162 protein-coding genes, 2 pseudogenes and 1 riboswitch (2 of these 165 only partly in view) are annotated in these 230686 nt (G+C 73.4%); of the genes and pseudogenes, 80 read left to right on the top strand and 84 right to left on the bottom strand.

Annotation, left to right across the window (positions count from 1 at the left end; genetic code table 11):
* The 8 genes from ACF1BH_RS12710 to ACF1BH_RS12675 form a co-directional block, all read left to right on the top strand.
* On the top strand, nucleotides 1–857 hold the 3' portion of the coding sequence (locus ACF1BH_RS12710) for a chitinase (RefSeq protein ID WP_391642465.1). The gene continues 130 nt to the left of window position 1, outside the view; 857 of the gene's 987 nt are visible here — the last part of the coding sequence; the start codon falls outside the window, past its left edge; its stop codon occupies nucleotides 855–857.
* 406 nt (nucleotides 858–1263) lie between these two features.
* Nucleotides 1264–1959 carry a Crp/Fnr family transcriptional regulator gene (locus ACF1BH_RS12705; protein WP_391642659.1) on the top strand — a complete coding sequence of 232 codons (696 nt, stop codon included), beginning with the start codon at nucleotides 1264–1266 and terminating at the stop codon, nucleotides 1957–1959.
* A 130-nt stretch (nucleotides 1960–2089) separates the two neighbouring features.
* Nucleotides 2090–2947 carry a hypothetical protein gene (locus tag ACF1BH_RS12700; RefSeq protein ID WP_391642464.1) on the top strand — a complete coding sequence of 286 codons (858 nt, stop codon included), beginning with the start codon at nucleotides 2090–2092 and terminating at the stop codon, nucleotides 2945–2947.
* The gene (locus tag ACF1BH_RS12695; protein ID WP_391642463.1) at nucleotides 2944–5055 is read left to right on the top strand and encodes a hypothetical protein; all 2112 of its coding nucleotides are present in this window, start codon (nucleotides 2944–2946) and stop codon (nucleotides 5053–5055) included. Before ACF1BH_RS12700 ends, ACF1BH_RS12695 begins: the two co-directional genes overlap by 4 nt.
* A gap of 70 nt (nucleotides 5056–5125) precedes the next feature.
* The gene (locus ACF1BH_RS12690; RefSeq protein WP_391642462.1) at nucleotides 5126–6247 is read left to right on the top strand and encodes a PE-PGRS family protein; all 1122 of its coding nucleotides are present in this window, start codon (nucleotides 5126–5128) and stop codon (nucleotides 6245–6247) included.
* Entirely contained in the window at nucleotides 6244–6738 is a 495-nt protein-coding gene (locus tag ACF1BH_RS12685; RefSeq protein WP_391642461.1) for a Pycsar system effector family protein, read from the top strand. The genes ACF1BH_RS12690 and ACF1BH_RS12685 overlap by 4 nt, the downstream gene beginning before the upstream one ends.
* A gap of 304 nt (nucleotides 6739–7042) precedes the next feature.
* Nucleotides 7043–7999, top strand: coding sequence for a M48 family metalloprotease (locus ACF1BH_RS12680; protein ID WP_391642460.1), 957 nt, complete (start codon nucleotides 7043–7045; stop codon nucleotides 7997–7999).
* A gap of 645 nt (nucleotides 8000–8644) precedes the next feature.
* A complete protein-coding gene (locus ACF1BH_RS12675) occupies nucleotides 8645–8842 on the top strand; it encodes a hypothetical protein (protein ID WP_391642459.1) in 198 nt (65 codons plus the stop codon).
* Nucleotides 8843–8973: 131 nt separating this feature from the next.
* On the opposite strand, the gene ACF1BH_RS12670 is transcribed toward ACF1BH_RS12675, so the two are convergent.
* Nucleotides 8974–10809, bottom strand: a complete 1836-nt coding sequence (locus tag ACF1BH_RS12670) for an FAD-dependent oxidoreductase (protein ID WP_391642458.1) — start codon at nucleotides 10807–10809, stop codon at nucleotides 8974–8976.
* A gap of 186 nt (nucleotides 10810–10995) precedes the next feature.
* Nucleotides 10996–12366, bottom strand: coding sequence for a tannase/feruloyl esterase family alpha/beta hydrolase (locus tag ACF1BH_RS12665; protein ID WP_391642457.1), 1371 nt, complete (start codon nucleotides 12364–12366; stop codon nucleotides 10996–10998).
* 254 nt (nucleotides 12367–12620) lie between these two features.
* Here ACF1BH_RS12665 and ACF1BH_RS12660 point away from each other — a divergent pair, with 254 nt between their 5' ends.
* From ACF1BH_RS12660 to ACF1BH_RS12650, 3 genes are all read left to right on the top strand, one after another.
* Nucleotides 12621–13436, top strand: coding sequence for a 3-hydroxybutyrate dehydrogenase (locus ACF1BH_RS12660; RefSeq protein WP_391642456.1), 816 nt, complete (start codon nucleotides 12621–12623; stop codon nucleotides 13434–13436).
* An 83-nt stretch (nucleotides 13437–13519) separates the two neighbouring features.
* Nucleotides 13520–14908, top strand: coding sequence for an MFS transporter (locus tag ACF1BH_RS12655; RefSeq protein ID WP_391642455.1), 1389 nt, complete (start codon nucleotides 13520–13522; stop codon nucleotides 14906–14908).
* 110 nt (nucleotides 14909–15018) lie between these two features.
* Entirely contained in the window at nucleotides 15019–16998 is a 1980-nt protein-coding gene (locus ACF1BH_RS12650) for a helix-turn-helix domain-containing protein (protein WP_391642454.1), read from the top strand.
* A 30-nt stretch (nucleotides 16999–17028) separates the two neighbouring features.
* On the opposite strand, the pseudogene ACF1BH_RS12645 reads toward ACF1BH_RS12650, so the two are convergent.
* From ACF1BH_RS12645 to ACF1BH_RS12630, 4 genes and pseudogenes are all read right to left on the bottom strand, one after another.
* Nucleotides 17029–18021 (bottom strand): annotated as a pseudogene (locus ACF1BH_RS12645) (alpha/beta hydrolase family esterase); the annotation flags it as partial.
* 218 nt (nucleotides 18022–18239) lie between these two features.
* Nucleotides 18240–18638 carry a DUF302 domain-containing protein gene (locus ACF1BH_RS12640; RefSeq protein ID WP_391642658.1) on the bottom strand — a complete coding sequence of 133 codons (399 nt, stop codon included), beginning with the start codon at nucleotides 18636–18638 and terminating at the stop codon, nucleotides 18240–18242.
* Between the two features lie 311 nt (nucleotides 18639–18949).
* A complete protein-coding gene (locus tag ACF1BH_RS12635) occupies nucleotides 18950–19237 on the bottom strand; it encodes a metal-sensitive transcriptional regulator (RefSeq protein ID WP_391642453.1) in 288 nt (95 codons plus the stop codon).
* Between the two features lie 118 nt (nucleotides 19238–19355).
* Nucleotides 19356–19853: a DUF2231 domain-containing protein gene (locus ACF1BH_RS12630; RefSeq protein WP_391642452.1), complete on the bottom strand. Its 498-nt coding sequence runs from the start codon at nucleotides 19851–19853 to the stop codon at nucleotides 19356–19358.
* Nucleotides 19854–20147: 294 nt separating this feature from the next.
* On the opposite strand from ACF1BH_RS12630, the gene ACF1BH_RS12625 reads away from it, so the two are divergent.
* The gene (locus tag ACF1BH_RS12625; RefSeq protein WP_391642451.1) at nucleotides 20148–20882 is read left to right on the top strand and encodes a response regulator transcription factor; all 735 of its coding nucleotides are present in this window, start codon (nucleotides 20148–20150) and stop codon (nucleotides 20880–20882) included.
* Nucleotides 20879–22303, top strand: a complete 1425-nt coding sequence (locus ACF1BH_RS12620) for a sensor histidine kinase (RefSeq protein ID WP_391642450.1) — start codon at nucleotides 20879–20881, stop codon at nucleotides 22301–22303. The genes ACF1BH_RS12625 and ACF1BH_RS12620 overlap by 4 nt, the downstream gene beginning before the upstream one ends.
* Nucleotides 22304–22372: 69 nt before the next feature.
* Here the strand turns inward: ACF1BH_RS12620 and ACF1BH_RS12615 are convergent, their stop codons facing one another.
* The 3 genes from ACF1BH_RS12615 to ACF1BH_RS12605 form a co-directional block, all read right to left on the bottom strand.
* Entirely contained in the window at nucleotides 22373–23026 is a 654-nt protein-coding gene (locus tag ACF1BH_RS12615) for a hypothetical protein (protein WP_391642449.1), read from the bottom strand.
* Between the two features lie 73 nt (nucleotides 23027–23099).
* Nucleotides 23100–24038, bottom strand: coding sequence for a WXG100 family type VII secretion target (locus ACF1BH_RS12610; RefSeq protein ID WP_391642448.1), 939 nt, complete (start codon nucleotides 24036–24038; stop codon nucleotides 23100–23102).
* Nucleotides 24035–24361, bottom strand: coding sequence for a hypothetical protein (locus tag ACF1BH_RS12605; protein ID WP_391642447.1), 327 nt, complete (start codon nucleotides 24359–24361; stop codon nucleotides 24035–24037). Before ACF1BH_RS12605 ends, ACF1BH_RS12610 begins: the two co-directional genes overlap by 4 nt.
* A gap of 233 nt (nucleotides 24362–24594) precedes the next feature.
* Here ACF1BH_RS12605 and ACF1BH_RS12600 point away from each other — a divergent pair, with 233 nt between their 5' ends.
* Together ACF1BH_RS12600 and ACF1BH_RS12595 are read left to right on the top strand one after the other, a co-directional pair.
* The gene (locus ACF1BH_RS12600) at nucleotides 24595–25806 is read left to right on the top strand and encodes a Shedu anti-phage system protein SduA domain-containing protein (RefSeq protein ID WP_391642446.1); all 1212 of its coding nucleotides are present in this window, start codon (nucleotides 24595–24597) and stop codon (nucleotides 25804–25806) included.
* A 168-nt stretch (nucleotides 25807–25974) separates the two neighbouring features.
* A complete protein-coding gene (locus tag ACF1BH_RS12595) occupies nucleotides 25975–26460 on the top strand; it encodes a DedA family protein (RefSeq protein ID WP_391642445.1) in 486 nt (161 codons plus the stop codon).
* Between the two features lie 23 nt (nucleotides 26461–26483).
* On the opposite strand, the gene ACF1BH_RS12590 is transcribed toward ACF1BH_RS12595, so the two are convergent.
* Entirely contained in the window at nucleotides 26484–27530 is a 1047-nt protein-coding gene (locus ACF1BH_RS12590) for a zinc-binding dehydrogenase (RefSeq protein ID WP_391642444.1), read from the bottom strand.
* A gap of 38 nt (nucleotides 27531–27568) precedes the next feature.
* Nucleotides 27569–30784 (bottom strand): cytochrome P450, encoded by a 3216-nt coding sequence (locus ACF1BH_RS12585; RefSeq protein WP_391642443.1) that lies wholly within the window; start codon nucleotides 30782–30784, stop codon nucleotides 27569–27571.
* A gap of 410 nt (nucleotides 30785–31194) precedes the next feature.
* Between ACF1BH_RS12585 and ACF1BH_RS12580 the strand changes: the two genes are divergently transcribed.
* The 3 genes from ACF1BH_RS12580 to ACF1BH_RS12570 all read left to right on the top strand — a co-directional run bounded on the left by ACF1BH_RS12580 (nucleotide 31195) and on the right by ACF1BH_RS12570 (nucleotide 34297).
* On the top strand, nucleotides 31195–32067 hold the full coding sequence (locus ACF1BH_RS12580) for a YceI family protein (RefSeq protein ID WP_391642442.1): 873 nt from the start codon (nucleotides 31195–31197) through the stop codon (nucleotides 32065–32067).
* A gap of 176 nt (nucleotides 32068–32243) precedes the next feature.
* Nucleotides 32244–33740, top strand: coding sequence for an MFS transporter (locus ACF1BH_RS12575; RefSeq protein WP_391642441.1), 1497 nt, complete (start codon nucleotides 32244–32246; stop codon nucleotides 33738–33740).
* Nucleotides 33737–34297 carry a helix-turn-helix domain-containing protein gene (locus ACF1BH_RS12570; RefSeq protein ID WP_391642440.1) on the top strand — a complete coding sequence of 187 codons (561 nt, stop codon included), beginning with the start codon at nucleotides 33737–33739 and terminating at the stop codon, nucleotides 34295–34297. Before ACF1BH_RS12575 ends, ACF1BH_RS12570 begins: the two co-directional genes overlap by 4 nt.
* 84 nt (nucleotides 34298–34381) lie before the next feature.
* On the opposite strand, the gene ACF1BH_RS12565 is transcribed toward ACF1BH_RS12570, so the two are convergent.
* Nucleotides 34382–35461 carry a YncE family protein gene (locus ACF1BH_RS12565; protein WP_391642439.1) on the bottom strand — a complete coding sequence of 360 codons (1080 nt, stop codon included), beginning with the start codon at nucleotides 35459–35461 and terminating at the stop codon, nucleotides 34382–34384.
* A 268-nt stretch (nucleotides 35462–35729) separates the two neighbouring features.
* Here ACF1BH_RS12565 and fes point away from each other — a divergent pair, with 268 nt between their 5' ends.
* Both fes and ACF1BH_RS12555 read left to right on the top strand, forming a co-directional pair.
* Nucleotides 35730–36989 (top strand): enterochelin esterase, encoded by a 1260-nt coding sequence (fes, locus tag ACF1BH_RS12560; protein WP_391642438.1) that lies wholly within the window; start codon nucleotides 35730–35732, stop codon nucleotides 36987–36989.
* A 110-nt stretch (nucleotides 36990–37099) separates the two neighbouring features.
* The gene (locus tag ACF1BH_RS12555; protein WP_391642437.1) at nucleotides 37100–37555 is read left to right on the top strand and encodes a DUF5946 family protein; all 456 of its coding nucleotides are present in this window, start codon (nucleotides 37100–37102) and stop codon (nucleotides 37553–37555) included.
* A 40-nt stretch (nucleotides 37556–37595) separates the two neighbouring features.
* Here the strand turns inward: ACF1BH_RS12555 and ACF1BH_RS12550 are convergent, their stop codons facing one another.
* A complete protein-coding gene (locus tag ACF1BH_RS12550) occupies nucleotides 37596–38162 on the bottom strand; it encodes a TetR/AcrR family transcriptional regulator (RefSeq protein WP_391642436.1) in 567 nt (188 codons plus the stop codon).
* Nucleotides 38163–38249: 87 nt separating this feature from the next.
* Between ACF1BH_RS12550 and ACF1BH_RS12545 the strand changes: the two genes are divergently transcribed.
* Nucleotides 38250–38711 carry a nuclear transport factor 2 family protein gene (locus ACF1BH_RS12545; protein ID WP_391642435.1) on the top strand — a complete coding sequence of 154 codons (462 nt, stop codon included), beginning with the start codon at nucleotides 38250–38252 and terminating at the stop codon, nucleotides 38709–38711.
* A gap of 93 nt (nucleotides 38712–38804) precedes the next feature.
* Here the strand turns inward: ACF1BH_RS12545 and ACF1BH_RS12540 are convergent, their stop codons facing one another.
* The 8 genes from ACF1BH_RS12540 to ACF1BH_RS12505 all read right to left on the bottom strand — a co-directional run bounded on the left by ACF1BH_RS12540 (nucleotide 38805) and on the right by ACF1BH_RS12505 (nucleotide 49043).
* Nucleotides 38805–39557, bottom strand: coding sequence for a 4'-phosphopantetheinyl transferase family protein (locus ACF1BH_RS12540; protein ID WP_391642434.1), 753 nt, complete (start codon nucleotides 39555–39557; stop codon nucleotides 38805–38807).
* Entirely contained in the window at nucleotides 39554–43480 is a 3927-nt protein-coding gene (locus tag ACF1BH_RS12535) for an amino acid adenylation domain-containing protein (protein ID WP_391642433.1), read from the bottom strand. Before ACF1BH_RS12535 ends, ACF1BH_RS12540 begins: the two co-directional genes overlap by 4 nt.
* Nucleotides 43477–43704 carry a phosphopantetheine-binding protein gene (locus ACF1BH_RS12530; RefSeq protein WP_391642432.1) on the bottom strand — a complete coding sequence of 76 codons (228 nt, stop codon included), beginning with the start codon at nucleotides 43702–43704 and terminating at the stop codon, nucleotides 43477–43479. Before ACF1BH_RS12530 ends, ACF1BH_RS12535 begins: the two co-directional genes overlap by 4 nt.
* Nucleotides 43705–43706: 2 nt before the next feature.
* Nucleotides 43707–44339 (bottom strand): isochorismatase family protein, encoded by a 633-nt coding sequence (locus ACF1BH_RS12525; protein WP_391642431.1) that lies wholly within the window; start codon nucleotides 44337–44339, stop codon nucleotides 43707–43709.
* 14 nt (nucleotides 44340–44353) lie between these two features.
* A complete protein-coding gene (locus ACF1BH_RS12520; protein ID WP_391642430.1) occupies nucleotides 44354–46003 on the bottom strand; it encodes a (2,3-dihydroxybenzoyl)adenylate synthase in 1650 nt (549 codons plus the stop codon).
* Entirely contained in the window at nucleotides 46000–47196 is a 1197-nt protein-coding gene (locus ACF1BH_RS12515) for an isochorismate synthase (RefSeq protein WP_391642429.1), read from the bottom strand. The genes ACF1BH_RS12520 and ACF1BH_RS12515 overlap by 4 nt, the downstream gene beginning before the upstream one ends.
* An 87-nt stretch (nucleotides 47197–47283) precedes the next feature.
* Nucleotides 47284–48078 (bottom strand): 2,3-dihydro-2,3-dihydroxybenzoate dehydrogenase, encoded by a 795-nt coding sequence (locus ACF1BH_RS12510; protein WP_391642428.1) that lies wholly within the window; start codon nucleotides 48076–48078, stop codon nucleotides 47284–47286.
* Nucleotides 48075–49043 carry an ABC transporter substrate-binding protein gene (locus ACF1BH_RS12505; RefSeq protein WP_391642427.1) on the bottom strand — a complete coding sequence of 323 codons (969 nt, stop codon included), beginning with the start codon at nucleotides 49041–49043 and terminating at the stop codon, nucleotides 48075–48077. The genes ACF1BH_RS12510 and ACF1BH_RS12505 overlap by 4 nt, the downstream gene beginning before the upstream one ends.
* A 155-nt stretch (nucleotides 49044–49198) precedes the next feature.
* On the opposite strand from ACF1BH_RS12505, the gene ACF1BH_RS12500 reads away from it, so the two are divergent.
* Genes ACF1BH_RS12500 through ACF1BH_RS12490 form a run of 3 tightly spaced genes read left to right on the top strand, consistent with a single transcriptional unit; the run spans nucleotide 49199 to nucleotide 52190 of the window.
* A complete protein-coding gene (locus ACF1BH_RS12500) occupies nucleotides 49199–50284 on the top strand; it encodes a FecCD family ABC transporter permease (RefSeq protein WP_391642426.1) in 1086 nt (361 codons plus the stop codon).
* Nucleotides 50281–51366, top strand: a complete 1086-nt coding sequence (locus ACF1BH_RS12495) for a FecCD family ABC transporter permease (protein ID WP_391642425.1) — start codon at nucleotides 50281–50283, stop codon at nucleotides 51364–51366. The genes ACF1BH_RS12500 and ACF1BH_RS12495 overlap by 4 nt, the downstream gene beginning before the upstream one ends.
* Nucleotides 51363–52190 (top strand): ABC transporter ATP-binding protein, encoded by an 828-nt coding sequence (locus ACF1BH_RS12490; protein WP_391642424.1) that lies wholly within the window; start codon nucleotides 51363–51365, stop codon nucleotides 52188–52190. The genes ACF1BH_RS12495 and ACF1BH_RS12490 overlap by 4 nt, the downstream gene beginning before the upstream one ends.
* Before the next feature lie 114 nt (nucleotides 52191–52304).
* Here ACF1BH_RS12490 and ACF1BH_RS12485 read toward each other — a convergent pair whose 3' ends face one another.
* A complete protein-coding gene (locus tag ACF1BH_RS12485; RefSeq protein ID WP_391642423.1) occupies nucleotides 52305–53816 on the bottom strand; it encodes a glycoside hydrolase family 3 protein in 1512 nt (503 codons plus the stop codon).
* A 662-nt stretch (nucleotides 53817–54478) separates the two neighbouring features.
* Here ACF1BH_RS12485 and ACF1BH_RS12480 point away from each other — a divergent pair.
* From ACF1BH_RS12480 to ACF1BH_RS12460, 5 genes are read left to right on the top strand one after another with little or no spacing between them, the layout of a single operon-like run.
* Nucleotides 54479–55540, top strand: a complete 1062-nt coding sequence (locus ACF1BH_RS12480) for a phytanoyl-CoA dioxygenase family protein (RefSeq protein ID WP_391642422.1) — start codon at nucleotides 54479–54481, stop codon at nucleotides 55538–55540.
* Nucleotides 55522–56850 carry a DUF6271 family protein gene (locus ACF1BH_RS12475; protein ID WP_391642421.1) on the top strand — a complete coding sequence of 443 codons (1329 nt, stop codon included), beginning with the start codon at nucleotides 55522–55524 and terminating at the stop codon, nucleotides 56848–56850. Before ACF1BH_RS12480 ends, ACF1BH_RS12475 begins: the two co-directional genes overlap by 19 nt.
* Nucleotides 56847–58052, top strand: coding sequence for a type III PLP-dependent enzyme (locus ACF1BH_RS12470; RefSeq protein ID WP_391642420.1), 1206 nt, complete (start codon nucleotides 56847–56849; stop codon nucleotides 58050–58052). The genes ACF1BH_RS12475 and ACF1BH_RS12470 overlap by 4 nt, the downstream gene beginning before the upstream one ends.
* Nucleotides 58042–58611: a GNAT family N-acetyltransferase gene (locus ACF1BH_RS12465; RefSeq protein ID WP_391642419.1), complete on the top strand. Its 570-nt coding sequence runs from the start codon at nucleotides 58042–58044 to the stop codon at nucleotides 58609–58611. The genes ACF1BH_RS12470 and ACF1BH_RS12465 overlap by 11 nt, the downstream gene beginning before the upstream one ends.
* Before the next feature lie 4 nt (nucleotides 58612–58615).
* Nucleotides 58616–59776, top strand: coding sequence for an MFS transporter (locus tag ACF1BH_RS12460; protein WP_391642418.1), 1161 nt, complete (start codon nucleotides 58616–58618; stop codon nucleotides 59774–59776).
* A 49-nt stretch (nucleotides 59777–59825) separates the two neighbouring features.
* Here ACF1BH_RS12460 and ACF1BH_RS12455 read toward each other — a convergent pair whose 3' ends face one another.
* The gene (locus ACF1BH_RS12455) at nucleotides 59826–60236 is read right to left on the bottom strand and encodes a DUF5997 family protein (protein ID WP_391642417.1); all 411 of its coding nucleotides are present in this window, start codon (nucleotides 60234–60236) and stop codon (nucleotides 59826–59828) included.
* A 59-nt stretch (nucleotides 60237–60295) separates the two neighbouring features.
* Between ACF1BH_RS12455 and ACF1BH_RS12450 the strand changes: the two genes are divergently transcribed.
* The gene (locus ACF1BH_RS12450; protein ID WP_391642416.1) at nucleotides 60296–61090 is read left to right on the top strand and encodes a LysR family substrate-binding domain-containing protein; all 795 of its coding nucleotides are present in this window, start codon (nucleotides 60296–60298) and stop codon (nucleotides 61088–61090) included.
* Nucleotides 61091–61156: 66 nt separating this feature from the next.
* Here ACF1BH_RS12450 and ACF1BH_RS12445 read toward each other — a convergent pair whose 3' ends face one another.
* Complete coding sequence (locus ACF1BH_RS12445) at nucleotides 61157–63352, bottom strand: FUSC family protein (protein WP_391642657.1); 2196 nt, start codon at nucleotides 63350–63352, stop codon at nucleotides 61157–61159.
* A gap of 462 nt (nucleotides 63353–63814) precedes the next feature.
* Here ACF1BH_RS12445 and ACF1BH_RS12440 point away from each other — a divergent pair, with 462 nt between their 5' ends.
* The 3 genes from ACF1BH_RS12440 (at nucleotide 63815) to ACF1BH_RS12430 (ending at nucleotide 66773) form a co-directional block, all read left to right on the top strand.
* Nucleotides 63815–64918, top strand: coding sequence for an NAD(P)-dependent alcohol dehydrogenase (locus ACF1BH_RS12440; RefSeq protein ID WP_391642415.1), 1104 nt, complete (start codon nucleotides 63815–63817; stop codon nucleotides 64916–64918).
* 204 nt (nucleotides 64919–65122) lie between these two features.
* Nucleotides 65123–65992 (top strand): D-alanyl-D-alanine carboxypeptidase family protein, encoded by an 870-nt coding sequence (locus ACF1BH_RS12435; protein WP_391642414.1) that lies wholly within the window; start codon nucleotides 65123–65125, stop codon nucleotides 65990–65992.
* A 253-nt stretch (nucleotides 65993–66245) separates the two neighbouring features.
* Nucleotides 66246–66773 (top strand): DUF4232 domain-containing protein, encoded by a 528-nt coding sequence (locus tag ACF1BH_RS12430; RefSeq protein WP_391642413.1) that lies wholly within the window; start codon nucleotides 66246–66248, stop codon nucleotides 66771–66773.
* 27 nt (nucleotides 66774–66800) lie between these two features.
* Here the strand turns inward: ACF1BH_RS12430 and ACF1BH_RS12425 are convergent, their stop codons facing one another.
* Together ACF1BH_RS12425 and ACF1BH_RS12420 are read right to left on the bottom strand one after the other, a co-directional pair.
* Entirely contained in the window at nucleotides 66801–67886 is a 1086-nt protein-coding gene (locus ACF1BH_RS12425; protein WP_391642412.1) for a chitinase, read from the bottom strand.
* Between the two features lie 146 nt (nucleotides 67887–68032).
* A complete protein-coding gene (locus ACF1BH_RS12420) occupies nucleotides 68033–69106 on the bottom strand; it encodes an ATP-dependent DNA ligase (protein WP_391642411.1) in 1074 nt (357 codons plus the stop codon).
* A 74-nt stretch (nucleotides 69107–69180) separates the two neighbouring features.
* Here ACF1BH_RS12420 and ligD point away from each other — a divergent pair, with 74 nt between their 5' ends.
* Nucleotides 69181–70185: a non-homologous end-joining DNA ligase gene (ligD, locus tag ACF1BH_RS12415; protein ID WP_391642410.1), complete on the top strand. Its 1005-nt coding sequence runs from the start codon at nucleotides 69181–69183 to the stop codon at nucleotides 70183–70185.
* Nucleotides 70186–70191: 6 nt separating this feature from the next.
* Here ligD and ACF1BH_RS12410 read toward each other — a convergent pair whose 3' ends face one another.
* From ACF1BH_RS12410 to ACF1BH_RS12395, 4 genes are all read right to left on the bottom strand, one after another.
* Nucleotides 70192–70470 carry a DUF2087 domain-containing protein gene (locus ACF1BH_RS12410; protein WP_391642409.1) on the bottom strand — a complete coding sequence of 93 codons (279 nt, stop codon included), beginning with the start codon at nucleotides 70468–70470 and terminating at the stop codon, nucleotides 70192–70194.
* 147 nt (nucleotides 70471–70617) lie between these two features.
* Nucleotides 70618–71097, bottom strand: a complete 480-nt coding sequence (locus tag ACF1BH_RS12405; RefSeq protein ID WP_391642408.1) for an Lrp/AsnC family transcriptional regulator — start codon at nucleotides 71095–71097, stop codon at nucleotides 70618–70620.
* 70 nt (nucleotides 71098–71167) lie between these two features.
* Nucleotides 71168–71719, bottom strand: coding sequence for a cysteine hydrolase family protein (locus ACF1BH_RS12400; protein WP_391642407.1), 552 nt, complete (start codon nucleotides 71717–71719; stop codon nucleotides 71168–71170).
* A gap of 288 nt (nucleotides 71720–72007) precedes the next feature.
* A complete protein-coding gene (locus tag ACF1BH_RS12395; protein WP_391642406.1) occupies nucleotides 72008–73804 on the bottom strand; it encodes a coagulation factor 5/8 type domain-containing protein in 1797 nt (598 codons plus the stop codon).
* 541 nt (nucleotides 73805–74345) lie between these two features.
* On the opposite strand from ACF1BH_RS12395, the gene ACF1BH_RS12390 reads away from it, so the two are divergent.
* Together ACF1BH_RS12390 and ACF1BH_RS12385 are read left to right on the top strand one after the other, a co-directional pair.
* Nucleotides 74346–75842: an FUSC family protein gene (locus ACF1BH_RS12390; RefSeq protein WP_391642405.1), complete on the top strand. Its 1497-nt coding sequence runs from the start codon at nucleotides 74346–74348 to the stop codon at nucleotides 75840–75842.
* Nucleotides 75843–75969: 127 nt separating this feature from the next.
* Entirely contained in the window at nucleotides 75970–77031 is a 1062-nt protein-coding gene (locus ACF1BH_RS12385; protein ID WP_391642404.1) for a lactonase family protein, read from the top strand.
* Nucleotides 77032–77051: 20 nt separating this feature from the next.
* On the opposite strand, the gene ACF1BH_RS12380 is transcribed toward ACF1BH_RS12385, so the two are convergent.
* The 4 genes from ACF1BH_RS12380 to ACF1BH_RS12365 form a co-directional block, all read right to left on the bottom strand.
* Entirely contained in the window at nucleotides 77052–77414 is a 363-nt protein-coding gene (locus ACF1BH_RS12380; protein ID WP_391642403.1) for a nuclear transport factor 2 family protein, read from the bottom strand.
* Between the two features lie 202 nt (nucleotides 77415–77616).
* The gene (locus ACF1BH_RS12375; protein WP_391642402.1) at nucleotides 77617–78573 is read right to left on the bottom strand and encodes a sirohydrochlorin chelatase; all 957 of its coding nucleotides are present in this window, start codon (nucleotides 78571–78573) and stop codon (nucleotides 77617–77619) included.
* A 163-nt stretch (nucleotides 78574–78736) separates the two neighbouring features.
* A complete protein-coding gene (locus tag ACF1BH_RS12370; protein ID WP_391642401.1) occupies nucleotides 78737–79744 on the bottom strand; it encodes an N-acetylglucosamine kinase in 1008 nt (335 codons plus the stop codon).
* A complete protein-coding gene (locus ACF1BH_RS12365) occupies nucleotides 79737–80738 on the bottom strand; it encodes a phospholipid scramblase-related protein (protein WP_391642400.1) in 1002 nt (333 codons plus the stop codon). The genes ACF1BH_RS12370 and ACF1BH_RS12365 overlap by 8 nt, the downstream gene beginning before the upstream one ends.
* A 223-nt stretch (nucleotides 80739–80961) precedes the next feature.
* On the opposite strand from ACF1BH_RS12365, the gene ACF1BH_RS12360 reads away from it, so the two are divergent.
* Both ACF1BH_RS12360 and ACF1BH_RS12355 read left to right on the top strand, forming a co-directional pair.
* Entirely contained in the window at nucleotides 80962–81639 is a 678-nt protein-coding gene (locus ACF1BH_RS12360) for a uracil-DNA glycosylase (protein WP_391642399.1), read from the top strand.
* A 114-nt stretch (nucleotides 81640–81753) separates the two neighbouring features.
* Nucleotides 81754–82701 (top strand): sulfurtransferase, encoded by a 948-nt coding sequence (locus ACF1BH_RS12355; RefSeq protein ID WP_391642398.1) that lies wholly within the window; start codon nucleotides 81754–81756, stop codon nucleotides 82699–82701.
* Nucleotides 82702–82769: 68 nt separating this feature from the next.
* On the opposite strand, the gene ACF1BH_RS12350 is transcribed toward ACF1BH_RS12355, so the two are convergent.
* A complete protein-coding gene (locus ACF1BH_RS12350) occupies nucleotides 82770–83855 on the bottom strand; it encodes a WD40/YVTN/BNR-like repeat-containing protein (RefSeq protein WP_391642397.1) in 1086 nt (361 codons plus the stop codon).
* A 203-nt stretch (nucleotides 83856–84058) separates the two neighbouring features.
* Complete coding sequence (locus tag ACF1BH_RS12345) at nucleotides 84059–84637, bottom strand: DUF4352 domain-containing protein (protein ID WP_391642396.1); 579 nt, start codon at nucleotides 84635–84637, stop codon at nucleotides 84059–84061.
* A gap of 326 nt (nucleotides 84638–84963) precedes the next feature.
* Here ACF1BH_RS12345 and ACF1BH_RS12340 point away from each other — a divergent pair, with 326 nt between their 5' ends.
* A complete protein-coding gene (locus tag ACF1BH_RS12340; protein WP_391642395.1) occupies nucleotides 84964–86061 on the top strand; it encodes an NADH:flavin oxidoreductase/NADH oxidase in 1098 nt (365 codons plus the stop codon).
* 55 nt (nucleotides 86062–86116) lie between these two features.
* On the opposite strand, the gene ACF1BH_RS12335 is transcribed toward ACF1BH_RS12340, so the two are convergent.
* From ACF1BH_RS12335 to ACF1BH_RS12325, 3 genes are read right to left on the bottom strand one after another with little or no spacing between them, the layout of a single operon-like run.
* On the bottom strand, nucleotides 86117–86878 hold the full coding sequence (locus ACF1BH_RS12335) for a succinate dehydrogenase/fumarate reductase iron-sulfur subunit (RefSeq protein ID WP_391642394.1): 762 nt from the start codon (nucleotides 86876–86878) through the stop codon (nucleotides 86117–86119).
* Complete coding sequence (locus ACF1BH_RS12330) at nucleotides 86875–88857, bottom strand: fumarate reductase/succinate dehydrogenase flavoprotein subunit (RefSeq protein ID WP_391642393.1); 1983 nt, start codon at nucleotides 88855–88857, stop codon at nucleotides 86875–86877. The genes ACF1BH_RS12335 and ACF1BH_RS12330 overlap by 4 nt, the downstream gene beginning before the upstream one ends.
* Nucleotides 88857–89561, bottom strand: coding sequence for a succinate dehydrogenase cytochrome b subunit (locus tag ACF1BH_RS12325; RefSeq protein WP_391642392.1), 705 nt, complete (start codon nucleotides 89559–89561; stop codon nucleotides 88857–88859). The genes ACF1BH_RS12330 and ACF1BH_RS12325 overlap by 1 nt, the downstream gene beginning before the upstream one ends.
* A gap of 97 nt (nucleotides 89562–89658) precedes the next feature.
* Between ACF1BH_RS12325 and ACF1BH_RS12320 the strand changes: the two genes are divergently transcribed.
* Together ACF1BH_RS12320 and ACF1BH_RS12315 are read left to right on the top strand one after the other, a co-directional pair.
* Nucleotides 89659–90582 (top strand): LysR family transcriptional regulator, encoded by a 924-nt coding sequence (locus tag ACF1BH_RS12320; RefSeq protein ID WP_391642391.1) that lies wholly within the window; start codon nucleotides 89659–89661, stop codon nucleotides 90580–90582.
* Between the two features lie 134 nt (nucleotides 90583–90716).
* Nucleotides 90717–91409, top strand: a complete 693-nt coding sequence (locus ACF1BH_RS12315; protein ID WP_391642390.1) for a DNA polymerase ligase N-terminal domain-containing protein — start codon at nucleotides 90717–90719, stop codon at nucleotides 91407–91409.
* Between the two features lie 139 nt (nucleotides 91410–91548).
* Here the strand turns inward: ACF1BH_RS12315 and ACF1BH_RS12310 are convergent, their stop codons facing one another.
* From ACF1BH_RS12310 to ACF1BH_RS12295, 4 genes are all read right to left on the bottom strand, one after another.
* The gene (locus ACF1BH_RS12310) at nucleotides 91549–92019 is read right to left on the bottom strand and encodes a DUF5709 domain-containing protein (protein WP_391642389.1); all 471 of its coding nucleotides are present in this window, start codon (nucleotides 92017–92019) and stop codon (nucleotides 91549–91551) included.
* A gap of 45 nt (nucleotides 92020–92064) precedes the next feature.
* Nucleotides 92065–92727 (bottom strand): phosphoribosyltransferase, encoded by a 663-nt coding sequence (locus ACF1BH_RS12305; RefSeq protein WP_391642388.1) that lies wholly within the window; start codon nucleotides 92725–92727, stop codon nucleotides 92065–92067.
* Between the two features lie 47 nt (nucleotides 92728–92774).
* Complete coding sequence (locus ACF1BH_RS12300; RefSeq protein ID WP_391642387.1) at nucleotides 92775–93191, bottom strand: DUF2795 domain-containing protein; 417 nt, start codon at nucleotides 93189–93191, stop codon at nucleotides 92775–92777.
* A gap of 150 nt (nucleotides 93192–93341) precedes the next feature.
* Nucleotides 93342–93884 carry a type 1 glutamine amidotransferase domain-containing protein gene (locus ACF1BH_RS12295; RefSeq protein ID WP_391642386.1) on the bottom strand — a complete coding sequence of 181 codons (543 nt, stop codon included), beginning with the start codon at nucleotides 93882–93884 and terminating at the stop codon, nucleotides 93342–93344.
* Nucleotides 93885–94541: 657 nt separating this feature from the next.
* Here ACF1BH_RS12295 and ACF1BH_RS12290 point away from each other — a divergent pair.
* On the top strand, nucleotides 94542–95357 hold the full coding sequence (locus tag ACF1BH_RS12290; RefSeq protein ID WP_391642385.1) for a VOC family protein: 816 nt from the start codon (nucleotides 94542–94544) through the stop codon (nucleotides 95355–95357).
* A gap of 212 nt (nucleotides 95358–95569) precedes the next feature.
* Here ACF1BH_RS12290 and ACF1BH_RS12285 read toward each other — a convergent pair whose 3' ends face one another.
* Nucleotides 95570–95758 carry a DUF6381 family protein gene (locus ACF1BH_RS12285; protein WP_391642384.1) on the bottom strand — a complete coding sequence of 63 codons (189 nt, stop codon included), beginning with the start codon at nucleotides 95756–95758 and terminating at the stop codon, nucleotides 95570–95572.
* Between the two features lie 452 nt (nucleotides 95759–96210).
* On the opposite strand from ACF1BH_RS12285, the gene ACF1BH_RS12280 reads away from it, so the two are divergent.
* The 4 genes from ACF1BH_RS12280 (at nucleotide 96211) to ACF1BH_RS12265 (ending at nucleotide 101460) form a co-directional block, all read left to right on the top strand.
* Nucleotides 96211–97026 carry a SigB/SigF/SigG family RNA polymerase sigma factor gene (locus tag ACF1BH_RS12280; RefSeq protein WP_391642383.1) on the top strand — a complete coding sequence of 272 codons (816 nt, stop codon included), beginning with the start codon at nucleotides 96211–96213 and terminating at the stop codon, nucleotides 97024–97026.
* A 309-nt stretch (nucleotides 97027–97335) separates the two neighbouring features.
* Complete coding sequence (locus ACF1BH_RS12275; RefSeq protein ID WP_391642382.1) at nucleotides 97336–98373, top strand: hypothetical protein; 1038 nt, start codon at nucleotides 97336–97338, stop codon at nucleotides 98371–98373.
* A gap of 258 nt (nucleotides 98374–98631) precedes the next feature.
* Complete coding sequence (locus ACF1BH_RS12270; RefSeq protein WP_391642381.1) at nucleotides 98632–98814, top strand: hypothetical protein; 183 nt, start codon at nucleotides 98632–98634, stop codon at nucleotides 98812–98814.
* Between the two features lie 114 nt (nucleotides 98815–98928).
* A complete protein-coding gene (locus ACF1BH_RS12265; RefSeq protein WP_391642380.1) occupies nucleotides 98929–101460 on the top strand; it encodes a phosphoketolase in 2532 nt (843 codons plus the stop codon).
* Nucleotides 101461–101495: 35 nt separating this feature from the next.
* On the opposite strand, the gene ACF1BH_RS12260 is transcribed toward ACF1BH_RS12265, so the two are convergent.
* Nucleotides 101496–102152, bottom strand: a complete 657-nt coding sequence (locus tag ACF1BH_RS12260; RefSeq protein WP_391642379.1) for an endonuclease — start codon at nucleotides 102150–102152, stop codon at nucleotides 101496–101498.
* Nucleotides 102153–102363: 211 nt separating this feature from the next.
* Here ACF1BH_RS12260 and ACF1BH_RS12255 point away from each other — a divergent pair, with 211 nt between their 5' ends.
* On the top strand, nucleotides 102364–102735 hold the full coding sequence (locus ACF1BH_RS12255; RefSeq protein WP_391642378.1) for an ArsR/SmtB family transcription factor: 372 nt from the start codon (nucleotides 102364–102366) through the stop codon (nucleotides 102733–102735).
* Nucleotides 102736–103113: 378 nt separating this feature from the next.
* Nucleotides 103114–104100 (top strand): DUF6214 family protein, encoded by a 987-nt coding sequence (locus tag ACF1BH_RS12250; RefSeq protein WP_391642377.1) that lies wholly within the window; start codon nucleotides 103114–103116, stop codon nucleotides 104098–104100.
* A gap of 121 nt (nucleotides 104101–104221) precedes the next feature.
* On the opposite strand, the gene ACF1BH_RS12245 is transcribed toward ACF1BH_RS12250, so the two are convergent.
* Nucleotides 104222–104899 (bottom strand): TetR/AcrR family transcriptional regulator, encoded by a 678-nt coding sequence (locus tag ACF1BH_RS12245; protein WP_391642376.1) that lies wholly within the window; start codon nucleotides 104897–104899, stop codon nucleotides 104222–104224.
* 501 nt (nucleotides 104900–105400) lie between these two features.
* Here ACF1BH_RS12245 and ACF1BH_RS12240 point away from each other — a divergent pair.
* Nucleotides 105401–108202 carry a SpoIIE family protein phosphatase gene (locus ACF1BH_RS12240; protein ID WP_391642375.1) on the top strand — a complete coding sequence of 934 codons (2802 nt, stop codon included), beginning with the start codon at nucleotides 105401–105403 and terminating at the stop codon, nucleotides 108200–108202.
* 75 nt (nucleotides 108203–108277) lie between these two features.
* Here ACF1BH_RS12240 and eccCa read toward each other — a convergent pair whose 3' ends face one another.
* From eccCa to ACF1BH_RS12215, 5 genes are all read right to left on the bottom strand, one after another.
* Nucleotides 108278–112372, bottom strand: a complete 4095-nt coding sequence (gene eccCa / locus ACF1BH_RS12235; RefSeq protein ID WP_391642374.1) for a type VII secretion protein EccCa — start codon at nucleotides 112370–112372, stop codon at nucleotides 108278–108280.
* A gap of 54 nt (nucleotides 112373–112426) precedes the next feature.
* Nucleotides 112427–112858: a YbaB/EbfC family nucleoid-associated protein gene (locus ACF1BH_RS12230; protein WP_391642373.1), complete on the bottom strand. Its 432-nt coding sequence runs from the start codon at nucleotides 112856–112858 to the stop codon at nucleotides 112427–112429.
* A gap of 274 nt (nucleotides 112859–113132) precedes the next feature.
* The gene (locus ACF1BH_RS12225; protein WP_391642372.1) at nucleotides 113133–149138 is read right to left on the bottom strand and encodes a protein-glutamine glutaminase family protein; all 36006 of its coding nucleotides are present in this window, start codon (nucleotides 149136–149138) and stop codon (nucleotides 113133–113135) included.
* A 130-nt stretch (nucleotides 149139–149268) separates the two neighbouring features.
* Nucleotides 149269–149787, bottom strand: a complete 519-nt coding sequence (locus tag ACF1BH_RS12220; RefSeq protein WP_391642371.1) for a WXG100 family type VII secretion target — start codon at nucleotides 149785–149787, stop codon at nucleotides 149269–149271.
* 150 nt (nucleotides 149788–149937) lie between these two features.
* A complete protein-coding gene (locus tag ACF1BH_RS12215; protein ID WP_391642370.1) occupies nucleotides 149938–150240 on the bottom strand; it encodes a WXG100 family type VII secretion target in 303 nt (100 codons plus the stop codon).
* Nucleotides 150241–150453: 213 nt separating this feature from the next.
* Between ACF1BH_RS12215 and ACF1BH_RS12210 the strand changes: the two genes are divergently transcribed.
* Nucleotides 150454–151176 carry a hypothetical protein gene (locus ACF1BH_RS12210; protein ID WP_391642369.1) on the top strand — a complete coding sequence of 241 codons (723 nt, stop codon included), beginning with the start codon at nucleotides 150454–150456 and terminating at the stop codon, nucleotides 151174–151176.
* 86 nt (nucleotides 151177–151262) lie between these two features.
* Here ACF1BH_RS12210 and ACF1BH_RS12205 read toward each other — a convergent pair whose 3' ends face one another.
* Nucleotides 151263–154031, bottom strand: a complete 2769-nt coding sequence (locus tag ACF1BH_RS12205) for a right-handed parallel beta-helix repeat-containing protein (protein WP_391642368.1) — start codon at nucleotides 154029–154031, stop codon at nucleotides 151263–151265.
* On the bottom strand, nucleotides 154028–155035 hold the full coding sequence (locus tag ACF1BH_RS12200) for a hypothetical protein (protein ID WP_391642367.1): 1008 nt from the start codon (nucleotides 155033–155035) through the stop codon (nucleotides 154028–154030). Before ACF1BH_RS12200 ends, ACF1BH_RS12205 begins: the two co-directional genes overlap by 4 nt.
* Before the next feature lie 397 nt (nucleotides 155036–155432).
* On the opposite strand from ACF1BH_RS12200, the gene ACF1BH_RS12195 reads away from it, so the two are divergent.
* Complete coding sequence (locus tag ACF1BH_RS12195; protein WP_391642366.1) at nucleotides 155433–156176, top strand: response regulator transcription factor; 744 nt, start codon at nucleotides 155433–155435, stop codon at nucleotides 156174–156176.
* A gap of 188 nt (nucleotides 156177–156364) precedes the next feature.
* On the opposite strand, the gene ACF1BH_RS12190 is transcribed toward ACF1BH_RS12195, so the two are convergent.
* From ACF1BH_RS12190 to ACF1BH_RS12180, 3 genes are all read right to left on the bottom strand, one after another.
* The gene (locus ACF1BH_RS12190) at nucleotides 156365–157741 is read right to left on the bottom strand and encodes an EsaB/YukD family protein (protein ID WP_391642365.1); all 1377 of its coding nucleotides are present in this window, start codon (nucleotides 157739–157741) and stop codon (nucleotides 156365–156367) included.
* A 72-nt stretch (nucleotides 157742–157813) separates the two neighbouring features.
* Complete coding sequence (locus ACF1BH_RS12185) at nucleotides 157814–158134, bottom strand: WXG100 family type VII secretion target (protein WP_345087389.1); 321 nt, start codon at nucleotides 158132–158134, stop codon at nucleotides 157814–157816.
* Between the two features lie 45 nt (nucleotides 158135–158179).
* A complete protein-coding gene (locus ACF1BH_RS12180; RefSeq protein WP_391642364.1) occupies nucleotides 158180–158524 on the bottom strand; it encodes a WXG100 family type VII secretion target in 345 nt (114 codons plus the stop codon).
* A gap of 349 nt (nucleotides 158525–158873) precedes the next feature.
* Here ACF1BH_RS12180 and ACF1BH_RS12175 point away from each other — a divergent pair, with 349 nt between their 5' ends.
* Nucleotides 158874–159392, top strand: a complete 519-nt coding sequence (locus tag ACF1BH_RS12175; RefSeq protein WP_391642363.1) for a lytic polysaccharide monooxygenase auxiliary activity family 9 protein — start codon at nucleotides 158874–158876, stop codon at nucleotides 159390–159392.
* A gap of 160 nt (nucleotides 159393–159552) precedes the next feature.
* The gene (locus ACF1BH_RS12170; RefSeq protein WP_391642656.1) at nucleotides 159553–160500 is read left to right on the top strand and encodes a hypothetical protein; all 948 of its coding nucleotides are present in this window, start codon (nucleotides 159553–159555) and stop codon (nucleotides 160498–160500) included.
* A gap of 62 nt (nucleotides 160501–160562) precedes the next feature.
* On the opposite strand, the gene ACF1BH_RS12165 is transcribed toward ACF1BH_RS12170, so the two are convergent.
* Nucleotides 160563–161045, bottom strand: coding sequence for a DUF779 domain-containing protein (locus ACF1BH_RS12165; RefSeq protein WP_391642362.1), 483 nt, complete (start codon nucleotides 161043–161045; stop codon nucleotides 160563–160565).
* 234 nt (nucleotides 161046–161279) lie between these two features.
* On the opposite strand from ACF1BH_RS12165, the gene ACF1BH_RS12160 reads away from it, so the two are divergent.
* A complete protein-coding gene (locus ACF1BH_RS12160) occupies nucleotides 161280–161570 on the top strand; it encodes an ArsR/SmtB family transcription factor (RefSeq protein WP_391642655.1) in 291 nt (96 codons plus the stop codon).
* On the top strand, nucleotides 161563–164214 hold the full coding sequence (gene mgtA, locus ACF1BH_RS12155) for a magnesium-translocating P-type ATPase (protein ID WP_391642361.1): 2652 nt from the start codon (nucleotides 161563–161565) through the stop codon (nucleotides 164212–164214). Before ACF1BH_RS12160 ends, mgtA begins: the two co-directional genes overlap by 8 nt.
* A gap of 22 nt (nucleotides 164215–164236) precedes the next feature.
* On the opposite strand, the gene ACF1BH_RS12150 is transcribed toward mgtA, so the two are convergent.
* On the bottom strand, nucleotides 164237–165751 hold the full coding sequence (locus ACF1BH_RS12150; protein WP_391642360.1) for an LCP family protein: 1515 nt from the start codon (nucleotides 165749–165751) through the stop codon (nucleotides 164237–164239).
* A gap of 139 nt (nucleotides 165752–165890) precedes the next feature.
* Here ACF1BH_RS12150 and tatA point away from each other — a divergent pair, with 139 nt between their 5' ends.
* Nucleotides 165891–166313 carry a Sec-independent protein translocase subunit TatA gene (gene tatA, locus ACF1BH_RS12145; protein ID WP_391642359.1) on the top strand — a complete coding sequence of 141 codons (423 nt, stop codon included), beginning with the start codon at nucleotides 165891–165893 and terminating at the stop codon, nucleotides 166311–166313.
* A 49-nt stretch (nucleotides 166314–166362) separates the two neighbouring features.
* Nucleotides 166363–167148, top strand: a complete 786-nt coding sequence (locus ACF1BH_RS12140; protein WP_391642358.1) for a hypothetical protein — start codon at nucleotides 166363–166365, stop codon at nucleotides 167146–167148.
* Nucleotides 167149–167202: 54 nt separating this feature from the next.
* Here the strand turns inward: ACF1BH_RS12140 and ACF1BH_RS12135 are convergent, their stop codons facing one another.
* The 4 genes from ACF1BH_RS12135 to ACF1BH_RS12120 form a co-directional block, all read right to left on the bottom strand.
* The gene (locus ACF1BH_RS12135) at nucleotides 167203–168072 is read right to left on the bottom strand and encodes a TauD/TfdA dioxygenase family protein (protein ID WP_391642357.1); all 870 of its coding nucleotides are present in this window, start codon (nucleotides 168070–168072) and stop codon (nucleotides 167203–167205) included.
* A 45-nt stretch (nucleotides 168073–168117) separates the two neighbouring features.
* Nucleotides 168118–177324 (bottom strand): amino acid adenylation domain-containing protein, encoded by a 9207-nt coding sequence (locus ACF1BH_RS12130; RefSeq protein ID WP_391642356.1) that lies wholly within the window; start codon nucleotides 177322–177324, stop codon nucleotides 168118–168120.
* Nucleotides 177325–177398: 74 nt separating this feature from the next.
* A complete protein-coding gene (locus ACF1BH_RS12125; RefSeq protein WP_391642355.1) occupies nucleotides 177399–181316 on the bottom strand; it encodes an amino acid adenylation domain-containing protein in 3918 nt (1305 codons plus the stop codon).
* A gap of 564 nt (nucleotides 181317–181880) precedes the next feature.
* Nucleotides 181881–182789 carry a helix-turn-helix domain-containing protein gene (locus ACF1BH_RS12120; RefSeq protein ID WP_391642354.1) on the bottom strand — a complete coding sequence of 303 codons (909 nt, stop codon included), beginning with the start codon at nucleotides 182787–182789 and terminating at the stop codon, nucleotides 181881–181883.
* 191 nt (nucleotides 182790–182980) lie between these two features.
* Between ACF1BH_RS12120 and ACF1BH_RS12115 the strand changes: the two genes are divergently transcribed.
* The gene (locus ACF1BH_RS12115; RefSeq protein WP_391642353.1) at nucleotides 182981–184471 is read left to right on the top strand and encodes a UbiD family decarboxylase; all 1491 of its coding nucleotides are present in this window, start codon (nucleotides 182981–182983) and stop codon (nucleotides 184469–184471) included.
* Between the two features lie 28 nt (nucleotides 184472–184499).
* On the opposite strand, the gene ACF1BH_RS12110 is transcribed toward ACF1BH_RS12115, so the two are convergent.
* Complete coding sequence (locus ACF1BH_RS12110) at nucleotides 184500–185729, bottom strand: GDSL-type esterase/lipase family protein (RefSeq protein WP_391642352.1); 1230 nt, start codon at nucleotides 185727–185729, stop codon at nucleotides 184500–184502.
* 204 nt (nucleotides 185730–185933) lie between these two features.
* On the opposite strand from ACF1BH_RS12110, the gene ACF1BH_RS12105 reads away from it, so the two are divergent.
* Nucleotides 185934–186113, top strand: coding sequence for a hypothetical protein (locus ACF1BH_RS12105; protein ID WP_391642351.1), 180 nt, complete (start codon nucleotides 185934–185936; stop codon nucleotides 186111–186113).
* 24 nt (nucleotides 186114–186137) lie between these two features.
* Entirely contained in the window at nucleotides 186138–186530 is a 393-nt protein-coding gene (locus tag ACF1BH_RS12100) for a VOC family protein (RefSeq protein ID WP_391642350.1), read from the top strand.
* Between the two features lie 80 nt (nucleotides 186531–186610).
* Here ACF1BH_RS12100 and ACF1BH_RS12095 read toward each other — a convergent pair whose 3' ends face one another.
* Nucleotides 186611–187267: a DUF4232 domain-containing protein gene (locus ACF1BH_RS12095; RefSeq protein ID WP_391642349.1), complete on the bottom strand. Its 657-nt coding sequence runs from the start codon at nucleotides 187265–187267 to the stop codon at nucleotides 186611–186613.
* 163 nt (nucleotides 187268–187430) lie between these two features.
* Nucleotides 187431–190178, bottom strand: a complete 2748-nt coding sequence (locus ACF1BH_RS12090; RefSeq protein ID WP_391642348.1) for a BTAD domain-containing putative transcriptional regulator — start codon at nucleotides 190176–190178, stop codon at nucleotides 187431–187433.
* Nucleotides 190179–190346: 168 nt separating this feature from the next.
* Here ACF1BH_RS12090 and ACF1BH_RS12085 point away from each other — a divergent pair, with 168 nt between their 5' ends.
* Nucleotides 190347–190568, top strand: coding sequence for a hypothetical protein (locus tag ACF1BH_RS12085; RefSeq protein WP_391642347.1), 222 nt, complete (start codon nucleotides 190347–190349; stop codon nucleotides 190566–190568).
* 45 nt (nucleotides 190569–190613) lie between these two features.
* On the opposite strand, the gene ACF1BH_RS12080 is transcribed toward ACF1BH_RS12085, so the two are convergent.
* The 3 genes from ACF1BH_RS12080 to ACF1BH_RS12070 are packed head-to-tail and all read right to left on the bottom strand — an operon-like array spanning nucleotide 190614 to nucleotide 195802.
* Nucleotides 190614–192737 carry a serine/threonine-protein kinase gene (locus tag ACF1BH_RS12080; protein ID WP_391642346.1) on the bottom strand — a complete coding sequence of 708 codons (2124 nt, stop codon included), beginning with the start codon at nucleotides 192735–192737 and terminating at the stop codon, nucleotides 190614–190616.
* Nucleotides 192738–192765: 28 nt separating this feature from the next.
* Nucleotides 192766–194928 carry a protein kinase gene (locus ACF1BH_RS12075; protein ID WP_391642345.1) on the bottom strand — a complete coding sequence of 721 codons (2163 nt, stop codon included), beginning with the start codon at nucleotides 194926–194928 and terminating at the stop codon, nucleotides 192766–192768.
* 4 nt (nucleotides 194929–194932) lie between these two features.
* Nucleotides 194933–195802, bottom strand: coding sequence for a serine/threonine protein kinase (locus tag ACF1BH_RS12070; protein ID WP_391642344.1), 870 nt, complete (start codon nucleotides 195800–195802; stop codon nucleotides 194933–194935).
* Between the two features lie 298 nt (nucleotides 195803–196100).
* Between ACF1BH_RS12070 and ACF1BH_RS12065 the strand changes: the two genes are divergently transcribed.
* Entirely contained in the window at nucleotides 196101–197258 is a 1158-nt protein-coding gene (locus ACF1BH_RS12065; protein ID WP_391642343.1) for a glycoside hydrolase family 76 protein, read from the top strand.
* Between the two features lie 414 nt (nucleotides 197259–197672).
* Entirely contained in the window at nucleotides 197673–198956 is a 1284-nt protein-coding gene (locus ACF1BH_RS12060) for a VanZ family protein (RefSeq protein WP_391642342.1), read from the top strand.
* A 79-nt stretch (nucleotides 198957–199035) separates the two neighbouring features.
* On the opposite strand, the gene ACF1BH_RS12055 is transcribed toward ACF1BH_RS12060, so the two are convergent.
* Genes ACF1BH_RS12055 through ACF1BH_RS12045 form a run of 3 tightly spaced genes read right to left on the bottom strand, consistent with a single transcriptional unit; the run spans nucleotide 199036 to nucleotide 201955 of the window.
* Complete coding sequence (locus ACF1BH_RS12055) at nucleotides 199036–199686, bottom strand: GntR family transcriptional regulator (RefSeq protein WP_391642341.1); 651 nt, start codon at nucleotides 199684–199686, stop codon at nucleotides 199036–199038.
* Nucleotides 199687–199744: 58 nt separating this feature from the next.
* Complete coding sequence (gene cynR, locus ACF1BH_RS12050; protein WP_391642340.1) at nucleotides 199745–200653, bottom strand: transcriptional regulator CynR; 909 nt, start codon at nucleotides 200651–200653, stop codon at nucleotides 199745–199747.
* A gap of 57 nt (nucleotides 200654–200710) precedes the next feature.
* A complete protein-coding gene (locus tag ACF1BH_RS12045; protein ID WP_391642339.1) occupies nucleotides 200711–201955 on the bottom strand; it encodes an amidohydrolase family protein in 1245 nt (414 codons plus the stop codon).
* Nucleotides 201956–202188: 233 nt separating this feature from the next.
* Here ACF1BH_RS12045 and ACF1BH_RS12040 point away from each other — a divergent pair, with 233 nt between their 5' ends.
* Nucleotides 202189–202893 (top strand): GntR family transcriptional regulator, encoded by a 705-nt coding sequence (locus tag ACF1BH_RS12040; RefSeq protein ID WP_391642338.1) that lies wholly within the window; start codon nucleotides 202189–202191, stop codon nucleotides 202891–202893.
* Nucleotides 202894–202931: 38 nt separating this feature from the next.
* Here the strand turns inward: ACF1BH_RS12040 and ACF1BH_RS12035 are convergent, their stop codons facing one another.
* Nucleotides 202932–203960: an MFS transporter gene (locus tag ACF1BH_RS12035; RefSeq protein ID WP_391642337.1), complete on the bottom strand. Its 1029-nt coding sequence runs from the start codon at nucleotides 203958–203960 to the stop codon at nucleotides 202932–202934.
* Between the two features lie 91 nt (nucleotides 203961–204051).
* Between ACF1BH_RS12035 and ACF1BH_RS12030 the strand changes: the two genes are divergently transcribed.
* From ACF1BH_RS12030 to ACF1BH_RS12020, 3 genes are all read left to right on the top strand, one after another.
* Nucleotides 204052–204645, top strand: a complete 594-nt coding sequence (locus ACF1BH_RS12030) for a carbonic anhydrase (RefSeq protein WP_391642336.1) — start codon at nucleotides 204052–204054, stop codon at nucleotides 204643–204645.
* A gap of 77 nt (nucleotides 204646–204722) precedes the next feature.
* Nucleotides 204723–205193 carry a cyanase gene (gene cynS, locus ACF1BH_RS12025; protein ID WP_391642335.1) on the top strand — a complete coding sequence of 157 codons (471 nt, stop codon included), beginning with the start codon at nucleotides 204723–204725 and terminating at the stop codon, nucleotides 205191–205193.
* 29 nt (nucleotides 205194–205222) lie between these two features.
* Nucleotides 205223–205720: a nucleoside deaminase gene (locus ACF1BH_RS12020; RefSeq protein WP_391642334.1), complete on the top strand. Its 498-nt coding sequence runs from the start codon at nucleotides 205223–205225 to the stop codon at nucleotides 205718–205720.
* 70 nt (nucleotides 205721–205790) lie between these two features.
* On the opposite strand, the gene ACF1BH_RS12015 is transcribed toward ACF1BH_RS12020, so the two are convergent.
* From ACF1BH_RS12015 to ACF1BH_RS11985, 7 genes are all read right to left on the bottom strand, one after another.
* On the bottom strand, nucleotides 205791–206351 hold the full coding sequence (locus tag ACF1BH_RS12015) for a DinB family protein (protein ID WP_391642333.1): 561 nt from the start codon (nucleotides 206349–206351) through the stop codon (nucleotides 205791–205793).
* 37 nt (nucleotides 206352–206388) lie between these two features.
* Nucleotides 206389–206793: a VOC family protein gene (locus tag ACF1BH_RS12010; RefSeq protein ID WP_391642332.1), complete on the bottom strand. Its 405-nt coding sequence runs from the start codon at nucleotides 206791–206793 to the stop codon at nucleotides 206389–206391.
* Between the two features lie 130 nt (nucleotides 206794–206923).
* Nucleotides 206924–208375, bottom strand: a complete 1452-nt coding sequence (locus ACF1BH_RS12005; RefSeq protein ID WP_391642331.1) for an MFS transporter — start codon at nucleotides 208373–208375, stop codon at nucleotides 206924–206926.
* Between the two features lie 48 nt (nucleotides 208376–208423).
* Nucleotides 208424–209650, bottom strand: a complete 1227-nt coding sequence (locus ACF1BH_RS12000) for an amidohydrolase (protein WP_391642330.1) — start codon at nucleotides 209648–209650, stop codon at nucleotides 208424–208426.
* Nucleotides 209651–209763: 113 nt separating this feature from the next.
* On the bottom strand, nucleotides 209764–211065 hold the full coding sequence (locus ACF1BH_RS11995) for an amidohydrolase family protein (protein ID WP_391642329.1): 1302 nt from the start codon (nucleotides 211063–211065) through the stop codon (nucleotides 209764–209766).
* Between the two features lie 266 nt (nucleotides 211066–211331).
* Nucleotides 211332–211970, bottom strand: a complete 639-nt coding sequence (locus tag ACF1BH_RS11990; RefSeq protein WP_391642328.1) for a response regulator — start codon at nucleotides 211968–211970, stop codon at nucleotides 211332–211334.
* Nucleotides 211967–213301: a sensor histidine kinase gene (locus tag ACF1BH_RS11985; RefSeq protein ID WP_391642327.1), complete on the bottom strand. Its 1335-nt coding sequence runs from the start codon at nucleotides 213299–213301 to the stop codon at nucleotides 211967–211969. The genes ACF1BH_RS11990 and ACF1BH_RS11985 overlap by 4 nt, the downstream gene beginning before the upstream one ends.
* Before the next feature lie 187 nt (nucleotides 213302–213488).
* Here ACF1BH_RS11985 and ACF1BH_RS11980 point away from each other — a divergent pair, with 187 nt between their 5' ends.
* The 6 genes from ACF1BH_RS11980 to ACF1BH_RS11955 all read left to right on the top strand — a co-directional run bounded on the left by ACF1BH_RS11980 (nucleotide 213489) and on the right by ACF1BH_RS11955 (nucleotide 220440).
* A complete protein-coding gene (locus ACF1BH_RS11980) occupies nucleotides 213489–214043 on the top strand; it encodes a heme-binding protein (RefSeq protein ID WP_391642326.1) in 555 nt (184 codons plus the stop codon).
* A gap of 185 nt (nucleotides 214044–214228) precedes the next feature.
* On the top strand, nucleotides 214229–214825 hold the full coding sequence (locus ACF1BH_RS11975) for an ankyrin repeat domain-containing protein (RefSeq protein WP_391642654.1): 597 nt from the start codon (nucleotides 214229–214231) through the stop codon (nucleotides 214823–214825).
* A gap of 124 nt (nucleotides 214826–214949) precedes the next feature.
* Entirely contained in the window at nucleotides 214950–215081 is a 132-nt protein-coding gene (locus ACF1BH_RS11970) for a hypothetical protein (protein ID WP_391642325.1), read from the top strand.
* 323 nt (nucleotides 215082–215404) lie between these two features.
* Nucleotides 215405–215566, top strand: a complete 162-nt coding sequence (locus ACF1BH_RS11965) for a hypothetical protein (RefSeq protein WP_391642324.1) — start codon at nucleotides 215405–215407, stop codon at nucleotides 215564–215566.
* 432 nt (nucleotides 215567–215998) lie between these two features.
* Nucleotides 215999–219151, top strand: coding sequence for a lantibiotic dehydratase (locus ACF1BH_RS11960; RefSeq protein WP_391642323.1), 3153 nt, complete (start codon nucleotides 215999–216001; stop codon nucleotides 219149–219151).
* Nucleotides 219148–220440, top strand: a complete 1293-nt coding sequence (locus tag ACF1BH_RS11955) for a lanthionine synthetase C family protein (RefSeq protein ID WP_391642322.1) — start codon at nucleotides 219148–219150, stop codon at nucleotides 220438–220440. The genes ACF1BH_RS11960 and ACF1BH_RS11955 overlap by 4 nt, the downstream gene beginning before the upstream one ends.
* Here the strand turns inward: ACF1BH_RS11955 and ACF1BH_RS11950 are convergent.
* Entirely contained in the window at nucleotides 220383–221375 is a 993-nt protein-coding gene (locus ACF1BH_RS11950; protein ID WP_391642321.1) for a MerR family transcriptional regulator, read from the bottom strand. The two genes, ACF1BH_RS11955 and ACF1BH_RS11950, sit on opposite strands and share 58 nt — an antisense overlap.
* A 213-nt stretch (nucleotides 221376–221588) precedes the next feature.
* Nucleotides 221589–221670: riboswitch (cobalamin riboswitch) on the top strand.
* A gap of 61 nt (nucleotides 221671–221731) precedes the next feature.
* Between ACF1BH_RS11950 and ACF1BH_RS11945 the strand changes: the two genes are divergently transcribed.
* A complete protein-coding gene (locus ACF1BH_RS11945) occupies nucleotides 221732–221950 on the top strand; it encodes a CbtB-domain containing protein (protein WP_391642320.1) in 219 nt (72 codons plus the stop codon).
* Nucleotides 221951–221972: 22 nt separating this feature from the next.
* The gene (locus tag ACF1BH_RS11940; protein WP_391642319.1) at nucleotides 221973–222728 is read left to right on the top strand and encodes a CbtA family protein; all 756 of its coding nucleotides are present in this window, start codon (nucleotides 221973–221975) and stop codon (nucleotides 222726–222728) included.
* An 85-nt stretch (nucleotides 222729–222813) separates the two neighbouring features.
* Here the strand turns inward: ACF1BH_RS11940 and ACF1BH_RS11935 are convergent, their stop codons facing one another.
* The gene (locus ACF1BH_RS11935; protein ID WP_391642318.1) at nucleotides 222814–223389 is read right to left on the bottom strand and encodes a histidine phosphatase family protein; all 576 of its coding nucleotides are present in this window, start codon (nucleotides 223387–223389) and stop codon (nucleotides 222814–222816) included.
* A gap of 326 nt (nucleotides 223390–223715) precedes the next feature.
* Here ACF1BH_RS11935 and ACF1BH_RS11930 point away from each other — a divergent pair.
* Together ACF1BH_RS11930 and prpB are read left to right on the top strand one after the other, a co-directional pair.
* Nucleotides 223716–223976: pseudogene (locus tag ACF1BH_RS11930) on the top strand (MmgE/PrpD family protein); the annotation flags it as partial.
* Nucleotides 223977–224026: 50 nt separating this feature from the next.
* On the top strand, nucleotides 224027–224932 hold the full coding sequence (prpB, locus tag ACF1BH_RS11925; protein WP_391642317.1) for a methylisocitrate lyase: 906 nt from the start codon (nucleotides 224027–224029) through the stop codon (nucleotides 224930–224932).
* Between the two features lie 138 nt (nucleotides 224933–225070).
* Here the strand turns inward: prpB and thiI are convergent, their stop codons facing one another.
* Nucleotides 225071–226342 carry a tRNA uracil 4-sulfurtransferase ThiI gene (gene thiI, locus ACF1BH_RS11920; RefSeq protein WP_391642316.1) on the bottom strand — a complete coding sequence of 424 codons (1272 nt, stop codon included), beginning with the start codon at nucleotides 226340–226342 and terminating at the stop codon, nucleotides 225071–225073.
* A gap of 511 nt (nucleotides 226343–226853) precedes the next feature.
* Between thiI and ACF1BH_RS11915 the strand changes: the two genes are divergently transcribed.
* Nucleotides 226854–227180 (top strand): nucleoside triphosphate pyrophosphohydrolase, encoded by a 327-nt coding sequence (locus ACF1BH_RS11915; RefSeq protein WP_391642315.1) that lies wholly within the window; start codon nucleotides 226854–226856, stop codon nucleotides 227178–227180.
* A gap of 45 nt (nucleotides 227181–227225) precedes the next feature.
* Here the strand turns inward: ACF1BH_RS11915 and ACF1BH_RS11910 are convergent, their stop codons facing one another.
* The gene (locus tag ACF1BH_RS11910) at nucleotides 227226–228569 is read right to left on the bottom strand and encodes a methyltransferase domain-containing protein (protein ID WP_391642314.1); all 1344 of its coding nucleotides are present in this window, start codon (nucleotides 228567–228569) and stop codon (nucleotides 227226–227228) included.
* Between the two features lie 16 nt (nucleotides 228570–228585).
* Complete coding sequence (locus ACF1BH_RS11905) at nucleotides 228586–229653, bottom strand: LysR family transcriptional regulator (RefSeq protein WP_391642313.1); 1068 nt, start codon at nucleotides 229651–229653, stop codon at nucleotides 228586–228588.
* 360 nt (nucleotides 229654–230013) lie between these two features.
* Between ACF1BH_RS11905 and ACF1BH_RS11900 the strand changes: the two genes are divergently transcribed.
* Both ACF1BH_RS11900 and ACF1BH_RS11895 read left to right on the top strand, forming a co-directional pair.
* Entirely contained in the window at nucleotides 230014–230634 is a 621-nt protein-coding gene (locus tag ACF1BH_RS11900; protein ID WP_391642312.1) for a hypothetical protein, read from the top strand.
* 23 nt (nucleotides 230635–230657) lie between these two features.
* On the top strand, nucleotides 230658–230686 hold the 5' end (the start) of the coding sequence (locus ACF1BH_RS11895; protein WP_391642311.1) for a hypothetical protein. 913 nt of this gene lie beyond the right edge of the window; only the first 29 of its 942 coding nucleotides appear in the window; its start codon is at nucleotides 230658–230660; the stop codon falls past the right edge of the window.

The following is a 230686-nucleotide window of genomic DNA, read 5'->3' as shown; positions in this document are numbered from 1 at the left end:
TGTACCTCGGTTGGGGGCACCCGCAGAACCCCGTCGGCATCATGAAGGCCACGGGCATCAAGCAGTTCACCCTGTCTTTCCTCACCTCCGGCGGTACGTGCAACCCGAAGTGGGACGGCTCCCGCCCGCTGCGGGGAGGAGCGGAGGAGAAGGCCATCAAGAACATCCGCGCGGCGGGCGGCGACGTCGTCGCCTCCTTCGGCGGGTGGAGCGGCAACAAGCTCGGTATCTCCTGCACCAACCCCACCGCGCTGGCCCACGCCTACCAGAAGGTGATCAGCGCTTACCGGCTCAAGGCGATCGACGTCAACATCGAGCACACGGAGGACGACAAACCCGTCGTCCGCCAGCGCATCGTCGACGCGCTGAAGAAGGTCAAGGCGGCCAACCCCTCCCTGAAGATCTACATCACCTTCAGCGGCCGGGCCGACGGGCCCGTCCACACCATCCGCGACCTCATCAAGCGGGCCGGGGCGGCGCGCCTCCCGGTGACCGGGTGGAACATCATGGCCTTCAACTTCGCCACCCCGCACACCATGGGCACCACCACCATGAAGTCCGCCGATGGCGTGAAGAACGCGGTCGCCGCCGCGTACGGAATGAAATCCGACGCCGCCTACCGCCACATCGGCATCTCGACCATGAACGGCGAGACGGACATGAAGGGGCAGCGGATCAGCGTCCGCAACTTCCGTACGATGCTCCGCTACGCCCAGCGGCACCACCTCGCCCGGTTCACCTTCTGGTCGGTCAACCGCGACCGCTCCTGCACCCGCGGCTCCGACGCGGACTCGTGCAGCGGGGTCAAGCAGGCACCGTACGAGTACACCAAGGTGGTGGCGCGCTACCACGGCTGACCTGCGGAGGTCCGTTCCCGACGACACGACGCCGCAGGATCCGGTCGGCGTACGGCCAGCTGCCGTACGCCGACCGGGACCGAGCAGGGCAGCTGCGAGACCAGCTGAGCCAGGAGCGCTCCACCAGGCAGGCCCGGAACTCAGTTCCGGGCCTGCAGTGTTCCGGGTAGCCGGCGGAGGCGTCATGCCTTCCAGGTGCGGGCCTGTGGCGGCACCCGGGTAAGCATGCAACAGGGGTGCTCTGTCCCGTGTGTCATACGCTGGATGCACAGAGTGAGGGGGAGGGCCCCCTGAAACAGCATGGAGCGAACTGGCCTTGGGGGGAGTGCAGGTGGAAGCCGACGGCGTGGTCGGTCCTGAGCCGGAACAGCAGGGGTCAGCGGCCGTTTCCGCGGTGCGCAGACCCATGACACCGTTACGAACCGGCAGGCTCGACGACCAGGTTCCCTTCCTGGCCCGGTTGGAACACCAGGAACGTGTCGCACTGCTGGAGCTGGGGCGGCCCATGAAGTACAGGCCGCGGTCCGTACTGGTGCATCAGGACGAACCGTCCACCCACGTGGTGATCATCCTCGTCGGCTGGACCAAGGTCACCCGCTCCACAATCAGCGGTTACGAGGCGCTGCTCGCCCTGCGAGGTCCGGGCGACGTCGTCGGGGAGGCCTCCGCAGTCAGTGGCCGCCCACGCTCGGCGACGGTCACCGCACTCGGGAAGGTTGAGGCCGTCACGATCGAGCGCGGCCGGTTCCTGGATCATCTCGCGGAATTCCCGGCCTCGTCTCTCCAGTTGCTCAGCCTTATCGGAGACCGGACACAGGCCAGCGACCGACGGCGTGTGGAGCAAGGCGCACTCGGAGTCCGTGAACGGTTGTCGCTCCTGCTCCTGGAGCTGTCGCGCACACACGGGGTGCAGGACGCGGAGGGGGTGCGCCTGACCAGCGGCCTGAGCCAGCATGAGCTGGCAGGCGCGGTCGGGGCCTCTCGCGAGGCGGTGGCCAGGCTCCTGAAGGAACTGAGGGAACGCAATGTTGTCCGGACCGGCCGCAGAGGACTGGTGATCATCCGTCCGGAGCAGCTGCGCCGGATAGGGGGCGGCGAGTAGCCGACGGGCCTGCCGCGAGGGCGGGTTGTGTGCCATCGGTTACAGACGCTGTGTGCAGGCGTTCCTACTCCGTTGTCAGACCCCCACGAGATAGTGCTCCGGACCGAGCCCGACTGTCCGAGAGGCACCCATGACCCTGGTCCTGACAGAACCCGTCAACCGCACCATTCTGCTGCTGGACATCGAGGACTTCAGCCGACGGGACAATGTGGTGCAGGCCTTCTTGCGCCGAGAACTGCACAACGTGGTGGAGGACACTCTGGCCGCGGCGGGTGTCGAGCGGAACATGCAGTACCGAGAGGACCGCGGAGACGGTCTGATCGTGCTGGTCAGTGCCGACATTCCGAAAACGGTGCTGCTCCGGGCCCTGTTGACGACCGTTCCGGATGCGTTGGGCCAGTACAACCGGCTGGCATCGAGCAGTGCGCAGATGCGGTTGCGGATGATACTGGCCGCAGGAGAGGTCGCCTTCGACCCGAAGCAGGGCACGGTGGGCGGGCTCATCGGTCACGACCTCAACCAGTCCTGCAGGCTGCTCGACGCCGACGCACTGCGCGAGGCGCTCGCACAACAGGAAGCGGACTGTGTGCTGGGGGTGTCGTCCCCCGTCTACGAAGGCGTCGTTCGCCACGGACACCGCGGACTGCGCCCGGAGGAGTTTCACCATGCGGCGGTGTCCGTGAAGAAGGACCGGCTCGACCTCTGGTTGCACGGGGCCCTGCCGGACGGCACCACCGCCCCTGCACCCGAGTCGGCGTCCGCCGGGCGCAGCGGCAGCGGTGCGCACGAGGGAGCCGCCGGGCAGCCTCCGGCGGCGCCCGAGCGGGCGCCTGCAAGCAGTGGTGCGGCATTCGCCTTCAACGGCGGAACGGTGTCGGTCGGCGGAAGCCAGGTCAACGGCGGACAGACCGGGGTCAGCGGCGGCCACGTCACAGGCGCCGTCATCATGGGCACGGTCCGGCACGAGGGCCGGAGCGAGCAGGCATGAGCGAGCAGTCCGGTGACCAGCCATCGGGTCGTCCCCAGGGCGACACCGGCCCGGCGGACGGGAAACAGGAGCAGACGAGCGACGAGCACACCGAAACGGAGAATGACCGCCCGCAGGACCCCTGGGCGGCCCGACGCGATCTGTACGAACACGTCCCGGCCGCGGTCGGCGGCAGCCTCGTCGGCGGCGATCAGACCGGGGTCAGCGGGGGCAGCGTAGGAGGTGATGTCGTCCTCGGCACGAAGGTGGAGCACCACTACCGCTTCGGCGCCACCACGCACACCTCCGGAAACATCCCTCCTGCCGAACTTGACCAGCTGGCACTGGAGTTCGCCGGATACGAGGAACTGGTGCACCCTCTGTGCGACCGGCTGCGGAAGGAGCGGGTCCTCGTCCTGCACGGCGCGCCCTTCACCGGCCGTCACAGTGCCGCCCTGATGCTGCTGCGCTCCCTGGACGCAGTGCCCGTACGCGCCATCGATCCCAACACCCGCCCGACCGCGCTGAAGGACGAGATCAACGGCGATCAGCACGGCTACCTCGTCAGCGATCTGGTGACGAGCAGGGAGAACCCGCTGCGCGACATCGACCTGTGGGCCGTGCGCGATGTCCTTCGGGAGAAGAAGGCCTATCTGGTCATCACCGTCGACCTCTTCGCGACCCTGCGGGGCGTCGACCCCGTCCGGTGGCAGCCGCCATCGCCCCAGGCCGTGCTCCGGTCACATCTGCACGCCTTGGTGGGTGATCCACGAAGGGAGTGCGAACTGCTGGCACTGGACCTCTCCCGGGAATTTCTCGACCGGGACGACCACCAACTGCGGGAGGCAGCGCAGTTCGCGAAGGCATTGGCCGGGCACGCGGACGGCACGATCACTCGGGAGACACTCGCGGCCGTCGGCCCGGAGCTGGTTCGAGAGCAGGTCAGGGAATGGTTCGGGGATGACGAGACCCTTCTCCGGGACAGGGCGTTTCTCATCTCCCTGTCGGCGTTCGACGAAACCGCCTATGCCCTGACCGCGGAGCTCAGCGACACCCTGTACGCAGAGTTCCAGAGAACCGAGGACGCCGAGAGGGGGCCTCGGGTCGGCATCTTCGGGACGTCCATCACCAAACGCCTGCGCCTGGCCCGAGCCGTCGAGTACCGGAAGGAGGAGCACACCGAGTGGGGCCCTGTGTTCCAGCGCATGGCCCGCTTCCAGGAGCCCAGAACCTCTGCAGAGGTCCTCCGCGAGGTCTGGACGTGTCACCCCTCCGCGCGGCCTGCGCTGCTCGCGTGGCTCCGGAAGCTCGCACAGGACGGACGGCCGCTGGTGCGTACCCGCGCGGCAGTGACGGCCGCGGTGCTCGCCCAGACCGACCTGCCGTCGGCAATGGCACTGCTCATCGAGGGCTGGGCGAAGTCGAAGGTGTACCGCGACTGCCTCGTCGCCGCCAACGCCCTTGCCACGGCGCACGCCATCGGTGCCCCGAACATCCCGCAGATTCTGCGCTCCTGGTGCGACGAGGAAGCCGGACCACGGCTCCGGTGGACTGCCATCCGGGCCTACGCCCTGGTAGGCGCCAGGATGCCGGACGAAGCGTTGAACGCGTTGGCGGAAGCTGCTCGCACCGGGGAGGACGAGCAGGAGGCGCAGCACATCGCCGAGTCCGCCGCGCTGCTGCTGAGCGATGAATCGGGGCCGGTGCGCAGCCGGGTGCTGCGGGGCCTGTCCGACATCAGCCGGGACGGCCCTTCCGGCCGCCGTCTGGCGCTGCACGCATTCGTCCTGGCCTGCGCGCGCGCCGACAGCCGGCTGATGCTGCGGTGGTACGCGGAGGCCGCCTCGGCGGGGCCGGCCGAGGACGCGCAGCAGCTGTCCCTGCTGTGGCGGACCGCCCTGGGCGACCTGGGGTACACCGCCGACGCGTTGAAGGCGCTGGCCGTCTGGGCCTTGGAGGCGGACGGAGATCCGCAGGCCGAGCAGGAACTGGCGATGCTGCTTCCGGCGCTGGTCGGCTGCGATGAGGACCGCAAGCGTCTCGATCACATGCTCGCTACTCTGCGTCGTCGCCGCGGGGGCGCGGATGCCCCGCCCGCGGTTGCCGACCGTCTGAGGGACGTGCTGTGAGGGGCCGTCTCCGGTCTGCGGTCACGGACCGTGAAGTCCCGGAACAACACTGAGTGAGGAGAGGGAAGCCATGGTGGAACTCGGTCGCGAACCCGACTGGGACCAGGGCGCGGACCGGCACAGCGAGTTGGTCGACCCGGTTTTGACCGTGCGCCAGTTGTCCCGGTTCGACCACCGAAGAGGGTACAGCCGGATCGACAACGCGCTGGTGTTCACCACGGACAAAGGGGAGTTCGAGGTCTACCTGCCGCCCCACCGGCCGACCCGCTCCCTGTTCGCCGCGAAGCGGTACACCGCGGTGTACGAAGTGGACATGGGGGTGCATGCCTGTACCGCGTCGCTGCTGCTGCCCAGCGACAACGACGCCTTCGACTTCACCGCCGAGGTGGAGCTGACCTGGCAGGTGTCCCGGCCGCAAGAGTTCGTGGCCGGTGGAGAACGCGACGTGCCCGCTTTCCTGAGGCGCCGGCTGGAACAGCTGCTGTACCCGGTCAGCCGCGGTTTCCCGCTCGACCGGAGCGCGGACGCCGAACGTGCCGTGTATCAAGTTCTCGCCAGGGCGGGCGATGTGGGGGAGCAGGCAGGGCTGCGCACGTCGTACGCCGTGCGGCTCAGGCCGGACGACGCGGCGATCGGGCACCAGCGGGAGCTCCGCCGGATCCGGTACAGCGACGAACAGCTGGGGCTGTCCCATGATGTGGCGATGCGGGAGGACCGGCTCAGAGCGGAGCGGGAGGCGGAGCAGGCCCGGCAAGCTCACGAACTGGTCATGCTGCAGGGCCGCCAGGATGAGGCAGTCAGGGAGCTGGAGCGGCAGAAGGTCCACTACTACGAGTACCACCTCCAGCACGGCGGCGTGGCGATGTGGGCCCTGCACCTGGCGCAGCACCCCGAGGATTCCCGGATGGTCGTGGAGAGCTTGCAGAGGGACCAACTTGAGCTGATCCGGAGCCAGTCGCAGGCGGCCCTCCAGGTGCTGAAAGAGGGGAATCCCGAGGATTACCAGCGCGCCGGCCTGAACAAGCAGGCCGTGGAGATCCTGGAGGGGCTCCTCGCGCGCACTTTGCCCGGCATCGCCTCTGGCTCTCCCGCGCCGGAACCTTTGACCTGGGGCGGGGCCACGGCCGCCTCGGTGGAATTCGGCAAGCAGCGGGACAGGTCGTCCGCCGCCGGTGTTGAGGAGGGGCGATGAGCAGCGGTGGTGTGCGAACGGCGACGGTGGGGCCCCGTCTGCTCACGGAGCTGCGCTCCGAGACGGCTCGTGCGGACAGCAAGGCCTCGCTGCTTCTGGGGGTCATGAGCATGACGGTGAGTCTGCTCGGGGCCCGCGGCTGGTCTCTGTCCGGGCTCTCCGTGCCGGGGAGCGTGCTGGTGTGGGTGGCCATGGCAGCTCTGGCCGGCGCACTGGGGTGCCTGCTCCTCGCCGTTCTGCCCCGGTATAGCAGCAGTCGGTGGTCTCCGGGGCGGCCGTTGACCTATTTCGACGACATCCGCCGTGCCGCGGAGGGCGGTCGGCTCGCCGAGGCCCTCGCCGTCACCGAGACACACCAGACCGAAGGAGTACTGGAGGCGCTGGCCCAGAACAGTCGCATCGTCGGTGCGAAACACCGATGGATCCGCACCGGTCTGGCTGCCTACTGCGCGGGCGTGGTGTTTCTGCCTCTCGCGTGGCTCGTCGGCTGAACGCGCCCGCGCCGACCGGCTTCTTCTCACCGTCACGATCCGGCCGTTGCCGAGACAGGAACCTCTCATGACCATTCCCTTCGACGCCACCCACCCCGGTGGCATTTCGCTACCAGGAGCTCCGGCCTATCCGGGTGCCGTACCCTTCCCGCCTCCGTACGGACCGGAGGAGAAGACTCCGCCTCCACCGCCGTACCCAGGCAGCGAGACAGCGCCCGAGGCCGCACACTCCGCCCGGCAGCCGGAACAGCAGTCCGGTCCCGGGAAGAGCGCGATGCAAGAGGGGCTCGGACGTCGTGGGCGTGTGCACCTCGCCAAGCGGCAGCGGGGCGTCGACACCACGGCTGTGGGTCAACTGCTGCTGCAGTTACCCTTGTTTCTCGCCGGGCTGGTGATCGTGGCGACACTCTCCCGCCTCCTGTTCCCCGGCGTGCACTGGTTGGGGATCCTGCTCTGGCTCGCTTCAGGCACCATGGCGTTTCACCGGCCGACCGAGAGAGTTCTGGCCCGGCATCTGCTGAACCTCCGTCACCCCACCCCCGGGGAGCTAAGCCGACTGGAACCGCTGTGGCGGGAAGTGACGGCGCGGACAGGTGTGGAGGGCCGCGCCTACGAGCTGTGGATTGAAGACAGCGATCACCTCAACGCCCTGGCCGCGGCGGGGCACATCGTGGGCGTCACCCGCCTTTCACTGGAGCGTCTGTCTGATGGCCAGCTCGCCGCCGTCCTCGCTCATGAGCTGGGGCACCACGTCCGTGGTCACGCGTGGTCCTTGATCCTTGGGCAGTGGTACGCGCTTCCGGGGCGATTTGCGTGGGCCGCCGTGCGGGGGCTGATCCGGCTCGTCGCTGTCCTGGTCCGTGAGCGCATGAGTTTCTGGGTGGCAGCCCTGCTCCTTGCGGTGGGAGCCGCCGGGCTGGCGGTGGCGTGGGAGTACTGGTTCCTCACCCTGACGCTGGTGGCGGCTCCGTATCTCCTCGCCGCCGTGACCCGTCGGACCGAACTGAGGGCGGATCACCATGCGGTGGCGGCCGGGTTCGGACCGATGCTCGCCGAGGTGTTGCACATGATGCAGGCAGAGGAACGAGAGGGCGGGCATGCGACGGCGACTGCTCTGTCCGGGTGCGGCAAGACGGCTGGGGCTGACCCGGGAAGCGCCGTTCGCGGCGGCAGGCGCAGCCTTTCTGGCAAGCTCCTGTCCTCGCACCCCGACTATCACACGCGCCTGCACCACCTGGCGCCGCATCTGGAGCGGCGATGAATCTGCTCCGGTCGGCTCTTGGGGCTGTGCTGCCGCCGCCCCCTTGCGGGTCCTGTCACGCTCGGTGCCGGCGTATGGGAATGTTCTGATTGGTCCCAGCGGAGTTCGGCGGACAAGGCGCCCACGACCGGCTTCGGGAGGTCCGGCTGAGCCTTCTGGGCTGACCGAAATCGTCTGCCGAGGCGTTGGCGCCATTTCTCCGGGCTCTGCGAGCGGGCACCTGGACCTCGGCTGCATCCCCGGAGGGCAGGCGCGAGCGTCGGCGAGGTCTCCGGTGTCAGCCTGGCGGATGGAGAACGTCTCCTCGTCCTGTCGCCTCATGCAGGACCCGTGGGGGTCGGTTCCGCCACCGATTCCACTGCCCTACCCGCCGTGCAGTCCCAGCGAGCAGGCGCTGCGCCTGGACCCAGATCTGCTCCGGAACGTGCCCCGAACTACCGGAACCCAGACGACAGCGCCTACCAAGTGCGTGCTGCAGACAGTGCCGAACGGAGCGTGGACGGCGCCGGCGGAATGCCTCTCCGAGGTGCGCGACCCGCTCGGCCGTTGACGTAGCTGCCAGCCGGCCGAAGCAGGACCGCCGGGCCGGGCGGAGGCTGCTCCCGGGCAGTCCGCTCTCCGGCTCGCCGCCTCACAGGACGTGGGGTGGTTCCCCTCTCGTGCTGCGCTCCCCGGTCTGGGGTAACCGCCCACTTCAACTACTTCTCGCCGCGGGCGGTCTCCTGCTTCGGCACGCTGCTCGCGGGCGACTTCGCGGCCGGGATGCGGGAGAGCCTGCTGCTCGCCGCCGGGCTCATCACGATCACGGCGCTGGGCTCGGCGGCGCTGCTGCCACGACGGTGAGGACGGCGGGCGGAGAGCTGCGATGGGTCCACAGTGCAGCGGTCGGCGTCGGCGAGGAGGGCGGGGCGACCCGCGATCCGGCCCTCCGCCCAGGCCCGGTGCCGGCCCTCCGCCCGCCCCCGTACCGGCTCTCACCCGAGATCGAACGTATTGGGCAGCCCCAGCCGGTACCGGGCCTCGTCGATGCGTTTGAGGGGCTCCAGCTCCGGCGGGCGGTACAGCTCCCGGATGCGGCACCGCTCGGCGGGGGAGGCGTCGGCGTCCAGGAGGGCGTTGACGGCGCGGCGGGCGGACTCGTTGGCGCCCTCCATGGTCGCCAGGTCCACATCCGTACGGACGTAGTCGCCGGCGAGGAAGAAGTTCGGCACCGCCGTCTTCGCCGACGGGCGGTGGTAGAGGGTTCCGGTGGGGTGGATGAGGAGTTGTTCGCGGTTGCGGGGGTGGGGGCCGCCGAGGTCTGTCACCGCCGGGTCCATGAACCAGCCGAGCCGGTCCTCGTCCCGGAGGGTCGTCTTGCCGGAGTCGTTGAGGCCGTCCTTCAGCTGGGCCCACAGTTCGGCGACGATCTCGTCCTTGGTGCACGCGCGGGCGGTCTTGCCGTAGAGGATGCCGGGCTTGTCCCACTCGGAGATGATCGTGGACAGGCATTCACGGGCCCGGCCGTCGCCGTAGTCGCGTGCGAAGTCCCGGCCGTCCCAGAACTGCGCCTGGCCGATCGCGGTGACGGCCCAGGGGGAGTCGAGGCAGTTGATGTGGCCGTGCACGACGGGGGTGGGGGTGCGCAGATAGAACATCACGCCGGTCATCCAGTCCGTCTTCAGTGCGTCGCACCGGCCGAGCTGCGGGTCGGCGGCGCGCAGGGCCGGGCCCCAGGTGGGGCGGGCGTGCTCGACGGGGAGGGCGGAGACGTAGTGGTCGGCGGTGACGGTGCGCGGCCGGCCGCCGTCGCGTGCCGCGACCCGGACGCCGGTCACCCGGCCGCCGTCGTACAGCACCTCGTGGACCTCGGTGCCGAGGACGAACTCGACGCCCCGGTCGCGCAGATACGCCTCCCAGGGGTCGATCCAGGCCTCGCTGGTCGGGGCGTTGAGCACCCGGTCGATGTCCGCGTCACCGTCCATGCCGCGGCCGAGCAGGCCCCACAGGAGGAGCGCCTCGATGATGACGCGGCCGACGGTGCGGGTGGAGGCGATCTCGGCGCGGGTGGCGACGAGGTTGCGGGTCTGGCCGATGCCGAGGAGGACCTGGTACTCGCGGCTCATCTCACCGGCCCGGATGAAGTCCCACCAGGTGACCTTCTCCCACTGGCCCTCGCGGCGGGCGTCGCAGCTGGTGAGGTGGACCAGGAGGCGGTTGGCGAAGTAGGCGGCCTCGTGGGCGGGCAGGTGGGTGGCGAGGTCCAGCACCGAGAGGATCTGGTCGCGGAGCCAGGACGGGGTGAGGTCGTCGAGGGCGGGCGGGGTGGTGACCCGGCGGAGCGGGAAGTGCAGGTCCGGGCGGCCCGAGCCGCGGGCGAAGAGCGCCTCCGTACTGTTGCGGAGGTTGCCGTGGACGCCGTTCGCGTTGCCGGGGAAGGGGATGCGGCGCATGGTGTCCGGCAGGTTCCGGTAGAAGCCGGGGAAGAAGCGGAAGCCGTGTTCGCCGGGGAGCGGTCGGCGGCCGTCCGCCGCGGTCCCGGGGACGTCCATCGAACGGGCCTTGCCGCCCAGGACGTCGTAGTACTCGTAGACCGTGACCGCGTAGCCGCGTTCGGCGAGTTCATGGGCGGCGCTGAGGCCGGACACCCCGCCGCCGAGGACGGCGACGCGCTTGCCGGCGGGGGCCGCGGCCGCGCTGCCCGCGGCCCCCGCGACGCCGGGCGCCGCCCCGCCGACGACTCCTGCGACCACCCCGCCGGTCGCCGTCAGGAAGCGTCTGCGGCTGTGTCCGTCGCGGCCCTCGGGCTGCTGGGCGTGTTCCGTTGTCATGAGAACGGGAGGGTAGAGAGGGGCGCGGGGCGGCGGAAGTACTTTTCTTGTCGCGGACCGTGTTCCCGCGCGTACGGGGCGGGGGCGGTGACGGGCGTGGTCGTGCAAGTCCCGTGCGTCGGCGTGGAGTTGCCGCGGGGTGCCGGGGTCGCGCCGTGGGGCCGCGTGCGGTGCACCCGTTCGGTGTCACCGCAGGGAGCAGGTGTTGACGAGGTCGGTGTGGGGCGTCCGGGGGACGGTGTGGTTCGGGGGCGGCGGGGTGCCGTGGTCGAGCCAGGTGATGAGGGCGTCGAAGGAGCTGCGGTAGCAGGGCAGTACGGGGCGCAGGCAGTGCGGGAAGGTGTCGTAGAGCCCGTCGACGTGGTTGCCGCCGGCGACGGCGTAGTAGCGGTGCAGGCCGGCGCGGCCGGAGCGGGCCACCATGCGTTGGTAGACGTCGGAATCGGCGCTCTTGGGCAGCAGCGTGTCCAGCGTGCCGTGCAGGGTGATCAGGGGCCGGGTGAGCGCGCCGGTCAGCGCGATCCGGTCGACCGCGGCCTGCACCGCCGAGGGGCGGGCGGCGTAGTCGTAGCGGGCGTCGGACGGGCACGGCGCGAGGATCTGCTCGGGCGTCGATCCCGCACTCGCACCGGGGCACCGCGGGTCGTAACCGGGGTCGACGGCGGCCCGGTACGCCTTCTGGGTCAGTCCCCAGTAGGTGCTGCGGTGGTACGGCCACAGGAACGCGGAGCCGCGGGCGAACCCCGCGCGGTACATGTCGTCGTCGGTGGCCGTGCCCGTGCTCCAGGCGACGGCGGTCGGCAGCGAGGTCAGCGGGTTCGGGCCCCGGGAGGTCCACAGGGTGCCCTCCCAGTCGACGCCCCCGTCGTACAGCTCGGGGTGGTGTTCGAGCTGCCAGCGGGTGAGGTAGCCGCCGTTGGAGATCCCGGTCATGACGGTGCGGCGTACGGGCCGTCCGTAGTAACGGTGGACCGTGGTGCGGGCGGCGCGGGTGAGTTGGGTGGTGCGCCGGTTCCACTCGGCGACGGCGTCGCCGGGGCGCCGGCCGTCCCGGTAGAAGTCGGGGCCGGTGTTGCCCTTGTCGGTGGCGGCGTAGGCATAACCGGCGGCCAGTACGTAGTCCGAGATGAGGGCGTCGGTGGCGTACTGGGTGCGGTTGCCGGGCGCGCCGGTGACCACGAGGCCGCCGTTCCAGTGGGTGGGCAGCCGCAGGACGAACTGCGCGTCGTGGTGCCAGCCGTGCTCGGCGTTGGTGCGGGAGGTGTCGGGGAAGTAGCCGTCGATCTGGACACCGGGCACGCCGGTGGGGTTCCGGGTGCCCTTGGCGGCGAGACCGGCCTGGTCCGCGGTGTCGGTGTACGGGGTGCCGGCGAGCGCCGCGGTGGTCAGGTCCGGCAGACAGGCACGACGCTCGTGGGCGGCGCCCGGCACCGTGACCCGCGCGGCCCGGGTACAGGCGGGGGCGTCGGCGGCGCGGGCGTGGGCGGGTGTGAGGCCGGTGGTGCAGGCGGCGAGGGCGAGGCCCGCGAGGGCGAACCGGCGCAGAGCAGGGCGCATCGGTGGGCTCCTGGAGAACGGTCAGGGGGCGGGCGGACGGCGGCGTCCGGCGGTCGGGCAGGAGGCCGCCGCTCCCCGCGCGGAACCGTGGCCCGGTACCGCCCGCGGACGGTGTGCGTCCGACGGCTCCCGAAGGCGTCAAGTAAAACTCCCGGCCGCCGGGTGTTCCATGGGTCGAAGCACCACCTTCCGGGGTCCGCTTGTGGTTCCGGCAGCCATGGGCCGGTGCCGCGGCCGCTCCTACGGTGAACGGCATGGTTCAGACACACGAAACGACCCGGGTCCGGGGCGAGCCCGCGACCGGCCCCGAGCCGGCTGCCGTACCCGGGTCGCTGCACGGCAGGACGGCCCTGGTCACGGGCGCGGCGAGCGGGATCGGCCGGGCGTGCGCGCTGGCGTTGGCCGCGTCGGGCGCCCACGTCCGGGTGGCCGATATCGACGGGGAGGCCGCCGCGCGGACCGCGGCGCAGATCGGCGGCACCGTCCACGTGGTGGACCTCGCCGACCCGGCGGCGGTGGCCGAACTGCCCGCCGACGCCGACATCGTGGTCAACAACGCGGGTCTGCAACACGTCGCCCCGATCACCGAGTTCGACCCCGACCGCTTCGCCCGGATGCAGCGGGTCATGGTCGAGGCGCCGTTCCGGATCCTGCACCGCACGCTGCCGGGCATGTACGCGCGGGGGTGGGGCCGGGTGGTCAACATCTCCTCCGTGCACGGACTGCGCGCCAGCCCGTACAAGAGCGCCTACGTCACGGCCAAGCACGCGCTCCAGGGGCTGAGCAAGGTGACCGCGCTGGAAGGCGCCGGGTACGGCGTCACCAGCAACTGCGTCAATCCCGGCTATGTGCGCACCCCGCTGGTCGAACGGCAGATCAGCCAGCAGGCCGCCGCCCACGGCATCCCGGAGGAGGACGTCATGAGCGGGGTCCTTCTCGAACGCAGCGCCGTCAAGCGGCTGGTCGAACCCGACGAGGTGGCCCGGGCGGTGCTGTGGCTGTGCACCCCGTACGCCGCCTCCGTCACCGGAACCGACCTGGTCATGGACGGCGGCTGGACCGCCCGCTGACCCCGTCCGCCCGCCGCCGGAGACCCTCCGGCGCCCTCCGCACACCCGTGCCTCCCCGCCGTCTCGCAAAAAGGTGACGACCCGTGAACGGACAGACCCCCGGACCCCCGCGCCTCGGCCGCGTGGTGGCGGCCAGCCTCGTCGGCACCACCGTGGAGTGGTACGACTACTTCCTCTACGGCTCCGCGGCCGCGCTCGTGTTCGGCAAGGTGTTCTTCCCCGACTCCGACCCGCTGACCGGCACCCTGCTCTCCTTCCTCACCTACGCCATCGGCTTCGTGGCCCGCCCCGTCGGCGCCCTGGTCTTCGGCCACTTCGGCGACCGGATCGGGCGCAAGAAGCTCCTCGTCACCAGCCTGCTGATGATGGGCGGCGCCACCGTCCTGATCGGCTGTGTGCCGAGCTACCACGCCATCGGGGCGGCGGCACCGGTGCTGCTGACCCTGCTGCGCCTGCTCCAGGGCTTCGCCCTCGGCGGCGAATGGGGCGGCGCGGTGCTGCTCGTGTCCGAGCACGGAAGCCCCCGGCACCGCGGCTTCTGGGCCTCGTGGCCGCAGGGCGGCGCCCCCGCCGGCAACCTCCTCGCCGTCGGCGTCCTGGCCCTGCTCACCGGCACCACCACCTCCCAGGCGTTCGAGACCTGGGGGTGGCGGGTGGCCTTCCTCGCCTCCGGCGTCCTCGTCCTGGTCGGCATGTGGGTGCGCCTGAGCGTGGACGAGTCGCCGTTGTTCAAGGAGGCACTGGCCCGGGCCGAGGAACGCCGCTCGGCGGGTGCCGAGGAACGGGCGCCGATGATCGACGTGGTGCGCCACCACTGGCGGGACATCCTGGTCGCGATGGGCGCCCGCATCGCGGAGAACATCTCCTACTACATCCTCACCGCGTTCATCCTGGCCTACTGCGTCGGCCATCTGAAGCTCCCCGAGCAGACCGCGCTCAACGCCGTACTGATCGGCTCGGCCGTGCAGTTCTGCCTGATCCCGCTGTTCGGCGCGGTCTCCGACCGCATCGGCCGCCGCCCGGTCTACCTGTTCGGCGCCGTCGGCACCGGCATCTGGGTGTGGGCCTTCTTCGCGCTCGCCGATACGAAGTCCTTCGCCGCGCTGACCCTCGCCGTCGTCGTCGGACTGGTCTTCCACAGCGCCATGTACGCACCCCAGGCGGCTTTCTTCGCGGAGCTGTTCGCCACCCGGGTCCGGTACTCCGGCGCGTCCATCGGCGCCCAGCTCTCCTCCGTCGCCGCGGGCGCCTCCGCCCCGCTGGTCGCCACGGCGCTCCTGGGCGCGTACGGCGGTCCCGGGCCGATCGCGCTGTACGTGACGGCCGCCGCGGTGATCACGGTGCTGGCCGTGCTCCTGGCACGGGAGACGCGCGGCAGCGACCTCGCCGCCGTCGGCGACACCGACGCGGGAGCGCCGCCGGCGGTGGACACGGCTGTGCCCGCCGCTCGCTCCGACGCGCCCACCGCGTAGGCGCCATGGGTGCCTCGTGACCGCGCGAGGCACCCGTGGCACCGGGCGCGGCTGTCTATAGTTGCCGCTGCCCTCCACGCCCGTCCGGCCCGCCGACCCCAGGTGTCCCCATGCACGAGCCGCCCCCCGCCGCGCCGTACCTGCGCGCGCTGCTGGAACTGCTGGAGAGCGGCGCCCCGGCCGAGGAACTGGGCGCGCAGGTGGAGCGGGCCCGCGCCGAGGGCGTGCCCGCCGCGGCGCTGCGGGAGGTGGAGCAGGCGGCCGGGACGGCGCTGCGCATCCGCGCCACCCTTCGCCAGCACCGGCGCCGGGAACAGGAACTCACCGCGCTGTTCGACACCGCAGGCGATCTGGCCGCCGCCACCGGCCTGGACACCGTGCTGCGCGCCATCGTCCACCGCGTCCGCAGCCTGCTGGGCACCGACACCGCCTATCTGACGCTGCCGGACGAGATGGCCGGCGACACCTACATGCGGGTCACCGACGGCTCCGTCTCACCGGCGTTCCAGCAGCTGCGCCTCGGCCTGGGCGACGGCCTCGGCGGGCTCGTCGCCCAGACCGCCCGGCCCTACGCCACCCCCGACTACCGCATCGACCCGCGCTTCCACCACACCGGCAGCATCGACGCGGGCGTCCTGGACGAGGGGCTGGTCTCCATTCTCGGGGTGCCCCTGCTCCTGGGGTCGCGCACCGACTCCTCCCACAAAGTCGTCGGGGTGCTGTTCGCCGCGGACCGCGCGGCGCGGTCCTTCAGCCAGGACGAGATCGCCCTGCTGCAGTCCCTGGCCACCCACGCCGCCGTCGCCATCGACACGGCCAGCAGCATCGCCGAGACCCGCCAGGCGCTGGACGAACTCGCCGCCGCCAACGAGACCGTCCGCCGCCAGGCCGAGGCGCTGCACCGCGCCGAGGAGGCCCACGACCGGCTCACCGACCTCGTGCTGCGCGGCGGCGACATACCCCAGGTCACGACCGCGCTCGCCCGCCTGCTGCACGGCCCCATCTCCCTCCACGACCCGGAGGGCGTGCTCCTCGCGGCGACGGACGAGCACGGCGCGGCCTTCCCGCTCGACGCCACCGTGGCCGACTGGCTGCCGACGGCGTCGGAGGACTCCCGGGAGGTGGCGCGCGCCGTGCACCGGTCGGGGCACTGGGTGTGCGCGGTGCTGGCCGGGCCGGAAATCCTGGCCACGCTCGTCCTGCACGACCACCGCGCGTTGGAGGACACCGACCGGCGCCTGTTCGAACGGGCCTCCGTCGTCACCGGACTGCTCGTGATGTTGCGCCGCCGGGCCGCCGAGACCGAGAACCGGCTGCGCGGCAACCTCGTCGCCGACCTTCTCGACGCACCCGGCCAGGACCCCGGTGCCCTGATCGAGCGGGGGCGCCGGCTCGGTATCGATCTGCGCCGCCCGCACCTCGTCCTCGTCGCGCACACCGCTCAGGGCGCCCGGGAACGGCTCAACCTGGCCAGCCTGTCCCACCTCACCCACCACCCCGGCACCGTCAGCGCCGAGCACCACGGCTCTCTCGTCCTCCTCTGGTCACTCGCAGGAAAGGACGGTGCGAACGGCCCGGACGCTCTCGCCGCCGAACCGGGCCGACTCGCCCGCGACCTCGCCCGGCAGTGGGGCCGCGCGGTCGGCGCCCCGGTCACGGTGGCCGCCGCCGGTCCCGCGTCCGGTCTCACCGCGGTCGTGGAGGCGCACGCCGAGGCCGCCCGCTGTCTGCGCGCACTGCACGCGCTCGGCCGCACCGGCGACGGGGCCGACATCGGCGAACTCGGCTTCCTCGGCGTCGTACTGGGGGAGAGCCGCGACACCCGCACCTTCGTGGACGCCACCCTCGGCCCCCTGCTCGCCTACGACGCCGAGCGCGGCACCGAACTCGTCCGCACCCTGGAGGCGTACTTCGCCACCGGCCAGAGCCTCACCCGCGCCAAGGACCTGCTCCACGTCCACGTCAACACCGTCGTCCAGCGCCTCGCCCGGGTGCAGAATCTGCTCGGCACCGGCTGGAACAGCCCCGAACGCGCCCTCGAACTCCACCTCGCCCTGCGCCTGCACGCGGTCGCCGCACCGCACGGCTGAGCGCGGTCACCCGCCCCGGGGGAGCTACTAACGGTCCAGGCCCCAGAACCTGGCGGTGTAGTAGGAGGAGCAGACCGTGTCGAGGAAGTAGGCGCCGGTGGCACCGCATCGGCTGTCGCCGGTACCGGGGTCGACGGCCAGGCCGTGCCCCATCCCGGAGACGGAGAACAGCGCGACATCGGGCCGGTCCGCATCGGGGCCGTACGTGGTCTCGGTCGTGTCGCCGGGCAGTTGGCGGGTGGCCGTGGGCTGATTGCTCACGCCGTGGACATCGGTCCACTGGTCCCGCAGCTCGGTGCCGTTGACGGGCAGGACCGTGTGGTCGGCGGTGCCCTGCCAGATGGCCACCCGCGGCCAACTCCCCTGATGGCCGGGGGCCGAGGCGCGGACCTTGTCGCCCCACTGGGCCGGCGACAGATGCTGGTCGGCCAGCTGGCAGCCGCTGGCGCCCAGGATGCTGGTGGCGCACTGCGCGGGCAGACCCGAATTGACGGCGCCACCGGCGAAGACATCCGGGTAGTCGGCGAGGAGGTTCGCCGTCATGCCGCCGCCGGCCGAGAGCCCCGTGGCGAACACCCGGGTGGTGTCGGAGCCGTACGTGGCGACGGCCTTGTCCACCATCTGCTTGACCGAGGCGGCCTCTCCCTTGTCCCGCAGGCTCTTGCTCGCGTCGAACCACTGGAAGCAGGACTGCGGGTTGTTGCCGGCGGTGGTCTGCGGGAAGACGACCGCGAAGCCGTACCGGTCGGCCAGCTGCGGCCAGCCGGAGTGGCTGTAGTAGTCGTCGGCGCTCTGCGTACAGCCGTGCAGGGCGACCACCACCGGCGCGCCCTTCGGCAGCGAGGGCGGGGCGTAGGTGTACATCCGCAGGTTGCCCGGGTTGGAACCGAAACCGGTGACCTGCTGGAGTGAGCCGCTGACCGGCTGCGCCGCGGCGGACTCCACCGGGACGCCGAGCGCCACCAGCGCGGAAGCTGCGAGAACGGCACCTGTCGCGAGGCACCGAGGGCGTGCGGAGAACATGACCGGCTCCCTTGTGTGGGGGGAATCTTCCGCCGACCGGGAACCGCCCGTACCCACGGCCCGGCCGGCCCTGGGGGTTGTCGAACCTAGGCGAGGCGGCCGGGGAGAAATATGTGCCGGGGAGCCATAGCACCACCGTCAACTGTGGTCCGCGGAAATGTTGTCCGCGGGGGAAGGCGGATCGCTGCCGGGCCGGCCGGCGGCGGGGCGCCGTCCCCTCAGGCGCCGCCGTCGCGGAGGGCGGCGAGGGCCGCGTCGAGGCGGCGGGTGGCCTCTTCGGCGACGGGGACCATGGCGTCGAGGCCGGAGAGCGTGACCATGGTGCCGGGGTCGATGGCCTGGACGACGACGTGGTCGCCGTCGGCGCGGACGACGACGTTGCAGGGCAGCAGGAGCCCGACGGAACGGTCGGCCTCCAGCGCCTGATGCGCCAGGGGAGGGTTGCAGGCCCCGAGGATCAGATAGTCCTCCATCTCGTGGTCGAGCTTGGCCTTCAGCGTGGCGCGCACATCGATCTCCGTGAGCACGCCGAAGCCCTGGGCTGCCAGCGCCTCACGGACGGCCGTGACGGTCTCGTCGAATCCGCCGGCCAGCCGCACGGTGCGGTCGTAGGACATGGTCATCGCCTCTTCGTGAAGGGGTCGGGCGTGGGCCGGTGCCGGTCTTCGGGGCTCGCGGACGAGCCGGACGGGACGGGCACAGCGGCGGAATGTACCCCAGAGGGGACGGCCGGCAGGGGAGGTTCCGGCGCCCCGGGCGGAGTGTCGCGCGACAGGAGCAGCGCGGAGACGGTGATGACCGGGTGCCCGTCGGTGTGATCGAGGCCGGGGCCGGGGCCCGCGCGGACACCGTCCGGGCGCGCGTCCCCGGACTGACCCGGACCGCCCCGGACGTCCCCGACCGCCGAGCCCCCGCCCGGCGCGTCCCGTCAGGCGAGCGAGAGGAACAGCTTCTCCAGCCGGGCGCGCATCTCCTCCGGGTCCTCGCCGGAGCGGTCGCCGTTCTCCATGTCGGTCAGGCACTGCTGGAGGCCGGTGGCGATGATCGCGAATCCGGCCCGGTCCAGGGCCCGGGAGGCGGCGGCCAGCTGTGTGACGACGTCCTCGCAGTCCCGGCCCTCCTCGATCATCCGGATCACCCCGGAGATCTGCCCCTGCGCCCGCCGCAGCCGGTTCAGCACGGACTTCAGCTCCGCTGCCGCCAGGTCAAGTTCCATGACCACTCCTCACTCGATACCCCCAGGGGTAACGTGCCGCCCCTCCGGGGCATTCCCGGAGGGGCGAGGGCGCCACGTGCCGGGCCTGCCGCACCCCGCTGCCGGGCAGGCGGAGCCGTCAGCGCTTGGCGGAGAAGCCGTCGTGCCAGGCGGCCTTCGCACCGGAGTCGCCGATCCGGTAGACCTGAACGCCCGCGCCGACCCCGATGACCAGGGACAACACCGCGGCGGTGAGGCGCAGCGGGAGGGCCACCCCGCCGCTGGAGCCCGCCGGTGCGGGGGCGCGGTGGGCGCGGCGGTAGAACCACCACACCGCCGTGGCCACCACGAAGAGCGCGAGGGCCCAGGGGAGCAGTTCGTCGCCGAGCTCGGTGTGCGCGCGGAGCAGCGGGTCGCTCTCCACATGCCGCTCCAGCCACTCGCCGGCGCTGGTCGTCAGCGGCACGCTGATCAGCGAGACGAGCGCGAGGACCGGCAGGGCGAGCCCGATCCGGCGCATGACCGAGGGGAGGGCGGCGCACAGGATCAGCGCGAGGGCGGTGAGGGGTACCAGGACCACGACGAAATGCACGAAGAGGACGTGCGCGGGGAGGCCGTTGATCAGGTCGAGTCCCACGGGGGGCTCCTTCGGGTTCGGGGATCGGGCCGGGCGGGAGGCGGGCAGGGTACTGCGGCGCCTGCGATGGCGGAGCGGTGGCCGCGGGCAGGAGTCCGATTTCTCCTGCACGAGCCGTGAGCGTCGGGAGCCTCCCGGCGGACGTGTTCCGGCGATGGGCGGCCCAGCATCACAGCTTCTGCTCTGTAAAGCTTCTGAAAAAGCACTGCCGGCCGGTCCCGGCGCAGGTTCAGAGGAAACTCAGAGGACGGCCTCGCCCCGCCGGGACCGGCGCCGGGGCATGCTGAAGGGACCATGAACGAGCCGCGCACCGCACCGCCCCTGCTCCGTCCCGACGGAGATCCCGTACGGGTCCTCGTCGTCGACGACGAGCCCGATGTCACCGAGGTCCTGGCCGGGGCGATGACCGGCGAGGGCTGGCAGGTCCGGACCGCCGCGGACGGCGCGGGCGCGCTCGCCGCCGCCCGCGACTTCCGCCCGGACGCGGTGGTCCTGGACCGGATGCTGCCCGATCTGAACGGACTGGAGGTGCTGCGGGCGCTGCGCCGTGCGGAGCCGGGCCTCTGTGTGCTCTTCCTGACCGCCCGCGACGCGGTCGAGGACCGTATCGCCGGTATCACCGCGGGCGGCGACGACTACGTCACCAAGCCGTACAGCCTGGAGGAGGTCCTCGCCCGGCTCCGCGGGCTCCTCCGGCGGGCCGGGATGACCGCCGGGCCGGGCACGAACCGGCTCGTCGTCGGGGACCTCACCATGGACGAGGAGGCCCGGGAGGTCCGCCGCGGGGAGACCACCGTCGACCTGTCCCGCACCGAGTTCGAACTGCTGCGTTTCCTGATGCGCAATCCGCGCCGGGTGCTGTCCAAGGCCCAGATCCTCGATCGCGTCTGGGCCTACGACTTCGGTGGCCGCGCCCATATCGTCGAGCTGTACATCAGCTATCTGCGCAAGAAGATCGACGCCGGACGCGCCCCGATGATCCACACGGTGCGCGGTGTCGGCTACGTCCTCAAGCCGGAAGCACCGTGAGGCGGCTGCTGCCCCGCACCCTGCGCGGCCAGCTCACCGCCGGGCTCGTCACCCTGCTCGCCCTCGCCTGCCTCGCCGTCGGCGCCATCACCACCCTCGCGCTGCGCGACTTCCTCCTGGGGCGCCTGGACGAGCAGCTCACCGCGTCCGGCGGCCGGTTCGCCGCCAGCCTGGAACACGAGGCCAGGCCCGACGCCGACAACCGCCCCGACACCCGGGGCCAGGCCGACGCCACCTTCGGCGCCCGCCTCCTGAACGGCACCGTCACCCAGGCGGCCGTCGTCCGCGAGGCCACCGACCACCCCCTCGCCCTCACCACCGGGGACCGCCGCGCCCTGGCGGACGTCCCCGTCGACGGACACGGACACAGCATCCGCCTCTCCGCCCTGGGCTCCTACCGCGTCACCGCCGTCTCCGGCGACGACCGGGACACGCTGCTCACCGGCCTGCCCCTGCACCCGGTGGAGGAGACCGTGGAACGCCTCGAAGCGGTGGAGGCCACCCTCTTCGGCCTCGCCCTCGTGGTCACCGGCATCGCCGGGGCGCAGTGGGTACGGATCTCCCTGCGCCCCCTGCGGAACGTCACCACCCGTGCGGCGGAGGTGGCCGGGCTGCCGCTCGCCAGCGGGGAGATCGCCATGCCGGGGCCGCTTCCGGACGCCGACGCCCGTACCGAGGTCGGCCAGGTCAGCACGGCCCTCAACCACATGCTCGGCCATGTCGAGGACGCCCTCACCCGCCGCCACGCGAGCGAGGAGCGGCTGCGGCACTTCGCCGCCGACGCCAGCCACGAACTGCGCACCCCCGTCGCCAACATCCGCGGCCACGCCGAACTGGCCCTGCGCCACCGCGGTCCCGTCCCCGCCGACGTCCGGCACGCCCTGGAACGTATCGACGGTGAATCGCAGCGGATGACCCGCCTCGTCGACGATCTGCTGCTCCTCGCCCGCCTGGACGCCGGGCGCCCCCTCGAACACGAGCCGGTCGACCTGACCCTGCTGATCCTCAACGCGACGGACGACGCCCGCGCCGCGGGCCCCGGCCACCACTGGTTCCTCGACCTTCCCGAGGAACCCGTCACCGTGACCGGCGACGCCCACCGCCTCCAGCAGGCCATCGGCAACCTCCTCGCCAACGCCCGCACCCACACCCCGCCCGGCACCGAGGTGACCGTCGCCCTCACCACCGGGCCGGACGGCGTCTCCGTCGCGGTGAGCGACACCGGCCCGGGCATCCCCGACGAGGACCGGCCCGAGGTCTTCGGCCGGTTCGTCCGCGCCGACCACGCCCGCTCCCGCACCACCGGCAGCACCGGGCTGGGCCTCGCCATCGTCCACGCCGTCGCCACCGCCCACGGCGGCACCGCCACCGTCACCAGCCGCCCCGGACGGACCACCTTCCGCCTCACGCTCCCCGGCTGACACCACGGACCCGCGAGCCCCCTGACGTACGGGCGCGACCCCCCTGCCGCTGCCCGTCGCCGCGGGGCGCTACCCCGGCCGCCCCGCCGTCAACAGCTCGCCGAGCCACGGCACCTGGCGCCGGTCCGGCACGTCCAGCGCCAGCCACGAACCGTCGGCGAAGGCCAGATCCACCCGGCCCCGGTGGCGCTGCGGGTGCGGCTCCCGGCGCAGGCCGTAGCCGCCGTGCGGGACGGCTCCGAGCAACTGCGCCGCCTCCCGCTCCGGCAGCGTCGGCTCGGTCAGCAGCAGCAGCCGCCGGTCGGTGACGGCCAGCGCCAGCCGCGTGTGGTCGTACCCGGCGACCTCCGCCGTACCGGTGCGGGCATCGACGACGAAACGGCCCGCCGCGCTCTCCCAGCCACCGGCCCATACCGGCCCGCGGAAGATCCGCCGGAAGCCGCGCCAGGTGCGGCGGGCGCCGGCCTCCAGCAGACCGGCGGGCAGCGAGACCAGCCACATCACGAACGTCACCGGCAGGAAGATCCGCTGCCATCCGGTGAACCGCGCCTGCTGCTCGGCCGCCGGCTTGGGCCTGCGGTGGGCCTTCGGAACGGTGTCCGGCGCGAGCGGATCGAGCCGGACGGGCAGCGCCCCGCGCAGCGTCTCGCCGGGGCCGAGGAACGGCGCGCAGTGCGTCACGAGCCAGCCGTCCCGCTCCGGCACCAGGGGGGTGGGGTGCATGTCCCTCTCTTCGGTCTGCTGCGACGTTGCCGTCGCGTCACGGGAGCCGGCCTCTGCCCGTCGGCCCGGGCGGTCAGCCGAAGGTGTCCTCGATACTGCGCTTGGGCACGTGGTACGGCTCGGGCTCCTTGGGGCCCTCGTCGTCCAGCGCCTCCCCGCCGAAGTGCTTGATCGCATCCTCCGCCGGGGTCTTGAAGTCGCCGGTGAGTCCGGTGGCCTCGTTGAGCAGAGGCTTCGAGCCGTGCTTGGCGATCTGCCCGCTCACGACGTGGTGGGCCCACCAGTCCTTGCTGCGGAAGGCCCCCTTGCCCATCGGGCCGCCCAATTTACGCAGCGTACCCGCGGCCTTGCGCGCCTCGTTGAAGGACTTGGCGCCGCTCTTGAACTCCTTGACGGCCTTCATCAACTCGCGCAGCGTCTTGGCGAGTTCCGCCGAGACCTTCTCCACCCGGGCGAGGAAGACCGCGACCTCGGCCTCGGCGACCAGCCCGTCGACCACCGTGGCCAGCCCCAGGGTGAGGATGTCGGTGACCACCATCGCGGCCAGCGTCATCGCCGCCCACTCGATCGCCTCACGGATGATGGCGACGATGGAGTCCTCGGCGAACTTGCTCTCCTTGGCGGCCTGGCTGAGGATCTGGGCGGTCTTGCCCATGTCCTTGCCGGTGTCGTCCAACGCGTCGATGATCTTGCCCATGCTGTGGCCGAAACCCTCGGAGGCGTCGCCCTCCCACTGCTCGGGCAGCCGCCGCGCCCCCGACCGCAGCTCCGCCGACACCCGGTGCAGCGCCTCGCCCTGCGCCTTCCACTCCTGGGCGGCCGCGGTCAGCTGCGCCGGCATACCGGTGACCTCTTCGAGCTTGTCCATCAGCCCGACCTTGTCCAGGAACCACCGGATGGCGTCGTCGAGACCGGAGTCGAGGCCGTGCTCCTCGTTGTTGTGGATCTGCTCGACGTCGGGGAGCTTCTCGATCTCCTTGTTGACCCACGCGTAGGCGTCGGTGACGGTCATCCGGCCGCACCCCCGCCGTGACCGCCGAAGGTCTGCTGCTGGGCGTACTCGGTCTGGACGTAACCGCCCGCCGTCGCCCGCAGCCCCTCGGCCACGCCCTGCAGCAGATCGGCGAGGTCGTGGATGTTCTGCTGCGCCGCGGTGGCGTGCTCGTTGTACGAGGAGTGCAGCTCGTCGGATTCCGGCAGCTTGCCGAAGGCGCCCGACGGGATCTCCACGTGCTCCAGCGCCCGCCCGATGCGGGGCACCTCTTCCTTCTGCCGTTCGGTGTGCGATGCGTAGTGGAACAGCGTGTCGGGATCGGTGCGGAATTCCCCACCCATGGTGTGAGCCCCCCAACTCGGGTCGTATGCACGGTCCCGCGTCACTGTAGGGAGGGCGAGAATGGGAGTTTTCAAGACAGAGTCAAGCGATGCTCACGCCTGCTCCAAGACTTGACGAATTCTTCCGGACTCCGTCGTTCGGCGTGTTGTGCGGGCACGGAACGGCAGCCCGACCGACGGCTGCCCGCCCACCGCCGGAACGCATTGTCAGACCCGTGGGCCACACTCCGCCCATGGACACACGATCCGACATGGCCCTGGAGATCCACCTCGAAAAGATCCTCGCCGCCGCGACGGCGGAGACGGTGACGGACGCGATCACGGCTGCCCTGCGCCATGTCCGGTCCGGCACCGGGGGAAGGCGGAAGGGCGGCAAGGCACTCACGGAGCTCCTTCGCGGCGCGCGGGCCTCGGCCGCGCGGGCGGAGGAATGGGAAGTGGTGCGCTCCTTGCAGGACGCCCTCCACTACACGGAAGGTCGGCTGCTGAGACCCGACTACGAGGAGAAGTACCGGCTGCATTACGGGGATCGCGGTCCGCGCGACCGGCTGGGTCTCAGGTCCATCACGAGGACCGTGACCATGATGAACGAATTCTGGTGCGGGGAAGCCGGGAAATATCTCGCCGAACATCCCGGAGCCGCTCTCGAAGAGGTCATGGCGCACATACGGCAGCTGGGGCAGGACGCCCGGTTCACGCAGGCTCCGGTCGAAGATCCGGCGCGCTATCACATTCCCCGCGGGGCCGCCGAGCTTTCGGCGTGGACGGAACGGGTGCTGAGCAACCGCGTGGAAATCGTGGATCCGGCGAAAGCCGCCCGCCGCATCGTGTCCTCGCCGGAAGCCCTCTCCGTGCTGGCGGCGGACGAGGACGGGAGGACGGTCCTCCGCGCGGCGGAATTGCAGCGCAGAGCCGTTCACCTGCGGGAACTGCGCCGGGTGGCCGAGGACCCGAACGCGTCCGAGCACGCCTTGCAGCAGGCGCTGAAGGGGATGTACTGGATGTTCGGCGGGCGTTTCATCGGTGAGGCGCAGCGCAGAAGACTGGTTCCCGGGGACGAGGTCGACATCCCGTTGATCCGCGGGGACGGCTCGCTCCAGATAGTCGAGCTGAAACAATCCGCGGCGGTCAAATTGGTCAAGGGACACCGGGGTGCCTGGGTTCCGCGGCGGGAAGTGCACGACGCCGTGGGGCAGGCCATCAACTATCTGGTCGGGCTGGACGAGAACCGGGAGCGTATTTCCGCGGAGTTCGGGATCGATACCCGTCGGGCGAACGCACTCGTGCTCATCGGGCATCCGCTGAGCCAGCCGGAGATCGGCGAAAGAGAGATCAACGACGCGCTGCGTATCCACACCTCGCATCTGAACCGGGTCGAGATCCTCACGTACAAGGAGCTCATCGACGGTGCCGAGAGGGCGCTCGCGGCGGGTGACGTGATGTAGCCGAGACCAGGAAAGGGCGGTGGGGGGATCGGTACCCTGGTGGTGTCGGATGGCCCTGGCCAGGGCCGTATCGGGAAGTCCCGGATGTGGCGGTGTGCCGCGTCGGGCCGGGAGCCGGGGCCGCCGCGGCAGGACGCGGGGCCGGGCCGGCGGTGAGGCGGAGGCGTCGTGGAGAAGGTGGTGCTCGCGGCCGCCGGTCTGTACGTCATCGTCCTGCTGCGGGCCGGCGGGACCTTTGCCGTCGGGTGGCTGGCCGCCGCCGGGGCGCGGCGCAGCCGGTTCGCGGAGCGGCTGTCCTCGGCCAGGTTCGTACGGGCGGAGCGGGCGATCCAGCGGTGGGGCGCGCCGGTGGTGGCGGTCTCGTTCCTGACCATCGGGTTCCAGACCGCCGCCAATTTTCTCGCCGGGACCATGCGGATGCCGCTGCCCCGCTATCTGCCCGCCCTCTTCGCGGGCGGGGCGTGCTGGGCGCTGCTCTACGCGACGGTCGGCGTCGGCGTCGTGCAGGTGGTGACCCGGCTGTTCGCCGAGCGGACGGCGCTCGGGGTGGCGGTGGTCGCCGCCCTGCTCGCCGCGGCGTGCGCGGCGGTGGTGTACCGCCGCCGACGTGCCTCGCCGGCCGCGCGGGGCAAAGCCGCGGCCGACGAAGCCTGAGGGCGGGCGTCCGGCCCGCGTCCCTACGGCACCAGGATCAGCCGGATCGGGTCGCCCTCCTTGTGCTCCAGGCGGCGGACCGCTTCTGCGGCGTCGGCCAGCGGGAGATGGCCGGTGATCGACGGGCCCAGATCGAGGCGGCCGGTCGAGGCCAGCCGGATGAGCTGTTCGACGTGGACCGGCGAGGAGCCGTAGTGGCCGCGGATCTCGTTGCGGTTCCAGCTGAAGCGGGTGCCGTCGGTGACGGTGAGCGGGTGCGGGGTGAGCCCGGCCAGGACCATGACGCCGCCGCGGCGCAGGACGGCGGCCGCCTGTTCGCGGACGGCCGGGACCCCGGCGAAGTCGAACGCGGTGTCCAGCCCGCGGCCGCCGGTGGCGCGCTGCACGGCCGCGGCGAAGCCGGGGTCGGCCGGGTCCAGGGCGAGATCGGCGCCGAAGGTGAGGGCGCGGTCGCGGGCGCCGGGCAGCGGGTCGACGGCGATGACCGGTGCCGCCCCGGCGAGCCGGGCGAGGCGGATGCCGTGGGCGCCCAGACCGCCCGCGCCCCAGATGCCCACGGCCTGCGCGGGGCGGACCGCGCCGGTCTCCACGACGGCGGCGTACGGGGTGGAGACGGCGTCGGGGATGATCGCCGCCTGGTCGAACGGGAGGTGGTCGGGGATCGGAGCGAGGGTGTCCTCGCGGGCGAGGGCGTAGGCCGCCCAGCCGCCGTCGTAGTCGACGCCGCGGGTGTGCGGGCTCAGGCACGGGGTGCGGCGCATCGCGCAGTTCGGGCACCGGCCGCAGCTCTGGCCCGCCTGGAGCGCCACCCGCGTGCCCGGGGCCCAGTCGCCGAGGAGTCCGGGCCCCAGGGTGTGGATCACCCCGGCGACCTCGTGGCCGAGGGTGACCGCATCGGCGGGGACGAACGGCTTCAGGCTGCCGTCGATGAGGTGGACGTCGGACAGACACACCCCGGCGGCCTTGACCTCGATCAGGACCTCACCGGGCCCCGGTTCGGGCACCGGCACCTCTTCGACGCGGAAGGTGGTGTCGGCGAGGTGCAGCCGTCCGGCGAGCATGGTGTTCATGGGAGGAACCTCCGGGTTCCGGGGGTGGGCGGGACGGTTCAGGAGGCCGCGTAGACGTCTTCGACGTAACGGCCCTCGGCGATCAGTCTGTCGAGCCAGGCGGCGGCGTCGGCGTCGTCCGCGCCGGGGTGGTGGGCGCGGTGGAGGGCGCGGAAGGCGTCCCGGACGCCCGGGGCCATCCGGGCGCCGTCGCCGCAGACATAGACCTGGGCCCCGGCGTCGAGCAGCTTCCACACCTCGGCGGACTCGGCGGCGATGCGGTGCTGGACGAAGCGTTGGCCGTCGACCGGGGCGGCGCTGAAGGCCGGGCGCATCCGGACCGCCCCGGCCAGTTCGGCGGCGCGCAGCTCCCGGGAGTGCAGATAGTCGGCGTCCGGGGCGTCGCAGCCGAAATAGCAGAGCGCGGGGGCGAGTGCGGCGCCGTCCGCGGCGAGGGCGAGCCGGTCGGCGACGGCGCCGCGGAACGGGGCCAGGCCGGTGCCGGCCGCGACCATGATCAGGGGAGTGTCCGCGTCGTGCCGGATCCGGAAGACCTCCCGGCACGGCTGGATCCGCGCGTACACGGTGTCGCCCGGACGCACGGAGTGCAGATACCCCGAGCCGGTGCCCCGGTAGGTGCCCCGGCCCGAGCGGGCGGGGGCCTGGAGGAGCGAGACCATCAGGTCGACGTGGTGCGGGTCGCCGGTCGGCGAGGACGAGACGGAGTAGTGGCGCGGCCGGATCGGCGCCAGCAGCTCCAGCAGCACCGGCCAGGTCAGCTCCGCCGCCAGCGCCGGGTGGTCCTCGATGACGTCCAGCAGCCCGCGGTGGTCAACGGCGCGCGCCGTCTCGTCCTCCGCCAGCGCCTCCAGGGCCTTGCGCTCGGGCGGGCAGGGGTTGAGCGAGGCGAGGAGCGTCAGCTGTCCGGCGGTCGGCCGGTCCTGCAACTCGACGTGGTGGGTGAGGAGTTGGCGTGCGGTGACCGGCCGGTCGAGGGCGAGGCCGTCGCGGCGCGGGCGGTGGGCGGTGATCTGCAGGACGGCGTCCGGGTCCACCCGCAGGATCCGGACGGCCCGCTCCACCAGCTCCGGCGCGTTGGCCGGGAGCACCGTCAGATGGTCCGCGGTGCGGTACGTCTGCCCGGCGGGCAGCGCGAGGCGGACGTACCGCTTGGCGCGCGGGTGGTCGGGGCGGGTGAGGCTGCCGGTCTCGGTGACCGTCATCGCGGTCATGCCGTGCCGGGCGGCGAGCGCGTCCAGCGGGCCGCCGGTGATCTCGGTGACGGTGTGGGCGGGGCCCTCCGGCGTGGTGGCGGGGGCGGCGCCGGCGCTCTCCGGGTCGCCGTAGCCGGTGAGCAGGGCGGTGCGCAGGGCGCCGGTGAACGCGGTGACCGTGCCGTTCAGATCGCCCGAGGCGTCCGCCTCCGCACGCTCCAGCAGCCGGGTGCCGCCGAGGGCGGCCAGCTTGTCGTCGATGAGGGTGGGGACGCGCTGGTAGGTGGCGGACCAGTTGCGGTCGCCGACGCCGAGGACCGCGTAGGTCACCCCCGCGGCGGCGCCGGGCCCGGCGGTCTCCAGCCAGTGGACGAACGCGGCCGCGTCGTCCGTGGGGCGGCCGTTGTACGAGGCGGCGGCGATGACGACGGGCCGGTCGGTGGGGAGGGCGCCGGCGTGGGCGTCGAGCGGGGCGAGGGCGGTGGCGCAGCCGGTCTCCGCGGCCGTGTCGGCGAGGCGGGCGGCGATGTCGCGGCAGGTCCCGTAGTTGGAGCCGTGCAGCAGCAGGATGCCGGTGTCCTGCCGTACCCGGGTGGGCCGGGTGCCGTCGGCCGGGGTCGCCGCCTCGTGCGCGGCGCCGGCGGGCGGCGTGCTGCGGTGCGCGGCCCGGTCGGCCGGGGTGCGCGGGGCGAGGCCGAGGGTGAAGCCGTCCGGCTTGATGGTGAGCGCCTGCTTGAGGTCCATCGTGTAGCCGGCGTGGTCGAGCAGCCGGTAGCGGTGGACCAGCATGGCGAGCATCATGGTGGCCTCGTGCAGCGCGAACTGCCGGCCGATACAGGCGCGTTCACCGGTGCCGAACGGCTTGAAGGCGTGCGGGGAGCGGGCCGCCTCCGCCTCGGGGGAGAAGCGCGAGGGGTCGAACAGCTCGGGGTTGTCGCCCCAGGCCGGGTCCCGGTGGAGCATCGGCGTCAGCACCGTCGCCCACTGCCCGGCCCGCAGCGGTACGCCGCCCAGCTCGGTGTCGACGAGCGCCCGGCGGGAGAAGCCGGGGGCGGGCGGGAACATCCGCAGCGTCTCGTTGAGCGCGCGGCGGGTGTGGTGAAGCCGTCCGATGTCCTCGAACGTCGGCTCCGGGTCGGGCGTGTCGCCCCACAGCTCGTCCACCTCACGCTGCACCTGCCGCAGCGCGGACGGGTTCTTGAGCAGGTTGTAGAGGGCGAAGGAGAGGGTGCCCGAGGTGGTTTCGTGTCCGGCGATGAGGAAGGTGATGACCTGGTCGCGGATGTTGGCCAGGTCGAGGGTGGTGCCGTCCGAGGGGTGGGTGGCGCCGAGCATCAGCCCCAGCAGGTCCTCGTCGTCGGGCGCCGGCGCGTCCGGTGCGGTGCGTGCCGCGATGACCTCGTCCACCACCGACGCCAGATAGGCGGCGTCGGCGCGGAACGCCGCGTCGGCCTCGGTGTGGTCCCGCTCCGGATCGCGGCTGAGCTTCGTCATCGCCCAGTGCAGACAGCGCACCAGCGCCCCGACGAAGGGGTGCGGCTCGTCCCGCTCGAAGGAGCCGAAGTCGAAGCCGAATCCGGCCAGTCCGATGGTGTCCAGGGTCATCCGGGTCATGTCCTCGGGCACGTCGACGGGTGTGCCGTCCGCGCACCGGCGATCCCAGGCGGCGATCAGCCGGTGGGCGACCCGCAGCATCACCGGGTGGTAGGTGCGCATCGAGCCGAGCGCGAAGGCGGGCATCAGGATGTCGTGCGCCTTGGCCCAGTTGGGCTCGTCGTGGTACGCGGTGAACAGCCCGTCGTGGGTGAACTCCCGGACGTTCTCCAGCGCCGGCCCGATCGCCTTGCCGAAGCGCCGCTCGTCGGACAGCTCGGTGACCAGGTCCAGGCTGCTGACGAACAGCGTGTCCCGGCCGTGCTGCCGCTGGATGAAGGCCGGACCGTGCTGCCGGGCCAGGGCCATGGTCCGCAGCAAGGGGGTGCGGGCCGGGGTGTGGGAGACGTCGACGACGGGGATGCCGCCGAGGTCGTCGGGGTGCGGTGGGAGCACAGTCGCGGACATTGAGGCGAACCGCCTTCCGTGAACAGGGGAGACCGGAACGACTCGCGGGATCGGTTCCGGCGGTCCTCTCCAGCCTGTCCGTTGCGCGGGCCACCGGCCGCCACCGCGGTGCACGATCGTGTAGTGCCCACATCCGTACGGGGGTTGCGGAACCGCCCGGGGTGTGAGAAAGGCGGATGGGGGAATGGGTGGGTGTTCACGACGGCGGAACGGGGTGATCGGATCCCCTCGGTGGCGAGGTGCGAGAAAGGTCACCTTTGGGCGGCTCATGACAGCTCAGGATCATTTCGCCGCGGCGTCAATGAAAGGATAGAAGCGGAAGAGGGGGGAATGCGCACCATTTGTGCGCTCCCTTCCGTGCTCCGCTCCCGTCCCCGCCGTACCGCACAACCGATGGGCCCCGTCCTGCCATGCCTCTCGCCTTTCTGAACCGCCTGCGCGACCGAATGCCGCACAGCCCTCCCTCGCCGCTGCCCGGCGGTGCGGGCGCGCTGGACCTGCGGGTGGACGATCCCGTCGGACTGCCGATGGCGGGGGTGGCGGTCTCGGTCCGCAACCTCGGCGGCCAGGAGGTGACGCAGGGGCGGACCGACCCCAACGGGCGGCTGACGGTGACGCTGCGGCCCGGTGCGTACCGGCTCGTGGTGACGTCCGACGGGTTCCGGCCGGAGCGGTGCGAGGTCGAGGTGGTGGCGGGCGAGCGGACCGGGCCGCGCCCGATCGCCCTGGAGCCCGCCCCGGCGCTGCCGCTGCCCGCCGCCGGACAGTGGCGGATCGACCCCGACCACAGCGCCATCCGCTTCACCGCCCGGCACATCGGACTCGCCGAGATCCACGGCCGGTTCAACCGCTTCGAGGGCGGCCTGTGGATCGGTGAACGGATGGAGGACTCGCGGGTCGAGGTCGCCATCGAGGCAGCGAGCATCGACACCGGCGTACGGATGCGGGACGAGCATCTGCGGTCGGCGGAGTTCCTGGACGTGGTGCGGTTCCCGTATCTGCAGTTCGCCGGGGAGCGGTTCGTGCACAAAGGCGGCAGCCGCTGGGCGGTGCAGGGCGTGCTGCAGCTGCACGGCGTCAGCCGCACCGTGCAGCTCGACACCCGCTACCTCGGGATCGGCACCGGTATCGCGGGCGAGACCCGCACCGCCTGCCAGGCCGTGACCGAGCTGCACCGCGAGGACTTCACCCTGGACTGGCGCACGATGCTGGCCAAGGGCATCGCCGCGATCGGCGCGACGATCCGCGTGGAGCTGGACATCCAGGCGATCCGGCCCGAGTAGCGGCCCCTCGGCAAGGGCGGCGGCGCACGGTTCCCCCGTGCGCCGCCGCCCTTTTCGTGTTCCCGCCCCCGTGTCCTGGCTCACTCCGGAGGGCGATGGCGTTCGAATGCGAGGATGTCATCGTACGATGACATCAACCGCTGACATGGCGGCGTCACTGAACAGGAGGAGCCGGCGTGGAAGCCGCGCGAACGAGGTCCCCGTGGAAGCAACGGGCCCTGGTGCCCGTGCTGGTGTCGGTCGGGATGCTGGTGGCGATCATCAGCAGCCTGGGCGCACCGCTGATCCCGACCATCGCCCGGGTCGACCATGTCTCGCTGGAGGTGGCCCAGTGGTCCCTCACGGTGACGATGCTGGTCGGCGCGGTCGTCACGCCGCTGATGGGACGGCTGGGTGACGGGCCGCACCGGCGCCGGGTGATCCTCGGCGGGCTGACGCTGGCGCTCGTCGGCAGCCTGCTGGCGGCGCTGCCGACCGGCTTCTCCGGACTGCTCGTGGGGCGGGCGCTCCAGGGCGTCGGCATCGCCCTCACCCCGCTGACCATGGCCACCGCCCGTGACGCGCTGCCGCCCGAGAAGGCCCGGCACACCGTGGCGACCCTCTCGCTGACCGCCGCCGCCGGGGTGGGCCTCGGCTACCCGCTCACCGGCGTCCTCGCCCGGTACCTGGGTCTGCACGCCGGATTCTGGTTCGCCGCCCTCGCCTCCGCGCTGGCGCTGCTGGCGCTCGCCGTGGTCCTGCCGCCGTCGCCGGCCAGGCCGAAGCATCCGCTGGACCTCACGGGGGCGCTGCTGCTCGCCGTGGGTATGGCCGGGCTGCTGCTCACCACCACCGCGGGCGGCCGCTGGGGCTGGACCTCGCCGAAGCTGATCGCGCTGGCCGGGGTGTCCCTGGCGCTGCTCGCCTGGTGGGTGGTGCACGAACTGCGCACCCCGCACCCGCTCGTCGACGTCCGCCTGGTCCGCGACCGGCCGGTGCTCGCCGCCGACCTCACCGCGGTCCTCTCCGGCGTCGGCATGTACGTGATGCTGTCGATGGTGCCGCAGTACGTGCAGACGCCACGCTCGGCGGGGTACGGGTTCGGCGCCTCGGTGGTGATCGCCGGGCTGATCCTCACCCCGTTCTCGGTGGCCAGCATGGTCTCCGGGCGGCTGGTGCGGCTGGCGTCCCGCTCCGTGTCGCCCGGCCGGATGCTGCCGCTGGGCTGTCTGATCTGCCTGGGCGGCACGGCGCTGTTCACCTGGGTGCGGGGCGGGCTGTGGGAGGCGTTCGTCGCGATGGGGATCATCGGGCTGGGCGCCGGGGTGACCGTGTCCGTGATGCCGGCGCTGATCGTGGGCGCGGTTCCGGCGCACGAGACCAGCAGCGCGCTGAGCTTCAACCAGGTGGTGAAGTACATCGGTTACTCCTCCGGCAGCGCCTTCACCGCGGCGGTGCTCGCCGCCCACCCCGGGACCGGTGGACTGCCCGCCGAGAACGGTTACCGGGTGGCCGGGATGGCCGGCTGCGGCGTCTGGGTGATCACCGCCCTCATCGGATATCTGCTGGTCCGCGGCGGGTCCGGGCGGACGGCAACCGGCTCCCCGAAGACGGTGGCGCTCGCCCCGGCGCATAAGGTGGCAGCGGTCGAGGGTGAGCCCGCGGGGCGGGAGGATGTGGAGGCACGGCGGTGACCGGCACTCAGGAGGCGCGCCGCAGGGATTCCGCGCGCAGCCGCGAGGCGCTGCTGCGCGCGGCGAGCGAACTCTTCTCGGAACGCGGCTTCGACCGCACCACCACCCGTGACATCGGCCGCCGCGCGGGCGTGGACCCGGCGCTGATCGCCCGCTACTTCGGCGGCAAGACGCAGCTCTACCTCGCCGCCGTCGAGGCGGAACGGGGCGACGCGCCGGTCAGCGACCTCCTCGCCCCGGACCGGCTGCAGCAGGTCCTCGAAGGCGCCGCCCGCCGGGGTTTCGTCCCGATTCTCCAGGTCGGTGTCCAGCCGCTGAGCGACCCGGCGGCGGACGAGGCGGCCCGCGCGGCGCTGCACGACCGGCTCGTGGAGCCGCTGCACCGCCGGTTCACGGCGGAGGGCCGGGCGCAGCCCCGGCTGCGCGCCGAGATCGTGGTCGCCGCGGTCATCGGCATCGTGCTGGGCCGCCGCTCCGGCGCGTTCGAGGAGTTGGGCGAGGTGGCGTCGGACGAGTTGGCGGCGCTGCTCCGGGAGACGCTGGGCGGCGGCGGGTAGCAGCGCACCCGCTCCGGACGCGCCGCGGCCCCGGTGCCCGCCCGCGGGGGCAGACGCCGGGGCCGCGGCGCACGGGGGAGCGGGTCAGCGGGTGAGGCGGATCCGGTTGAGCTGGTCCTCGCCCTGCGGGCCGGTGCCCGACTTGTCGACGACGTAGGCGGTGCCGCGGGCGATCTCGATGTGGTTCGGCCGGGCGCCGGTCGGCACGGTCCGGACGACGGTGCCCTTGCGGGGGTCGAGGAGGGAGACGGTGGCCGCGGTGCGGTTGGCGACCGCGACGGTGCCGGTGCGCGGGTCGCTCGCGACGGCGAGGGTGCCCTCGCCGGTCGGCGCGGTCCGGACGACGGTGCCCTTGCGCAGATCGACGACGGAGACTGTACCGGCCTTCTGGTCGGCGGTGTAGGCGGTGCGGCCGTCGCGGGAGAGGGCGAGGGAGATCGGGCCCTCGCCGGTGGGGATCAGCCGGGGCTTCCGGGCGCCGGGCGCCGCCTCGATGATCTGGTTGCCGTTGAGATCGGCCGCGTAGGCGGTGCCGGTGCGCTCGTTGACGGCGAGTCCGGTGGGACCCGCGCCCTCGACGGTGACGCGCTTCTTCTCCTGGTAGGTGCGGGTGTCGAACGCGACGAGCGTGCCGTCACCGAAGCCGCTGGCCCACGCGGTGTGGTGGCGTTCGTCGACGACGACCTCCCGGGCGTGGTTGACGCCGGGCAGGGTGGCGAGGTGCTTGCCGGTGCGCTGGCTGTAGACGGCGACGGAGTTGTCGCGGGTGTTGGTGGTCCAGACGGTGTTGTGCCGGTCGTCGACGTCGATGCCGTAGACCGCCTCGACGGCGCCGGTGGCCCGGTCGGTGACGGGCGGTGCGTAGGACGCGCGGACCGTCATCGTCCGCGGGTCCACCTTCACCAGCTGGGACTGGGTCACCGGCGGGCGGCCCACCGCGGCGGTCGCCCACAGGACGTGGTTCCGCTCGGAGTACGCGGACTGGTAGAGGCCCTTGACCAGGGGCGCCGCCGCGGCGGGCGCCGTGTGCGCAGCGGTCACCGGGTGGGTGGCGGGCGTCGCGGGGGCGGCGTGGGCGGCGCCGGTGAGGGTGAGCGTGGAGCCCGCGGCGAGGGCCACGGCGGTGGCGGCGAGCCGGCGGATGCGGAGGGGCAGTGCGGACATGCGGCGTCAGTCTCCTTGGCGGGGATGCCTTTTGGGGTGTTCGCGGAGAAGCGAGCTGGCAATAAATTAGCTTAGGCTTACCTAAGTTTGAGCGGGAAATGGTGTGGCTCGCGTCACAGGCGAGGTCCGGGTGGCCCCTCTCGGGTGCGGCGCGGCGGCGAAGGTAAGGTGACCCTAAGTTTTCGGGGTGTCCGAGCGGCGCCCCGGAAGTCCGCCCGGGCGCACGGCCGCACGGCCGCCCGCCCCCCCGTCACCGGAGTTCCGCCGCATGCTCGCGTCCGCGCCGCCCGAGGGCACCGTCCACCACCCGCCCCGCACGGCCCGTCCGCAGCCGCTGCCGAGGATCGCCACCGGCCCCGTCCTGCCCGCACCGGACCGCGTCGCGGAGTTCTGGGCCAAGACGGCGCGCACCGGCACCCCGCTCATCGGGCCCGACCCCCAGGGCGACGCGGACCACGCCGCCGTCACCTTCCTCTGGCGCGGTACCCCCGCCACCCGCGCCGTCCAGGTGCTGCCCAACAAACTCGTCGACCCCCGCGCCCCCGACGCGAACTTCATGGCGCGCCTGCCCGGCACCGACGTCTGGCACTGGACGCTCCGGCTGCGCCGCGACTGGTACGGCAGCTACGAGTTCTGCGTCGACGAGGGTGACGGCCCCGCACCGGACGACGACGGCTACGCCCCCTGGCTCCGCACCCGCCGACATGCCGACCCCCTCAACTCCCATACACTGCCCGGCCGTTGGGGTGGACCGGGAGTCTCCTGCGTGCGGCTGCCCGACGCGCCGCGCGATGCCGGGTGGGAGCCGCGGCCCGGCGTCCCCCGGGGCACCGTCACCACACACGACGTGCCGAGCAGCCACCTCGGCGACGCCCGCCGGGTCCGGCTCTACCGGCCGCCGCACACCGCACCGGACGCCGCGCTGCCGGTCCTGGTGCTGCTCGACGGCGAACACTGGCAGCCCCGGCTCGGCGTCGCGCACCTCCTCGACAACCTCGTCGCCGACGGCCGCATCCCGCCCGTCGCCGCGCTCCTCCCGGAATCCGTCGACGCCGCCACCCGCTGGCGGGAGCTGACCTGCCGCCCCGAGTTCGTCGCCTTCCTCGACGAGGAGCTGCTTCCGTGGGCCGCCGGACGGCTCCCGCTCACCACCGACCCGGCCCGTACAGTGATCGCCGGTCAGAGCCTGGGCGGGCTGACCGCGGCGTACGCGGCGCTCACCGCCCCGCACCGGTTCGGCAACGTCCTCTCCCAGTCCGGCTCGTTCTGGTGGCCGGTCGGCCCGGATGCGGAATGGCTCACCGCCCGCCTCGCCGCCGTCCCCCGGCAGCCGGTCCGCTTCCGGCTCTCCTCCGGCGCCCAGGAGTGGGTGGCGCTGCCCGCCGCCCGGCGGCTGCGCGACGCGCTCGCCGCCGCCGGGTACGACGACGCCACCTACCGCGAGTTCAACGGCGGCCACGACTATCTGTGCTGGCGCGACGAACTCGCCGACGGGATCGTGGAGTTGTTCGCCGGCGGACGGGCCTGAGAGCGGGTAAGTCGTTTCCCTTCCTCCGGGGGCCGTCGGCATGATGACCTCCGCGGCGGGAGCGTCGGCCGGAGTGCCCGCGCCGTGGCCCGAAGGGTGAAGGAGAAGAGATGGAGCGCTGCGCCGAATGCGGTGCGCCGGCGGAGCCGTACTCCTGTGACGAGCTGTTCCAGGTGCTGCTCGGGCTGGACCATGCGCGGCGGGAGCCGTGGGGGCCGCTGCACGGGGTCTCCGTCTCCTGCTATCTGCTCCAGCATCCCGGTCGGCTGCCCGCCGACGGCGGCGCGCGGGCGCGGGACCTCCTGCGTGCCTACCTCGAAGGCGGCCTCGACGAGGTGAACCAGGTCGTCGGGCGGGCCCGTCGCGGCAACAACCACCGGGTTCGGGGCGGGTCCGCACGGCGCGCGGGGGACGGGGTCCCGCCGCAGCGGGGTGCGCCGCGGTCCCGGTTCTCCGTGACCCTCCACGAGGTCGCCGTCGACGGTTCGTTCCCCGCCGCGGGGTTCGCGGAGCGCGTCCGGGGCTGGGCCGCCGCGACGCTCGGCGAGTGGGGCCGCGGCGCGTGAGCGCGACGGGCCGGCCCGTCGGCTGCGTGGCGCCCTGGGGTCACGGCGTGCCGAGCAGTGTGGTGACGGCCGCGCGGGCGTGACGGGCCGGGGCCGGGTCGCCGCTGATGCCGGCCGTCACGATGGCGCCCTCGGCGAGCAGGAAGACCGCTTCGGTCACCGGCAGCCCGGTGGCGTGCACCCAGCCCGCGATCTGGTCGTGGAACGCCTGCTTGTGTGACCGGACTTCGGCCCTTATCGCCTCGGACGACGAACCGAGCTCGCCGTGGACGTTGACCCAGGCGCAGCCGCGGAAACCGGGCCGGGCGAACCACCTGGCCAGCCAGTCGAAGAGCGCGAGCACGCGCCGGCGAGGGTCCCCGACCTGTTCCACATGGGCGGCCAGCTCCTCTCTCCACCGTGCGTCGCGGCGTCGGAGCACCGCCACGACGAGGTCCTCCTTCGCCGGGAAGAACCGGTAGATCCGCTTCAGCGGCAGACCGGATGCCGCCCGGAGCTTATCCATGCCGACCGCCTGGACGCCTCGCGCGTAGAAGAGCCCCTCGGCCGCGTCGAGGAGTGCTTCGCGGTCCAGGCGGTGCTGTTCCTCGGTGATCGGCGCGGGCATCCAGGGCTCCTTGACGGTGAGAACGATCGTTCTCTACCTTAGCCCTCACCGATGGAGAACGCGCGTTCTTCACGTGAGGAGACCACCGTGCCGGAAGACCGCCCGCCCTACCCGCCGTTCACGCACGAGACCGCCCTGCAAAAGGTCCAGGCCGCAGAGGACGCCTGGAACACCCGTGACCCCCACCGGGTGGCACGGGCCTACACCCCGGACTCGGTGTGGCGGAACCGCGACACGTTCCTCAGCGGCCGCGAGGAGATCGTCGCCTTTCTGACGCGGAAATGGGAGCGCGAACTCGACTACGCGCTCCGCAAGAGCCTCTGGTCGTTCCAGGAGAACCGCATCGCCGTCCACTTCCGGTACGAGTGCCGCGACGTGCAGGGCCGGTGGTGGCGCAGTTACGGCAACGAACTGTGGGAGTTCGACGCCCACGGCCTCATGCGGCGCCGCGAGGCGAGCATCAACGACGTCGCCATCGCCGAGGCCGACCGGCAGATCCACGGTCCTCGGCCCAGGGCGGAACACGGGATCGACCTCCCGGTCCGGTAGCGCCCGGGGCAGGACGAGGTGAATCCAGGCAGGCGCCCGCGCGCGCCGGCGGTGCCGTGCGCGAACTCATCGACGGCAGACAGCGGCCGGTCCTCACCTGACGGGGGAGCCGCTGCGCGCTGCCGGCCATCGGTGCGGCGGCGTGGCCGCGCCGGAGCCCCGTACCACGCAGGCCGCCGCCCAGCCGCCGGGGACCGGTACGTCGGTGAGCGTCCAGCCGGGGACCGGCTCCGGGCGGGGACCGCAGCCCAGGCGGCGGTCGTGCAGAGCGGTACCGGACAGGCCCTCGCCCGTGGCCTTGAGATACGCCTCCTTGCGGGTCCAGCACCGGGCGAAGGCGGCGCGGCGCGCGGGCTCCGGCAGCCGCGCCAACTCCGCCCGTTCGGCCGGGTGCAGGGCGGCGGACGCGTCCGCCACCAGCTGAGCCGCGGGGACACGTTCCACATCGACGCCGATCGGCGCGGCGGCCAGCCCCAGCAGCGCCAGGCCGTCGCCGTGCGCGAGCGAGAAATGCACGCCCCCGCCCGCCACCGCCGGACGCCCGTGCGGGCCGCCGCACCCCGGGCACGCCAGCCGGACCAGTTCCACCGCGCCCGGCGCCGTGCCCAGCAGACCGCCCAGCACCCGGCGCAGCTCCGCGTGGACGGCGATGTACAGCGCACGGTCGGCCGGACGGCGCAGCGCCGCGGCCCGGCGCCGCTCCCGGGCGTCCAGCAGCGCCCTGTCGTCCTCGTCCGGCGACTCCGCGGTGACGAGACGCAGCCACGGGCCCCGCGCCGGCTCCGCGGCGGCGGGGCCGGGGCCGCCGGTCCGTGCGAGGGCCGGCGCGGGGCCCGTGGGGCTCATGCGGCGGTGTCCGTCAGCCGCGGGGCGAGGGCGGCGGCGATGGCGTCCAGCTGCGTCTCCCGCATCAACTGCGGGTGGGTGCAGTCCAGATCGTGGTTGACGATCCGGCCGGAGACGTGGGGGCGCCAGGCATCGCGGGTCAGCCAGTCCTCCGCGCGCGGCGCCGCCGCGGTGAAGAACAGCACGTCGCCCTCGAAACGGCGGTGGCGGTGGGCGCGCATCATCCGGGCGTGGTGCGGCACGATGTCGACGATCCGGGAGAGGGTGTGGTCGCCGAGGCCGGCGAGCGGGCTGCCCGCCGCGCGGAGCGTCGTCAGCACGTCCTCACGGCTCCGCTCGTCCGTCCGGTCGAAACCGGCCATCCGCAGCACGGCGGTGAGCGCGTCGCCCTCCTCCGGCGCGGGCCGCTCGCGCCACTGCTCCGCCGGGAACGCGTCGAGCAGCGCCAGCAGTTCGACCTCCTCGCCCGCCTCCTGGAGCAGCACCGCCACGGTGTGCGCGAGGATCCCGCCGACCGACCAGCCCAGCAGCCGGTACGGTCCGTGCGGCCGTACCGCCCGCAGCCGGCGGACGTACCCGGCGGCCTGGGTCTCCAGGTCCGGCGGGAGCGGACCGTCGTCCAGCAGCCCGCGCGCCTGGATGCCGTAGAGCGGCTGGTCCGGGCCGAGCCGGGCGGACAGGCCCGCGTAGCACCAGGACAGGCCGCCCGCCGGGTGGAAGGCGAACAGCGGGGGCCGGCCGCCCTCGGTACGCAGCGGCAGGACGACGTCGAGCGCGTCCCCCGCGGCGGGTGCCGCCGTCGCCAGCCGGGCGGCGAGGGCCGCCGGGGTCGGCGCCTCGAAGAGCGAGCCGATGGTCAGCTCGGCGCCGCACTCCTCACGGATCCGCGCCACCAGCCGCACCGCGAGCAGCGAGGTGCCGCCGAGGTCGAAGAAGGCGTCGTCGGGACCGGCGTCCGCCACTCCCAGGACCTCGGCGAACAGCCGGGTCACCGCCGCCTCCCGGTCGTTGGCCGGGCGACGGGCCGTACCGCCGCCGAACACCGGCGCGGGCAGCGCCGCCCGGTCCAGCTTGCCGTTCGGGGTCAGCGGGAACACGTCGAGCGCGACGACCGCCGCCGGGACCATGTGCTCCGGCAGCGCCGTGGCCAGCTCCGCCCGGACGGCGGCCGGGTCCGCGGTGCCGGTCACATAGCCGATCAGCCGCTGTTCGCCCGCGCCGTCCTCACGGACCAGCGCACAGGCGCCGTCCACGCCCGTCCGGGCGGTGAGCGCCGCCTCGATCTCGCCCAGTTCGATGCGCTGGCCACGGAGTTTGACCTGGTGGTCGGTGCGGCCGAGGTATTCGACCTCGCCCTCCGTCGTCCAGCGCGCCAGATCGCCGGTGCGGTACATCCGGTCGCCGGGCGCCCCGAACGGGTCGGTGACGAAGCGTTCCGCGGTCAGCTCCGGGCGGTTGAGATAGCCGTCGGCCAGCTGCCGCCCGGCCAGGAAGAGTTCGCCGGGAACACCGGGCGGGCACGGCCGGCGCGCCGCGTCCAGGACGTACAGCCGGGTGTTCCACACCGGTCGGCCGATCGGCACCGGGCCCTCGCCGTCCGCCGCGCACGCGTGGTACGAGACGTCGACGGCGGCCTCCGTCGGACCGTAGAGGTTGTGGAGCGCGGCGCCCGGCAGCGTGCGGGCGAAGAGCGTCGCCGTCTCGCGGGGCAGCGCCTCGCCGCTGGCGAAGACCTGCCGCAGCGCGGTGCAGCCGCCCGCCCGCGGGGCCGCCAGGAAGACCTGGAGCATCGACGGGACGAAGTGGCAGGTGGTCACGGACCGTTCGGTGATCAGGCGGGCCAGCCGGACCGGGTCCTTGTGCACCCCGGGCTCCGCGACGACCAGCGCCGCGCCCTGGCGCAGCGGCCAGAAGAACTCCCAGACGGAAACGTCGAACGACGACGGCGTCTTCTGGAGGACGCGGTCCCGCCCGTCCAGCGGATAGGCGTGCTGCATCCACCGCAGCCGGTTGTCGATCGCCCGGTGCGACACCACCACGCCCTTGGGGCGGCCGGTGGAACCGGAGGTGTAGATGACGTACGCCGGATGCGACGGGGTGAGGGCCCGCGCCGGGTTGACCGGCGGGTACCCGGACACGTCGAGGGCGTCCAGGGCGATCAGCGGCGTACCGGCGTCGGACGGCAGCCGCCCGGCGCGGTCCGTGAGGGCACAGACCGGCGACGCGTCCTGGAGCATGTACGTCAGCCGCCGCGCCGGGTAGTCCGGATCGAGCGGCAGATAGGCGGCGCCCGACTTGAGGACCGCGAGCAGCGCGACCACCAGCTCCACCGAGCGCGGTACGGAGACCGCGACCAGCTTCCCCGGCCCGGCGCCGCGCTCCTGGAGGTGCCGGGCGAGCCGGTTGGCGCGGGCGTTCAGCTGCCCGTACGTGAGCGCCGTGCCGCCGAAGACCAGCGCGGTGGCGTCCGGGGCGCGGGCCGCCTGCGCTTCGATCGGGCCGATCAGGGTGGTCGGCGGCACCTCGTGCCGGGTGTCGTTGAACTCGTCGACGACCAGCGCGTGTTCGGCCGGGGTGGTGATGGCGTGGTCGGCGAGCGGCTGCTGCGGTTCGCGGGCGGCGAGCCGCTCCAGAAGGTTCAGGAACCGTTCCTGATGGCGGGCGAGCGTCTCACCGTCGTACAGCGCCGGGTTGCCGTCGTGGTCGATACGCAGACCACGGCCGTCGGCGCGGTCGTAGACGTTGACGGTCAGATCGTCGACGGGGCCGGCGGAGAGATTCCGGGCCCGCGCCGGGGCGCCCGCGAAATCGGCGCCGTAGTCGAACGGCATCACGTTGACCAGCGGCCCGACCAGACCGCGCGCCTCGCCCAGCAGGCCCAGGTCACGGCGGAGGGACTCGTAGCGGTAGCGCTGGTGGCGGCGGGCCTCGCGGATACCGAGGACCACCTGCCGCACCAGCTGCGCGAAGGTCGCCTCGGGGGTGACGGCGAGCCGCAGCGGCAGCACGTTCATCACCATCCCCGGCACCCGCAGCGCCACCGAGCCCAGCCGGCCCATCATCGGCAGGCCGAGGACCACGTCGGCACGGTCGCAGGCGCGCGAGGTGTACAGCGCCTGCGCGGCGATCAGCACCTCCGGCCAGGTCGCCCGGAGCGTCGCGGCCAACTCCCGCAGCCGTTCGGTCGCCTCGGGGGAGAGGTGCGCGGTGGTGCGCAGGAAGGTGCGCGAGGGGAGCGCACCGCGCCCGGCGAGCCGCGGCGCCTCCGGGCGGTCGGCGAACGCGGTCCGCCAGTGGTCGCGGTCGGCGGCGTACGCCTCCGAGGCGCGGTACTCCTCGTCCTGTGCGACGAGGTCGGCGAGCGACCCGAAGGTGCGCGGCCCCGGCTCCTCGCCGCGGGCCAGCGCGGAGTACACCTCCGCGGTGCGGCGTACCAGCAGCGAGTAGCCGTAGCCGTCCATGACGAGATGGTGGATGCGCTGGTACCACAGCCACCGCTCGTCGCCGGTGCGGAAGAGGGCGTGCCGGAACGGCGGTCCGGCGGTCAGATCGCACGGCTCGGCCAGGTCGGCGCCCATCCATGCCTCGGCCGTGGCGTCGGCGTCGGCCGCCGCGCGCAGATCGTGGACGGACAGCGGCAGATCGGCCTCGGGCAGGAGACGCTGGCGCGGCCCGTCCGGGGTGTCGGTGACACGGACGCGCAGCGCGTCGGCCTCGGCGGTGACGCGGCGCAGCGCGGCGGCGAACACCTCCGGGTCGAGCGGCCCGGCGATCTCCAGGCACTCCGCGGTGTTCTGCGCCGGACTGAGCGGATCGAGGGCCTGCGCGTACCACATGCCCGACTGGGCGGCGGTCAGCGGCAGTTCGGTCCCGGCGCCGTCCTCGCGGGTGGGCGGCGCGGCTTCGGCCGGCGGGGTGGTCATCCGACCCCCAGCAGCGGGGCCCACGCCTCGATGGCGGGGGCTTCGGCGAGATCGGCGAAGCTCGCGTCCACACCGTGGTCGCGGCGCCAGCGCTCCAGCAACGCCATGATGCGGACCGAGTCCAGGCCGAAATCGAGGAGGTTCTCGTCGACGGGGAGGTCCGCCGGGTCCTCGCCGAGGGCGTCGGCGATGTCGGCGCGGAGCGTCTCCAGGGTGAGTGCCATGCTCAGATCTCCTCAAGAACGGCGTCGGTGCGGGTCACGACCGCGCAGCGGCCGGCGGCCCAGTTCAGGGCCAGGTCGTGGTCGGCGCGGGAGAAGTCCGCGACGGCGTCGGCGACGACGAACGCCTGGAGGTCGCGCATCCAGGCGTCGCACGCCGTCATCAACACGCCGATGTGTGCGTACACCCCGACGATCACCAGCTGGTCGCGTCCGGCCCCGCGCATCCGCTGCTCCAGGTCGGTGCGGACGAAGGCGCTGTACTTCCACTTGGTCAGGACGGTGTCGTCCGGCCCCGGCGCGACCTGGTCCGGGACGGCGAGCTTCGCCGGGTCGTCGGCGACGCCCGGGCCCCAGAAGTCCAGCTGGAGGCCGCGCTCCTCGGGCGTCTGCCCGCCGCGCTGGGCCGAGTAGACGACGGGCACCCCGCGCTCGCGGAAGGCGGAGAGCAGCCGTGCGGTGTTGCCGAGCATTCCGGTCAGCGGCTGTTCACCGGCCGGGTACGCGTCGAGGAAGTGCTGCTGGAGGTCGTGGACGAGAAGCACGGCGCGCGCCGGGTCGATCGTCCAGGCGACACGGCCCGCGGGCAGCTCCTCCGGGGACGGGAGCGGATAGCGGGCGATGGCGGGAAGTGCCATGGTGGAGGGGCCTTTCAGTGCTGCTCGGTGGGGGCCGCGGCGGAGCGCAGGCCGTTCTTGCTGACCTTGCCGACCCCGGTCTGCGGGAAGGCGTCCACGAACTCCACGAGATCGGGGACCTTGTAGTCGGCGACGCCCGCCTGCCGGACGTGCCGCTTGACGGCGACCGGCTTCAGCGGCTCGGCGCCCGCGCGCAGGATCACGTACGCCAGCGTCCGTTCGCCGAGATAGGCGTCGGCGACGGCGACGACGGAGACGTCGTGGACGGCCGGGTGGCCGAGGACGATGTTCTCGATCTCCTCCGGTGCGACCTTCTCGCCACCTCGGTTGATCTGGTCCTTCGCCCGGCCCTCGACGACGAGGTGCCCGGTCGGGGTGCGGCGCACGATGTCGCCGGTGCGGTAGAAACCGTCCGCGGTGAAGGCCCGCGCGTTGTGCCGCGGGGCGCGCCAGTACCCGCGGATGGTGTACGGCCCGCGGGTCAGCAGGTGGCCGAACTCGCCGTCGGGGACGGGCTCGTCGGCGTCGTCCACCACCCGGATCTCGTCGTCGGCGGAGATCGGCAGGCCCTGGGTGGTGACGACGGTCTCCGGGTCGTCGTCCAGCCGGGTGTAGTTGACCAGCCCCTCGGCCATGCCGAAGACCTGCATCAGCCGGCAGCCGAGCGCCGGTTCCAGGCGCCGTGCCGCGGCCACCGAAAACTTCGCGCCGCCGACCAGCAGCAGCTCCAGACTGGAGAGATCGTGTTCCGTGGCCGGGCCCGCCTCGGTCCACACCAGCGCCAGCGGCGGCACCAGACCCGTCATCGTGATGCGTTCCTGTGCGATGAGCGGGAACGCGGTCGCGGGATCGGGCCGCGGGCAGAGCACCACCGTGCCGCCCGCGTACAGCACGCCCAGCCAACCGGGTGACGACATCGGGAAGTTGTGCGCGGCGGGCAGCGCGACGAGGAAGCGGGTGTGCTCGTCCACACCGCAGATCTCGTTGGAGCCCCGCAGCGAGTAGCCGTAGTCGTCGTGGGTGCGGGGGATGAGCTTGGGGACGCCTGTGGTACCACCGGAGAGTTGGAGGAAGGCCAGCTCATGAGGTTCGGGCCCGTCGATCCGGCCGGACGGATCGCACGGCACCTCGGCGAGCGCGGTGTGCTCCCCCGGCTCCCCGGCGACGAAGACGTGCCGCAGCGCCGGTGCCTCCTTCGTGACCCGCGAGGCGAGCGCCCGGTGGTCGTAGCCCGCGTGCCGGTCCGGGATGACGTACGCGACCGCCTCCGCGAAGGTGCAGAAGTAGGTGATCTCGGTGTCGCGGTGCGCCGGGAGCGCGTAGACCGGCAGCGCGCCTATGCGGAACAGCGCGAAGACGACGACCAGGAACTCCCCGACGTTCGGGAGCTGGACGACGACCCGGTCGCCCTTGGCGATGCCGCGGGCGGCGAAACCGGCGGCCATCCGGTCGGCCGCCTCGTCCAGCTCGCGGTAGGTCCAGGTGCGGCGCTCCGGCGCCGGGTCGATCAGCGCGGTGCGGTCGGGGTGGGCGGCGGCGCGTGCGCGGAGCACGGCGCCGAAGGTCTCCCCGCGCCAGTAGCCGGCCGCGCGGTAGCGGGCCGCGAACTCCTCGGGCCAGGTGGGCGCGTCGAGCCCGGGGGTGGTGGCGGGCGGCGTGGTCACAGGGCGGCTCCGACGGCGCTGAGGAAGGTACGGAACTTCGCGCCGGTCTCGGCGGTCTCCGCCTCCGGCGAGGAGCCGGCGACGACCCCGGCGCCGGCGAAGAGCCGCAGCGCGCGGCCCTCGGCCTCGGCGCAGCGGATGGTGACGACCCATTCGCCGTCGCCGTCCGCGTTCTGCCAGCCGACCATGCCGGTGTACGGGCCGCGGTCGAACGGTTCGGACGCGGCGATCACCTCGCGCGCCGGCGCGGTCGGGGTGCCGCAGACCGCGGGCGTCGGGTGGAGCGCGGACGCCAGCTCCAGCGCGCACACCCGGGGGTCGGCGAGTTCACCGGTGACGGTCGTCGACAGGTGCCACATCGCTGCGGTCCGCACCAGGGTGGGCCGCTCGGGGATGTCCAGGCGGGTGCAGAACGGCGCCAGCGCGGCGCGCACCGCGTCCACGACGACGGCGTGTTCGTGCAGGTCCTTGGGGGATTCCAGCAGCGCGGCGGCGCGCCGTACGTCCTCGGCGAGGTCGGCGCTGCGGGGCGCGGACCCGGCCAGCGGGTTGGCGGTGAGCCGGCCGCCGGTGCGGGAGACGAGGAGTTCGGGGCTGGCGCCGACGAGGGTGCGGCCGGGGCCGCTGGGGACGGCGAAGGTGTAGCCGGACGGGTCGCGGCGGGCCAGCCGCTGCACCATCGAGGGCAGCTCCAGGTCACGACGGGACGTCAGCTCCACGGTGCGGGCCAGGACGACCTTGTCGAACTCCCCGGCCCGCATCCGCGCCACGGCGGCGGCGACGGCCGCGCCGTACACCGCGGGCTCCGGTACCTCCCGTATCTCCCAGTCGGCGGTCCGCTCCGCGCCGGGAGCGGGCAGCGCGACGAGCGGGTCCTCGCGCAGCGGTGGCGCCCAGGCCACGGAGGCGGGCACGGCCAGCGCGGCGGGGCCGTCGGGGGCGAACGGCAGCGCGCCGATCACGACCGGCGACGGGGTGCCCGCGGCCCGCCGCTCCCGCAGCGTCTCGCGGACCCGCAGGGACACCGGTCTGGAATCGTGCGGGACGTCGGCGAGGGTGCCGCGCCCCAGCAGGGTGTGGCGGGGCGTGCCGAGGAAGCGGTCCGTGCCGGCGCGGTAGGCGTCGAGCAGGGCGGTGGCCTCGCCCGGGGTGACCACGGGCGCGGTGCGGGGTTCGCTCAGGGAAGCGGGCATGGCGGTCTCCTGGAAGGGGGAGCGGAAGAAGCGCGTGGGGAAGCGGTGCGCGGGCGCGGGCCGGGGCGGCGGCCCCGGCCCGGCCGGTCAGGCGCGGAGCGTGGCGCCGCCGTCGACGTACAGGTCGTGCAGCGTGATGTGGCGGGCGCGGTCGGACACCAGGAAGGCGACGGCCTCGGCGATGTCGGACGGGTCGGCGATCCGGCCGAGGGGGATGCCGGTGCGGTGGGCGGCGAGGTCGCCCTCGATGATGTGCCGGGCGGCGGTCTCCTCGTCCTGGCCGGACGCGGTCCACATGGCGCGCTGCATGTCGGTGAGGGTCGAGCCGGGGGAGACGGTGTTGCAGCGCACGCCGTGTGCGGCGACCTCCAGGCCCAGGCACTTGGCGAACATCACCGCGGCCGCCTTGGACGCGGCGTATGCGGCCATCCCGGCGCGCGGGATGCCCGCCGCGTTGGAGGCGACGGTGACGATGCTGCCGCGGCCGCGGGCGGTCATCCGGCGGGCGGCGGCCCGCGAGACGTGCAGGACGCCGTCGGTGTTGACGGCGAACGTCGCCGCCCAGTCCGCGTCGGACAGCTCGGTGACCGGCGCGGTGCGCAGCACGCCCGCGACGTTGACGGCGATGTCGAGCGGGCCTTCGGCCTCCTCGGCCTCCGCGACGAGCGCGTCCACGGCGGTGGCGTCGGTGACGTCCAGCGTGCGGGTGGTGATCCGCTCCGCGTACGGCCGGGCCGCCTCGGGGAGGTCGCCGGACGTCAGGTCGGTGGCGACGACGCGGGCGCCGCGGGCGGCGAGGGCGGCGGTGACGGCGGCGCCGATGCCCCGCCCGGCGCCCGTCACGAGGGCGAGGCGGCCGTCGAGTTCGGGTGCGGCGTTCACTTCACCATCGCCTTGCGGATGTCGCCGAGGACGGAGACGGCGGCCTGCGGTCCGCCCAGGCTGGTCCACTTGGAGCCGTCGACGACGGTGGCGTGGTGGTCGCGGACCGCGTTCAGCTGACGGTAGGCGGGCTTCCCGGTCAACTTCTTGAGCAGCGAGGACTCCGAGCTGCCCGGGTCGAGGGTGCCGATGAACAGCCAGTCGGCGTCGATCTCCTTGAGGTTCTCCTCGCTGAGCGGCGTGGAGTGGCCCTTGCCCGGCTGCGCCTGGATGCCCGGCCGCCTGAAGCCGAGGTCGTTGAGGACGTCGCCGATGAAGACGCCCTGCTGCATGACGGCGGTGCCCTTGGCGGAGTAGCGGGCCACCGAGACGGAGGCGCCGGCGCGGGAGCCGAGGTCCTTCTTGAGGGCGGCGGCCTTGCCGTCGTAGTCGTCGAGGAACTTCCCGGCCTGGTTGGTCCGGCCCAGGGCCTTGCCGGTCAGCTCCAGGGACTTCCGCCAGCTCTTGTCGGCGCCGATGGTCACGACGGTCGGGGCGATGGTGCGCAGCTGCTTGAGCACCTGTTTGTCGGCGAGTTGACCGGCGAGGATGACGTCCGGCTTCGCCTGGACGACCTTCTCGATGTCCGGGCCGGTCACCGCGCCGACGACGGGTATCCCCTCGGCCTTGCCGGCGAGGTAGGCGGGGGCGCCCTTCTGGCCGCGGCCCGCGGTGAGGCCGACCGGTTCGACGCCGAGGGTGAGCGCGGAGTCCAGATCCATCTCGCTGAGCGTCACCACACGGGCGGGCTGGGCGGGGACGGAGACGGTGGTGCCGGTCGCGTCGGTCACCTCGGTGGTGCGGCCCTTCGCGGTGCCGGACGTGGTGTCCGAGGAGCCGCAGGCGGTCAGCGTGAGCGCGCAGGCGGCGAGCGTCGCGACGGCGGCGGTGGTGCGGAAGGGTCTGAGGGCGGGGGTGGGCGCCATGGCCTGGGTTCTCCGTTGGGGTGGGTCGGTGGCGGAAAGGGCGGGTGTCCGAGCGGTGTGTGGCGTAGGGGTGCGCCGAGTTCGTCCGCTTTCGGGCATGCGGGGGAGCACTCCGCGGACATCCCGGAGCGATCAATTTAGGTTAGGCTAACCTCATGTTGATTGCGCAAGAGGGGCGGCCGGACGGCACCGGGAACCGCCCCGGCGACCCCCTCACGCCGGGTCACCGCCCCCTCCGCCGGGCCGTGCTCGCGCTGACCGTCCTCCTGCCGGCCCTGGTCGTGCTCTCCCTGGTCGTCGGCACCGGCCACAGCTCCGCCGCCGACGCCTGGCACTTCCTCACCGGCGACCCGGCCGCCCGCGCCGACGCCCCCCTGCGCCTGGCGGTGCTGGACGTACGGCTGCCGCGGACCCTCGCCGCCCTCTTCGTCGGCGTCTGCCTCGGCGTCTCCGGCTGCCTCCTCCAGGCCGCGACCCGCAACCCGCTGGCCGAAACCGGACTGCTCGGCGTCAACTCCGGCGCCGCCTTCGCCGTCGTCCTCGGCCTCACCTTCTTCGGCGCCACCTCGCCCACCGCCCTGATGGGCTGGGCCCTCGCCGGCGGGCTGGCCGCCAGCGCCGTGGTCCTGCTGCTCGCCGCGTCCGGCCGCACCGCCGGATCCCCGCTGCGCCTGGTCCTCACCGGCACCGCCATCGGCGCCACCTTCCACGGCCTGACCTCGTACGTTCTGCTCGGCACCCAGTCGACGTTCGACACCTACCGCTACTGGACGATCGGCTCGCTGGCCGGGGTCGAAACCGCCGATCTGCTGCCGCTCACCGCCCCGGCGGCCGCCGGGCTGCTCGTCGCGTTCGGCTGCGCCCGCCCGCTGTCGGCGCTCGGCCTCGGCGACGACAGCGCCCGCTCGCTCGGTCACCACCCGGGCCGCATCCGCCTCGCGGTGGCCGCCGCCGTCTCCCTCCTCGTCGGCTGCGCGGTCGCCGTCGCCGGACCGATCGCCTTCCTCGGCCTGCTCGCGCCGTACGCCGCCCGCGCCGTCGCCGGACCCCGCCTGGCCGCCCAACTCGCCCTCTCCGCGCTGGTCGCCGCCGCCGTGATGCTGCTCGCCGACGTCCTGGCCCGCGTGATCATCCGCCCCTGGGAGACTCCGGTGAGCGTGCTGCTCGCCTTCGTCGGCGGACCGCTGCTCGTCTGGATCGCCCGCTCCTCCCGCCTCTCCACCGCCGGAGCCTCCGCATGAGCGCGCCGCACCCCACCCGGACCCCGCGCGCCGGGATCGAGCTGCCGGACACCACCGTCCTGCGCACCGGCACCTTCTCCTGGCTCTTCCCGCGCCGCGGCGCGCTGGCGGCGGCGCTCCTCGTCCCGCTGCTCGCCGCGCTCATCGCGCTGTCCGTGACGGCGAGTTCGACGGGGATGAGCCTGTCGCAGACGCTCGGCGGACTCGCCGGCACCGGCGACGCCGGGACGGTCATGGTCGTCCGGGACTTCCGGCTGCCGCGCGTCCTGGTGGGCCTCATGGTCGGCGCCGCGCTCGGCATCTCCGGCTGCCTCACCCAGACCCTCGCCGGCAACCGCCTCGCCACCCCGGACCTGATCGGCGTCAACGAGGGCGCCACCGCCGCGGTCGTCGCCGCCGCGGCCGGATCGGCCACCGGCATGGTCGGCGACTGGTGGCTCGGCCCGGTCGGCGCCGTCGCCGCCGCGGCCCTCGTCGTGCTCTGCGCGGGCGGCGCGGGCACCGCCGGATACCGCGTGCTGGTCGTCGGCATCGGCGTCTCCACCACCATCGGCGCCGTCAGCGACCTGCTGATGTCCCGTGAGAACGACAACACCGCCGGCGGGGTCTTCCTCTGGGCCGTCGGCAGCCTCAGCGGACGCGACTGGGGCGCCGGCACGCCGTTGCTGATCGCCCTGGCCGTCCTCGTCCCGTTCGCCCTCGCCGCCGGGCACCGGCTGCAACTCCTGTGCTTCGACGACGACATGGCCGCCGCCCTCGGCGTCGAACTGCGCCGGGTGCGGGCCGCCGCCCTGGCGCTCGCGGTGGCGCTGGCCGGGGTCGCGGTCGGCGTCGGCGGCCCCATCGCCTTCGTCGGCCTCGCCGCGCCCGTCCTCGCCCAGCGGATGGCCGGACCCACCCGCGTCCCGGTGGTCTGCTCGGCACTGACCGGCGCCGCCCTCGTCGTCGCCGCCGATGCGCTCGGCCGCGTCATCGCCCCCGTCGAACTGCCCGTCGGCGTCGTCACCAGCGTCCTCGGCGGTCCCTTCCTGCTCTGGGTCCTCTTCCGCGCGGACCGCCCCGTCCGAAAGGACCGACCATGACCGATCAGCCGGCCCGCACCCCCGGCCTGGAGATACACGAACTGCAAGCGGGCTACCCCGGCCGCCCCGTCGTCCGGGACGTCTCCCTCGCCGTGCCCGCCGGGCAGGTCGCCGCGATCGTGGGCCCCAACGGCTGCGGAAAGTCCACGCTGTTGCGCGCCGCCGCCCGGCTGCACACCCCGGACTCCGGCACCGTACGCGCCGACGGCGCCGACATCTGGGCCCTCGGCCGCCGCCGCGCCGCCCACCGCATCGCCCTGCTCCCGCAGTCGCCCCGCGCCCCCGAGGCGGTCACCGTCGCCGGACTCGTCCGCTACGGCCGCCACCCCCACCAGGGGCTGCTGCGCCAGTGGTCACGGGAGGACGAGGCGGCCGTCCGGGAGGCACTGGACGCCACCGGCACCACGGAACTCGCCGCCGAACGCCTCGACCGGCTCTCCGGCGGCCAGCGCCAACGCTGCTGGCTGGCGATGGTCCTCGCCCAGCACACCCCGGTCGTCCTGCTCGACGAACCCACCAGCGCCCTCGACCTCGGCCACGCCGTCGACGTCCTCACCCTGGTCCGCGAGGTGGCCGCGGCCGGCCGCACCGTGGTGATGGTCCTGCACGACCTGGCCGCCGCCGCGCGCTACGCCGACACCGTCGTCGCCATGAAGGACGGCCGGGTCGTCGCCCAGGGTGCCCCGTCCGAGGTCGTCGACGCCGCGCTGGTCGAGGAGGTCTACGGGCTGGACGCCGACATCCTGCGGGCCCCGGGCGACGGGGCGCCGGTCGTCGTCCCCCGCGCGCGGGCGCCGCGCCCGGCGGACGCGCCGGTCGGCTGAGGGCGCACGCCGTGCGGTGCGGGGCGGCGGACGCACCGCCACCCCGCACCCCGCCGGACCGCGCCCGGCCAGGTCGCGTTCCGCGGTTCGGGGTGGGGTCGGCCGGTCAGCGGGTCAGCGGGGACCGGCCAGAACCTCCGCCGCGGCGACGCCGGAGGCGGCCGTCGCCCCGTGCGTGAACAGCCGGACCGCGCCGGGCACGTTCGCCCCGGGCAGCCCCATCTCCACCACGACCGCGTCCGGCCGCGCCGCGACGAGCGTGGCGAGCGCCTCGGCCATCCAGCCGTGCCGGGCGGCGTCGCGCACCACCACGACCAGCGGCCGCCCGGCGGCCGGGGCCAGCGCCTGTTCCTCCAGCACGCCGGGGCGGCCGGCCAGCTCCTGACGGGGGATCCGTACGGAGGTGGTGCCGGGCAGCCGCTCGCGCAGCGGCGCACCGACCCCCCACGGCGTCTCGTTGCCGATCGCGAGGTTGGTGGACGGCACCAGCTCCACCACGTGCGCCGGTGCGGCCAGCGGCAGCACGCCGTCGCCCGCGCCGCTGATCCGCAGGGCGCGCCGCGCGGCGACGAAGCCGATGTCGCGGCTGACCGGGTCGGCGCGCACCGAGCGGCGCAGCCCGGCCGACCAGCGGGCGAACTCGCCGACCCGGTCGGCCGCCTCGGCCAGCCGCTCCTCCGGCAGCTTGCCCGACGAGGCTGCCGCGACCAGCGCGCCGACCAGCAGTTCGGCGGTGTCCTCCCCGGCGTTCTCGCCGCCCACGCAGAGCGCGTCGGCGCCCGCGGCGACGGCCCGCACCGCGGCACCGTCGATCCCGTAGAGCCCGGTGACCGCGCCCATCTCGATGGCGTCGGTGACGATCAGCCCGTCGAAGCCCAGTTCGCCGCGGAGCAGGTCGACGAGGATGCGGCGGCTGAGCGTGGCGGGCACCTCGGGGTCGTAGGCGGGGACCAGGAGATGGGCGCTCATGATCGCCCGGACGCCCGCGTCCAGGGCGGCGCGGAACGGCGGCAGCGCCTGCGCCGCGATCTCCTCGGCGGAGGCGTCGTAACGGGGCAGCCCGTGGTGGGAGTCGACGGCCACGTCGCCGTGGCCGGGGAAGTGCTTGGCGCACGCGGCGACCCCGGCGGACTGGAGCCCGCGCACCCAGGAGGAGGCGTGCCGGGAGACCACCTTGGCGTCCACGCCGAACGAGCGGACGCCGATGATGGGGTTGTCGGGGTTGGAGTTGACGTCGACGCTGGGCGCGTAGTCCAGGCTCACCCCGGCGGCGTGCAGCTGACGGCCGAGATCCCGGGCGACGGCCTCGGTCAGCTCGGTGTCGTCGACGGCGCCGAGCGCGAAGTTGCCCGGCCGGGTGGCGCCGGTCGCCGCCTCCAGGCGGGTGACGTCGCCGGCCTCCTCGTCGATGGCGATGATCAACTCGGGATTCTCCGCGCGTAGTTGCGCCGCGAGCTGCGCCACCTGCTCCGTGCTCGTGATGTTCCGGGTGAACAGCACCACGGAGGAGAGTCCCTCGCCGATGGCGCGCAGGATCCACGGGGGCGCCACGGTGCCGGTGAACCCGGGCTGGAGGACGGAGAGGGCGAGCCGTCGCAGTTCCTTGCTGTGCATGTTGGAGGACATCGACCGGCCTTCCGGGTAGTGCCGACACATCGCCACGGTGTTCATTGGTACAGGCCAATGGATATTGGCCTGTACCAATTGCCGCTGTCAAGGATGCCCGCTGCCGGATCCGGTGGCTACCGCCCGTGCGCCCGGCGTCTGCTCCCGCGCCCCGGCGGCCCCCGGCGCCCCTTCGGGGCGAGGGCTCAACTGCCGCTCACCTGCCCTTCATTGACGTTGCGTCGAATACTGGGCACGTGTTGACATGCTGCCGTGGTCTAGTCCAGTTTGGTGGGGCGCGAGTGAAGCAAGGGGTGGGTGTGTGACTCGCCCCGGGAGGCGCGGCAGACCGCCGCCGCTGCCCGGGAGGCCCGCCCTCTCCCCGGTACGGAGCGCCGCGCGACGCCCCGCACCGGCACTTGACCCGCCTTCGGCGACCCCACCGTCCTCCGGCGACGGGCGGCGCCCCCTCCGGAACCGACCACCGCATCCGTCTCCACCCCGCACCGACTCCTTCCACGCGTGTATCCCTCCCGACCGACGGCCGTCCGTGCCGCCGCGCCCCGCGCGGCCCCCCACCGCCACCGACGCGCCCGTCCGGGACCTCCCGCACCCGCCGCCCGCCCCACCTGGCCCGGTGCGGCGACCCCGGGAAACGGCCCTTCGAGCTTTGGAGTGCACACATGCCGGCCCCCGGCCACCTGTACCGCGCAGCCAGCGACGTCCCCTACTTCAGCGAGGACGCCGACACCTACCTGGCCCGCACCCCGCTGCGCGACCTCACCAAGACCCGCCCGCTGCGGGTGCTGTCCGCAGCGGACTTCACCCACTGGCAGACCTACGGCTACGTCGTCGTCGAAGAGGCGATCCCCGCCGCGTCCGCGGCCCGGCTCCTCGACTTCGCCTGGGACTTCCAGGGCCTCGACCCCACCCGGCCCGACACCTGGTACGAGGACCGCCCCTACCGCTCGGACCTCGACCGCGAACTGCACATCTACGGCTTCGTCGAGGCATACCACCACCAGCTCCTCTGGGACAGCCGCCAGGCCCAGCGGGTCCACGACGCGTTCGTCGACGTCTGGGACTGCGAAGAACTCTGGGTGACGCTGGACCGCCTCAACCTCAACCCGCCCAACGTCAAGAACCGCGACCGCGCGCTGATCCCCGCCACCGACCGGGGCTTCGACATCAAGCTCCACTGGGACATCGACACCTCCCTCGGCGTCCTGCCCCAGCGCGTCCAGGGAATCATCGCCCTCAACGACACCGACCCCGCAACCGGCGGATTCCGGTGCGCCCCGGAACTCTTCCGCGACTTCGACCGCTGGAAAGCCCTCCAACCACCGGGCCGCGACCCGATCAGGCCACGGATCGACCCCGCCGAAATCCCCGTCGTCCGCCCGGAATTGCGCGCCGGAGACCTGCTGATCTGGAACGGCGCACTCGCCCACGGCGTCGCCCCCAACATCTCCGCCGACGGCGTCCGCGCCGTGCAGTACCTCTCGATGATGCCCGCCCTCGAATCCCACGAGGAACTGCGCCGCTCCCGTATCGCTTCCTGGCGCCATCTGCGCACCCCGGAATGGAATGCGACGCTGCTCGGCGACGCCGTACGGCACGAATCGCTCCGTTACGGCCGGGCCACGCTCAATCCGCTCGGCGCGAAACTGCTGGGCCTCGAATCCTGGAACGGAAATCCCACCGCACAGCCGACCGGAGACGGGGCATGGACCGCATCTGTCTGACCCTTCCCACCAACCGGGAATGCACCGCCACCCTCACCGCCCTCGGCGAGGAGGCGGCCTACGCGGCCGAACACTTCGGCGTCGAGGTCGATCTGCTGATCCTCGACTCCGCCGCCGCCCCGGACCGCGCCCGCCACGCCCGCGCCGCACACGCCGCCGCCGGGCCGCACGTCACCGTCCACCACCTCGACGAAGCCGCCCAACGCGCCTTCCTGCGCCGCGCCGTCGACCACGCCGGGCTGCCCAAACCCGAGCTGATGCTCGCCCTGATGCTCCCGGACCGGCTCTCCTACGGTGCCTGCACCAATCGCGCCTTCCTCCTCGCCGCCGCCCTCGGCTGCCGCTCCGTCCACCGGCGCGACTCCGACAGCCGCTACCAGATCCACCGCGGCGAACCGGTCTACCCGATCCACCACGAACTGCTCGCCCTCGGCAGACCCGCCCGCGACGTGGCCGCCTCTGTCACCGAGAATTCCCTGGACGCCCACCACGCCGGCAAACCCGTCGTCATGGCCGGCGCCTCCTTCGTCGGCGAACTCTCCGTCGACATCGGCGACATACGCGCCACCGACCCCGCGATCTACCGGGACATCGTCGGACTGTGGGCCCCCGAGAACTGGTCCGCAGAAGAGAAAAGGGAATTGGCGGACGTCTCCTTTCTCGGCGCCGGAACCGACCCTTTCACCGGCGACCATTCCACGTTGGCCCTTGTCGACCCCATGCACGTCGACATGTGCAACATCGGATTCCACCGCATTCAGGAAGACGTCCCGCTGCCCCCGGCCACCGACACCATCGGCAGCGACTATTTCCTCTTCCATCTCGCCCGCAGCGCCACCCTCCCCGGCGTGCTGCACAACCGCCATATCGTCAACTACTACACCGGGGAACGCCGCACCGACGCCGGATTTCAGGCGTATCAGATGCGGTTCGTGAAATTCCTCCTCTCCATGCGGTACCTCCACCACGTCTACGACCGGATGGCGCACGCCGGGCCCGCCCTCCTCGACGCGGACGACCGGGTACGCGCCGCCGACATCGCCCTCTTCATCCGGGAGAGCGCCCACCTCGACCCGGCGGAGAACCTGCGGCGGCTCACCGTCCTCGACCGCTCCTACCGCGGCCTCGGTGGCCGGTACGCGGACTTCGCCGACCACCTCGCCACCCACCGCGCCCGCCTGCTCGACGAAGCCCGCCGCGACATGGAGGACTTCGCCCTGCTCACCGAGGTCTGGCGGAGCCTCGTCGCGGCGAGCGCGGCCACCGGCCTGCCGCCCGCCGCCGGCCGCCCGGACCGAGGACGCCGATGACCGGCCCCGGCCCCCGGCTGCGCACCGCCCTCGCCGCCGCCGACGACGACCGCCTCCTCCTCGACCTCACCGGCATCGCGGAGAGCCACGACGCGCTGCTGCGCGAACTCCCCGGCGTCCACCTCCGGTTCGCCATGAAGGCGTGCCCCGCCGACGAGGTCCTGGCCCACCTCGCCCGGCGCGGCGCGGGCGTCGACGCGGCCGGACCCCGCGAGATCGGCCAGGCCCTCGCCGCCGGGGTGCCGCCCGCCCGCATCCACTACGGCAACACCGTCAAATCCGACCGGGACATCGCCCACGCCCACCGGCTGGGCGTCACCGACTTCGCCACCGACAGCACCGAGGACGTCGCCGCCCTCGCCGCGCACGCGCCCGGCGCCCGCGTCTTCTGCCGCCTGGCCACCGACGGCGACGGCGCCCTGTGGGGCCTGACCGGCAAGAACGGCTGCTCCGCCGAGGACGCCGTGCGTGTCCTGGAGACCGCCCGGGACGCCGGAGCGACCCCCGCCGGGCTCTCCGTCCACGTCGGCTCGCAGCAGATGACCGCCGACGCCTGGCGTACCGCGCTCGACCGCCTCGGCGCCGTCCTCGCCGCCCTGCGCGAGCGCGGCATCACCCTCGACCACCTCAACCTCGGCGGCGGACTGCCCGCCCTCGGCTACCGCGACCGGCACGGCCGCGACCTCGACCCCCCGCTCGACAAGATCTTCGCGGTCCTCCGCGAGGGCATGCGGCGGCTGGCCGACGAGGCGGGCCACCCGCTGGACTTCCGTATCGAACCGGGCCGCCACCTCGTCGCCGACCACGGCGCCATCCGCGCCCACGTCAGCCGCCTCACCACCCGCCGCGGCCCCGACGGCACACCCCGCCACTGGCTCTACCTCAGCTGCGGCAAGTTCAACGGCCTCTACGAGATGGACGCCGTCCAGTACCGCCTGGTCTTCCCCACCCGACCGGGCAGCCGCACCGTGCCCGCGGTCGTCGCCGGGCCCACCTGCGACAGCGACGACGCCTTCTCGCCCGACCACCTCGTGCCCGTCCCCGCGGACGCCGCCTCCGGCGACCCCGTCTGGATCCTCTCCAGCGGCGCCTACGCGCTCAGCTACATGACCCGCGAGTTCAACGGCTTCGCCCCGCTCCCGTACAGCTGCGTCACCGACGGCGCCGCCGCACCCGAAAGGTCTCCGGCAGATGGTTCCTGACCTGCGGATACGGCATCTAGCCGACGGTGACTGGGACGCCCTGACCGCCCTGGAGGCGGCGACCTACACCCCGCTCGGCCTCTCCGAGGACCGCGCCGCGCTCCGGTCCCGGGCCGACGCCTCCCCGGCGACCTGCTTCGTCGCCGAGCACGGCGACCGGCTCGCCGGCTATCTGCTGGCCCTGCCCTACCCGCCCCACACCCACCCGCACCTCACCCGCGCCGAACAACGCCCCTTCGCCTCCCGCAACCTCCACCTCCACGACCTGGTCATCGCCCCGCCGCACCGCCGCCGCGGCGTGGCCCAGCTGCTGCTGCACCGCCTCACGGCCGCCGCCACCGCCCGCGGCCACACACAGATCTCCCTGATCGCCGTCGGCGGCAGCCACCCCTTCTGGTCGGCCCGCGGCTTCGCCGTCGACCACCGGGCAACCGCCCCCGGCCCCGACTACGGGCCGGACGCCGTCCGCATGGTCCGCCCCCTGCCCCCGCGCCCCGGCCACCCCGGAGTGCGGCGCCCCGCACGCCACCGCCCCGCCGCGCCCCACGAAGTGAGCTGATCGCGTGTTCCGACTCGACGACCCGTTCCGCCGCGCCCTGTGCGCCATCGCCGCGCTCTTCTGCTGCCTCGGCTTCCAGTACGCCACCTGGACCGCGCGGCTGCCGCAGCTCAAGCACGACCTCGGGCTGAACACCGCCGAGGTCGGGCTGCTGCTGATGGCCGCCGGGGTGGGCGCCGCGGTGTCGTTCCCGCTGGTCGCGGCGTTGATGCGGCGCCTGGGCTCCCACCGCCTGGCGCCGCTGGCCGCCCTCGGCCTGGCGGCGGCGCTGCTCGCCCTGGCCGCCGCGCCGAACTACCCGGCGGCCCTGGCGGTGATGTGCGTGGACGGCGTCCTGGTGGGCTGTCTGAACGTCGCGATGAACGCCCAGGGCGCCGCGCTGGAGGCCGCGCACGAGCGCACCGCCATGGCCCGGCTGCACGCCGTCTTCAGCGGCGGCTCCCTCTGCGCGGCGCTGCTGGCCTCCGCCACCCACGCGCTCACCCCGTCCGTGGCCGCGCACTTCACCGTCGCCGCCGTCCTGCTGCTCGCCCTGGTCGCGTTCGCGGCGCCGCGGCTGCTGCGGGAGGACGCGAAGCCGGAGGAGACGCCGAAGGCGGAGCGGGCACGGGGCGTCCGGCGGCTGCCGACGGCGATGGTGCTGTGGATGTGCTGCGCGATGGTGTTCGGCACCATCACCGAGGGCGCCATGAACGACTGGTCCGCGCTCTACATGACCGACGTGACGCACGCCTCCGCGGAGATCGCCCCGCTGGGCATCGCCGTCGTCTCCGGAATGATGGTGGTGGCGCGGCTCTTCGCCGACGGCTGGCGCAGCCGCTTCGGCGACGGCCGGGTCGTCCGCGTCGGCGCCACCGTCGCGGGCACCGGACTCGCCCTCGCCCTGCTGAGCGGCGGTGTCCTCCCGGCGCTGCTCGGTTTCGCCTGCGTCGGTCTGGGCGTCGCCGCGGTCACCCCGTGCGTCTACGTCGCCGCGGCCCGGCAGGGCTCCGACGCCCTCACGCTCGTCGCCGCCATGGGCACCACCGGGCTGCTCGCCGGACCGCCGTTCATCGGCTTCCTGGCGGGCGCCGCCGGACTGGTCTGGGGGATGTCGGCCGTCGCCGCCTCGGCGCTGGTGGTCGCGGTGTGCGCCACCCGCATCCGCTGGCAGCGGTCGGCCTGAGCGCAGCGGTCGCGCCGCCGGACGGGGAGCCCGGCGACGCGACCGGGGCTCAGGACCGCGCGTCCCCGGCTTCCTTCTTCGCTCGCTCCGCCGCCTGCTTCTCCTTGATGCGCACGGTTTCCTTGCGCACCTCGGCCTGGGTGGCGCGCTCGCGCACCAGCCACTCGGGCTGCTCCTGCTTCAGCGCGTCGATCTGCTCGGTGGTCAGCGGCTCGGTGACGCCGCCCCGGGCCAGGCCCGCGATGGAGACGCCGAGCTTGGCCGCCACCACCGGACGCGGGTGCGGGCCGTTGCGGCGCAGGTCCGCCAGCCACTGCGGCGGCTCGGCCTGCAGCGCGTTCAGCTCCGCGCGCGAGACGGTGCCCTCCTGGAATGCGGCGGGCGTGGCCTGGAGGTACACGCCCAGCTTCTTGGCCGCCGTCGCGGGCTTCATGGTCTGGGTGGTCTGCTGGGACTTCATGAGGTCAAGGGTATCGAGCGCCGGGACGGCCGCCGACCACGACCGGATACCCTTGCGGCGTGACAGGCTCGGAAGTATCCCCGTCGTTCCGCCTCGTGTACGTCCCCGGCGTGACCCCCGGTAAATGGGTGCGGATCTGGCAGGAACGGCTGCCGGATGTCCCGCTCACCCTCGTACCGGTGCCCGCCGCCGACGCGCAGGCGACGCTGCGCGCCCGTGAGGCGGAGGCGGGCTTCGTCCGGCTGCCCGTCGACGGCGACGATCTCCACGCCATCCCGCTCTACACCGAGACGACCGTCGTCGTGGTCCCCAAGGACCATCTGCTCACCGCCGCCGAGGAGGTCACCACGGCCGATCTCGCCGAGGAGACCGTGCTGCACCCCCTCGACGACACCCTCGGCTGGCAGACGCCACCCGGCGAGGAGGCGTTCACCCGCCCGGAGACCACCGCCGACGCGATCGAGCTGGTCGCCGCCGGGATCGGGCTGCTCGCCGTCCCGCAGTCGCTGGCCCGCCTCCACCACCGCCGCGACCTCACCTACCGGCCGCTGACCGATGCCCCGGTCTCCGGCGTCGGCCTGTCCTGGCCCAAGGACGACCCGGCCGAGCTGGTCGAGGACATGATCGGCATCGTCCGCGGCCGCACCGTCAACAGCACCCGCGGCCGTCCCGCCGCCCGCGCCGCCGAGGACCGTACGTCCACCGGCCGCCGCAAGGACGGCGGCAAGGGCCAGGACGGCGCCGCGAAGAAGACCGGCACCGCCGGCCGGGGCCGCGGCACCGCCAAGGGCCGCCCCGCCCGCCCCGGCGGCGCGAAGAGCGCCCGCCGCGGGGCGCCCCGCCGCCGGTCCTAGCCGTACGGAAACGGGAAGCGGGGCGGGCCCACCGGACCCGCCCCGCCTCCCTTCCCCGTACGCGCCTCACTCCCGCAGGCCGGCCGGCTGCGGCTCCGTGCCGTCGTCCACCGGCACGCCCAGAGGACGGGCCAGACCCACCACACCCTCGTCGACGCGCTGGAGGTGGCGCAGCACGCGGGAGGCGACCGAACCGGTCGGCGGGGTGCGGCTGCCCTCCTCCTTCAGGATCGCGGCGATGCTGGCGCCGGCGCCGACCTTGGCCCCGGTCGGCTCGTCGCGGACATGGGCGGCGACCACCTCGATGTTGCGGGCGATCCGCTGCCCGGCGCGGCCCAGCCGCGGGTCGGCGGCGACGTTCCGGCTGTCCGGCACCAGCTCGGCGGTGGCCGCCAGCGACCGGGCGTGGAACGCGGAGGTCTCCAGCAGCGCCACCAGATAGCGCGCGGTACGGCGCCGCCCGCGCAGCGGGGTGATCGGATGGGTCAGCGGCTTGGTGGACGCCCGCAGGTCGTCCAGCGCGGTGTCCAGATCCCGCGCCCGGCCCAGCAGATCCGAGGCGGGGCCGCCGCAGAGCTGTTCCACCGCCGCCGACACCACGTCGCCGAGCCGGTCCAGGACGGTACCCAGCAGCTCGTCGGTGCGGCTGTCGGTGTGCACCGGCAGCACCACCATCGCGGCGATGATCCCGCAGACCGCCCCCAGCGCCGTCTCCTCGATCCGCAGCACCAGCACGTCGAGGCTGTAGGTGTGCAGCAAGGTGTAGAGCATCCCCAGCATCGCCGTGACGAAGAACGACATCAGCGCGTACGACAGGGGAGCGGTGAAGAACATCGCGAAGATGAAGAGCAGCAACAGCGCGAACGCGATCCAGGTGTGGCCGCCGACCAGACCGGCCAGCGCCACACCGGCGATCACCCCGAGGACCGTGCCGACCACCCGGCGGTAGCCCTTCACCAGGATCTCGCCGGTGGAGGCGGTGTTGAGGAAGACCACCCAGCAGGTGAGGACCGCCCAGTACCAGCGCTGGGAGGAGAGGAACTCCCCGCCGACCATCGCCAGCACCGAGCCGACCGCCACCTGGCACGCGGCGCGGGTGGTGGGCCGCTGCAGACCCGTACGGTCCTCCTCCGGCTCCTCCTCGGCACCCGCGAGCGCCACGTCCTCCGCGTCGAACTCCTCCCGGGAGCGGGTGGTCGCAGGGGAGTCGTTGGACTCGTCCTGCGGCCCGTCGAGCGCCAGCCGCAGACCCAGCACGGCGCGGGCGACCTCACCGAGACCGCGGAAGACGTCCTGGACCGCGGTCGAGGCGCGCGGCAGCTTCTCCTCGTCGCGGTAGCCCAGCAGACGGTTGCGGACATGCGCAACGGCGGTGCCCCGGTCGGCGGTGGTCGGGTGCGAGACGAGGTGGTGCAGGGCGTGGAGGTCGCGGCGGAGGGTGGCGGTGACCTTGTCGTCCGCGGCGATGAGGTTCGGGCCCGACGTCGCCACCGTCGCATCCGGCAGATGCAGCGTCAGGGTGTTGGCGCGCTCCGCGCTGCGCGCGTTGAGCAGCAGAACCCCCAGCCGCTCGGTGGCGATCTCGGCGTCCGCGATACGCCGCTCCAGCAGCGCCGCGGACGCGGTGTCCCGGGTGCCCTCCTCCAGCCGGTCCTGGATCATCAGGGCGGCCTCGTGCAGCCGGGCGGTGCGCTCGCGCAGATCGGCGACGACCCCGTCCAGCTCCTCCGGCCCGGCGTCCAGCAGCTCCAGCTGACTGGCCACCAGCTGCGCCAGCCGCGCCCGGAACGCGTCCCGCAGCCGCCGCAGGATGCGCTGCGGCGTCTCCGGTACGACGGCGAACCGCACGACCGCGCTGCACGCGAAGGCGAGTACCAGCGTCAGACAGAGCATCGGCAGCCCGTCCACGGACGCGCCGACGAAGAGCGAGACGAAGTAGATCTGGAAGCCGATGAGCCCCAGCGCGGTGCCGCGGTCGCCGAAACGGCGGCAGTAGACCGCGGCGAAGATCAGCAGGATGAAGAAGGCGTCACCCGTGACGATGCGGGAGTTGAGCAGCGTGCTGAGCGCCACCGCCGCCAGCGCCACGGGCAGCCCCAGCGCCAGCGTCACCGCCTGGTCGCGGACCTGCTTCTCCTTGATGGCGAAGGTGGCGACCATCGCGGTCATCGCCCCCGCGACGGTGTGCGTCATGTCGGTGCCGAGCACCGTCAGCACCGCCAGGGTCAGCGCGATGGCCGCGACCGTGCGCAGCCCCGCCATCAGCCGCAGCAACCCGGGGTCGGATGCCGCGAAGCGGTCCCAGACGCCGGTTGCGCCCCGCCGTATACCTGCGCTCACGCTGATGAACTCTCCCCACCTCTGCCCTGACCTGCGGATGCCTCAGCATGGCATGCGGTCCTTCCGCCGCACAGAGCCGGTGGCCGGGGGCGCGCGGGGCGGACCGGGGGCGCGCGGACCGGCCGCCGGCGCGGCGCGGGCGGATCCGGCGTACGGAATCGGCCCCCCGCAGTGTCCTGTCGGCCGAACACCACCTGGATCGGCAGGAGTTGATGTGTTACTCATGGTGACGGCCGGTGGGTGCACGGTGTCCACGCCGCCCGCGCGTGCGGGCGCGCTTCCGCGCACCATCCCCTCTCCGCGCTCCGGGCGGCGTCACCCGCCCCGCACTCCGCGTGCGCCCTCCCCGGCCGTCCCCGACTGCCCGATCAGAGGAGCTGCCCGATGCCCCAGTCCACCGCTGCCGTCCTGCGCGCCACCGGTGCGCCGCTCTCCGTCGAGACCATCGACGTGGCGCCGCCCCGGGCGGACGAGGTGCGGGTGAAGATCGTCGCCTCCGGCATCTGCCACACCGACCTGGGCGTGATGGCCACCGCCGAGGAGGGGCAGCTGCCGTACGTCCTCGGGCACGAGGGCGCGGGCGTGGTCGAGGAGGTCGGCCCGGACGTCACGGGCGTGACGGTCGGCGACCGCGTCGTCCTCAGCTACGCCTACTGCGGGGAGTGCGTCCGCTGCGAGGCCGGGCTGTACGTCCACTGCCGCAAGCTGATGGAGCTGAACTTCAGCGGCGCCCGCGGCGACGGCACCACCGCCTACAGGTCCCAGGGCACCCCCCTCCGGGGCCACTTCTTCGGGCAGTCGTCCTTCTCCGGGCAGATCGTCACCTCGCCACGCAACCTCGTCCGGGTCGACGACGACCTGCCACTGGAGCTGCTGGCCCCACTGGGCTGCGGGGTGCAGACCGGCGCGGGCGCGGTCCTGAACAGCCTCGATCCGGCACCCGGCAGCTCCCTCGCGGTGTTCGGCGCCGGCTCCGTCGGCCTCTCCGCGGTGATGGCCGCGAAGGTCGCCGGATGCACCACGATCGTCGCCGTCGAGCCCCGCCCCGAACGGCGCGCCCTCGCCCTGGAGCTGGGCGCCACCCACGCCCTCGACCCCGCCGCGGCCGACGCCGCCGCGGAGATCGTGCGGCTCACCGGCGGCGGGGCGGACCACTCCGTCGAGTGCATCGGGCTGGCCGGCACGCTGCGCCAGGCCCTGGAGTGCCTGGCCTCGCCGGGCGTCTGCGCCACCGTCGGCTTCCAGGGGGTGGACAACGAACTCACCATCGACCAGGGACACCTGCTGTTCGGACGCTCCCTGGTCGGCGTGGTCGAGGGCGATGCGGACGCGCACGAATTCATTCCGCGGATGATCGCGCTCCACCGCGAAGGGCGTTTTCCCTTCGACCGGCTGATCACCGCCTTCCCGGTCGAGAAGATCAACGAGGCGATCGATGCGGCCCACCACGGTGCGGTCGTCAAGCCCGTGGTCACTTTCCCCGCATAACGGACTCCAGGTTCCTTTCCGGTGTCCGTGCCGGGGAATTCCGCCCCTCTTCCGTGCGCCCCGGGAATTCACGGATGGTAAAAAATGCGTCAGGACATGCATCCATACAGTCGCGTCGCATGTCCTGTGAGTGAGCGGTCCTCCCATGTGGCCGCACAGCAAGGGTATTTGGAGTACAAAACCTTGAAAATTGGTATCAATGGTATGCGGCGGTCCGGTGCGGCAGTCGTGACCGCCGGTGCCGTCCTGTCCGCCGGTGTGTTCGCCGCACCGGCGCAGGCGGCCGCCCCCAAGGCGCCGTCGATCGTCGCCAAGGGCGGCTTCGTGATGAACAACGCCACGGGCAAGGCGCTCTACACCAAGGCCGCCGACACCCGTCGCTCCACCGGTTCCACCACCAAGATCATGACTGCCCGGGTGGTGCTGGCCCAGAAGGGCCTGAACCTCAACTCCAAGGTCACGATCCAGAAGGCGTACAGCGACTACATCGTCCGCAACAGCGCCTCCTCGGCCCGCCTGATCGTGGGCGACAAGGTCACCGTCCGCCAGCTGCTGTACGGCCTGCTGCTGCCGTCCGGCTGTGACGCGGCGTATGCCCTCGCCGACAAGTTCGGCAGCGGCTCCACCCGGGCCGCCCGGGTGAAGTCGTTCATCGGCAAGATGAATGCCACGGCCAAGAGCCTGGGCATGAAGAACACGCACTTCGACTCGTTCGACGGCATAAGCAACGGCGCCAACTACTCGACGCCCCGCGATCTGTCGAAGCTGGCGAGCAGTGCGCTGAAGTACTCCACGTTCCGTACGGTCGTGAAGACCAAGGCGACGAAGCAGACGGTGACCACCAAGAGCGGTGGCTACCGCTACATGTCGTGGCAGAACACCAACAACCTGCTGAGCAGCTACTCGGGCGCCATCGGTGTCAAGACCGGCTCGGGTCCGCAGGCCAAGTACTGCCTCGTCTTCGCCGCCACCCGCGGGGGCAAGACCGTCGTCGGCACCGTCCTGACGTCCTCGTCGGTCGCCAACCGCACGGCGGACGCCAAGAAGCTGATGGACTACGGCTTCAAGAAGTAGCGGGCGCCGTCCGGGGCGGGTGACCGGACGGAGCCAGGGCCCGCCCGTGACGTCAAGTCGCGTGCGGGCCCTTCGCGTTGGCGGCCGACTTCGGATAACGCGGCGGCGTTAGCGGAGTGTTAGCCGATCTTTAGAAAGCACCGGCAGACTCACGCTGCGGGGCAGCCGCGCGGGGTCGCCGGTTCACCGGAAGTCACCACCCGCCCCGCCCGTCTCCCCGGAACAACCCCCGAAACAACAGGAGATGATGTACATGCGTGGTCTGCGTATCGCGGCCTTCGCCTCGGCCGCCGTCGCCGTGGCTGCCGTCACGGGCGCGGGTGTCGCCTCGGCGTCCCCGGCCGGCGCGACCGCCACCGCCGCCTGCGCCCCGGGCACCCTCAAGGTCTCCCAGGCGCCGCTGCCCGAGGGCTCCGCCGGGATGATGCACGCGGGCTTCTACCTGGTGGCCAAGAACACCGGGAAGAGCACCTGCACCTTCCAGGGCTACCCTGGCCTCGCCCTGGAGGGCAAGGGCCACACGGCGATCAACACCGTCGTGCACCACGGCGACACCTACTACGCCAAGAACCCGGGTGTCCACGAGGTGACCCTCAAGCCGGGCAAGGCCGCCTACGCCAACATCGAGTGGACCCACAGCGGTGCGAACGCCGCGAAGGCCAAGTACCTTCAGGCCTCCCCGACCGGCAGCAACTCCCACAGCGTCATATCCCTCGACGACGCCGTCGACAACCACAAGCTCAACGTGACCGCCTGGGCGGCCAAGAAGCCGACCGCCTGAACGATGTTCCGTCGGCCGGATCCCGGCTCAGCGCCCCTGGAGTGACCTGGCGTTGTCGCCGAAGGTCCAGCCCTTGGAGCCGTCCCAGTTGACCGACCAGGTCATCAGGCCCTTGAGGCCGTTGTCGTAGTGCTGCCAGGCCTGGGACACCTGACCGGGTGCCATGTAGCCACCACCGGCGCCCGGTTGGGCCGGCAGCCCCGGGACCTGCTTGTCGTAGGGCACCTTGATCGTCGTGCCCTGCACCACCAGCCCCTTGTCCAGGCAGTCGGTCTGCGCCGTGAAGCCCTCGACGGTGCCCGCCTCGTACGAGTCGCCGGAGCAGCCGTACATGCTGCCGTTGTAGTACTGCATGTTCAGCCACCACAGCCGGCCGTTGTCCGCGTACTTCTTCACGATCGGCAGATACGCGCCCCAGATCGAGCCGTAGGTGACGCTGCCGCCGGTGACGTAGGCGGTCTCCGGTGCCATGGTCAGGCCGAAGCCGTCGGGCATCTTGGCGAGGATGCCGTCGATGATGCGGATCAGGTTGGCCTGCGAGGGCGAGAGCTTGTTGATGTCGCCGCTGCCCGACAGGCCCGTCTCGATGTCGATGTCGATCCCGTCGAAGTGGTACTTCTGCAGGATCGGGACGACGGTGTCGACGAACTTGTCGGCGACCGCCTGCGAGCTGAGGTCGATGCCCGCGGTGGCCCCGCCGATCGACATCAGGACCGTCATGCCGTCGGCCTTCGCCTGGCACATCTCCTCCGGCGTCGGCACCTTCACCGTCGCGTCCATCCCGTCCTCCCACTGCGCGGTGCCGTCCGAGAGGACCACGGGGAAGGCGGCGTTGAGGACGTTGTAGCCGTGTGCGGCGATCCGGGAGTCGGTGATCGGGATCCAGCCGAGCGGCGGGTGCACGCCGTTGGCCGCACCGTCCCAGTTCTCCCAGTAGCCCTGGACGACCTTCCCGGCGGGCTTGGACTTCACCCCGCAGTCGGCGGCGGCCCGGGGTGCGGAGGGGGCGGACGCGGCGGAAGGGGTGGCGGGTGCGGCGGCGGCCAGCAGCGGGGCGGCGACGGCCAGCGCCAGACCGGCCCCCAGCAGGCGTGATGTGCGACGACCGGACATGGCGGCTCCTCGTCCGTGCGAGCGGTGGCCCGCGGTGGCGGACCGGCGGTGCGGTCCGGGCGGCATGTGCGGCTGCGCAGCGGCCAACAAACTAAGTTGGTCCAGACCTCTCGTCAAGAGGTCTGGACCAAAGCGGGATCGCGCGCTCAGGCGCGGGGCGTCTCCCCCAGCACCTCCCCGAGGTCGTACCGCACCGGTTCCGCCAACTGCGTGTAGGTGCAGCTCTCCGGTGCGCGGTCCGGGCGCCAGCGGCGGAACTGCGCGGTGTGCCGGAAGCGGTCGCCCTGCATGTGGTCGTAGGCCACCTCCAGGACCCGTTCGGGGCGCAGCGGCAGCCACGACAGATCCTTGGAGCCGGTCCACCGGCTCGGGCCGCCCGGCAGCCGCCCGGACGCCTGCGCCTCCTCGCTGGTCCACGCCTCCCACGGATGCCCGGCCACCGACTCCATCAGCAGCGGCTCCAGCTCCGCCATCAGCTCCTGGCGCCGCCGCATCGGGAACGACGCGCACACCCCGACGTGCTGGAGCCGCCCGGCACCGTCGTACAGACCCAGCAGCAGCGAGCCGACCACCGGGCCGCTCTTGTGGTGCCGCACCCCGGCCACCACGCAGTCCGCGGTCCGCTCGTGCTTGACCTTGGTCATCACCCGTTCACCGGGCCGGTACGGCGACCGCGGCGGCTTGGCGACGATGCCGTCGAGACCGGCGCCCTCGAACCGTTCGAACCACTCCCGCGCCCGCTCCGTGTCGTCGGTCGCGGGCGCCGTGAAGACCGGCGCCGCCGCGTCCCGCAACGCCGCCACCAGCGCGGTCCGCCGCGCCTGTTGCGGTTCGGGCATCAGCGAGGTGTCGCCGAGCGCCAGCACGTCGAACGCGACGAAGCTCGCCGGGGTCACCTCGGCGAGGTGACGTACCCGGGAGTCCGCGGGGTGGATCCGCTCCAGCAGCGCGTCGAAGTCCAGCCGTCCCTCGCGCGCGATGACGATCTCCCCGTCCAGCACACACCGCCGCGGCACCTGCGCCCGCAGCGCCTCGACGACCTCCGGGAAGTAGCGGGTCAGCGGCTTGCCGGAGCGGCTGCCCAGCTCGATCTCGGCACCGTCACGGAAGACGATCGCCCGGAAGCCGTCCCACTTCGCCTCGTAGAGGAGGCCCGGCGGGATGGTCGCGGCGCTCTTGGCGAGCATCGGTTTCACGGGCGGCATCACCGGAAGGTCCATACACCGGATTCTCCGGCGACGGGCCGCCGGCCGCCCGCCGGGCGGCCCCGCCACGGCGCCCTTAGCGTGGCCCCATGGCAGACGCACTGGAGCTGACGGCGGGCGGACGGACGGTCCGGGTGACCCACCCGGACAAGGTCTACTTCCCCGAGCGCGGCTTCACCAAGGGCGATGTCGCCCGCTACTACCTCGCCGTCTCCGACGGCATCCTGCGCGCCCTGCGCGACCGCCCGACCACCCTGCAACGCCACCCGGACGGCGTGACCGGCGAGTCCTTCTTCCAGAAACGCGCCCCGAAGAACCTCCCCGACTGGATCCCCACCGGCCGCATCGCCTTCCCCAGCGGCCGCTACGCCGACGAGATCTGCCCGACCGAACCCGCCGCCGTCCTGTGGGCCGCCAACCTCGGCTGCCTCACCTTCCACCCCTGGCCGGTGCGGCGCGCCGACACCGAACACCCCGACGAGCTCCGCATCGACCTCGACCCGCAGCCCGGCACCGACTACGCCGACGCGGTCCGCGCCGCCCTCGAACTCCGCGACGTCCTCGCCGGACTCGGCCTGACCGGCTGGCCCAAGACCTCCGGCGGCCGGGGCATGCACGTCTTCGTGCCGATCGTCCCCGAGTGGGACTTCACCCACGTACGGCGCGCGGCCATCGCCGTCGCCCGGGAGCTGGAGCGCCGTGCCCCCGACCGCATCACCACCGCCTGGTGGAAGGAGGAACGCGGCGCCAAGATCTTCGTCGACTACAACCAGACCGCCCGCGACCGCACCATCGCCAGCGCCTACTCCGTGCGCCCCTCCGCCCGAGGCCCGGTCTCCGCGCCGCTGACCTGGGAGGAGGTCCCCGACGCCGTCCCCGAGGACTTCGACCTCGCCACCATGCCGGACCGGTTCGCGGAGCGCGGCGATCTGCACGCCGCCATGGACGACGAGGCGTTCCGGCTGGACGAGGCGCTGGAGCTGGCCGCCCGCGACGAGCGCGACCACGGCCTCGGCGATCTGCCCTACCCGCCCGAGCACCCGAAGATGAAGGGCGAGCCCAAGCGCGTCCAGCCGAGCCGCGCCCGGAAGTGAGCTCCGTCAGTCCGTCACGCGCCGGTAGCTGCTGCCGTCCCGGGTGCGGGAGAGCAGTCCGCCGGTGACGAGGTAGCGGCGCAGCGCCGAGCAGTCGTCGTGCACGGTCGACAGCGCCTCGTTGACCTCGCGTTCGCTGTACGAGCGGTCCGTCTCGAAGAGCGTCGTGGCGAGGTGGGTGAGCAGCTGCTCGCGGCGCGCGGTCTTCCGGGGAATCGCGGTGAGCCGTCCGCCGGAGAACAGCGTGGCGATGGCGGAGGAGCGGTGCGGATCCTGGTCGGTCATGCCGGAAGTCTTCCGCCGGAGCGGGACGGCGGCAACCGGGTTTCCACCGGCGCCGGGTGCGGCGGCCGGGCCCGGGGACGGGGGCCGGGCCGGGGTGCGGCCCGCCGGGTGCGGCCCGCCGGCGTGTCCGGTCGGGGGCGCCCGGGCTCAGCGCCCCCGCTCCGTCCCGCCGACGTCCTGGACCAGCGGCAGCATCCGGTGCGGCACCCGCTCCCGCAGCGCCACCTCGGTGCGGGTGCGGACCACGCCCGGCTGGCTGATCAGCCGCTGGATGACGTCCTCCAGATGCTCCGCGTCCCGTGCCACCACCCGGGCCAGCAGGTCGCCGCCCCCGGTCGTCGAGAACGCCTCGATGATCTGCGGCACCTCCGCCAGCGCGTCGGCGACCTCCTCCAGATGCCCCTGCTCCACCTCGATGTGGACGAACGCCAGCATCGGATGGTCCAGCGCGGCGGGGGAGAGGCGCGGCGCGTAGGCGGTGATCACGCCGTCCCGCTCCAGCCGGTCCAGCCGTGCCTGGACGGTCCCGCGGGCGACACCCAGCAGCCGGGCGTACTCCCGCACACTGGTCCGCGGCGCCTCCAGCAGCAACCCCAGAATCTTTGCGTCCAAGGCGTCCACGGCCATGCTTGAGGGCCTTTCCAGGGGCGGGATCCGTCCCGGGGACTGTAGCAACGGCCGCTCTCCCGGCCCGCCCTCAGGCATCCGGGCGCTGCGCCCAGGCGCCGACGGTGGTGACCTCCCCGCGCCGGGCGAGCACCGAGCGCAGCAGCGTCTCGTGCAGCTCCGGGTCGGGGTCGGCGCACGCGTCGGAGAGGACCGTGACCCGGTGGTCGAGGTCGGCGGCCTGGAGGGCGGTGGACAGGACGACGCCGCCGGTGGCGATCCCGGCCAGCACGAGATGGGTGAGGTCCTGGACGGCCAGTAGCTGCCGCAGGTCGTTCCCGGCGAAGGCGCTGACACGGTTCTTGTGGACGACCAGCTCCCCTTCGGCAGGGGCGACGTCGGGATGGATCGCCGCATCGGGGTCGCCGGGCGTGAAGAGGCCGGACGGCAGGGCGCCGAAGGTCTTGTTGCGCGGGTGCGCGTCGGTGTGACCGTCGCGCAGCCGGAGCACCACATGGATCACCGGGACACCGGCGGCACGCGCCGCACCGAGCGCCTGCACGGCATGCGGCAGGTAGCCCTCCGGCGCATGGGCGACAGTGCGGAGCTGAAGGTCCATCAGCAGCAGTGCGGTACGGGACATGGGGGCCTTTCGGGCGGGTGGAGAGGCGGTAGGGGCTACGCCTCGCGGGGCGTCCGCCGACGTGGTGCGGCCGGGTGAGCGAGCGCATGAGCATCTGGACCGGCGGCCGGTACCGCAGCGTCTCCGTGAACGCCCGCGGCACCCGCCGGGCGGCGGCGGAACGGCCGTCGCAGGCTGAACCCGAGCAACCTGAGCCGGTCCGAACGGAGTCGGCGCTTCTCCGGCGGGAAGATGAGACACCGCACCCCGCCCGTCCGGAGGGCCGCCCGCCGCGCTCCCGGCCCCGGCTCAGGGGTAGGAGGCCACCGTGGACGGCACCGTCGTCTCGCCCGACGTCGGCGCGCCGGTGCCGTTGACGACATGCTCGTACTGGCCCTTGCCGCCCAGCGACACCACCAGCAGCCCGTGCAGCTTCACACCGGGCGCCTTCGGCACCGCGAAGCCGTGGTCCTGCCGGATCGTCGGGTCCACCTGGTAGAAGCAGTAACTGCCCAGGCCCCAGCCCTCGTGCTCGGTCACCTTGTCGTCCACGAGGTAGGCGGCGAAGCCCTTGGTGTCGCCGTCCTGGACCGCCGCCTGATTCGGTGCGTCGTACGCCTTCTCGTTCTGGAAGAAGATCGTGCGGCCCCGCTCGCCGCGCCAGTGGACGTCGTACTTGTTGAAGTGCTCGACGAACAGACCGGTCGCCAGCACCCGGTCGCCGTTGACGCGTACGCCGTAATCCGCGCGGTTGACGTCCCAGCCCACGCCCTCGCCGTGGTCGGCGCGCCACACCCAGGTGTGGTCGATGACGGTGTCGTTGCTGTTGATCACGATCGCGCAGGTCACCTTGCCGGGCCCGGCGCCGCCGACGCGGACGAACACGTCCTGCACCGTCGTCGGGTTCGCCGCATGGTCCTTCGACGCGCCCTCGGGGCCGACCTCCAGCAGGGCGGGGGAGTTGTCCGGCCCGGCGTCGAGCAGGAACCCGGCGAGCCGCACCCCGTCGACGTCGGCGACCTTCAGCGCCGTGACCCCCTTCCGCGGTATCAGCGTGGCGTAGCCCAGGCCCAGTACGACGGTGCCGGGGCGGTTGACCTCGACGGTGCGGTCGAGGTGGTACACGCCGGGCGTCAGCAGCAGATGGAGCCCCTGGTCGAGCGCGGCGTTGAGGGTCGCCGCGTCGGTGTCCGGCTTCGCCACGTAGAACCGGTCGAGCGGCAGCGAGGTGCCCCGGGGTGTGCCGCTGCCCCAGCTGGTGCCGCGTGCGTCGGTCCGCTTCTCGGGGACGAACACCTTGTACGCCTCGCCGTCGAGGTACAGGAACGGCTTCTCGCGGGAGACCGGGGTGTGGTCGAGCGTGGTGAACGGCGGGTCGGGGAAGCTCTGCGCCGGGGCGCCCTCGACGCCGGAGAACACCATGTTCCACACGGCGCCCTGCCAGCCGCCGAGCGCGCTGTCGCGGGTGTACCACTGCTGCTGCGAGCGGGGTTCGACGGTGCCGTCGATACGGCAGTCGGCGAGATAGCCGCCGCTGGCCCAGCCGTCCCCGTCGGGCGCGAGGTTCAGCCCGCCCTTGACGTGCATCCGCCGGAACGGCGCGGCCTGCGCGACCGCCCACCGGTTGGTGCCGCTCACCGGCTTCAGCGCGAGGTTCTCCGCGGAACGCCAGAAGTTCTGGGTGGCGTTGCCGTCGAACCAGCCCGCGTCGACGGTGACATCGCCGTTGATCGTGGTGTCGTCCGGCGACAGGCCCAGACCCGCGATCGAGGTGTAGAAGCCGAGCTGCGCGTTGAGCCCGTCGTAGGTGCCCGGCTTGAACAGGAGCGCGTAGCGGCCGGTGCCGAACTGCGCCTTCTCCTGCTGACGGAAGACCGCGTCGAGCTTGCCCTGGATGCCGGGCGTGGCCGGGTCGAAGACGAGGACGTTCTCGCCGAGGTCGCCGCCGCCGGGCAGCGGACCGGCCGGGCCGCGCGGGGCGGCCGGCGGTGGGGCGGCGCAGGCGGTGGACGGCAGACCGGACAGCGGCAGCGCGGCGGCCATCGTCGCCAGCACGGCGCGGCGCGGGGGGCCGGAGGACCGGTCAGGTGTGGGGGGAGTGGGCATGAAGCCCTCCTGATTCAGGGAGTGAACATATGAGGCGCGGGGGAGCGCTCTGCAGCCCGCAGCATCGTCACGGTGTGTGGAACGGACCGTCAACCCTCCTGCCCGGAGCGGGTGTTCCCATTCCGGTCACTTCGCGACTGGCCTGCGGAAAGAAGAGGTTCGCGGCGGGACGGGGCGGGGCGGCGTCCTGATGGGCCGTGTTCAGGAGATGTCGGCGGCGGGGCGGGGTGCGGGGTGTCGCCGCCGTGCCCGTCCGGGTGCCTGCGGGGCCCGTTCGCCGCCCGTTCCGGGGGCGGCGCGCCCCGGCTTCCCGGCTCGGCCGTTGGCCTCCTCCGGAACCAAATATTCCCCTTCTGGCTGTACCAATGGCCCAGTGAATCCGGCATCTATTGAACCACCTGGCGGTCGGATGGTGAGATGGCTCCGTCGATGGCGCTGCGGAACTCCGCGGCGCCTTTTTCATGCGCGCACGGCCGCCGGCCGCGCCCGCGCACCCGAGACGTACGGAGAGGAAGCGGTGCTGAAGAGGATGACACTGCTGATGAGGAAGGTGTGGGTCCCGGACCCGGGGCGGCTGCGGCTGCGCGCCGCGACCCGGGCCGTACTCGGCATCGGCCTGGCGACCGCCGTCGCGGGCCTGGCCGTCCACACTCTCACCGGGGCCATCGCCGGGGGACTCGCCGCACTGCTGGTGCTCTTCACCGTCGCCGACCCCACCGTCCGCGGCCAGGCCGGTACGACCGCGCTGCTGCCCGCCGTCGGCCTGCCCGTTCTGGCCCTCGCGGCGGGGCTGCACGGGCATCCCCTCGTCCGCGACGCGGCCTTCCTCGCCGTCGTCGGCGCCGGGGTGTACGCGCGCCGCTGGGGCCCGCGCGGCCACGCCCTCGGCGTCTTCGCGTTCATGATGTTCTTCATGGCGCAGTTCCTGCACGCCGAGCCGCACCAGCTGCCGCGGCTCACCGCCGCGGTGACCGTCGCCGTCGCCGTGGCCGCCGCGGTCCGCTTCGGCGCCTGGTGCTACGAACGCCGGCAGCGGCCGGCCCCCGCGCCCGCCCCGCCGCCGCCCGGCCGCGGACTGGCCCGCACCACCACCCGGCAGGCCGTCCAGGCGACCGTGGCCTGCGCCGCCGCCCTCGCCGCCGGTCAGGCCGTCTCCGCCGACCGCTGGTACTGGGCCGTCGCCACCGTCTGGTGGATCTTCGTGAACACCGCGTCCTGCGGCGAGACCCTGGTCCGCGGCTTCCGCCGGGTCCTGGGCACCGTCACCGGCATCGCCGCCTCCTTCCTCCTCGCCGTCCCGCTGCACGGCGCCCCCGTGCCCACCGCCGTCCTCGTCGCCGGCTGCGTCTTCGGCCTCTTCTACACGGCGCCGCTGTCGTACACGTCCATGATGTTCTTCGTGACCGTCATGGCCGGACTGCTCTACGGCCTCCTCGGCGTCCTGCACCCCGGGCTCCTCGCACTGCGGTTCACCGAGACCGGCGTCGGTGCCCTCGCCGCCGCCGTGGCCGTCGTCCTGGTGCTGCCCGTCACCACCCACGCCACCACCGACGCCTGGATCCGGCGCGCCGTCCGCTGCGTCCACGGGTGCACCGCCCAGGCCGTCGCCCGCCTGGGCGGCGCGTGCGACGCGGACCCGGCCGGGCGCGCCGGTGAGCTGGAGGCCCTCCTCGGCAGGGTCCGCCTCTCCCTCGCGCCGCTGGTGCACCCCCTCAACCCGCTCCGCCACCGCAAGGCGCGCGCCCGCCAGGTCCTCGCCCTGCTGGACGCCTGCGCCCACGACGTCGCCGCCCTCGCGGCTCTCGCCCCCGCCGGGCGGCCCGACGGCGCGCACGACGCCCGCCTCGCCGACGCCTGGCGCCGCGTCGAGGCCGCCGTCGAGGCCCTGACCGCCCGCCACGCCGCCCCGGTACCCGCGCCCGCCCCGCCCGCCGCCGGCGACGGTCCGCTCCTCCACCTGCACGGCCTGGAGCAGAAACTCGCGGCCCTCGCCGCCCCGCTGGCCAGCCCGCCGCGCGCCCCGCTGGCGGGGGCCTGACCCCACCGGCCGTACGGTCCGCGCCCCCGGCCCGCAATCCCGCACCCGCCCCGCCCCCGGCTGTTAGCGTCGCCGTGCCCCGCCCCGCGCGGGGGCGGCGGGCGACCGGACGAGAGGCGGCACAGCGGTGACCACGGAGCAGGGCCTGCGGGCCTACATCGGATCGTTCACGCAGGCGGGCGGCGCGGGCATCACCACCGCCGCCCTCGACCCGGAGACCGGCGCGCTCACCCCGCTGCACACCACCGCGGAGGTCGCCAACCCCTCCTTCCTCGCCCCGAGCCGCGACCGCAGGCGCCTCTACGCGGTCAGCGAGATCGAGCACGGCGCGGCCGCCGCCTTCACCCTCACCCCGGACGGCCCGCGGCTGCTCGCCCCGCCCGTCCCGGTGGGCGGCGCGAGCCCCACCCACCTCACCCTGGCCGCCGGCCATCTCGTCACCGCCAACTACACCTCCGGCAGCGTCAGCACGCTCCCGATCGGCCCGGACGGCACCCTCGGCGGGCCCGCCGCCGTCCTCGCCCACCACGGCAGCGGCCCCGACCCGGAGCGGCAGAAGACCCCGCACGCCCACTCCGTGTACGCCGCGCCCGGCGGCACCCGGCTGCTCTCCGCCGACCTCGGCACCGACTCGCTCCGCAGCTGCAGCCTCGACCCCGTCACCGGCATGACGCAGATCCGCGACGAGGTCCGCCTCCGCCCCGGCAGCGGCCCCCGCCACCTCGCCTTCCACCCGGGCGGCGGCCACGTCTACGTCGTCAACGAACTCGCCCCGGCGCTCACCCGCTGCCGCTGGGACGCCGAACACGGCACCCTGACGCCGCTGGGGGAGACCGCGCTGTTCGCCGACGGCGACCAGCCCGGGGACCCGGGCGCCGAGCCCTGCCATCCGTCCGCCGCGGTCGTCTCCCCGGACGGCCGGTTCCTGTGGACCGCGGTCCGCGGCCGCGACCGCATCTGCGTCCACGCCCTGGACGTCTCCGGCGCGGAGCTGACCCCGGTCACCAGCGTCTCCTGCGGCGGCAGCTGGCCCCGCGACCTGGCGATGCACCCCACCGGCCGGTTCCTCTACGCCGCCAACGAACGCTCCGGCGACATCACGTGGTTCACCGTCGACCACGCCACCGGCGTCCCCACCCGCACCGGTTCGATGCCGGCCCCCGCGGCCTCCTGCGTCGTCTTCGCCTGAGATCTCCCGCGGGCGCCCGCTCAGCCCGGCGGGAAGCTGCCGCCGAAGTACACCTGCGTCTCGGCGATCCGCCCGTCCCGCACGGTCAGCACCTCGACGTTGCGGTGGTGCCCGCCGCCCACCAGCTCGTACGCGTACCGGACGAACACCTCCCCGTCCCCCACCGGCACCGTGTCGAGCAGTTCGTACGACCGGAACCGGTCGGCGGTCGGGAAGCAGCGGGTGAGGAAGGCGTCCTTGCCGAGGTGGTCGTCGTGCGGGCTGGTGAAGACGAAATCGTCGGCGAGCAACCGCTCCATGGCGGGGCGGTCCTGCGCGAGGTAGGCGGCGAACAGGGAACGGACGACCTCGACGGCGGGCAGGGGCGCTTCGGCGGCGGACATCGGAACTTCCCTCCGGTGCGGACCGGCCGGCGGGCCGGTGCCTTCCCGGCGACCGTAGCGTCGGCGGCCGGTCCCTTCCAGCACGTCGGGCCGGTGCCGCCGTGGGGCGTGTCCGGCCCCGGACGGCGCGAAGGGCCGCCCCGCACGAAGCGGAACGGCCCCTTACGGCTCCGGGCGGCCGGTCGGCCGCCCGGCACGTGGCTCAGCGCGCCGGCGCGTACTGCGGGCCCCCGGCGGCGGGCCGCAGCGTGATGCCCACCGCGGCGGCGTAGTTCGACAGCACCAGACGGCCGACCGCCCCGTAGGCGCCCAGCGCCTCCGCCGACGCACACCCCGCCTCGGCCGCGGCCGCCCCCAGCAGCCCGTCGGAGATCTCCGGGCCGATCAGGTACGGCGCGAGCGCCAGCTGCTGCGAACCGGACGTCCGCAGCTGCTCCGCGGTGCGCGAGATCGCCCCGTCCTCATCCAGCGCGGCGGCCAGCACCGGCACCGCCAGGCGGGCCGACAGCAGCATGCCGGTGATCCCCGCGGCCTGCACGGCCTCCTCGCCGCCCACCGCGGCCAGGATGATGCCGTCCGCCGCCGTGGCGACGGTGAACAGCCGGGCACGGTCGGCGCGGGCCAGCCCCGCCTCGGACAGCCGGACGTGCAGCGCCTCGGCGAGCAGCGGGTGCGGCCCCAGGACGTCCGTCAGCTCGGCGCCGGAACCGCTGTTCATCATCGCCTGGCGTATCCGCCGCAGCAGCGAACTGTCCGGACCGGCCAGCAGCGGCACGACCACCGCGGCCGGACCGGCGGCGCCGTCGCCCTGCGCGGCACGTGCCTTGTGCTCGGCGCCGGCCTGCGCCAGCACCGCGTCCAGCGCCGGGAAGTCCGCGCCGTCACCGTCCACGTAACCGATCCGGGCGTCGAGGCCGGGCAGTTCGGAACGGGCGATGCTGCAGACCTCCTCCGCCAGGGAACGCGCGGCGGGGGTGGGGGTGCCGGGCACGGCCAGCACCAGGGCGGGTGCGCCCTCGGGTGCGGCGACCGGCTCCGGCTTGCGGTGTCGGCCGGACTGCCGGGGACGCGGCATTCGTACGGGCAGGCCGGGCGCCGAGCTCGGAGAATCGTCGTCAAAGCGGGGCGAGCCAGGTGCGGGCCCAGTGGGGGAACTCATGGCGCCGCATGCTAACGCCTCGTACCGACACACTGCCGGGGGAGGGTTCGGTCGGGAGGTATCCGTCCCGATTTATCCCGCGCGTCACGGTGGTCCGCCGGGGTGCCGGACGTGCCCCGGCGCGGCGCCCGCGCCGCGGACCCTCCCGGGCGGCACGCGCCGCTCACCTGCCGCGACGGACGAGCTGGAGCAGCGCACCGTCCACCGGCAGCCGCACCGCGTCGGTGGCCAGCGCGGCGGCGAGGCGCAGCGCCCCGTCGAGCGGGCCGCCCTCCGGCTCCGCGCACACCGCGTCCGGCAGCCGCGCAGCCAACCCGGCCCGCACCGGCGCCCGCAACACCTCGCCCAGCCGGAACAGCCCGCCGGTCAGCGCGACGGTACGGTCCGGCCCGGGCGGACAGGCGGCCGCCGCCGTGTCCGCGATGTGCTCCGCGGCCCGGTGGACGATCCCCGCCGCGACCGGGTCGCCGGCCGCCTCACGCGCCACGCACGGCGCGAACGACGCCAGCACCGCGGGCCGGTCCGTCCGCGGGTACAGCTGCCCCGGCAGACCGCCGATCGGCCCGAACCGCTCCTCGGCGGCCCGCAGCAACGCCTCGGAGCCGCCGGGCCGCCCGTCGTGCGCCCGCAGCGCGGCCTCCAGCCCGGCCCGGCCGATCCACGCCCCGCTCCCGCAGTCGCCGAGCAGATGGCCCCAGCCGTCCGTCCGCCGCCAGCCGTCTCCGGACGCCGGGTCCGCGCCGAGCGCGATCAGCCCCGTACCGGCCGCGACGACGGCGCCCGGCCGCTGCCCGAGCGCGCACACGTATCCGGTCACCGCGTCGGTGGCGAGCGCCAGGTCACGTACCCCGAAGGCGTCCGCCAGGGCCTGCGGCAGCACGGCCCGCAGCTCCTGCCCGAGCGTCGCCATCCCGGCGGCGCCGACGCAGACCGCCGCGAAGCCCGAGGCCCCCGCCTCCTGCCGCAACTTCTCGGCGGCGGGCAGCAGCTGGCTCAGCAGATGATGTGCGTCGATACCGCGCTCCCCGGTGCGCACCGGGGTGTCCGACGCGTACAGGGACTCCGGCCGGACGTGCGGCGCGGCGACCGGGGCGACGGCGAGGCGCAGCCCGGAACCGCCCGAGTCGACGCCCAGGACGGCCGGGCCCGCCGTGCGCGACGGCTCAGCCAAGGCCGCGGGAGTCCTGCTTGAGCGCGGTGTCGACGGTCAGCGCCGTGGCGACGACGAGGCTCAGCAGGGGGTCGGGCAGCTGCCGGTGGATCTGCAGGACGTAGTTGTCGGCCGTGGTGAACATCGTCTTCGCCAGGCCCTCCCACGTCTTGGTGATCCGGGCGACCTCGGTGTCGGTGTGGTCGACGATGGCGAAGTTCCAGGCCCGCCAGTTCTCGGCCTTGATCGCGCCGATCTGCCGGCCGTCGACCATCATCCCGAAGTTGATCTTGCCGATGGCGTTCTGCTGGACGATCTCGCCGACCGGCTGCCCGTCCGGACGCGCCACCTGCACCTTCGACTTGATGAACTTCGCCGGCCGCGTCAGCACCAGCTGCGGCTGCCCGTACGCGTCCCGGATCTCCAGCTTGTGCGTCATGTACTGGTCCAGACTGGACACCACCCGCAGCACCTTCTTCGCGGTGCTCTGCCCGACCTGGACGACCGTGCCGAGGGTGTTGCCGTTCTGGTCGAAGACGCCGTACTCGTTGGTGACCTCGATCAGCTTCGCCTTCTGGTTCACCACCAGCACCGGCTCGGTGAAGAGCGTGCCGCCACCGGGACCCGTGGGGGCGATGCCCGCCTGCTGCTGGACCTGGCGTGCCGCGTCGGGGTTGCCGGGCGCCGCCCCCGCCGGGGGAAAGCCGGGCTGCCCGTAGGGGGCCTGCTGTGCCCCGTACGGCGCTCCGGGCCCGGCGGCCGTCTGCGGGGGCGCACCGGCCCCGGCCGGAGCCGCCTGCGGCTGCTGCGGCGGCGCTTGCTGGGGAACCTGCTGCTGAGGGGCCTGCTGCTGGGGCTGCTGGGGGGCCTGCCCGGCCGGAGCGTGGCCCTGCGGCTGCTGCGGGGCGGCGGCGTGCGTGTGCTCGGTCCAGCGGGCGCCATCCCACCAGCGCAGTCGGTGGGGAGTCCCCTGCGGGTCCGCATACCAGCCCGCAGGGATGTTCGCATGTGTCATGGCGGCACAGTACCGGCCGCCGCCACACCGCCGGGCCCCGACCGCCGACCCGGTGCCCCACCCGCCCGGACCGGTGCGGACCCCGCCGGACCGACGCCGAAGCGGCCCGCCCCGCCGCCGCGGGAGGGCGCCGCCGGCAGCCGGTCGCACCCGGGGCCGACGGCGGCCGTGCCCGCTCCGGACGGAACGGAGCCCGGGCGTTGGGCCGGTAGGGTGAGGTTCTGTGGCAGCACGACCCTTGAACGAACTTGTGGAACCCGGCTGGGCGGAGGCGCTGCGCCCCGTCGCCGGACGGATCGCCGCGATGGGCGACTTCCTCCGTCAGGAGATCGCCGCCGGCCGGACCTATCTCCCCGCGGGCGCCAACGTCCTGCGCGCCTTCCAGCAGCCCTTCGACGACGTACGGGTGCTGATCGTCGGTCAGGATCCCTATCCGACGCCGGGCATGGCCATCGGGCTGAGCTTCGCGGTCGCGCCCGAGGTGCAGCGGCTGCCGGGGAGCCTGGAGAACATCTTCCGTGAACTCCACACCGACCTCGGCCTGCCCCGCCCCTCCAACGGCGATCTGACCCCGTGGACCCGCCAGGGCGTCCTGCTGCTCAACAGGGCGCTGACCACCGCGCCCCGCAAGCCCGGCGCGCACCGCGGCAAGGGCTGGGAGGAGGTCACCGAGCAGGCCATCCGCGCCCTCGCCGCCCGCGGCAAGCCGCTGGTGCCCGTGTTGTGGGGCCGCGACGCCCGCAACCTCCGCCCCTTCCTCGACGCGTACCCGGCGATCGAGTCGGCGCATCCCTCCCCGATGTCCGCCGACCGCGGCTTCTTCGGCTCGCGTCCCTTCAGCCGTACCAACGACCTCCTCATCCGCCAGGGTGCCGAGCCGGTGGACTGGCGGCTTCCGTGAGCTGAGCGGCCGGGCGGCGCCCGGGCCCCTCCGTGCCTGTGCGTCCGGTGCGGGCGGCAGACTGGCGCCCGTGCGCAGGCCCGGAGGCGGCCTGCCGGCGCAGGGAGGCACCGCATGAGCACGCGTTCCGTTCCGGACCAGGCCCCCGGGCACCCGCAGGAGCGGCCGTCCGGGCCGACCGCGGGGTGCCTGCCCGGCCCGCTGGTGGACATCGGCTGGCTCGGGCCGCGGCTCGGCGCGGAGCGGCTGGTGCTGCTGGACGCCTCCGTCGGCGCCCACCGGGGCGTGGCCGAACGTCTCCCCGGGGCCCGGCCGTTCGACCTCGACGGCGAGCTGTCCGACCCCGCCGCACCGGTGCCCCACACCCTGCCCGGCGCGGACGCGTTCACCGCCGCCGTCCGCGGCCTCGGCCTCGACGACGAGGACACCGTGGTCGTCTACGACGCCGCCGGGATCTACTCCGCCGCCCGCGCCTGGTGGATGCTGCGCGCCATGGGCTTCGACCGGGCGGCCGTCCTGGACGGCGGGCTGCCCGCCTGGCGCGAGGCGGGCCTGCCGGTGGAGCCGCGGCCCGCCGCCTACGACGGTCCCCGCGGCTCCTTCTCCGCACGGCCCCGGGCGGGCCTGTTCGCCGGCGGCGCCGAGGTGCTGGGCGCCCTGTCCGACCCGGCGGCGGTGGTGCTCGACGCCCGCGCCCGCGGACGGTACGCCGGGACCGCCCCCGAGCCCCGTCCGGGCCTGCGCGGTGGCCATATGCCGGGCGCCGTGAACCTGCCCTTCGGCGACCTGCTGCGCGACGGCCTGATGCGCCCGGCGAACGAGCTGCAGGAGGTGTTCCACGCAGCGGCGGACCGGGGGCAGCGGCTGTACTTCAGTTGCGGATCCGGCGTCACCGCCTGCGTGCTGGCGCTGGGCGCCCACCTGGCGGGCCACCGCGACCTGGCCGTGTACGACGGTTCGTGGAGCGAGTGGGGGCTGCCCTCGGCGCTGCCGGTGGTGACGGGCGAGGAGCCGGGCGCGGCGCATGCCGACGCACCGGCGCAGGAGCCCACCGCGCACTGACCCCGCCCTGGGCCCCGCCGCGCGAGGTGCCGGCCCCGGGCGCCCCCGGCGGCGGCGCGCCCGCGTCCTCAGGCCACCGCCGATGCCCGTACGCACAGCACATCCGGGAGGTGGGAGGCGAGCTGCTGCCAGCTCTCGCCGTCGTCGGCGCTGGCGTAGAGCTCGCCGTTGCGGTTGCCGAAGTAGACGCCCGCGGGGTCGCTGTCGTCCACGCAGAGGGCGTCGCGGAGCACCGTGCCGTAGTGGTCCTCCTCCGGCAGGCCGTGGGAGAGCGGTTCCCAGGACGCACCGGCGTCGGAGGTCCGGAAGACCCGGCAGCGGTGGTCGGCCGGCACGCGGTCCACGTCGGCGGTGATGGGGAAGAGGTAGGCGGTGTCGGCGCGGTGCGGGTGGGCGGCCACCGCGAAGCCGAAGTCGGTGGGGAGCCCCGCGCCGATGTCCGTCCAGCGGGCGCCCGCGTCGTCGCTGCGGTAGACGCCCCAGTGGTTCTGGAGGTACAGCCGGTCGTGGTCGACGGCGTCCTGCGCGATCTTGTGGACGCACTGGCCGAACTCGGGGTACTCCTCGGGCAGGAACGACACCTTGACGCCGGTGTTCGACGGTGACCAGTGCGCGCCGCCGTCGGAGCTGCGGAAGACCCCGGCGGCCGACACCGCGACCGTCACCGCGTCCGCGTCTCGGGGGTCGGTGACCACGGTGTGCACCGCGAGACCGCCGCCACCGGGCATCCACCGCTCCCGGCTCGGGTGCTCCCACAACGCTCTGACCATCTCGAACGTCTCGCCGCGGTCCTCGGAGCGGAACAGCCCGCCGGGCTCCGTACCGGCGTAGACCACATCGGGCGCGGCGGGTCCGGCCGGATGGAGCTGCCACACCCGCTCCAGGGAAGTGCCGGTGTACTCCGGGTACTTGACCGCGGGTCTGGCCGGCTCGCGCCAGGTCGTGCCGAGGTCGTCGGAGTGGAAGACGGACGGGCCCCAGTGCGCGCTGTCAGCGCCGGCCAGCAGCCGCGGGGTCTCCCGGCGGGTGTCGATGCCGATGGAGTACACCGCCTGCGCGGGGAAATGGGGGCCGCTCAGCTCCCACTCGCCATGCCTCCTGCGGCCGATGAAAAGCCCTTTACGTGTGCCCACTGCGAGCAGCACATCGGTCATGACCGGAACACCTCCGCGACGCCGTTGTCTCAGATGCCGTCAGTCTGCACCCGGCCACTGACAACGGCGGTCCGGCGCGCCAACGCCCCAGGTCACACGGTCCGTCGGGGGCAACGGCCGGGCCTCGGCGCACGCGACGGCGCGCCGTACCGGAAGCCGGTACGGCGCGCCGTCGGCCGGCCGCGCGGCCCGCGCGGCTCGTGTCAGTCCGCCGGGAGCTCGAAGGAGAGGGAGACGGGGCCGGAGCCGTCGTAGTAGCGGAGGGTGCCGCCCGCGCCGGGGATGTCCAGGACGACATCGCCGGTGGCGCTCCGCCCCGCGTGGAACGTCGTGTCGAGGTTCTGCCCGGACCCGGACTTCTCGGTGGTGGCGACGGCCCGCTCGGGGCTCTCGCCGTCGGTCCACTTCAGCTGCTGCGGGTGGAAGGCGCCGTCCTTGTCGCCGGTGTTCTTCACGGTGAAGGTGAGGACGACGTACTGGTGCTGCGGCGGTTTGGTGGCCTTGATCTCCGACGCCTGGACGGCCCGGAGGTCCTTGAACGTGACCGACATCCGCGTCCGTGCGCCCGAGGCGCCGTCGACGGCCTCATATGTCCCGAAGTCTCCGATGGTGATCGGGGTCTTCCCGGACTTCCCGGTGACGTCGCCGCTCGGCGCCTCCGGTGAACTCCCTGCCGCGGCGGGCTTCTTGGAGTCGTCACCCGAGGGCGAGCAGCCTGTCGTGAGGCCGGCGGTGAGGAGGGCGCCCGCGAGGAGCGTGGCGACACGGATGGATGGGCGCATGGCGTACCCCGACGTTCATGGCGGGCCGAACGCCCGCGATCGAGCGTCAGATTACGTCATGAGGGTGACGGTGATCATGTGGGGACGGCATGCGGAGCCACGGCCTCCACGCGCCGTCGGAAGGCCGCTGCGGGCCGGCCGGACGGCCCCGGGGAGGGGCGGGCGCGCGTCGCCCGGGACCGGCGCGCGAGTGGGGTGGAGCGCCGGGCGGCGGGCGGATCGGAGCTTGTACGAGAGATGTCGTAATTCGAGAATCCTCGTAGTACGGTAGTTGTCGTTGTATTGGGGTGTGGCCGCGACGGCTGCCCGCGTGAACGGAGTCCTCTGTGAGTGCCCTCTTCGAGCCCTACCGGCTTCGGTCGGTGACCGTCCCCAACCGGATCTGGATGCCCCCGATGTGCCAGTACAGCGCCGAGGGCTCGGGGCCGGAGACCGGCGTTCCGGGGGACTGGCACCTCGCGCACTACGGCGCCCGCGCCACCGGCGGCACCGGTCTGATCCTGGTCGAGGCCACCGCCGTCTCCCCGGAAGGCCGGATCAGCCCCGGGGACCTGGGCCTGTGGAACGACCGGCAGGCGGCGGCGTTCCGGCGGATCACCTCCTTCCTCAAGACGCAGGGCACGGTGCCCGGTGTGCAGATCGCGCACGCCGGCCGCAAGGCGTCGACGGACGCACCGTGGCGCGGTGGCGCGCCCGTCGGTCCGGACGCCCTCGGCTGGCAGCCGGTCGCGCCCAGCCCGGTGCCGTTCGACGAGGGGCACCTGGTGCCGGACGAGCTGACGGCCGAAGGGATCCGGCAGGTGGTCCGGGACTTCGCGGCGGCCGCCCGCCGGGCCCGGGACGCCGGATTCGAGGTGGTGGAGATCCACGGCGCCCACGGCTATCTGATCGGCGAGTTCCTCTCCCCGCACACCAACCACCGCACCGACGCGTACGGCGGCTCCTTCGAGAACCGCACGCGCTTCGCGCTGGAGGTCGTCGACGCGGTACGGGAGGTCTGGCCCGAGGAACTGCCCCTCCTCTTCCGGATCTCCGCGACCGACTGGCTGACGGAGAACCCGGAGGACGCCCGCGAGGGATGGACCGCCGACGACACCGTCCGGTTCGCCGCCGTCCTGAAGGAGCACGGCGTGGACCTGCTCGACGTGTCCACCGGCGGCAACGCCCCCAAGGCCCGTATCCCCACCGGCCCCGGGTACCAGGTGCCGTTCGCCGAGCGGGTCCGGGCCGAGGCCGGACTCGCGGTGGCCGCAGTCGGGGAGATCACCGGAGCGGGCCAGGCGGCGAAGATCATCGAGAACCAGCAGGCGGACGCCGTGCTGATCGGCCGTGAGCTGCTGCGCGACCCGTACTTCGCACGCCGTGCGGCGCGCGAACTCGGCGGCGAGGTGGCCGCGCCGGTGCAGTACCACCGGGCCGTCTGACGGCGGGAGGCCCGGGGCCGCCGGACACATGAGGGAACGGTCCGGGGGCCGGGCGTCAGCCGCGGCGCCCGGCCCCCGGCTCCTTGCGGGCGGCGCGGAGGAACTCGCGGTTCATGGTGGCGATGCCGGTCAGCGGGATGCCCTTGGGACAGACCGTGGCGCAGGCGCCGGTGTTGGTGCAGCCGCCGAAGCCCTCGGCGTCCATCGCGGCGACCATGTCCAGCACGCGGCTCGCCCGCTCCGGCGCGCCCTGGGGGAGCGTGGTGAGGTGGGTGATCTTGGCACTGGTGAACAGCGACGCCGAGCCGTTGGGGCAGGCGGCCACGCAGGCGCCGCAGCCGATGCACTCGGCGTGCGCGAAGGCCAGGTCGGCGTCCGGCTTCGGCACGGGGACCGAGTGGGCCTCGGGCGCGGAGCCGGTCGGTGCGGTGATGTACCCGCCCGCCTGGATGATGCGGTCGAACGCGGAGCGGTCCACGACCAGATCCTTGACGACCGGGAACGCGGCGGCCCGCCAGGGCTCGACGTCGATCACCTGGCCGTCGGTGAAGTGCCGCATGTGCAGCTGGCAGGTGGTGGTGCGCTCCGGGCCGTGTGCCCGGCCGTTGATGACCAGCGCGCACATGCCGCAGATGCCCTCGCGGCAGTCGTGGTCGAAGGCGACCGGCTCCTCGCCGCGGCCGATCAGGTCCTCGTTGAGGACGTCGAGCATCTCCAGGAAGGACATGGCGGGCGAGACGTCCCGCACCTGGTAGGTGACCAGGGCGCCGGGGGCGTCGGCACGGCGCTGCCGCCAGATCCGCAGGGTGAGGTTCATGTGTAGCTCCGCTGGGTGGGGTGCACGTACCGGAAGGTGAGGGCCTCCCGGTGCAGGACGGGGGCGGTGCCGGTGCCGGTGTACTCCCAGGCGGCGGCGTACGAGAAGGCGTCGTCCTTGCGGGCGGCCTCGCCGTCGGGGGTCTGGGACTCCACGCGGAAGTGCCCGCCGCAGGACTCGGTGCGGTGCAGCGCGTCCAGACAGATCAGCTCGGCGAGTTCCAGGTGGTCGGCGACGCGGAGGGCCTTTTCGAGGGTCTGGTTGAGTTCGCCGCCGCCGCCGGGGATCCGGACGCGCCGCCGGAACTCCTCACGGATCTCCGGGATGCGGGCGAGCGCCGTCCGCAGTCCGGCGTCGCTGCGGGCCATACCGCAGTGCTCCCACAGCAGTTGGCCGAGCTCCTGGTGGAACGAGTCGGGGCTGCGGTCCCCGTCCGTGGCGAGGAGCTGCCGCAGGCGGCCGGTGGTCTCCGCCACCACGGAGGCGACCTCCGGGTGATCGTCGGCCACGGGCGGCCGGTCCGGGGTGCGGGCGAGGTAGTCGCCCAGGGTCGCGGGGAGGACGAAGTAGCCGTCGGCCAGGCCCTGCATCAGCGCGGAGGCGCCCAGGCGGTTGGCACCGTGGTCGGAGAAGTTGGCCTCACCGATGGCGAACAGCCCCGGGACGGTGGTCTGCAGGTCGTAGTCGACCCACAGGCCGCCCATGGTGTAGTGGATCGCCGGGTAGATCCGCATCGGCACCCGGTACGGGTCCTCGCCGGTGATCCGCTCGTACATCTCGAAGAGGTTGCCGTACCGCTCGGCGACGGCCTGCCGGCCCAGGCGCCGGATCGCGTCGGCGAAGTCGAGATAGACGCCGCGGCCGCCGGGGCCGACACCGCGGCCCTCGTCGCAGACGTTCTTGGCGGCGCGGGAGGCGATGTCGCGCGGTACGAGATTGCCGAAGGACGGGTAGCTCCGCTCCAGATAGTGGTCCCGCTCGGCCTCGGGGATCAGATCGGGGCGGCGTGGGTCGCCCGCGGCAGCCGGCACCCAGATCCGGCCGTCGTTGCGCAGCGACTCGCTCATCAAGGTGAGCTTGGACTGGTGGTCGCCGGAGCGCGGGATGCAGGTCGGATGGATCTGGGTGAAGCAGGGGTTGGCGAAGTACGCGCCCCGGCGGTGGGCGCGCCAGACGGCCGTGGCGTTGGAGTTCTTCGCGTTGGTGGAGAGGTGGAAGACGTTGCCGTAGCCGCCGGTGGCGAGGACCACCGCATCGGCGACATGGGCGGAGATCTCGCCGGTGACCAGGTCGCGGGCGACGATGCCGCGGGCGCGTCCGCCGATCACGATCAGGTCGAGCATCTCGGTACGGGCGTGCATCTCGACGTTGCCGGCGGCGATCTGCCGGGACAGTGCCTGGTAGGCGCCGAGGAGGAGTTGCTGGCCGGTCTGCCCGCGGGCGTAGAAGGTGCGCTGCACCTGGACGCCGCCGAAGGAGCGGGTGTCGAGCAGCCCGCCGTACTCGCGGGCGAAGGGGACGCCCTGGGCCACGCACTGGTCGATGATCTGCACGGAGATCTCGGCGAGGCGGTGGACGTTGGACTCCCGGGCGCGGAAGTCGCCGCCCTTCACGGTGTCGTGGAAGAGCCGGTACACGCTGTCGCCGTCGTTGCGGTAGTTCTTCGCCGCGTTGATCCCGCCCTGCGCGGCGATGGAGTGGGCGCGGCGCGGGGAGTCCTGGTAGCAGAACTGGACGACGTGGTAGCCCTGTTCGGCGAGGGTGGCACCGGCGGAGCCGCCGGCCAGGCCGGTGCCGACCACGATCACGGTGTGCTTGCGGCGGTTGGCGGGGTTGACCAGCTTCGCCCGGAACCGTCTGGTGCTCCAGCGCTCGGCGATCGGGCCCTCGGGCTCCGCGGTGTCGGACACGGGGGCGCCGACGGTGTAGTCGGTGTAGCCGCCGGCGGTCCGGGTGGCGGGGTCGGTACGGTCGGGCATCAGCTCACTGCTCCGGTCATGACGGCGACGGGCACGGTGACGAAGCCCGCGAAGAGGACGAAGGCCAGCACCCAGCTGACGGTCTTGAGGACCGGGCCGCTGCGGGGGCCGGTGGCGCCGAGGGTCTGTGCGGCGCTCCACAGGCCGTGGCGGATGTGCAGGCCCAGCGCCGCCATCGCCACGAGGTAGATCACGTTCGCCCACCAGTTACGGAAGTCGGCCACGACGTTCTCGTAGGGGCGGCCCGGGTCGCCGAGCGGGTTCACGGTCCCGGTGGTGAGGTCGAGGAGGTGCCACAGGACGAACAGCCCGAGGATGACGCCGCCCCACCGCATCGTGCGGGTCGCGAAGGACGGGCCGGGCGGCGGGCGGTGGGCGTAACCCCGGCCGCGCGCCGTGGCGCCGCGTCGGCTGAGCTGGTACGCGCAGACCGCGTGCAGCACGAGACACACCGCGAGGGCGGTGCGCTGGAGCCAGAGGTACCACGTGCGGTGCAGGACGGGCTCACCGATCGTGCGCAGCCACGCCGCATAGGAGTTGAACTCCGTGGCGCCGAAGAAGATCTTCAGATTGCCCAGCATGTGGGCGACGAGGAACACCAGCATGATCACGCCGGTCACCGCCATCACGGCCTTCTTGCCGAGGGTGGAGGTCCACAGCGTGCGGAGGGTCGACGGCCGGGCCGTCGGAGTCGCGACTGTCACGCGACAGAACGTAGAGGCGCCGACCGTGACAGGTAAAAGACATAAACTTAGTTGTTTCGATAGTCCATCCCTATCAACCGGCCAGGGTTCGGAGACCATGCAGTTCCAGCAGCTCAGCTACTTCCTCGCGGTCGCCGAGACCCGCCACTTCACCCGCGCCGCCCAACAGGTGCATGTCGCACAGCCCTCGCTCTCCCAGCAGATCCGGGCGCTGGAACGGGAGTTGGGCGCCGAGCTGTTCCACCGGGCGCGCGGCAACATCACCCTCACCGACGCCGGCGAGGCGTTGCTCCCGCTGGCCCGGCGCATCCTCGCCGACACCGACCGCGCCCGGGCGGAGGTCCAGGACATCGCGGGGCTGCGGCGCGGCCGGGTCCGTCTCGGCGCCACACCCAGCCTGTGCACCGGGCTGCTGCCGCAGGTCCTGCGCGCCTACCACCAACGCCATCCGGGCATCAGCCTCCAGATCGAGGAGGGCGGCTCGCGCGATCTGGTCGGCCACCTCGCCACCGGCAGCCTGGATCTGGCCCTGCTCATCCTGCCGCTCCAGGACCACGACCCCGCCCTGGCCACCACCGAGCTGCTCGGCGAGGAGCTGGTGGTGGCCTCCGCGCCGACCGCCCCGCCGGTGGGCACGCCGTGGATCGAGGTCGCGGACCTGCGCGACCGGCCGCTGGTGATGTTCCGGCACGGCTACGACCTGCGGGAGATGACGATGGCTGCCTGCCGCGCCGAGGGCTTCGAGCCGCACTTCGCGGTGGAGGGCGGCGAGATGGATGCCGTGCTCGGCATGGTCGAGGCCGGACTGGGCTCGGCCGTGCTGCCCGCCATGGTCGCCGACCGGCGACCGCTGCGGGTCACCCCCTTCGCCCCGCCGGGCCTGCGCCGCACGATCGGCCTCGCGCACCGCAAGGACGTACAGCCGCCCCGGGCCGCGCGGGAGCTGCGGCGCGTCCTGACCGAGTACCTGGCGCAGGCGGCCCGCGCCGGGACGCTGCCGCCGGGCACCCGTCCGGTCTGAGCCCGGCGGGACCCGCGGCGCCCACGGCCCGTACCCGCTGCGGTGGCCGCGCCGTCCGCAGGGCGCAAACATGGGCGTGCGGGGCGCGCGGCCCCGCGAACGCGCCGGTGCGGCACAGGGGCGGAGGGACGGACATGAACGGTGACGACGCGACGGACGGCCGGGGCGGCCGGCACGCTCCCTCCAGGGGCGGCGGCCCGGGCGAGACCGACCGGCTCGCCGCCTACCGGGGCAGACGGCACTTCGACCGGACCGGGGAACCACGTGGCGAACCGGGCGCCCCGGGGGACGCGCCCTGCTTCGTCGTGCAGATCCATGACGCCCGCCGGATGCACTTCGACTTCCGGCTGGAGGTCGACGGCGTCCTGAAGTCCTGGTCCGTGCCCAAGGGACCGTCCGCCGACCCGCGCGACAAGCGTCTCGCCGTCCCCACCGAGGACCATCCGCTGGACTACCGGGAGTTCGAGGGCGTCATCGCCCGCGGGGAGTACGGCGCGGGCACCGTCATCGTCTGGGACCAGGGCACCTACCGGCCGCTCCCCGGCAAGGGCCGGGACCGTGCGGCCGGCTTCGCCGAGGCGCTGGAGCGGGGCCACGCGTCCTTCTGGCTCGACGGCGCCAAACTGCACGGCGGCTACGCCCTCACCCGCTTCCGCACCGGCGAGGAGGCGGGCGACCGGGAGTCCTGGCTGCTGGTCAAGGAGAACGACGCCCGCGCAGCCGCCCACGGAGCCCCCGATCCGCTGCGCGCCCGCTCCGTACGCAGCGGCCGCACCCTCGGACAGGTGGCCGCGGACGCCAGGGACGAACCGCCGCAGGGCTCCTGAACGGCCGCGTTCCTGAACGGCCGTGTTCCTGACCGGCCGCCGCTCCGCCGGGCTGCGGGCGTCGGCCCGAAGCGTTTCCGACCCGGCTCTCCCGGGACCGGTGAGCGCCGTCAGCGCCCCGTGTGCAGCGGTCCGCCCCTCACCCCGCAGCGGCCTCCTCGCCGCTCTCCGGGCACAGATGCACCGCCGCCTCCTCGGCGGACGCCGCCCCGCCGTCGATCCCGACATCGTGCGCCACGACGTCGTTACGGTGCCGCGGGAACCCCTCTTCGGCGGTCATCAGCCGCCCGGCCCGCTCCTCGCCGACCTGGTCGTCCATCGGCTCCCCGTCGCCGTCCACCTTGTCCCCGATGCCGTCCCCGTCCGGGGCCCACACCTCCGGCACCTCTTCGGAAAGCCGCTGCTCCAGGGATTCGCCGTCGAACTGCTCCCGCGCCGTGGTGCCGCGATTCACCGCGAGCGGACGCTCGGGCGGTGAATATCCCTCGTCCAGGATCTGGTCGAGATCCGGCTCACCGAGAGCGTCCTCCATATCCAGGTCATCGGGATTGTCCTGCGGATCGGAAGCGGACGGCTGATAGACCTCGTCCCCCATCGCATTGTCGGGCATGTCCGCTCTCCTTCTCCGGATGCGAGGGTTTCTCACCCTGCTTTCTCACACTGCGGTACCGGAACTCCGCAGAATACTGATGACTTCCGCGTCCTGCACCTGGTCGAAATCGAGATACCACTCGCCCACACCGTGGAAATTCCGCGGCTGATGGACACACTCCACATCGTCCGCCTCCACGCGCAACGCCGCAGCCGCAGCGGCGTCACCGACCGGCACCGCCAGCACCAGACGCGCCGGCCCCAGCCGCCGCAGATACCGCAGCGCGGCGCGTGCCGTCCCGCCCGTCGCCAGCCCGTCGTCGACCAGCAGCACCGTCCGGCCCGCCACCTCGGCTGCGCCGAGCGGCGGACGGCCCGCCCGGTACACCTCCTCCCGGCGACGCAGCTCCGCGCGCTCCCGCTCCACGTCCTCGGCCAAGCGCTCGACGGTCAGCCCCAGCGCCGCCAGCGCACCCTCGTCGAACACCGGCGGATCCTCGCCGACCAGCGCCCCCACCCCGACCTCGGGCCGCCCCGGCACCCCGATCTTCCGCGCCACCAGCACCTCCAGCGGCGCCTTCAGCGCCCGCGCCACCACCGCCGCGACCGGGACACCGCCCCGCGGCAGCGCCACCACCAGCGGATCGGTGAGGGCGCCGGTGCGCGCCAAAGCCAGACAGCGCGTCGCCAGCGCCTCCCCGGCGTGCCGCCGGTCGAAATACCGCATGCCCTGCCCTCCCCACGCGCCCGACGCCGTATCCGATCCGGCCACGCTCAGTCCCGATGCTTTTCCGTACCGAGACCGAGGGATTGCGCGATGCTCTGCACATTCGGATAGGTGCCGTCGGACGGCAACTTCTCGGCGAGGGACACCAGGCGGTCCGGAGCATTGTCCCGGCGCAGCTTGTCGACCACCGACGGCTTGTCCGCCGGATAGATGCTCCGCCCGAGATGCCGCGCGATGTCGGAACGGATACCGACGTCCTCCTCGGTCATGCCCCGCGGCGTACCTCCACGGAATACGCGGTCGGGCGCCTGCGCCACCTCCGGCTGGTCCTCACCCGCGGGCTGGAGTTCCCGGTCCTCCGCTGCGCGCAGCGACCGGTCGGCCGTCATCTCCGCACGCAACTCCTTTTTCATCATCTCGTCCCGAGCGGGGCCGATCTTGTCCGCACCGTGCTCCATGACCATGCCTTCCTCCAGGTGACGCCGGACAGGGGGCGGACGGCGGGGCACAGAACCCCTCCGGACCCGCCCCCTGAACGGCCATCCTTTCCGGCCGCCCGCACACCTTCCGCGGCCGCGGGCGGAAACCGCGCCACACGCTTCCTCCCGGAAAATTCACCGCCCGCCGTCGTCCAATTCATTGACCAATGTCGCGCAGAAAGCTTTCAAATCATCCGGTTTACGACTGGTGACCAACGTATTCTTGCCACTGGTACAGATCTTCACCCGCTCATCGACCCAGGAGCCGCCCGCATTGCGGATGTCCGTAGCCAGACTCGGCCAGGACGTGAGGGTGCGCCCCCGCACCACATCCGCCTCGACCAGCATCCAGGGCGCATGGCAGATCGCCGCCACCGGCTTTCCGGCGTCGAAGAATCCACGGGTGAAGTCGACCGCTCGCCGGTCGAGCCGCAACGCGTCCGGATTCGCCACCCCGCCCGGCAGCACCAGCGCGCCGTAATCCTCCACCTGCGCCTCGTCCAGGGTGCGATTCACGGTGAACGAGTCGGCCTTGTCCAGATGATGGAAAGCCTGCACCGATCCACCCGACGGTGACACCAGATGCGGCACCGCGCCGGCATCCACCACCGCCTGCCACGGCTCCGTCAACTCGACCTGCTCCACGCCCTCGGAGGCCACCAGAAAAGCGATCTGCATGTCGTCCGCCCTCTCGTCGTGATGTCGCCGGATGTACCGAATATCAGATTCCTTGGAATGCCGGCCCTGCCCTTTGCTGCCCTCCCTGCCCTCCCTATCTCCGCCCTGTTCCGTCCTTCCGGGAATTCCCTTTCTGTGGGCCCCGTCGTACTTCTGTATGCGCTCCTCGCCTCGCCTCCCGTATACACATTTCTTCCGGGCGGGCATTTTCGAGGAGTCGCCCTGGCGGGTACGTGGTGGAGGTGTGTCCGCATCGCTGTGCGGAGACCGGGAGGCGGCTGCCGCGGGAACTCCGGAAAGGGCGGCGATACCGCGCTGCGCGCCCCAGCCATACGGGGCGCCTACGCCGGGCCCGCGCGCCCCCCGTCACCCGTACGCGCCCCGGACCCCTCCATCGCACTCCGGATACGACGAGATCGCATCCCGGCGGCGGACTCCCCAGCCCTCACAGGGCCGGTGCCCCGCCCGGCCCGTGCGAGCGCGCCGCGCCCGCGGCACAGGCGTACCGTCGGAGAGGGGCCGCCTCGCCCTGGAGTGCACGGCCGCCCGGCCACAGCCCGGGCCTGGCCGCCCACCACCCGCCGCACCGTTTCCGAGTGCACCACGCCGACCCGGCGGAGTGCTCATCGCGTGGTCCGCGAGAGGGAGATGTCCACCATGCCGGCCGCTGAGCACCACGCATCCGCCTCCGCCGCGCCCACCGTCCCCGCGCACGGCGCGCCCTGCTGGGTCAACCTGATGACCCGCGACCTGCGCTCCACCCAGGACTTCTACACGGAGGTCCTCGGCTGGAAGTTCCGGCAGGGCAGCCTCGGCGACGAGTTCAGCGTGGCGCTGGACGACGGCCGCCCCGTCGCCGGAATCGCCCAGATCACCCAGCGACTGCGCGGCACCATGGCCTGGACCCCGTACTTCGCCGTCGACAGCGCCGACGATGTCGCCGCCCGCGTCCGCGAGCGCGGCGCCACCGTCGCCGTCGGCCCTCTCGAATTCGGCAGCGGACGCGCGGCCCTCGCCTCCGACCGCGACGGCGCCGTCTTCGGCCTCTGGGAGGGCCAGACGCTGCGCTGGGCGGTCGGCCGCGCCAACGCCCCCGCCTGCCTGGAACTCCGCACCCGCGACGCCTTCGCCGCCGCCATCTTCTACGCAGAGATCTTCGACTGGGCCACCGAGCGCCCCGGCGGCTGCGACGTCACCTACGAGGACGACCAGGTCATCGTCCGCCAGGACCGGCACATCGTCGCCACGCTCCGGGGCGGCGGCGTGGAGGAAGCCCCCGATCCGCACCTGCGCCCCCGGTGGCACGTCCACTTCCAGGTACGCGACCTGCCGTCCGTCATCTCCGCGGCCGTCGCCGCCGGCGGAACCGTCATGTCCCCGGCGCCCCAGACCGGCCGCCCCGGTGGACGCTCCATGATCTGCGACCCGCACGGCGCCCTCTTCACGGTCACGGACACCCCTGAGAACGACTGATTTTCCGTAGCCGGGCCCCGTAGGGGAGCGGTCTCTCCTCCAGCAGGCACCGGCGTCTGCGGGCACGGCCGCCCCGGAGGCGCGACGGCAGACGGCTGTGCCCGCCCCTCCGCAAGGGGCGGGCACAGCCGCACGGTCGCGCTCTTCACCGGGGCGAACCCCGGATTCCCCCGAGGGGGATGACGGGGCCGGTTCCCCGGGCTCCGGCAGGCTCACAGGGACGGATGGATGTCCCCGCTCCGCATACCGCTCTCCTGTTCACTGCGGCTCTGCAGCTTCCGGGCCTTCTCCTTGAGCCGGTCGCGTTCGGCGGGGTCGCGGGTGTGCTGGGCCCGGTCCTCCAACTGCTGCGCCTTCTCGCGCATCTGCCGGATCCGGCCACGCACTTCGTCTGCGCTCATGATCACTCCTCGAACGGTCCGTCCGCGCGGAAACACGGGTCGGCAACCTCCACACCCAGCGAATCAGCGCCCGCCCCCATCGGCACCTTGAAGAATCACCCACGGTCACCGCGCGGCCCCACGGTGCCGCGCCACCGACGCGAACCGCCGGTCACCTGGCCGGGAACCGCCGGTCACCTGCGGTCGGAACGCTGTCGCGCATCCCGCCCCCGCCTGCTGCACAGTGGAAGGGACGTCACACGGACGTGACGAAGCGCCGCGCTGCCGGGCGGCGAGCCCCGCGCCCGTACGGGCGGGCCGAACCGTCCCGCACACATGGCCCCGGGCAACGGGAGCCCACGGGCGGATCACGGTCCCGCGGACACCAGCCACCGACCGGAACACCCCGCCGGGCACCCGCACCCAGCGGACCACCGGGCGGACCACCGAACGGAACGGAAGGCGTGAGGGGAATGACAATCCAACCCGGACACGTCGCCCACCAGGCGCCCACCGGACGCCGGAAGCCGCAACTCGACCCGGACACCCGCGCCGCGCTGCACCAGCTCGCCACCCTCCCGGACGGCCCCGCCCGCACCCGGCTGCGTGAGGAGATCGTCTGCGCATGGCTCCCCATGGCCCACCGCCTCGCCCGGCGCTACAGCGGTCGTGGCGAAAGCGACGAGGACCTTTGCCAGGTCGCGGCGCTCGGCCTGCTCAAAGCCATCGACCGCTTCGACCCCGGTGTCGGCACCGCCTTCGGCGCCTTCGCCGTCCCCACCATCATCGGCGAGATCAAGCGCCACTTCCGTGACGAACTCTGGGCCGTCCACGTACCCCGACGCGCCCAGGAACTCCGCGCCCAGGTCCACCGGGCGCGCCAGGAACTCTCCGTCCGCCCCGGCCACACCTCCATCACCGTCCAGGACGTCGCAGCCCACACCGGCATGCCCTACGAGGACGTCCTCATCGGCCTCGACGCGCAGAAGACCTTCACCGCGCTCTCCTTGGAACGCCCCCTCGGCGGCGAGGACACCCAGCAGACCCTCGGCGACCTCCTCGGCCAGGAGGACCCCGCGCTCGGGCTCGTCGACGACCGGGAAGCCGCCGCCACCGGCCTGCGCGCCCTGCCCGAACGCGAACGCCGCATCCTCTACCTGCGGTTCTACCTGGGCCTGACCCAGAGCGAGATCGCCGACCGGGTGGGCGTCTCCCAGATGCACGTCTCCCGGCTGCTGCGCCGCTCCTGCGCCTACGTGCGGGAGAAGGCCCTCGCGGCGGCCCCGTGACCGGCGTGCGCCGGGCCGGGCATCCGAGGCCCGGGACCTGGCGTCGGCGACGTTCCGCGCCCGGCGGTCACGGTGAGTTCCCGCTGAGCACCTGAATTCCCCCTGACATTACGCGGGGTGATCGTCCGTGAGCGCTCCGGGATCTCCCCCATGAACCCCTGACCTTGCTCGAATCCTCTGCCCACACGCCCTACGCGGCGGTAGCGTTCGCCCCGTCGACGCCGCAACGCGCACCCCGCGGCGCTGCACAGGACACAGCAGCAAACACAGCAGCAAACACATCGCAGCACGGAAGAAGGGCGGGGAGAAGTGCAGGGGCAGGTGCAGGGCCGGGGTCGACAGCACGACCGGACCGAGGGACAGGAAAGAAACGCACGGCATGACCGAGCAGCGGACCGGGCGCAGAATCGGTCCCGGCCGGAAGCCGCCGCGGAGGCGCGCGCCGCCGCCCGGACGCTCTGGCACCTCACCGAACCGCTGCACGCCGTCACCTACTTCGACGGAACCTGCCGCGGCCTCGGGAAGGCCCTCGGGCTCAAGGGCTTCTGGATGGGCTACTTCGCCGCCCGCACCGCACCCGTGGGCGCCGTGTCCGCACCTGAGGCCACCGAACTGCTGGGCCTGTTCGCTCCTGCGATGACGGCCCGGGCCCTCCCGGCCGCCTGGGCCGTCGTCGGCCCGGAGCGGGTACTCGACTCCCGCGCCCGCTGCGCCGCCGACGCGCTACGGGCCGCCGATCCGGCGATCGAAGCATCCGTCGCGAAGGTGGCCCCCGCCCTCAGAGCCATGGTCGACGCCGCACCGAGAGCCGACCGGCCACTGTTCGCCGCCAACCAGGCGCTCTGCGACCGCGCCGACCCGGTCGAAGACCTGTGGCAACTCGCCACCGCCCTCCGCGAATTCCGTGGCGACGCCCACCTCGCCGTCCTCGCCGAGCACGCACTCACCGGCTGCGAACCCCTGGTCCTCGCCGTCGCCTGCGGCCTCGTCCCCGCGGAGACGATGCGCCAGGACCGGGGCTGGACAGAGGAGGAGTGGGCCGCCGCGACGGCGCGCCTGTGCGTGCGGGGCCTGGTCGACGCCCGGGGGACGGCGACCGCCCGCGGCGCGGCGGAACGGACGGAGATCGAGCACCGCACCGACGCCCTCGCGGCCCGCCTGCTCGGACCCCTCACCGCCTCGGGGACCGAACAGCTCCTGCGGGACCTGAAGCCCGTCACCCACCGTGTCCTCGCCGCCAAGCTGCTGCCGTTCCCCAACCCGATAGGTCTGCCGGCCCCTCCGGCACCCAGCAGGCACACCGACGGCCGGAGCACGGGACGGGCGTCCTCGGCCGAGGGCGAATGACGACGTCGGAGCCGGGTACCTGAAGCGAGCCGAGGTGTCCCTCGCGCCGCCTCGTCGCCGTTGCGCCTCACCCGGAAGCGGGTCCTCGCATCCCGTGGGCGCGTCACACACGGTGAGCCGTTCCGTGTGTTCCGGCCGGCGGCGGGTGGAGCAGGCAGTCGGGTGGCCACGCCGGGCGGCGGGGAGCGCGCCGTGGTACCCGTCAGAAGGTGCCTCCGCACGGTGGTTCCGATGAGGCCCAAGGAGGAAGGACCGACGATGACGACCGAATCAGCCTCCGAGCGACCCGGCCCCGCGCCCGACAAACCAGGTCCGGTACCCAGGGACCCGCAGCCGCAAGGACCGATACCCGAGGAACCCGAGCCGCAGGACGAGCCCGGCCCGGAGCCGCCGGACTTCGACCCCGACGCCGATCCGCAGGTGGCCGAGCCGCCGGATTGATGTGGCCTCGGAGCGGTCGTAAGGCGCTGGACCCGCACCGACCGCAACGAGGTGGACCTGCACCGACCGGTCTGATCTGGCCTCGCACCGCCCCGCCCGACTCAGGAGACCCGGATGTCCCACCACAGCGACCCGGACGACCCCACCGGCGCCGGCCCCGTGGTGCCCGAGGCGGCCGGCGGCGCCGCGGAGCGCGCGGGCCCCACCCGCGCCTCCGGCGCCCCGGGCCCGCCGTCCGCCACCCACCCCACCTGCCACGACCTCGCCCCGACCACCCCCGTCACCCTCTCGCCCACCGACCTGGCGCAGGTGGACGCCCAGTGGCGGGCCGCCAACTACCTGGCCGCCGGGCAGATCTACCTTCGCGCGAACCCGCTGCTGGTCGAGCCGTTGCGCCCCGAGCACATCAAGCCCCGGCTGCTGGGGCACTGGGGTACCTCGCCGGGCCTCACCCTCGTCCACACCCACCTCAACCGCGTGATCAAGGCCCGGGATCTGGACGCCGTCTGCGTCTGGGGGCCGGGCCACGGCGGTCCGGCCGTGCTGGCGCAGTCCTGGCTGGACGGTTCGTACTCCGAGATCTATCCGGATGTGAGCCGGGACGCAGCGGGGATGGCGGAGCTGTTCCGGCAGTTCTCGTTCCCCGGCGGCGTGCCCAGCCATGTCGCGCCGGAGACGCCCGGTTCGCTGCACGAGGGCGGCGAGCTGGGGTATGCGCTGACGCATGCGTACGGGGCGGCGTTCGACAATCCGGGGCTGGTCGTCGCCTGCGTCATCGGTGACGGCGAGGCGGAGACGGGGCCGCTCGCCGCGTCCTGGCACGCCAACAAGTTCCTCGATCCGGTGCACGACGGCGCCGTCCTGCCGATCCTGCACCTCAACGGCTACAAGATCGCCAACCCGGCCGTCCTCGCCCGCATCCCCGAAGCGGAGCTGGACGCGCTGCTGCGGGGCTACGGCCACGAGCCGCTGTACGTCGAGGGGGACGCGCCCGGCCCGGTCCACCACGCGATGGCCGCCGCCATGGACCGTGCCCTCGACCGCATCACCGCGATCCAGCACACCGCCCGCGCGGACGGTGGCGGAGACCGGCCCCGCTGGCCGGTGATCGTGCTCCGTACGCCCAAAGGGTGGACCGGCCCGCGCGAGGTCGACGGGGTGCCGGTCGAGGGCACGTGGCGCGCCCATCAGGTGCCGCTCCCCGCCGTCCGCGAGGACCCCGCCCATCTGCGGCAACTGGAGTCCTGGCTCCGTTCCTACCGTCCGGACGAACTCTTCGACGAGGACGGGCGCCCGCGCCCGGAGGTGCTGGCACACGTCCCGGAGGGCGACCGCCGGCTCGGCGCCTCCCCGCACGCCAACGGCGGGCTTCTCCTGCGTGCGCTGCCGATCCCGCCGCTGGAGGAGTACGCCGTCGACGTCGAGGCCCCGGGGCGGCGGACGCACGAGCCGACGCGCATCCTCGGCGGTTTCCTCGAAGGGGTGATGGCGGCGACGGCCGCGCGCCGTGACTTCCGCGTCGTCGGCCCGGACGAGACCGCGTCCAACCGTCTCCAGGCGCTCTACGGCGCGACCGCCAAGGCGTGGCAGGCCGGAACGCTCCCGACCGATGAGCATCTGGCGCGCGACGGCCGGGTCATGGAGGTGCTGTCCGAGCATCTGTGCCAGGGGTGGCTGGAGGGGTATCTGCTGACCGGCAGGCACGGGCTGTTCGCGAGTTACGAGGCGTTCGCCCACATCGTGGACTCGATGGTCAACCAACACATCAAATGGCTGCGCACCGCCCGCCGGCTGCCCTGGCGCCGCCCCATCGCCTCGCTGAACTACCTGCTCAGCTCGCATGTCTGGCGGCAGGACCACAACGGTTTCTCCCACCAGGACCCCGGCTTCGTCGACCATGTCCTGAACAAGAGCCCCGAAGTCGTCCGCGTGTACCTCCCGCCGGACGCCAACACACTCCTCTCGGTCGCGGACCATGCCCTGCGCTCCCGCGACCACGTCAATGTGATCGTGGCGGGCAAGCAGCCGACGTTCGACTGGCTGACGCTGGAGGAGGCCCGGGCCCACTGCGCGCGGGGCGTCGGCGTCTGGGAGTGGGCCGGGACGGAGGACGGCAGCCGCGCGCCGGACGTGGTGCTGGCCTGCGCGGGCGATGTGCCCACCCAGGAAACCCTGGCCGCAGCCTGGCTGCTCCGTCGTCACCTGCCCGATCTGGCGGTCCGGGTCGTCAACGTCGTCGACCTGGCCCGGCTGCTGCCGCGCGACGCCCATCCGCACGGGATGCCGGACACCGAGTACGACGCGGTGTTCACCCGCGACCGGCCGGTGATCTTCGCGTACCACGGCTACCCCTGGCTGATCCACCGGCTGACGTACCGGCGGACCGGACACGAGCAACTGCATGTGCGCGGCTATCAGGAGGAGGGGACGACGACCACACCGTTCGACATGGTGGTCCGTAACGACCTCGACCGGTTCCGGCTGGTGATGGACGTGGTGGACCGGGTGCCCGGACTCGGCGCCCGGGCCGTCGCGGTACGCCAGGCGATGGCCGACGCCCGCACCCGCCACCACGCCTGGACCCGCCGCCACGGCACAGATCTGCCGGAGGTCGCCGACTGGACCTGGGACGAGGAGGGCACGTGAGGGCATCGCCCCATCCCGGTGGCCGCGTCATCGGCTCACCCGCCACAGGCGTCCCGTACGTCGTCGACCACATGGGCGTCGAGGGCCGCCCGGACGAGGGCGGCGGCGAACGCGGCGAGGTCCCCGTCCGGGACGAGTGCGGCCAACCGGTCGGGATCCCGGGGGAGTCCGAGCCGTTCGGCGCCCTGGAGTGCTTTGGGGTCGAGGAACGGCGCGAGGGCGGGCCATACCCCTTGGGCTTCGCGGAGGAAGATCGCGGCCCCGGCCGGACCGATGCCGGGGACCTCCTGCAGCGCCTCGCTCAGCGCGGAGCGGTCACCGTCGGCCGCGTCCCGCATCCGCCGCAGATCGCCGCCGTAGGAGTCGGTCAGCAGCGTCGCGCCGGAGCCGAGTTGGGTGGCCGTCCGCTCGTCGTAGCGCCGGTAGCCGCCCTCGCCCAGGGCGTCGACGCGCTGCTGCCAGGTGGCCTCGGCCATCGACCGGGGCGTACGCATCCCGGCGGCGAAGAGTTCCCGGGCCGCCGCCACCGCGACCGAAGCCCGGATCCGGGCGCTGAGCAGCAACGCCAGCACCAGGAGCTGATAGAGCGGCTGCGGCGTGTCCCGCAACCGGATGCCCGCCTCCGCCGCATACGTCGTACCGTGCCGGTCCAGCAGGACCCCGGCCACGTCCCGATCGCGCTTCCGGCTCATGCCCGCACCTCCGGTGTTCTCGGCGTGCACGGTCGCTGCCCCCACTCCGTTGTCTCACGGCCGGCCGGGACGGCGCGCGGGGAGCCACGCAGCGGCCGGTACGGGGAATGCGGGCCGCGGGCGACGGCCTGTAATGACGATGTTCCTCGTACAATGAAGGCCGGTGGGGCACCGGCCCGCCGTTCACCGCTGTCGCATGTCAGGAGCCGCCATGCCGACCGAGACGCCGTCCGCCGGCCCCGCGACCGGCACGCGCGCCCTGGAGCACCCGCGCCGCGAGGACATCCGCCTCGCCGAGGTGCTGCACGCCCTCGCCGACCCGATGCGCCTGCGTGTCGTGTGCCGGCTCGCTGCCGCGCACACCGAGCTGAACTGCGCGGACATCGAACTGCCGGTGAGCCGGTCCACCTGCACCCATCACTTCCGCGTCCTGCGCGAGAACGGCGTCATCCAGCAGATCTACCGGGGCACGGCGAAGATGAACGTCCTGCGCACGGAGGACCTCGACGCGCTCTTCCCCGGTCTGCTGGAGGGTGTGCTGCGCGGGGCCGCACTCCAGGCCGACCGGCTCGGCGAGGACTGACCGGGCGGGACCACCGTAGAGGCGTGACCGTCCCCGCGGGCGCCCGGGGCGGCGGCAGGTGGCGGCCCTCCGCGCAGGTGAGTTGTGGTCGGCCGGTGAAGTGAGCTGCGCTATCGGTGTAGTCCCGGTGCGATGAGCGTGCCGCGGGGCTGGGCCGGGCGGGGCGGACGCTAGGTTTCCTCCGTGTCGGAAAGCGACTTTTATACCGTTAGTGAACGATATGAAGCTCAGGATGCGGGGGCCGAATGGCCCGCCTGGGAACTGCGCGGACACGGCTCGGCCGCGCCGCCCCGCAGGGGCGCGGACGACCACCCGGACGGGGGCCGCTCCCTGGCGACGGCCGACGCGCCGTCCCGGTTGGATCCGCTGGAGCCCTGGGTGAGCGCTCGGCTGACGTTCCCCGACGGGGCCCGGATCGATGTGCTGGTCACCGTGGAGGACGACGGCATCACCGTGGAGGATCTGCGGGCCGACCCGCCGTTGCCGCTCAGCGGGCTCGCCACCCTCGCCCACTGGATCGAGGGCCCGCTCGACGACGCCTGCCGCATCGCCATCGGCCGTCCCCGCAGGCCCCGACCGGTGCCGGGGCCCACCACCGACCCGTCGGCCGTGTCCGGACCACGTACCGGCGGCGCGCGGGGGAGTGGCGGTGAGGGGCACGAGGGGGCGTGCGGTGCCACGTCCGCCGGGGGCGAGTCGGAGACGGACCGTGCCGCTCAGCCCGCCGGGGGCGACGCGGGCCCCGACGGGGCGGGAGGAGCGGCGGCGCGGGGAGCGGATCCCGTCGCCGAGCCGGCGGCGGAAACGGGGGAACGAGCGGCGGAAGCGGTGCCCGACCCGGCAATCGACCCGGCAACCGATCAGACAACCGATCCGGCGACCGACCTGGCCACGGCCCCGACGGCGGAGCCGGAGGCGGCCCCCGCGGCAGAACCCGGCACCGAACCGGCCGCCGCCGAACCGACCGTCACCGCCGAACCACCGGCCGCTCCCGCTCCGGCCCGGACGGCCGACCTCCGCCCCGATCCCGCCGCCACCGCGCACACCGGCCCGGACCCGGCTGCCGCGCCGAACCCCGATGTCCCGGCCCTCGACGCCGCCGGGGCACCCGCCGACCGCCCCGACGCCCCGGCTCCGGCCGCCGATCGGCCCACGGTGCCGGAAGGGCGGGTGCTGTGGGGCCGCAGCGCCGACCGGAGCAGAGCGGTGGCCGACGCCTACCGGTCGGCGCAGCGGGACGGCCGGGACCCGGTGGAAGCCGTGATGAGCGCGACCGGCCGCGGGCGGCGCCGGGCCCTGCGGCTGATCGCCGGGGCGCGCGACGCGGGCCTGCTGTCGCCCCGGCACCACCGGCGCCCGGGGTGACCACCCGCTCTTCGCGGCCCGGAACGACGAAGGCGCGCGGAGGGGAGAGGGCGTACGGAGAGAGCCCCTGAGGAATCCCCCGGGCCCCTGGGGAGCCGCTACTCCGGGCGCTCGACGAGCCTCACACGTCGCCCCGTGGTTCGGCCTCACGCGGCTCCGCCGCCGAAGCTTCCGCCGGGCCTTCCGCCGGAGGGATGTCCGCGGGCGGGAACCCCGACTCCCGGTCGAGCCCGTACCGCTGGAAGAGTTCCGCGCGCAGGCGGGGGAGCGGGGTGGGGGCGCCGGGCAGGAGGAGGGGGACGACCGCGCCCATCAGCAGGGCGCGGAGCAGGGGGTAGTCGGTGTCCGGTTCGGGGGAGCCGTAGGCGATGACGGTTTCGCGCAGCAGGTGGGCCAGCCGCTGCTGCTCGGGGCACCGGATGAAGCCGTCGGCGGTGAGGATGCCCGCCATGTGGGTGCGCATCAGCAGCGGGTGGTCGCGGGTCAGGCCCAGGATCGCGTCGATGGCACGGGCCATCAGCTCGCGGCCGGCGTCCGGACCCTCGGGACGCGGCTCACGCTCCAGGGCCTCCTGGAGGGTGAGGTGCATCAGACGGTGCACCGCCGACTGCAGAAGCTGGCGCTTGCCGGGGAAGTAGTACGAGACCAGGCCGCGTGCGGTGCCTGCCCGGAGGGCGATGTCGCCGAGGGTGGTGGCGTCGTAGCCGCGCTCGCCCACGAGGTCGACCGTCGCCTGCAGCAGCCGCTCGCGGGAACGCCGCCGCAGTTCTTCGTTGACCGATGCGCTGCGAGGGGACATGCTGTAACTCCTGCGTTGGCTGGCTCGCAACCAGTATACTCAGGGCAAGCCGGATGCCCGCCTTTCCAGGTGCGAATTCTGGCCGTTCCGGCTGGTTCGGACGACGCGGGGGATCGTCCGAACCAGCCGGTGGCAGCGCCCGTGCGCAGCGTTCGAGCGAGGAATCGCAAGGATGCGGCGCACGGGCGCCGCCACGTTGTGGATCTTCGCCCGCGTGAGCCGTGCATTCCTCGTGCGGCCCGGCGCTTCCCCCGCGCTTCTCCGTAAACCTCCTGAATGGCCGAAAAAATTGCGGTAACGGCCGCGATGGGGCGGGTGATTGGCGTGGGGGCCGAGTGGGGCACGGGGTGCGGCGGAATGGGTGGTGGGCGCCACGGTGGCAGTACGCCATGGTGATAAATTGGTATATTTGCGTCGATATGCTTCCAGTTCCTCAGCCACCGGGCCGGGCCGGTCTCCGACCGAGGCGTGTGTGGCGATCCGGCGGGTGACGGATAGCGCATGCGCAAGAACGGGCACCGGGCACCGGGCTCCGCACCACCGCGGGCCCTGCGCTTCCCTTGGAACGCGCGGAGTCTCGCGGGACAGCTGATGCTGGTGCAACTGGTGCTGGTGGTGGTCCTCGTGGCCATCGCCGCACTGGCGCTCGTCCTCCAGTCGCGCAACGCCAGCACCCGCGACGCCCAGCACCGCACCCGGGCCGTCGCCGAGACGTTCGCCCGCGCACCCGGCACCGCACAGGCGCTGGACGGCAAGGACCCCACCGCGGAGCTGCAGCCCCGCACCGAGGCGGTCCGGAACTCCGCCGATGTCGACTTCGTCGTCGTCCTCAACCCCGAGGGCATCCGCTACACCGACCCCGCCCCGTCGCTCATCGGGAAGCAGGCCGACCGGAGTTACCGGGCGGCCCTCACCGAGGGCGCCTTCACCCGCACCATCCCCGGCGTCCGCGGCATCACCGTCACCTCCGTCGTCCCGGTCGAGCGCGGCAACGGCTCGATCGCCGGGCTGGTCGCCGCCGGCGTCACCGTCCAACGGGCGCAGAACACCACCGCCGGGGAGCTCCCCGCCCTCCTCGGGAGCGCCGCGGGCGTGCTGGTGCTGTCCGCCGCCGGGACCGTCCTCGTCGGCCGCCGCCTGCGCCGCCAGACCCACGGCCTGGGGCCCGCCGAGATGACGCGGATGTACGAACACCACGACGCGGTGCTGCACGCCGTCCGCGAGGGCGTGCTGATCGTGGACGACGAGGGGCGGCTGCTGCTCACCAACGACGAGGCGCGGCGGCTGCTGGACCTGGCGCCGGACGACGAGGGGCGGCTGGTGGCCGAGCTGGACCTGGAGTCGTCCGTCGCCGCGCTGCTCACCGACCGCCGCCCCGTCTCGGACGCCGTCCGGCCCTCGGGCGACCGGCTGCTGGTCATCAACGTCCGCCTCACCGACAGCCCGGGCGGGGTGTCGAGCAGCGTCGCGACGCTCCGCGACACCACCGAACTGCAGGCGGTCACCGGCCGCGCCGAGGCCGCCCGGGAGCGGCTGCGGCTGCTGCACGACGCCGGGGCCAGGGTCGGCACCACCCTCGACGTGCGGCGCACCGCCCGCGAGATGACCGATGTCGCCGTGCCGCGCTTCGCCGACGTCGCCACCATCGACCTCTCCGATCCCGTGCTGCGCGGCGACGAACCGGACGACTCCGGCAAGCCGCTGCGCCGCACGGCCGTCACCGCGGTGCCGCAGGGCACCGGACCGGACGGCGGCAGCGCGACCTTTCCCGTCGGCGAGCCGGTCACCGCGGTGCGGCCCGCCGCCCACGCCCGGGCGCTCGCCGAGGGGGAGCCGGTCCTCGTCGCCGATCTGTCCGAGGTGCCGGAGCTGATCGGCGGGCCCGAGCGGCCCGGCGCCGGCGCGGGCGGCGCCACCGGGCCCGCGGACGCCGGACGCGCCGAGCGGATCCACGCCCTCGGCCTCGTCTCCCTGATCAGCGTGCCGGTCCGGGCCCGCGGACGGGTGCTGGGCCTGGCGGAGTTCTGGCGCACCGAGGCGTCCGGACCGTTCGACGAGGACGATCTGGCGCTCGCCGAGGAACTGGTCGGACGGACCGCGGTCTGCATCGACAACGCCCGCCGCTACACCCGCGAACACACCACCGCCGTCGCCCTCCAGCGCAGCCTGCTGCCCGGCGGGCTCCCCGACCAGGACGCGGTGGACGCCGCCTACCGTTACCTGCCGGCGCAGGAGGCGGGGGTGAGCGGCGACTGGTTCGACGTCATCCCGCTGCCCGGTGCCCGCGTCGCGCTGGTCGTCGGGGACGTCGTCGGCCACGGTCTGCACGCCGCCGCGACCATGGGCCGGCTGCGCACCGCCGTGCACAACTTCTCCGCGCTGGACCTGCCGCCCGACGAACTCCTCGGCTACCTCGACGAACTGGTCGGCCGGATCGACGACAGCGGCTCCGCCGGCTCCGCCCAGGTCTCCGGAGCGGCCTGTCTGTACGCGGTCTACGATCCCGCCTCCGGCCGCTGCACCGTCGCGACCAACGGGCTCCCCACCCCGGCGCTCGTGCTGCCCGACGGCACGGTGAGCTTCCCCGACATCCCCGTCTCGCCGCCGCTCGGCCTGGGCGGCGAACCCTTCGAGACGGCGACGCTGGAGCTGCCGGAGGGCAGTCGGCTGGTGCTCTTCACCAAAGGGCTGATCCGCGAGTACCACCGCGACCCCGACGTCGGTCTGGCCGCGCTCCGCGACGCCCTCGCCGGGGTGCCCGACGCCGGACCGGAGGAGACCTGCCAGGCGATCGTCGACGCCATGGTGGGACCGCGGCCCCGCGACGACATCACGCTGCTCGTCGCCGCCACCCGCCGCATGGACTCCGACCACGTCGCCGAATGGGCCGTCCCGAGCGACCCGTCGGCCGTCGCACCGGTCCGCGCCGAGGTCGCCGGGCGGCTCGGCTCCTGGGGCCTGGCCGACCTGGGGTTCGCCACCGAACTCATCCTCAGCGAACTCGTCACCAACGCCATCCGCTACGCCACCGGCCCGGTCCGCGTCCGGCTGCTACGGGCCCGCAGCCTGATCTGCGAGGTGTCCGACGGCAGCCCCACCGCCCCGCATCTGCGCCGCGCCGCGATGACCGACGAGGGCGGCCGCGGGCTCTACCTGGTGTCGCAGTTCGCCGAACGCTGGGGGACCCGCTACCCCGAGCGCGGCAAGGTGGTGTGGACCGAACAGTCCCTGGAGCCGCCCGCGACGCCCACCGAGGAGCTGAGCGACGAGGACCTGCTCGACCAGTGGGACGACCTCGAATGACCCGCCCCCGCACATGCGCGTGGGGCCCGGGAGGACCGGGCCCCACGACGTACGGGCTTCAGCGGGGTGCGGCGGTCAGTAGCCGTCGCCCTGATCGGCGGCGTCCGCCTCGGTGAGCGCGAGCTGCACCACCGTCCGCGGCGCGCGGCGATGCACCAGCACACCACGGCCCGGCACCCGCGCCTCGGCGCGCTCGCCGCCCAGCACCACGCCCTCCTTCGACTCGCCGGACAGCACCAGCCCGGAGGCGCCCAGCTCCCGCGCCCGGGTCAGCATCGGATCGGTCATCGCGGTCCGCGCGAAGCCCGACACCCGGCGCGCCGTCACCAGATGGAAGCCCAGTTCACGGGCTTGCGGCAGATAGTCCACCAGCGGCGCCAGCGGCGACTGACGCCCGTTGGCGACGAGGTCGTAGTCGTCGACGACGACATACAGCTCGGGCCCCTCCCACCAGTCGCGGTCGCGCAGCTGCTGGTGCGTGACGTCGGCCGGCGGCATCCGCTCGGCCAGCTTCTCGGCGACCTGCTCCGCGTAGAAGGCGGCGGCGGTGGCGTCGCCCGCGTACGCGCCGAGGTGCTCGTCGGGGACGATGCCGAGCAGCGAACGCCGGTAGTCGATGACGATGAACCGGGCCTCCCACGCGGAGTACTGCTCGGCCATCCCCGTCAGCCAGCTGCGCAGGAACGCCGACTTGCCGGAACCGGAGTCGCCGAACACCAGGAAGTGCGGGTCCGCGTCGGTCAGTTCCAGGTGGACGGGGAGCAGATCCTGCTCGGCCACACCGATCGCCACACCCGCCGACGGACGGTCCGAGGCGGCGGGCAGCGCCGCCAGTTCGGTGCGGGTGAGCCGCTCCGGCAGCATCCGGATCGGCGGCGCCGCGGCCGTCGGCCAGGAGTCGGCGATCTTGGTGAGGGCGTCCTGCTGCGCCTCGGCGAGACCGTCGAGGGTGTCCATTCCGTCCAGCCGCGGCAGCGCCACCTGGAACTGCACCCCACCGGGGGCCAGACCGCGGCCCGGGGCGGTCGCGGAGGCGAAACGGCGCGCCGCACGGCGGTCGATCTCCGACTCCGCGGGGTCGTTGAGCCGCAGCTCAAGCCGTGCGGCGATGCTGTCGCGCAGCGCCATCCGCAGATCCGCCCAGCGGTTGGCGGTCAGCACCATGTGGATGCCGACGCCCAGACCGCGCGCCGCGATGTCCAGGACGGTGGCGTCGATGTCGACCTTGTCGAGCAGCTCACCGCGGAGCCCGCCCCAGTTGTCGAGGAGCAGGAAGATATCGGCGCTGCGGACCCCGTCGGGCAGCTTCCCGGCCGCGCGGCGGCGCCGGAACTCCTCGGCCGAGTCGATCCCCAGCTCCCGGAAGAGCTGCTCCCGCTCGGTCAGCAGCTGGGCCACCTCGGCGAGCGCACGCTGCACCCGCTCCGGGTCGTGCCGGCCGACCACACCGCTGACGTGCGGCGCCCGGTCGAACGGCTGGAGCGCGCCGCCGCCGAAGTCGACGCAGAGGAACTGGATCTCGTCGGGGGAGTGCGTGGCCATCGCGGAGAGCATGAGGGTGCGCAGGAACATGCTCTTGCCGGACTGGGGCGCGCCGATGAGGGCGAGATGTCCGTACTCGTGCGCGAAGTCCGGGACGACGGGGTGCTGTTGCTGCATCACCGGGATGTCCGCGACACCGACCGGCAGCTTCAGCGTGCCGTGCTCCGGCCACCACTGGGCGCGCAGCCCCGGGACGTCCGGCGACGCGGCGAGCGGGCCGGTGAGCGCGTCCAGCGGCAGCGCCCGCGGCAGCGGCGGCAGCCACACCTGGTGGACGGCCTGACCGGACCGCAGCAACCGCTCGACCAGCACCTGCATCTCGGTGGGGCCGGTGAGCAGCGGCCGGGGACGCTGCTCGGGCTCGGGCGCCGGTTCCGCGTCCGGGTCCGGCGCGCGGCGCAGCCCGAACGGCACGGGCGCCGCGGACACCGGGCTGTCGACGGCGTCGCGCTCCTCGGCGCTCTCGTGCGGCCCGGAGACATGGGCGACACGGAACCGCTCGTACACCGAGTCGGCGACCTTGAGGTACGCGGAGCCGGGGATGGGCGGCAGCTGGTAGGCGTCCGGGGTACCGATGACGGCGCGGGACTCGGCGGCGGAGAAGGTCCGCAGACAGATCCGGTACGAGAGGTTGGACTCCAGACCGCGCAGCTTGCCCTCCTCCAGCCGCTGGGTGGCGAGCAGGAGGTGGATGCCCAGGCTTCGGCCGACCCGGCCGATCTGGACGAACAGGTCGATGAAGTCGGGGCGGCTGGAGAGCAGCTCGCCGAACTCGTCGACGATGACGAGGAGATACGGCAGCGGCTCCAGTGGCTGACCGTCCGGCCCGGTCTGCCCGGCGGCCCGGCGCAGCTGGTACTCGCGGACGTTGTCGAGGTTACCGGCGTCCCGCAGCAGCTTCTGCCGTCGCTGCTGCTCACCCTGGAGGGCGTCACGGACCCGGTCGACCAGGGCCAGATCGTCCACCAGGTTGGTGATCAGACCGGCGACGTGCGGGAGTTCGGTGACGCCCGCGAAGGTCGCGCCGCCCTTGAAGTCGACGAGGACGAAGCTGAGGATGTCCGGCGAGTGGATCGCGGTCAGACCGCCCACCAGGGTCCGCAGCAGCTCACTCTTGCCGGAACCGGTGGCACCGACGACCAGCCCGTGCGGGCCCATACCGCCCTGGGCGGCCTCCTTGAGGTCCAGGGCGAGTGGCCGCCCCTCGCCGTCGAAGCCGACCGGGAAGCGCAGTACGTCCTCGGAGTCCGGGGCGATCCACAGGTCCTCCGGATCGAACGAGTCGAGGTCCGGGACGCCCAGCAGGTTCGGCAGCGACATGGTCTGGGCGAGGATCTCCTCACCCTCCGCGGACAGCCGCAGCGGCGCCAGCGCACGGGCCGTCGCCGCGCAGAGCACCGGGCTCGGCTCATCCGCGACGGCGCCGTCGACGTGCGGGGCCGAGCCGCCCCGGTTGTCGCTGCGGCGGTTCTCGATACGCAGCCGGCCGTCCTCGTCGACGTGGACGCGCACATCGGCGCGGGTCGGCTCGTCGGCCTCGCGGCTCACCACGCACACGACGGTGACGCCGGTGCCGGGACCGGCGTCCGCCAGCAGCTGCGTGGCGACGGCCGAGCGGGCCCAGGCGCTGCGCGGGTCGTAGCCGTCGAGCAGGACGATCAGACGGCGGCGGCCCGCGGCGGCGTCGCGGCCGGAGGTGAAGGTGCGGCGGGCGGCGGCGGCCTGCTCGTGCGCGGCGGTCAGCCAGGAGGCGAGATGGTCGGCGACACCGTCGAAGTCCTCCGCGACCAGCGGGACCACGCCCGCCTCACCCGTCGCGTCCTCCTCATGGGTGTGCGGCAGCCACTTCGCCCAGTCCCACTGCGCGTCCTCGGAACCGCCGGTGACGACGGTCAGGCAGACGTCGTCGGGCGCGTGCAGCACCGCGACCTGACTCAGCAGCGCCCGGGCCACACCACGGGCGCGCCCGGCCGGGCCCACCACGCTGATGACGCCGGACTGGTCGAGGTCGACGGTGGCCGGCTGGTGGCCGACGCTCGCGGTGTTCTCGATGAGCCGGTCCGCGGCGGCCTTGGCCCGGGTGTCGTACTCGACCGTCGGGTCGTTACGGGTCGCCAGCCGCACCGGCGTGGACAGCGGCGCCCGGCCGGTGCCGATGCGGACCTGGAGGAAGTCCGGGTCGGTGGGGCGGCGCTCCCACACGCGGCGGCGCCGCCGGGCGATGGCCCACAGGCGGTGCGGCGAGGGGTGCTGCCAGGCGGCGACGGTGCGCTGGTCGGAGGCGACCTGACGGGCCGTCTTCCGGATCTCGACGAGGTGTTCCAGATAGCGGTCACGGGCGCTCAGCCGCTGCTTGCGCTGGGTGCCGCGCATCTGCATCCGGACACCGAAGGTCAGACCGATGGAGAGCAGGACGAAGGAGATGCCGAGCAGGATCAGCATCTTCTTGCCCGCGACGATCATGTACGCGGCCATGCTGATGCTGGACAGCAGCGGCATCAGCAGCATCAGCCAGTTGGCGCCGGAGTCCTTGGCGATCGGCTGGGGTGGCGCGGCCACCACCACCGGGTCGGTCGGGAGTTGGGGCGGGGCGACCCGGGCGGGGCGGTGGAAGACGATCCGCGACATCAGGGCTCTCTGTGCAGGGAGGTGGGGCGGCAGAGGAGGGGAGTGCTGAACGGGTCAGCGGGGTGCGGGACCGCCCTGGGGCGGGTGGGCGGGACCGTCGGCGAGGCCGGCGAACGGGTTCACCGGAGGGGACTTCGGGCGGCGCGCGGTCTGCTCCCGCAGGCCCGCGGCGAGGCCGGTGAGCCCCTGGGTGAACTCCTCGACCTGCTCGGCGCGGGCCGCCCGGAGCGTCGACTGCGCCGCGTCGATCGCGCCGATGACCAGATCCTCCAGCGTCTGCGGGTCGTCCGGGTCGATGACCGACGGGTCCATCCGCAGCGACGTCACCCGGCCCTCGCCGTTGACCTTCGCGGTCACCAGGCCGCCACCGGCGTGGCCGGTCGCCTCGGCGGCGCCGACGGCGTCGTTCATTCCGGCGAGGCTGCCCTGAAGGCTTCGCATCCGCTCCGTGAGGGCCGCGAGGTCGAACGATGGGCGGTCGGACATGGGCGGTGCTCCTCGTGCGGGCGGGAATCGGCGCGGAGATGCCGGTGCACGACGGAAGACGGCGGCCCTTTCGGGCGCCACCGGGCGACAGGTGGCCGCCGGGCGTCGCGCGCGGGGAACGGCATCGGTCCACGCACATCCTCCCGCCCCGCCCGGCACCTGCCCAGATCCCTGTTCGGGGACCTCCTGACCGGGACGGGGCGGTGAACGGCGGATGGCCGGCGGGCGGGTCCGCGGTACGGGGCGGCGGTGCCCCGTACCGCGGGTGCGCCGGTCACCGGGGAGGCTGGTGGGTCCGGGGGGTCTCGCAGTTGTCGACGACCAGATCCTCCGGCTGGTCAAGCCCCTGCACCACCGCGATCAGCGCACCGGCCGACGTGCGCCACAGGCCACCGCTGCCCACCAGCTCCTCGAAGCCGTACACACCGAGCAGTTCGGGCGTCAGCACCGGAGTGTTGGTCCGGGCGAGGACGAGGTCGGCGCCCGGGTCGATGCCGTCGCCGTGCGCGATCTTGGCGGCCCGCCGCAGCAGCGCCGCCACGATCTTCTGCACCTCCTGGGAGGAGTCGTCGTCCCACACCGCCCCGGTCAGGTGCAGTATCCGGGGCGGCTGGCCGTTCCGCCCACCGGTCGCCAGCACCGTGACCGGACTGCCGGGCGTGAGCTCCGGTACGTTCAACTGCCCGAACGCGTACCGGATCTGACCGACGGCCGCGCCGGACGCGCTCGCCCGGCTCTGGTCCCACCGCGTCGCCTGGAGCCGCCCGAGGACCAGGGTCCGGTCCTCGACCAGCGGCACCTTCGGTGCCTGCCCGCTCTTTCCGGACACCGGGGCCGTGACCGGCTGCTGCAGCGGCGTCTCGGTGACCGGCTCCGTCAGCGGCCGGGGAGTGGGCACCTGCGGTGCGGTCACCGGCTGCGGCGGTGCGGACTTGGCGACCGGCGCGGCATCGAGGTTGGCCAGCGGCTTCGCGTCGAGGTTGGCGAAGGGGAGGGAGCCCGTCCGCTGCTTCGCCCGGCCGGCTGCCGGGTTCGCCTTGCCCGTGCGGACGTCCGGGACACGCGGGCCGGTGGAGACCGGTGGCGCGGTCTCCACCTTCTCCGCCTTCTCCACCTTCTCCGTACCGGACGGCGCGGCTCTCCGGCTGCGGGGCGACACCGGGGCCACGGACCCCTCGTCGAGGTCCATCGGCGCCGACCCCTGCGAGACGGCGTCATCGACCGAGGCGGTGTCCTCGCTTGCCTCGGTCTCCTCGTCGATCTCCATGGAGTCGTCGAGGTCCGATTCCGACTCCGACTCCGGACGCGGCGGGGTGCGGAACCCGTCTTGGCCCGGGGACTCCTGCTGCGGCGCGCGGGCGGCGTTCTCGTCGCGCAGCAGGAAGTCCCACATCGGGATCCGCTCGCCGTCGAGGGCGGCCCGCAGCGCCGCCACGCCCTCGCGCATGGCGGCCAGCCGGTTCGCGAGGGCGGTGTCCGGCGGCGCGTCGGCGCGTCGGTGGGACTCGAAGCCGTCCAGTACACCGCCGAGCAGCTCGTGGAGCGGGCCCAGCCGGTCACGGACCCAGGCCCCGAGATCCCGGGTCCGCCGCAGGACGGGCTGCGCGGACGGGTGCGAGGCGGCCAGTTCCGCGGTGTCCGTCGGGAGCAGCGCGGAGTGGTGCGGGGCGTCGAAGAGGTGGCGGTGCAGCCGCCGCTGCATCTCCTCCCAGATGGTGACGGCCACCTCCCAGTCGTCCAGCGGATCCTCGATGCCCGACTCGCCGCCGAGCAGGCCCTCCACCATCGCGAGGTCCTGCTCGTGCCGCTCGTACCCGGGGTGCGACTCCTTGGTCCAGGACCGCGGGACGAAGAGCTTCCACTCGCCGTACCGGCCGTCGGTGACCTCAAGGGCGAAGGCGGTGCCCTGCCAGCCGTTCTCCGGCGGCATCGACACGACGACGGTGTCGCTCGCCCACACCTCCACCCCGAGTTCGTCCGCGACCTCCTGAGCCGCGTTGACGCCGTACTCCTGCGCGTCGGCACCGGCCGAGCACGCGATGAGGATGACCTGCGGACGGCCGAGCTCCTTGAGCTGCTGGTAGCTCCCGCGCTTGGTGATCACATGGGCGAACGTCCTGCCCGGAACGGAGTGCGCGCGCGAGCCGCGGCCGTCCGACACGACCAGCTCCAGCGAACCGGGCTTGGCGTGCGTCATCGCCACATAGGTGGGGCGCCGCGGGTCCCAGCCCGCCGTGCCCCAGCCGATCATCCGGTGCTGCCTCTCCTCGTCCGGGGTGTAGAGGACATGCGGGAAGCGGACATTGCTGACATCGACCGCGGTGATGTCCCAGGAGTTGTCGGCGTACTCACTGGCCGGGTGGAACGCCCGGCCGGCGAGGAACTCGACATCGCCGATCTGCTTGACGACGATCCGCTGGTGCTGGAGGTCGCGCGGCCGGATGACGGCGTACTGGTACGGGGCCGACTCCACCGGCGGCAGCGCGTGGTCCTCGTCGAGGAACGCGTCGGTCACGCCGGGCAGGTGGAGGGAGATGTCGGCGGTGAACGTGCCCTCCGTCAGGGGCGGCTTCACCTGCGTGATCGAGAACTCCTCGGCCTGATCGCCGACCAGTTCGCGCAGCTCGTCCCGCAGGCGCTCGGTGAGCTGTGACGCCAGCGTCCGGCCGGTGTGCGGCGTGTCGGAGCCGTCCACCGTCAGCCGGCCGGTGTTCCCGAAGACGGACACCTCGACGCGCGGCCGGGCCGTGCCCCGCCGCCGGGTGCTCGCCTCCAGAGCGATCAGACGCCCCGCGACCTCGAAGATCACGCGCCGCATCCCCGGCTCGGTCAGCTCGTGCGTGTCCGTGGAGCGCAGCGTGTACGTCTCCCGCAACTCGCTGGGACCGCCGACGACCGGCTCCGGCGTCCGTGGCGCCGGTGCCGGCGTCTCGTCGACGGTGTCCAGGTCCATGACGGCGGAGGGCGCGGAGCGCCGGACCGCGGACCGGGAAGCCGGGGAGACGCCGTTGGTCTGCAGGTTGAAGCCGAGCGGGGCCTGGAGGTCGTCGGGGGTGTCGACCGTGGTGAAGACGTTGTCCGGCGCGTTCAGTTCATGGACCGTGATGCCGGTGGCGTCGCCCCAGGAGGCGGGCCGGAACAGCAGCCACTCGCCGGGCTCGCCCGTCTTCCCGTGCGCCATCAGGCCGAAGGCGTGGTTCTCCGTCAGGGAGGGAACCCACGTCTGCACCGAGACGGTGGCGGTGGTGGCCGCCCACACCTCGATACCGAGGCGGTCGGCCACCTCCTGCGCCACGCTCCGGCCGTCGGCATCGTTGGCTCCGGCGTGGCACATCAGCAGGATGAGCTGCGCCTTCCTGCCGTGGCGCTGCTGCATGCCGGTGAAGCTCCCGCGGCGCTTGAGCATGTCGCTCAGCGCCTCGGCGTCCACCGGGTGCGACGACGTCTTGCCGTCCGCCGTCACCGTCAGCTGTACGGAGCCGGGCGCGCCGTGCGTCAGCGCGACGTAGAGGGGCCGGGAGGGGTCCCACGGCACCTTCTCGTACCCGGAGACGACGTGCTGCTTCTTGGTGAGCCCGTCCGCCGTCTCCACGTCCAGGACGGTGTAGTGCGCGAAGGTCTCCTTCGCCAGATCGAGATGGGTGAACGACTTGATCCGGGTCTGGGCCTCCGACTCCGAGAAGAAGGCCCGCCCGGCCCGCTCGCCCTCGGCGTTCAGGATGCGGTGGTGGTGCAGGTCGCCGAGGCGCAGGGAAGTGGTCTGGCCCGACTGCGCCGTGATGCTCCGGATCGTGAAGTCCGGGTCCTGGAACCGGTCGGTCGTCCGGTGCGACCGGATGCGGAACTCGGTGAACGGCGCACCGTTGGCGTCGGCCCGCCGGGCTCCGTCCTCCGGGACCGGCGTCGTGATCGGCACGACGGCCTTCTCCAGCAGGCCGTCCGGGTCGAGGGCGGCGAGCTGCTGCTGCCACGCCTTCTGCAGCCCCCGCTTGGCCCGCCGGGCGAGCTTGTCGGCCGGCGTCGGCGTGCCCTTGGAGCCCATTACCGGATTGCTGTCGCTGACGTAGGACCGCACCTCGATCTCGGGGAGCGGTGTTCCCTCGTGCACGCTGTTCAGCGACAGCTGGATCGCCCGGGTCACGATGGTCTGGAAGAGCAGCAGCTTCGCTTCGTCGTCATCGGTCGCGAAGAGCAGCCGGTACGCCTCCTCGTCCGGCTCTTCCTCCGTGCTCTCCTCCTTCTCGTCCTTCTCGTTCTTGTCGTCCTTCTCCTCGGTGAGGTGCTGGTCCTGGAGCTGCTGGGTGAGGTCCTCGACGTCCTCCTGTGCGGAGGAGTTGGGGACGACGGCCGCCGGGGCGGCGAGCGGCGCCTGCCGCGCTGCGCTCTCCTCGAGGCCGTCCTCCTCCATCAGGTCGTCAATGTCCATGTCGTCCACGGACATGTCGCTGTCGGCGTGCTCGGCCGGCGCCTGCTCGACCGGGGCCTGCTGAACCGGCGTCTGCTGAACCGGCGCCTGCTGGACGGGTGCCGGTACGGGCTGCTGTCCGCCGGTGCCCGTCTGCGGCCAGGGGCTGTCGCTCTCCGCCCTCGGCACCAGCCGGTAGTCGTGGACGACGCCGAGGCGGTCGGCCCTGATCTGGACGGTCAGGTCCGGGTGGCCGGGAAAGGAGGTGGCGAAGAGGAGCTGGAGCGGACTCAGCATCTGCCCCAACTGGACGGCGCGGAGGGCGAGCATCCGCACGTACTCGTCCGTGACACCGGGCGGCAGGTGGTCCACCCGGCTCCCCGCACCGGCGGCGAAGCGCGCGTGGCGCTGGGCGAGCAGTTCCTCGACGGTGCTCTGCGCGGTGGCGTAGGGCGCCACCTGGTGAGCCGGGTAGGCGTCCAGCAGCGGCTGGATCACCGTGTGGAACACGGAGTCCGGGGAGCGGGCGCCGAGCGCCCGCAGCACGGACTGGCGCGCCTGTTCCCGGTACCGGGCCGCCGCCCCCGCGTCCTGGCCGGCGAGCGCCGACTCCTCGGGGGTGAGTTCGGGGAGCCACGCATCGGGGACGGTCAGCGGGTGCGGCATCGGGGACGCGCCCCTCGCCAGGCGGTCCGCCGCATCGATGTACGCCGGACCCGGACCGAATTCCAGCCAACTCGACGCCAGCGCCCCGTGCCCGATCTGGTCGGCACGGTCGAGGTAGTCCGCCGCCGTCAGGCCGGAGTTCTCCTCGTAGGACAGCTCGAAGCGGACCAGCGGACTGCCGCTCCGCCGCGGGACGGAGTTGTACCGCAGGTCGATATCGCGCTGCACCGCCGCCTTCAGCGCCTCCAGCCGCTGCCTCTCCTCGGCGGTGGTCGTGGGCGGCACGGGGACGGTGCGCACCAGCCGCACGGCGAGGTCGTTGCCGCGGAGCACGTGGTACGTCAGCGTGAAGGGAATCGGCTTCTGGCCCGGGAAGACCACCCCCACCAGGCGCGGGGCAGTGGAAGCCACGACGACGGCGGAGTCCCGGTGCCGCCAGTGGGGCAGCGGCTGGTGTGCGGAGGGCCGGACCCACACATGCCGCCCCTGGAGGACGTACCCCTCGATACGGACGCCGCTGCTCTCGCCGATCCAGACGTAGCCGGCCTGGATCCGGGCGTCGTCCATGCCGGGCAGGGTGAACCGCCCGGTGTGCAGCGCGTTCTCATGAGCCTTCGCGATGGCGTTCCAGAGCTGGCTCGCCGACCACTCCGCGGGGAAGAGCATGTGGGTGCCGTGCTCGCCGTCGAGGACGGGGCGCCAGACACTGCTGTCGTGATTGGCCTTTTCCGTGAGCCGTCCGACCTTGTTGTCGAGCAGCCACACCTGCGCCGCCCGCACACCGTTCGGCTGTACGCGCCCCGGCCCGCTGCGCAGACGGTACGTCGTGCCGCGGAGGTTCTGCACATCCGCGGTGACCGACAGGAACGGCGTCTGCGCGTTGTAGTGGTGGTGGCCGCCGACGCGCCTGGCCCGGTCGCCGTCGAGCACGAAGCGTTCCGTCATCCGGGTGATGCGGGGCATCCTGCCCTTCTGGAACGGCCTCATATGGGGGCGGGACAGCGGCCGCTGGAGCGGGCGCGGGTCCGGCGCGCGGTCCTCGGGGTCGACCTGCCGCTCGTGCGGGGCGAAGTCGAGGATCGTGCCCTTGGCGTCCGCCGTGCCCCGGATACGCAGGCCCTGGTAGACGCCGTCGAACGTGACCCGCCCGGCGCCCTCGGGCCAACCGCCGCTCTTCTGCAGCCAGTTCAGCAGCGCCTGCTCGGCGGCGGTCACCACCTCGTCCTCGGTCATCTCCGGCGGGAACATCAGGACGCGGCCGTCACGCGGCAGCGACGTGGAGAGGTCGCCCGCGCCGGACAGGTGCCAGGTGTTCGTGGTGCTCTGCAACGGTCCCCGGGGGCGACCGAGCGGCAACCGGCTCGGGTACACCGCCCAGTAGGTGCCGTTGGGGTTGCGCTCGCCCCTGATCTCCGGGACCTCCCGGTGGGTGGCACCGTTGCGCGGCGCCATCCGCCCGGGCCGGGAGGCGTTCCCCCAGAGCACCCGCTCGCGGACCTCCTGCGGCACGGTGATCAACGGAGGCAGGCCGGGCCGCTGCGGTGCCCCTTCCTGCTCCAGCTGGGAGCGCCGGTACGAGGCCCACAGCATCATCAGGTCGTGCCGCAGCCAGCGCAGATTCGGTGTGAACCGGTTGGTGTCAGCGGCGGGGAAGTTGGAGTTCAGCCGGGCTTCGCCCAGGTCGTCGACCCACGTGGTGGACATGACGGAGCCGTCCTCGTCCACCGGACGCGGCAGATTCTCCTGGTACCAGTCGCGGGGGCCGTAGAGGTGGGTCACCTCGTGACGGGCCGTCTGGTCCTGCATCCCTCGGTACCAGGTGGCGCTGTTCGCACGGCCGGTACCCGGCAGCAGGGACACCTTGTGGTGCGCCCGGGGCGCATCGGTGGTGAACTCCGGGACGAACTGCACCAGAGCACCGTCGGGGAAGCGGTGCCCCACGTTGTCGTTCCGGCGCACCACGTCGAGCGCCATCTGCTCCATGACGTCCATGTCCTCGGCGGACAGCCGGGCGTCGGGCGCGAGATGGATGGTGGCGGTCAGCCGGAGCAGCTGTGTCCCGTCGCCCAGCTCGAAGCGCCGGGCCTCGAACTGCTGGAACCGCACCGGGCTGAGGGAGGTGCCCAGCTCCTTCTCGACGGCGCGGGACGGCCGCACCAGGACCGGCTCGCCGATCTCCCGCACCATCGGCACGACACGCAGCCGGTAGCCGGGGACAGCCGGGGAGTCCGCGGTGGCCGGGATGGTCAGCTCCGGCGCCGACTCGACGGCGGTGACGACGCCCTTCGTACCGGGCGGGAAGACCACGGGCGACTTCGGATCGCCCCCGTGGAGCTGCGCGGTCGAGGTGGCGGTGAAGGACGCGTAGACGATCTCGACGTTGCCCCGGCCGTTCGGGGAGGTCCCCGCGACGGTCAGGCCGAGGTCCATCTCACTCCCCACCGTGTAGGGGAGTCCGGTCAGGTTCCGCCGGTGCCACAGCGGGCCGGTGTACGTGTTCAGCCGGTTCAGGCCGGCCGCCACGACGGCGGCGGTGGCCATGGCGGACAGCTTCCGCTCGGCGAGGCTCTGGGCGTAGCCCTCCGCCAGATCGCCGCTGACCAGGGCGTACACCGCGGACAGCTCCAGGACCGCTTCGGCGGAGGCGGTGCCCTGCCCGTCGGCGGCCAGCTGCTGGAAGAGGCCCCACAGCGTGGCGCTCTCGTTCCGCGTAGGGCCCGAGTGTGCCCGGAACGCGAGGTAGGCGGCGTGGTCCCGCGGAGTCGGCCGGTAGCCGTTCCGCAGCCGGTCCATCGGATCGTCGGCGAGCAGCCAGCCGTTCCGCCAGGCGTCCGTGGCGAGCTGCTGCCGGGCGCTGCGGAAGAACTCCGCGCGGATCTGCTCGGTCGTCGCGAAGGCCTCCGCGACCTGCGCGTACCGCTCCTCGTACCCGCTCGCGTAGCGGATCCGCAGCGCCGGATCCTCGACCATGTCCAGGATGATCTCGTCGTCCGGGGTACGGACCGTGGCGAACAGCGGCGCCGGCGAGGACGGCACCGAGCCGGGGATGCTCCTGGTGTAGGGGACGGACGTCTCGGCCTGGAAGAACTGGTGCAGCTCGCGGAAGAGGAACTGCACCTCCTGCGCCATCTCCTCCGTCAGTTCCCCGGGGGTGTCACCGGTGCGGCCGGTCAGCTGGAACGCCGCGTCGACGACGAAGGCGAACAGCTGCTCCGCGGAGAGCAGACCACCGAGGTACCGGCCGAAGAAGTAGCGGGCCCGGCCCGCCAGTTCCGCCCCCAGGAGGGCCTTCCCGTCGGCGAACAGGCCGCCGAAGTACTGCCACAGGAGGCGGTCGGGGAGGATGAAGGGACCCCGGTCACCATTGAGCGGCAGACCGCTGAGCAGCAGCACCGTGGCCAGCGTCTCCACCGGCACGATCCGGTGGCCGGCGGTGCCCTCGGCCAGCTCCAGATAGCGGCGGAGCCGCGTCTCGGCGTGCTGCTTGTACCCGGGGCGGTCCGGTGCGGACACGAAGGCCGTCCACACTTCGCCCCAGGCGTGCGTCACCTGCTCGATCGTCTTGTCGCTGAGGGACGCCTGCTCCCGCAGCTCCGCCAGGAGCACGGCGATCGGCGCCGGTACGGGGGCGGGCGTGCCGGTGAGGCGTGCGAACGCCTCGGTGGCCTCGTCCAGCAGCTGACCGGTCGTCCACGGCTCCACGTGCTGCGCCATGAAACGCCGCACGGCGCTGTCGTGGCCGTCCGCCAGCAGATCGGGGAAGAACGGCAGATTGGTGGCGAGGAACGCGTCCAGCTTCTTCTTACGGAGGTGGTACGGCTCCTGCCCGGTGCCCGTCAGCCAGGGGTGCGCGGTCCGCCCGGCCTCGGGCTGAAGCGACTGCTGCCAGGTGGCGACGTACGTCCGCAACTGCTCCAGCGCCGCTCGGGCACGGGAGAGATCCTTGGCCCGGAGCTCCTCCTCGGTCGGCTGCGGGTTCAGCCCGGCGCCGAGCGGGAAGTCCGGACCGGACACCCAGCCGATCGTCGGGACGACGCCCTCCATGGCCGCCGAGCCCACCGACTCGTCGTCCGTCGTCTCGTCGTAGGTGTACTCCCCGTCGGTGGACCCCTCGTCCATCGCCTCGCCGTCCGAGGGAAGTTCCTCGTCCTGCTCCTGCGGCGGTGCCGCCTGGGAGCTGTACGCCGGCGCGTTCGGGGCGGAGAGCGCGCTCTTGAACAGCCGCAACCCGGTCGGGGGCCGCGGCACCGCCCCGTCCGTCTCCTCGTCGAGGGGCTCCGTGACCTCGAAGGTCCACTGCGTGGGCGCGCCCGGCTCCGTGGTGAAGCCGGTGGGGGCTGCGGGGAAGGGGTCCGTGAAGCCGGGGGGAGGTGTGAGGTCGGTGGGGGTGATTTCGGTGAAGCCGGTGGGGGGCGCCGGGTCCATCGTGAAATCGGTGGTGAAGCCGGTGGGGGCTGCGGGGATGGCGTCGGTGAAGCCGGGGGGAGGTGTGAGGTCGGTGGGGGTGATTTCGGTGAAGCCGGTCGGAGGGGCGGGGAAGGGGTCCGTGAAGCCGCTCGGAGGGGCGGGGATGGCGTCGGTGAAGCCGGGCGGGGGTGTGAGGTCGGTGGGGGGGATTTCGGTGAAGCCGGTGGGGGGCGCCGGGTCCATCGTGAAATCGGTGGTGAAGCCGGTCGGAGGGGCGGGGAAGGGGTCCGTGAAGCCGGGGGGAGGTGTGAGGTCGGTGGGGGTGACTTCGGTGAAGCCGGTCGGAGGGGCGGGGAAGAAGTCCGTGAAGCCGGGGGGAGGTGTGAGGTCGGTGGGGGTGACTTCGGTGAAGCCGGTCGGAGGGGCGGGGAAGAAGTCCGTGAAGCCGGGCGGGGGTGTGAGGTCGGTGGGGGTGACTTCGGTGAAGCCGGTGGGGGGCGCCGGGTCCATCGTGAAATCGGTGGTGAAGCCGGTGGGAGCTGCGGGGAAGAAGTCCGTGAAGCCGGGGGGAGGCGTGAAGTCGGCGGGGGTGGGCTCGGTGAAGGAGCCAGTGACCTCACTGTCCTCGAACCCGGCCGGAGAAACGAGTTCCGCGGCGGCCTTCGGCTTTTCCCCGGGGAGGACCTCCAGATCGGCGGAGGACATGGCGGCGGCGAGGGAGTCGCCCAGCAGGGCGTCCCACTCGTCGACCAGCGTGTGCATGACCCGCTCGACCTGATCCCCTGTTTCCTTCAGCAGATCGTTGAACGCGGTGGCCACGGTCTCCTTGGTCGCGACCTCCTTGGGCAGCTTCTTCAACAGGGAGTGCATCCGCTCCAGCCGCCCGGCGGCCCAGAGGCTCAGCTCACGGGTGCGCCGCAGGGCGGGCTGGGTGGCCTCGGGGGAGACGCCCTTGGCGTCCTGGTCGATGGGGAGGTTCCGCTCTCCGTCGAAGAGGGCGTAGATCTCCTCCTTCAGCTGCTTCCACTGGTCGTTCGCGGCCAGGAAGTCCTTTTCGGTCCCCTTCTTGAGGAGGTTCACCAGCTTCTTGAAGCTCTGCTTGTACTCCGCGTACTTGGGGTGCGCGGTGTACGTCCACGACGTCGGCCGGAAGAGCTGCCACTCGCCCTCCTTGTCCGCCTCCTCGTCGTACATCAGGCCGAGGGGGAGGACGGTTTCCTTCGCCGCCTCCGGGCCGCAGGCGAAGACCGACGCGGTGGCCGCCCAGACCTCCAGACCGGCATTGTCCGCCGCTTCCTGACCGGTGGTCGCCCCACTCTTGTCCTTGGCACCGGCGAGGCAGACCAGCAGCACGATCTGCGGCAGCGGCTTCGCCGAGACCTTCTCTTCGGCCTTGGTTTCCGGCTTTTCTTCGGGCTTCTCCTGGGGCTTGGCTTCCGGCTTCGCCTCCGGCTTCGCCTCCTGCGCCTTCTTCGCGTTCAGCATGTCCCGGAGGCTCTTCCGGTGCTTCAGCGTCGTGCCCAGGGCCTCGCCGGTGACTGTGTACGAATCGTCGGAACCGCCCTTGTCGATCACCACCTCGACCAATCCGGGCGCACCGTGTGTCATCGCGAAGTACAGGTCACGTGACTGTTGCCACGGAATGGTGCCCCGCTTGAACGTCTTGACAGTCTCCAGATCGCACTCGTTCAGATCCTCGTCCGTGAGGCCCTTGGGGAAGAGGAGGAAGTGCGATTGCGACAGATCGAAAAGGGTGTTGTTCTCGATGTCTCCGTTGATCTCGGCGTTCCCGTGGAAGACCCGCCCGATGCGGTAGCCGGACGCCTCGCCGGACTTCTTGAGGTGGGCCATCGGACGGCTGATCAGGTCACCGAGCCTGACCAGGACAGACTCCCCGGTCCTGTCCGACCGGGCCTTCACCCGGAGGTCGTTGTCGAGGTAGGAATCGTCCGCACCGGGGCGGCGGAGCGTGATCTTGATGAGGGGCTCTGCCGTGGCCTTGCCCTCGGCCTCGGCTTCGGACGGCTTCACCGCGTCGACCTGTAGCGCGTCCAGGTCCAGCGGCGTGCCGTCCTTCGGGACGGCCTTCTTCGCCGCGTCGCGCAGCAGCTTGCGGAACTGCTTGACGAGGTCGGTGGCGAGCGTCCCGGTCGTGAGCTTCTCGTCCTTGGTGGCCTTCAGCTGGGAGACATCGCCGAAGAGCTGCAGTTCGGCGACGGGCGGTGCCGTCCCGCGCGTCCGGGTGAGCAGGTACAGGTGCACCATGCGTTCCGCGGATTCCTGGAAGTTGATCCCCGGCTTGCGCTGCTTGTCCTCCGACAGCTCGTAGGTCGCCGAGTACCCCTCCTGGGCACCTTCGGGAACCGGCCGCTTCTCCTTCTTCGGCTCCTCCTTCTTCTCCGGTTCCTTCTGCTCGTCCTTGCCCTGCTCCTGCTCCTTCGGCTCTTCCTTCGGCTGTTCCTGCTGCGGGACCGAGGGCGTCAGGCTCTGTTCCTCGGAGGCGGTCAGGGTCTCCGTCAGCTCGGTGGCGTTCGGCGGGGTGGCGGACTTCATCCCGAGGAGCGGGCGCTTCTGCCGAGGCTTCGGCACGGGCTGCTGTGCCGGCGTCGGGGGCTCCGTCGTCGAAGCGGCCGCCTTCGGCTCCTCCGTGACCGTCGGCTCGCTGCTGGTGTTCTTCTGCTTCTCCGTCGGCTTCGGCTTCGCCGCTTCCTGGACGGGGATGCCCAGCGTCACCGGCATCGTGCCGTGCGTCGAGCCGAGGAGCCGGTCGCCGCGGTAGTAGTGGAAGGTGACCAGGACCGAGCCGGAGTGGACCTCCTGCGGGCTGGGGGTCTTGGTGCCTTCGAAGGCGCGGCTGGTGTTCCGCTGGGTGCCGCCCTCGCGGTACTGGATGCCGCCGCTGGCGTTGACCGTGCCCCGGGCGGCGTCCACCCCGGGCGCCCCGCCGGAGGCGCCGAACTGTGCCCGGGCCTGCCACTGCTTGGTGTTGTGCTGGGCCGTACCGAACTGGTTACCGGCCTCGGCCGCCTGCGCGGACTCGGCCTTCTTGTCCACCCGGAGCAGCGTCGGCTTGTCTGTCTGCAGCTCCACGGTCGCCGCGATCCGGAGCTGCTCGCCCTTCTCCTTCCAGAGCCTCACATCGAGGGTGGAGCCCGGCAGCAGGGGCCCTTCCTCGGGCACCTCCACCCGCGCCATGTCGATCAGCCAGGAGCCCAGCGCCTCGACGCCGAACGCGTGCTGCGCCACCTCCTCCCAGGTCTGCTCGCCGGCGCCCTGCTTCGTCCGCCACTTCGTGGCGCCGAAGAAGGCCGCGCCGCCCCGGGACAGGACCTGGTGCACACCGTGCACGGAGTCCAGACCGCGGACGACCCAGTCGTCGGCGGGCTGCTTCGGCCAGGTGAGGGACGGGGTGCTCTCCGTCGGCACGTCCTCCACGATGTAGTCGATGTCGAGCTCGATGGCGCCGACGGCACGGCCCCCGCCGTGCAGCAGCAGGTCGCCGCGGTGCCGGAACAGCTTCTTGTACGCCTCGGTGCCGAGGGTGTTCCGGCGCCGGCCGAGCACGCCGAGCCGCTGGAGCACCTGGGCGAGCCCGGTGACCTGCGGTCGCGGTCCGGCGGAGCTGACCGCGGCCGCGTTCTCCTGGCTGCCGAGCTTCTTCTCGATGCCGCGGGCCCGCATCCGGTCCACGGCCCGCCAGGCTTTCTGGAACAGCCCGTTCTGCGTCGAGACCATCTCGACGAACAGCACGATCTCGCCCTGGTGCTGGGCCGAGGGCGCCTTGGTCTTCGTGGTCGACGAGGACTTTCCGGCAGTGCCCGCCGTGGAGATGCTGTCGTGGCCACGGCCCCGGAAGACACGGACCCCGCCCACCGCGTTGACACCCGGTGCGAACGGGAGGGGGACGCTGAAGTTGGCGGCCAGGCTCCGGCCCTTGGACGACCCGCCCGCGAGCGCGGAGGTGCCGTCCGAGTAGCCGATGTTGAGGTTGCGGTCGCTGCCGCCGACGGTGAACTCGGTCTCGCCGGTCCGTACGCCCGCCGTGGTGACGGTCTGCGTCTTCCCGTCCGACGTGACCTGTGTTTCGTCCTCCACCGTGCTGCGCACTCCGGCGGTGAGACGGAAGTAGCCGCCCGGCACATCGATGATCAGCGGCTGGTCCGCCATCATGGCGCGCAGCTGCTGCCGGACCAGGTTCGTGGTGAGTGCCCTGGCCAGTGCCGTCTTGGCCTGGTTCCAGCCGCGCTTGAAGACCAGCCTCCCCTCGTGGTCGAGGCCATCGAGCAGCTCCACCATGGACCCCGTGGCCGGGGGCAGGACGGCCGCGACGATGTCGCTGTCGCCCAGCCGGCCCGCGTCCTTGATGCGCTGCGGCACACCGGTCAGCGACGGCTGGTGCGGGGCGAGCAGCTTGCCGTCGGCGTCGGTGAGGTCGCGGGTGGGGAAGGCGAGGAGCGCGGTGACCTCGGCCGTGACGACCAGCGGCGTCGGCTCTTCGTCGGTGCTCTCCCCGGACGTCTCCGCAGAGGAGGTGGACGTGTTCGACGCCTGCGGGTCCTCCTTTTCCGAGGTCTCCGCCGGCGGGAGAAGCCGGGCGGGCCCGGACAGCTTGGCGTGCCAGGACTCCGACACGTTGATCGTGAAGGTGAAGGTGACCGAGCCGTCGAAGAGGTCGTACTCCGTGACGGTCTTGCCCGTGTTGGGCGCGGCGCTGCCCGTGTCCATGGCGCGGCCGGTGCTGACGTCCTCGATCTGGGTGGCGGCGTACTGCACCGTGACGACCGGTGCCTTGACGTCCGCCTGATACGTGATCTGGGAACGGTCGCGCCGGTCCACCATGTGGCCGGTGCTGCGCGCCCCGGCGGTGCCGGTCTCCACCTCGAACTTCTTGACGTGCCTGCGGTGTTGCAGATCGTGGAAGGTGATATCGGTCAGGGACACCTCGGCGACGACGCCACCGGCCGCCACGAGGACGGGGGGCATCGCCTCCCGGTTCCGGCTGAGCTGCGGGATGCGGGGCCGCAGCGACTGCAGGTTGAAGTGCGGCGTCAACTGCTCCTCGACCGCCGGCCAATGGGCCTTCCCGAACCGGCCGTGCAACGCCTTCCGCAGCGCCGAGAGCGGCCAGCTGTCGTGCTCCCGGCTCAGGCCGAGGCTGAGCACATGGTCGGTGGAGGCCAGCCGGTGCCGGGCGACCCACTCCGGCGGGTGCGGGACCGGGGTCTCCGCCTTCTCCTTGCCCTTCCCCTTCTCCTTGCCGGTGTCCTTCTCGGTCTCCGTTCCGCCCGTGGCCTTCGTGGCGGACGACGAGGAGGCGACGGCGGACGACGAGGCGGCGGACGCACTCGTCCCCTCCTGCGGTGCCAGGGCCGCCATGCGGAGCTTCTTCTCCGCCGCCAGCTCGTCCTCGCGGATGAACACGTAGCCGCCGTCGACCTGGGTGCACAGCGACTGCGGGATGGCGACGAGGAAGGGCAGGGTGGCGGCGCCGGTCGCGCCCACCTTGGTCTTCTCCTGCGGGCCGGCGGTGCCCTCCGTCGGCTGCAGGGTGACGTCCTGCGGCTTCTTGAGCGTGGGCGGCTTAGGGACGCCCTTCTCGTCCGTGACGTCGAACCACACGGTGGCCTCGCCGGCGAACACCGCCATCGGCTCGGCGTACTTGATGCTGTCGATGTTCCGGGACTGGTCGCCGGACCGGTCGCCGGTGCGCCGGCGGACCGCCTTGCCCTTGCCGCCCATGCCTTCGATGAAGCTCTTCTCGGGCAGGGTGATGTGCCCGCCGAGAGCGCCCTCACCGCCCAGCTCCGTCCAGGTGATGACGCGCCGGGAGGTGCCGTTCGACATCTCGCTGAGGATGTTCAGCTCCGCGCCGTCCACCGACCGCAGATAGCGCAGGGCCTGGAGCCGGCCCTGGGCCGCGATGGTCAGATGCTTCTTGCCGACGGCGTTGCCCAGGGGGGAGCTGGTCAGCTTGCCGCCGCGGGTGAGCCAGGCCAGCCCGGCGCCGAACCGCTCCATACGGAAGCTGCTGTGGGCCTCGTCCTTGAGCTCCTGCCACTCGTCCTCGGTGAAGTGCTCCAAGCCGATCGCGTCGATCCGCTCGCGGATCATCACCGGTGTCTTCGTGGTCTGGCCGGTACGGCTGACCTGCGGAATCAGATGGATGTCGCCGCCGGCGAACACCCCGTGGACGACCGCCGAATCGGGCAGCCCGCCCTTCCCGGACGTGCCGTGCCACACCGAGAAGGGCGGCCGGTGGATGACCGTGCCCGGGCCGAAGACCGACTCCTTGAGGACCCGCGGCTGCTGCGTCGGCTCCGGCCGTTCCTCGTCGGGCCCGCGGTCGGCGAGGAGCTGCTCGGCCCACGTGGTCCGGAAGACCGTGGCGTGGTCGGTCTCCTCGGTCTCCGAGGTCTCGGAGAGGGTGCGGAAGCCGACGGTGGTGAAGGCGGTCGTGGGCTGCTGTGCGGCCTGGCGCCGGCCGGACGTCGCACCGTTGCCGCGGAGGAACTCGACGCGGAGGAAGGCCACACCGTCGAAGAGCGAACCGGGCACCTTGGCCTTGGTGGCGGCACCGGTGCGGCTGGCCGACGACTCGATGACGACGCCGTCGTCACCGGTCTGGCCCTGGACCTGGCCGACGGCCTTGAGCGGCGCGCCGCCCATCGGCGCGACCTGGCCGCGGACCGCACCGGACTTCCCGGTGCCGGTGGAGGAGACGGTGGTCACCGTGCGGTTCACATCGGTACCGACGTTGAACTCGGTCTCCACCGTGTCGTGGACATGGCGCATCGCGGCGAGTTCGGTGGAGAACAGCACCGAACCCAGCCCGTCCAGCAGGTCGATCTCCAGCGGTTCGCCGTTCATCGTCGCGGTGAGCTGGCCGTGCAGCACACCGAAGTCGACGCGGTCGAGCAGCTGGGCCCGCACCTGCGGCCAGTCGTCGCCGAACACCTCGGCGCCGATGTCGTCGACGGACGGGCCACCGGCGAGCTGCTGGGCGAGAACGTCCTCCATACCGTGCAGCCGCTCGCCGTGGAGGTCGGAGGCGTACACGTCGACGACGACGTCGGTGGAGCCGATGGCGCGCAGCTCGCGGATGCGCGCGGGGGGCAGCCGGTGCTGGTCGGTCGCCTTGCTCTTCGCGTCCGGGCCCCACTGCGTGATCGTGTGGTCGGTCCCGTTCCACGCCGTGGTGTGGTCGGCCGACTCCCAGGCGGGAACGCGCAGGACCGCGCCGAGCGAGGCGGTGAGTCGCTGGGCGGGCGCCTCCTCGCCGCCGGACTCCGGCTGCGGGAGGGGGAGCGGCTTGTCCTTGCGGAGCCGGGAGGGCAGGACGCCGGTGGACCGCACCTTCGAGAAGTCGAGCGTGAACTCCGCGTCGAGGCTGATCTCCAGCGCCTCCGTCGGGGTCTTGGCCCGGGCGAACATCCGGTCCAGCTGCTCGGTGGTGGTGCCGTTCGCCGACTGGTACCGGCCGTTGCCGGAGAAGTCGAACCGGGTGAAGGGGACGGTGACCCGCACACCGGCGCCCGCCCCGGCGTTCCAGCCCGACTCGTCGAGGTAACCGGCGCCGGCGCCGGACTCCGCGCCGTTCTCGAACTCGACCTTGGGCAGGGTCTTGACGGTGGTGGGGTTCTTGAACGTCACCCCGACCTCGACGTCACCGGCCCAGCCGGGCACCTCGATCGGCACCGACCGCTTGGCCCCCCGGCTCATCCCGGACAGCCAGGGCTTGAGCTGCGGCGTCCCCAGGTAGGCGACCAGCTGCTGCTGCACGAGCGTGGCCGTCTCGTCGCCGAACGCCGCGACCAGCTCCGGCCGCACCGCCTCGACCAGAGCGTCCGGGGAGTCCCCCAGCTTCTGGAGGTGGTCCCCGGCGCTCAGCTGCCCCATGCCGAGCCGCGACGGCGGGGCCGGGAGCTGCGGCGCGGGCACGGTGGGCTGCTGCCCGCTGCCGGAGGTGGACGCCTCGGCGTTCGCCACCGTCTGGCTCGAGAGCGGCTGCTCCGGGACGAGCGGGTGCGTGCTCTGCTCGTCCAGCTCCTCCTCCGAGCCCTCCTGACCGCCCGTGGTCCCGCTGCCGGACACCGCGTTCCGCGTGGACGGCGCCGGAGCCTGGGCGGTGATCAGGACGGTGCCGTCCGCGCCCGGCTCGCCCCACGTCAGGACGTGGCCGGCGGTTGCCGTGTCACGGTCGAGTTCGGGGCGGATGAACCGGTTCTCGAACTCCGCGCGGCTGAGCACATCGCCGTACGCGAGGACGGTCCCGTCGTCCTGGCCGGTGGCCTGCCAGAGGAGGACGCCCTCCCGCGGGTCCATCTCCTGGGCCCGGAGCAGGTCGAGCAGCGCCGTGTGGGACTGGTCCTCGACCTTCCAGCCCGGAACGTAGTAGCCGGACGGCGTACGGACCGCGGAGCCCGGCACACCGCCCGTGCCCAGCACGGTGGCCTCCGGCGTGAACCACAGGGACAGCAGGTCCGGGACCTTGAAGATGTGCTGGAGCCGGCCACCGCCGTACGACAGCTTGTCGCGCTTGTTGACGGTGTCGAGCCACAGCACGACATACGCGTCGCTGTAGCCGTGGTGCTGCACATACGTACTGCGCGAGGCGCCGTCGACGCGGTGCATCGCCCAGCCGGAGCTGGTGACGGACCGGGTGTGGGTCTTGTCGTAGGCGACCCCGAGGTTCGGGGTCGCGGAGCCGAACTTCCGGCTGAGGCCGACCGAGAGGCCGCTGCCCTGCCCGTGGCCCGACGACAGCCCGTTGTTCTGGGAGCCGTAGTCGCTGCGCTCCGTCGTCACCTTCAGCCAGCCCTGCGCGTCGCCGATCTGCGCGGGGACGATGGCGAGGTGGAGCGTCCCGACGGTGTCGGTGAGGGGGCCGCCCGCCGCCCGCAGATCCGGGCCGATGACCGTCGGGGTGCCGTTGAGACCGTGCAGCTCCATGTGCCGGAACAGGACGCCCGTGTGGAAGAAGTGCGACAGACCGCCCTCGGGGAACCCGCCGCTCTTGACGAGGTCCCTGGGCCTGCTGCCGGACTGCGCCAGCCAGAACTTGATGCCGGTGTCGAACAGCTTCCGTACCGCGACGGGGTTGAAGGTCACGCCGACCGACTTGCTGAGCACCGCGGCCGCCGGGATCTGGTGACGGACCAGCGCCTGCCCGAACGCCAGCAGATCGGCCTGCTCGACGGGCCGGGTGGCCAGGGGACGCGGGACCGACCCCGGCAGCTCCGGCTTCCACAGCTGGTGGAGCACGGGGAGCGGGATCGCGAACTGCTCCCGCACCGGGACCGTCACCCGGTGCGTCCGGTGGCTGAGGGCCTTGTAGACCCGGCCGGCCATCCGCGCCAGGTCGACGGTGACGGTGGTGGCGCCGCGCGACGGCACCACCGTCTTCTCCAGCGTGATCTCCAGCTCACCGTCGACCAGGAACCCGGCCAGCGGGCCCTCGACGGTGTGCCCGTCGTGACGGCGCGTCAGGGTCCGCGCGTTCTGCGTCTGCGAGGACGACGACGTGCTGCTGAAGGACGTCGAGAGGGCGGAGAAGGTTCCGGTGAGGGTGTGACCGGTGGACCGGCCCCGGGTGAGGGCGAGGTCCTCGGCGCTGTTCCACTGGACGTAGTTGCTGATGGTGCCGTTCACCAGCTGCTGGTTGAAGCGCGCGCCCTTGCCCTTCGGGTCGCGGTTGTACCGGAGCCGCAGCTGGTAGTGCTTGCTGTGCAGCGGTCCGGGCACCACGGTGTGCAGGACCATGCCCGCACCGAGCATCGCGGGCGCCATCGCGTGCAGGCTGCGCGGCGCGAGGACGGAGTCCAGCGAGCCGGACAGCGCCGGCGGCGGCGCCGTCGCCGAGCCCTGGAGGTGGCCCTGCACCCAGCGGTGCTCGAACGCCTCGTCGGCGTGCTCACCGAACAGCTCCCGGATCGCCTTCTTGAGCTGCTCGAAGAGGGCTGCCGGGCTCTGCGGGGTGTGGCCGAGCGCGCGCGAGGCGGGCGACAGGACGAGGGGGGACAGGAAGCGCTCACTGGCCACGGTGGGCGGGAGCGTGGTGACGTCCAGGACCTCGGGCACCTGCGGCAGCAGGTCCGGGGCGGGCGCCGGCCACTGCGGGCTGAGGAACGTGATGCCGTTCTCGACGGGGACCTCGACCTGCTGGGCCACCGGCGACCAGTTGCCCAGCTGGTTGGTGCCGTGCGCCTGGACGGTCAGCTTCCACACCACCCGGGCGGTGTGCTTGCGGTGCGGGACCTTGTCGTGCGCGATGTAGCGGCCCGGGTTGACGTTGGTGATCTCCGAGACGCTCGTGCCCTTGCTGGGGGAGTGCGCCAGCCCGTAGCCGGCGCCGCCGGTCAGCTCGCCGGAACCGCCGGAGAAGGTGGCGGAGTGGTTCTGGTTGCCGTGGTTGGTGGTGACGCTCTTGGCGCCGGAGAAGCCCGCCGAGTACTCGGCCAGGTCCATCGTGCTCAGCTCGAAGGTCTCCGCCGAGGCCACCACATGGGAGATCTGCGCCTCGTAGTCCAGCCGGATCCTGCGGTCGGTGACGACACCGTCCAGCGCGAGATGCAGGGCACCCGCGCCGGAACCTATGTGCAGCGCGGCGACCAACTGGTCGTGGGTGAGGGCCGTTTCGAGGTGCAGCTGTGCCTGGTACAGCGGAACGCCCTGCGCCACGAGGAGTTCCAGTGCCTTCGCCCGGACCTCGGCCGCGTCGGCGACGCCGAGCACCCGGTCGTACTGGGTCAGCGTGAAGGCGTCGCTGGAGGTGGCCGGGGTACCGGTGACCGGCGTGGGCAGCGCGGAGTCCTTCGCGGGCACCGGGATCAGCCACCGCGCCTCGCCGGTGATCTGCCGGACCGGCGTGGTGTGCTCGGCCGGCGACGCCTGGTCGTGGCGGGCCGCCGCATGCAGCTTCCGGAGCTTCTTGTTCAGCTCCCCGAGCGGCTGCGGCGCGGCGACCCGCTCGACGGTGACGGAGGTGAACAGCGCGATCCGGTACGTCAACTGGTGGGCGGCGCCCGAGTAGTTGAGGCCGGAAAGGACGTACGCGTACGAGGTCAGACCGTTCTTGTCGGTCCTGCTGCGGGAGAACAGCTTGATGTCGCTCGCATGGGAGACGTGGTCGCCCCAGCCGGTCGACAGCCCCAGGGTCAGCGCGGCCTTGGAACCGTGCGACTCGGTGTTGGTGAAGTCCCGCATCGCGCTGGGCCACAGGTCGAAACCGCCCTGCTCCAGGTAGACCGCCGACAGCGGGGTGACGTTCCCCTCCTCGTCGGTCAGCCGCTCGGCGCGTACATGGAAGGTGATCACCTCCGTGTCCCCGTCGGCCAGCGGCCGCAGCAGGATGCGGTGGAGACCGTCCTCGCTGAACAGCGCGGTGAAGCGGGCGTTCAGCGACTGGGTGTGGAAGTGCGTGTCGAGGAAGGTGTCGAAGGACCGCAGCTCCTCCGGGGACCACTCCGGCATACCGGTGGCCCGCTCGGCCTCCAGGAACTGGCGGATCAGCTGGGCCCGGACGTCGGTGGGGGCCGGCCGGCTCGCGCCGGACGTCCGGGAGAGCCCCGACAGGCCGACCGGGCCGTGCAGCCCCGCGCTGCCCTTCGGCGTGCTCAGCTCGGTGGGGATGACCGGCAGCGGCGCACCCGGCACCGGCGTGAAGACGAGCGGCTCGGTGGCGGTGGCGGTGGCGACGGCGCCGTTCGCGTCGGTGTCCTGGGTCTCCTCGGCGACGACGCGGCCGAGCGCGTCCTGGAAGGTCCCGGCCAGCTCCTCGGGCACCCGGATGACGACCGACACACGGATGGTGTGCTCCCGGCCGATGGGGTCGCCGAGGGGCCGCGAACCGGCCTCGATCTCCAGGTCCAGCAGGTACGGCACGGTGTTGCCGTTGTAGCGGACCGAGTGCCACCGGCCGCCGCCGACGTCCCCGGAGGTGCTGAACGACGTCGACGTGCCGAGGTCCAGCTTCACCGGCGCGGACAGCGAGAGCCACGACGGCATCTGAGCGGCCTCCGGGCCGAACGACGCACCGCCGCTGAGCGAGAAACCGCTGCCGGAGCTGGTGGAGGCGCCCTGCAGTTCGAGCCAGCGGCTGTTGAGGACGGCGGGGACGGCGGAGGGCCCGCCGATGCGCCGGAGGCCGAGCAGCTGGCCCCGCAGCCGGGTGGTCAGGCTCTTGCCGTCGCTGAGCGCCGTCTGCGGCAGCGGCATCCCGCCGTCCAGGATGCGGGTCAGGTCGCTGAGGAAGTTCAGCTCGTTGATCCGGTTGTGCAGGAACTCGTGCAGCGCGCTGCCCGGGCGGGCCTCGGTGTGGTAGTCGCGGAGCAGCCGGTCGCGGATCGCACCGACCCCGCCGACCTGCTGGGGGATGAAGAAGAACCGCAGCAGCTCGGCGGTGAGCCGGGTGGCCGCGTGCGGACCGGGGGCGGCGCCCAGACGGGCCTGCCACTGCGTGCCGGAGTCGTCACCGGCGAGCGCCACCAGCTCCGTCGGGAACGCGACGTGGAGATCGCCGGGCAGCTGGTGCGTCTGCTCCTGCGGCTGCACCCCCGGACCGGTCGTGGTGACGACCAGCTGGGCGTCGGCGAAGGCGAAGTGCGACAGCTCACCGCTGAGCCCCAGCGAGGGGTTGCTGTACGCGTTGATGCTGCGGCTCTGCCCGTAGGACTGCGACGACGACAGGCTGACGCCGGCCTTGGGCGTGATGGCGGCACCGCTCAGCGACTGCGGGAAGCTGGCGCCCACGGAGGCGGAGCGGCTGTTGCCGATGGTCTCGCCGGTCCCCGTCGAACGGTCCGACGCGGCCTCCTGCAGCCCGATGTTCTTCTCACCGTACGGCCGGTAGGGCGACTCGGTGAGCGAGGCACGGTCCCGCGCGATGTCGGTGATCTGGACGTGGACGGTGTGCTCGGAGCGGCGGGCGCCCGGGACGAGGACGTCCAGTCCGCCGTCGACGAGCCGCCGGGCGAAGTCCCGGGCCCCCAACTGCGCGATCAGCGCCCGGATCTGGCTCCGTACCGAGGTCTCCAGGTGCGCCCGGAGCGTGGCGTCGCTCTGCGGCAGCAGCCCGACGACCAGGTCCTCGAAGTGGGTCTCCGGCGTGGTACCGGACGGCTCGCCGGAGCCGCTGCGCTGCCGGGGACGCGGCAGCGAGGCGCCGTCGAAACGGGTGCCGTGGAAGGAGATCACGGTGCCGAACATGCCGAGGGGGTAATGCGCCTCCTCGGTGTCGGTGCCGTGCGTCGCGCCGAAGCCGATCGGCGGGACGGCCTTGTCGAAGAGGTCCGCCAGGCCCGCCAGCGCCTCCTCGTCCGGCTCGCCGATGAGCGCCGGCGCGGTGAGCGTGGTGAAACTCGCCCGGATCTCCGCCAGCGCGTCGGGGAACGTCCCGGCGCCGCCCCGGCGGAGCGTGGCGTCGGCGTTCAGGTCGAGGGTGGATGCCTGGCCCGCACCGGTGAACGTCAGCTCCTCGGTCCGGTACACCGCCCGGCCCTCGGGACGGACCCAGAGCACCGTCCCGGCGAAGTTGGCCGCGTACAGCCGGAAGGAGGCGCCGTGGTCCGGGAGCGCCACCACCAGCGAGACCGACCCCGGGCCCGCCGCATCGAGTTCCCGCGCGACCTGCGCGAGGACCGACTCCAGCTGCCCGTGGCGCCGCACGAGGGCCTCCGCGACCCGCAGGTACTGCTCCTGCTGCGCGGACAGCCCGCCCTGCGAAGCGCCCGAACCCGCCTCGTCCGTCACCGCGTCGTCGCGCTGCGTATCCGTCTGCGGGGGGAGCGGGGGTGCGGACTGGGTGGGCAGGGTGCTGAGGTCGAGCGTGGTCCCGATGGCGCCGGCCGCGGCGACGAGGGCGTCCGGGGTGAGCGGGTGACCGCGCCGCTTGGCCTGCTGTGCGGCGTCGATCAGCCGGCGGCGGTGGTCGTCGGTGACGGTGACGGGGCCGAAGGCCGCGTGGACCAGCGTGTCCAGCGTCTTGACGGTGAAACGGCCCAGCGTGCTGCCCTGGTGACGCTCGATCACCTCGGCGAGCCGGCGCAGCGTGACCAGCACGGACAGGTCACGGTCGGTGCGGCGCGCGGCGGCGTAGAGGTGGTCGTGGACGGTGACCACGTCGACGGTGCGCAGCAGCTGCGTCTGGTCCAGCGGGGGCGGGCCGCCGGCCCGTCGGCCCGGTGCGAACAGGCCGCGCCGCGAACGGATCCGGAACGTGAGCGTGGCCAGCTGCGCCACGGACAGCTGGGGGTAGGACGTGGTGACCGGGTTGGTCTCGGCGGCGCTGCCGTCGCTCTCCGCGGTGAGCCATCCCAGCGGGAGCCACTGTTCCCGCAGCTCCGTGTTGAGCGGGGGGACCTCCGTGGCCGTCGGGCCGTCGAAGTTCTTCGCGTACTCGCGGGCGGCGTTGACGAGGAATTCCGGTCCGGTCAGCGTGGAGCTGGCGTCGATGAAGTTCTGGAACTGGAGCAGCTTGGTGGTGTGCTGCTGGACCCAGGAGACGTAGTCCTCGCCGGGGGCCATGGCAGGCACCTCGGGGTCGGTCAGCTGGGCGAGCACATGGCGCAGGTACGCGGACCGGGCAGGGGTGACGATCAGGTTGTTGCCGTAGTCGCCGCGGGCGTACCGGTAGCGGGCGACGCTCTCCAACTGCTCGGCGGGGGTGGCGCCCAGTGGCAGCCCCGCGTCGCGCAGGCGGTTACGGACCCGCTCGAAGACGGAGTGGTCCCGCAGCATCGGCGCCATCAGCGGAAGGTTGGGCCCGTCCGCCGCCATCTGCACCGGCGACGAGGGCAGGGTGAAGGACCCGGGGGCGATGTCGACGTCCAGATACACACCGCCGTACAGCCACAGCAGGGAGTAGCGGATGATGTCGCTGGCCGCGGGATAGGCGCCACGGGTGGCGGCGAACCCGGCGAGCGCGCGCACCTTGTCGCGCACCGCTTCCGGCAGCTGGTCGTAGAGCGTCGCGTCATCGATGCTCCGGACGGTGACGGCGGACAGCTCGCCGGTGAGCAGCGGGCCGTTGGCCGTCCGCGCGGAGGCGTCGAGCCAGAGGTTCACCGTCCAGCCGGTGCCCGCCGCCCGCGCCACCCAGGCGCGCAGGTTCTCCCGCGCGCCGTCGCCCATCCGGCCGCCGATCCACACGAAGTGCAGGTCCTGCGGGACGGGGACGAGCGTGCCGTCGGTGCCGCCCACCGTCAGCTCACGCGGCATCTCCATGAAGGTCAGGTCCTGGAGGGTGCCCCAGTTGCCGGTCGCGGCCTTGGCGTCGAGCTGCTGTTGCAGGGCGTTCGGGGCGTGCGGGGCGCTGCTCTGGGGCACCGGCCGCGGCACCTCGACGAGCCGGGGCGGCCGGGCGGCCCGGGCGACGGTCCCCGCCGCGGGCCGGCGGTTCGGGTGGAACGCGAGGAACTTGCCGCGGTTGCCGTGGGCGTCGGGGTAGACGAGGAAGCTGAATTCCTTGACGCCCGGGGTGAGCGCCAGCTTGGTGGTGGCGGCCGCGACCTTCATGCCGGTCACATCGGCGATGGTCTGCGCGATCGACATGCCGTTCTCGTCCTGGGCCGCCGCCTCACAGGCGGCCAGCACGATCCAGGCGTCATCCTTGGCGCGGGCCCGGAGTTCCCTGACACTGGCACGCTTGCGGAGCACGCCCTTGGCGAACTCCTCCGCGGACATCCGGACCGGCTTGTCGTTGACGGAGACGCTCAGCCAGCCCTTCTCCGCGTGCAGCACTGCCAGGTACACCTGGTCGCCGGGCTGGTACGGCACGGTGTCGATCGCGTCCGGCGACACCGTGGCGAAGCCGCCCTTCGACTGTTGGGGGTCGAAGTGCGCGAAGTGCGGATTGGTCAGATCGAGGTCGACGAGCGTGCGTGCCCGGTCGAGGGTGTCCTTCTCGGTGTGGAAGGACCGGCCCACGGGCCGGTTGGTGCCGGGCGCGACGATCACCAGGTTGTCGAGGTCGCCGGCCGCGACGGTGTCGCCGTCCGCCGTCTTGAGGTACAGCGTCGTGGGGTCCGCTTCCCGGACCACCACCGGGCGGCGGGGGGCGAGCTTCGCGGACCACGCCTGTACCACCGGGTCGTCCGCCGTGTGCTGCGCGTGCGCGACGGCTCCGGCGTCCCGCAGCCAGGCCCCGGCCTTCCGCGGGCCCGGCACCGTTCGCCGCGGCGCCCCGGCGGCCTGCGTGTGGTGCTCCGGCACGACGATTTCACCGTCGGCCCAGTACGCCATCTCGGCGTCCAGGGGCGCCTCCCGGATGATCCGGTCGATGTCCAGCTCGTCCGTGCCGGTGTGCGCCGGGTGGCCGGGCGGCAGCAGAGAGGTCAGCTGAGCCATCAGGTGCATGTCGTGCGTCAGCAGCCCGTACAGCTGGAGCCGGTTGTACATGTCCACGGCCCAGGTCTGCACGCCCGCCGCGTCCAGGTGGCCGGCGGGCCCCTCGTACGCCTCCCGGAGCAGGCTGCGGGTCTCCTGCTCCGCCGTGTAGGCGGTGAGCTGGTCGAGCAGGTGCCGGTGCAGCTCGTCCGCCTGCCGCATCGAGGTGAACGGAGCGCTCCCCGGGCCGGGGAAGTGGTAGGCGAACGGGTCGGTGATGACGGTGACCGCCGCGTTCGGGAAGAGGGAGCCGTTGATGTCGGTCCACTCATGGGGCCGCGCCGCGTGCGCGGCGTTGAGCTGTTCGACGACCTGCTCCGTCGGGCCTTCGAGCAGTGCCTCCCCCTCGGACGGCGACACGCCGATCGTGGCCAGCCACTCCTGGTAGGGCAGCGGCCCCCTCGCCAGCGCCGTGTCCAGCACCGTGAACACGGTGGAGCCGTCGTCCAGGCGCACGTCCACGCCGACGGCGATGTGGTAGTGCCACTCCACCGTTCCGGGTGTGCCCGGTCGGGCGTCCAGCGCGAACTCCGAACGCACCGTCAGGAGCGGGTTCGCCCGGGCGACGGTGATCTTCCGGACGGGCGCACCGTACTGGTGGAGCTTCATCGCCGCCAGGTGCGCCCGCAGATAACACCCGTCCTCCGGGTGCTTGTCGGGCATCGGCATCTCGCCCAGCTCGGGGTGCTGGTACCGCATCTCTTCGAGGTACGCGTACCAGGCCCGGGCCTGGTCGGGCGTGGCGGTCTCCTGGAGTGGTCCGTCACCGAGCAGCACGCCGATGGCCGGCCCGGATTGCGGCGCCGCGGTGAGCAGCGTCTCCCGCAGCTCCGTGCCGGTGAACGTCGTGTACGCGTCCTCGACGCCCCACACCTTCCGCAGATCACGCCCGAGGTGCTGGAGCTGCTGGAACGCCTGCTCCAGCAGGCCGTGCTGCACGCGGAAGTGGAGCACCTGCGCGAACGCCTGCACCTGCGGCAGCTGCGACGTCTGCACGCCCTCGGCGGTGTGCCGCAGGTCGATGTCCCAGTCGTCGAGCGGATTCCGCGGGCCGTAGAAGTGGACCAGGGCCTGCACCGCGTATGCCGCGTCCAGCCGGCCGTTCGCCTGGGCCAGGTACAGCGCCTCGGGCAGGGTGAGCTGGGAGAGCTGGAAGAAGGTGTGGTCGAAGGCGTCGGCGGCGAAGATGTCGGCGGGCCGGGGCCGGGTGTGCAGCAGCGCCACCAGCTGCCCGGGTGCGACGGGCTCCTGCCCGCCGAGCAGGTGCGACAGCTCCAGCGCGGCCCACTCCGCGTCCGTCAGCGCGGGCATCGGCACGCCGAAGGGGTCCTCGTCGAGCGGCAGGACCGGCACGGTCGACTGCGTCGGCGGCACGGTGACCGGGTCCGTCGGCCCGTGCACCGTGGTGGGCCCGGCGAACGCGTGCGGCGTGGCCCGCTGGAGAGCCTCCCGCCGCGCCGTGGCGTCGGCCAGCGCCTTCCGCGCCGCGTCGAGCTTGCCGGAGGCGTCGTCGAGGGCCTGCTGGAATCGGGTCGGCGCACCGGTCCCCGACGTGTTCCTGGCGCTCCGGTCGGCCGCGAGCAGCGCGTCGTACCTCCGCAGCGCCGCCACGACATCGCGCTGAGCCCGCCGGACATCCTGCTGGACCCGCAGGGCGTCGGCGCGGGCCTCGGCGGTCGCCGGCACATCGACCGGGTCCTGCGTCACCGTGACGGACGAGGGCGCCTGCGGCAGCGGTTCGGAGACGAGCTGCACCGGTGCGGTGACGTCATCGGACACCGGAGGAGCGGTGGTGGCCTCCGGCGTCCCGGACGTGACGGACTCTTCCGGGAGCGACCCCTCGTGCTCCGCGGTGTCCGTCGGGGTCTTCGCGGTGGACGGCTTCCGGGTTTGGTCGTGGGTGTGCAGCCAGGACGTGGCGAGGTCGCGCGGCGCCCACAGCGCGCGGTAGACGCCGAAGAAGTCCTCCTGGTGCTCGCGGGCGAGACGGATGAGATCGGCCTCGTCGACGGGGCGGCCGTCGGCCAGCTTCCGGTACGCCTCGGCGGCGGCCTGCAGCGCGCCCGGCGCGTCCGCCTCGAAGTGCAGGTGCGCGGGCAGCTCGTGCTCCAGCCGCTGGAGGCGGCGTCCCCAGTCCACCAGGCCGCTGAAGAGTTGGTCGGGCTCGGACAACGAGCCGCGGAGCGAGGTGCGGAAGGTGTCCGCGACACGCGTGCGGAACGCCTCGAAGGCCCGGTCGGCCGCCTCGTCGTCCAGCGTCTTTCCGGGGTTCGCGGACCGCCAGTCGGTGAGCTGCTCGGTGAAGATCTTGTCCGCCTGCGCCAGCGCGGACAGCTCGGCCGCGGCGACCGTCAGCTGAGACTGCAGTTCCTCGCCGCTGAGCTTCGCGTAGCCGGCCTCCCAGTCCTCGAAGCTCTCGGGCCCCCAGCCGTGGCCGAAGGTCCGGGCGAACGCGTCGCTCACGCTCGCCGCGAAGGAAGCCTTCACGGACCGCGCCGCGAGCGGCAGCGCCTGTTCCGGTGTGAGTCCGGGGAAATGCGAGAGGAACTGCGTCGCGAGGCGGGACGGCTCGCTCAGCGCGGCGACGGTGGTGTCGAAGTCCTGCCAGGACCGCAGGACGACGGTTTCGCGCGCCAGCTGCACGGTCAGCCGGTGGGGCAGGGACTCCAGCACGGCGTGGTACTGCCGCTTCCACTGCTCCAGCCCGGCCGCGTCGTCGCCGTGCACCGCGGCGGCGAGGCCGTCCGACTTGTGCCGGAGGAAAAGCTCCTCCAGCGCGGTGTGCATCTCCGCACGGATCAGGTCCGCACCGCTCCGGGAGAGGCCGGCGTCCAGTGCGCCGAACTTTTCCAGCAGCGTCTTCTGGTCGTCCGTCAGTTCGCTGGTGAGGTTCTGCCGCACCGCGTCGAACCGCTGGTCTGCGTGGGCGAGTTCCGACGCGAGGTACGCCCGCAGGTCCAAGGCGGCGGGCAGCCCGTCGAGCAGCCGGCCCAACTGCTTGACGCCCCGGCGCAGGTTCCTCCGCAGGCGGTTGCCCCGCGCGTCCTTCTCCGTCGCGAACGTCGCCCGGATGTGGACGTCCAGCTCCTGCGCGAAGCGCGCCCACTCCTCCTGCACGACCTGCTCGGCGAGCCGGTCGTCGAGGGTGTGGGCGGGCCCGGTTTGCCCGGCGGCGGGCAGGGCGTGGCGCCAGGCGTGCGCGGCACGGTCGAATGCGGCTCGTGCCCTTTGCAGGGCCTGCGCCCGCGCGGCCTCCAGGGTCTTGTGGGCCTCCAGCGCCTCACGGATCTCCTGCGGACCGGAGCCCACCTCACGGACGCGCAGCGCGTCGTCGCTCAGCTGCTGCGCCTGCTGCGGCGACAGCTCGTCCGCGTTCTCCGTCAGCCAGGCCCGTACGGTCTCGTGGTCCTGCCGCCGGGCCGCGGCGTCCCGGGCCGCCTGGTCGAGCAGGCCCTCGTACACCGTCTGCAGCTTCTGCTCGGCCGTCCGCAGGGCAGGGATCCGCCAGTCGTCGGAGGGGACGTGCGAGGGCGCCGGGGTGTACGCGACGGTCGCGTCGCCGGGCTGCGGGTTCTCCCTCAACTCAGCGATCCGGTCCAGCTCCCGCACCCGCGCGGCGAACGTCTCGGTGATCTCCTCCAGGGCGTGGGGGGCGCGCTCCAGCTCCTGACGGGCCTGCGTCCGCAGGGCGTGCTGTTCGGTCTCGAACCAGGTGACGGTCGGCTCGCTCCAGCGGTGCCGGAGCGGGCCGAAACCGGCCATCCGCCTGTTCAGCTCCGTGTCGAGGTGCGACATCGGCTCGGCGAGGTCGGTCAGGCGCAGCGCGGCGGCCCGGAACGCCTTGACCGCCGCGGGCGCCGGTTCCTGGGCCCGCTCCTCGGGGGTCTGGGCGGCCCGCAGTTCGAGGTACTCCTGCTTCAGCTCGGCCAGGTGGGCGTCGTACCAGTTCCGGGCGTTGTGGTCCCAGTGCGGCTGGTACTTGTTGAGATTGTTCTCCCAGAGCTTGTGCTGGATGACGCCGGGCCGCGCGGTGAGCGGGCCCGCCGCCAGCGCCTGGCCGAACTCCTCCTTCAGGACCTGCCGGTCGTGCCACGTGCCGTACGCGCGCTGCCATGTGGACAAGGTCGCCTCGGTGGCGATGCCGGCCGCCTCGGTGTCGGTCCTGCCCTCCTCGACGGCACGCTCGAAGTGGTCGGAGAACTCCTGCTGGATCCGGTTGGCCGCGGAGGTCCGCAGGAAGCCGGAGGCCGTGTGGCGGGACCGGAGGCGGGAGTAGTGGTCCCAGGAGCGCTGCCGGGCGGAGCGCTGCTCCTCGGCGCCGGCCTCCTTCCCGGCGGCGTGCTGCTGAAGATCCCGGGAGCGGCCCGGGGACTTCTGGCCGACGGCGGTCTGCTGCGCGGCCCCGGTCTGCTCCTGCGAGGTGACGTGCACCTGCTCCTGCTTCTGGACCTGCTCCTGCGAGGTGACGTGGTCCTGCTTCTGGACCTGGTCCTGCGAGGTGACGTGGTCCTGCGGCTTCCGGTCCGCGGTGAGCTGTTCCGGCTTCCGGGTGTGCTCCGCGACCTTCTGCTCCGAGGAGAGCTGCTGCGTCGGGGCGGTCTCCTTCCCGGGGGCGTGCTGGAGCGGCGTCGTCTCCTGCGGCGTGTGCTGCTGCGTCCCCGCGGGGTCGTGAACCTTCTGCTGATCGAGGGAGTGCTGGGCGGAGCCGGGGGAGCCCGTGCCGTCCGGTTCGCTCCTGGGCGTCGCCGTGCCGTGCTTCTGCAGGTTCTCCGACAGCTGGAGCTGCTTCGCCGTACGGGTCTGCTCGACGCCCTGCCGGAACGCGTCGCCGGTGTTCTTCTCCGTCGTCAGCCACGAGGTGAGATCGGTGGCACCGGGGTTGCGGAAGTGGTCGTTCAGGGCCACCCAGTCGTCCCGGAAGGCGGACTTCACGTCGGCGGTGCCGAACCAGTCCTTGGGGTGGCCCCCGTCGCCGTTGGCCCAGTGTTCGCCGAACCTGGACTCGAAGACCTGACCCGCCTCGAACGTCGCGTGGTGACGGGCGGCGTCCCGGTCCAGGTAGGTGTAGCGGTCGTTGTGGAGACCTGCGGCCTCTTCGCGCCATGCGCGCAGCGCCGGGTCCAGCTCACCGCCGATCAGCATCTGCTTGCCGGTGCGCAGATCACCGAGGTGCTTCTCGGCGGCCTGCTCGATCTTCGCGGCCAGCTCGTCGCCGACGCGGTCCAGCGTGACCTGGTCGTAGTCGCCAAGGAGGTCGTTGTCGACGGCCTGACGGGTCTTCGTGATCTGCGCGTCGACCTCCAGGTGGTACTTCACGCGGTTGGCGAGCGCCCGCTCGTTCAGCATCAGGTCGACGGCGTCCCGGCTCTTCTGCACCGCGTTGCCGAGGGCGTGCCCGTCCCCCGTCACCTTCGGGAGGTCTGCGAACGCGTCGTTCACGGCGGCCGAGAGGTCCTTCTCCAGGCTCTCCAGCGCCTTGGTGAACGGGGCCTCACCGACGCCGATGTCGTGCCGGAAGGCGGCGTCCGCCAGCTTGTCCTCGATGCCCGGAAGCACCTCCTGCTTCACCCGGAGGTGTTCGCGCAGACGGGTGGCGCCGCTGTGCAGCACCTCATCGATCGCGTGCTGCCGGTCGAGCCCGTCCGCATGGAGCTGCCGCATGTCCTTGTAGGTGTCCAGCAGCTGGTCACGGACGGTGCGTCGCCAGCTCTCCCGTTCGCCGCCGAAGCGGAAACCGTCGCTGCCGGTGTCCACCCCGCCCTTGGCGGCGGCGGTGTCGTAGTGCTCCATGAACTCGTCGGTGCGCGTCTCCACCTCCTTCGCGAAGGCGAAGCGGTCGGCGGGGTCGCCCAGCTCGTGGAGGTCGGCCGGAGTCAGCTCCTTGCCGTCCGCGGCCTCCAGCTTGGCCTCGGCGTCCGCGGTGTACTTGGACTTGACGAGGTCGACGACATCCTGGGGGAGCGACTCGCCCTTGACGCCCGGGCCCGACAGGTACGCGTCGAACGCCTGGGTGTTCTTCGGGTCCAGGGCCGTGCCGCGGGCCCGTGCGTCGAAACGCTCCGGCAGCCCGTCGATGAGCTTCCGGCGGATCTCCGTCCAGGAGTCCGTCAGGGACTTCTGCTCACCGGTGACGGCCTTGCCCGGCACGGGCGACTCGGTGAGCTTCTTGAACTCGGCGTGCAGGTCGGCCGTGACCTCGTCCACGACGGCCTTGATGTCCGCGGCGGCCGGCTTGAACTCGGGAAGCCCGGCCAGTTCGCGGAAGGCGGCGGTCTCCTTCGCCTGCGCGAGGGCGGCGATGTCGGCGGAGCTGAGCGGCGTCTTGAGCCGCTGGGTCGGCGGCTTCCACAGCTCAGCCGCCTCCTCCACCTCGGACTCGAGCTTCCACAGCTGCACGTTCCGCTCGTTCGCCACGTCCAGGACCTGCTGGTAGTGGCTGATGAGCTGGTTCTTGGCCGCGGCGTGCTGCGCCGCCAGGGCGGGGTGCTGGTAGGGCGCGCCCGGGCCCGGGTGCGTCCAGTCGCCGCCGCGGAGGTGGCCGCCCGCGTGGACCTCGTCGAAACCGGACAGCCACGAGTGCTGGAAGTCCGCCTTCAACTGCGACGCCAGGGCGGGGTCGATGTCGGTCCTGCCGCCGACGAGGTCGTCCCATGCCCGGTCGGCCTCGGCGGCCACCTTCGGCAGCTGATCGGCGGTCTGCGCCAGCTCGGGCGCCGCGTTCTTGAGGTCGGTCAGGGTCTTGTCCAGCCGGGCCACCGCCTCGTCCACCTGTGCGGCGGAGTAGCCGGTGGTGCCGAGCCCCTTGCGGACGTCGGCCACCGCGTCCTTCGCGAGGTCGTGCAGCCGGGAGCGCACCCAGTCGCCCTGCCCGCCGAGTTCGTTCGCGTGCGGGAAGGACGTGGGGCCGTGCGCCTGGACCTTGGCCTCGAAGTAGAAGCGGTCGAGGATGCTGCTTTCCAGCTTGGACAGGCCGGACGCGGTCTCGGCAGGGATGTCCGACGCCTCGGCGCCCACCGGCTTGCTCTTGATGTCGGTGAGCAGCTGCTCCGCGTCGTTCTTGAGGGAGGCGTGGACGCTGTCGGCGTGCTGGAGCCGGTCGGCGATCTTCTGCCCGAAGTCCTTGTGCAGGAGCGCGTTGTCGATCTCGTCCGGCAGCTCCGAGACGAAGCGCCGGACGTCCTCCGCCGCCTGCAGTTCGGCTTCGAGCTGCTTGACGATGTTGTCGTGCTCGGCGCCCCACTTCTTGAGCGCCTTGTCCTCGGCGATCTTGAGGTCCTTGCCGCCGAGCTTGGGCGTGAGCTTCTTCGGCAGCGGCTTGTGGAGCGCCTTGGCGCCCTCCTCGCCGGCCATCTTCGCGAAGTGGTTCCGGGCACCGTCGTGGAAACGGTCGCCGAGGGCCTTCAGATCGCTGTGGGTCCAGCCGGGATCGGTGTCCGCCGCCGCGGCCAGCCTGCTGTCGATGTCCTTGTGCGTCTGGCCCAGGATCTCGTCGAACGTGTTCTTCCGGATGGTCTGGTCGATGATCCCCTTCTTGATGTCATCGGCCATCGAGGTGAACTGGTCCCGCGCGTCCGGGACCTTCCAGTGCGGCTTCTCCTTCAGCGGCCCGTAGGCGGCTTCGGCGGCCTTTTCGAGGCTGGAGCGGTACTCCTTGAGGGCGGAGTCGGCGAACTCCTTGTCCAGCCCCTTCCATTCCGTCTTCGCCTTGCTCACGAGGTCGTCGATCTGGTGCCCGACCCGCTCCTCCAGGCGGTACAGCTGGGCCCGCCCGCGGTAGGTGCCGTTCATCCTGTTCAGTTCGCGCTGCCATGCCTTCTCGGCCTTGGCGACCTGAGCGGTGGTGACGTCCGGGTTGTCGCGGAGCTCCTTGAAGATCTTCTCGTGCCTGGTGCGCAGCTCGTCCACGGCCTTGTCGAAGACCGTCTGGCGCTCGGCGGTGTTCAGGTCCTTGAGCGCCTTGGACGTGTGGGCGCTCTTGGTGAACTCCTTCTGCGCCTTCTCCAGCCCCGCCTGGAGGTGTTCCTTCGAGGCCAGTTCCTTGACCTGATCCGTCGCCTTCAGCCTGTCGGTGAACTCCTTCTTCACCGAGCCGCTGACCTCGTCCCACTTGGCCTGCTTCCGGCCCGGCGTGAACTTGTCCGTGAGCTTCTTGACGGTGGACGAGGCGCCCGCCTGCTCCTTGGCGGCGTGGGCGTGGGCCCCCTCGCCCACGTCGTGCTTCGCGGCGGGCGTGGCGTGTCCCTCGCCCTTGGCGGCGCCGGACTCCGGCGTGTGCGAGGCGGACCGGTGCTCTGCGGTGACCTTTTCCTTGCCTTCGGCCCCCGCCGTGTGCTCCTCGGCGGCCTTCTTCTCGGAGGACGCGGAGGTGTGCTCGGTGTCCTCGGCGGAGGCGTTCGTCTCGGACTTGGCCCCGGACTTGGTCCCGGTCTTCGTTTCCGCCTTGGTCTCGGCCTTGGTCTCCGCCTTGGTCTCCGCCTTCGTGCCGGTCTTCGACGGCGTGTGCTCACCGCTCTTGTCCGCGGCGGTGGCCTTCGACGAGGTGGACGTCGAAGAGGTCCCGGACTGCGTTTCCTTGGCGGTGGCGGACGCCTTCCCCGTGTCCTTCGCGACGGCCGATTCCTTCGCTGCCGACTCCTGAGCGTGCTGCTCCTTCCGGGCGGACGAGCTCTGGTTCTGCTTCTCGGCCGGGCCGGTGTGGTTCTGCTCCGTCTTGGTGGTGCCCGCGGGTTCGTTCTTGGCGGTGGTGCCGGTGTGCTCGGTCTTCGCGGCGCCGGTGTTGCCGGTCTCGGCCTTGGCGGCGCCGGCGTTGTCCGTCTTCGCGTTGCCGGTACCGGTGGCCTCGGTCTTCCCGGTGCCCCCGCCGACGTTCTCGGACTTGGCGGTGCCCCCGCCGGCGTGCTCCGTCTTCGCCTGCTGCCCGACGGGCGTCTCGTGGGCGGCCTTCTGGGACTGGCCGCCCGCCGTGACGTTCCCGTCCTGCGCCTTGACCGGGGTCCCTTGGGAGCCGGTCTGCTGGTGGGTGCCCTCCTCGCCGACGCCCGCCTCGTTCTTGCCGCTTTGACCTGCGGACTGCTGGGGCGTGTGGTCGGCCTGATCCGACGTCTTCGTGTGCGTCGGGGACGCGGTGGAGTGCTGCTCCTCGGTCGGATTGCCCTTCGCCGAGGTCTGGTTGTTCGGGGCGTGCTCGTTCGCCGAGGTGGGCGTACCGGTCTGCTTGGCGCTGCCTTCCGGCGCGCCGGCGGCGGTGCCCTTCCCGCCCGTTGAGGACGGGTGGGCCGTCTCGGTCGGGGTGGACGTCTTCGACGTGGCCGGGGCGTGCTGCTGGCCGACGGCCGACGAGGTCTCCGTGTGCGTGGTGTTCGGGGTGCTCTTGGCCCCGGGGGAGCCGGTGGCCGAGGTTTCCGGACGTGTGACGTTCGCGTTGGCCTGCCCCGGCTCGACCGTGGTCTTTCCGCCGGTGAAGCCGCCGTCGTTCTTGACGGGCCCCCCCTTCGGGCCGCCGGTGAAGGTCTCGCCGGGTCCGCCCTTGCCGGGCGTCGGCCCGTTCGGCGTGAACGGCGTGTTCTCCGCGGCGCCGCCGAAGCCCTTCGCACCGCCGACCGGTGTCATCCCGCCGGGCGACTTGAGCGTCGGGGCGGCGCTCCCGGCGAAGCCGTTGCCGGGGGCGCCGGTGACCCCGCCGCCGTGGGGCGCGGTCATCTCGGTCGGCTTGATGTCGGGGGACTTGACCGACGAGCCGCCGCCGAAGCTGAGGTCACCCAGCCCCTTCTTCGCCATCCCGGCGCCCTTGATGGCGGGGCCGATGAGGCTGCCGGCGCCCGCGAGGCCCGCGTTGAGGGCCTCGTTCTTCCACCAGTCGGCGCTCCCGAAGTCAGGCATGGCGGTGCCGGTCACGGCCGAGGCGAGCGCCTGTGCGGCCATGTCGAAACCGATCTGGGCACCGGCCTGGATGGCCACGTCGGTGGCGACACCGGCGGCGAAGACCGCCGCTGCGGCGGCGCCCTCGATGACCGCGCCCATGGCCTCCAGCACCGCGGTCATCGCCGTGAGGATCGAGCTGAGCGGCAGCAGCACCGCCAGGCCGATGGCGGCGATGGCGGGCAGGAAGAACTCGATCAGTGCCTTGATCGACTCCATCTGCGCGTCGTGCAGCTCCTCCGCCTGCAACTGCTTGATGTAGTCGCCGAACGCGTTGATCTTGTTGCCGACGTCCCGCGCCTCGTCCACGGCCATCTGCATGCGCGTGTTGTGCAGGGTGTTCCAGGCGTCCTGGACGACGTTGTTCGCGTCGCCGCTCCACTGCATCCCGTGGACGGACGCGTCCATGGACGACATTTCCTCCCACAGCCGGTCGCTGAAGTCGATCCACGCGTTGCCGAGCGCGTAGATGCTGTCGGTGACAGTCGGATCGGGTTCGTACATGGCGACATCACCTGTGGGACGGAGAGTGCGGAGTGGGGAAGGAGCGGCGGTGCCCCAAAGCAACGGGAGCACCGCCGGTGGTACGGAGGGTGGCGCGGACGCCACCGGGAGGTGGCCGGGTGGCGGACCGTCAGCCGTAGGTCTCGGCGATCGCGGTCATGTTCGGGTCATTGATGCTCTTCGGCGCGGCGTTGGGGTCCGAACCGCTGCCGTCGGCGCTGATCTGCGTCTTGAATTCGGTGAATTCCTTGACGATGTTGTCCTCGGCGTGGAGGTAGTTGTTGCCCGCGGCGCCGAGCGAGAAGGCGATGCGCGGCAGGACGGCGTTGGCCCCGCTGGCCTCGTCGCCCTGCTTGCCGAAGAGGTCGGTCATACAGGCGTCCCAGCGGTCGTAGAAGGACTCGACCTCTTCCTTCGTCTGGCCCGCCCAGGCGAGCTTCAGCTCACTCATCACGGTGTTGATCGTGGAGATCTGGGTGGCGATGTCCGCGACCAGCCCGCCGGAGCCGTCGGTGCCGCCGAGCTGGGCGCTGTAGACCCGCAGCATCTGGGCGTCGACGCTGATCTGGGCGTTGTTGGCCCCGTGGAGCCCGTAGACGGGCGCCTGCGTCGGGTCGAGGTCGATGGGGTCGGGCTTCTGGGGGCTCACCGGGTGCTCCTGACGGGAGTGGGGGAGCACACTGCGGGCCGGGGCGGGCGACGCGGGTGACTCCCTCGCTGGCGGGGTTCTCGACGCCGGGCGACACCGCCCCGGAAAGCCGGGCGGCCCGTCGCACCACGGCGTCCACGGTCCGCGGAACTAGTGCTTCTTGTGGAAGTTGTTCGTATTGGTCTCCTCGACCTGCCGGTACTCCTCGTACGCGGCGTTGAGCCGGGTCGACATCTCGCGCAGCAGATCGACGAGGACGGTCATGTTGTCGCTGAAGTCGCGCTGGAGATTGCCGAAGGTCGCCCCCGAGGGGCTCTGCCATACGCCTTCGGCGAGATTGAGGACCTGCTTCACGAGATCCACGTCGGTCTCGATGCTGGCGGTGCAGCCCTTCACCGTGGACATGGCGTCGTGAAGGTGGTCCAGCTCGATGCGGAACTCGGAAAGGGTCATGGTAGAAGAGGCCACCCCTCGACCCTATGTGCGAGTGCCAGGCCCGGGGTACGCCCCAATTCCCCGACAGCCGTGGTGTCTCAGAACGGGGACCTCCCCCGGGGCCGTCCGCGTCGGCGTCTCTGAACAGGGACCTGGCAGGTCACCGCGGTATCCGGTGGGATGAGCTGGGATTGACCGGACCCTACCCGAGCGCACCCGGTGGAGGCAGCCATGGCAGTGGACCCGAGGAACTCGCGGCACGGCCCGCCGAGGGAGTACGACAAGGACAAGCCGCAGGGCTCGGATCCGACGACGGACAACAGCCTCACGGACGAGCAGAAGCAGCAGAAGAAGACGGAAGACCAGACCGTCCCCGGCTACCAGCAGCCGCCCTCCCTGACGATGATCTGGGGCGACGCCCCGCCCATCACCACCTACCTGCCGAAGGGCGGCGGGGACGGCGGTGGCGGCGGCGACAACCAGTCCGCCGGCATCCACCCGGCGATCAACGTCGGCGTCGGTTCCATCGCCAACGCCATGCAGGCGATGCTGGAGTCGTCCCGGCGCTCGGTCGACGCCTACACGACGTTGAAGGCGATCGTGTACACGGCCTCGACCGACAACGCCACGTTCGGCCAGCAGGCGACGCACAAGGACGACTGGGGCAAGAACGACGGCAGCGCCGTGCACGGTCTGCAGTCCTCCAAAGGGGTGAGCCCCAACTACGCCAAGCACAACGGTGGCAACGAGCCGGACGAGAAGCTCCAGGACGCCGCCAAGTACTTCGCCGCCGGCATGGTCCCGAGGATGAACCAGGTGCTGGCGCTGTGCGCCAACTCCATCGAGATGGCCGGACAGTTCATCGTCCGGCTGGACCGCGCGGGCACCTATTACGCCAACGCCGACCACGCGTCCGTCTTCCCCGAGCCGCGGAGCAGGCCGATCGCGGAGTGACCGGCGCCCGCACCGGGCCGCACGGCGGACGAAAGGGCCGGGGCACGTTTCCCGTGAAACGTGCCCCGGCCCTTTCGCCGTGTCCCCTACAGCGTCTGCAGCGGCGGGATGTCCTCCGGCAACAGCGTCACCAGGCTCTTCGTCTCCGCCTCGACGTCCGCCTCGTCCGCCGTCGCGGACAACGGCAGCGCCGAGTCCGCCAGCCGCGCGGCATGACGCTCCGTCATCCGCTGGAAGAGCTGACGGGCGGTGCGGCCGTTGCCGAACCGGTCGTCGCGCTCGACGCCCTCGAAGTATGTGCCCAGCGCGTCCGTCGTCGCCTCGCCCAGCTCGTAGCGGTGGTGCTCGGCCTGCTGCGCGACGATGCCGACGAGTTCGTCCGCGTCGTAGTCGTCGAAGAGCAGGGTCCGGGTGAACCGGGAGGCGAGACCGGGGTTGGCGTCGATGAACCGGCCCATGTCGTCGGGGTAGCCGGCCACGATCACCACCACGTCCTCGCGGTGGTCCTCCATCAGCTTCACCAGCGTGGAGATGGCCTCCAGACCGAAGTCGTTGCCCTGGCCGTGCGGCACCAGCGCATACGCCTCGTCGATGAAGAGGACACCGCCGACCGCCTTCCGGAACACCGCGGTGGTCTTCGGCGCGGTGTGACCGACGTACTCGCCGACCAGCGCGCCCCGGTCCGCCTCGACCAGATGGCCGCGGGTGAGCAGCCCCAGCGCGGCGAGCAGCCGCCCGTAGAGCCGGGCCACCGTCGTCTTACCCGTACCGGCGTTCCCCGCGAAGACCAGATGGCGGCTGAGCGGGGGCGGCGGCAGGCCCGCCTCGGTGCGGCGCCGGACCAGCTGCATCAGCTTGACCAGCGTCTCCACGTCCTGCTTGACGCGCTCCAGACCGATCAGGGACCGGAGCTCGGCCAGCAGGTCCTCCAGCGACTCGGGGGCCGCCTCGGTGACCTCGGCGCCGAGCGCGGGGGCGGTGCCGGGCGCGCCGCCCGCCGCCACGGCGCGGACGCCGGTGGGCGCCGGGCCCGTCGCGGAGACCGGCAGGGTGCTGTCCTTCACCCCGTCGACCCGGCACTCCTCGAAGACCGGATCCGCGCCGTCCGCGAGCTTGAGGTCCTCGTCGGTGTCGCGGACCACGCAGCGGCGCACCACCGGCTTCGCGTCCTTGCCGACATAGAGCGCCGGGAAGCCGGTGGCCGAGATGTCGCAGTCGGTCAGCAGCCCCGCCGCGCCGTCGGCGACGTACACGCCGTTCTTCGCGGAGCGGGCGATCCGCACCCCGCTGACCCGCGGCCGGGCGCCGTTCCACAGCACCAGGGCGCTGCCCTTGCTGTCGGTGATCTCGCAGCTGTCGAGCCAGGCGGTGGAGCGCTCGCCGAGGAACACCCCGGCCGAACGGCTGCCGCGCACCCGGGTGTCCGCCACCAGCGCGCCGGTGCCCGCGGTCACCTCCAGACCCGTACCGCAGTCGGCGATCTCACAGCTGTCGAGGAGCGGACGGTGCGCGGAGGTCAGGCTGATGCCCGTCCCGGCGTCCGTCACCCGGCAGCGACGGGCCGTCAGATCGCCGCCGTCCACCGCGATACCGGACAGCTCCGTCGACTCGACGCGGGTGCCGGTCAGCGTCAGCAGGGCGCGTTCGGTCACCCGCGCGCCGTGCTGCGGGGTGCCGCGCAGCTCCCCGTCGCGGACCGTGGCCCGGGCGGAGCCCGCCAGGTGCAGGGCGGTGAAGGCGCTGTCGGTGACCGCGCAGTCGACCAGCGTCAGCTGCGCCTCGTCGGTGACGAACGCGCCGTTGGCCCGGGAGCGGGCGAGACCGCCGCCGCGCATCTCGACCTGCGCGGTGCCGCCCGCCGCCAGCCCGCTGTCCGCGGAGTCACCGACGGTCGTCGCGTCCAGACGCACCACGGCGTTCTGCGCGGCGAGCACGCCGACCCCGCCGGACTCGTCGACCCGGCAGGAGCGCAGCGTCAGCAGCACCGGCCCCGCCGCCTGGACGCCCGCGGCGCCGCTCCGGGCGATCTCGCAGTCGTGCAGCAGCACCCCCGCGGTGTTCCCGGACGCCCCGGCACCCCCCTCCGGACCGCTGCCCGCGTCGGTGTCGTCCGGAGCGGGCGCCGGGGTGGCGCCGGTGGCGGACGAGGTGACCAGCACGCCCTGGGCGGAACCGTCGGTCAGACGGCAGGCGCGGAGCACCGGCCGGGCGTCGTCCTCGACGGCGAGCGCCGCCGCGGTGGTCTTGGTGATCTCGCAGTCGGTGAAGCTGCCGGTGGCCGGTCCGCGGACCTGAACGCCGTGCCCGGCCGCGGTGTTGACGGTCAGCCCGGTGACGGTGGCGTCCGCGCCGTGTTCCACCAGCAGCGCGGTGCCGGCGGCGTCGGTGACGGTCACCCGCTCCAGCGTCGCCCGGCTGTCCCCGCCCAGGCGTACGGCGGGACCGCCCGCGGCGTGCACCCGGCAGTCGCGCAGCGTGGGCGCGGCAGTGCCGGTGACCTCGATACGGCCACCGGTGATCTCGCAGCCGTCGAGGACGGCGGTGCCGCCCGTCACGGCGACCGCGGGCTGATCCGGGTCCACGCCCTGGACGCTGATCCCGCGGACCTCCCCGGCGCCGCCGAGCACGGTCAGCGCGGTGCCGCGGGGGGCGACCAGCCGGACCGTTCCGGCGCCCTGTTCGGCGACGATGGTGATGTCCCGTTCCAGGGTGATGTTCTCGGTGTAGGTGCCGGGTTGGACCGACACCGTGGTGCCCGGTCCAGCGGCGCGCAACGCCGCGCCGATGGTGCGGTGCCCGCCCCAGCCCCGGGCCCCGACGCGCAGTGCGGCCGCGCCGCTGGACCGCCCGATCATGCCGGGGTGCAGCTGAGCTGGACCGGCCCGGCGGCGTCGTGCGCGTCCTTGGTGGAGGACGTGTGGTCGATGCCGGTGTTGAACATCTTGACGGTCACGAAACCGCCGGAGACCTTGAACGGGCCGCGGGCCAGCCACTTGCCGTGGTTGTTGACCTGGTCGACGTCGAAGCTGCCGGCGGGGGTGCCGCCGCTGTGGTCCGAGGCGTAGACCGCGTACTTGGCGGGGTGGCCGCCGACGTAGCGGATGTCGGAGTTGCCCGGCACGAAGACCGCGAGGCGGCAGGAGGCGTCGCCCTTGATCTTCGCGCGGTAGTCGAACTTCCACAGCACGTACTGCGTCGCGTCGTACTTCGTGCTGGAGCCGGACATGGGGACGGACAGGTACTGGCCGTTGCAGCCGGAGCCGGTGTAGCCGCCGCCGCTGGTCTTCAGCCAGCCCCCCTCCTGGCTGAAGTTCGGGTCCTTCGTCCAGATCTTCGCCTCGGGGGACGACGGGCAGCCGTACCCGGCGAGGGCGGTGAAGGACGAGACGGCCTTCTGCGCGACGGTCCTGCCGCTCTCGTCCTTGGTGGTGGCGCCGGGCGAGGGCGGGGTGTGGGTGGAGCCCGTGGTGGGGGAGTCCTCGGAGGGGATGATCCGCCGGCCGTCCGGCACGGTCTGCTGCTGGCCGCCGGAGCCGCCCGCGGCACCGCCGGAGCCGTCGGGGGACGCCTTGCCGTCCTGGTGGTGGTCGGCCTTGGCGGTGGCGCCCGCGGGGGCGACCTTGTCGGCCTCGTTCTTCTTGTCGCCCGGGCTGCTGAGCACGCCGATGGCGAGGGCGCCGAGGCTCAGCGCGGCGACGACCGCGATGCCGATCGCGACCAGCCGCTTGCCGGGCCTGCCCTGCTCACCCTCGGGCCGGACACCGCCCACGAACGCGGAGACGAAGCCGTGCCGGTCCTCCTCCGGCAGACGGCCCGGCGCCTCGGCCGCGGGCTGCGGGGGCTTTTCCTGGTCAGCCACGTACTTACTCTCCAATTGTCTTGCCGTAAGGGACAGGCGGCACAGAATACCGCCGAGGAGTAAACGGAAAATGTCGGCAAGAGAAATTAAATTCAGCTTGCGTCATTTGTCTTGCGGCCCTGCACAGAATTGTCACGTGGTCGTGGCAAAGCATGACGCAATCGTGACCTGGCGGGTGGAACCGCGGCGGCAAGAGATTCGTCCCCGGTGTACCTGTGGGAGGTTGGCGGTGTGTTACGGCTCTGACCTGCGGTGCTGCGGTTCTGTCACAGATGTCCGTCGATCCGTGCACGGTTGATTTTGTCCGGTACATTGAAACGGCATCGACCCGCTGCCCGGATGGCGGGCCGAGCGGGGGATCTGAGCGTGACGCACTGACCTGACGACGGGAATACGCATGTCCAATTGTGCGCGAATTGCCATTATCGAGCATCAGAATCTGGTCCGGCACGGGCTGGAGCGGGTGCTCTCCCAGAGCCCACGGCTCGACGTGGTGTCCGCGGTGGGGCGCGTGCAGGACTTCCCCTTCGACGTTCCGCCCCCCGACGCGATCCTGTACGGCCCGCCCGTGCACGACTGCGCCGCCGAGTCCGAACTGCCCGCACAGACCCTGGCCCGGCTCGTCGCCTGCGCCCCGGTGCTCCTGGTCTCGGACTTCCACCGCCCCTACCGCGTCCTGGAGGCCGTCCGCGCCGGGGCGCTGGGGTGTGTCACCGGACGGGTGGACGACGAGGAGCTGCTGCGCGCGGTCGACACCGTCGTCAGTGGTGGCTTCCACCTCTCCTCGACGCTCGTCCCGCGGCTCCAGTCCGAACTCCAGCAGCCCGGCGGCGCCGAACCCCGGTCGCTCGCCCGCCGCGAACTGGAGGCGCTGCGCCTGCTCGCCGAGGGCCTGACCCACAGTCAGATAGGTCGCCGGATGGGCCTGACCGAAGCCACGGTCAGCACGTACGTCAAGCGCATCCGCACCAAGCTCAACGTCGGCAACAAGGCCGACCTCACCCGCACCGCCATCGAACTGGGACTGCTGCACGACCCCGCGGCGGCCGGTGGCGACGGTGCGGCGCCGCTGCCCGCCCAGGGCCGGGCGCTCGGTCCGATGGCCAGCCGCTCCCGTTCCCTGCTCCTCGGCAAGAACTGACGACGGCCCAGTGATGTCCGCCGTCCCGGACGCCGCGGATCCGGCACCGGGCGGCATCTCCGGCGCACCTGCGTGACGCCGGGCGGCGACGGTCACCACCGGCGTCCGGCCGGCGGACCGCGCGGACACCACCGCGCAGTCCGCCGCCGGCCACGGCCGCGACCTCTCCACCGCCCGCACGTCGTCCCTCACAGATTCCGGCCGACGCCCATGAGCTGGTCGAAGACGCCGAAGGCGGCGACGGTGAGCGGGATGGCGAAGGCGCCCAGGACCGCACCGAGACCGCCGAACCACAGCGGCCGCCGCATCGACGGGAGTTCGGGCCGCATCAGCCGCCGGAACCCGTACAGCACCAGCACGGCGCCGACCGCCAGCGCGGTCACCGGACCGGACCAGCCCGGCAGATCCAGCTGCGCGGGCCCGGCCAGCACCAGCGTGAACAGGCCGATCGCCCCGGCGATCCCGACCGGCGCCACCTCGACGACGACCTTCGCGGCACCGGCCCGCAGCAGCAGCCCCAGCCCGATGCAGGCGGTGATCGCCGCGCTGAACGGCGAGGTGGTGTCGGTGCCGAGCAGCACCAGCGCGACGGCGCACACCAGCGACAGCGCCCCGCCCCACAGCGCCAGCAGCAGCATCGCGGTCCGCACCGCGGTCTCCAGCTCCGCGCCCTCCGGCGTCGATCCGCCCTGGCGCCGGTAGCCGAATGCGGCCACCCGCCCGACGGTCGCCGGCGCGATCAGCAGCAGCCCGAACGCGACGACCGCGATCACCGCGGCGCACTGCGCGGTGTCGGCCTTCAGCAGCGCCAGCAGCGCGGTCACCGCCGTACCGATCAGTGCCCCGAGGAGCACCGCGGTGGTGGTGACGCCCATCGACGCGACGGCGGCCAGTACGGCGCCCACGAGCACCCCGCCCGCCAGGCACAGCGCGGTCGTCCCGTTCGCCGTCAACGCGGCGGACGGCGCGCTCTCCTCTGCCACCAGCGCCCACGACGCGACCGTCAGGCACGGGATCGCGCTCAGCGCCATCGCCAGCCGCACCGAACCCGGCACCGACCAGCGCCGCTCCGTCGCCAGCCACGAAAGAGCGGGCAGCAGCAGCCCCAGCGCGGCGGCCGCGGTGCCGGTGACCGCGGGCTCGACCGGCTGCGCCACGGCGACCAGCACCAGCGCGGCCAGCCACCACACCAGCCCGCAGGCCATCACCGTCACGGTCCGCGACCGCGGGTCCCAGCGCCGGTCCAGGGCCTGTTCGGAGACCTCGGAGACCTGCTCGGCGACGTCCAGCACGACGGGTTCGTCGAACTCGTCGGCGACCACGTCGCGCAGGTAGAGAAGCTGACCGTCCGCCATGCCGAGGTCGGCGAGGCTGTGTTCGGGCGCGAGGGCCCCGCCCGTGCCCGTCGCCAGCGACCAGGCGGCGGGCATCAGCTCGTTCTCCTCCAGCTCGCACAGGCGGGCCAGGTCATCGATGTACTCGGCGATGGGAGCACGGGCCGGGACCGCGAGGTCCACCTGCCTGTGCTCGCCCACGACCGTGATCCGGCAGCGCTCATCGGCCATCGGGTGCTGTCAGGTCCTCTCGTGCAAGGTGCGTTGTGCGGTGCCGTGCGGGAGACGGCGGGGAGGGGGTGGTTACCTTCCGGTGTTCTTCCAGGTGAGGGCGTTGGCGCCCTCGGCCTCGGCGTAGTTCGTCCAGTTGACGTTCATCGCCATGGAGATCTGGCCGAGCACGCCGGTCGGCCCGAACAGGCCCATGGCGGCGATGTTCCACTCCTCCTGCAGGCCCTCGTAGTACACCTTCGCCTCACCGGTCCAGGTGTCGGCGATCGGCTGGAGCAGGACGATCAGCTGGTGCAGCTCCTCCGCGATCTGCTCCGACAGGTCGTTGATGTGCCTGCCTGCGTTCTCCAGCTCCTGGCGGACCAGGATGGACGAGCCTTCGATTCCTGCCACGACGCTCCTCGGGTGTTTCGGGTGGTCAGCCGGTCGGTTCGGTGGTCAGCCGAGTCGAGCTGTGGGCAGCTCGGACTGGAGGGACTTGATCCGGTTCAGGTTGTCCTGCTCGGATTCCCGGTAGTTGACCTCGTTGCCGCGCAGGCCCGACGCGATGTCGGTGAGGGCGTTGTGCAGCATCTGGGCGTACGTGTCGTACTCGGCCATGTAGATCTGGAAGGTGTTGTGGGCGATGCCCTGCCAGGACTCTTCCAGCGAGATGACGTACGACTTGAGGTTCTGGAGCTTGACCTCGACGTCCGCCGCCGTGTTGTCACACGAGACGGCGGCCTGGGCGACCAACTCCGGAGTGACCTGGAAGCCCGATGTGCTGTACCCGCCCTGAACCATCTGCCCGCCCTCTCGCGTGCCGGTTTCTGCCCGGCAGTTGGCTGTTCCGCGGCAACTCTCGCAGTGGCCGCAAGCGTCGGAACAGTCCCCTGTTCAGATGTCCCGCCCCTATCCCGGAGCCGTCCCGACCTCTTGACGGTGTGCGGACAACGAGTAAAGTCCAGACCAATTGGTGAGCGGGTCGGGGCCGTGCATCCGGTGTCCGCACCGGCGCCGGCAGCCGCCCGTCTCGCCGTGCACCACCTTCGCGTTCAAACACCCCCACTCCGAGGCTGCCCGGGGGCGTGCGTGCCAGGCGGCGCCGCGTCCCGATGTCTTCCGCGGTGGCCTCCTCCGCGAAAGGTATGCCATGAACAGGAAACGCAGGCTGGCCGTGACCATCGGTGCGGCCATCGCCCCGCTGCTCGCCGTCACCGTCCCGGCCGGCTCCGCCAGCGCCCACGGCTACATCTCCAACCCGCCCAGCCGCCAGGCCCAGTGCGCGGCCGGCACCGTCAAGTGCGGACCCATCAAGTGGGAGCCGCAGAGCGTCGAGGGCCCCAAGGGGCTGACCAGCTGCAGCGGCGGCGACGAGCGGTGGGCCGACCTCGACGACGACTCCAAGGGCTGGAAGGTCACCCCCATCTCCAGCACCGCCAGCTTCAGCTGGCAGCTGGAGGCCCGTCACGCCACCAGCACCTGGCAGTACTTCGTCGGCGGCAACAAGGTCGCGGAGTTCAACGACCACGGCGCCATCCCCGGCGCCACCGTCACCCACCAGGTGAACTTCGGTGGCCTCTCCGGCAAGCAGAAGATCCTCGCGGTCTGGAACATCGCCGACACCGAGAACGCCTTCTACGCCTGCATCGACGTCAACATCGGCGGCTGAACGCACCCGCCCCGCCCGGACGGCCGGTTCCGTATCCGGTCCGCCCGTCCGGGCACAGCGCGTCCGCACCACGCGGCGAACGCGGTGAACGGCGTCCCGGCCCACCCGTTACGATCGGCCTTTCGTGGCCGTTGTACGTGGCCGTCGCCGGGAGGACGAGATGGGCCTGTTCCGCCGAGGACCGAAGCGGGATCCCCGTGACCTGCCACGCGACGGGGAGTTCTCCTTCTTCTCGGACAGAGAGGGCGGCGTCTTCCGCTCCCAGGTCCGCCAGGCCTTCGCCGAACAGGGCCTGGAGGTCACGGTCTACGCGGGCGTCGTCACCGACTCCGGCGGCCGCCGGTTCGGCCTCGGCAACCTCGCCGCCGTCTGTCACCGCGACCGCCGCGGCGAACGCAGCTGGCCCGGCCTCATCCGCGACCACGTCGGCAAGGTCCTGCGCACCATGGACGGCCCGCAGCCGCTGGAGATCCTCTCCACCGACGAGATCCGCGCCTGCCTCTACCCCCGAGTCGTCGCGGAGGAGACCCTGCCCGCCTCCGACGCCTTCCGCTACGGCCGTGAGCCCGCCGAGGGGCTGCGGGAGGTGCTGGCCCTCGATCTGCCCGACGCGGTGCAGATGCTGAGCGAGGACTCGCTGCGGGACGTCGGGGACATCGCCGAGCTGCGGATCCGCGCCTTGAACAATCTGCGCGCACTGCCGGTCGAGGGCCACGAGACGGTACGCCGCCCGGACGGCGCCTCCTTCGACGTCCTCTTCGGCGACTCGTTCTTCACCGCCAGCCGGGTCCTGGTCCTCGGCGAGCTGGTCGAACGGCTCATGGGCACCCCGCTGACCGCCGACGGCGCGCTCGTCGCGCTGCCCTTCCGCCACCAGCTCGGCTTCCACCGCATCCACGACGCCCAGGTCATCCCGGCGCTCCAGGGGATGGCGGAGTTCGCCGCCGCCGGGCACCAGGACGCCGCGGGCGCGATCAGCCCCCATGTGTTCTGGTGGCGCCGCGGGGTGATGACACCGCTCAGCGAGCCGGACGGGGCGGGGCTGCGGGTGGTCGTGGACGGCGATTTCCAGCACATGCTGGAGCGGTTGGTCGACGACGAGGCGTGACCGCCGAAAAAATCGTGCCTCATTTTTTCCGCGGAAGGGGAACCCGGACGGCCCCTGCACCGTTATCCCGAGTGAGGCCCCGCGTCATCCCCCGTGCGCGGGGTCTCGCCATGTCCGCCCCCGGACGACGGCCCCCCGGACGCGTCCGTGCCGCCCGCTCGGTCTTCGTCCGCCTCCAGCAGCCGCGAGCGGATCAGGAACCGCACCCCCTCCGGCGCCTCCAGCGAGAATCCGCTGCCCCGGCCCGGGACGACGTCCACGATCAGCCGGGTGTGACGCCAGCGGGCGAACTGGTCGGCCGCCATCCAGAACTCCACCGGCTCCGCCACCCCGGCCACCGCCAGCCGCTCCAGCAGCACGTCCGACGCGCCGGTGCGGAACTCCCCGGCCGGGAAGCACATCGGCGCGCTGCCGTCGCAGCACCCGCCGGACTGGTGGAACATCAACGGGCCGTGCGCCGCCCGCAGCCGCCGCAGCAGACCGGCGGCCGCCTCCGTCACCGCCACCCGCGCCACCCCGCCCGGCCCGCTCGCCGCCTCGTCCATCCGTGGTCCTCCCGTCCGTCACCCCGGGGCCGCTTCCGCGCGGACCCGCGTCCTCAGCCAACCCGCGGCCGCGTTGCGCCGACGTTGCACCACCCGGCGCCGCCTTGCCCGGCGCCTCTAGACTGTCCCTTCGGTACGAGGCATACGCCCAGGGGGACGGAGACGGCAGTGGCAAGGGGCATCGAGGGTGGCGGGGCGGATCCGTCCGCCGAGGTGCTGGCCGAGGCGGCCGGGATGTTCGGCCTGCTGGCCTCGCCGCCGCGGCTGCACCTCGTCTGGGCGCTGACCCAGGGCGAGAGCGATGTCAGCGGGCTCGCCGAGCGCGTCGGAGGAGCGCTGCCCGCCGTCAGCCAGCATCTGTCCAAGCTGAAACTGGCCGGTCTGGTCCGCTCGCGCCGCGAGGGCCGCCGTGTCGTCTACCTCGTCGACGACCCCGATGTGGTGGCCGTCGTCCGGCTGCTCGTCGGACGGCTCGCCGACCGCGGCGGGCAGCACGCGTCCGGCGCCCGCCGCTTCGGTGGCTGAGACCGACGCGGCGCCGGGCACCGGCCGGCTGCCCGGTCCCCGGCCGGCGCCCGCCGAGGTGACCACGGGCGCCGGGGACGGCGCCGCCCTCACCCCGCTCCAGCTGATGCGCCGCCTGGCGAGCGGACCGCGCGGCCTCACCGAGGGCGAGGCCGACACCCGGCTCGCCCGCGACGGCGAGAACACCGTCCCCGCCTGGCACACCCCGTCCTGGCCGCGCCGCTTCCTGCGCAGCCTGCGCGACCCGTTCACCGCCGTGCTGCTCTGCCTCGGCCTGGTCTCGGCGGCCGTGGCGTCCTGGGGCACCGCCTGCGTGATCACCGTGCTGGTCGGGGTGAGCTGTGTGCTGCGCGCCTCCGGCGAGGCGCACGCCGGACGCGCGATGGCGGCGCTGCGCGAGATGGTCGCCACCACGGCGACGGTGCAGCGGCGCCCGGACGACGACGCCCCGCCCCGGGTGCGGGAGATCCCCGTCGAGGAGCTGGTCGTCGGCGACGTGGTGCGGCTGGGGCCGGGCGATCTGGTCCCCGCGGATCTGCGGCTGCTGCGGGCGAGCGGTCTGACCGTCCACCAGGCGTCGCTGACCGGCGAGTCCACCCCGGTGCTCAAGCACGCCGTCGACGATCCGCCGGACGGCGACGACGCGGACCCGCCGCACCTGTGCTTCCAGGGCAGCAGCGTGGCCTCCGGCAGCGGCACCGGACTGGTCGTCGCCACCGGCCCGGACACCCGCTTCGCCGCCGCCTACCGCGCCCTCGGACGACGGCGCGCCGAGACCGCCTTCGACCGCTCCGTCCACGGCATCGCCTGGACCCTCATCCGCTTCATGCTGCTGACCCCGCCGCTGGTGCTGATGGCCAACGCGGCGGTGCGCGGGCGGGGGCTGGAGACGTTGCCGTTCGCGGTGGCCGTCGCGGTGGGCCTGACCCCGGAGATGCTGCCGGTCGTCGTCACCGCGACGCTGGCCCGCGGCGCCGCACGGCTCGCCCGCACCGGCGGTGTGATCGTCAAACGGCTGCCCGCCCTCCACGACCTCGGCGCGATGCAGGTCCTCTGCCTCGACAAGACCGGCACCCTCACCCAGGACCGGCCGCTGGTCGAACGGGCCGTGGACGCCCGCGGCCGGCCCGACCCCGGTGTGCTGCGCTGGGCCGCCGTCGGCAGCTTCTGGACGCTGGAACTCGCCGAACTGCCGGCCCCGGACACCCTCGACGAGGCCGTCCTCGCCGCCGCGGAGGAGGCCGGCGCCGACCCGCTCGCCCACGACGGCGTCGCGGCGCTCCCCTTCGACCCGGTGCGGCGGATCGCCGCCGCCGTCGTCCGCCGCCCCGGCGCGCTCGGCACCCACACCCTCGTCGTCAAGGGCGCGGCCGAGGACGTGCTGGCCCGCTGCGCCCGGGCGCGCAGCGACGGAGCCGACACCGCACTGGACGACGCCGAACGGGCGCGGCTGCTCGCCACGGTGGCGCGTGAGACGGACGACGGGCTGCGGCTGCTGGCCGTCGCCGTCGCGGACCGCCCCGCCCGCACCGGCGAGTACCGCGAGGCCGACCTGCGGGGGCTGACCCTGCTCGGCTTCGTCGCGCTGCGCGATGCGCTCGCCCCGTCGGCGGCCGACGCGCTCGGTGTGCTGGCCCGGCGCGGCATCCGCGTCAAGATCCTCACCGGCGACCACCCGGGCACCGCCGCCCGCGTCTGCCGGGAGCTGGGCCTCGACCCCGGCGAGGTGCTGACCGCCGCGGCGCTGGCGGAGCTGGACGGCCCGGCGCTCGCCGCGGCCGTCGACCGTGCCACCGTCGTGGCCCGCTGCGCCCCCGCCGACAAGGCCCGGATCGTCGCCGCGCTGCGCGGGGCCGGGCAGGTCACCGGCTTCCTCGGGGACGGCGTCAACGATGTGCCCGCGCTGCACGCCGCCGATGTCGGCATCACGCCGCGCGGGGCGGTGGCGGTGGCCCGGGAGGGCGCCGACGTGGTGCTGGCGGAGAAGGACCTCACCGCCATCGGCCGGGCCGTGGCCGCCGGGCGGTACAGCAGCGGCTCGCTCGCCGCGTATCTGCGCATCACCCTCTCGTCCAACCTCGGCAACGTCCTCGCGATGCTCGGCGCCGGGCTGCTGCTGTCGTTCCTGCCGATGCTGCCCGCACAGGTCCTGGTGCAGAACCTCTGCTTCGACGCCGCCCAGCTGGCCTTCGCGCTGGACCGGCCGGGCGACGGCGTGCTCCGCGGTCCCGCGGCGCTGCGGCCGCGCGCCTTCCTGCGGTTCATCACGGTGTTCGGGCTCATCAACGCCGCCGCGGACGTCGCGACGTTCGCCGCCCTCGGGGTCGCCCTGCACACCGCGGGCGCGGGGGGCGAGGAGGTGTTCCACGCCGCGTGGTTCACCGAGAACCTCTTCACCCAGGCGCTGGTGATGCTGTTGCTGCGCGCCGGACATCTCACGATGCGGGGCCGCCCGGGCCCGGTACCGTGCGCCGCGGCGGCCCTCGCCGTCATCGGTCTGCTGCTGCCGCTCTCCCCGCTGGGACCGGAACTGGGCCTGGCGGCCCCGCCGCTGCTGTACTACGCGCTGCTCGCCGCCGTCCTCGCCCTCTACGGGACGGCGCTGGCCTGGGCCCGGCGGCGGTACGTGCCGGACACCCGCTGACGGGCACGTACCACGTTCCCGGTTAGCCGTACGACAGCTTCGCGCAGGCGTCGTCGTCGGCCGTACGGGCGTCGTCCGAGACCTCCGTGGGCACCTTGTCGTCGGCGGGCGGCGCCGAGGCGGTGCCGTCCGCCGACGGTTCGGAGTACGAGCTGCCCACCGTGACGGTGATGCCGGCCGCGGTTCCCTCGTGGAGTTCCGCGCCGGGGAAGAGCCGGGCGGTGGTGCGGGCCTGGTCCTTCTGCCCGGGGCCGTAGGAGATCTGTGTGGTGGTGTGCTCCTGGGACGGTGCGGTGGTGGTGGCGACGACGGCGAAGCCGGAGGAGCGCAGGGTGTCGGCGACGCGGGCCCCGAGGCCGGTGGAATGGGTGCCGTTGAGGACGGTGACGTCGATCCCGGCGCCGGAGACGGGTTCCTCGGACGCGGGCTTGCCGGACTTCTTCTTGCCGCCCTCCCCGGCGGCGTCCTTGCCGTCGAGGGTGCGGTCGGCGCGCAGGGCCGCCCACAGGTTGTCGGCGGCGGGGTGCACGATCGCGACCCGGGCGCCCTGGTAGCGCCAGGGCACGGTGACGAACGCGGTGTTGTGCAGATCGATGTCCTTGAGCCCCATCGCGAACGACAGCAGCTTCTGGGCGCTGCCCAGCTCCGGGTCGACGGTGAGGGAGTCGGTGGCCGCGGTGGCGAGCGGCAGCAGCGTGGTGGGGTTGACGCCCTGTTCCTTGATCTTGCGTATCAGCCCGGAGACGAACGCCTGTTGCCGCTTGATGCGGCCGATGTCGGAACCGTCGCCGATGCCGTGCCGCAGCCGCACGTAGTCCAGCGCCTTGCGCCCCTCGACGGTCTGCTGGCCCTTGGTGAAGATCCGCTTGCCGCGGTGGCCGAGGTTCGGGTTGAGATCGCCTTGGTAGAGGTCCTGCGGTACGCAGACGGGGACACCGCCGACCGCCTCGGTCATCTTCGCGAAGCCGTTGAAGTCGACGACCACGGTGTGGTCGACCCGCAGTCCGGTCAGCTTCTCGACGGTGTTCTGGGTGCAGGCGGGATTGCCCTGGGCCGTCTCACCCACGGTGAACGCGGAGTTGAACATCACGTTGGTGCGCGGCTGGGTCCAGGAACCGTCGGGGAGCCGGCAGGGCGGGATGTCGACGAGGGCGTCGCGGGGGACGGACACGGCGAGCGCGTGCTTGCGGTCGCCGTAGATGTGCAGCAGGAACGCGGTGTCGGAGCGGCCCACGTCGCCCTCGCCGCCGCCCAGTTCGCTGTTCTTGCCGGAGCGGGAGTCGGAGCCGATGACCAGGACGTTGCTGCCGCCGGTGTTCGGGGCGGGGCGGTCGCGGCTGACGCCGTCGGCGCCGAACGTGGTGATGTTGCCGTCCAGCCGGTGGTAGAGCCAGCCGGCCCCGGCGGCGACCAGGACCAGGAAGGACGCGGCCGTCACACCGGCTATCCGGGCCTTGCTGCGCTTGCGCCTGCGCCGTCCCCGGGCGGCGTTGTCCCCGTTGCGGCGTCCGTCGCGTGCGGAATGGCTGCCTGTCACGTGTGCACCCTCAATTGCCCGGATTTTTCCTGTCGGGTAGGCGGTTCATCCTCCGCCCAGAGTTGTATAGTTGCGCAATGTAGCAAGTAAATGCCGGTGCTGTTCCACCGGCGACCCGGCAATCCGAGAGGCGGCGGCGATGCTGCGCAACGGACTGGAGCCCTGGCACCTGCTGATCGTGGGGATCGTGGTGATCCTGCTCTTCGGGTCCCGCAAACTCCCCGACACCGCACGCGCGTTGGGCAAGTCCCTGCGGATCCTCAAGAGCGAGACCAAGGCGATGAAGAACGACGACGCCGGAGCCGGTCCGCCACCCGGGCCCGCGGAGCCCGCCGCCCCCTACGCGGCCTTCCATGCCCCGGGCGCCCCCGCCGGCCCGGCCCCGGCATCCCCCGCCACCGGCCCCGCGCCCGAGCCCGGCGGCCCGGCGCACACGTCCACCGCCCCGGCGGCGGCCACCGGGCACCCGCTGTCCGCGGCGGGCACCGGCCGCCCCGCCGCGTCCGGCGACTCCGCCCCGGCGGCCGTACCCGTCACCGACCGGGGGACCGGCGGTGGCTGACGAGAGACCCCGCACCACCCTTCCGACCGCACCGACCACGGGGGTTGATGTGACGACGACCGATATGTTCCGGCTGCCGGACGAGGCGGACTTCCCGCATCTCCTGGACCGCGCGCTGGCCACCCGGGAGATGGCCGACGCGCTGCGCCGGGCGAACGGCGACCCCGACGCCGGTCAGCTGCGCGCCGACGCGCTCCGCTCGGTCGCCGTCATCGCCGCCGCGGCCGAGCAGGAGTACCGCGCCTACCGCCGTCTCGCCGAGGCCCACCCCGCGCCCCGCCCGGCCCGTCCGGCGGTCCGCCCGTCGAGCGGGGCCACCGGCGGGGTGCTGCCCGCGCTCGGCGTGCTCGTCCCCGGGCTGGCGGCGGTGGCCGCGGCGATCTTCCTGCTGCTCGGTTTCCTGCTGCGGGGCGTCGGGCTGCGCGGGCAGTTCGCCGACGAGCTGATCGTCGCGGGGGAGATCGCGGCCGGGGTCGCGACGGTGGCGACGCTCTGCGGCCTGCTGTGGATGGTGGTGGTCGCGGCCCGCAACCGCCCCTCGGCGGGCAGCCGTTCGGCGGCGGACGCCGAGGTGGCCAGCGCCCTGGCGGCCTATCAGGACGCCTTGCTCGAACGCGGTCTGCTGCCGTTCCTGCGGGCCCGGCTGGGCGAGGCCATGGGAGAGCCCGGGCCCGGACCGGACGCGCCGACCGCGCCGGGCGAGGGGCGGCCCCGTACGGGCCCCGGCTTCAGCGCCCCCGACTTCGCCAGCCCGGACTTCGCCAGTCCCGACTTCGCGAGCCCGGACTTCGGCAGCCCGGACTTCACCGGGCCGGGCGGCGCCGCGGAGCGCTGAGCCCCGCCGGGGCGGCGCCGCCAACCGGCCCCGCCCCAGCGGCCTTGCCGTGCCTCAGCCCTTCAGCGGGCCGCCGTTGATCGCGATCCGGCGCCCGTAGCGGGCGAGCGGGTAGTAGTCGTACGACACATGGTGCTGCACACAGCGGTTGTCCCAGAACACCAGGGTGTTGGGCTCCCAGCGCACCCGGCACTGGAGCAGCGGCCGCCCCGACACCGTCTGGTAGAGCATGTCCAGCAGGGCCCGGCTCTCCGGCGCCGACAGCTGCGGGATCCGCTGGGTGTAGATCGGGTTGACGTAGAGCAGCTTGCGGCCGGTCTCCGGGTGGCGCACCACCACCGGATGCTCGTTCCGCGCCGTGATGTGCCCCTTCGGGATGGGCCGGTCCCCGAACGCCAGCCGCCCGTCGTGGACCGAGGTCAGCCCGTCGAGGAGGTCCCGCATCGTCGGGGAGAGCAGGTCGTACGCGAGGTGCATGTTGGCGAAGAGGGTGTCGCCGCCGGTGCCCTCCGGGGTCTCCAGGATGTGCAGCATCGAGCCGAGCGACGGTTCGAGGTCGGCGGTGCCGTCCGCGTGCCAGGCGTTGCCCGCGACGTCCTCCGCGCCCGGGGTGGTGACGATCTCCAGGATGTGCGGATCGCCCTCGGGCGGCGGCGGGTTCACCGGCCGCAGCTCACCGAAGTGCGAGGCGAACCGCAGATGGTCCTCGCGGCTGATGTCCTGGTCCCGCAGGACCAGGACGTGGTGGTCGAGGAAGGCCGCCTTGATCTCGGCGAGCTGGTCGTCCGGGAGCTCCTTGGTCAGATCGACCCCGGACACCTCTGCGCCGATCACCTGCGTGAGCGGGGCGACCTCGATGGTCCGGTACCCACGGGCGGGCCGGGTGACGAGACGCTCGATGGCGTCGAGTTCGTACTGCTCCATGTCTGCTTCCTTCGGTGGAGGGACGGTACGGCGGACGGAGAGGGTTCAGGAGCGGGCGTCCAGCGCCGCGTGGAGTGCGGCGGCGACGGCCCGGGTGTGCGGGGGGCGGACGATCCCGTAGTGATCGGTGGGCAGCTGCCGCCAGTCGCCGGGCAGCGCCAGATGGCCGCGCCACAGCTCCCGGTGCGCGGCGGCGGACAGCGGCGCGGGCAGGCCCTCCGCCGGGTGCTCGGCCAGCCACATCCGGGCGGGCGTCCGGGCCAGCCGGGGCAGCCGGTGGTCGGCCATGGAGGCGAGGTTGGCCCGGCAGCACCGCGCCAGCCGCTGGGCGTAGACCTGCCCCTCGCCGGTGAACGCGCCGTCCACCGAGCCCAGTTCGTGCGCGAAGACCGCTTCGAGCTGCTGCTCGTCGTAGCCCTGGAAGCCCGGTCCGGAGCCCGGGGGCGGCGGGTCGAGCAGATGGACGCCGGACACCGGGTGCCCGGCCGCCTCGGCGAGCGCGGCGATGCCCACCGCGGTCCAGGCGCCGAACGACCAGCCGACCAGGTGCAGGCGTTCGGTGGCGTCGCCGAACCGGGCGCGGAGCGCCTCGTGGTAGCGGCGGGCCCGCTCGTCCAGCGTCGGGGTGGCCACGTCCGGGTCGCGCAGCGCCGGGTCCGCGATCAGGCAGACCGTCGCCCGGTCGTCGAGCGCGGAGACCAGCGACCGGTACGCCTGGATGTCGCCGCCCACCGGATGCAGCAGGCACACCACCTCGGGTCCGGTGCCCTCCTGCCACACGTCGAGGGGCACCGCGTCCGCCGCGGCGGCGTCGGACGCCGTGTCCTGACCGAGGTGGGCCAGCAGGTCGTTGAGGCTGACCCGGGGCCCGAACCACGACAGGTCCAGCTCCACGCCGAAATGCTGTTTGACCACGCCGATCAGGTCGAGCAGGGTCAGTGAGTCGGCGCCCAGGTCGTACAGCGGGGCGTCCGGGTCGAGCGGATCGGCGTCGAGCCAGTCGCGGAGCCAGTCGGCGAGCAGATCCGCCGGGAGGGGCGCGGCCGGTTCCGCGGCGGCCGGTGCCGGGCCGCCGGCCGGTACGGAAGCGCCGGCGGCCTCCGGGGCGGGCCCGGCGTAGAAGGTGCGGGACGCCTCGATCTCCGTGGTGGAGACCAGCAGGTGCGGCAGTTGCAGCGCGACGGCGCGGCCGAAGACCCGGAGGCCCTCCTCGACGGTCAGGCCGACGGAGAGATGGGCGCGGTGGCGGGCGTCGCCCGCCGGGACCCGCAGTGCCATCCCGGTCTCCCGCCACACGTCCCAGCCGACGGCGATCCGCGCGGTGGTGCCGGGCCGGTGGTGGGCGAAGGCGTCCAGCAGGCCGGCCGCCGCGGCGTAGTCGTACTGTCCGACGCCGCCGAGCCGCGCCGACATCGACGAGCAGTGCACGACGAGCGCGGGGGAGCAGCGGTCGACCAGCCGCTCGACGAGGAGCGCACCGTGCAGCTTGGCCCGCTGGCCGTCCGCGCCGGCCGGGCGCCGCACGACAAGGCCGCCGGTCGCGGCACCGGCGGCGTGCACCACCGTGGCCGGGCCCGAGGCGCGGGCGGCGATCTCGGCCACGAGCGCGTCGTGGCCACCGGGGTCGGCGAGGTCCGCCCCGATCAGCTCGACCCGCTCCGCCCAGGGCGCCAGCGCCTCCGGCAGCCGGGGCCGCCGGGAGACCAGCAGCACCCGGCCCGCGGTGTGCCGGAGCAGCCAGGCGGCGATGCCCGTCCCGATACCGCCGGTGCCGCCGAGAACGACATGGTCGCCCTCGGGCAGCTCGGGAAGCTCGGGCGCCGGGTCCGGCGCGGTGACCGGCACGGTCACCTCGTGCCACCAGTGGCCGTCGCGCAGCGCCAGCCGCTCCGGCAGGGCGGTGCGCGGGGTGGCCGAGGTGAGCAGCGCGGCCAGCGGTCCGGCCCACTCGGCCGGGTCGGCGGCGGGCAGATCCAGCCACCGGCCGTCGGCCGCGCCCTCCTGCCCGGCGACCGTGGCGATCCCGGTGAGCAGCCCCGACTCCGGCCGTTCGACGGCACCGTGGACCGGCTGCGTCCGGTACGACAGCCACCACAGGCGCGGCCGGAGCGCGGGCGGGGTGTCCGCCAGCGCCTGGACGAGGGCGGCCGGGGCGTCCAGACACGCGCGCTCGGCCCGGGCCAGCGACTCCGCACCGGCCGGCCCGGTGAGAGCCAGCGGCAGCGCGTGCAGCCAGTCGGTGCCGCCGTCGGCCTCCGGGCCCAGTGCGTCGAGCAGCCGGCGCCAGGCGGTGGGGTCGGCCGGATCGACCTCGAAGGCGTCGTCGCCGCGGCGGGCGAAGGCGTCCCCGGTGCCGACCCGGACCACCCGGGAGTACGCCGCCGCCAACCGCGGCGGCACGACGTCCGGTACCGGTCCGTCCGTGACCAGCACCAGCTGCCGCAGGGTGCGCTCCCGGCAGCCGGGCGCGGCCCGGCGCCACCGCACCCAGTGCGGCTGGCTCAGCCACGCGGCCTCGGGGAGGCGCGGGGGGACGGCGGGGGCCGCCGCGCCGGTGCCCGACGCGAGCTGCCCCTGGCCTCCGGTGGCGTGCCCGGCCGGGGCCCGTCCGCCGTCCTCCGCACGTGCCCGCGGGAAGTCGTACTCCGCCAGGTCGAAGGCGGGCGGCGGGAAGTCCCACGGGGCCGGGGCCGGGCCGGGGCGGGCGGCGAGCGGGGCGCCGGCGAGCCAGGCGGCCACCGTGTCCTGCACGGTGGCGCCGTCCGCGACGGGGGCCCCGCCGGAGGGCTCCGGGGGCGCGACCGGTTCCGCACCGCGCAGCCACCGCACCGCGGCCGCCACGTCCGGGCAGACCGCGGCCGCCCGCCAGCGCCGCTGCGGCCGCCCGGAGCGCAGATGCCGCAGCACCGCGCCGTACGTTTCCGGACGGTCCGTCAGGTGGTCGGCGATGCGGGCGGCGTCGGCGCGGAGCGCGGCGGGGCTCGACGCGGAGAGGAACAGCGCGCCGTCCACCGCCTCGGACCCGGTGGCCTGCGCCGCCGTGGGCGGCGCCTCCAGCACCACATGGGCGTTGGTGCCGCCGATGCCGAAGCTGCTGACCGCCGCCACCCGGGGCCGGTCGGCCGGCCAGGGCTCCGCGGTGACCGGGAAGCGGAACGGCGTCGGGTCCGCGTCGATGTGCGGGCTCAGGGCGCGGAAGTCGGCGTGCGGCGGGATCACCCCGTGGTGCACACCGAGCACCGCGCGGATCAGGCCCACCACACCGGCCGCCGCGCCCAGATGCCCGAGCTGGCTCTTGACCGAGGTCAGCGCGGTCCGGCCGGACTCCGGTACGTCGAACGCCTGCCGCAGCGCGCCGATCTCGACCGGGTCGCCGAGCCGGGTGCCGGTGCCGTGCGCCTCGACGTACGCGAGGTCGGCGCCGGTGCGGCCGCTGCGCCCCAGGGCCGCCCGGATCACCTCCCGCTGCCCGGCCAGCGACGGTGCGCTGTAACCCATCTTGTCGCCACCGTCGTTGTTCACCGCCGAGCCGGTCAGCACCGCGTAGACCGTGTCGCCGTCCCGCCGGGCGTGCGCGAGCGGCTTGAGGACGACCACGCCGACGCCGCTGGCGCCCACGGTGCCGCTCGCGTCGTCGCTGAACGGACGGCAGTGGCCGTCGGCGGAGAAGATGTGCTGCGGCTGGTAGCGGTAGCCCTCGCGCAGGGTGGTGTCGACGAGCACCCCGCCGGCCAGCATCACCTCGGCGTCGCCCTGCCGCAGCAGCCCGGCCGCCAGATGCACCGCGACCAGCGAACTGGCGCACGCGGCCTGGGCGGTGAACGCCGGGCCGGTCAGCCCCAGATGGTAGGCGGGCTTGGTGGCCAGGTAGTCCTTCTCGTGGTGGAACGACAGCCGGAACGCGTCCGGCAGCGCCGCCGGATCGCCCTCCTGGAGCATCGTGCGGTAGTACGTGCTCTCGCCCGCGCCCGCGATCAGCCCGGTGCGCGGACCGGTCGCCGGATCGGCGATCCCGGCGTGCGCCAGCGCCTGCGCCGCGCACATCAGCAGATGGCGCTGTTGCGGGTCCATCAGCCGGGCCTCGGCGCGGCTGAGCCCGAAGTGTTCCGGGTCGAAGGCGAGCGGCCCGTCCAGCAGGCTGCGCGCGCCGACCATGCCCTCGGCGGCCTCGAAGTCCTCGATACCCCGGCCGCCGGTGCGTATCAGCTCCCAGAACGCGGCGAGATCCACCGCGCCGGGCAGCCGGACCGCCATCCCGACGACGGCGATCGGCTCCGCCCGGGGGAGGGCGTCCGGCGGCTCGGGCGCGGAGGCCGGGGCGGGAGCCGGCACGGGCGGGGCGGCCGGTTCCGGCGTCCCCGCCCCGTCCAGGAACCGGGCCAGCGCCCGGACCGTGACGTGTTCGAAGAGGTCGGCGACGGTGAAGCGGAGCCCCAGCTCCGTGGTGCAGCGCAGGTGGTAGCGCATCAGGGTCAGGCTGGAGGCCCCGGCGTCGAAGAACGTCCGGTCGGGCTCGATCGGACGGCCGGTCACCTCCGCGAAGAGCGCGGCCAGTTCGGCCTCCCGCGGGGAGCGCGGTGCCGCGTCCGCCGCCCGGCCGCCGACCTCCTCACCGGGCGCGCGCAGCGCCGCCGCCCGGTCCAGCTTCCCGCTGGGCGTCCGCGGCAGCGCCGTCAGCCGCCGGAAGCGGGCGATACGGACGTACGCGGGGAGCAGCGTCGCCAGATGCGTGGTGAGGGCGGCGGCGTCCGGCGTCGTGCCGCGGCACTCGAAGCACGCGGTCAGCGTGGTGCCGTCGGCCACCACCACGGCGTTGGTGATCTCCGGGTGCCGCAGCAGCGCCGCCTCGACCTGGCCCAGCTCCAGCCGGTGCCCGCTCAGCTTGATCTGCTGGTCGTCGCGGCCCAGGTAGTGCAGCAGCCCGTCCCGGTCGAAGCGGGCCCGGTCGCCGCTGCGGTAGAACAGCCCCTCGCCGGGCAGTTCGGTGAACCGCTCGGTGTTGAGGTCCGCCTCCGGGGTGTCCAGGTAGCAGCGGGACACCATGGTGCCGCCGATGAGCAGCTCGCCGGGGCAGCCGGGCGGCACCGGCCGCCCGTCGCCGTCCACGACCCGCAGCACCGCGCCGGCCACCGGCCGTCCGACGGCCGGCCGCTCCGGCCAGTACGCCGGGTCCCCGTCCAGACACAGGGCGCTGACCACATGCGTCTCGGTCGGCCCGTAGTGGTTGAACAGCCGGGCGCCGGGCAGCCCCGCCAGCCAGCGGCGGATCGCCTCCGTACACACCAACTGCTCGCCCGCCGTGACCACGTCGCGCAGCCGCGACGGGTACCGGCCCAGGTGGACGGCGTGCTCCGCCAGGAGCTGGAGTGCCACGTACGGCAGGAAGATCCGTTCGGCGCCGGACTCCTCCAGCTGCGCGAGGAGCGCGGGTGCGTCCTGCCGCAGACCGGGGCCGATCAGCCGGAGCGTGCCGCCGCCGCAGAGCGTTCCGAAGATCTCCTGGAACGACACGTCGAAGGAGAGCATCGAGAACTGCTGGGTGACGGCGGGCGCGCCCAGACCGCCCGCGTCCGCCTGCCAGGCGAGGAGGTTGCAGAGCGTCCGGTCGAAGACCTGGACGCCCTTCGGCGTGCCGCTGGAGCCCGAGGTGAACAGCGTGTACAGCGGCCGGGCCCCGTCGTGCGCCGCGACCGGCGCCCCCGGGCCGCCCGCCCGCAGCGCCACCGGATGCCGCACCACCCGGCCTTCGGGATCGACGGCGTCCAGACCGGGCGCGCCGTCCGGCGGCACCAGCACGCACAGCGGCGCGGCCCGGTCGAGGACCTGCCGCAGCACCGCGGGCGGATACGCCGGGTCGAGCGGTACGACCGTCAGATTCAGCCGGGCCAGCGCCAGCAGCGCCACCACATGCGTCAGCGACGGCTCCAGATACAGCGCGACCCGCGCCGGAGCCCCGTCCGTAACCGGGAACGCCTCCCGCACCTCGGCCGCCAGCGCCGCCGCGTACCCGTCCAGCGTGGCGTAGTCGACGCTCCGCTCCCCGTCGTCCACGGCCGGGGCGTGCGGGGTGCGCGCCACCTGCCGGGCGAATCCCTCGGCCACCGTCGTGAACGCGGGGCGGGCCGCCGCGCCGCGGCCGTGGTCGGGCAGGCGGGCGCGGTGCGGGGCGGCCAGGTCGGCGGGGGTGTGCGCGCCCGCGTCGGCGAGCAGGTCCAGGGCCCGCCGCAGCAGGGTGTCCAGCGCCGTGATCTCGTCGGCGTCGAAGTGGTCGGTGGCGTACTCCCAGACGCACTCCAGGCCGTCCGCGTACGCGACGACGGAGAACGTCAGCGGGCACTTCGCCTCGGCCGGCGGCCACCACAGCGGGCGGGCCGCGCAGCCCGGCAGCCGCAACGCCTCGAAGTCGGTGTTCTCCTGGACGAAGAGCACATCGAACGGCGCTCCGTCGTCCGCACCGGACGCACCGGCCGACGCCTCCAGCGCATCCGAGAACGCCACGTCCTGCCGGTCCAGGACCGCGGCCACCTCCGCGCCCCACCGCAGCAGCTGGGTCCGCAGCTCCTCGGCGGGGGCGACGGTCAGCGGCAGCAGCACGGTGTTGGCGAACATCCCGACGCCGCCCTCGAATTCGGGCACCGGGCGGCCCGCCACCGGCGCCGCGATCCGCGGCCGGGTGCGGCCGGTCACCGCGTACAGGCTCCAGGCGAAGACGCCCAGCAGCACCTGGAAACGGGTCAGGCCCAGCTGGGCGCAGAGCCGGTCGACATGGGTGCGGCGCACCGTGTCCAGCCGGGTGTGGAGCAGCCGCGCCTCGGGGAACGGCGTGCGCCGCGCGGGCAGCAGCCGCTCACCCGGCCCCCGCGCCGCCGCCTGCGCGTGGTGCGCGGCGAGCGCGTCGCGGCGCTCGGCGTAGGCGGGGCGGGCGAACCACTCCGCCTGCCAGTGGGCGTGGTCGAGCGGCGTGTACCCGGCCTCCGGCGCCGCCGGCGCCACGCCCGGGTACGCCGCGTACGCCTGCGAGAGGTCGGCGAAGAGGACGTTGAGCGACCAGCCGTCGACCGCGATGTGGTGCAGCTGCAGCAGCAGGACCGCGCCGTCGTCGTCCGGCAGCAGGCAGGCGCGCAGCATCCGCGGCGCGGCCAGGTCGAACGGTTCGGCGAAGTACCGCGCGGCGAAGGCCCGGCGCCCCGCCTCGTCCGACGGCGGGACGCCGGGGTCGGTCCACGGGTCGTACGGGTCGCCGACGCGCTGCCGCAGCCCCTCGGGCGTCGCCTCGAATCCGGTGCGCAGCGCCGGATGACGCACCACCAGCTGCCGCACCGCGTGCCGCAGCGCCGCCGCGTCGACCGGGCCGTCCAGCCGGAACGCCTGGCCCACGTGGTAGGCGCGGGAGGCGGGGTGGCGCCGCTGGTGCAGCCAGAGGCGCTGCTGTTCGGCGGTGGCCGGTGCGGAGCGCGCCCCCGAGGGCGGCGCCACCGGCGGATACGGCGACTCCCCGGCGTCGCGGGCGGCGGCCACCGCCTCGGCGACGGCGGCGAGATCCCCGCCGAGCACCAGCGAACGGTCCAGCTCACAGCCCCAGCGGCGGCGCGCCGCGAAGCAGAACCGCAGCGCCTTCAGGGAGTCGCCGCCCGCGGCGATCCACCGGTCGTCCGGCCGCGGATCCGCCAGCCCCAGCACCTCACCGGCCAGCTCCAGGACCTCCCGCTGCCACGGCGTCACCTCGGCGGCGGTGTCCGTGGCACGCCGCCACGGCCGGTCGGCGCGGGCCAGCAGCGCCGCCTCGTCGACCTTGCCGTTGGCGGTCAGCGGCACCGCGTCCACCAGGAAGAGATGGTGCGGACGCATGTAGGTGGGCAGCCCGTCGGCGAGGTGACGCTCGCACTCCTCGTACGACAGCTCGCCGTCCAGCACCAGGAACGCCAGCAGCTCGTGCGGGCCGTCCGCGCCGGAGCGGCGGGTGCACACATGGGCGTGGCGCACGGCCGGATGCGCGGTGATCTGCCGTTCCAGCTCGCCCGGTTCGATCCGGAAGCCCCGCACCTTCACCTGCCGGTCGGCGCGGCCCACATACGTCAGCAGCCCGTCGGCGCCGGCGCGCACCAGGTCGCCGCTGCGGTAGTGGACCGTGCGCCCGCCGTCGTACCAGGGCAGCCGGACGAAGCGGAGCGCCGTCTCCTCGGGGAGGTTGCGGTACCCGGCGGCCAGTCCGGAGCCCGACAGGTACAGCTCGCCGATCTCGCCGTCGGCCGCCACCCGCGTCCCGTCGGCGGCCACCACGACCGCGCCGGTCTCCGGCAGCGGCCGCCCGATGGGCACCACGTCGCCGTCGAAGTCGCGCGGGATGGGGTAGGACACCGCGAAGGTGGTGGCCTCGGTCGGACCGTAGCCGTTGAACAGCCGGGTGGCGGCGTCCGGATTGTGCCGGTACCAGCGGCGCACGGTGCGGGCGTTGAGCTGTTCGCCGCCGACGAAGACCTGCCGGGCGCCGGCGAAGCAGCCGGGCGCGGTGTCCACCACGGCGTTGAACAGCGCCGCGGTGACGAACAGCGTGTCGATCCGCTCCCGCAGCAGCGTCGCCGCCAGCCGCTCCGGATCACGGACGTCCGCGTCGTCGACGATCACGCAGCAGCCGCCGGTCAGCAGCGGCGTCCACACCTCGAAGGTCAGCGCGTCGAACGCCGGGTTGGACAGCGCGCCGAACCGCATGCCCGGCGCCGTCGCCACGAACTCGGGCCGGGCCAGCCGCAGCACCCCGGCGCCGGGGACCTCGACGCCCTTGGGCAGACCGGTCGTTCCGGAGGTGTAGAGGAGGAAGGCCGTCGGCCCGGCGGCGGCCGGCGGTTCCTGCGGCGCCGGGAAGCGGTCGCGCGCGGCGAGCAGCCCGTCCGCGTCCAGCGGCCGGACGTCCGGCGGTACCTCGGGTGCCGTCGCGCCGTGGACGAGTGCGACGGCACCCGCGTCGGTGAGGATGTGGCGGCGCCGCTCCGGCGGGCTCTGCGCGTCCAGCGGGACGACATGGGCGCCCAGCCGCAGGATGCCGAGCATCACGCAGAGCAGCTGCCAGGAGCGCGGCAGCTGCACCGCCACCGCCTGCCCGGGGCGCACACCGTGGTGGCGCAGCCCGTCCGCGACGGCGGCGCCTGCCGCGTCCAGCGCCGCGTAGTCCAGCCGCACCGCGCCGTGCTGCACGGCGGGCGCCTCGGGGGCGCGCACCGCCCGGGCGTGTACCTCCTGTGCCAGTCCTGACATCAACTGACCTTCTTCGTAGGGGGGTTCGGGTGTTTCCGGCGCGCGGTCCGCCGCGGGCCCGGGCAGGGATCCGGTCACCCCGCACCTCCGGTGGGGGAGCCGGGGCCCTGGGCGTCCGGGGCGGTCGGCGGCGCCGGTTGCGGCGGTCGCGCCAGCTCCGCGGTGATCAGCTCCGCGACCCGCGGCAGCTGCGCGCCCTCCAGGATGTCCCAGTGGCCGCAGTCCACCGGCTCGGTCACCAGCCCGCCGCCGGCCCGCCGCTCCCAGAACGCCCGTACCTCCCGCACGGCCGCCGGATCCTCGTCCTCCGCGGTCGCCTGGACGAACACCAGCCGGGCGCCGGTCGACGGCACCTCGTGGTCGCGGGCGGTCATCCGGTTGTGGTTGTAGATCCGGAAGTACCGGTCGATCTGCGCGTCCTCGATGCCCGGGTACATCCCGTTGAACCGCACCAGCTTCGCGCGGAACTCGTCGGCGTCCACGGGGGTGACGGCCGCCCGCACCTCGGGGTCGTCGGTGCCGCGGGTGTCGAGCAGTACCACGCTCACCCCGCGGTGCCCGGACTCCGCCAGCAGCCGCCCCATCGCATGGGCGACCAGCCCGCCGTACGACAGTCCGCACAGCACCAGCGTCTCGTCCTCACGCACCTCGATCAGCCGCAGATACTCCGCGGCCATCGCCTCCACCGACGGCAGCGGCTCTTCCCCGGCGTTCAGACCGGGCGACTGGATGCCGACCACGCCGGTCTCCGGCGGCAGCGCGGTGGCCAGCGGCAGGTAGCAGAAGGCGGTGCCGCCCGCCGGGTGCACACAGACCACCCGCTGCCGTCCGTCACCCGGCCGGAACTCGATCAGGTTGCTCCCGGGCTGCCCGGACGCGTCGGAGCGCAGCCGCCCGGCCAGCGCCTCGATCGTCGGATGGCTCAGCAGATCGCGGATGGGCAGCGTCCGCCCGAACTCCTCGCGGACGGCGGAGGCCACCTTGATGGCGGAGACGGAGGTGCCGCCGATGTCGAAGAAGTTGTCGGTGACCGAGATCGACGGGCGCAGCAGCACGCCCTGCCAGATCCGGTGCAGCGCCAGCTCGACGTGGTCGCGCGGCGCCGCGGTGTTCACCTGCGACGGCGCCGCGTGCGCCGCCGCCAGCAGCGCCTCGCGGTCCACCTTGCCGCTGCGGTTGAGCGGCAGCACCGGGAACTCCACGAAGAGCGCCGGGATCATGTGGTCGGGCAGCCGGCGGGCGAGCGCGGTGCGCCACTCGTCGGCCCGGCGCGGCGCGGCGTCACCCCGGCCGAGGGCGGCCACCAGCCGCAGGTCACCGGCGTCGCCGCGGTCGGCGAGGACCGTCGCCTCCCGCACCCCGTCCAGCGCCAGCAGCGCCGTCTCCACCTCACGCGGTTCGATACGGAAGCCGCGCAGCTTGATCTGGTCGTCGCCGCGGCCCAGGAACTCCGCGGTGCCGTCGGGCAGCCGCCGCGCCAGGTCACCGGTGCGGTAGATCCGCCCGCCCGGTACGAACGGATCCGGCCGGAACCGTTCCTCGGTCAGATCCGGGCGGCCGTGGTACCCGGCGGCGAGCGAGGCGCCGCCGAGCCAGACCTCACCCGGCACACCCGGCGGCACCGGCCGCATCCGCGCGTCGAGGAGGTAGAGCCGGGTGTTGCCCAGCGGCCGGCCGATCGGGCACGACCGGTCCAGCGGCTGCGGGTCGGTGTAGGCGGTGCTGTAGGCCGTGGCCTCGGTCGGCCCGTAGCCGTAGCAGATCCGCAGCCCCGGCAGCGCCTCGGTCATCCGGTACAGCGCCCTCTCGGGCAGCGCCTCCACCCCCGTCAGCAGCTGCCGCAGCGCCAGCCCGGCCAGCCGCTCGCCGGGTGCCTCGTCGATCCAGCGGACGTAGGCGGGCGGCAGGAACGCCTGGACGATGCGGTGGTCACGCATCCAGTGCAGCAACGCGTCCGGGTCGCCGCGCAGTTCGTCGGGGACGAGGTGCAGCTCGGCGCCGGTGGTCGGCGGCAGCAGCAGCTCGTGGACCATCGCGTCGAAGCCGATGCCCGACCAGGCGGACGTCGCCTCACCGGGCGTGGCGCCGAACCGGTCCAGCCAGGTGTCGAAGAGGTTCAGCACACTGCGGTGGGTGACCGCCACGCCCTTGGGACGCCCGGTCGAACCGGAGGTGTAGAGGACGTAGGCGAGATCCTCGGGCGCCGCCGTCACCACCGGCGCCTTCTCCGGGTCGCCCTCCGCCTCGACGGTCCGCAGGTCCAGATGGCCCTCGGGCGCGTCGGCGCGGTCGGTGAGCACCAGCGCGGGGGCGGCGTCCGCGACCATCGCGGCGCGCCGGGCGTCCGGCTGCCCGGGGTCGAGCGGCAGGAACGCGGCGCCCGCCTTCAGGATGGCGAGCAGCCCCACCACCAGCTCCGGTGTCCGCCCGGTGTGCAGCCCGACGACCTGACCGGGCCGCACCCCGCGGGCGGCGAGCGCGGCGGCGAGCCGCTCCGCCCGCCGCGCCAGCGTGCCGTAGGTGAGGCGCTGCCCGGCGCACTCCACCGCCGTGGCGTCGGGGCGCGCCGCCACCTGCGCGTCGAATCGGGCGATCAGCGAGGCGGGGGCGGCGACCGGCACCGCGCCGTCGCCGCGGGTGGCGTCCCAGTCGTCCAGCAGCCACCGGCGCTCCGCCTCGTCCAGCAGCTCCAGCTCGCCGATGGTCCGCTCGGGCGCGGCGGCCATCTGGGTCAGCACCCGCTCCAGGTAGCGGGCGTACCGCTCCGCCGTCGCGTGGTCGAACAGCGCGGTGGCGTAGTCGAGATGGCCGGTGAGGCAGCCGTCCTCCTCGGTCACCATCAGCATCAGGTCGAACTTGGCGGCGATGAAGGGGAGCTTCAGCTTCTCCGCGGTCAGGCCCGGCAGCTCCAGCAGCCCGCGGAGCGCCGGGGTCCAGGAGAGCGTCGTCTGGAACAGCGGGGTGTGGGCGCTGCTGCGCAGCGGATTGACCAGCTCCACCACGCGTTCCAGCGGCAGCTCCTGGTGGATCAGCGCGCCACGGATCCCGGCCCGGGTCCGGCGCAGCACCTCGCCGACGGTGGGGTCGCCGGACAGATCGCTGCGCAGCGCGAGGGTGTTGGCGAAGAACCCGATGACGTCGTCGGCGTCCCGGCCGCGGCGGTTGGCGCTGGGGATGCCGACAACGATGTCCGTCTGACCGGACAGCCGCGACAGCAGCACGGCCCAGCCGCTCTGCACGGCGGCGAAGAGCGAGGCGCCGTGCTCCTGCGCCGCCCGGCGCAGCGCGTAGGTCGTCTTCTTGTCCAGCCCCAGTGTGACCTGGTCACCGGCGAAGTCCTGCCGGGGCGGGCGCGGCCGGTCCGTGGGCACCTCCAGCACCGGCGGCGCGCCGGCCAGCCGCTCCTGCCAGTACGCCTCCTGCGCGGCGACCTCCGCATCGGCCGCCCGGTCGAGCTGATCGGCCGCATGGTCGGCGAACTGCCGGGACACCGGCGGCAGCGGATCGTCCGCACCGGCCAGGAACGCCGCGTAGAGCGCGTTCAGTTCGTTGATCAGAATGATCTGTGACGCCCCGTCGATCACGAGGTGATGCACCGTCACCATCAGGACGTGGTCCTCCGGCGCCAGCCGGACGAGGAGGCTGCGGGCGAGCGGGCCGGTGCCCAGATCGAACGGAACGGCGGACTCCTGCCGGAGCACCTCGGCGAGCCGTTCCTCCGAGGGGTTCTCGTCCGACAGGTCGAGGGTCTTCATCGGGAAACCGACCTCGGCGGGCGCCGCTATCTGGTACGTCTCGCCGTCGATGGCCACCATGCGGGAGCGCCATATCTCGTGCCGCGCCACGATCGTGTCCAGCGCCCGGCGCAGCGCCGCCGTGTCCAGCGGGCCCCGCAGCCGGTAGGGGAGCGGTTCGTTGTACGCGTCCTCGGCCCCCTCCAGCTGGCTCAGTACCCACAGTCGGCGCTGCGAGGGGGACAGCGGCCTCGGCACCCCCTCTCCCGGCACGGCTGCCTCTCCGCGGGAGGGCCGCACCGCGTCGGAGGGGCCGCTGTGGCGATGAGCGAAGGTCTCTGTCACCGGGAAACCATCTCTTTCCTCTGTGGGGGAGGCGGTCGGAGGCCGGCGGGGCGTGCCGACGGGTGTCGCGTCGAGGGGGACGGTCGGTGGCGCTCCGAGGGGGCGGTGGCTCCGACCCGTGGAGCCCGGCGCGCCGGTCGGCGCCGGATCCTGTCCGCCGGGCGGGACCGGCGGGAACGAGCGGCCGGTGTCCGCCCGCCACGTACCTGCTCCGTCGCCGTGGCACCGCTGCTGCGGGGTCGGTATCGGGCGGAATGAGTCGAAAGCTCGTTCCTACGACCTGAGTGATGATTGATCAACACGTGAGCGGGTGTCAATGGCAGGAGGTTCAAGTCGCATTCGGTGACGCGAAGCCGACTGTTGGTGAACCGGTTCCGGGCCCACGACGCCCCGGAACAGGCATTTTCGGCCGCGCCGCCGCCAAGGGCCGACCCGTCGCCCCTGGCGCGCCGATCGCCAGGGGCGACGGGGCAGCCCTCACCCCGCCGTGCCGCGCGCCCGCTCCCGGAACGCCGCCGGGGTCTCCCCGGCCCGCAGCCGGAAGAAGCGGGTGAAGAGGGCGGCACCGGGAAAACCGAGCCGTTCGCCGACCGCCGCGGCCGGCAGATCGGAGTGCACCAGGAGCCGTTCCGCCTCCAGCAGGATCCGGTCGTCGAGGAACCGCTTCGCGCCACAGCCCGCCGCGGCGCCCGTCGCCCGGGTCAGCGTCCGCACGCTGTAACCCAGCGCCCGCGCGTAGTCCTCGACGCGGTGGCTGCGGGTGAAGTCCCGTTCCACCGCCTGCCGGAAGCGGTCGAACACCTCGCCGCCGGCCCGCTCCCGCCGCACCCCGCCCGGCAGTTGGGACAGCCGCAGCACCAGCACCGACAGCAGATGCCGGACGACCTCGACATGGATCTCCAGCGGCAGGTCGGTCAGCCGACGGTACTCGCCCTCCAGCATCTCCAACGTGGCCCGCACCTGGCCCGCGGCCGGTTCCGCCGGGGTGAGCGGCAGCCGCCAGGCGCGCCGCTCCAGCTGCGCGGCACCGGCGGTCGCGGCGCCCAGGAACCCCGGCTGGAAGAGGACGGCCGTCCCCTCCGCCGCCGTGCGGCCGGAGGCGAGCGTGAGGACCTGCCCCGGCCGCACCCACAGCCATGCGCCCGCGGTGACCGTGCACGGGGTGAGGTCCACGGAGCAGTGCAGCGCCCCGGCCCCGACCGTGACCAGCAGATGGAAACCGGGCCGCAGCGGCGCGCCCGCGGCCACCCCCCACCGGTCGGTGAGCGCGGCGAAGCCCGCGAGATCGGTGACCTCCACGCCCGGCGGCCCGCCCGGCGTCACCGGGAACGCGACCTCGGCGATCCCGGCCGCCGCCCGTCCCGCAACCTGTCCGTTTCTGCGCATGATGCGTCCGGAGGGTACACCGGCGGACGTCTCGGCCGTGCCTAGCGTGAGTGCACCGCACCGATCGCCGCCGGACGCGGCGGCCATGCGTCCGGCCCCTGACCGAAAATGTTCCGTCCGGCAGCCGCGACGCCCGCACCCCGTACGGCCCCGACGCGCCGCTCGCCCCCTTCCGCCGGGAGAAGACCCGCATGACCCAGCACGGCCCCGCCCTCAACTTCCGTGACTTTCTCGACACCCTGCTCGCCACCGGCGACGCCGTCTCCGTCGGCCGGCCCGTCGACCCGCACCTCGAAGCCGGTGCCGTCACCCGCCGCGCCTACGAGACCCGCGCCCCCGCCCCGCTCTTCACCGAACTCACCACCGGCACCCCGGGCTTCCGCCTCCTCGGCGCGCCCGCCGGGATGAGCACCCCGGACAAGGGCGCCTACGGCCGTCTCGCCGCCCACGCCGGACTCGGCCGGGACGCCACCCCGCGCACCGTCGTCGAGAAACTGATCACCGCGATGCACGCCGACCCGCTGCCGCCGGTCACCGTCACCGACGGCCCCTGCAAGGAGAACGTGGTGCGCGGTGCCGACCTCGACCTGACGGCGCTGCCCGTCCCGCTGCTGCACCAGGAGGACGGCGGCCGCTACCTCGGCACCTACGGTTTCCACATCGTCCGCACCCCGGACGCCTCCTGGACCAGCTGGTCCGTCGCCCGCACCATGCTGCACGGCCCCACCACCCTCGTCGGCCCGGCCATGCCCGAGCAGCACCTCGGCGTGATCCACGCGCTGTGGCGGGAGAAGGGGCTGCGCACCCCGTGGGCGATGGTGCTGGGCGCCCCGCCCGCCGCGCTCGCCGCCGCCGGGATGCCGCTGCCCGCACACGTCGGCGAGGACGGCTACGTGGGCGCGCTCACCGGCAGCCCCGTCGAGGTCGTCCGGGCGGAGAGCAACGACCTGTGCGTCCCCGCCAACGCCGAGATCGTGCTGGAGGGTTACCTCAGCGCCGACGAGACGGCGCCCGAGGGGCCGATGGGGGAGTACCACGGCTACTCCTTCGGGGAGAGCCGCCCGCAGCCCGTCTTCCACGTCGAGACGCTCACCCACCGCGACCGCCCGGTGCTGCCGGTCTGCGTCGCGGGCCTGCCGCCGGAGGAGAACCACACCATCTGGGGCACGATGATCTCCGCCACCGCCCTCGACACCCTCCGCACCGCCGGGCTGCCGGTCGACTTCGCCTGGTGCTCCTACGAGGCCGCCACCTGCTGGCTGGTGGTCTCCCTCGACCGCGAGGGGCTGCGCCGGATGCGGACCACCGAACGCGAACTGGCCGACACCGTCGCCCGCGTGCTGTTCGGTTCGCACGCGGGCTGGCTCGTCCCCAAGGTGCTGCTGGTCACCGACGACATCGACATCACCGACATCCGCCAGGTCGTCTGGGCGCTCGCCACCCGCAGCCACCCGGGCACCGGCACATACCCCTACCCGGACGCCCCCGGCATCCCGCTGGTGCCGTACCTGACGTCCGAGGAGGTCGCCGCGGGCCGCGGCGGCAAGTCGGTGACCTCCTGTCTGCTCCCCGGCCAGCTCGACGGCGTCTCCCGCGCGCGTACCGCGTCGTTCGCCACCTCCTACCCGCCGGAGCTGCGCCGCCGCGTCGTCGCGGAGTGGGCCACGTACGGCTACCGCTGACGGTGCCGCCGCCGGGCCCGTCAGCGGCTCACTCCGTGCCGGCGGGCCGGCCCATACCGGCGAACGCGCCGCCGGGGCCGAACGCCAGCGCCGCGAACCGCTCGCCCATGCGGCGGTGCGTGGCGGCGTCCGGGTGGAGCTGATCGGGCAGCGGCAGCTCGGCGGAGTCCGGTTCGCCGTACAGCTCCCGCCCGTCGAGGAGGAAGAGCCGCGGGTCCCCGGCGGCGCGCTGCCGCACGATGCGGGCCAGTTCCTCCCGGATGACGTTCAGCGTCAGCTTCCCGGCGGCCCGCTCGGCCGGATCGCCCATCGCCTTGAACCGCAGCTGCCCGTCGGAGAGGTTCTCGAAGTCCGGGGCGCTGGGGCCCGGGGTGTCCTCGTGGATCGGGCAGAACGTCGGCGAGATCACCAGCAGCGGGGCGGTGGGATGGCCCTCGCGGATGGTGTCGAGGAAGCCGTGGACCGCCGGGGTGAAGGCGCGCAGCCGCATCAGATCGGCGTTGACGAGATTGATGCCGATCTTGACGCTGATCAGGTCCGCCGGGGTGTCCCGCATCGCGCGGGCGGTGAACGGATCGAGCAGCGCACTGCCGCCCATACCGAGGTTGACCAGCTCCGCGCCGCCCAGCGAGGCGGCCAGCGCCGGCCAGGTGCTGGTGGGGCTCGCGGCGTTCGAGCCATGGCTGATCGAACTGCCGTGGTGCAGCCAGACCGGGGCCCCGCCCGCGGGCCGCGGCTCCACGGGCGCGTCCGCGCGCAACGCCACCAGCTGGGTGATCTCGTTGTACGGCAGCCAGATCTCGACGTCCTTGACGCCCTCCGCCAGCCCCGCGAAACGCACTGTGCCGGGCTCTCCCGGCTGCGTCTCGGCCGACCCCGTGGTCATGTTCACCAGCAGGACGTTGCCGCCGGCGGTCGCCCCCTGCGCGGTCAGCTGCCCGTCGACCAGCAGGTCGTAGACGCCGTCCGGCCGCTCCGGCGCGCCCACGTACGCCATCTTCGTGCGCAGCGTGTCCAGTTCGACGGTGGTGGCCCGGGTGCGGAACGCCAGCCGGACGCCGGAGGGCTGCGACTCCGCGAGGGCGAGCTGCGGATCGGCGAACTGCGCGCGGGCACGTGCGGGCAGCCGGTGCGGCAGCAGGCCGTGCGCGGTGCGCTCCACGTCGAGGGCGCCGCGCAGCAGCGACTCGGTGAGCGGAACGGTGAGCAGCTCCGGCATACCGTCCGGACCTGCGGTGTCGTCGTGCTGAGGGGTCATGGCACCACCTTGTCAATTGCTTTCCGGATGCGCACACGAATTCCCGCGCGGAGCTCGCACCGGGCGCCACCGGCCGGGCCCGGCCCGGACGTCCGCCGGGCGGCGCGGCCGTGTCGGCGACCAGGAGGCCGCCTGGCGCGAGCGGCTGGAGTCGGTGATCCGCGACGGCGTCACCCGGGGGAGTTCCGCACCGGCGACCCGTACGTGACGGTGATCCAGATCCTGGTCGTCATCGACGGGCTCGGCGCGCACGCCGACACCGACACCGCCGGGCGCCCCGCAGTGGTGACCCGGATGGCCCAGGCCACCGCCGAACGTGAACTCGACCTGCCGGCGGGTACGTTGGGCCCCGTCGCGGGGGGCGACCGGGCCGCCGGCGACTGACCGCCGCCCTTCAGGGAGACACCGATGGAACTCGCCCAGGTCCGCCTGCTCGTCACGGACTTCCCCGGCTGCTACCGCTTCTACCGCGACGTGCTGGGCCTGACGCCGCAGTTCGAGGCGGCCGACGGTCCGTACGCGAAGTTCACGGCCACCGGCGGCTCCGTCGGCATCGCGCTGCAGGACCGGGCGCAGATGGCCGACGTCCTCGGCGCGCTCGCCGAGGATCCGCGGGGGCACCGCTCCCTCGTCGTCCTGCGCGTCGACGACCTCGACCACTGCTGCGCCGAGGTCCGCGCCCGCGGCGCCGTCCCGGTCCACGGCCCCGCGCCCCTGACCGACCGGATGCGCGTCGCCCACCTCCAGGACCCCGAGGGGAACCTCGTCGAGCTGCAGGAGTGGCTGATCCCACGGACATGACGGCCGGGCCCGACCGGGCGGGGAGGCTCCCGGTCGGACACGGCCGTCCTCGGACGCGGTGCGGCGGTGGCCGCAGACCGTCAGAAGTCGTAGGGCTTCTTGGTGTTCCAGTTCAGGACGTCGGCCTCGTTCCAGGCGAACTCGTTGTTCGCGCCGGTGACGTCGAGGGAGTACTCGGGCTGCAGGCGGCCGTTGTTGTCGCGCAGCGCCATGGAGATGCCGCTGGCGCGGCGGTCGTCCTTGCCGTAGTCGAAGAGGTTGGCGGCGCTGTAGATCGTTCCCTCGGGCCGGAGCGTGATCTTCCGGTCGCCGCCGTCCGACTTCTTCGAGAGCGGCAGGGCGGCGCCTTCGCCGTTGAGCTTGACGGACGGGTACGAGGTGACCCAGCAGGGCTTGTCGCCCGTGTTCACCGCGGTGATCAGCAGGTGGTCGCCCTGCTGGTTCGCGAAGCGGTGCTCCACGGTGACGTGCAGCTCGTCGCCGACGCACTGCCGGGTGCCCGCCGTGGTGCCGCCCTGGGCGGCGGCGTCCGCACCGCCCGCCGCCGACGCCGACTTCGCCTCCCCCTTGCCGTCCTTGGCCGAGGAGCCCTTGGCGTCCGCACCGGACGCGGACCGGCTCTGACCGGCGGCGTCGTCATTCTTCGCGCCGTCGTTGCCGCCGCAGGCGGTCAGGCTCAGGGCGAGGGCGGCGGTGGCGGTCGCCAGGACGGTGGCGCGGATGCGGGAAGTGCGCATGATCGGGTCCCCTGTGGTCGAGTGCGGGACTCTCAGGCCGTTCCCGCGTCGTGTGCACCACTCTTCCCGGGGCGACTGACGTTCCACCAACGCCTCACCAACGTGCCGCTGACGGCCCGCCAGCGAACGGGTGACAGCCCTGCCGTAGCGGCGTTTACGCAGGTCAGGAACGGGATTGCAGACGTGCCAGGGCCCGGTCGTACCGCTGGCGGAGGGCAGCCGGCTCCGCGCCCCCCGCCCTCTTCAGCAGGACGCCCAGCGCCCGCACCGCGCCGTCGTCGAACCCGCACGCCTCCGCCGCGTCCGCCGCCTCCCGGAGCCGGGCGGTCCCCGCCGCCTCGTCGCCCAGCCCCAGCAGCGCCTCACCCGCAGCGGCGACCAGCAGCACCCGCCCCGCCGCCGAGGCGTCCACCACCTCGTCCAGCGCCTGCGCCGCGGCCACCGTCCGCAGCGCCGGCTCCCATGCGCCGCAGTCCAGCTGGTGCCGTGTCAGGTGATAGAGCGCGAGGCGTTCGGTGTACGGGTCCCCGGCGTCGCGCGCCAGCCGTGCCGCATCGGCGCACTCCTCCGCCGCCTCCTGCGGACTGCCCAGCGCCGCCTGCGCCAGCGACAGATTGACCAGCGCCGTCGCCTGCGCGCTACGGTCCCCGGCCCGCGCCGCCAGCACCGGCGCCGCCTCCAGATGGGCCAGCGCCTCCGGGACGCGGCCCTCCTCCGTCAGCACCCAGCCCAGCAGCGCCAGGATCCGCGACTGCGCCCGCAGGTCCCCGTCGGCGCGCGCCGCCTCCAGCGCCGTGCCCAGCAGCGGGCTCCAGCCGTCCCGCACCCGCCACACGATCAGCGGCCACAGACCCAGCACGAGCCGCCAGGTCCGGCTGTGCAGCCCCGCCGCATCCGCCGCTGCCGCCGCCAGCGTCACCTCCTCGTGCTCGGACTCGTACCACGCCATCGCCTCCTCCCGGGCGGCGAACCGGCGGATCTCCCGGGGCGTGCGGACGTCCGCGGGCAGCGGGAAACACGACTCGTCGCCCGGCTCGGCGGCGTCGGCGGCGGCCAGCGCGGTCACCACGGTGTGGTCCAGCGCCCGCAGCAGCGCGTCCGGATCCGCGTCCAGGCCCCGCGCGTAGAGCCGGACGAGGTCGTGCAGCGTCCAGCGGTCCGGTGCGGCCCGGGTCATCAGATGCGCCGCGGCGAGCCGCTCCAGGGCGGCCTCGGCGGCGGCCGGGTCGGTGCCCGCCAGGGCCGCCGCCGCGTACCGGTCGACATGGGTGCCGGGGTGGCGGCCCAGATGCGCGAAGTGGTGCGCGGCGTCCGCCGGCAGGCGCCGCACCGTCAGCCGCAGCGCCGCCCGCACACCGGTGTCCTCGACATCCAGCAGCGCCAACCTCCGTGACTCGTCGGAGAGTTCACCGCTCAGCTCGGACAGCGACCACTCCGGCTGATCGGTCAGCCGGGCCGCGGTCACCCGCAGCGCGAGCGGCAGCCCGCCGCACAGCTCCGCGAGGCGCCGCGCCGCCCCCGCCTCCGCGCGTACCCGCTCCTCGCCGAGCACCGCGGCGAGCAGCGCGGCGCTGTCCTCCGGCCCCAGCACGTCCACGGGCACCGGCCGGGCCGCGTCGGAGGCGATCAGCCCGGGCAGCCGGTGGCGGCTGGTGACCACCGTGACGCACCGCGCACCGCCCGGCAGCAGCTCCTGCACCGGCGCGGAGCCGGGCGCGTTGTCCAGGACGACCAGCAGCCGGCGGTCGGCCGCCAGCGACCGGAACAGCGCCGACGCCCCGCGTGCCGACTCCGGGATCCGCCGCGGCGCCACCCCCAGCGCCAGCAGGAACTCCCGTACCACCTCGGCCGGCTCCACCTCGGGGGTGTCGCTGAAGCCCCGCAGATCGGCGTAGAGCAGACCGCCGGGGAACCGCTCGCGGTTGCGGTGCGCCCAGTGCACCACCAGCGCGGTCTTGCCCACCCCGGCGGGCCCGGTGACCAGGCAGACGGGCGTCTCCCCGGCGGTGGCGCGGTCCAGCGCCGCCAACTCGTCGGCGCGGCCGTGGAAACCGCGCGGCATCCGGGGGAGCAGATCGACGGTCTCCGGATGCGCGGGCACGTCCGGCGGCGCGGGCCGCGGCTCCGGCACCGCGGGCACCACCGGCGTCTTCGGCTCCGCCGCCGGATCGCCGTCGCCGCGCAGCGCCACCGCGTACGCCTCCGCCAGCTCCCGCCCCGGATCGACACCCAACTCCTCGGCCAGCAGCCGCCGGGTGCGGTGGTACCAGTCCAGCGCGTCCGAACGCCGCCCCGCCCGCTGCAGCGCCAGGACCAACGCCGCCGACAGCGACTCCCGCAACGGCTGCGCCGCCGCCTCCGCCCGCAGCAGCGCCGCCGCCCGCGCATACTCGCCGAGCTGCGTGTACCCCCCGGCCAGCAGCTCCACGGCGGTCAGCCGCAGCTCCTCCAGGGCGTGCGCGGCGGCCTGCAACGGGGCGCTGCGGTACGCGCCGGTGAGCGCGGGACCCTGCCACAGCGCCAGCGCGTCCTGGTACATCGCCACCGCGTCGCCCGCCGCCCGCTGACCGCGCGCCAGCGCCACCAGCTCCTCGAAACGGTGCGCGTCCAGCAGGCTCTCCGGCATCCGCAGGACGTACGCGGCGCCCTGCGTGACCAGCTCCACGCCGTACATCCCGGCACCGGCTCCGGACAGCAGCGACCGCAGCCGCGAGACATGGCCCTGGATGACGCTCCGGGCCCGCGGCGGCGGCTCCTGGTCCCACAGGGCGTCCGTCAGCGCCTCCACCGGAACCGGGTGGTTGGGCCGCAGCAGCAGAGCGGCGAGCAGACTGCGCCGCTTCGCGGGGCCGAGCGGCAGATCGCCGACCTCGGTGACGACGGAAACCGCTCCGAGCAGCCGGAACTCCACTGACGTATCTCCTCCTGGGGGAAGCTGTCAGATTACCGGAGCACGCCGGAGAACTCCCCGGCCGCGGTCGGTGCGCAGCGGTCCGCGCCCCCGGGAAAGTGAGTGGCGGGCGGCCGCCCCGGCCCCCACGATGGGGAACCGCACACACGGACGGAACGGGGACGGCCGATGCCGGGAGCGAACGGATTCACCTACGAGGAGCGGGGCGACGGAGCGGTGCTGGTGCACCACCACGGCCGTCGCGCGGCGGCGCTGCGCGGCGCCCGCGCGGCGCGGTTCCTGCGGGAGGTGACAGCCGGCGACGCACAGCTGGTGATGGCCCGCTGGACGGGCAACTACCGCCGCGGCACCGAACGCACGGCCCGCCGTCACCCGCGCAACGCCCGCTGACGCCCCGGCCGGACGGCACCCACGCCGCCCGGCCGGATCCGCCCGTCAGAACACCCGGAGCGCCAGCAGCGCACCCGAGTTGAGGACGAACAGCCGGTTCGCGGCGCCCGCGGCCGTACGGCCCGAGCCCTCCTTGAGCGGGTAGGTCTGCCCCTGGCCGGCGCTGACGTCGGCGCCGCGCGGCCAGCCGCTGATCCCCGTGTCGCGGCTCTCCACCACCCAGACGCTGCCCGCCTGCACCACCGGCGGCTGCCACGGCGGCGTCACCCCGGCCACCATCGTCGTCATGCCCGCCTGCTCCCCGTCGGTACGCAGCGACCGCAGCGCATCGCCGTCGAGGGCGTACACCACCCCGGAGGCCACGGTGGGCGGGCCGAAGCCGTACACCCCGCGCCGGATCGGCTGCATGGTCGCCACGGACCAGCGCACCTTGCCGTCGCCCGCGCCGACCGCCGCCAGCGTGTGGCCGCCCAGATACACCGTGCCGTTGTCGATCGCGGGCCGCAGGGCGCCCGCGGCCTGCCCCTTGCGCACCCACGCCTTCGCGCCGTCCGCGGTGCGCACCGCCGCCACATCGCCGCCGGCGGTGCAGACCACCAGCACCCCGGCGCCCAGCGCCGCCGCCGGCCGCCCGCCGGTCAGCGGCAGCGGCGGCCGGCGCGTCCACCGCACCTTCGCGTCCTTCGTGGACACACACCGCAACTCGCCCCGGGACGTCAGCACGTACACATGGGCGGCGTCCGCGGCCAGCAGGGTGTTCACCCCGGCGTCGGCGGTCCACCGGGGCTCACCGGTCGAGGCGACGTAGGTGCGCAGCACGCCGTCGCTGTCGGCGGTGGCCACCAGCCGGTCGGCGATCGACAGATAGCCCGCGTCGCCCCGGACGTCACCGGCGCGCCAGCGCTCCTTGCCGTCGACGACCCGGCGCGCGGCGACACCGCCGCCCGCCGCCGCGAACACCACCACGTCCCGCACCGGCAGCGGCGCCGGAGACCCGCCGTCGGCCACCCCCTCCACCGGCCCCCACAGCGGCTCCGGCGTGCCGGTGCCGGTGCCCAGCTCCGCCGGGCGCACCGTGGCGGCCGACGGGATGTCGAACGGGTCGGTGAAGACCTGCGGACCGCCGTCCGACAGCCACCACACCGCGCCGCCCGCCCCCGCCGCGACCAGCGCACCGCCACCCGCCAGCGTCAGCAGCAACCGCCGCCGCGACGGCTTCGCGGCGGACACCGCGGTCGCCTCCGTCCCCGGCGCGTCCCCGCCCGGCAGCACCGTCGGCGGGTTCTCCCCGGTCATCCGCTTCGCCGCGGCCTCCCGGTCGCGGATGTCGGCGGCGTACGGCCCCGACCTCCACAGCCGGGCGCCCCGCTGCGGCGCCCGGGCGGCCTCGGCGACCTGGGCGGGCAGCGGCCGCGCCGCCGGATCCTTCGCGAAACACGGCTCGACCAGATACCGCAGCGCCGGCGGCACCAGCGTCAGATCCGGGGCGCCGTGCACCACCTCGTAGAGGATCGCGGTGATCTCGGCGCCGGTGTACGCCGGGCGGCCGCTCGCGGCGAAGACCAGCACCGCGCCGAGCGAGAAGATGTCCGCGGCGGGGCCGACGCGCCGCCCCAGCACCTGCTCCGGCGCGCCGTACCCCGGCGTGACCGGGATCTGCCCGGTCCGGGTCAGCGTCAGCCCGTGCTCGGGGCGGGCGATGCCGAAGTCGATGATGCGCGGGCCGCGGGAGGTCAGGACGACGTTCGACGGTTTGAGGTCACGGTGGACCAGCCCGGTGGCGTGGATGTCCCCGAGCGTGGCCGCCAGCGCCCGCGCGGTCTCCCGCAACAGCCCCTCGTCGAGCGGGCCGTGCTGCTCCACCGCGTCGTCCAGCGTCGGGCCGGCCAGGAACTCCGAGGCGATCCACGGCCGCCCCGACTCCAGCTCCGCGCCCAGCACCCGGGCGATGCCGTCGCTGGTCACCGCCCGCGCGGTCTGCGCCTCCCGGACGAACCGGTCGACCAGATGCCGGTCGTGCGCCAGCTCGGGCAGCAGCACCTTGACGGCCGCCGGCCGCCCCTCCGCGTCCCGCCCGAGGTACACCTTGCCCATCCCGCCCTCGCCGAGCACCCCGACGATGCGGTACGGGCCGAGCCGGAGCGGATCTCCGGCGCCGAGTGTTCTCAACTTCAGTCCTTCCTGGACGAGAGGGAGCTCAGGCGAGTGGCAGGGCGAAGGTGGCCCGTTCCTCGCGGAGGTAGAGCTTTCCGCGCTCGCGGTCGGCGGTCAGCACCGTCGCGTCGGTGGGGAACGTCCACACCGCGGTGCGGCTGCGGATGTCCACCGCGCGCAGCCCCTTGTCGTCGAGGCCGTAGACGTACTTCCGGCCCACGACCGGCGCGACGTCGCGGTTGAGGCGGCGGCCCTTGAGGCCCTTCTCCGCCCAGTTGAGACTGCCGGTCAGCGCGTCCAGCGCCACCAGACCGCGGTCGCCCTCGGTGCAGTACAGGACGCCCTCGTGCAGGGCCGGGGGCCCGTAGACGCGGGTTTGGCCCGCGCTGTCGCCGACGTTGCGGTCGTGGCCGAAGAGCCAGCCGTTCTCGCCGTCGGCCAGCTTCCGGGCGCCGACCGCCTCGTCGGAGAGGTAGACGTACCGGTCGTCGACGAGCAGCTCGGCCGGCGGCTCGCCGGAGAACGGCGAGGAGAGCGTCCATCCCACCTTGCCGTCGGCGACGGAGTACGTCGTCACGTTGACGAAGTGGATGCCGGAGTCGGACCGGGACACCACCAGCCGGTCGCCGACGACCACCCCGCGCAGCATCGGCGGCAGATAGCCGTCGGCCGCCGGGTCCACACGGCTGCGCCACCGCACCCGGCCGGTGCGCAGATCGAGGGCGAGGACGTACCAGCGGTCGGGCGAGACCGCCCGGGCCGCCAGATAGGCGGTCTTCTTCACCACGCACAGCAGCTGGTTGCGGTTCTCGCCGCCGCGGAACTCCGCCAACTCCGCCAGCGGCTTGCCGGGTTGGCCGTCGGCCGGGTCGAGGAGGCAGACCGCCAGCTTCTTGCCGTCCTCGTCGTCGCGGAGCGCGTAGAGGCCGTTGCCGTCGGACGCCCACCGCCAGACGTCGGCGACGTTCGCCTGCCAGGTGCCCTTGCCGCTCTCCGGGTTGACGCCGCACAGCACCACGCCCGCGGGCATCGCCAGCCCGTGCGGGGTCGACACCACGTCGCCGAAGCGGTCCGGGGTGCGCGAGGGGAACGTCCACAGCCGCGTCGGCGGCTTCACCGGCTTCGGCGGCGGAGCCTCACCGCCGGGACCGCCGCCCCGGCCCAGCCACGCCCACAGTCCGCCCGCCACCCCGGCGCCCGCGACGACCCCGCCGGCGGTCATCGCCAGCATCCGGCGGCGCGACGGCCCCGCCGCCGCCCCGCCCGGCAGCGTCACCGGCCCCGGCGGCAGGTCCGGGGGCGGCGGCGTCAGCCGCGGCGGCTGACGCCACACGTCGTCGCCGCGCTGCGCGATCATCCGCAGCACCCCGTCCGGCAGTACGTCCGCGAAGACCTGCGGGAGGCCGTCCGGCGCCAGCGACGCGGCCAGCTCCTCGGTCGTCGGCCGCTGCGCCGGGTCCTTCGCCAGACACCGGCCCAGCACCGGCACCAGCTCCGGCGGCACCCCGCCGAGGTCCGCCTCGGTGTAGCGGACGCGGTAGAGCAGATCGGTGGGCTGCCCGGAGCCGAACGGGCCGTGGCCGGACGCGGCGAACACCAGCAGCCCGCCGAGCGCGAACACATCGCCCGCCGTGGCGTGTTCGAGACCGGCCGCCTGCTCCGGCGACATGAACGCGGGCGTCCCCACGGTCGCCCCGGCCTGCGTCAGCGGCGCCTCGCCGACCGCATGGGCCACCCCGAAGTCGATGATCTTCGGGCCGTCCGCCGTGACCAGGATGTTCGACGGCTTGAGATCGCGGTGCACCACTTCCGAGCGGTGCAGCTGCGCCAGCCCCCGGGCCAGCGCCGCGCCCAGCGCCCGCACGGCCCGCTCCGGCAGCGGACCGGCGGCCGCCACCGCGTCGTCCAGCGGCGGACCGAGCACGTACTCCGTCGCCAGCCACGGCCGGGGCGCGTCCGGATCGGCGTCGTGGACCTGCGCACCGTGGCGGCCACCGATCACCCGCGCCGCGTCCGCCTCCAGCCGGAAGCGGTGGCGCAGCGCCGTATCGGCGGACAGCCGCTGGTGCAGCACCTTGAGCGCGACGGTGCGGCCGCCCGCCGTCCGCGCCAGATGGACGGTGCCCATCCCGCCGCTGCCCAGCCGGGACAGCAGCAGGTACGGGCCGACGGTGTGCGGATCGTCGTGGAGAAGAGCGGTCTGCATGGTGTCAGCGCACCTCGGGGAGTTCGGCGGCGAGCACCGCGGCCGCCTGCAGGGACAGGGCCGCGACCACCCGGCCGGGCAGTGACACCGGCTCGGTGCCCGCGTTCTGCGTGCCCCAGGCCGCGCCCGGCGCCAACTCCGCCAGCACCTGGGCCGGTTCGGGCCGCGCGGCGGGATCCCGCGACAGACAGGCGGTGATCGGCGCCCGCAGCCCGGCCGGGATCTCCGCCCGCTCCGGCACGGTGTGGCCGGTCGCCGCGTACGCGAGGACGGCGCCCAGCGCATACACGTCGGCGGACGCCTGGACCGGTCCGCCCGCGGCCAGTTCGGGCGCGAGACAGCCCGCGTCGACACCGGGCAGCCCGGTCCGCGGCGCGCCCTCCGGCGCCGCCGCGCGCACCGCGCCGAAGCACGACGCCAGCGGACCGTACGCGGTGAGCAGCACCGCCGCCGGGCACAGCCCGCCGTGCACCACGCCCAGGACGTGCGCCGACGCCAGCGATTCGGCGAGCGCCGCGCCGAGCGCCCGCACCGCCTCCTCGGGCAGCGGACCACCGCAGGCGTCCAGCGCCTCCGGCAGCGGCAGCACCGGCCGGTAGGGCGAGGCCAGCCAGGGGAACGCGGCGCTGCCGCCGACCTGCGCCACCGGCCACAGACCGGGCTGGTTCAGCTTCGCCGCCCACTGCGCCTCGGCCGCCCAGCGGCCCGGATCGGCGCCCTGGAGCGGCAGCGCGATCAGCACCGTCCGCGACCCGTCGGCACTGCGCGCCAGATAACGCCGTTCGGGAACGCCCCGCCGCGCGGCCGGATCCAGCCGCGCCAGCGTCACGTACTCCCCGATCCGCGGCGGATCGTCCTGCCGCAGCCCTTCCATACCGTCTCCCCGTTCGTCACGCACCGGCACGCGAGCCTACCCGGCGGTCGGATCCCCCGGCGGCCGGGGTGATTCCGCCGGACCCGGCCGGACCCGGGGCGCGCCACCGGTTGCCGCCGGCGCTTCCCCCGCCGGGCCCGGCGCCCGGCCGCGGGGGGTCCGCACCGGACGCCGCGTCGCCCGGTGCGGACGCCAACCCTCCGGCGCGGCGGGGAACGGGGAGCCGGGCGGGCGGCGTCCCCGGAAGTGATCGCACACGGTGGGCCGCCGCCCGGCGACCCGACGACGAGGAGGCCGTATGCCACCCCACCCGGACCACACCTGCGACGCGGCACCGAAGTCCCGGCGGCGCGTGACGGTGCGCCGCGCGGCCGCCGTGCTCGCCGCCGCGGGGGTGCTCGCCGCCGTCGCGGCGCCCGCGCCCGCCGCCACGCCGGACACGGCCGGGGCGGACCGCTCCGCCCCGGTCACCGCCGACCGCCGCCTGGCAGCCGCCACCGCGCTGATGCGGGACTACGACCGCACGACCGGACTCTTCGGCGGCAACGGCTGGTGGACCAGCGCCAACGCGCTGACCGCCGTCATCGACACCATGCGGCGCACCGGCGACCGGAGCTTCGCCCACGCCGTCCACGAGACGTACGACAAGAACAAGGACCGCACCGACGGCGGCAACCAGGGGCAGTTCCGCAACGAGTATCTCGACGACACCGGCTGGTGGGGGCTGGCCTGGATCAAGGCGTACGACCTGACCGGCGACGCCCGCTACCTGGACACCGCCCGCGCCGACGCCGACCACATGGCCGGCTACTGGACCGGCACATGCGGCGGCGGTGTCCAGTGGAAGACCGACACCGCGTACAAGAACGCCGTCACCAACGAGCTGTACATCGCGCTCAACGCCGCACTGCACAACCGGACGCCCGGCGACACCCGCTTCGCCGACCGGGCGAACCGCGGCTGGAACTGGCTGCACAACAGCGGCATGATCAACGCAAATCACCTGGTCAACGACGGTCTGGACGGCTCCTGCCGGAACAACGGCCAGCCCACCTGGACCTACAACCAGGGCGTGATCCTCGGCGGTCTCGCGGAGCTGCACAAGGCCACCGGCGACCCGCAGCTGCTGCGCGCCGCCCGCGAACTGGCCGACGCCTCCACCGGATCGCGCGCCCTCAATCCGGGAGGCATCCTCCGCGAGCCGGGCGAGTCCGACTCCTGCACCGGTGACGGTCCCAGCTTCAAGGGCGCCTACGTCCGCGGTCTCGGCGCCCTCAACCGGGAGCTGGACGGCCACCCCTACGACGGGTACCTGAAGACGCAGGCGGACACCGCCTACGCCAAGGACCGCAACGCGCGGGACCAGTACGGACCGCACTGGAACGGCGACCGCGGCGACGGCCCCGGCCACGGCTGCCAGCACTCCGCGCTGGACCTGCTCAACGCGGCACCGTAGCCGCCGCGTCCCGGCCCGGCGGACACCGGCGCGGCGCCTTCCCCCGGCGGCGGTCGGGGGGAGTGCCGCGGTGCCGTCCGGTTCGCCCCCGCGGTGCGAAACGGGCAGGTCGCGCGGGGTGCGCACGGGTTTTCCGGTGCGCCCGTCCGTCTGACAGGATCATGACGGAGGCCCGTTCCCGTGACCCGCCGTGCGGCGCCGGGACGCCCCGCGTACCGGGGCGGGCTCCCGCGATCCTTGACGTGAAGATGACAGGACACAGATGAACTTCGGGACCTTCCCGCCCATGGGAGTCGTCCGGCCGAAGACGCGGTGTGCGGTGGCGAACCGCCACGCCGCGGGGCCGCCGCCGGCCGACGGGTACCCGGCGCGACCGCACCGGGCGCGCACCGCCGTCGTGGGGGAGGGCACCCGGTGACCGGTGCCTACCTCCTGCCGCTGAACACCGCGGCGATGCTCTTCCCCGCGCTGGCCCTGCTGCTGTCGGTGCCGGTGGCGATCGTGCTCTACCGGCGCCACGGCATCATGACCCGCTGGCGCACCCTCTCCGTCCTCGCGTTCGTCTACTTCGCCATCTCGGCGTTCTGCCTGGTGGTGGTGCCGCTGCCGAGCGGCGCGGTGGACGTCTGCCGGGCGTTCCCGACCTTCCGGCATCCGCAGTGGACGCCGGGGATGTTCGTCGCCGACATGTGGAAGGAGGCGCACCACCAGCTCTCCTTCGCCGCGCTGATCTGGCACAACTCGGCGTTCTGGCAGACGGTCTTCAACCTCCTGCTGCTGTTGCCGCTGGGTGTCTTCGTACGGCTGCACCTCCGGCGCGGGCTGCTCGCCGCCACCCTCGCCGGGTTCGGCGCCTCGCTCTTCTTCGAGCTGACCCAGTTCACCGGGTTGTGGGGGATCTACCCCTGCCCCTACCGGCTCTTCGCGGTGGACGATCTGCTGGCCAACGCGGCCGGGGCGTCGCTGGGCTGGCTGATCGTCGCGCCGCTGGCCCGCCGGCTGCCGGAGCTGAACACCCTGGACGACCGGGCGTTGGCCGCCGGCGACACGGTCCCGTTCGGCCGCCGGCTGGTCGCCCTGCTGCTGGACGCGACGGGGCTGCTGCTGGTGGCGCCGCCCGTGAGCTTCGTGGTGACGCTGCTCGGCGACGCCGAGACGGCGGTCGTGACCGCGGCGGCCCTGACCGTGCTGTGGTTCGTGGTGGTGCCGTGGCTGACCGGCGGGTTCACGCCGGGCAAGCGGGTGCTGCTGCTCCGGCTGACCGCCCGCGACGGCTCCCGCCCCCGGCTGGGCGCGCTGGCCCTGCGGGCGGCGGTCCTCGCCGCACCGCCGCTGGTGCTGCTGCTCGCCGTGGCCCTGCTCTTCGTGCGGGTGCTGGAGGGCGGCGCGACCGGCAGCGCGATGATGCTGCCGGCCCTCGCGGCGGTGGTGGGCTGCGGCGCGCTGGTCTGCCTCGGCGTGTACCTCTGGGCCCTCCGCGCCGCCCGCCGCCACCCGGAGGGCCTGGGCCACCACGAGATCTGGTCCGGCGTCGTCAACCGGCCGCTGCCGCACGGACGGGCGCGGAAGCGGGAGCGGGCGGCGGCCCGGGCCGGTGCCGGCGCGGAGCCGGAGACCCCCGGCGCGGAGCCCGTGGCTCCCGAGGCCCCCGCTGCCGAGGCCACGGACGCCGCCGGGAAGGCCCCCGCCCGACCGTGACCGGCAGGTGCGCGGCGGCCGCTCGCCCGGCCGCCGCGCACCCTGAACGCTCCGCCGGGCGTCACGGCCGGGCGACTCCTCAGCCCTCGCGCCGTCCCTGCCGCGCCGCCGTCACCCGGCGGCTGGTCGCCAGGTGACGGGCCGTCAGCTCCGTGACGCGGTCCGCGTCACGGTCCGCGACGGCGTCGTAGAGCGCCTCGTGTTCCTCGGCGATGGCCACCAGATCGTCGTGCTGTCCCAGCAGCCACCGCATACGGCTGCGCAGGGTGCGTTCCAGTTCGTTGAGGAGTTCGTTGTCGGCGAGCGAGATCACCGTCTCGTGGAAGTCGGCCGCCGCCCGCCGGGCCCGTACCGCATCGCCCGCGCGCGCCGCCGTCAGCTCGGCGTCGAGGTCGGCGCGGAGCCGGGCCAGACCGGCGCGGGTACGGCGCTGGGCGGCGAGGCGGAACGCCATCGTCTCCAGCGCCGAGCGCACCTCCTCCAGGTCGGCGAGGTCCGACGGGGTGAACTCCCGCACCACGGCCCAGCTCCGCGGCCGCGGCGTCACCAGCCCCTCGGTGACCAGCGCCTTCAGGGCGTCCCGGATCGGCAGCCGGCTCACACCCAACTCCGCGGCCAGCTCCCGCTCGACCAGTTTGCTGCCGGGCGCGCGGACGCCGTCGATGATGTCGTCGCGCAACTGCCGGGTGACCCGCTCCGATTCGGGCTCGAACTTCTCAGACCCTGTCATGGGCCCGATTCTCTCATCGGCACCCGCCCCGCCCGGTGCCGCGCGCCCGGCGCCGCGCTCAGGGCGCGGGATAGCCGCGGTCGCGGACGACCTGTGCGACCACCCGGGTGAAGGCGCGGGCGGCGGCGCTGCGGTACGCGCTCTCCCGCCGCAGCAGCGCCGCCACCCGGGTGGGCAGCGGCGGATCGAGCGGAACCGGCGCCAGATGCGGATGGTCGTCGGTGATCGCGTCGGGCAACACGGTGGCCAGCAGCGGGGTGCGCCGGACGATCTCGGTGAGCGCCTGGATGGTGTCGGCCTCCACCGCGATCGGCGGGTCGATGCGGTGGTGGGCGAAGTAGGCGTCGATATGGCGCCGCGTCGCGAAGTCCGCGCTGAGCAGCGCCAGCGGCTGCCCGCCGAGCCGGTCCACCGGCATCGGCCGCGGATCCTCGGCCCCGGGCCGGTGCGCGGTGGCGACCAGCCCGAGGGTCTCGGCGAACAGCGCGGTGGCGGAGACGCCCGGCAGGTGCGGGCCCTCGAAGGCGATGCCGAGATCGATCTCGTCGGCGAGCAGCCCCGCCTCGATACGGTCCTGCGGCTCCTCGTGCACCTCCAGCGTCAGCCCGGGGTGCTCGTCGCGCACCGCCGCCACCAGCGGTCCGAGGAGATACGCGGTGAACGTCGGCGTCATGGCCAGCCGCAGATGCCCCCGGGTCAGATCCGCGACGTCCAGGACCGCACGGTCGGCGGCGGCCAGCTCCCGCAGCGCCCGCCGCGCGTAGTGGACGTAGGCGGTACCGGCATCGGTGAGCCGCACGGTGCGCCCGCTGCGGTCCAGGAGCTGGGCGCCGACCGACCGCTCCAACTGCTTGATCTGCTGTGACAGCGTCGGCTGGGAGATGGTCAGCGCCTCGGCGGCGCGGGTGAAGTTCCCGTGCTCGGCGACCGCGATCAGATAGCGCAGATGACGGAGTTCCGGACCCATACGCGGACTATAGGCAGCGGCCCGCCGGGCGCCCGCACCGGCCCGCGGACCGCCGCCTCATGCGGACGGCGGGGTGAACCGCGGGTACGCGGTGGACGGCGCGGGCCCGACGACCCGCCCGCCGTGCAGCACGAGCAGCCGCTCGGGGTGGGCGGCGACCGCCTCGGGGACCCCGCCGGCGGCGACCGCCACGAGGTCGGCGCGGTCGCCTGGGGCGAGCCCGTAGCCGCTCAGACCGAGCGCCGCGGCGGCTTCGCCGGTGACCAGTGAGGCGGCGGCGTGCAACTCCTCGTCGGTCATCAGACCGCCCTGGAGGCCGATGACGGTGGCTCGTTCGAGCATGTCGGCGGTGCCGTAGGGCCACCACGAGTCGCGGATGTTGTCGGACCCGGCGAAGACCCGGACCCCGTGAGCGCGCAGGCGCAGCACCGGCGGCATGGTGTCGCGGGGGCCGTTCGTCATGATCGACACACCGGCGGCCGCCAACGCGGTGGCGGTGCGGTCCAGTTCGGGCCCGTCCACCTGGCCGAGGGCGTAGGCGTGGCTGACGGTGACGGTGCCGCCGAGCCCGAGGGCGGCGGTGCGTTCGGCGACGGCGCGCAGCTGCGCGGTGCCGCTCTCGCCGCCGTCGTGCAGATGGATGTCGACGCCCGCGCCGTGCCGCTCGGCGAGCCGGAAGACGATGTCGAGCTGACCGTCGACATCGCCGTCGAACCCGGCGGGGTCGAGCCCGCCGATCAGATCGGCGCCCTCCGCGAGCGCGGCGTCCAGCAGATCGGCGACGCCCGGCGAGCTGACCACCCCGCTCTGCGGGAACGCGACCAGCTGGATGGTGAGCCGGTCGCGGAACGCCTCGCGGACGCCGAGAAGCGCGTGCAGGCCGTCCAGCCGGACGTCCGGGTCGACGTCGACGTGGGAGCGGACGTGGCCGGTGCCGAGGGAGATCATCCGCTCGGCGAGCGCGGTGGCACGGTCGGCGACCGGCACGCCGACGGTGGCGCGCAGCTCCCGCTCGTTCGCGATCTGCTCCTGGAGCGTGGCGGTGGCCCGGTGCGGCTGCCAGGCGGCGCCGAGCAGCGTCTTGTCCAGGTGGGCGTGGCCGTCGACGAGGGCGGGCAGCAGCAGCGCCCCGCCGAGGTCGACCGCCGCGCCGTCGCGCGCGGCGTCCGCGCGGTGCCCGGTGACGGCGGCGATCCGGCCGTCGCGCAGGGCGACGTCTGCGCGGCGGCCGTCGGGCAGGGTCACGTTCCGCAGCGCGGCGGGCACGGACGGGATCGGCAGGGCGCCGACGGGGTGCGACACGGGGTCCTCCAGCTGTTCGCGGCGTTCCGTCGTACGCCACCGGCGGCCGGGAACGGCACCCGGCAGAGCGTCGGCGGGCGACGGGCAGAGCCACGCTAACTGGTATACCAAATACCGGGCAACGGGCCCGGTGCACGGATCTCCGCCGCTTCTCCCACCCGTCCCGGTCTGCGATGATCGATGCGCCAGGGGCCACCCGCCGCCCCTGTCCGCCCGTACCTGGAGCTGCCGCCATGACCACCCGCCGCCCGGACCGCCGCACCCCGATAGGCGACACCCACCGGTCCCTGCGCGACCGGGTCCACGAGGAGCTGCGCGAGCGGATCATCGAGGGGGAGTACCCGGCGGGACGGCGCCTGGTGGAGCGCGAGCTGGCCGAGGAGTTCGGCGTCTCCCGGATCCCGCTGCGCGAGGCGATGCAGCGCCTGGAATCCGAAGGGTTCCTGCGGGTGCAGGCGCGGCGCGGCGCCGTCGTCGCGGACTTCGGCACCGAGGACGCCGAGAACCTCTTCGACGTCCGCGAGAAACTGGAGGGTCTGGCCGCCGGACTCGCCGCCCGCCGCGCCACCACCGCCCAACTCCGCACCATGGAACGCCTTCTGACGCGCAGCCGGAAGGCGTCCGAGGCGGGCCGGCTGCGCGAGGCCGTCACCCGCAACGCCGACTTCCACCAGCTCGTCGTCGACGCCTCCGGCAACCCCCTGCTCCGCGACCTGATGGCGCCCCTCGACTCCCGCCTCCGCCGCCTCTTCCGGCTCACCTCCGAGCTGAACGACGGCGACCCGATGTGCGGTGAGCACGAGCGGCTGTACGAGGCGATCCGCGCGGGCGACGAGCGGCAGGCCGAGGAACGGGCCCGCGCCCATGTCGTCGGCACCCGCGACGCCACACTGCGCAGCCTCGCGGCCCGCGCGGCGCAGGACTCCGACCCGGCCTGAGGGGACGCCGTCCCGGGGTATGCGGCTGGTGCGGTGCGTCAGGCGAGCCGGATTCGCGGGTTTCGCGCGATGCCCAGGCAGAACAGGCCGGTGAGGGCGAGGAGGGTTGCCGGGCCGGCGAAGAGACCGATCGCGTGCGGCAGGAAGCCGGGGGCGTCCGCCCGCCCGGCGATCGTGGCGAAGAGCGCGATACCGAGCGCACCGCCGGTCTGCCGGCTGGTGTTGCTCGCACCGGAGGCCAGGCCGGGGGAGCCGGGTGTGGTGGCGAGGGCGGCGGAGACGATCGCGGGGGTGAGGAGACCGAGACCGGTTCCCCGGAGCGCGAGGAAGAGCGCCAGGGCGAGGTGGCCGGTGACGGGGCCGGTGACGGTGGCGGCGACCCCGGCCAGCCCGGCGGCGGCGACGGTGAGGCCGAGGGCGCTGGTGCGCCAGGCGCCGATGCGGGTGCTGAGCCTGCCTGCGGGTGCGCCGAGGAGGGGTAGCGGCAGCATGGCCGGCAGGGTGAGGAGCCCGGCGGAGAGCGGGTCGAGACGGTGTACGTCCTGGAGGATCTGGGTCAGCAGGAACAGTCCGCCGAGGGAGTAGAGGTTCATCAGCCCCGCCACCAGGCAGGCCAGCCCCAGCGGCAGTCGCGCACCGCGCGGGACGGCGAGGAGCGGGTGTGCCACCCGCCGCTCGACGACGAGCAAGGCGAGCAGGGCGCAGCCGGCTGCCACCGCGAGCAGCCCCGCCGGCGGGGGCGAGGCCGGGGCCTGGATGATCGCGGTGACCCCGCAGGTGAGTGCTGCCACGAGCAGGCCCGCACCGGCCCGGTCCACGCTCCCTTCCGGGCGCCGCCGGGCCGACGGGCGGGGGAGCCGGATGACGGGCAGGAGCGCGAGAGCGATCACCGGGACGCCCAGCCAGAACACGCCCCGCCAGCCCGCGGCCTGGACCAGCAGCCCGCCGATGACGGGCCCGGCGGGAAGCGCGGCACCCCCGATCGCCGCCCACGCGCCGACGAGCCGTGAGCGACCGGCCGCACCGGGGGCGCGCCTTGAGCCATAGATGACACCAATAGCAATCATCTCCACTGCGTCTTGGACGCTATAGGGCCAGCTCGTGCATGGTGGAGTCCGTCGGCCCGGCAGGGGCCGGCCGCCACTGAAGGGAGTGACCGTGCCCGACCTCATGGACGGTGTCGCCAACTTCCGCCGGGATGTCTTCCCGGCGAAGGCCGGGCTCTTCGCCCGGCTGGCCACCGAGCACCGACCCACCACCCTGTTCATCGGATGCTCCGACGCCCGGGTGGTACCCGAGCTGATCACCCAGAGCGAGCCCGGTGAACTGTTCGTCATCCGCACCGCGGGCAACCTCGTCCCCGCCCACAGCCCGACCGCCGACGGCACCGCCGCCAGCATCGAGTTCGCCGTACGCGTGCTCGGTGTCACCGACGTCATCGTCTGCGGCCACTCCGGCTGCGGCGCCATGACGGCGCTGGCCGAGGGGCACGACCTCAGCGACGCGCCCCAGGTCGCCAGCTGGCTGCGCCACGCCGACGCCTCCGTCGCCCGCGCCGCCACCGCGGAAGGGCCGGCCGACGTGGAGGCACTGGTGTGGGCCAACGTCTCCGCCCAGCTGCGGAACCTCGCCACCCACCCCTCGGTGGCACGGGCCCTCGCCGAGCGGCGCCTCACGCTGCACGGCTGGGTCTTCGATATCGCCTCCGGCTCGGTCGACCGGCTCGAAACCCTCGACCGCGCCGGCGTCTGACCGGGCCCCGCCGCCCGCCGACCCCCGTACCGGGCCGGACGCACCACGCGTCCGGCACCTCCCGAAAGGAACACCCCATGGCACACGCCCAGTTCGACCCCGCCGCCCGGCAGGCCCTGTCGATCGTCGCCGTCGAGTCCAAGACCCGTAAGGACCTGACCTGGCAGGAGATCGCGGACGCCGCCGGACTGTCCGTCGCCTTCACCACCGCCGCCGTCCTCGGCCAGCACGCCCTGCCGGAGAAGTCCGCCAAGGCCGTCGCCGAACTGCTGGAGCTGGACCAGGACGCCACGCTGCTGCTGCAGACCATCCCCACCCGCGGCTCGATCCCCGGCGGCATCCCCACCGACCCGACGATCTACCGCTTCTACGAGATGCTCCAGGTCTACGGCACCACCCTCAAGGCCCTGGTCCACGAGCAGTTCGGCGACGGCATCATCTCCGCGATCAACTTCAAGCTCGATGTGAAGAAGGTCGCCGACCCCGAGGGCGGCGAGCGCGCCGTCATCACCCTCGACGGCAAGTACCTCCCGACCAAGCCCTTCTGATCACCCTTCCGTCAAGCCCCGGAGGAACCGTGGACTTCGCACAACGCACCATCGACATCGCCCGCCGCAACGTCGAGGAGGGCGGCCGCCCCTTCGCCACCGTCATCGTCAAGGACGGCGAAATCCTGGCGGAGAGCCCCAACCTGGTCGCCCAGACCTCGGACCCCACCGCGCACGCCGAGATCCTCGCCATCCGCGATGCCTGCACCAAGCTCGGCACCGAGCACTTGACCGGCACCACCATCTACGTCCTCGCCCACCCGTGCCCGATGTGCCTGGGCTCCCTCTACTACTGCTCCCCGGACGAGGTCGTCTTCCTCACCACCCGCGACGCCTACGAGCCGCACTATGTGGACGACCGCAAGTACTTCGAGCTGAACACCTTCTACGACGAGATCGCCGCGCCCTGGCAGGAGCGCCGGCTGCCCATGACGTACCAGCCGCGGGAGGACGCCGTCGACGTCTACCGCAGCTGGCAGCAGCGCAACGGCGGTGAGCGCCGCGTCGCCGGCACCCCCACCGCCTGACCGCACACACCGAGGGCCGCACCCCGTCGATCCGGGGTGCGGCCCTCGTGCGGTGCGGGGACGGGCCGCGCTACTGGCCCACCCGCCCGTCGATGCGCTCGCGCAGCAGATCCGCGTGGCCGCAGTGGCGGGCGTACTCCTCGATCCGGTGGACCAGCAGCTCCCGTATCGCGATCTTGTTCTTGCCGACCCGCTCACCCAGATCCGGATGGGCGGCCAGCGCGGCGTCGGTCTCCTCCTGCTCCCGCTCCAGGTCACGGTAGGCGGCCTCCACCTGGGACTGCTCGCCGACGGCGTCGTCGAAGTCCGCGTCCCGGGCGCCGTACAGCTTCGCCGGTGCCGGCTCGTCGCCGATCCAGCCGCGCCAGCCCCGCTCCGTCTCGGCCAGATGCCGCACCAGACCGAGCAGCGACATCGTCGACGGTGGCGCCGAACGCCGCGCCAGCTGCTCCGCGTCCAGCCCCTCGCACTTCATCCGCAGCGTCAGCCGATACCCCGTCAGGAAGTCCTGGAGCGTGGCGAGTTCGCCGTCCGGGCTGGGGCCGGTGTTCTCCCGGGGGTCGTCATCCGGATCCGTCCACATGTCGGGGTGGACGGTTGCCTGGGTCCATCGCGCGGGTTCGTCACTCATACGGGGCATGGTGGCGCCGGGCTGACCGGGCCGCCACCTATTTTCCCGGGCCTTGGGCGGGCCATCCGCCGTACGGCACGGTCAGCAGCTCCATGAAGTGCCCCGCCGGGTCGGGGAAGTAGACGCCGCGCCCGCCGTCGTGGTGGTTGATCTCCCCGGGGCGTTCACCGTGCGGATCGGCGTGGTGGGGGATGCCGCGCCGCACGATCTTCTCGTACGCCGCGTCGAAGACCTCCTCGGAGACGAGGAAGGCGTAGTGCTGCGGGGCGATGTCGCCGGTGGGGACGGTGGCGAAGTCCAGGGTGACGCCGTTGCCCAGCGCGACCGCGACGAACGGCCCCCACTCCGTGGTGATGTCCAGCCCCAGCAGTTCCGCGAAGAACTCCGCGGAGGCCCGGTTGTCCCGGGCATGGACGATGGTGTGATTCAACTCGACCGACATGGAATGCCTCCGAAGGCATGTCCCGGCACCTCCATGCCTCACCCGGACGGTGACCGACACGCGATGCCGCCCGGGACGGTAACCACCCCCGGCCCGCGCCGTCAATCAGCGGTGAAGGGACGGGGCGGGCTCACGCCGTTCCTTCGGCCGCGGCGGCCCGGTCCGGTGCCCGGCCCAGCGTGGCGGTCGCCACCGCCGCGAGCAGCAGTACGGCCAGGGGGTACCGGACGGCGGTGGTGAAGCCGTGCAGGGTCGCCGCCCGCGCGGTGCCGGGGAAGGCGGCGGCCGCGCCGGCCGCGACGGTGTTGAAGACGGCGGAACCGATCGAACCTCCCACCTGCTGCACGGAGTTGACGGTCGCCGAGGCGATGCCGGAGTCCTGGGGCGGGACGCCGGTGGTGGCGCCGTTCATGATGGCGAGGAAGCTGCCGCCCAGGCCGACGCTGAACGTCGAGAGCGCCGGGAGGACCTGCGCCGGGTACGAGGAAACCGGGCCCAGCAGGGTGAGCTGGAACAGCCCGCAGGCGGCCAGGGAGAGTCCGGCGGTCATCATCACGCGGGCGCCCAGGCGGGGCAGCAGCCGGGTGCCGAGCTGGGTCGCGGTCGCCGTCGTGACCAGGCTGATCGGCAGGAACCCCAGCCCGGCGGCGAGGGCGGACCAGCCCAGCACCGTCTGGAGGTAGTAGGTGAGGAACAGCGACACCGACAGCTGGGCCGCCATCAGCGCACCGCCCGCCAGCAGGGCCGAGGAGCGGCCGCGGTCGCGGACCAGCGCCGGCGGCAGCAGCGGCGGCGCCGCGCTGCTGGCGGCGTTCGCCCGGTGGCAGACGCGCGCGGCGCCGCCCAGCGCGCCCAGCACCGACGGCGACGTCCAACCGGCCGCCTCGGCCCGGCTGCAGCCGAACACCAGCGCCGTCAGCCCGCCGCAGCCCAGCACCGCGCCGGCCACATCGATCCGGCCCGCCGCCCGCGGTGAACGGTCGCGCGGCATCCACACCGTGCCGAGCAGCGCCGCCAGCGCGATCGGCACATTGACCAGCAGACACCAGCGCCAGCCGTACCACTGGGTGAGCACCCCGCCGAGGACGACGCCCAGGGAGGCGCCCGCCCCGCCGAGCGCGCCGAAGACGGCGAGGGCCCGGCGGCGCTCCGCCGGGTCGGGGAAGGTCGTGGACACCAGGGCGAGCGCGGACGCGGCGAGCAGCGCGGCGAAGACGCCCTGCACCGCGCGGGCGGCGAACAGCACCTGCGCGGTCGGGGCGGCGCCCGCCGCGGCGGAGGCGACGGCGAAGCCGATCAGCCCGGAGACGAACACCCGCCCGCGGCCCGCGTGGTCGGCGATCCGGCCGGCGAGCAGCAGGAGCCCGCCGAAAGCGACGGTGTAGGAGGTGACCACCCAGGGGCGGTCGCCGTCGGCCATGTGCAGTTCGCTCTGGAGCGAGGGCATCGCCACGCTCACGATGGTGCTGTCCAGCAGGATCATCAGCTGGGCGAAGCCGAGCACACACAGCGCCCACCAGCGCCGCGGATGCGGGGCGGACGGTTCGGCGGCGGGCAGGGGGGACGTCGGGCGGGTGGTCATGGCCTTTTCTCGGGGTCGGGGAGGCGTCGCGGGCGGGCGGCGCGTGGATCAGACGAGTGCGCCGTCCCGGGCGACGACCCGGCCGCCGCGGACGACGAGGTCGCGCGCGGGCAGGTCCACCACGATCTGCGGGACGCACTCGCCGTGCACCAGCAGGAAGTCGGCGGGCGAGCCGGGGGAGAGGTCGGCGCGGGGCAGGCCCAGCACATCGGCGCCGCCGTGCGCGCCGGTCAGGTAACAGGCCGTCAGTTCCGCGTCGAGGCGGTCGTCGCGGACCCGGCCCAGCTGATGCGCGCGGTGCAGCATGTCGGCGTCGCCGAAGGGGCTCCAGGAGTCGCGGACGCCGTCCGAGCCGAGGCCGACGCGGACGCCGTGCCCGGTGAGCGCGGCGATCGGCAGGACGAGGGAGCCGCTGGGGGCCACGGTGGTCAGCGCGACGTCCAGCTCGCGCAGGTCCGCGGCGACCGCCGCCAGCTCCGCGTCGGACAGGCCCGCCAGGCAGAAGACATGGCTGACCGTCACCCGGCCGTGCAGCGCCAGCGCCCGGGTGCGGTCGAGGATGCGGCGCAGCGAGGTCAGGCCCTGCGCGCCGCGCTCGTGCAGATGGAGGTCGAGCCCGACGCCGTACCGGTCCGCGAGGTCGAAGACCAGGTCGAGCTGGGCCTCCGGCGCCCCGTCGAAACCGGCCGGGTCGATCCCGCCGATGAGGTCCACCGCTCCGCTGCGCGCCGCGTCCGTCAGCAGCCTCGCGGTACCGGGGGCGCGGACCACGCCGTGCTGCGGAAAGGCCACGATCTGCACGTCGAGGGCGTGCCGCAACCGCTCGCGGGCCTGCGCGAGGCCCTCCACGCCGGCCGGGCCGTACGCCGGGGCGACATCGGCGTGCGCCCGCATCGCCCGGGTGCCGCGGCTGACGGCGTGCGCCATCAGCCCGTACGCCCGCTCGGCGACGGACCGGTGCTGGCGGCGGAACAGTTCGGCGTCCTGCGCCGCGAACTCCTCCAGGGAGTGCGCCGCCCGGCGTGATTCCCAGGGGCCGCCCCAGGTGGTCTTGTCGGGGTGGATGTGCGCGTCGACCAGCGTGGGCAGGGCGATCCGGCCACCGCCGTCGACCACCTCGGCGCCGGGCGGCGCCGCCCGGTCGCTGATCAGGCCGTCGACGACGGTGAGGTCCACCGGGCGGGCCGCCCCGAAGGGCCGTACGTCGCGGAAGACCACCGTGCGGCCGGTGGTGTCCCCGGCGCCGCGCCGGGACGGATCGGGGGCGGGTGCCATGACAGCTCCTGGAGGGGGACGGTGCGGTGGCTCGGCGGTGTGCCCCGGCCGGGGGAGGGGGCCGGGGCACACCGGGCAGCGGGCGCGAGGGGCGCCGGGCGGTCGGGTGCGGGTCAGTGCGGGACGGGGAGACCGGCGCGCACCACGCGCCGGGGCGCGGCGAGGACGGACGGATCGGTGAGCGGGTCGCCGTCCACCACGATCACATCGCCCGCGAAGCCGCGCGCCGGCCGACCCGCCGTGTGCTCCAGGCCGAGCAGCCGGGCGGCGCCGGTGGTGGCGGTGCGGATCGCGTCCAGCGCCGGCAGACCGGCGTCCCGCATCAGCGCGATCTCCCGGCCGATCGGCTCGACCGTCCCGCCGGACGAGTCGGTGCCCGCCGCCAGCGGAACGCCCAGCTCGTGCGCGGTGCGGACGGCTTCCTTGAGGATCGGCAGATAGGTGCGGCCGCGTTCGTCCAGCACCGGGTCCGGGTCGCCGATCATCCCGGCGATGGCGGTCATCGTCGGCGTGAAGTACGTGCCCCGCCGCCGCATCTCGCGCAGCGTGCGCTCGCCGACGAACACGCCGTGCTCCAGGGAGCGGATGCCCGCCCGTACCGCGTCGTCACAGCCGCGCTCGCTGTAGCTGTGGCACAGCACGCCCTTGCCGCCGCGCCGCGCCGCCGCCGTGATCTCGGACAGCTGCTCGTACGAGTAGACCTGCGTCAGCGGGTCCTGTTCGGGCAGCCCGGCGCGCTCGTTGACCCGGGTCTTGATCACATCGGCGCCGCGGGCGAGGTTGACCTCCACCACGCGGCGCAGCGCCTGCGCGGACCGCACCCCGTCCCGCAGCCGCGCGAGCGGGGTGAGATCGGGGTCGGCGAGCACCGTGTCACCCAGCTCGGGGGTGACGAAGACGCCCGCCGCCCGCAGCCGGGGCGCCTGCTGCGGCGCCTGGCGGGCCAACTCCCGTACCGCGATGTCCTGGTAGAAGTTGGTCGAGCCGCTGCGCGCGCTGGTGGCGCCCTTGCGGACCGCGTCCTGCGCCTCGGTGGCGGTGTTGAGGTGGATGTGCGCGTCGACCAGGCCCGGCAGCACCCAGCCGCCGTGCGCGTCCAGCCGCGGGAGCCCCTTCGGCACGGCGGTACGCGAGCGGGCCCCGGCGGCCCGCACCACCCCGTCGCGGATGACGACGACCGCGTCCTCGGTGACCTCGCCGGTCGCCGGGTCGAGCAGGGTGCCTCCCTCGACGACGAGATCGCCGGTGGGTCCGGCGCCGGTGGCCGGGCCGCGCCCGGAGTCCCGTGCGGGGGCGGCGACGGCGCCCGGCGCGGCGGAGAGGGCGGCGGCCGTTCCGGCGAGGGCGGCGGCCCCGGCGAGTACTCCGCGGCGGGTGACCCGGCTGGACGGGGGCGGCACGTTCTCGACACACATGGCGGGCTCCTTCGGACGTTCTCGGCCTGCAAACCGGCCGGCCGGTCAACGGTTCGCCCAATTGGTATACCAAAGTGGCGGGGCGCGACAAGGCCCGCCACCTGGGAGGTCAAGGGAGCGGGGGCAGGATGGGTGACGCGGCGGGAGGGCGCGCCGTCGGTCACGGAATTTGGTATGCCGAGGCCGCGGACCGGGGGCGCCCCGCCCGCGTCCACCGGGGCAGGCCGGGTGCGGCGCCGCCGCCCGCCCGCCGACGGGCGCCCCGCTCACGGCAGCAGCCGCTGCTCCTTCGCCACCGCCACCGCACCGGCACGGGTGTCCACACCGAGCTTGTCGTAGATGCGGCCCAGGTGGGTCTTGACCGTGGCCTCGCTGATGAACAGCGCCTTGGCGATGGAGCGGTTGCCCAGCCCCTGCGCGAGCTGGGCCAGGATGTCCCGCTCCCGGTCGGTCAGGGCCGGACGGGGCCGCCGCATGTGGGCCATCACCCGGCCGGCGACCGGCGCCGACAGCGCGGTACGGCCCTGTGCCGCCGCATGGATCGCCGCGAACAGCTCCTCGGGCCGCTCCGCCTTCAGCAGATAGCCGGTCGCGCCCGCCTCGATGGCCCGGGTGATGTCCGCGTCCGTGTCGTACGTCGTCAGCACCAGCACATGCGGCAGCGGACCCGCCGCGGTCAGCCGGCGGGTGGTCTCCACACCGTCGATGCCCGCGCCGAGCTGGAGGTCCATCAGGACCACGTCGGGGCGGACCTTCGCGGCCAGCGCGAGGGTCTCCTCACCGGTGCCCGCCTCGCCGACGACCTCGATGTCCGGCGCGCTGTCCAGCAACGCCAGCAACCCGGCCCGCACGACCGTGTGGTCGTCGCAGAGCAGGATCCGGACCGGTGGCGGGGTGGTGTTCACTGCGGCTGCTCCAAGGGGATCGCGGCGGTCAGCACGGCGCCCTCGCCGGGCGCCGACTCGATGGTGAGGGTCCCGCCGAGCTGGCGGACCCGGGCCCGGATCGCCGGGACGCCGTGACCGCGCACCCCGGACGGCACCTCGGGCAGTGCCGCCGGATCGAACCCGCGGCCGTCGTCGGCGACGTCCAGGACCACCTGGTCGTCCAGGACGGTCAGGGTGAGCGCGGCGGTGGTCGCGCCCGCGTGCTCGCGGACGTTGGCCAGCGCGCCCTGCGCGATCCGCAGCAGCGCCGACCGCACCGGATCCGGCAACACCACCCCGCCCGGGTCGTCGATGTGCACCCGGACCGTCAACCGGTCGTCGCCGCCGCGCTCCGCGAGCGCCCGCAGCGCCTGCGGCAGCCCGCCGCCGCGCGCCAGGTCGGCCGGGGCCAGATCGTGGACGAAGCGCCGCGCCTCGGTGAGATTGTGCTCGGCGATCGAGGCGGCCGTACGGACGTGCCCGCGGGCCTTCGCCGGATCGGCGTCCCAGGTGCGGTCCGCCGCCTGGAGCAGCATCCGCTGGCTGGACAGGCCCTGGGCCAGCGAGTCGTGGATCTCCATCGACAGCCGCTGCCGCTCGGCGAGGGTGCCCGCCCGCCGCTCGGCCGCCGCCAGCTCCCGCCGGGTGCGGATCAGATCGTCGATCAGCGCCCGCTGGCGCGCCGCCTGCCGCTGCATCTGCGTGAAGACCGACGTGGCGAACGCGGCGACCGCCGCCGGGCCGATCACCAGATCCAGGTCGAACCGCTGCGCCAGCGTCAGCTGCGCGATGATCACGAACACGGTCAGGACCGTGACCAGCGCATACGCGGCGGGCGGCGGCAGGGTGCGCAGCGCCGCGTAGAACAGCGGCACCGCCACCCACCCGAAGCTCGGCGCCCGCTCCACCAGCACCGCCCATGTCACGACGACGGCGCCCAGCCACACCAGCCGCCGCACCGGCGGCCACGGCACCCGCGCGCCCGGCGGCAGCAGCGGCACCGCGGGCCCGCCCCGCCAGGACCCGGCGACGTACAGCAGCGCCAGCACCACGGCCAGCGCCAGCACCCACGGCGCACGTGCCTCGCCGCCGTGGCGCTGCACGAACCGCGCCATCGACGAGCCGAGCAGCAGGAAGAACGTCACATGGAGGACGGCCACCAGCCGCCGGGCGTCCGGTTCGCCGTCCGGCACCTGCTCACTCGCGCACACCGCGCACCGCCTTCCTGCCACCCGGGGCACCCGCCCGACCTGCGCGGACGCGCGACGGACCCTCCCATTGTTCCCCCGCCCCGGCCCCCGGCGGGTCATCCGATCGGCTGACCCGCGGCTCCACCGACCCGCACGCGGGGCCGAGCCGGTACGACGACGGGCCGGGCCCGGGGCGGACCCAGGATGGATGACGGAAGCGGAGGACCGGCCCGGCGGTGACCGGCGTCCCGGCCCGCGACCGACAGGCCCCACGCCGACTCGGCGTCGACACCACGGAGTTGATCCCATGAAGCACGTCAAGAAGGTCTCCCGGCGCACCCGCGTCGTCACCGGCGGCGTGGCCGTCGCCCTCCTTGCCGGCGGCGCCGGTGCCTGGTCCGCCGGCGCCGCCACCCCGGCCGCCGAGCCGGTCAGGGCCGCCGCGGCGGGCGCGAACCTCACGCACTCCACCCACCTGACCGTCGACGCGGCCACCAAGGCGGCCCAGGCCGCCCTGGACGCCGCGAAGAAGGCGAACCAGAAGGTCTCCGTCGCCGTCGTGGACCGCAACGGCAACACGCTCGTCACCCTGCGCGGCGACGGCGCCGGCCCGCAGTCCTACGAGTCCGCGGTCAAGAAGGCGTACACCGCCGTCTCCTGGAACGCCCCCACCTCCGAGCTGGTCAAGCGGCTGGAGAACGCCCCGACGCTGAAGGACATCCCCGGCACCCTCTTCCTCGCCGGCGGTGCCCCCGTCGCCGCCAAGGGCGCGCCGGTCGCCGGGATCGGCGTCGCCGGTGCCCCCTCCGGCGACCAGGACGAGACCTTCGCGCAGGCGGGCGCCGCCGCGCTGGCCGAGTAAGGCCGATGCCGCACGGCCGCACGGTCGCCCGGACCCCGGCGGCGCACCCCGTCCCCCGCACGGTGCGCCGCCGGTTCCCCTTCTCCGCCCTGCGCGCGGGGCTCGGGATCGCGGTCCGTACGAAGGCGGTCACCACCCTGTCGGTGCTGCGCACCCGCACCCTCCGCAGATCGAGGAGCACCCCGATGCACGCCTTGGACCATGCCCTCCTGGACGCCGCGGCCCACGGCGACGCCGACGTCGTCCGCACCGCCCTCGCCGCCGGCGCCGCGGTGGACGCCCGCGACGCACACCGCCGCACCCCGCTGCTGCTGGCCGCGCTCGGCGACCATGTCGCGGCCGCCGAGGCGCTGGTCGCCGCCGGCGCGGACCCCGATGCCCTGGACGACCGGCACGACAGCCCCTGGCTGGTCACCGGCGTCACCGGCAGCGTCGCCATGCTCCGCGCCCTGCTGCCGGCCGGACCCGATGTGACGGTGACCAACCGCTTCGGCGGCACCGCCCTCATCCCGGCGGGCGAACGCGGCCACGTCGACTACGTCCGCACCGTGTTGCGCGAGACGGACATCGACGTCGACCACGTCAACCGGCTCGGCTGGACCGCCCTGCTGGAGGCGGTCATTCTCGGCGACGGCGGCCGCGACCACCAGGAGATCGTCGAGCTGCTGATCACCGCGGGGGCCACCCCGGACCTCGCCGACGGGGAGGGCGTCACCCCGCTCGCGCACGCCGAGCGGCGCGGCGCCACCGGGATCGCCGCGCTGCTGCGGGCCGTCCGGTGAGACGCACCGCCCCGTACGGTCTCGCCGTCGGCGACGAGGGCCGGGCCCGGGCATCGCCCCCGCCCCCGACGGCCGCCATGCCTACGCCGGCGTCGACCGGCCCGGCACCACCGGCACCGTCGAGGTGATCGACACCCGCACCCTGAAGACCGCCGGCGCCGCCGAGGCGGGCCGTCGCCCCTTCGACGTGGACGTGTGGGCGAACCTCGCCACCGTCCTCCTCGAAACCGCCATCCGCACCGCCCGCGTCCTGTGACGGGACCCCGGCGGAGGCGGGGGAGCGGCCGTGGCGGGCGATGTGTGCGGGGGAGCGGGGAGCTCGTCGGGGACTTCCGTAAAAAATCTTTCTATCTTCGGTCATGAGGAAGGTACGGGGCGACATTTTTGGGTCGCAGGTGACTGAAAGATGTCGCCAAACCCCCCAGTTGGGCGTGGTGGGTGAGCGGGACCGGGATAAGTTCGATCATGTGGCTGCCATGATCGTCCGTCCGGACCCGGGCTGACCGCTGTGCGGAAGCCGGTATGGAGCCGTTCGTGCGGCCACGCACGGAACCCATAGCCAACGAACGGAGAACCACCATGTCTCTCGACCTGCTCGACGCTTTCGACCTGGACGTCCGCGAAGTCGTCGCCGAGGAGACGAGCTTCCAGGGTGAGGCCGACGCCCAGCGCACCGGTTGGACCAGCGTCGAGACCTGCTCCACGCTCCACACGCAGGTCAACTGCTTCCGGGGCTGCTGACAACCGAATCGGCGTCACAGCCCTGCCGGTGCCGCGCACCCGGCCACCCACCCCAGTTGGGTGTGGTGGGTGAGCGGGACCGGGACAAGTTCGATCGCGTGGCTGCCACGCCCGTCCGCCCGGACCCGGGCGGACCGCTGTACGGGAGCCGGTGCGGAGCCGTTTGTCCGGGGCTGCTGACGACGGAGCAGCGACACCACCTGGTGCCCGGACTCGCCGGAGTCCGGGCACCGGCTGTGGACGAGGGTGTGCGCTCACACCCTGCACCTGCCCGTGTGATGTGTGGGGCGGCGGCCCTCGCCGAGCGTGACGCCGCCGAACCACGACGGCGGTGCGTCCCCCGGAAGGCGACGCCCGCCCGGTGTGCGGCCGTTGCGCCGAGAAAGGTCAGTCATGCCCGTGGAGCCCCTGTTCCGAGGTACCGGAATCGGCATGGTCCGAGCGCCCGTCAGGCCGGTGTGTGAGGTCATGGAGGTCCGGCCGGACGCCGGCCCCGGAGAGGACGAGGCCGCCCGGCTGACCGCCTCGCTGCGCGCCTTGGCGGACCACCCGCTGGTCCGTGAGGCCATCGAGATCTCCAGCCCGTCCCTGGCCGAGGTGCTGGACCGCGTACTGGACCGGGCGGGAAGCGTCCCGCTGCCCCAACTGCGCCGCTCCGTACGGGCACTGGCGGCCTACCGGCTGCGGATGAGCAGCCGGGCCACGCCGTTCGGGCTGATGGCAGGGGTCGCCCCGGTGCACTTCACGGCCGCGGACCAGGCCGCCGCCGAGGCGCGGTGGGGCGAGGCACACACCCGAGGCGTCCGGCCGGACGGGGAGTGGCTCACCGGGCTGGTGGCGGCCTGGGAGCGCCGCCCCGGAGTCCTGCGCCATCTGCGCGTCGTGAGCAACGCGCTCTGCACGGTGCGGGGCGGCAGGCTCGTCCTCCCGTACGTCCCGGAGTCCGCCCGGGAGGAGCCCTCCGCAAACACCACCGGTCCCACCCTCCGTACGGTGCAGGAGGTCAGCGTCCGGCACACGGTCGTCGTCCGGGAGGTACTGGAGAGGGCCCACCGGCCCGTCCGCGGGGCGGAGTTGGCCCGGGCGCTGCTGGAAGCCTTCCCGGGCGCCACCGAGCAGGCGGTGGACCGCGTCCTGACCGAACTGGTCGCCAAGGAAATCCTGCTCACCGACGCCCGGCCGCCCCTGGAGGAGGTCGACCCCCTCGGGTACCTGCTGCGCACCCTCGCCGAGGTGCCCGCCGAGCACCTCCCCGAGCGCACCGAACTCGCCGCGGTGCAGAAGGAGATCGAGCGGTACGCGGCACGGCCCGTCGGCGACGGCCGCGCCGCGCTGCGGGACGTCACCGCCCGCATGCGGAAGCTGAACGACGTACCGCGCCCCCTCCAGATCGATCTGGCGCTGGACGCCGAGGCGCAGCTGCCCGCCGATGTGGCGGCGGAGGCCGCCCGCGCCGCCACCCTGCTCTGGCGGCTTTCCCCACCCCAGGGCGAACCCGCCCACCTGCGCGAATACCACGGAGCTTTCCTGGAGCGCTACGGCACCGGACGTCTCGTCCCGGTCACCGAACTGCTCGACCCGGACATCGGCCTGGCCGCCCCCGCGGGCTACCAGCGGCCGTCCAGCCCCCGCCGGGCCACGCCCGCCGAACCCGACCCGCGGCGCAACCGGATCCTCGCCGAGCTGGCCCAGCAGGCGTTGATGGACGGCGCCGACGAAGTGGTCCTCGACGACGACCACCCCGCCGTCCGCGCCCTCGCCCACGACGACGGACGGCCCCCCGCCTCCCTGGAGATCAACGCGCATCTGCTCGCCGGCTCCTGCGAGGCGCTGGCCGACGGCGACTTCCGGCTGGTGGTGGCGGGCGCGTCCGGACAGGCCGGAGCCATGCTCGGCCGCTTCGGGTACCTGCTGGACGAGGACGACCACGCCGAACTGGCCGAGGCGGCGCGGTCCGCCACCGGGTCCGCCGGTGCGCTCGGCGCACAGGTCGCCTTCCGGCCCGGCCACGCCCGCTCCGCCAATGTGGCGCAGGTACCGCAGTGGCTGGACCGCACCCTGCCGGTGGGCTGCTTCGCCGACCCCGCCGACCCTGCCGTCATCGATCTGCGCCGCCTCGCCGTGGGCGCCGACCCCGACCGGCTGTACCTCGTGGACACCGCCTCGGGCCGCCAGGTCGACCCCGCGGTGTTCCACGTCCTCAACCCGCAATGGGCGTTGCCCAACGCGGCCCGCTTCGTCTGCGACATCGTCGGCAGCGGAGTGCGCCGCTGGCAGCCGTGGGACTGGGGAGCCGCCGACGCGCTGCCCCATCTGCCCCGCGTGCGGTACGGGCGCACCGTGCTCGCCCGGGCGTGCTGGCGGCCCGGCGCCGAGCTGCGCGACGCCGACCTGCCGCTCCCGCAGTGGCTGGACGCGCTGGAGCGCTGGCGGGAGCGGTGGCGGGTCCCCGACCGGGTCTGGGCGGGCCAGGCGGACCGCGGCGTCCATCTCGACCTGACCCTGCCCGGCCAACCGGAACTCCTGCGCCACGAACTGCTCCGCCACGAGCACGCGGAACTGCGCGAGGTGCCCGCCGACGCCGCCGGGCTCCCCGACGGCTGGCTCGGCGGACCGGACGGCGCGCGCCGCACGGAGATCACCGTCCCGCTGTGCACCGCCCGTCCCGCCGCCCCGGCACCGCAGGCCCTCCCGGCACGCCGGTACGCCCCGCCCCGCACGGCGACAGGCGCCCACCTGCCGGGCGGCGACTGGCTGTACACCTCCCTGTACGCCCCGGCCGAACGCCACGAGGAACTCCTCGCCGTCCATCTGCCGCCGCTCCTGGACCAGTTGCCGCCCGAGGTCGACCGCTGGTTCTTCCTGCGGTACGGGGACGCCGCCGGGGCCCATCTGCGGCTGCGCTTCCACGCCCCGCGCGAGGCGCTCCACGGCGCACTGCTGCCGAGGATGCACGACCTCACCACCGCGCTGCGCGACGGCGGCGTCGTGGGCCGGGTCGTCATGGACACCTACGACCCGGAACTGGAGCGCTACGGCGGGCCGGAGGCCATCGACGCCGCCGAACGGGTCTTCCACGCCGACAGCGTGGCCGTACTGGCCCATCTGCGCCGCGCCTACGCCCGCACCGACACCACCGCACCGCTGCTGCGCGTGGCCGCGGGCTTCACCGACCTCGCCCGCGCCTTCCACGGAGCGGGCGAGGCGGAGGGCGGAGCGGCCGCCGCGGAATGGCTCACCCGCGTCGTGGTCAAGGACGAGACGCGCCAACGCGCTTTCCGGGAGCGGCGGCGCGAGGCCCTGACACTCGTCGACCCGTACCGCACCGAGCCGGGACCCGCCGCCACCGACGAGGCGCTGCGCGCCGCCTGGACCCGCCGGGCCGAGGCCGTCACCGCCTACGGACAGCTGCTGCGTGACCTCGGCGAGCGCTCCTGGTCCGGCCCCGACCAGGTGCTTCTCTCGCTGCTGCACATGCACCACAACCGGCTGGTGGGCGTGGACCGCGACCACGAGAACCTCGCCCTCGCCGTCGCCCGGGGCGCGGCACAGGCCCACACCGACCGCAGGAGGCACCGCCGATGACCCCCACCGGCCCGGCCGGGCACGGCGACCGTGATCCGGTCGCGCTGCGGACAGCGGCCACCGAGGCGGTCGGTGAGGTCGCCGAGCGGCTGGCCGACCCCCGGAAGGTGGCGGACACCGCCGATTTCTGGATCCCGCAGGCCCTGAGCGACGGCCACTCCGGGATGGCGCTGTTCTTCGCCGAACTCGCCCACCAGGACCCCGCACACCGCGCCACCGCCCACGCCCACCTCGCCGCCTGCGTCGCCGCCCTGCCCGGCCGGCCCGGCGACGGGCTCTACCACGGAGCGCCGGCACTGGCCTTCGCCGCGCACACCGCCCGGCGCGCCCCGGACGACTACGCGGGGCTGCTGGCGCGGCTCGACCCGGCGGTCGACGGCGCCGTCCGTGCCCTGCTGCAGCAGGACCGGGCACGCCTCGCCGAGCGCCGGGCCGGTCTCCCCTTCTCCGTCTACGACCTGATCGGCGGCCTGGCCGGCCTCACCAGACTGCTGCTGGCCCGGCGCCCGGCGGACGACCCCACGCTGACCGGCGCGGTGGCCCATCTGCTCCGCATCCTGGAGCCCCTGCCGCGGGACGGAACGCTGGTTCCGGGCTGGTGGTCGCCGGGCGGGACCGACGGCCGGGCCGACGAGAACTTCCCCGACGGCCACCTCAACTTCGGGGTGGCGCACGGCATCACCGGGGTGCTGTCGGTCCTGGTGACCGCCCACCGCGCGCAGGTGCCGGCGCCCGGACTCGGCGACGGGATCCACCACATCGCCGAACTGCTGCTGGCCCGTCGCACGGAGGACGGCCGCTGGCCCTCGCTCCTCCCGCTCGCCGACTTCACCGCCGGACGTGGCGGGCCCCCCGGCCGCTCCGCCTGGTGCTACGGCACCCCCGGTGTGGCCGCGGTGCTGCACCGGGCCGGGGAGGCGCTGGACCGGCCCGACTGGCGGCAGGCCGCGGTGGACGCCGCCCTCCTCGATCTGGCCGACCCGTCCGGCGTGGGCGACGCCGGTATCTGCCACGGCTGGGCCGGTCTGCTGTACCTGGCGACGGTCCTCGGCCACGCCTCCGGCGACGCCCGGTTCACCGCCCTCCAGGACCGGTTCGCCGCCCGCACACTGGACTTCGCCGACCCGGCCCGGCCTTTCGTCTTCGGCGGGGACCCCGCGAAGAAGACCGGAGGCGCGAACTGCGCCGGCCTCCTCACCGGCGCCGCCGGCACCACCCTCGCCCTCCACGCCTACGCGACCGGTGCGCCTTCGGCCGGCGGCTGGGACGCGGCGTTGCTGTTGAGCTGAGCGGCGGTACGGGCCCCGCCCAGCGCCCGCAGGAACCACGAGTGGACCGGCACCAGCTGCGGCAGCACCGTCCAGCCGTTGACGGTCCACACCAGGCGCCAGTACCGCTCGACGAGGGGGTCGTGGGCCCCGGTCAACTCCTGGGCCAGCGACGCGCGGAACTCCGTGTCCGGGGCGCGTCCGCACGCCTCGGCGAACCGCCGCACGAGAGCGTCGGCGAGCGCCGCCGCCTCCGGGGCGCGCGGGTCGAGGTCCGCGTCCCGCGCCTCGGCGAGGGAGCGGTGGGCGTCGCGTGTCACCGCGTCCCCGGCGAGCGCTTCGAAGGGGAGCGGAGCGCCGGACGCCTGGTGGGCGGCTGCGCGCTCCAGCCGGGCGGGGAAGTCCGGGTCGGTCAGGAGCGCGGCGATCTCCGTCCAGGCGCCGACCTGTTCGGGGGTCGGCTCCGCCGGCAGGTCGGGCAGGGCGGCGCGGACCATCGCCGCCGCGGCCGGGTCGGCGTCGACGCCGAAGGCGGCGGTCAGGAGGGCGTCGGTGATCCGGCGCCGTTCCGCGCCGGACAGCTGGGTCAGCCGGTGCATGTGCGTGGTCTCCTCGGGTCCGGTGGCGCGCGCCACCGCGGCGTGCAGGACGCTGCGCCGCAGCCGTAGCGCACGGATCCGTGCGTCAAGGGCCTCGGCCTGTGCCCGGGCCACCTGCGCCATCGGCACCTCGTGGTCGAGCACCCGGCGGATCGTCGCCAGGCCGATGCCCAACTCCCGCAGCGAGCGGATCAGTTCGAGGCGTTGCGGGGCGGCCGGGGCGTAGCGCCGATGGCCGGCGGGGGTGCGGTCGGCCGGTGGGACCAGCCCCTCGTCGGAGTAGAACCGGATGGTGCGTACGGGGATGCCGGTGCGCCGGGAGAGTTCCCCGATCGAGTAGCGGGTCGTTCCGTCCATGGCACCATCCTGGATTCTCCAGCCGCTGGAGAGGCAACACGGTTTCGGTACCGGGTCCCCTGACGGGCTCTCCCCCCGGCCCTTCACGGTCCCCGGACCCGCGTCTCGACCGGTGTCTCCCGGGCCGGCGACCGGCCGGGTCCTCACGAGGCCCGCCCTTGGCCGGTCACCCGCCACGCGGTACCTTCGGTGCGATATCGACGACGGCACGACGGAAGCCGGTGCAATTCCGGCACGGTCGCGCCACTGTGTGCACGCCGCCCCTCCGCACGGACGGGCGGCGTGTGAGTCAGACCCGGGGCCGTCGTCCTGTGCACCACCGAGATGGGACGCGAACTCCCAAAGGAGGCACCGCCATGGCGCAGCCCTTCGCCCAGCCGACCGCCGCTCCCGCGATACCCGCCAAGCTTCCGCTCAAGACGGTCGCCCCCTGGGCGGTCTTCGCCGGCATCCTGATGCTGGTTCTGCTCTACTTCGTCGGCGCCGAGCAGGGCGCCACCTCCGTGTTCCAGGGCGCGGGGGTTCATGAATGGGTGCACGACGCCCGTCACCTGCTCGGCTTCCCCTGCCACTGACGCGAGGGGCGCCGCGATCTCCATGAACTCCACCACCGTCCGTCATCTGCTCGTCCGGGGCATGCTCGCCGGCCTGGGGGCCGGCCTGCTCGCCCTGATCGTCGCCTACGTCCTCGGCGAGCCGAACGTCAACAGCGCCATCGGCTTCGAGGAGGCCCACGCCGGGCACTCCCACGGCGACGAGGCCGAACTCGTCTCCCGCAGCCTGCAGTCCACCGCGGGCCTGGCCACCGGCGTCCTCGTCCACGGCGTCGCCTTCGGCGGCATCGCCGCGCTCGCCTACTGCTTCGCCCTCGGCCGGGTGGGCCGCTTCGGTCCCCGCGCCACCGCGCTGCTGCTCGCCGGCTGCGCCCTGCTCACCGTCCACGTCGTCCCGTTCCTGAAGTACCCGGCCAACCCGCCCGCCGTCGGCGACGCCGACACCATCGGAAAGCGGACCGCCCTGTACTTCCTGATGATGCTGCTCAGCGTGGTCCTCGCGCTCGCCGCCACCCTCCTGGGCAGGCGGCTCGCGCCCCGCGTCGGCACCTGGTACGCCACGGTCGTGGCCGTCCTCGCCTTCGCCGTGGTCATCGCTCTCGCCTACGCCTTCCTGCCCGTGATCGACGAGGTGCCGGAGCACTTCCCGGCGACGCTGCTGTGGCGCTTCCGGCTCTCCGCCCTCGGCATGCAGCTCACCCTGTGGGCCGGGTTCGGGCTGCTCTTCGGCGAGTTGGCCCAGCGGCTGCTGCGCCCGGAACCGGCCGCCCCCGACCGGGCGGTACCGGCCGGCCGGTGAGACGAGCCGTCCGTGCGGAAGGGCCCCGGCAGCCGGCCGGGGGCCCTTCCGTATGCGCCGGCGGGCCTGGCCCACCCGGGTGCCGTCACCCGGCGGCGAGCGGCCCGCCGAGCCGGAGGTTCCAGCGCCCAGCCCGGCCGGTCAACTCCGTGCAGGTCAGCGGTGGTACGTCGAACCGCCAGAACGCGGAGGCGGGCGCGCCCGTCGCATGGACGGCCGCCGCCCGCACCACCTCCGGCTCCACCACCGCCACGATCCGGCCCGCCGCGGGCCGCAGCGCGTCCAGCCAGAGCGCCACCCGCGCGCAGGCGTCCGCCACCGACTCCCCGCCGGGGACCGCCGCCTCCGGATCGGCCAGCCAGCGCGCCACCGCCTCCGGTTCGGCCGCGGCGACCTCCTCCAGGGTGCGGCCGCGCCAGTGCCCGGCGTCCAGCCCGGCCAGCTCCGCCGGGGCGTCGTCCGGGGCCAGCCCGAGGGCCTCGGCGGTCTCCCGGCAGCGCACGCTCGGGGAGGTCACCACCGCCTCCGCGGCGGGCAGCGCCCCGGCCGCCGCCCGGGCCTGCGCCGCCCCCGAGGCGTCCAGCGGATCACCGTCGTCGAACGCCGCCCGGCGCAGCGACGCGGTCATGGCGGCGGAGACGAGCAGAACACGGCTGGTCACGAGGGCTCCTTCGGCGCTGCGGGCAGGATGGCGCGGTGGACGACTCGGTACGGGACGGAGCTTCCCGCAGCGGCTGGGCGTAGCCGGCGGCCGTCAGGGCGCGGGCCGGGCAGACCCGGTGCCCACCGCGCTCCCGGCGCGGCCGCCGCAACACGGCGTGGGCCGGGACCTCACGGCCGGGCGCTCCCCGGGCCGTCACGCACCTCCCGTCGCGGGCCCCGCGCTCCCGCGGCGCGGCCTCACCGCTTGCGAAGCTAACATCCGCGCCCCGCGCCTCTTCCGCGGATGCGCGGCGCTGCGGCGTACGGAATCCGTATCCGGGAACGGTGGCCGTCGCCCGCACCCAGGCCACCGCCCACCGCGACCCGTCGCCCGGCACCTCGGTCTTCGGCTCCCGCGCCCGCGTCTCACCCGAGTGGGCCGCCTGGGCCAACGGCACCGCCGTCCGCGCACCCGACCACCACGACACCTACCTGGCCGCCGACCACTCCCACCCCGGCGACAACATCCCGCCGCTGCTCGCCGTCGCCCAGCACACCTGCCCCCTGACCGCGCCCGGCCTCGACGGACTCTTCCCCGCCGTCGACACCGACACCGTCGCCGCCCGCGACGCGGACCTCCCGAAGGGCCTGTTCTGATGCTGCACACCCGCACCACCCCGGCCGGGCGCCGCCGCGCGCTGCGCGAACGGCTCGCCACCGGCCGCCTGCTGGCCGTGCCCGGCGCCCTCAACCCGCTCTCCGCGCGGATCGTCCAGGACACCGGCTTCGAGGCCACGTACCTCTCCGGCGCGGTCCTCGCCGCCGACCTCGGCCTGCCCGACATCGGCCTGACCACCGCCACCGAGATCGCCGCCCGCGCCCAGCAGACCACCCGCGCCACCGACCTGCCGGTCCTCATCGACGCCGACACCGGCTTCGGCGAGCCGATGAACGCGGCCCGCACCGTCCAGCTGATGGAGGACGCGGGCCTCGCCGGACTCCACCTGGAGGACCAGATCAACCCCAAGCGCTGCGGCCACCTCGACGGCAAGACCGTCACCTCGCGCGAGGAGATGACCCGCCGCATCCGTGCCGCCGTCGACGCCCGCCGCGACCCGGACTTCCTCCTGATGGCCCGCACCGACGCCCGCTCCGCCGAGGGACTGCCCGCCGCGATCGACCGCGCCAAGGCGTACATCGACGCCGGCGCCGACGCGATCTTCCCCGAAGCCCTCGCCGACGAGCGGGAGTTCGCGGCCTTCCGCGCCGCCGTCGACGTCCCGCTGCTCGCCAACATGACGGAGTTCGGCAAGACCCCGCTCCTCGACACCCGCACCCTGGAGAACCTCGGCTACGACATCGCGCTCTACCCCGTCACCCTGCTGCGCCTGGCGATGGGCGCCGTCGAGGACGGGCTGCGCACCCTCGCCGCCGAAGGCACCCAGAAGTCCCTGCTCCCACGCATGCAGACCCGCTCCCGGCTCTACGAACTCCTCGGCTACGAGGAGTACGCGGCCTTCGACTCCGCCGTCTTCGACTTCACCCTCCCGCCCGGCACCTGACACCGGAACGCGTCCGCCACGCACCCCACCCCGGCGCCCACCGCGCAGGCCGCCGTCACGGAAACCGCCCGCTCCCCGTCGGTACGAGAACGGGCGGACGGACAGGCCCTGAGGAACGGGCGGACGCAGCGGTCCCACTCAGGCGGGCGCCGGGCAGCCGCCGCCCTTCGCCGGTGCCGTCGCGTCCTCCCCGGGCCGCAGCACCTGCGCCGACTCCAGCAGCGCCTCGATCACCTCGTCCATCTCCAGCCGCCGCTCCACAGAGCGCAGCTGTGGCAGCCCGGCCCGGGTGCTGACCTGCGGCGGGGCCAGCAGTGAGCAGCAGTCCTCGTCCGGCAGGACCGACACCTCGGCCGTACCGATCGCCCGCGCCTCGTCGATGATCTCCTGCTTCTCCCAGCCGATCAGCGGCCGCAGCACCGGCAGCCGGGCCGCCTCGTCCACCGCGACCATGTTCGCCAGCGTCTGGCTCGCCACCTGTCCCAGGCTGTCGCCCGTCACCAGCGCCTCGGCCCCGGTCCGCGCCGCCAGCGCCGAGGCGGTACGCACCATCAGCCGCCGTTGCGCGACCACCTGGAGCCGTCCCGCCCCCGCCACCGCGAGCTGCTTCTGCGCCGAGCCGAGCGCCACCACATGCAGCGCTCCCGGCGGCTGGCTGCGGTTCAGCTCCCGGGCCAGCGCATACGCCTTGTAGACCGAGGAGGCGTTGGTGTACGGCGCCCCGCTGAAGTGCACGAAATCGCAGGCCAGGCCGCGCCGCATGGCCCGGTGCGCGGCCACCGGCGAGTCGTACCCGCCGGACAGCAGCACCAGCGCCCGCCCGCTGGAGCCGACCGGCAGCCCGCTCAGCCCGCGGTGGCGTTCCCACGACAGATAGGTCTCCCGGTGGTCGATCTCCACCGAGAGGGTGACGTCGGGCCTCGTCAGATCGACGGGCAGCCCCGCCACCGCCGCCTGGATCCGCGACCCCAGATGCACCGCCATCTTCGACGACGTCAGCGGGAAGTCCTTGTTCCGCCGCCGCACCCGCACCGCGAAACTGCGCACCCGCCGCTGCGCGCAGACCGCCCGCAGCGCCGCGACGGCCGCCGTGGTCACGTCCTCCATGGTGGACGGTGTCCGTACGGCGGGCTCGACGCAGTGGAACCCGACGACCCGCCGGGCCCGCTCCACCAACGCCTCCAGCGGCACCTCACCGCCCACCACGGTGATGTTCTGCGCCCCCTTGATCCAGGTGGAGCCGCCGATGCCGCGCAGCGCGATCCGCAGATTGTCGTGCAGCCGCTCGATGAACCGGTGGCGGTTGCGCCCCTTGAGGAAGACCTCGCCGTGCTTGAGCAGCACACAGGAACCGCCGGCCGGAGCGGCGGGAGTGTCCCGGGGAGCGGGGACACGGGAGTTGCCGGTCATGTGTGAACCTTTCAGAAATTCCAGTGGTCGTCGGCGGTGCGCTCCGGCTCGCCCATGCCGGAGGGCGAGCCGGATCCGGAGCAGAAGCCGTGATTCTCGCCCGCGCCCGGCGACAGCGCCGCCGGGATCTCCGGACCGGCCTCCGTCTCCGCGGCGCCGAACCGGGCCGGACACGCGGATTCCGCAGCGCCCTCTTCACGTGGTGGCGGACGAAGCCGGACACATCGTCCATCAGACCGCGCGGCGCGTACAGCTCGCCCGAGGACCGCAGCTCCGGCGCGTACGCCTCGCCGAGGTGAGGGAGCGGCGGACCCGGATGCCGGGTTCGCGGGCCGGGCCAGGCGCACCCGCACCTCGCGTCGGCGGGGCGGCGTCACCCCGGGGGGAGGCGCGCCCCTCCGTACGGGTGGGTTCCCGGTGGCGTCTGGTCAGATGAGTGGCGACTTCCCTAGGCTGCGGCGGCATGAGGGGCGGCGGTTCGGCGACCGCTCCGCGGCGACGGGTGCAGCAGGTGAACCGCTACAGCACGGCCGGCAAGTTGGTACGCGACCGGATCCCGCAGATCATCCGGGACGAGGGCGCCGAGCCGCTCGTCCGGACCGCCGGTCCGGAGGAGTACCGCAGCCGCCTGCGGGAGAAGCTCGGCGAGGAGGTCGCCGAGTTCCTCGCGGCGGACGAGGCCGACGCGGTGGAAGAGCTGGCAGATGTCCTGGAGGTCGTCCGCGCACTCGCCGCCGATCTCGGTGTCGCCCCCGGCCAACTGGAGAAGATCCGCGAGGCCAAGGCCCGGGAAAGGGGCGGCTTCACCGAGCGTGTGGTGTGGACGGGGAATCGGTGAGGGGCCTGGGGTAGGGGGCGGTGGCACGGTTCGGCCGTTTCCCGCTCACCCGCCGGGCCTGGTCAGCGTGGCGTGACAGGCCCCTGTCAGCTCGAAGGCCGGGGCGCCGACGGCGGGGACGAGGCCGGCCCGGCGGCCGAGCGCGACGATCTCGTCCGGTCCGATACCGCGCTGGACGGTCCCCCTGCTCCGGTGCGACCAGTAGCTGTCGTGATGGGTGGTCCACCCGCCGTCCGCGGCGGCCCTGGCGATCTCCTCGGGTGAGCGGGTGACGACCACGAGGTGCCCGCCGGGCCGGACGTAGGACGCCGCATCCTTGAGGGCCCGGATCCGCTGCCAGGGGTCGGCCAGCACATTCAGCACGAACACCGAGGTGACCAGGTCGAATCCGGTCCGTCGCGGGCGAGGCCGGCCGAAACCTTCGTACGGGTCGAAGCCCTCGGCATCCAGCCCGGCCGAGCGGTAGTGGACGACATCGGCGCCACGGCCGCAGCCGTGATCCAGGACCGTTCTGACGCTGAGCGGTCCGGTCAGATGCACGGTCACCGCCCTGGCGGCCGCGGACGGCGCCTGGCGGGCCATCGCGGTCTTGTGCGGCTGATACGTCCGCCGGGCGTGCGGGGCGGTGACCGGAGCGTCGCCGGTGAGATCGCTCAGTGCGAAGAGCACATCGTCCGGCTCGGCCGCGGGGAGGGTGACGGGCAGGTCGATCAGCAGCGCGGAGTGGTCCGTGAACGCCGTGTGACCGCTGCGGACCGCCGCGTCGGCGCGGACCGTGGTCGTCGCCGTCAGATGGTCACTGAGCAGGGCGAGGTCGCAGCGGAAGCGGCTGGGTCCGCCTGGCAGGACGCGTTCGAAGGTGAAGACGGGATCCGTACCGGCGGTGGTGTCGACCAGTCCGGCTCCGTCCGTCAGCTGCCGCAGCCGTACCCGTTCCGCCTCGGTGGTGAAGCCGCTGAACTCCTCGCCGTACCGGCCGTCCTCGAGGCGCGGCGCGAGGTTGAAGTCACCGCAGATCAGCAGCGGGCGGCCATCCTCGGCTGCGGCCATCGCCCCCAACTCGGCGAGCTGAGCGGTCCGGGCGGAGCCGGAACGGGCGTCGAGATGCACCTGCAGGACGACGAGCCACTCCAGTTCGATCCGCTGTACCCAGGCGCCGGGAGACGAGACGGCCGGTGTGGCCAGATCCTCACGGACCCAGGTGGCGAGGTGACCGTCGCCGCCGGCGAAGGTGAAGCCGTCCAGCGCGGGCGGGGTTCGGTCGGCCGGTTTGTACGGTTCCTGCGCGAGCAGGGCCCGGACACCGCGTGTGCGCAGCCAGGCGGCGAAACGGGAGCGGGCGCCCACGGCGCCCAGGCGTTTGTCGAGATTGACGGAGGCCAGCAGCACGAGAGGGTCCTCGGGGTCACAGGGGCAGGGGCTTGCCGGACGCGGCCTCCTCACGGAAGGCGTTCCACAGGATGTTCAGCGGGTGGCAGGCGTCGTAGGTCTCACGCTCGCCCTTGCGGGCGAAGACGCCGGAGACCAGCCGGAGCGCGGGGGCGAAGTCGTCGGCGAACTCGATGAGCCGGAAGTCCTCGCTGGTCGGCAGGCGCCCGTCGACGGCCGCCTGGCCTATGGAGCGGGCGCAGAGCATGCAGCCGTAGGTCATCCGGCTCCGCAGCAGGGCCAGGCCGTAGTAGATGTCGTCGATCTCGGCAGCGATCTGCAGCTGCGAGCGGAAATCCGGGCCGTACCAGCGCTCGACGAAGTCGGTGATCACCCCTCGGGACGGGATGACCAGCGGCAGGCTCCGCAGCCGATCAACGCCGACGGTTTTGACGGCGAGTTCACGCACCGGCAGGTTGGTGAGGAGGGCCAGACCCTCGCGGTGCCATTCGAGGAAGTCGTACGCGGGGGCGACCCGCCCGGTGGCGGCGTCGGCCGCGAGACCACCGCACAACAGGTCGACCTGGCTGGAATCCAGGTGCTTCCAGAAGTCTCGGGTCCGGACGTGTACGACTTTCAGCTCGACCTCCCGCTCCAGCAGCGCCGGAGCCACCCGCTCCCAGACGCGGCCGAGGAAACCGAGGGTGAATTCGGTGGTCCCCACCGTCAGCGTCGAACCGAGGCGACGACGGGAGGCGGCGATGCCCCGCAGCCAGTCGGCGAAGGTGGCGCGCGCCCTTTCCACGACCTCCAGCCCGGTCGGAGTGAACAGGAAATCTTTGCCGCGCCCTTGTTTGACCACCAGCATCTCGCCGGTCAGGGATTGGAAGTTGCGATTGAGAATATCGAGTTGCTTCTGCACGCTGGATTGCTCACGTCCGAGTACCTTCGCCGCGGCCAGCGCGGTTCCGGCCTCGTGAACGACGATCAGCGTCCGCATCTGGTCCCAGGTCAGGTCCAGCAGGTCGGGGGAGCACGACAGCAGATCGGCTCGGAACCCCTGCGGGCCCGGCACCTTCAGCGGCCCGGACGGTAATGACGGCACTCTCACGCCCCTCCCTGCCGCGGCTCCACCAGCTTGCACTGTCCACGCGGCCAACGGAACTGAACTTCTCCGCATTTCACCCCGAGAAAACCTTCAAATGTCCAACCGAATATATGGAAATCGCGGATTTTCCGGGAGAACATTTTCCGCAGCGGTGACCCCTATTCCGTAAATGCGGCTGCTCGCCGTACCGATCACGTCACGGACGACCGCCCCGACCACCGCGTAGGGCCGGACGACACGACGGCCCGCGCGGCTCCGCACACAGGACGCCGGCTGGCCGGCCCGGCCGTACGACCGCTTCGAAGAGCCGACACCCGACGCCGGTGAACCTCTCGCCGGTCCGACCCGGAGGCGACCATGGACTGCCAGTTCTGCACCGAGTTCGCGCTGCGTGAGCGCACGACCAGGATCATCACCGAGACCGCCGCGGGGTGGGTGCTGTTACCGACCGTCGGCGCCTTCACCCCCGGCTACTGTCTGTTCATGCCGGTGGCGCACCTGGATGCCGCCGCCGACCTCGGACCCGGCGAGCTGGCGCGGGCGGCCGCGGAGACGGAGGAGATGCGGGCGCTGATCCAGGCCCGCTACGGACCGGTCGTCCTGGCCGAGCACGGCCCGCGCGACGGCGAACTCGGCGCCTCCTGCTGCAGCCACTGCCATCTGCACCTGATCCCCGTCCCCGATCCGGATGCGGTCACCGCCGCCTACGAACGGGTCGGCGGCCCCGCGCGGCGCCTCGCCGACATGACGGAACTCCCGGCCGCCGGGGACGGCTCCTACCTCTATCTCTCGCCGCGGCCCGGGGAACACCACTACTGGCCCTCGGCAGGCTTCGCCCGCCAGTTCGTCCGCCGCGTCTGCGCGGACCACCTCGGCGTCGGCGCCGTCTTCGACTGGCGCGACCACCCGTTCACCGCGCACCGTGAGCGCACCTTCGTCGCCCTCTCCGCCGACCTGGGACTCACCGACGCCGCCTGACGGACGAAAGGGGGAACGGCACGATGCAGACCTCACCGCCCTGCCCGTTACA

Source organism: Streptomyces sp. NPDC014733, from assembly GCF_043083385.1.
Lineage (GTDB): Bacteria > Actinomycetota > Actinomycetes > Streptomycetales > Streptomycetaceae > Streptomyces.
The sequence above is the reverse complement of the archived record's forward strand: the minus strand, read 5'-3'. Positions and strand labels throughout refer to the sequence as shown.

Bases quoted from the DNA above. Each gene is read 5' to 3' on its own strand.
- ACF1BH_RS12065 (WP_391642343.1), top strand. From the start codon at position 196,101: ATGCCACCCCACCCGGACCACACCTGCGACGCGGCACCGAAGTCCCGG.
- ACF1BH_RS12475 (WP_391642421.1), top strand. From the start codon at position 55,522: ATGGACCGCATCTGTCTGACCCTTCCCACCAACCGGGAATGCACCGCC.
- ligD (WP_391642410.1), top strand. From the start codon at position 69,181: ATGGCAGACGCACTGGAGCTGACGGCGGGCGGACGGACGGTCCGGGTG.
- ACF1BH_RS12190 (WP_391642365.1), bottom strand. From the start codon at position 157,741: ATGGCCGATGAGCGCTGCCGGATCACGGTCGTGGGCGAGCACAGGCAG.
- ACF1BH_RS12650 (WP_391642454.1), top strand. From the start codon at position 15,019: ATGCACGAGCCGCCCCCCGCCGCGCCGTACCTGCGCGCGCTGCTGGAA.
- ACF1BH_RS11940 (WP_391642319.1), top strand. From the start codon at position 221,973: ATGAACTCCACCACCGTCCGTCATCTGCTCGTCCGGGGCATGCTCGCC.
- ACF1BH_RS12625 (WP_391642451.1), top strand. From the start codon at position 20,148: ATGAACGAGCCGCGCACCGCACCGCCCCTGCTCCGTCCCGACGGAGAT.
- ACF1BH_RS11955 (WP_391642322.1), top strand. From the start codon at position 219,148: ATGACCCCCACCGGCCCGGCCGGGCACGGCGACCGTGATCCGGTCGCG.
- ACF1BH_RS12270 (WP_391642381.1), top strand. From the start codon at position 98,632: ATGACGACCGAATCAGCCTCCGAGCGACCCGGCCCCGCGCCCGACAAA.
- ACF1BH_RS12395 (WP_391642406.1), bottom strand. From the start codon at position 73,804: ATGCCCACTCCCCCCACACCTGACCGGTCCTCCGGCCCCCCGCGCCGC.
- ACF1BH_RS12175 (WP_391642363.1), top strand. From the start codon at position 158,874: ATGAACAGGAAACGCAGGCTGGCCGTGACCATCGGTGCGGCCATCGCC.
- ACF1BH_RS12435 (WP_391642414.1), top strand. From the start codon at position 65,123: ATGCGGCGGTCCGGTGCGGCAGTCGTGACCGCCGGTGCCGTCCTGTCC.
- ACF1BH_RS12470 (WP_391642420.1), top strand. From the start codon at position 56,847: ATGACCGGCCCCGGCCCCCGGCTGCGCACCGCCCTCGCCGCCGCCGAC.
- ACF1BH_RS12280 (WP_391642383.1), top strand. From the start codon at position 96,211: ATGACAATCCAACCCGGACACGTCGCCCACCAGGCGCCCACCGGACGC.
- ACF1BH_RS12690 (WP_391642462.1), top strand. From the start codon at position 5,126: ATGGTGGAACTCGGTCGCGAACCCGACTGGGACCAGGGCGCGGACCGG.
- ACF1BH_RS12225 (WP_391642372.1), bottom strand. From the start codon at position 149,138: ATGTACGAACCCGATCCGACTGTCACCGACAGCATCTACGCGCTCGGC.
- ACF1BH_RS12525 (WP_391642431.1), bottom strand. From the start codon at position 44,339: ATGGCACTTCCCGCCATCGCCCGCTATCCGCTCCCGTCCCCGGAGGAG.
- ACF1BH_RS12355 (WP_391642398.1), top strand. From the start codon at position 81,754: ATGAGCACGCGTTCCGTTCCGGACCAGGCCCCCGGGCACCCGCAGGAG.
- ACF1BH_RS12445 (WP_391642657.1), bottom strand. From the start codon at position 63,352: ATGGCGGGGCTGCGCACGGTCGCGGCCATCGCGCTGACCCTGGCGGTG.
- ACF1BH_RS12670 (WP_391642458.1), bottom strand. From the start codon at position 10,809: ATGACAACGGAACACGCCCAGCAGCCCGAGGGCCGCGACGGACACAGC.
- ACF1BH_RS12380 (WP_391642403.1), bottom strand. From the start codon at position 77,414: ATGTCCGCCGCCGAAGCGCCCCTGCCCGCCGTCGAGGTCGTCCGTTCC.
- ACF1BH_RS12605 (WP_391642447.1), bottom strand. From the start codon at position 24,361: ATGGGTGGGGAATTCCGCACCGATCCCGACACGCTGTTCCACTACGCA.
- ACF1BH_RS12240 (WP_391642375.1), top strand. From the start codon at position 105,401: ATGCGCAAGAACGGGCACCGGGCACCGGGCTCCGCACCACCGCGGGCC.
- ACF1BH_RS12210 (WP_391642369.1), top strand. From the start codon at position 150,454: ATGGCAGTGGACCCGAGGAACTCGCGGCACGGCCCGCCGAGGGAGTAC.
- ACF1BH_RS12130 (WP_391642356.1), bottom strand. From the start codon at position 177,324: ATGTCAGGACTGGCACAGGAGGTACACGCCCGGGCGGTGCGCGCCCCC.
- ACF1BH_RS12320 (WP_391642391.1), top strand. From the start codon at position 89,659: ATGCAGTTCCAGCAGCTCAGCTACTTCCTCGCGGTCGCCGAGACCCGC.
- ACF1BH_RS11945 (WP_391642320.1), top strand. From the start codon at position 221,732: ATGGCGCAGCCCTTCGCCCAGCCGACCGCCGCTCCCGCGATACCCGCC.
- ACF1BH_RS12665 (WP_391642457.1), bottom strand. From the start codon at position 12,366: ATGCGCCCTGCTCTGCGCCGGTTCGCCCTCGCGGGCCTCGCCCTCGCC.
- ACF1BH_RS12540 (WP_391642434.1), bottom strand. From the start codon at position 39,557: ATGAGCCCCACGGGCCCCGCGCCGGCCCTCGCACGGACCGGCGGCCCC.
- ACF1BH_RS12425 (WP_391642412.1), bottom strand. From the start codon at position 67,886: ATGTCCGGTCGTCGCACATCACGCCTGCTGGGGGCCGGTCTGGCGCTG.
- ACF1BH_RS12035 (WP_391642337.1), bottom strand. From the start codon at position 203,960: ATGATTGCTATTGGTGTCATCTATGGCTCAAGGCGCGCCCCCGGTGCG.
- ACF1BH_RS12180 (WP_391642364.1), bottom strand. From the start codon at position 158,524: ATGGTTCAGGGCGGGTACAGCACATCGGGCTTCCAGGTCACTCCGGAG.
- ACF1BH_RS12000 (WP_391642330.1), bottom strand. From the start codon at position 209,650: ATGGCACCCGCCCCCGATCCGTCCCGGCGCGGCGCCGGGGACACCACC.
- ACF1BH_RS12390 (WP_391642405.1), top strand. From the start codon at position 74,346: ATGAGGAAGGTGTGGGTCCCGGACCCGGGGCGGCTGCGGCTGCGCGCC.
- ACF1BH_RS12335 (WP_391642394.1), bottom strand. From the start codon at position 86,878: ATGAACCTCACCCTGCGGATCTGGCGGCAGCGCCGTGCCGACGCCCCC.
- ACF1BH_RS12600 (WP_391642446.1), top strand. From the start codon at position 24,595: ATGGACACACGATCCGACATGGCCCTGGAGATCCACCTCGAAAAGATC.
- ACF1BH_RS11985 (WP_391642327.1), bottom strand. From the start codon at position 213,301: ATGACCCGCCGGGGGCCGGGGCGGGGGAACAATGGGAGGGTCCGTCGC.
- ACF1BH_RS11965 (WP_391642324.1), top strand. From the start codon at position 215,405: ATGTCTCTCGACCTGCTCGACGCTTTCGACCTGGACGTCCGCGAAGTC.
- ACF1BH_RS12375 (WP_391642402.1), bottom strand. From the start codon at position 78,573: ATGAGTTCCCCCACTGGGCCCGCACCTGGCTCGCCCCGCTTTGACGAC.
- ACF1BH_RS12305 (WP_391642388.1), bottom strand. From the start codon at position 92,727: ATGCGGTATTTCGACCGGCGGCACGCCGGGGAGGCGCTGGCGACGCGC.
- ACF1BH_RS12535 (WP_391642433.1), bottom strand. From the start codon at position 43,480: ATGACCACCCCGCCGGCCGAAGCCGCGCCGCCCACCCGCGAGGACGGC.
- ACF1BH_RS12610 (WP_391642448.1), bottom strand. From the start codon at position 24,038: ATGACCGTCACCGACGCCTACGCGTGGGTCAACAAGGAGATCGAGAAG.
- ACF1BH_RS12015 (WP_391642333.1), bottom strand. From the start codon at position 206,351: ATGAGTGACGAACCCGCGCGATGGACCCAGGCAACCGTCCACCCCGAC.
- fes (WP_391642438.1), top strand. From the start codon at position 35,730: ATGCTCGCGTCCGCGCCGCCCGAGGGCACCGTCCACCACCCGCCCCGC.
- ACF1BH_RS12075 (WP_391642345.1), bottom strand. From the start codon at position 194,928: ATGCAGACCGCTCTTCTCCACGACGATCCGCACACCGTCGGCCCGTAC.
- ACF1BH_RS12070 (WP_391642344.1), bottom strand. From the start codon at position 195,802: ATGGAAGGGCTGCGGCAGGACGATCCGCCGCGGATCGGGGAGTACGTG.
- cynR (WP_391642340.1), bottom strand. From the start codon at position 200,653: ATGGGTCCGGAACTCCGTCATCTGCGCTATCTGATCGCGGTCGCCGAG.
- ACF1BH_RS12490 (WP_391642424.1), top strand. From the start codon at position 51,363: ATGACCGATCAGCCGGCCCGCACCCCCGGCCTGGAGATACACGAACTG.
- ACF1BH_RS12420 (WP_391642411.1), bottom strand. From the start codon at position 69,106: ATGGACCTTCCGGTGATGCCGCCCGTGAAACCGATGCTCGCCAAGAGC.
- ACF1BH_RS12010 (WP_391642332.1), bottom strand. From the start codon at position 206,793: ATGTCGGTCGAGTTGAATCACACCATCGTCCATGCCCGGGACAACCGG.
- ACF1BH_RS12260 (WP_391642379.1), bottom strand. From the start codon at position 102,152: ATGAGCCGGAAGCGCGATCGGGACGTGGCCGGGGTCCTGCTGGACCGG.
- ACF1BH_RS12515 (WP_391642429.1), bottom strand. From the start codon at position 47,196: ATGCCCGCTTCCCTGAGCGAACCCCGCACCGCGCCCGTGGTCACCCCG.
- ACF1BH_RS12315 (WP_391642390.1), top strand. From the start codon at position 90,717: ATGAACGGTGACGACGCGACGGACGGCCGGGGCGGCCGGCACGCTCCC.
- cynS (WP_391642335.1), top strand. From the start codon at position 204,723: ATGGCACACGCCCAGTTCGACCCCGCCGCCCGGCAGGCCCTGTCGATC.
- ACF1BH_RS11960 (WP_391642323.1), top strand. From the start codon at position 215,999: ATGGTCCGAGCGCCCGTCAGGCCGGTGTGTGAGGTCATGGAGGTCCGG.
- tatA (WP_391642359.1), top strand. From the start codon at position 165,891: ATGCTGCGCAACGGACTGGAGCCCTGGCACCTGCTGATCGTGGGGATC.
- ACF1BH_RS12550 (WP_391642436.1), bottom strand. From the start codon at position 38,162: ATGCCCGCGCCGATCACCGAGGAACAGCACCGCCTGGACCGCGAAGCA.
- ACF1BH_RS12255 (WP_391642378.1), top strand. From the start codon at position 102,364: ATGCCGACCGAGACGCCGTCCGCCGGCCCCGCGACCGGCACGCGCGCC.
- ACF1BH_RS12485 (WP_391642423.1), bottom strand. From the start codon at position 53,816: ATGTCCTCCAACATGCACAGCAAGGAACTGCGACGGCTCGCCCTCTCC.
- ACF1BH_RS12410 (WP_391642409.1), bottom strand. From the start codon at position 70,470: ATGACCGACCAGGATCCGCACCGCTCCTCCGCCATCGCCACGCTGTTC.
- ACF1BH_RS12365 (WP_391642400.1), bottom strand. From the start codon at position 80,738: ATGACACATGCGAACATCCCTGCGGGCTGGTATGCGGACCCGCAGGGG.
- ACF1BH_RS12330 (WP_391642393.1), bottom strand. From the start codon at position 88,857: ATGCCCGACCGTACCGACCCCGCCACCCGGACCGCCGGCGGCTACACC.
- ACF1BH_RS12580 (WP_391642442.1), top strand. From the start codon at position 31,195: ATGCCTCTCGCCTTTCTGAACCGCCTGCGCGACCGAATGCCGCACAGC.
- ACF1BH_RS12165 (WP_391642362.1), bottom strand. From the start codon at position 161,045: ATGGACGAGGCGGCGAGCGGGCCGGGCGGGGTGGCGCGGGTGGCGGTG.
- ACF1BH_RS12195 (WP_391642366.1), top strand. From the start codon at position 155,433: ATGTCCAATTGTGCGCGAATTGCCATTATCGAGCATCAGAATCTGGTC.
- ACF1BH_RS12005 (WP_391642331.1), bottom strand. From the start codon at position 208,375: ATGACCACCCGCCCGACGTCCCCCCTGCCCGCCGCCGAACCGTCCGCC.
- ACF1BH_RS12290 (WP_391642385.1), top strand. From the start codon at position 94,542: ATGCCGGCCGCTGAGCACCACGCATCCGCCTCCGCCGCGCCCACCGTC.
- ACF1BH_RS12455 (WP_391642417.1), bottom strand. From the start codon at position 60,236: ATGAAGTCCCAGCAGACCACCCAGACCATGAAGCCCGCGACGGCGGCC.
- ACF1BH_RS12230 (WP_391642373.1), bottom strand. From the start codon at position 112,858: ATGTCCGACCGCCCATCGTTCGACCTCGCGGCCCTCACGGAGCGGATG.
- ACF1BH_RS12055 (WP_391642341.1), bottom strand. From the start codon at position 199,686: ATGACAGGGTCTGAGAAGTTCGAGCCCGAATCGGAGCGGGTCACCCGG.
- ACF1BH_RS12350 (WP_391642397.1), bottom strand. From the start codon at position 83,855: ATGACCGATGTGCTGCTCGCAGTGGGCACACGTAAAGGGCTTTTCATC.
- ACF1BH_RS12495 (WP_391642425.1), top strand. From the start codon at position 50,281: ATGAGCGCGCCGCACCCCACCCGGACCCCGCGCGCCGGGATCGAGCTG.
- ACF1BH_RS12115 (WP_391642353.1), top strand. From the start codon at position 182,981: ATGACCCAGCACGGCCCCGCCCTCAACTTCCGTGACTTTCTCGACACC.
- ACF1BH_RS11950 (WP_391642321.1), bottom strand. From the start codon at position 221,375: ATGGACGGAACGACCCGCTACTCGATCGGGGAACTCTCCCGGCGCACC.
- ACF1BH_RS11980 (WP_391642326.1), top strand. From the start codon at position 213,489: ATGAAGCACGTCAAGAAGGTCTCCCGGCGCACCCGCGTCGTCACCGGC.
- ACF1BH_RS11975 (WP_391642654.1), top strand. From the start codon at position 214,229: ATGCACGCCTTGGACCATGCCCTCCTGGACGCCGCGGCCCACGGCGAC.
- ACF1BH_RS12615 (WP_391642449.1), bottom strand. From the start codon at position 23,026: ATGCACCCCACCCCCCTGGTGCCGGAGCGGGACGGCTGGCTCGTGACG.
- ACF1BH_RS12700 (WP_391642464.1), top strand. From the start codon at position 2,090: ATGACCCTGGTCCTGACAGAACCCGTCAACCGCACCATTCTGCTGCTG.
- ACF1BH_RS12685 (WP_391642461.1), top strand. From the start codon at position 6,244: ATGAGCAGCGGTGGTGTGCGAACGGCGACGGTGGGGCCCCGTCTGCTC.
- ACF1BH_RS12215 (WP_391642370.1), bottom strand. From the start codon at position 150,240: ATGACCCTTTCCGAGTTCCGCATCGAGCTGGACCACCTTCACGACGCC.
- ACF1BH_RS12400 (WP_391642407.1), bottom strand. From the start codon at position 71,719: ATGTCCCGTACCGCACTGCTGCTGATGGACCTTCAGCTCCGCACTGTC.
- ACF1BH_RS12285 (WP_391642384.1), bottom strand. From the start codon at position 95,758: ATGAGCGCAGACGAAGTGCGTGGCCGGATCCGGCAGATGCGCGAGAAG.
- prpB (WP_391642317.1), top strand. From the start codon at position 224,027: ATGCTGCACACCCGCACCACCCCGGCCGGGCGCCGCCGCGCGCTGCGC.
- ACF1BH_RS12160 (WP_391642655.1), top strand. From the start codon at position 161,280: ATGTTCGGCCTGCTGGCCTCGCCGCCGCGGCTGCACCTCGTCTGGGCG.
- ACF1BH_RS12505 (WP_391642427.1), bottom strand. From the start codon at position 49,043: ATGGCGCCCACCCCCGCCCTCAGACCCTTCCGCACCACCGCCGCCGTC.
- ACF1BH_RS12300 (WP_391642387.1), bottom strand. From the start codon at position 93,191: ATGGTCATGGAGCACGGTGCGGACAAGATCGGCCCCGCTCGGGACGAG.
- ACF1BH_RS12590 (WP_391642444.1), bottom strand. From the start codon at position 27,530: ATGAACACCATGCTCGCCGGACGGCTGCACCTCGCCGACACCACCTTC.
- ACF1BH_RS12585 (WP_391642443.1), bottom strand. From the start codon at position 30,784: ATGTCCGCGACTGTGCTCCCACCGCACCCCGACGACCTCGGCGGCATC.
- ACF1BH_RS12095 (WP_391642349.1), bottom strand. From the start codon at position 187,267: ATGCGCACTTCCCGCATCCGCGCCACCGTCCTGGCGACCGCCACCGCC.
- ACF1BH_RS12405 (WP_391642408.1), bottom strand. From the start codon at position 71,097: ATGGCCGTGGACGCCTTGGACGCAAAGATTCTGGGGTTGCTGCTGGAG.
- ACF1BH_RS12110 (WP_391642352.1), bottom strand. From the start codon at position 185,729: ATGACCCCTCAGCACGACGACACCGCAGGTCCGGACGGTATGCCGGAG.
- ACF1BH_RS12530 (WP_391642432.1), bottom strand. From the start codon at position 43,704: ATGGCACTCACCCTGGAGACGCTCCGCGCCGACATCGCCGACGCCCTC.
- ACF1BH_RS12245 (WP_391642376.1), bottom strand. From the start codon at position 104,899: ATGTCCCCTCGCAGCGCATCGGTCAACGAAGAACTGCGGCGGCGTTCC.
- ACF1BH_RS12085 (WP_391642347.1), top strand. From the start codon at position 190,347: ATGCCGGGAGCGAACGGATTCACCTACGAGGAGCGGGGCGACGGAGCG.
- ACF1BH_RS12295 (WP_391642386.1), bottom strand. From the start codon at position 93,884: ATGCAGATCGCTTTTCTGGTGGCCTCCGAGGGCGTGGAGCAGGTCGAG.
- ACF1BH_RS12205 (WP_391642368.1), bottom strand. From the start codon at position 154,031: ATGATCGGGCGGTCCAGCGGCGCGGCCGCACTGCGCGTCGGGGCCCGG.
- ACF1BH_RS12120 (WP_391642354.1), bottom strand. From the start codon at position 182,789: ATGCGCAGAAACGGACAGGTTGCGGGACGGGCGGCGGCCGGGATCGCC.
- ACF1BH_RS12465 (WP_391642419.1), top strand. From the start codon at position 58,042: ATGGTTCCTGACCTGCGGATACGGCATCTAGCCGACGGTGACTGGGAC.
- ACF1BH_RS12440 (WP_391642415.1), top strand. From the start codon at position 63,815: ATGCCCCAGTCCACCGCTGCCGTCCTGCGCGCCACCGGTGCGCCGCTC.
- ACF1BH_RS12170 (WP_391642656.1), top strand. From the start codon at position 159,553: ATGGGCCTGTTCCGCCGAGGACCGAAGCGGGATCCCCGTGACCTGCCA.
- ACF1BH_RS12705 (WP_391642659.1), top strand. From the start codon at position 1,264: ATGACACCGTTACGAACCGGCAGGCTCGACGACCAGGTTCCCTTCCTG.
- ACF1BH_RS12345 (WP_391642396.1), bottom strand. From the start codon at position 84,637: ATGCGCCCATCCATCCGTGTCGCCACGCTCCTCGCGGGCGCCCTCCTC.
- ACF1BH_RS12480 (WP_391642422.1), top strand. From the start codon at position 54,479: ATGCCGGCCCCCGGCCACCTGTACCGCGCAGCCAGCGACGTCCCCTAC.
- ACF1BH_RS12135 (WP_391642357.1), bottom strand. From the start codon at position 168,072: ATGGAGCAGTACGAACTCGACGCCATCGAGCGTCTCGTCACCCGGCCC.
- ACF1BH_RS12430 (WP_391642413.1), top strand. From the start codon at position 66,246: ATGCGTGGTCTGCGTATCGCGGCCTTCGCCTCGGCCGCCGTCGCCGTG.
- ACF1BH_RS12500 (WP_391642426.1), top strand. From the start codon at position 49,199: ATGTTGATTGCGCAAGAGGGGCGGCCGGACGGCACCGGGAACCGCCCC.
- ACF1BH_RS11995 (WP_391642329.1), bottom strand. From the start codon at position 211,065: ATGTGTGTCGAGAACGTGCCGCCCCCGTCCAGCCGGGTCACCCGCCGC.
- ACF1BH_RS11900 (WP_391642312.1), top strand. From the start codon at position 230,014: ATGGACTGCCAGTTCTGCACCGAGTTCGCGCTGCGTGAGCGCACGACC.
- ACF1BH_RS12640 (WP_391642658.1), bottom strand. From the start codon at position 18,638: ATGTCCTACGACCGCACCGTGCGGCTGGCCGGCGGATTCGACGAGACC.
- ACF1BH_RS12100 (WP_391642350.1), top strand. From the start codon at position 186,138: ATGGAACTCGCCCAGGTCCGCCTGCTCGTCACGGACTTCCCCGGCTGC.
- ACF1BH_RS12265 (WP_391642380.1), top strand. From the start codon at position 98,929: ATGTCCCACCACAGCGACCCGGACGACCCCACCGGCGCCGGCCCCGTG.
- thiI (WP_391642316.1), bottom strand. From the start codon at position 226,342: ATGACCGGCAACTCCCGTGTCCCCGCTCCCCGGGACACTCCCGCCGCT.
- ACF1BH_RS12660 (WP_391642456.1), top strand. From the start codon at position 12,621: ATGGTTCAGACACACGAAACGACCCGGGTCCGGGGCGAGCCCGCGACC.
- ACF1BH_RS12635 (WP_391642453.1), bottom strand. From the start codon at position 19,237: ATGGAACTTGACCTGGCGGCAGCGGAGCTGAAGTCCGTGCTGAACCGG.
- eccCa (WP_391642374.1), bottom strand. From the start codon at position 112,372: ATGTCGCGGATCGTCTTCCACCGCCCCGCCCGGGTCGCCCCGCCCCAA.
- ACF1BH_RS12555 (WP_391642437.1), top strand. From the start codon at position 37,100: ATGGAGCGCTGCGCCGAATGCGGTGCGCCGGCGGAGCCGTACTCCTGT.
- ACF1BH_RS12695 (WP_391642463.1), top strand. From the start codon at position 2,944: ATGAGCGAGCAGTCCGGTGACCAGCCATCGGGTCGTCCCCAGGGCGAC.
- ACF1BH_RS12565 (WP_391642439.1), bottom strand. From the start codon at position 35,461: ATGTCCGCACTGCCCCTCCGCATCCGCCGGCTCGCCGCCACCGCCGTG.
- ACF1BH_RS12040 (WP_391642338.1), top strand. From the start codon at position 202,189: ATGACCACCCGCCGCCCGGACCGCCGCACCCCGATAGGCGACACCCAC.
- ACF1BH_RS12310 (WP_391642389.1), bottom strand. From the start codon at position 92,019: ATGCCCGACAATGCGATGGGGGACGAGGTCTATCAGCCGTCCGCTTCC.